The organism is Enteroscipio rubneri, assembly GCF_963929405.1.
Classification (GTDB): Bacteria; Actinomycetota; Coriobacteriia; order Coriobacteriales; family Eggerthellaceae; genus Enteroscipio; species Enteroscipio rubneri.
This window is the reverse complement of sequence record NZ_CAWVIN010000002.1, coordinates 1-230,686: the sequence shown is the minus strand read 5'-3', so window position 1 is coordinate 230,686 and position 230,686 is coordinate 1. Positions and strand designations below refer to the sequence as shown.

At 62.3% G+C, this 230,686-nt stretch carries 201 protein-coding genes, 5 tRNA genes and 2 pseudogenes (1 of these 208 cut by a window edge); 46 read left to right on the top strand and 162 right to left on the bottom strand.

All coding sequences use genetic code 11. The features are described from left to right. On the bottom strand, positions 1-848 hold the 5' portion of the coding sequence (locus ABGT83_RS04375) for a LysR family transcriptional regulator (RefSeq protein ID WP_346686138.1). It extends 97 nt beyond the left edge of the window; 848 of the gene's 945 nt are visible here — the first part of the coding sequence; its start codon is at positions 846-848; its stop codon lies off the left edge, out of view. 265 nt (positions 849-1,113) lie between these two features. Here ABGT83_RS04375 and ABGT83_RS04370 point away from each other — a divergent pair, with 265 nt between their 5' ends. The 4 genes from ABGT83_RS04370 to ABGT83_RS04355 are packed head-to-tail and all read left to right on the top strand — an operon-like array spanning position 1,114 to position 5,815. Continuing rightward, positions 1,114-3,843: a molybdopterin-dependent oxidoreductase gene (locus tag ABGT83_RS04370; RefSeq protein ID WP_346686136.1), complete on the top strand. Its 2,730-nt coding sequence runs from the start codon at positions 1,114-1,116 to the stop codon at positions 3,841-3,843. A gap of 12 nt (positions 3,844-3,855) precedes the next feature. Continuing rightward, on the top strand, positions 3,856-4,431 hold the full coding sequence (locus tag ABGT83_RS04365) for a 4Fe-4S dicluster domain-containing protein (RefSeq protein ID WP_103265389.1): 576 nt from the start codon (positions 3,856-3,858) through the stop codon (positions 4,429-4,431). A gap of 14 nt (positions 4,432-4,445) precedes the next feature. After that, positions 4,446-5,270, top strand: a complete 825-nt coding sequence (locus ABGT83_RS04360; RefSeq protein ID WP_103265390.1) for a TorD/DmsD family molecular chaperone — start codon at positions 4,446-4,448, stop codon at positions 5,268-5,270. Continuing rightward, entirely contained in the window at positions 5,267-5,815 is a 549-nt protein-coding gene (locus tag ABGT83_RS04355; protein WP_346686134.1) for a hypothetical protein, read from the top strand. Before ABGT83_RS04360 ends, ABGT83_RS04355 begins: the two co-directional genes overlap by 4 nt. A 560-nt stretch (positions 5,816-6,375) precedes the next feature. Here the strand turns inward: ABGT83_RS04355 and ABGT83_RS04350 are convergent. The 12 genes and pseudogenes from ABGT83_RS04350 to ABGT83_RS04300 all read right to left on the bottom strand — a co-directional run bounded on the left by ABGT83_RS04350 (position 6,376) and on the right by ABGT83_RS04300 (position 18,179). Continuing rightward, on the bottom strand, positions 6,376-7,347 hold the full coding sequence (locus ABGT83_RS04350; protein WP_103265392.1) for a DUF3737 family protein: 972 nt from the start codon (positions 7,345-7,347) through the stop codon (positions 6,376-6,378). Positions 7,348-7,444: 97 nt separating this feature from the next. Beyond that, a complete protein-coding gene (locus tag ABGT83_RS04345; protein WP_346686132.1) occupies positions 7,445-8,170 on the bottom strand; it encodes a pentapeptide repeat-containing protein in 726 nt (241 codons plus the stop codon). A 107-nt stretch (positions 8,171-8,277) separates the two neighbouring features. After that, positions 8,278-8,415, bottom strand: a pseudogene (locus ABGT83_RS13440) (DapH/DapD/GlmU-related protein); the annotation flags it as partial. Positions 8,416-8,673: 258 nt separating this feature from the next. Continuing rightward, positions 8,674-9,279 (bottom strand): annotated as a pseudogene (locus ABGT83_RS13435) (GNAT family N-acetyltransferase); the annotation flags it as partial. A 52-nt stretch (positions 9,280-9,331) separates the two neighbouring features. Then, the gene (locus ABGT83_RS04335) at positions 9,332-9,619 is read right to left on the bottom strand and encodes an outer dense fiber protein 1 (protein WP_103265394.1); all 288 of its coding nucleotides are present in this window, start codon (positions 9,617-9,619) and stop codon (positions 9,332-9,334) included. 551 nt (positions 9,620-10,170) lie between these two features. Next, entirely contained in the window at positions 10,171-11,463 is a 1,293-nt protein-coding gene (locus ABGT83_RS04330) for a DNA polymerase Y family protein (protein ID WP_346686130.1), read from the bottom strand. Between the two features lie 295 nt (positions 11,464-11,758). Continuing rightward, the gene (locus ABGT83_RS04325; RefSeq protein WP_103265415.1) at positions 11,759-12,982 is read right to left on the bottom strand and encodes a CaiB/BaiF CoA transferase family protein; all 1,224 of its coding nucleotides are present in this window, start codon (positions 12,980-12,982) and stop codon (positions 11,759-11,761) included. 12 nt (positions 12,983-12,994) lie between these two features. Then, entirely contained in the window at positions 12,995-14,311 is a 1,317-nt protein-coding gene (locus tag ABGT83_RS04320) for a CaiB/BaiF CoA transferase family protein (protein ID WP_103265396.1), read from the bottom strand. A 126-nt stretch (positions 14,312-14,437) separates the two neighbouring features. Further along, positions 14,438-15,493: a zinc-dependent alcohol dehydrogenase gene (locus ABGT83_RS04315; RefSeq protein ID WP_103265397.1), complete on the bottom strand. Its 1,056-nt coding sequence runs from the start codon at positions 15,491-15,493 to the stop codon at positions 14,438-14,440. Between the two features lie 85 nt (positions 15,494-15,578). Then, positions 15,579-16,373: an SDR family NAD(P)-dependent oxidoreductase gene (locus ABGT83_RS04310; protein ID WP_103265398.1), complete on the bottom strand. Its 795-nt coding sequence runs from the start codon at positions 16,371-16,373 to the stop codon at positions 15,579-15,581. 438 nt (positions 16,374-16,811) lie between these two features. Further along, a complete protein-coding gene (locus ABGT83_RS04305) occupies positions 16,812-17,744 on the bottom strand; it encodes a LysR family transcriptional regulator (protein WP_346686128.1) in 933 nt (310 codons plus the stop codon). A 360-nt stretch (positions 17,745-18,104) separates the two neighbouring features. Beyond that, a tRNA-Thr gene (locus ABGT83_RS04300) sits at positions 18,105-18,179 on the bottom strand. A 275-nt stretch (positions 18,180-18,454) separates the two neighbouring features. Here ABGT83_RS04300 and ABGT83_RS04295 point away from each other — a divergent pair. Further along, a complete protein-coding gene (locus ABGT83_RS04295; RefSeq protein ID WP_103265400.1) occupies positions 18,455-18,715 on the top strand; it encodes a hypothetical protein in 261 nt (86 codons plus the stop codon). 363 nt (positions 18,716-19,078) lie between these two features. After that, positions 19,079-20,311: a putative ABC transporter permease gene (locus tag ABGT83_RS04290; RefSeq protein WP_346686125.1), complete on the top strand. Its 1,233-nt coding sequence runs from the start codon at positions 19,079-19,081 to the stop codon at positions 20,309-20,311. 62 nt (positions 20,312-20,373) lie between these two features. Here the strand turns inward: ABGT83_RS04290 and crcB are convergent, their stop codons facing one another. Beyond that, positions 20,374-20,769 carry a fluoride efflux transporter CrcB gene (crcB, locus tag ABGT83_RS04285; RefSeq protein ID WP_103265401.1) on the bottom strand — a complete coding sequence of 132 codons (396 nt, stop codon included), beginning with the start codon at positions 20,767-20,769 and terminating at the stop codon, positions 20,374-20,376. Positions 20,770-21,259: 490 nt separating this feature from the next. Then, entirely contained in the window at positions 21,260-21,673 is a 414-nt protein-coding gene (locus ABGT83_RS04280; RefSeq protein ID WP_346686123.1) for a hypothetical protein, read from the bottom strand. A 547-nt stretch (positions 21,674-22,220) separates the two neighbouring features. Between ABGT83_RS04280 and ABGT83_RS04275 the strand changes: the two genes are divergently transcribed. Next, entirely contained in the window at positions 22,221-22,439 is a 219-nt protein-coding gene (locus ABGT83_RS04275) for a helix-turn-helix domain-containing protein (RefSeq protein WP_346686122.1), read from the top strand. On the opposite strand, the gene ABGT83_RS04270 is transcribed toward ABGT83_RS04275, so the two are convergent. Further along, positions 22,436-22,720, bottom strand: coding sequence for a MarR family winged helix-turn-helix transcriptional regulator (locus ABGT83_RS04270; protein WP_103265404.1), 285 nt, complete (start codon positions 22,718-22,720; stop codon positions 22,436-22,438). The genes ABGT83_RS04275 and ABGT83_RS04270 overlap by 4 nt on opposite strands. A 208-nt stretch (positions 22,721-22,928) precedes the next feature. On the opposite strand from ABGT83_RS04270, the gene ABGT83_RS04265 reads away from it, so the two are divergent. Continuing rightward, entirely contained in the window at positions 22,929-23,159 is a 231-nt protein-coding gene (locus ABGT83_RS04265; protein WP_346686120.1) for a hypothetical protein, read from the top strand. 284 nt (positions 23,160-23,443) lie between these two features. Here the strand turns inward: ABGT83_RS04265 and ABGT83_RS04260 are convergent, their stop codons facing one another. The 8 genes from ABGT83_RS04260 to ABGT83_RS04225 all read right to left on the bottom strand — a co-directional run bounded on the left by ABGT83_RS04260 (position 23,444) and on the right by ABGT83_RS04225 (position 40,684). After that, the gene (locus ABGT83_RS04260; protein ID WP_346686118.1) at positions 23,444-25,213 is read right to left on the bottom strand and encodes a hypothetical protein; all 1,770 of its coding nucleotides are present in this window, start codon (positions 25,211-25,213) and stop codon (positions 23,444-23,446) included. 29 nt (positions 25,214-25,242) lie between these two features. Then, positions 25,243-25,869: a hypothetical protein gene (locus tag ABGT83_RS04255; protein ID WP_346686117.1), complete on the bottom strand. Its 627-nt coding sequence runs from the start codon at positions 25,867-25,869 to the stop codon at positions 25,243-25,245. Continuing rightward, complete coding sequence (locus ABGT83_RS04250) at positions 25,866-31,904, bottom strand: InlB B-repeat-containing protein (RefSeq protein ID WP_346686115.1); 6,039 nt, start codon at positions 31,902-31,904, stop codon at positions 25,866-25,868. Before ABGT83_RS04250 ends, ABGT83_RS04255 begins: the two co-directional genes overlap by 4 nt. Positions 31,905-31,920: 16 nt before the next feature. Continuing rightward, positions 31,921-32,577 (bottom strand): flagellar protein FliS, encoded by a 657-nt coding sequence (locus tag ABGT83_RS04245; protein ID WP_346686114.1) that lies wholly within the window; start codon positions 32,575-32,577, stop codon positions 31,921-31,923. 127 nt (positions 32,578-32,704) lie between these two features. Then, entirely contained in the window at positions 32,705-33,322 is a 618-nt protein-coding gene (locus ABGT83_RS04240; RefSeq protein ID WP_346686113.1) for a hypothetical protein, read from the bottom strand. 106 nt (positions 33,323-33,428) lie between these two features. Next, positions 33,429-34,028: a hypothetical protein gene (locus tag ABGT83_RS04235; RefSeq protein ID WP_346686111.1), complete on the bottom strand. Its 600-nt coding sequence runs from the start codon at positions 34,026-34,028 to the stop codon at positions 33,429-33,431. 107 nt (positions 34,029-34,135) lie between these two features. Further along, entirely contained in the window at positions 34,136-39,862 is a 5,727-nt protein-coding gene (locus ABGT83_RS04230) for a leucine-rich repeat protein (protein ID WP_346686110.1), read from the bottom strand. 345 nt (positions 39,863-40,207) lie between these two features. Beyond that, the gene (locus tag ABGT83_RS04225) at positions 40,208-40,684 is read right to left on the bottom strand and encodes a hypothetical protein (RefSeq protein ID WP_346686108.1); all 477 of its coding nucleotides are present in this window, start codon (positions 40,682-40,684) and stop codon (positions 40,208-40,210) included. A 156-nt stretch (positions 40,685-40,840) separates the two neighbouring features. Here ABGT83_RS04225 and ABGT83_RS04220 point away from each other — a divergent pair, with 156 nt between their 5' ends. Beyond that, on the top strand, positions 40,841-41,281 hold the full coding sequence (locus ABGT83_RS04220) for a helix-turn-helix domain-containing protein (RefSeq protein WP_346686106.1): 441 nt from the start codon (positions 40,841-40,843) through the stop codon (positions 41,279-41,281). On the opposite strand, the gene ABGT83_RS04215 is transcribed toward ABGT83_RS04220, so the two are convergent. Next, positions 41,268-43,403, bottom strand: a complete 2,136-nt coding sequence (locus ABGT83_RS04215) for a hypothetical protein (RefSeq protein ID WP_346686105.1) — start codon at positions 43,401-43,403, stop codon at positions 41,268-41,270. The genes ABGT83_RS04220 and ABGT83_RS04215 overlap by 14 nt on opposite strands. A gap of 409 nt (positions 43,404-43,812) precedes the next feature. Here ABGT83_RS04215 and ABGT83_RS04210 point away from each other — a divergent pair, with 409 nt between their 5' ends. Together ABGT83_RS04210 and ABGT83_RS04205 are read left to right on the top strand one after the other, a co-directional pair. Beyond that, the gene (locus tag ABGT83_RS04210) at positions 43,813-45,369 is read left to right on the top strand and encodes a putative DNA modification/repair radical SAM protein (RefSeq protein ID WP_346686104.1); all 1,557 of its coding nucleotides are present in this window, start codon (positions 43,813-43,815) and stop codon (positions 45,367-45,369) included. After that, positions 45,366-46,340: a TIGR03915 family putative DNA repair protein gene (locus ABGT83_RS04205; RefSeq protein WP_346686102.1), complete on the top strand. Its 975-nt coding sequence runs from the start codon at positions 45,366-45,368 to the stop codon at positions 46,338-46,340. Before ABGT83_RS04210 ends, ABGT83_RS04205 begins: the two co-directional genes overlap by 4 nt. 624 nt (positions 46,341-46,964) lie before the next feature. On the opposite strand, the gene ABGT83_RS04200 is transcribed toward ABGT83_RS04205, so the two are convergent. The 12 genes from ABGT83_RS04200 to ABGT83_RS04145 all read right to left on the bottom strand — a co-directional run bounded on the left by ABGT83_RS04200 (position 46,965) and on the right by ABGT83_RS04145 (position 60,515). Then, positions 46,965-48,107, bottom strand: coding sequence for a radical SAM protein (locus ABGT83_RS04200; protein WP_418762820.1), 1,143 nt, complete (start codon positions 48,105-48,107; stop codon positions 46,965-46,967). 44 nt (positions 48,108-48,151) lie between these two features. After that, positions 48,152-49,153: an NAD(P)-binding domain-containing protein gene (locus tag ABGT83_RS04195; RefSeq protein ID WP_103265624.1), complete on the bottom strand. Its 1,002-nt coding sequence runs from the start codon at positions 49,151-49,153 to the stop codon at positions 48,152-48,154. A 164-nt stretch (positions 49,154-49,317) separates the two neighbouring features. Further along, on the bottom strand, positions 49,318-50,247 hold the full coding sequence (locus tag ABGT83_RS04190; protein ID WP_103265625.1) for a DegV family protein: 930 nt from the start codon (positions 50,245-50,247) through the stop codon (positions 49,318-49,320). Between the two features lie 136 nt (positions 50,248-50,383). Further along, the gene (locus ABGT83_RS04185) at positions 50,384-51,286 is read right to left on the bottom strand and encodes a DegV family protein (RefSeq protein WP_103265626.1); all 903 of its coding nucleotides are present in this window, start codon (positions 51,284-51,286) and stop codon (positions 50,384-50,386) included. A gap of 99 nt (positions 51,287-51,385) precedes the next feature. Continuing rightward, entirely contained in the window at positions 51,386-52,840 is a 1,455-nt protein-coding gene (locus ABGT83_RS04180) for a nicotinate phosphoribosyltransferase (protein WP_346686099.1), read from the bottom strand. A 68-nt stretch (positions 52,841-52,908) separates the two neighbouring features. Beyond that, the gene (gene ricT, locus ABGT83_RS04175; RefSeq protein ID WP_346686097.1) at positions 52,909-54,450 is read right to left on the bottom strand and encodes a regulatory iron-sulfur-containing complex subunit RicT; all 1,542 of its coding nucleotides are present in this window, start codon (positions 54,448-54,450) and stop codon (positions 52,909-52,911) included. 13 nt (positions 54,451-54,463) lie between these two features. Next, a complete protein-coding gene (locus tag ABGT83_RS04170; protein WP_103265629.1) occupies positions 54,464-55,636 on the bottom strand; it encodes an ATP-binding protein in 1,173 nt (390 codons plus the stop codon). Between the two features lie 2 nt (positions 55,637-55,638). Then, positions 55,639-56,499 carry a dTMP kinase gene (tmk, locus tag ABGT83_RS04165; RefSeq protein ID WP_346686095.1) on the bottom strand — a complete coding sequence of 287 codons (861 nt, stop codon included), beginning with the start codon at positions 56,497-56,499 and terminating at the stop codon, positions 55,639-55,641. A 33-nt stretch (positions 56,500-56,532) separates the two neighbouring features. Continuing rightward, positions 56,533-57,084, bottom strand: coding sequence for a fumarate hydratase C-terminal domain-containing protein (locus ABGT83_RS04160; protein WP_103265631.1), 552 nt, complete (start codon positions 57,082-57,084; stop codon positions 56,533-56,535). Continuing rightward, a complete protein-coding gene (locus ABGT83_RS04155; protein ID WP_346686094.1) occupies positions 57,081-57,974 on the bottom strand; it encodes a fumarate hydratase in 894 nt (297 codons plus the stop codon). Before ABGT83_RS04155 ends, ABGT83_RS04160 begins: the two co-directional genes overlap by 4 nt. Before the next feature lie 91 nt (positions 57,975-58,065). Continuing rightward, a complete protein-coding gene (locus ABGT83_RS04150) occupies positions 58,066-59,721 on the bottom strand; it encodes a hypothetical protein (protein ID WP_346686092.1) in 1,656 nt (551 codons plus the stop codon). Beyond that, positions 59,718-60,515 (bottom strand): ABC transporter ATP-binding protein, encoded by a 798-nt coding sequence (locus ABGT83_RS04145; RefSeq protein WP_346686090.1) that lies wholly within the window; start codon positions 60,513-60,515, stop codon positions 59,718-59,720. Before ABGT83_RS04145 ends, ABGT83_RS04150 begins: the two co-directional genes overlap by 4 nt. Positions 60,516-61,382: 867 nt before the next feature. Between ABGT83_RS04145 and ABGT83_RS04140 the strand changes: the two genes are divergently transcribed. Next, entirely contained in the window at positions 61,383-62,393 is a 1,011-nt protein-coding gene (locus ABGT83_RS04140; protein ID WP_346686088.1) for an NADP-dependent oxidoreductase, read from the top strand. A 262-nt stretch (positions 62,394-62,655) separates the two neighbouring features. Here the strand turns inward: ABGT83_RS04140 and mdh are convergent, their stop codons facing one another. Both mdh and ABGT83_RS04130 read right to left on the bottom strand, forming a co-directional pair. Continuing rightward, positions 62,656-63,579: a malate dehydrogenase gene (gene mdh / locus ABGT83_RS04135; protein ID WP_346686086.1), complete on the bottom strand. Its 924-nt coding sequence runs from the start codon at positions 63,577-63,579 to the stop codon at positions 62,656-62,658. Between the two features lie 178 nt (positions 63,580-63,757). After that, positions 63,758-66,316: a DNA topoisomerase I gene (locus ABGT83_RS04130; protein ID WP_346686084.1), complete on the bottom strand. Its 2,559-nt coding sequence runs from the start codon at positions 66,314-66,316 to the stop codon at positions 63,758-63,760. Between the two features lie 580 nt (positions 66,317-66,896). Between ABGT83_RS04130 and ABGT83_RS04125 the strand changes: the two genes are divergently transcribed. Beyond that, entirely contained in the window at positions 66,897-67,361 is a 465-nt protein-coding gene (locus ABGT83_RS04125) for a hypothetical protein (RefSeq protein WP_346686083.1), read from the top strand. Between the two features lie 50 nt (positions 67,362-67,411). Here ABGT83_RS04125 and ABGT83_RS04120 read toward each other — a convergent pair whose 3' ends face one another. From ABGT83_RS04120 to thyX, 8 genes are all read right to left on the bottom strand, one after another. Then, positions 67,412-68,074 (bottom strand): amino acid ABC transporter permease, encoded by a 663-nt coding sequence (locus ABGT83_RS04120; RefSeq protein ID WP_103265638.1) that lies wholly within the window; start codon positions 68,072-68,074, stop codon positions 67,412-67,414. Continuing rightward, positions 68,071-69,744 carry an amino acid ABC transporter permease gene (locus ABGT83_RS04115; RefSeq protein ID WP_103265639.1) on the bottom strand — a complete coding sequence of 558 codons (1,674 nt, stop codon included), beginning with the start codon at positions 69,742-69,744 and terminating at the stop codon, positions 68,071-68,073. The genes ABGT83_RS04120 and ABGT83_RS04115 overlap by 4 nt, the downstream gene beginning before the upstream one ends. Further along, positions 69,737-70,603, bottom strand: coding sequence for a transporter substrate-binding domain-containing protein (locus ABGT83_RS04110; protein WP_346686081.1), 867 nt, complete (start codon positions 70,601-70,603; stop codon positions 69,737-69,739). The genes ABGT83_RS04115 and ABGT83_RS04110 overlap by 8 nt, the downstream gene beginning before the upstream one ends. Before the next feature lie 8 nt (positions 70,604-70,611). Next, positions 70,612-71,343: an amino acid ABC transporter ATP-binding protein gene (locus ABGT83_RS04105; RefSeq protein ID WP_346686079.1), complete on the bottom strand. Its 732-nt coding sequence runs from the start codon at positions 71,341-71,343 to the stop codon at positions 70,612-70,614. A 141-nt stretch (positions 71,344-71,484) separates the two neighbouring features. After that, a complete protein-coding gene (locus tag ABGT83_RS04100) occupies positions 71,485-72,657 on the bottom strand; it encodes an ABC transporter permease (RefSeq protein WP_346686078.1) in 1,173 nt (390 codons plus the stop codon). Continuing rightward, positions 72,654-73,430, bottom strand: a complete 777-nt coding sequence (locus ABGT83_RS04095) for an ABC transporter ATP-binding protein (protein WP_346686077.1) — start codon at positions 73,428-73,430, stop codon at positions 72,654-72,656. Before ABGT83_RS04095 ends, ABGT83_RS04100 begins: the two co-directional genes overlap by 4 nt. A gap of 74 nt (positions 73,431-73,504) precedes the next feature. Next, a complete protein-coding gene (locus tag ABGT83_RS04090) occupies positions 73,505-74,941 on the bottom strand; it encodes a DUF1385 domain-containing protein (protein WP_103265642.1) in 1,437 nt (478 codons plus the stop codon). Beyond that, positions 74,938-75,624: an FAD-dependent thymidylate synthase gene (gene thyX, locus ABGT83_RS04085; protein WP_346686075.1), complete on the bottom strand. Its 687-nt coding sequence runs from the start codon at positions 75,622-75,624 to the stop codon at positions 74,938-74,940. Before thyX ends, ABGT83_RS04090 begins: the two co-directional genes overlap by 4 nt. A 150-nt stretch (positions 75,625-75,774) precedes the next feature. Here thyX and ABGT83_RS04080 point away from each other — a divergent pair, with 150 nt between their 5' ends. Beyond that, positions 75,775-76,662: a class I SAM-dependent methyltransferase gene (locus ABGT83_RS04080; protein ID WP_103265644.1), complete on the top strand. Its 888-nt coding sequence runs from the start codon at positions 75,775-75,777 to the stop codon at positions 76,660-76,662. A 131-nt stretch (positions 76,663-76,793) separates the two neighbouring features. On the opposite strand, the gene ABGT83_RS04075 is transcribed toward ABGT83_RS04080, so the two are convergent. The 12 genes from ABGT83_RS04075 to rpsB form a co-directional block, all read right to left on the bottom strand. Beyond that, the gene (locus ABGT83_RS04075; protein ID WP_346686073.1) at positions 76,794-77,474 is read right to left on the bottom strand and encodes a flavin reductase; all 681 of its coding nucleotides are present in this window, start codon (positions 77,472-77,474) and stop codon (positions 76,794-76,796) included. A 332-nt stretch (positions 77,475-77,806) separates the two neighbouring features. Continuing rightward, on the bottom strand, positions 77,807-78,298 hold the full coding sequence (gene rpmE / locus ABGT83_RS04070) for a 50S ribosomal protein L31 (RefSeq protein WP_103265646.1): 492 nt from the start codon (positions 78,296-78,298) through the stop codon (positions 77,807-77,809). A gap of 185 nt (positions 78,299-78,483) precedes the next feature. Next, positions 78,484-79,389 (bottom strand): rhamnulose-1-phosphate aldolase, encoded by a 906-nt coding sequence (gene rhaD / locus ABGT83_RS04065; RefSeq protein ID WP_103265647.1) that lies wholly within the window; start codon positions 79,387-79,389, stop codon positions 78,484-78,486. An 82-nt stretch (positions 79,390-79,471) separates the two neighbouring features. Continuing rightward, a complete protein-coding gene (locus ABGT83_RS04060; protein ID WP_103265648.1) occupies positions 79,472-79,852 on the bottom strand; it encodes a desulfoferrodoxin family protein in 381 nt (126 codons plus the stop codon). Between the two features lie 42 nt (positions 79,853-79,894). Then, positions 79,895-80,728 (bottom strand): prolipoprotein diacylglyceryl transferase, encoded by an 834-nt coding sequence (gene lgt, locus ABGT83_RS04055; protein ID WP_346686071.1) that lies wholly within the window; start codon positions 80,726-80,728, stop codon positions 79,895-79,897. 56 nt (positions 80,729-80,784) lie between these two features. Further along, complete coding sequence (locus ABGT83_RS04050; protein ID WP_103265650.1) at positions 80,785-81,003, bottom strand: UDP-N-acetylmuramoylalanyl-D-glutamate--2,6-diaminopimelate ligase; 219 nt, start codon at positions 81,001-81,003, stop codon at positions 80,785-80,787. A 103-nt stretch (positions 81,004-81,106) separates the two neighbouring features. Next, positions 81,107-81,397 carry a hypothetical protein gene (locus ABGT83_RS04045; RefSeq protein ID WP_103265651.1) on the bottom strand — a complete coding sequence of 97 codons (291 nt, stop codon included), beginning with the start codon at positions 81,395-81,397 and terminating at the stop codon, positions 81,107-81,109. A 32-nt stretch (positions 81,398-81,429) separates the two neighbouring features. After that, complete coding sequence (locus tag ABGT83_RS04040) at positions 81,430-81,666, bottom strand: NifU family protein (protein ID WP_103265652.1); 237 nt, start codon at positions 81,664-81,666, stop codon at positions 81,430-81,432. 104 nt (positions 81,667-81,770) lie between these two features. Then, positions 81,771-83,084: an LCP family protein gene (locus ABGT83_RS04035; protein ID WP_239926618.1), complete on the bottom strand. Its 1,314-nt coding sequence runs from the start codon at positions 83,082-83,084 to the stop codon at positions 81,771-81,773. A gap of 188 nt (positions 83,085-83,272) precedes the next feature. After that, complete coding sequence (murA, locus tag ABGT83_RS04030) at positions 83,273-84,562, bottom strand: UDP-N-acetylglucosamine 1-carboxyvinyltransferase (RefSeq protein WP_103265654.1); 1,290 nt, start codon at positions 84,560-84,562, stop codon at positions 83,273-83,275. Between the two features lie 163 nt (positions 84,563-84,725). Beyond that, a complete protein-coding gene (gene tsf, locus ABGT83_RS04025) occupies positions 84,726-85,592 on the bottom strand; it encodes a translation elongation factor Ts (protein ID WP_346686067.1) in 867 nt (288 codons plus the stop codon). A gap of 113 nt (positions 85,593-85,705) precedes the next feature. Continuing rightward, entirely contained in the window at positions 85,706-86,551 is an 846-nt protein-coding gene (rpsB, locus tag ABGT83_RS04020) for a 30S ribosomal protein S2 (RefSeq protein WP_346686066.1), read from the bottom strand. Positions 86,552-86,945: 394 nt separating this feature from the next. Here rpsB and yihA point away from each other — a divergent pair, with 394 nt between their 5' ends. Continuing rightward, positions 86,946-87,539: a ribosome biogenesis GTP-binding protein YihA/YsxC gene (yihA, locus tag ABGT83_RS04015; protein WP_346686065.1), complete on the top strand. Its 594-nt coding sequence runs from the start codon at positions 86,946-86,948 to the stop codon at positions 87,537-87,539. Positions 87,540-87,675: 136 nt separating this feature from the next. Here the strand turns inward: yihA and ABGT83_RS04010 are convergent, their stop codons facing one another. Beyond that, positions 87,676-88,581 (bottom strand): NAD(+)/NADH kinase, encoded by a 906-nt coding sequence (locus tag ABGT83_RS04010; RefSeq protein WP_103265658.1) that lies wholly within the window; start codon positions 88,579-88,581, stop codon positions 87,676-87,678. 210 nt (positions 88,582-88,791) lie between these two features. Between ABGT83_RS04010 and murJ the strand changes: the two genes are divergently transcribed. Continuing rightward, positions 88,792-90,810, top strand: coding sequence for a murein biosynthesis integral membrane protein MurJ (murJ, locus tag ABGT83_RS04005; protein ID WP_346686064.1), 2,019 nt, complete (start codon positions 88,792-88,794; stop codon positions 90,808-90,810). 151 nt (positions 90,811-90,961) lie between these two features. Here murJ and map read toward each other — a convergent pair whose 3' ends face one another. Beyond that, positions 90,962-91,732 carry a type I methionyl aminopeptidase gene (gene map, locus ABGT83_RS04000; protein ID WP_103265660.1) on the bottom strand — a complete coding sequence of 257 codons (771 nt, stop codon included), beginning with the start codon at positions 91,730-91,732 and terminating at the stop codon, positions 90,962-90,964. Between the two features lie 258 nt (positions 91,733-91,990). Here map and ABGT83_RS03995 point away from each other — a divergent pair, with 258 nt between their 5' ends. Continuing rightward, positions 91,991-93,301: a hypothetical protein gene (locus tag ABGT83_RS03995; protein WP_346686062.1), complete on the top strand. Its 1,311-nt coding sequence runs from the start codon at positions 91,991-91,993 to the stop codon at positions 93,299-93,301. Positions 93,302-93,745: 444 nt separating this feature from the next. Here the strand turns inward: ABGT83_RS03995 and rplA are convergent, their stop codons facing one another. From rplA to ABGT83_RS03940, 11 genes are all read right to left on the bottom strand, one after another. Beyond that, positions 93,746-94,459, bottom strand: a complete 714-nt coding sequence (rplA, locus tag ABGT83_RS03990; protein ID WP_103265662.1) for a 50S ribosomal protein L1 — start codon at positions 94,457-94,459, stop codon at positions 93,746-93,748. An 87-nt stretch (positions 94,460-94,546) separates the two neighbouring features. Next, on the bottom strand, positions 94,547-95,050 hold the full coding sequence (gene rplK, locus ABGT83_RS03985) for a 50S ribosomal protein L11 (protein WP_346686060.1): 504 nt from the start codon (positions 95,048-95,050) through the stop codon (positions 94,547-94,549). A 110-nt stretch (positions 95,051-95,160) separates the two neighbouring features. Then, complete coding sequence (nusG, locus tag ABGT83_RS03980) at positions 95,161-95,691, bottom strand: transcription termination/antitermination protein NusG (RefSeq protein ID WP_103265664.1); 531 nt, start codon at positions 95,689-95,691, stop codon at positions 95,161-95,163. A 14-nt stretch (positions 95,692-95,705) separates the two neighbouring features. After that, positions 95,706-96,161, bottom strand: coding sequence for a preprotein translocase subunit SecE (gene secE / locus ABGT83_RS03975; protein ID WP_157938966.1), 456 nt, complete (start codon positions 96,159-96,161; stop codon positions 95,706-95,708). A 110-nt stretch (positions 96,162-96,271) separates the two neighbouring features. Beyond that, positions 96,272-96,348: transfer RNA gene (locus tag ABGT83_RS03970), tRNA-Trp, on the bottom strand. A 25-nt stretch (positions 96,349-96,373) separates the two neighbouring features. Then, a complete protein-coding gene (rpmG, locus tag ABGT83_RS03965; protein ID WP_103265666.1) occupies positions 96,374-96,523 on the bottom strand; it encodes a 50S ribosomal protein L33 in 150 nt (49 codons plus the stop codon). 102 nt (positions 96,524-96,625) lie between these two features. Further along, the gene (gene tuf / locus ABGT83_RS03960) at positions 96,626-97,828 is read right to left on the bottom strand and encodes an elongation factor Tu (RefSeq protein WP_103265667.1); all 1,203 of its coding nucleotides are present in this window, start codon (positions 97,826-97,828) and stop codon (positions 96,626-96,628) included. Positions 97,829-97,915: 87 nt separating this feature from the next. Beyond that, positions 97,916-97,992: transfer RNA gene (locus ABGT83_RS03955), tRNA-Met, on the bottom strand. A 9-nt stretch (positions 97,993-98,001) separates the two neighbouring features. Further along, positions 98,002-98,077: transfer RNA gene (locus tag ABGT83_RS03950), tRNA-Thr, on the bottom strand. Between the two features lie 5 nt (positions 98,078-98,082). Then, positions 98,083-98,167: transfer RNA gene (locus ABGT83_RS03945), tRNA-Tyr, on the bottom strand. A gap of 190 nt (positions 98,168-98,357) precedes the next feature. Beyond that, positions 98,358-98,870 carry a YbhB/YbcL family Raf kinase inhibitor-like protein gene (locus ABGT83_RS03940; protein WP_346686057.1) on the bottom strand — a complete coding sequence of 171 codons (513 nt, stop codon included), beginning with the start codon at positions 98,868-98,870 and terminating at the stop codon, positions 98,358-98,360. A gap of 248 nt (positions 98,871-99,118) precedes the next feature. Here ABGT83_RS03940 and ABGT83_RS03935 point away from each other — a divergent pair, with 248 nt between their 5' ends. Next, a complete protein-coding gene (locus ABGT83_RS03935; protein ID WP_346686055.1) occupies positions 99,119-99,625 on the top strand; it encodes a DNA-deoxyinosine glycosylase in 507 nt (168 codons plus the stop codon). A gap of 59 nt (positions 99,626-99,684) precedes the next feature. On the opposite strand, the gene putP is transcribed toward ABGT83_RS03935, so the two are convergent. The 3 genes from putP to ABGT83_RS03920 all read right to left on the bottom strand — a co-directional run bounded on the left by putP (position 99,685) and on the right by ABGT83_RS03920 (position 102,949). Continuing rightward, the gene (gene putP / locus ABGT83_RS03930; protein ID WP_346686054.1) at positions 99,685-101,247 is read right to left on the bottom strand and encodes a sodium/proline symporter PutP; all 1,563 of its coding nucleotides are present in this window, start codon (positions 101,245-101,247) and stop codon (positions 99,685-99,687) included. 183 nt (positions 101,248-101,430) lie between these two features. Continuing rightward, a complete protein-coding gene (locus tag ABGT83_RS03925; protein WP_103265671.1) occupies positions 101,431-101,613 on the bottom strand; it encodes a hypothetical protein in 183 nt (60 codons plus the stop codon). Between the two features lie 439 nt (positions 101,614-102,052). Continuing rightward, entirely contained in the window at positions 102,053-102,949 is an 897-nt protein-coding gene (locus ABGT83_RS03920) for a LysR family transcriptional regulator (RefSeq protein WP_346686053.1), read from the bottom strand. Positions 102,950-103,025: 76 nt separating this feature from the next. Here ABGT83_RS03920 and ABGT83_RS03915 point away from each other — a divergent pair, with 76 nt between their 5' ends. From ABGT83_RS03915 to ABGT83_RS03900, 4 genes are all read left to right on the top strand, one after another. After that, on the top strand, positions 103,026-103,829 hold the full coding sequence (locus ABGT83_RS03915) for an enoyl-CoA hydratase/isomerase family protein (protein WP_346686051.1): 804 nt from the start codon (positions 103,026-103,028) through the stop codon (positions 103,827-103,829). A gap of 65 nt (positions 103,830-103,894) precedes the next feature. Then, positions 103,895-105,169, top strand: a complete 1,275-nt coding sequence (locus tag ABGT83_RS03910; protein ID WP_103265674.1) for a CaiB/BaiF CoA transferase family protein — start codon at positions 103,895-103,897, stop codon at positions 105,167-105,169. Between the two features lie 100 nt (positions 105,170-105,269). Continuing rightward, positions 105,270-106,667, top strand: a complete 1,398-nt coding sequence (locus tag ABGT83_RS03905) for an MFS transporter (protein WP_103265675.1) — start codon at positions 105,270-105,272, stop codon at positions 106,665-106,667. A gap of 201 nt (positions 106,668-106,868) precedes the next feature. Then, positions 106,869-108,167, top strand: a complete 1,299-nt coding sequence (locus ABGT83_RS03900; RefSeq protein WP_346686049.1) for an aminotransferase class I/II-fold pyridoxal phosphate-dependent enzyme — start codon at positions 106,869-106,871, stop codon at positions 108,165-108,167. A 65-nt stretch (positions 108,168-108,232) separates the two neighbouring features. On the opposite strand, the gene ABGT83_RS03895 is transcribed toward ABGT83_RS03900, so the two are convergent. The 4 genes from ABGT83_RS03895 to ABGT83_RS03880 all read right to left on the bottom strand — a co-directional run bounded on the left by ABGT83_RS03895 (position 108,233) and on the right by ABGT83_RS03880 (position 114,048). After that, a complete protein-coding gene (locus tag ABGT83_RS03895; protein WP_103265554.1) occupies positions 108,233-108,964 on the bottom strand; it encodes a response regulator transcription factor in 732 nt (243 codons plus the stop codon). Next, positions 108,942-110,690: an ATP-binding protein gene (locus ABGT83_RS03890; RefSeq protein WP_170042489.1), complete on the bottom strand. Its 1,749-nt coding sequence runs from the start codon at positions 110,688-110,690 to the stop codon at positions 108,942-108,944. Before ABGT83_RS03890 ends, ABGT83_RS03895 begins: the two co-directional genes overlap by 23 nt. A gap of 151 nt (positions 110,691-110,841) precedes the next feature. Beyond that, a complete protein-coding gene (locus ABGT83_RS03885; protein ID WP_103265556.1) occupies positions 110,842-111,420 on the bottom strand; it encodes a 4Fe-4S dicluster domain-containing protein in 579 nt (192 codons plus the stop codon). A gap of 12 nt (positions 111,421-111,432) precedes the next feature. Further along, positions 111,433-114,048 (bottom strand): molybdopterin-dependent oxidoreductase, encoded by a 2,616-nt coding sequence (locus ABGT83_RS03880; protein WP_346686048.1) that lies wholly within the window; start codon positions 114,046-114,048, stop codon positions 111,433-111,435. A 289-nt stretch (positions 114,049-114,337) separates the two neighbouring features. On the opposite strand from ABGT83_RS03880, the gene ABGT83_RS03875 reads away from it, so the two are divergent. Continuing rightward, positions 114,338-115,021, top strand: coding sequence for a TorD/DmsD family molecular chaperone (locus tag ABGT83_RS03875; RefSeq protein WP_346686046.1), 684 nt, complete (start codon positions 114,338-114,340; stop codon positions 115,019-115,021). 658 nt (positions 115,022-115,679) lie between these two features. Here the strand turns inward: ABGT83_RS03875 and nifJ are convergent. Beyond that, positions 115,680-119,222, bottom strand: a complete 3,543-nt coding sequence (nifJ, locus tag ABGT83_RS03870) for a pyruvate:ferredoxin (flavodoxin) oxidoreductase (RefSeq protein ID WP_346686044.1) — start codon at positions 119,220-119,222, stop codon at positions 115,680-115,682. Between the two features lie 734 nt (positions 119,223-119,956). Between nifJ and ABGT83_RS03865 the strand changes: the two genes are divergently transcribed. The 8 genes from ABGT83_RS03865 to ABGT83_RS03830 all read left to right on the top strand — a co-directional run bounded on the left by ABGT83_RS03865 (position 119,957) and on the right by ABGT83_RS03830 (position 131,007). Continuing rightward, positions 119,957-121,549: an ABC transporter substrate-binding protein gene (locus ABGT83_RS03865; RefSeq protein WP_239926604.1), complete on the top strand. Its 1,593-nt coding sequence runs from the start codon at positions 119,957-119,959 to the stop codon at positions 121,547-121,549. A gap of 342 nt (positions 121,550-121,891) precedes the next feature. Beyond that, positions 121,892-122,848 carry an ABC transporter permease gene (locus tag ABGT83_RS03860; RefSeq protein WP_103265561.1) on the top strand — a complete coding sequence of 319 codons (957 nt, stop codon included), beginning with the start codon at positions 121,892-121,894 and terminating at the stop codon, positions 122,846-122,848. 1 nt (position 122,849) lies between these two features. After that, entirely contained in the window at positions 122,850-124,877 is a 2,028-nt protein-coding gene (locus ABGT83_RS03855; protein WP_346686042.1) for a dipeptide/oligopeptide/nickel ABC transporter permease/ATP-binding protein, read from the top strand. Beyond that, positions 124,874-125,749 carry an ABC transporter ATP-binding protein gene (locus ABGT83_RS03850; protein ID WP_103265563.1) on the top strand — a complete coding sequence of 292 codons (876 nt, stop codon included), beginning with the start codon at positions 124,874-124,876 and terminating at the stop codon, positions 125,747-125,749. Before ABGT83_RS03855 ends, ABGT83_RS03850 begins: the two co-directional genes overlap by 4 nt. A gap of 187 nt (positions 125,750-125,936) precedes the next feature. Continuing rightward, on the top strand, positions 125,937-126,908 hold the full coding sequence (locus tag ABGT83_RS03845) for a dihydrodipicolinate synthase family protein (RefSeq protein ID WP_103265564.1): 972 nt from the start codon (positions 125,937-125,939) through the stop codon (positions 126,906-126,908). 18 nt (positions 126,909-126,926) lie between these two features. Then, a complete protein-coding gene (locus tag ABGT83_RS03840; RefSeq protein WP_346686039.1) occupies positions 126,927-128,141 on the top strand; it encodes an AGE family epimerase/isomerase in 1,215 nt (404 codons plus the stop codon). Between the two features lie 168 nt (positions 128,142-128,309). After that, positions 128,310-129,686 (top strand): ROK family protein, encoded by a 1,377-nt coding sequence (locus ABGT83_RS03835; protein ID WP_103265566.1) that lies wholly within the window; start codon positions 128,310-128,312, stop codon positions 129,684-129,686. A 175-nt stretch (positions 129,687-129,861) separates the two neighbouring features. Beyond that, on the top strand, positions 129,862-131,007 hold the full coding sequence (locus ABGT83_RS03830) for a GGDEF domain-containing protein (RefSeq protein WP_346686037.1): 1,146 nt from the start codon (positions 129,862-129,864) through the stop codon (positions 131,005-131,007). A gap of 99 nt (positions 131,008-131,106) precedes the next feature. On the opposite strand, the gene nagA is transcribed toward ABGT83_RS03830, so the two are convergent. From nagA to ABGT83_RS03650, 36 genes are all read right to left on the bottom strand, one after another. Further along, the gene (nagA, locus tag ABGT83_RS03825; protein WP_346686035.1) at positions 131,107-132,231 is read right to left on the bottom strand and encodes an N-acetylglucosamine-6-phosphate deacetylase; all 1,125 of its coding nucleotides are present in this window, start codon (positions 132,229-132,231) and stop codon (positions 131,107-131,109) included. 13 nt (positions 132,232-132,244) lie between these two features. Beyond that, positions 132,245-132,973, bottom strand: a complete 729-nt coding sequence (gene nagB / locus ABGT83_RS03820) for a glucosamine-6-phosphate deaminase (RefSeq protein ID WP_346686034.1) — start codon at positions 132,971-132,973, stop codon at positions 132,245-132,247. 167 nt (positions 132,974-133,140) lie between these two features. Next, the gene (locus ABGT83_RS03815; RefSeq protein ID WP_103265570.1) at positions 133,141-135,318 is read right to left on the bottom strand and encodes a cytochrome C oxidase Cbb3; all 2,178 of its coding nucleotides are present in this window, start codon (positions 135,316-135,318) and stop codon (positions 133,141-133,143) included. Between the two features lie 183 nt (positions 135,319-135,501). Beyond that, entirely contained in the window at positions 135,502-136,128 is a 627-nt protein-coding gene (locus tag ABGT83_RS03810) for an adenylate kinase (RefSeq protein WP_103265571.1), read from the bottom strand. A gap of 518 nt (positions 136,129-136,646) precedes the next feature. After that, positions 136,647-137,933, bottom strand: coding sequence for a preprotein translocase subunit SecY (gene secY, locus ABGT83_RS03805; protein ID WP_103265572.1), 1,287 nt, complete (start codon positions 137,931-137,933; stop codon positions 136,647-136,649). Then, a complete protein-coding gene (gene rplO / locus ABGT83_RS03800) occupies positions 137,927-138,376 on the bottom strand; it encodes a 50S ribosomal protein L15 (RefSeq protein WP_103265573.1) in 450 nt (149 codons plus the stop codon). Before rplO ends, secY begins: the two co-directional genes overlap by 7 nt. 264 nt (positions 138,377-138,640) lie before the next feature. After that, positions 138,641-138,832 carry a 50S ribosomal protein L30 gene (gene rpmD / locus ABGT83_RS03795; RefSeq protein ID WP_103265574.1) on the bottom strand — a complete coding sequence of 64 codons (192 nt, stop codon included), beginning with the start codon at positions 138,830-138,832 and terminating at the stop codon, positions 138,641-138,643. Continuing rightward, positions 138,832-139,362 carry a 30S ribosomal protein S5 gene (gene rpsE, locus ABGT83_RS03790; protein WP_103265575.1) on the bottom strand — a complete coding sequence of 177 codons (531 nt, stop codon included), beginning with the start codon at positions 139,360-139,362 and terminating at the stop codon, positions 138,832-138,834. Before rpsE ends, rpmD begins: the two co-directional genes overlap by 1 nt. 15 nt (positions 139,363-139,377) lie before the next feature. Beyond that, positions 139,378-139,746, bottom strand: coding sequence for a 50S ribosomal protein L18 (rplR, locus tag ABGT83_RS03785; protein WP_103265576.1), 369 nt, complete (start codon positions 139,744-139,746; stop codon positions 139,378-139,380). Between the two features lie 44 nt (positions 139,747-139,790). Further along, positions 139,791-140,333 (bottom strand): 50S ribosomal protein L6, encoded by a 543-nt coding sequence (gene rplF, locus ABGT83_RS03780; protein ID WP_103265577.1) that lies wholly within the window; start codon positions 140,331-140,333, stop codon positions 139,791-139,793. A 16-nt stretch (positions 140,334-140,349) separates the two neighbouring features. Next, positions 140,350-140,748 (bottom strand): 30S ribosomal protein S8, encoded by a 399-nt coding sequence (gene rpsH / locus ABGT83_RS03775; RefSeq protein WP_346686030.1) that lies wholly within the window; start codon positions 140,746-140,748, stop codon positions 140,350-140,352. Between the two features lie 105 nt (positions 140,749-140,853). Next, the gene (locus ABGT83_RS03770; protein ID WP_103265579.1) at positions 140,854-141,039 is read right to left on the bottom strand and encodes a type Z 30S ribosomal protein S14; all 186 of its coding nucleotides are present in this window, start codon (positions 141,037-141,039) and stop codon (positions 140,854-140,856) included. A 109-nt stretch (positions 141,040-141,148) separates the two neighbouring features. Continuing rightward, positions 141,149-141,700 carry a 50S ribosomal protein L5 gene (gene rplE / locus ABGT83_RS03765; RefSeq protein ID WP_103265580.1) on the bottom strand — a complete coding sequence of 184 codons (552 nt, stop codon included), beginning with the start codon at positions 141,698-141,700 and terminating at the stop codon, positions 141,149-141,151. A 312-nt stretch (positions 141,701-142,012) separates the two neighbouring features. Further along, positions 142,013-142,333: a 50S ribosomal protein L24 gene (gene rplX / locus ABGT83_RS03760; protein WP_103265581.1), complete on the bottom strand. Its 321-nt coding sequence runs from the start codon at positions 142,331-142,333 to the stop codon at positions 142,013-142,015. A 14-nt stretch (positions 142,334-142,347) separates the two neighbouring features. After that, positions 142,348-142,716 carry a 50S ribosomal protein L14 gene (gene rplN / locus ABGT83_RS03755; protein WP_103265582.1) on the bottom strand — a complete coding sequence of 123 codons (369 nt, stop codon included), beginning with the start codon at positions 142,714-142,716 and terminating at the stop codon, positions 142,348-142,350. Positions 142,717-142,765: 49 nt separating this feature from the next. Continuing rightward, positions 142,766-143,026 carry a 30S ribosomal protein S17 gene (rpsQ, locus tag ABGT83_RS03750; RefSeq protein WP_103265583.1) on the bottom strand — a complete coding sequence of 87 codons (261 nt, stop codon included), beginning with the start codon at positions 143,024-143,026 and terminating at the stop codon, positions 142,766-142,768. Positions 143,027-143,053: 27 nt separating this feature from the next. Next, a complete protein-coding gene (gene rpmC / locus ABGT83_RS03745; RefSeq protein WP_009306348.1) occupies positions 143,054-143,248 on the bottom strand; it encodes a 50S ribosomal protein L29 in 195 nt (64 codons plus the stop codon). Next, positions 143,249-143,671, bottom strand: a complete 423-nt coding sequence (rplP, locus tag ABGT83_RS03740) for a 50S ribosomal protein L16 (RefSeq protein ID WP_103265584.1) — start codon at positions 143,669-143,671, stop codon at positions 143,249-143,251. Beyond that, the gene (rpsC, locus tag ABGT83_RS03735; protein ID WP_103265585.1) at positions 143,672-144,385 is read right to left on the bottom strand and encodes a 30S ribosomal protein S3; all 714 of its coding nucleotides are present in this window, start codon (positions 144,383-144,385) and stop codon (positions 143,672-143,674) included. Between the two features lie 4 nt (positions 144,386-144,389). Then, a complete protein-coding gene (gene rplV / locus ABGT83_RS03730) occupies positions 144,390-144,731 on the bottom strand; it encodes a 50S ribosomal protein L22 (protein ID WP_103265586.1) in 342 nt (113 codons plus the stop codon). Between the two features lie 13 nt (positions 144,732-144,744). Continuing rightward, on the bottom strand, positions 144,745-145,017 hold the full coding sequence (gene rpsS, locus ABGT83_RS03725) for a 30S ribosomal protein S19 (protein ID WP_103265587.1): 273 nt from the start codon (positions 145,015-145,017) through the stop codon (positions 144,745-144,747). 22 nt (positions 145,018-145,039) lie between these two features. Then, positions 145,040-145,870: a 50S ribosomal protein L2 gene (gene rplB, locus ABGT83_RS03720; protein ID WP_103265588.1), complete on the bottom strand. Its 831-nt coding sequence runs from the start codon at positions 145,868-145,870 to the stop codon at positions 145,040-145,042. A 343-nt stretch (positions 145,871-146,213) separates the two neighbouring features. Beyond that, a complete protein-coding gene (locus ABGT83_RS03715; protein WP_103265589.1) occupies positions 146,214-146,606 on the bottom strand; it encodes a hypothetical protein in 393 nt (130 codons plus the stop codon). Positions 146,607-146,936: 330 nt separating this feature from the next. After that, positions 146,937-148,346, bottom strand: coding sequence for a trigger factor (locus tag ABGT83_RS03710; protein ID WP_346686027.1), 1,410 nt, complete (start codon positions 148,344-148,346; stop codon positions 146,937-146,939). A gap of 264 nt (positions 148,347-148,610) precedes the next feature. Further along, positions 148,611-152,228 (bottom strand): ABC transporter permease, encoded by a 3,618-nt coding sequence (locus ABGT83_RS03705; RefSeq protein ID WP_346686025.1) that lies wholly within the window; start codon positions 152,226-152,228, stop codon positions 148,611-148,613. A gap of 10 nt (positions 152,229-152,238) precedes the next feature. After that, a complete protein-coding gene (locus ABGT83_RS03700) occupies positions 152,239-152,940 on the bottom strand; it encodes an ABC transporter ATP-binding protein (protein WP_103265592.1) in 702 nt (233 codons plus the stop codon). Between the two features lie 111 nt (positions 152,941-153,051). Then, positions 153,052-154,560 (bottom strand): helix-turn-helix transcriptional regulator, encoded by a 1,509-nt coding sequence (locus ABGT83_RS03695; RefSeq protein ID WP_103265593.1) that lies wholly within the window; start codon positions 154,558-154,560, stop codon positions 153,052-153,054. Between the two features lie 95 nt (positions 154,561-154,655). Next, a complete protein-coding gene (locus ABGT83_RS03690) occupies positions 154,656-156,359 on the bottom strand; it encodes an FAD-binding protein (RefSeq protein ID WP_346686023.1) in 1,704 nt (567 codons plus the stop codon). 265 nt (positions 156,360-156,624) lie between these two features. Further along, a complete protein-coding gene (rplW, locus tag ABGT83_RS03685) occupies positions 156,625-156,909 on the bottom strand; it encodes a 50S ribosomal protein L23 (RefSeq protein WP_103265595.1) in 285 nt (94 codons plus the stop codon). Continuing rightward, a complete protein-coding gene (gene rplD, locus ABGT83_RS03680) occupies positions 156,909-157,532 on the bottom strand; it encodes a 50S ribosomal protein L4 (protein ID WP_103265596.1) in 624 nt (207 codons plus the stop codon). The genes rplW and rplD overlap by 1 nt, the downstream gene beginning before the upstream one ends. A gap of 30 nt (positions 157,533-157,562) precedes the next feature. Continuing rightward, a complete protein-coding gene (rplC, locus tag ABGT83_RS03675) occupies positions 157,563-158,183 on the bottom strand; it encodes a 50S ribosomal protein L3 (RefSeq protein WP_103265597.1) in 621 nt (206 codons plus the stop codon). Between the two features lie 15 nt (positions 158,184-158,198). After that, positions 158,199-158,507 (bottom strand): 30S ribosomal protein S10, encoded by a 309-nt coding sequence (rpsJ, locus tag ABGT83_RS03670; RefSeq protein WP_009304899.1) that lies wholly within the window; start codon positions 158,505-158,507, stop codon positions 158,199-158,201. A 32-nt stretch (positions 158,508-158,539) separates the two neighbouring features. Then, entirely contained in the window at positions 158,540-160,657 is a 2,118-nt protein-coding gene (gene fusA, locus ABGT83_RS03665; RefSeq protein ID WP_103265598.1) for an elongation factor G, read from the bottom strand. A 14-nt stretch (positions 160,658-160,671) separates the two neighbouring features. Further along, positions 160,672-161,142 (bottom strand): 30S ribosomal protein S7, encoded by a 471-nt coding sequence (gene rpsG, locus ABGT83_RS03660; RefSeq protein ID WP_103265599.1) that lies wholly within the window; start codon positions 161,140-161,142, stop codon positions 160,672-160,674. A gap of 116 nt (positions 161,143-161,258) precedes the next feature. After that, positions 161,259-161,630, bottom strand: coding sequence for a 30S ribosomal protein S12 (rpsL, locus tag ABGT83_RS03655; RefSeq protein WP_346686016.1), 372 nt, complete (start codon positions 161,628-161,630; stop codon positions 161,259-161,261). Positions 161,631-162,036: 406 nt separating this feature from the next. Continuing rightward, entirely contained in the window at positions 162,037-163,152 is a 1,116-nt protein-coding gene (locus tag ABGT83_RS03650; RefSeq protein WP_346686014.1) for a M20/M25/M40 family metallo-hydrolase, read from the bottom strand. A 291-nt stretch (positions 163,153-163,443) separates the two neighbouring features. On the opposite strand from ABGT83_RS03650, the gene ABGT83_RS03645 reads away from it, so the two are divergent. Further along, a complete protein-coding gene (locus ABGT83_RS03645; RefSeq protein WP_346686012.1) occupies positions 163,444-164,022 on the top strand; it encodes a nitroreductase family protein in 579 nt (192 codons plus the stop codon). Positions 164,023-164,066: 44 nt separating this feature from the next. Here the strand turns inward: ABGT83_RS03645 and ABGT83_RS03640 are convergent, their stop codons facing one another. Together ABGT83_RS03640 and ABGT83_RS03635 are read right to left on the bottom strand one after the other, a co-directional pair. Then, positions 164,067-164,357: a hypothetical protein gene (locus tag ABGT83_RS03640; protein WP_103265617.1), complete on the bottom strand. Its 291-nt coding sequence runs from the start codon at positions 164,355-164,357 to the stop codon at positions 164,067-164,069. 64 nt (positions 164,358-164,421) lie between these two features. Next, positions 164,422-165,789 carry a putative manganese-dependent inorganic diphosphatase gene (locus ABGT83_RS03635; RefSeq protein ID WP_346686011.1) on the bottom strand — a complete coding sequence of 456 codons (1,368 nt, stop codon included), beginning with the start codon at positions 165,787-165,789 and terminating at the stop codon, positions 164,422-164,424. Between the two features lie 263 nt (positions 165,790-166,052). Here ABGT83_RS03635 and sdaAA point away from each other — a divergent pair, with 263 nt between their 5' ends. Further along, entirely contained in the window at positions 166,053-167,654 is a 1,602-nt protein-coding gene (gene sdaAA / locus ABGT83_RS03630; RefSeq protein WP_346686009.1) for an L-serine ammonia-lyase, iron-sulfur-dependent, subunit alpha, read from the top strand. A 95-nt stretch (positions 167,655-167,749) separates the two neighbouring features. Here the strand turns inward: sdaAA and ABGT83_RS03625 are convergent, their stop codons facing one another. Then, positions 167,750-168,604, bottom strand: coding sequence for a DegV family protein (locus ABGT83_RS03625; protein WP_346686008.1), 855 nt, complete (start codon positions 168,602-168,604; stop codon positions 167,750-167,752). Positions 168,605-168,885: 281 nt separating this feature from the next. After that, positions 168,886-171,231 carry an ATP-dependent helicase gene (locus ABGT83_RS03620; RefSeq protein ID WP_346686006.1) on the bottom strand — a complete coding sequence of 782 codons (2,346 nt, stop codon included), beginning with the start codon at positions 171,229-171,231 and terminating at the stop codon, positions 168,886-168,888. A gap of 285 nt (positions 171,232-171,516) precedes the next feature. On the opposite strand from ABGT83_RS03620, the gene ABGT83_RS03615 reads away from it, so the two are divergent. Beyond that, entirely contained in the window at positions 171,517-172,668 is a 1,152-nt protein-coding gene (locus ABGT83_RS03615; RefSeq protein ID WP_170042491.1) for an aldo/keto reductase, read from the top strand. Between the two features lie 216 nt (positions 172,669-172,884). On the opposite strand, the gene aroF is transcribed toward ABGT83_RS03615, so the two are convergent. The 4 genes from aroF to ABGT83_RS03595 form a co-directional block, all read right to left on the bottom strand. After that, positions 172,885-173,685 carry a 3-deoxy-7-phosphoheptulonate synthase gene (aroF, locus tag ABGT83_RS03610; RefSeq protein ID WP_103265607.1) on the bottom strand — a complete coding sequence of 267 codons (801 nt, stop codon included), beginning with the start codon at positions 173,683-173,685 and terminating at the stop codon, positions 172,885-172,887. After that, on the bottom strand, positions 173,682-173,963 hold the full coding sequence (locus tag ABGT83_RS03605; RefSeq protein ID WP_103265608.1) for a chorismate mutase: 282 nt from the start codon (positions 173,961-173,963) through the stop codon (positions 173,682-173,684). Before ABGT83_RS03605 ends, aroF begins: the two co-directional genes overlap by 4 nt. A gap of 162 nt (positions 173,964-174,125) precedes the next feature. Further along, complete coding sequence (locus ABGT83_RS03600; protein WP_103265609.1) at positions 174,126-175,061, bottom strand: undecaprenyl-diphosphate phosphatase; 936 nt, start codon at positions 175,059-175,061, stop codon at positions 174,126-174,128. 54 nt (positions 175,062-175,115) lie between these two features. Continuing rightward, the gene (locus ABGT83_RS03595) at positions 175,116-175,520 is read right to left on the bottom strand and encodes a hypothetical protein (protein WP_346686003.1); all 405 of its coding nucleotides are present in this window, start codon (positions 175,518-175,520) and stop codon (positions 175,116-175,118) included. A 325-nt stretch (positions 175,521-175,845) separates the two neighbouring features. Here ABGT83_RS03595 and ABGT83_RS03590 point away from each other — a divergent pair, with 325 nt between their 5' ends. Continuing rightward, a complete protein-coding gene (locus tag ABGT83_RS03590; RefSeq protein ID WP_346686001.1) occupies positions 175,846-177,396 on the top strand; it encodes an FAD-dependent oxidoreductase in 1,551 nt (516 codons plus the stop codon). 106 nt (positions 177,397-177,502) lie between these two features. Here the strand turns inward: ABGT83_RS03590 and ABGT83_RS03585 are convergent, their stop codons facing one another. After that, complete coding sequence (locus ABGT83_RS03585; RefSeq protein ID WP_346685999.1) at positions 177,503-179,050, bottom strand: helix-turn-helix transcriptional regulator; 1,548 nt, start codon at positions 179,048-179,050, stop codon at positions 177,503-177,505. 379 nt (positions 179,051-179,429) lie between these two features. Here ABGT83_RS03585 and guaA point away from each other — a divergent pair, with 379 nt between their 5' ends. Beyond that, the gene (gene guaA / locus ABGT83_RS03580; RefSeq protein WP_346685997.1) at positions 179,430-181,037 is read left to right on the top strand and encodes a glutamine-hydrolyzing GMP synthase; all 1,608 of its coding nucleotides are present in this window, start codon (positions 179,430-179,432) and stop codon (positions 181,035-181,037) included. Between the two features lie 666 nt (positions 181,038-181,703). Here guaA and ABGT83_RS03575 read toward each other — a convergent pair. Beyond that, positions 181,704-182,129 carry a helix-turn-helix domain-containing protein gene (locus ABGT83_RS03575; RefSeq protein ID WP_346685995.1) on the bottom strand — a complete coding sequence of 142 codons (426 nt, stop codon included), beginning with the start codon at positions 182,127-182,129 and terminating at the stop codon, positions 181,704-181,706. A 139-nt stretch (positions 182,130-182,268) separates the two neighbouring features. Here ABGT83_RS03575 and ABGT83_RS03570 point away from each other — a divergent pair, with 139 nt between their 5' ends. Genes ABGT83_RS03570 through ABGT83_RS03560 form a run of 3 tightly spaced genes read left to right on the top strand, consistent with a single transcriptional unit; the run spans position 182,269 to position 183,912 of the window. Beyond that, on the top strand, positions 182,269-182,478 hold the full coding sequence (locus ABGT83_RS03570; RefSeq protein ID WP_346685993.1) for an HTH domain-containing protein: 210 nt from the start codon (positions 182,269-182,271) through the stop codon (positions 182,476-182,478). Next, positions 182,468-183,544 carry a site-specific integrase gene (locus ABGT83_RS03565; protein ID WP_346685991.1) on the top strand — a complete coding sequence of 359 codons (1,077 nt, stop codon included), beginning with the start codon at positions 182,468-182,470 and terminating at the stop codon, positions 183,542-183,544. Before ABGT83_RS03570 ends, ABGT83_RS03565 begins: the two co-directional genes overlap by 11 nt. Positions 183,545-183,576: 32 nt before the next feature. Further along, positions 183,577-183,912 (top strand): plasmid mobilization protein, encoded by a 336-nt coding sequence (locus tag ABGT83_RS03560; RefSeq protein ID WP_346685989.1) that lies wholly within the window; start codon positions 183,577-183,579, stop codon positions 183,910-183,912. A 35-nt stretch (positions 183,913-183,947) separates the two neighbouring features. On the opposite strand, the gene ABGT83_RS03555 is transcribed toward ABGT83_RS03560, so the two are convergent. From ABGT83_RS03555 to ABGT83_RS03525, 7 genes are all read right to left on the bottom strand, one after another. Then, complete coding sequence (locus ABGT83_RS03555) at positions 183,948-184,505, bottom strand: hypothetical protein (protein WP_346685987.1); 558 nt, start codon at positions 184,503-184,505, stop codon at positions 183,948-183,950. Further along, positions 184,484-185,410 (bottom strand): hypothetical protein, encoded by a 927-nt coding sequence (locus ABGT83_RS03550; RefSeq protein WP_346685986.1) that lies wholly within the window; start codon positions 185,408-185,410, stop codon positions 184,484-184,486. The genes ABGT83_RS03555 and ABGT83_RS03550 overlap by 22 nt, the downstream gene beginning before the upstream one ends. Before the next feature lie 2 nt (positions 185,411-185,412). Continuing rightward, positions 185,413-188,742 (bottom strand): DEAD/DEAH box helicase, encoded by a 3,330-nt coding sequence (locus ABGT83_RS03545; protein WP_346685985.1) that lies wholly within the window; start codon positions 188,740-188,742, stop codon positions 185,413-185,415. Positions 188,743-188,744: 2 nt separating this feature from the next. Next, positions 188,745-189,584, bottom strand: a complete 840-nt coding sequence (locus tag ABGT83_RS03540) for an Eco57I restriction-modification methylase domain-containing protein (protein WP_428994601.1) — start codon at positions 189,582-189,584, stop codon at positions 188,745-188,747. A gap of 26 nt (positions 189,585-189,610) precedes the next feature. After that, entirely contained in the window at positions 189,611-190,606 is a 996-nt protein-coding gene (locus ABGT83_RS03535) for an IS1595 family transposase (protein ID WP_346685558.1), read from the bottom strand. Positions 190,607-190,726: 120 nt separating this feature from the next. Then, entirely contained in the window at positions 190,727-191,935 is a 1,209-nt protein-coding gene (locus ABGT83_RS03530; protein ID WP_346685982.1) for an Eco57I restriction-modification methylase domain-containing protein, read from the bottom strand. A 3-nt stretch (positions 191,936-191,938) separates the two neighbouring features. After that, positions 191,939-192,145: a YlcI/YnfO family protein gene (locus ABGT83_RS03525; protein WP_346685980.1), complete on the bottom strand. Its 207-nt coding sequence runs from the start codon at positions 192,143-192,145 to the stop codon at positions 191,939-191,941. 488 nt (positions 192,146-192,633) lie between these two features. On the opposite strand from ABGT83_RS03525, the gene ABGT83_RS03520 reads away from it, so the two are divergent. The 7 genes from ABGT83_RS03520 (at position 192,634) to ABGT83_RS03490 (ending at position 198,031) form a co-directional block, all read left to right on the top strand. Then, a complete protein-coding gene (locus ABGT83_RS03520; protein WP_346685978.1) occupies positions 192,634-193,017 on the top strand; it encodes a YraN family protein in 384 nt (127 codons plus the stop codon). Positions 193,018-193,111: 94 nt separating this feature from the next. Then, positions 193,112-193,714, top strand: coding sequence for a hypothetical protein (locus tag ABGT83_RS03515; protein ID WP_346685977.1), 603 nt, complete (start codon positions 193,112-193,114; stop codon positions 193,712-193,714). Between the two features lie 127 nt (positions 193,715-193,841). Then, complete coding sequence (locus ABGT83_RS03510) at positions 193,842-194,603, top strand: ParA family protein (protein WP_346685975.1); 762 nt, start codon at positions 193,842-193,844, stop codon at positions 194,601-194,603. After that, entirely contained in the window at positions 194,596-195,525 is a 930-nt protein-coding gene (locus ABGT83_RS03505) for a ParB/RepB/Spo0J family partition protein (RefSeq protein WP_346685974.1), read from the top strand. The genes ABGT83_RS03510 and ABGT83_RS03505 overlap by 8 nt, the downstream gene beginning before the upstream one ends. 271 nt (positions 195,526-195,796) lie before the next feature. After that, the gene (locus ABGT83_RS03500; RefSeq protein WP_346685973.1) at positions 195,797-196,216 is read left to right on the top strand and encodes a DNA-binding protein; all 420 of its coding nucleotides are present in this window, start codon (positions 195,797-195,799) and stop codon (positions 196,214-196,216) included. Between the two features lies 1 nt (position 196,217). Further along, positions 196,218-197,462 carry a relaxase/mobilization nuclease domain-containing protein gene (locus ABGT83_RS03495; RefSeq protein WP_346685972.1) on the top strand — a complete coding sequence of 415 codons (1,245 nt, stop codon included), beginning with the start codon at positions 196,218-196,220 and terminating at the stop codon, positions 197,460-197,462. Continuing rightward, complete coding sequence (locus ABGT83_RS03490; protein WP_346685970.1) at positions 197,459-198,031, top strand: hypothetical protein; 573 nt, start codon at positions 197,459-197,461, stop codon at positions 198,029-198,031. Before ABGT83_RS03495 ends, ABGT83_RS03490 begins: the two co-directional genes overlap by 4 nt. 423 nt (positions 198,032-198,454) lie before the next feature. Here the strand turns inward: ABGT83_RS03490 and ABGT83_RS03485 are convergent, their stop codons facing one another. From ABGT83_RS03485 to ABGT83_RS03345, 29 genes are all read right to left on the bottom strand, one after another. Beyond that, a complete protein-coding gene (locus ABGT83_RS03485; protein WP_346685968.1) occupies positions 198,455-199,705 on the bottom strand; it encodes a radical SAM/SPASM domain-containing protein in 1,251 nt (416 codons plus the stop codon). 153 nt (positions 199,706-199,858) lie between these two features. Continuing rightward, a complete protein-coding gene (locus ABGT83_RS03480; protein ID WP_346685966.1) occupies positions 199,859-200,338 on the bottom strand; it encodes a hypothetical protein in 480 nt (159 codons plus the stop codon). Between the two features lie 55 nt (positions 200,339-200,393). Continuing rightward, on the bottom strand, positions 200,394-201,242 hold the full coding sequence (locus tag ABGT83_RS03475; protein WP_346685964.1) for a tetratricopeptide repeat protein: 849 nt from the start codon (positions 201,240-201,242) through the stop codon (positions 200,394-200,396). 18 nt (positions 201,243-201,260) lie between these two features. Then, positions 201,261-202,688 (bottom strand): tetratricopeptide repeat protein, encoded by a 1,428-nt coding sequence (locus ABGT83_RS03470; protein ID WP_346685962.1) that lies wholly within the window; start codon positions 202,686-202,688, stop codon positions 201,261-201,263. Continuing rightward, positions 202,685-203,206: a hypothetical protein gene (locus ABGT83_RS03465; RefSeq protein ID WP_346685960.1), complete on the bottom strand. Its 522-nt coding sequence runs from the start codon at positions 203,204-203,206 to the stop codon at positions 202,685-202,687. Before ABGT83_RS03465 ends, ABGT83_RS03470 begins: the two co-directional genes overlap by 4 nt. A gap of 75 nt (positions 203,207-203,281) precedes the next feature. Continuing rightward, positions 203,282-203,680 carry a hypothetical protein gene (locus ABGT83_RS03460; RefSeq protein ID WP_346685958.1) on the bottom strand — a complete coding sequence of 133 codons (399 nt, stop codon included), beginning with the start codon at positions 203,678-203,680 and terminating at the stop codon, positions 203,282-203,284. Positions 203,681-203,689: 9 nt separating this feature from the next. Then, entirely contained in the window at positions 203,690-203,962 is a 273-nt protein-coding gene (locus tag ABGT83_RS03455) for a hypothetical protein (RefSeq protein WP_346685957.1), read from the bottom strand. Positions 203,963-203,983: 21 nt separating this feature from the next. Further along, positions 203,984-207,412 (bottom strand): FtsK/SpoIIIE domain-containing protein, encoded by a 3,429-nt coding sequence (locus tag ABGT83_RS03450; RefSeq protein WP_346685955.1) that lies wholly within the window; start codon positions 207,410-207,412, stop codon positions 203,984-203,986. Between the two features lies 1 nt (position 207,413). Continuing rightward, entirely contained in the window at positions 207,414-207,656 is a 243-nt protein-coding gene (locus tag ABGT83_RS03445) for a hypothetical protein (protein ID WP_346685954.1), read from the bottom strand. Beyond that, positions 207,649-208,806: a ThiF family adenylyltransferase gene (locus ABGT83_RS03440; protein WP_346685952.1), complete on the bottom strand. Its 1,158-nt coding sequence runs from the start codon at positions 208,804-208,806 to the stop codon at positions 207,649-207,651. Before ABGT83_RS03440 ends, ABGT83_RS03445 begins: the two co-directional genes overlap by 8 nt. Beyond that, complete coding sequence (locus tag ABGT83_RS03435; protein ID WP_346685950.1) at positions 208,803-209,786, bottom strand: Mov34/MPN/PAD-1 family protein; 984 nt, start codon at positions 209,784-209,786, stop codon at positions 208,803-208,805. Before ABGT83_RS03435 ends, ABGT83_RS03440 begins: the two co-directional genes overlap by 4 nt. Beyond that, complete coding sequence (locus tag ABGT83_RS03430) at positions 209,761-210,225, bottom strand: hypothetical protein (protein WP_346685948.1); 465 nt, start codon at positions 210,223-210,225, stop codon at positions 209,761-209,763. The genes ABGT83_RS03435 and ABGT83_RS03430 overlap by 26 nt, the downstream gene beginning before the upstream one ends. Before the next feature lie 9 nt (positions 210,226-210,234). Next, positions 210,235-210,426 carry a hypothetical protein gene (locus tag ABGT83_RS03425; RefSeq protein ID WP_346685946.1) on the bottom strand — a complete coding sequence of 64 codons (192 nt, stop codon included), beginning with the start codon at positions 210,424-210,426 and terminating at the stop codon, positions 210,235-210,237. Between the two features lie 884 nt (positions 210,427-211,310). Beyond that, positions 211,311-211,928: a recombinase family protein gene (locus ABGT83_RS03420; RefSeq protein ID WP_346685945.1), complete on the bottom strand. Its 618-nt coding sequence runs from the start codon at positions 211,926-211,928 to the stop codon at positions 211,311-211,313. 110 nt (positions 211,929-212,038) lie between these two features. After that, the gene (locus tag ABGT83_RS03415) at positions 212,039-212,788 is read right to left on the bottom strand and encodes a class B sortase (RefSeq protein ID WP_346685944.1); all 750 of its coding nucleotides are present in this window, start codon (positions 212,786-212,788) and stop codon (positions 212,039-212,041) included. 73 nt (positions 212,789-212,861) lie between these two features. Further along, entirely contained in the window at positions 212,862-216,437 is a 3,576-nt protein-coding gene (locus ABGT83_RS03410; protein WP_346685943.1) for a VaFE repeat-containing surface-anchored protein, read from the bottom strand. Between the two features lie 16 nt (positions 216,438-216,453). Next, the gene (locus ABGT83_RS03405; protein WP_346685941.1) at positions 216,454-216,930 is read right to left on the bottom strand and encodes a DNA gyrase; all 477 of its coding nucleotides are present in this window, start codon (positions 216,928-216,930) and stop codon (positions 216,454-216,456) included. Positions 216,931-217,052: 122 nt separating this feature from the next. Further along, positions 217,053-218,057 (bottom strand): conjugal transfer protein TrbL, encoded by a 1,005-nt coding sequence (locus tag ABGT83_RS03400; protein WP_346685939.1) that lies wholly within the window; start codon positions 218,055-218,057, stop codon positions 217,053-217,055. Beyond that, the gene (locus ABGT83_RS03395; protein WP_346685938.1) at positions 218,054-218,758 is read right to left on the bottom strand and encodes a hypothetical protein; all 705 of its coding nucleotides are present in this window, start codon (positions 218,756-218,758) and stop codon (positions 218,054-218,056) included. The genes ABGT83_RS03400 and ABGT83_RS03395 overlap by 4 nt, the downstream gene beginning before the upstream one ends. Before the next feature lie 14 nt (positions 218,759-218,772). Beyond that, entirely contained in the window at positions 218,773-220,368 is a 1,596-nt protein-coding gene (locus ABGT83_RS03390; RefSeq protein ID WP_346685936.1) for an NlpC/P60 family protein, read from the bottom strand. Beyond that, positions 220,361-222,865 (bottom strand): VirB4-like conjugal transfer ATPase, CD1110 family, encoded by a 2,505-nt coding sequence (locus ABGT83_RS03385; protein WP_419060881.1) that lies wholly within the window; start codon positions 222,863-222,865, stop codon positions 220,361-220,363. Before ABGT83_RS03385 ends, ABGT83_RS03390 begins: the two co-directional genes overlap by 8 nt. Further along, entirely contained in the window at positions 222,849-223,256 is a 408-nt protein-coding gene (locus tag ABGT83_RS03380; RefSeq protein WP_346685935.1) for a PrgI family protein, read from the bottom strand. Before ABGT83_RS03380 ends, ABGT83_RS03385 begins: the two co-directional genes overlap by 17 nt. A 22-nt stretch (positions 223,257-223,278) precedes the next feature. Further along, positions 223,279-223,494, bottom strand: a complete 216-nt coding sequence (locus ABGT83_RS03375) for a hypothetical protein (protein WP_013978966.1) — start codon at positions 223,492-223,494, stop codon at positions 223,279-223,281. Between the two features lie 198 nt (positions 223,495-223,692). Continuing rightward, positions 223,693-225,216, bottom strand: coding sequence for a VirD4-like conjugal transfer protein, CD1115 family (locus ABGT83_RS03370; RefSeq protein ID WP_346685932.1), 1,524 nt, complete (start codon positions 225,214-225,216; stop codon positions 223,693-223,695). Between the two features lie 125 nt (positions 225,217-225,341). After that, the gene (locus ABGT83_RS03365; RefSeq protein WP_035393622.1) at positions 225,342-227,243 is read right to left on the bottom strand and encodes an AAA family ATPase; all 1,902 of its coding nucleotides are present in this window, start codon (positions 227,241-227,243) and stop codon (positions 225,342-225,344) included. A gap of 15 nt (positions 227,244-227,258) precedes the next feature. Next, positions 227,259-228,767 carry a MobQ family relaxase gene (mobQ, locus tag ABGT83_RS03360; protein ID WP_005930696.1) on the bottom strand — a complete coding sequence of 503 codons (1,509 nt, stop codon included), beginning with the start codon at positions 228,765-228,767 and terminating at the stop codon, positions 227,259-227,261. Between the two features lie 241 nt (positions 228,768-229,008). After that, the gene (locus ABGT83_RS03355) at positions 229,009-229,305 is read right to left on the bottom strand and encodes a DUF3847 domain-containing protein (protein WP_016147288.1); all 297 of its coding nucleotides are present in this window, start codon (positions 229,303-229,305) and stop codon (positions 229,009-229,011) included. Positions 229,306-229,436: 131 nt separating this feature from the next. After that, positions 229,437-230,270 (bottom strand): methyltransferase domain-containing protein, encoded by an 834-nt coding sequence (locus tag ABGT83_RS03350; RefSeq protein ID WP_002584969.1) that lies wholly within the window; start codon positions 230,268-230,270, stop codon positions 229,437-229,439. A 185-nt stretch (positions 230,271-230,455) separates the two neighbouring features. Next, positions 230,456-230,686 (bottom strand): hypothetical protein (locus ABGT83_RS03345; RefSeq protein WP_346685930.1); only part of this gene is annotated, 231 nt, incomplete at its 5' end.

The following is a 230,686-nucleotide window of genomic DNA, read 5'->3' as shown; positions in this document are numbered from 1 at the left end:
TTCTTCCAGATCAGGCCGCATTCCGATTCGGTCGCCGGCTCTAGGCGGCGAAAGCACAGATCGCGCGAGCCGTTCACCTCGAACACGTTCTCGTAGGTGAACGCATAGGCCATGCCGTACAGGGGCATCATGCTGATCATGAACGATCCCGCGTTGAATGTCGCTGCCTGGCGCATCTTGTCGAACGAGTCGCCCGCCCAATCGCGCAGCACGCCCGCCTTCAGTACCTGCCGGGAGCAGAGGATGTCTTTGCACTCCAGATCCGCCGGGCGGATGGAGGCGCGCTCGGCAAGCGGGTCGTCCTTGCGCATGACCACGCCCCATCTGTCGGCCAAGGATATCATGAGCTGGCGGTAGCCCGGGCGTCCCACCACCTCGCTTTCCACGATGAAATCGAGAAACCCCGTATCGAGCTTGTCAAACAAGTCGCCCGTCGATCCGGTGAACAGGTGGAATTGGATGAAGGGGAAGAGCTCTCGCGTGCGCTTCATCGCCATGGTCACCAGCCGCATGGCCAACGGCTCGCCATGGCCCAGAAACACATTTCCCGCCACCTGCCGGTCTTCCGACGCCAGCTCGCGCTCAGCCTTCTCGACGAGGTCAACCACCGATTCGGCGTACTGGTAGAGCACCCGCCCCTTCTCCGTCAGCTTCACGTGGCGGCCCTCCCGCACGTACAGGGGACAACCCATCTGCTTCTCCAGATTGATGAGCTGTCGCGAAAGCGTAGGCTGCGTGATGTGCAGCGCCTTGGCCGCGCCGAGCACGGTGCCCTCCTGCACGAACGCGCGGAAGTAGCGCAGGGCGTGTATCTCGAGATGCGGTCGCATGGCTTCGGGCGATTGCATGAGCCTTCCTCCTGTCGCAGGCCTTTCCTCGTCAAACCTATAGTATGCCTTTCCTCTATATAATACAAATCAATATAGGTATTTGCTTTCCTACCCCGTACGCGCGAATAATCGAATCGGAGCCGAAAGGCTTCATGAAGGGGCCGGTCTCCGCACGAAAGAAGAACCGGCCCGGCAAGGACGAGAAGGGCCGGCACCTGCTGCAAGGTGCCGGGCTCGACCGCACAGGGGCCGAACGCCCGGCCCGAAGACAAGGAGGGGACGCATGGACCGCATTCCTATCTCAAGGCGAAGCTTCATCGGAGCAGCGGCGGCGGCAACCGCCGCATTGGCCGCGACCGGGTGCAGCCCGGACAACACGCTGCGCGAGGCGGATGCCGCCGAAGCCACCCAAGCCACAACCCCGGACGGACACCGCCTAGACGCGGAGTTCGATCCGAACCTGCACGGCGAGTGGGTAACCGTGCCCTGCTGGCACAACTGCGGCGGCAGCCGCTGCATGTTGCGCGCCTACACGGTGGATGGCGTGGTGATGCGCGTGAAAACCGACGATACCCACGACGACACCTTCGAGCTGCCGCAGCAGCGCGCCTGTCCGCGCGGCCGCTCTCAGCGCCAGCACCTGTTCGGCGCCGACCGCATCAAGTACCCCCTGAAGCGCGTGCACTGGCAGCCCGGCGGCGGCGATAACATCCACGGCGAACTGCGCGGCAAGGACGAATGGGAGCGCATCACCTGGGACGAGGCCTGCGAGATGATCGCGCAGGAGATCGACCGCATCTACGCCGAGTACGGCAACCGCTCCATCATGATCGGCGGCTACGCCGGCGCGCAGCTGGAGAATGTGCTCGACCAGCTGGGCGGCCACATTCCGTTCCTCAACTCCAACTCCTACGGCTCCTACTTCGTAGGCACGCCGAACCTGGGGATCACCTACGCCATCAACCCCGACATCAACGGCTCGAACGACCGGCTGGACCTGCTGAACGCCGACACCATTGTGTTGTATTCGGCGAATCCCGCCTGGTGCTCGGCGGGCAACCCCATGTACCACTTCATGCGCGCGAAGGAGAACGGCACCGCGTTTGTCTACGTGGGACCCGACTATAACTTCTCCGCCTCCACACTCGATGCGCGCTGGATACGCGTGCTGCCCGGCAGCGACACGGCATTCTTGTTGGCCGTGGCCTACGTCATGATCATCGAGGACGAGAACGGATCCATCCTGGACTGGGACTTTTTGCATCGCTGCTGCGTGGGCTTCGACGCCGAGACCATGCCCGATGATGCCACGGTGGACGAGAACCTCCACGACTACGTGCTGGGCGCCTACGACGGCATCCCCAAGACCCCCGAGTGGGCGACCGAATACTGCGGCACGCCGGTGGAGGACATCCGCTGGTACGCACATCTGCAGGCGCGGGGCAACAACGTCATGAACCTGCACAGCTACGCGGCCGCCCGCTACAACGGCTCCGAGTACTTCCCGCAGCTGTTTTTGACCATCGGCTGCATGGGCGGGCACCTGGGCAGGCCGGGCAACGCCACCGGCGGCATCTTCAGCTTTTCGGCAGGCAATTCCGGCGAGCCCATCGTGCAGTGCGGCGCGCCCTTGCCCGACCTGGATGCCATGACCACCGGCAACAGCGCCATCGGCACGCTGACCATCGCCAACCCCAACGACGACGCCATCACCGGCCCCGAGATGTGGTCGGCCGTGCTCAAGGGCAGCTACCACTACATGGGCACCATCAGCTACGCCGACGGATCGTCGTCCATCGTGGAGCCCGAAGAGCGCGACATCAACATCCGCGCCTACTTCGCCCAGAACAACGAGGGCTTCTCCACCAACATGGACATCAACAAGGCCATCGAGGTGTTCCGCGGGCTCGACCTCGTGGTCTGCCACACCTGGCAGTTCCGCCCCACCGCCCAGTACTCCGATATCGTGCTGCCCTGCACGACGCGCTGGGAGAACGCCGAATACGAAACCGGCATGATCAACACGCAGATCAACCGCGACTTCATGCTCATCCCCGGAACTGTATGCGAGCCTCTGTACGAGGCGAAGAGCGACCGGCAGTTCGTGGAGCTTCTGGCCGAGAAGTGCGGCCTGGACCCGCGCGAGTTCTACACGCGCTCCGACACGCAGCGCCGCTTCGACGCCGTGCTCACCTCCACCATCCGCACCGAGGACGGCACCGGCGTGATGCCGCTCGTCACCGTGACGCAGGAGAAGATCGACGAGCTGGGCTTGGAAGGCAAGCCGCAGCAGGGCGTCATCGACTACGATGAGTTCGTGAAAACCGGCAGCTACCAGGCGCCGCGGCGCGAGAACGACAACTGGACGTGGATCGCCTACCAGGACTTCGTCGCCGACCCCGAGGCGCACCCTCTGCCTTCCAAGAGCGGTAAGTTCGAGATCTACTGCCAGTCGCGCGCCGACATCCTCAACCTCATGGGCGTGTCCGAGCACGAGTTCAAGCCCTATCCCGTGTTCTTCCAGTCCAAGGACAACTACGAGGCGACGTTCGCCGATTGGGAGAGCAAGACGAAGGGCGACTACCCGCTGCAGTGCTTCCAGCCGCACTACCTGCGCCGCGCGCACACCATCCTGGAGAACACGCCGTGGCTGCGCGAGGCGTACGTGAACCCGTTCTTCATGAACAGTAAGGACGCCGCCGAACGCGGGCTGACGGACGGCGATGCCGTGCTGGTGTCGAGCCCCTACGGCAAGGTGGTGCGCCACCTGGCCATCGACGACTGCTTCATGGAGGGCGTGTGTGCCATCCCCCATGGCGGCTGGGTGGAGATAGACGAGGAAACCGGCATCGATTTCGGCTCGTCTGACAGCACGCTCAACGGCTCGTACTTCGCCGAGTCGCTGGTTATGGGATTTAACTCGGTGGTCGTGCAGGTGGAGAAGTTCGAGGGACGCGCCGTGCCGCTCGACTTGGACAAGCCGCTTCCGCAACCGATCGTCGTCAACGAATAGAAGGGGTACGTCATGTCTTTGGGATTCTACTTCGACCTGTCCCGCTGCACGGGATGTCGCGCGTGCCAGGTGGCCTGCAAGGACCGCAACGAGCTACCCGACCACGTGATCTTCCGGGAAGTCCAGACCTACCAGGTGGGCGTCTACCCAACCGCCAGCCGCTTCAACCTTGCAGCCACCTGCAACCACTGCGAGCGACCCGCCTGCGTGGAGAACTGCCCAACCGGCGCCTGCCAAAAAGCCGAGGACGGCACGGTGTTCATCGACCAAGACGTCTGCATCGGCTGCCGCACCTGCACAGCCGTGTGCCCTTACAGCCATCCTTCCTACGACGAGGATCGGCGTGTGTCGGGCAAATGCGACGGGTGCAAGACCTTCCGCGACAACGGGAAGAACCCTGTGTGCGTCGACGCCTGCCCGATGCGCGCCATCGAGTTCGGCGACGTGGACGAGCTGCGCGCGGCCCATGGAGAGGGCCTGGTGAGCGAGCTGCCCGTGCTGCCCTCGGCCGACGAGACGTCTCCCAACCTGCTCATCCGCGCGAAGGAGCAAGCCTACGTGCAACCTTGTCGCCGCGCGATCGTGTAGGGAGGGGGCGAGTCATGGAAGAGAGGACTTTGGAGCGGACGCCGGCCGCCGGCCGGCGCGGGTTGGCGGAGTGGCCGGCGGCGGGTGTGGGCGTGGTGGAGCGGTTGGCAACCGGCAAGGGCGTGCGGGAGCAGGCGGCAGACGACGCGGGCGTGCCGGAGCGACTAGCGGCGCGAGCGTATCTGTACGCCCTGTTCCAGCATCTGTTCGCCGAAGAGCCCAATGAAAGCTTTGTGCAGGCCGTGGATGCCGAACTCGCCCGGGAGGCGTTCGTGCTCATGGGCGGCACGGCCTGCGATGCCGAGGCGTTCGGCAAAGCGCTCGCCGGCCTTGAGGACGTGCCAGCCCGCCGCATCGACTACGCCCGCCTGTTCGTAGGACCGGGCGCGCTTCCCGCGCCACCCTGGGAGTCGGTCTGGAAGTTCAAGGACGGCTCGCTGTTCACCCGCATCACGCTGGAGGTGCGCGCCGCCTATCGCGCGCAGGGCTTCATACCCGAGCGCTACCCCCAGGTATCCGACGACCACCTGGCGCTTGAGCTGGACTTTCTCGCCCGGCTGGCCCAGGGCATGCAGAAGGCATGGGAAGAAGGTGATAGTGATGCGCTCGAACGGGCGCGGCAGACCAGCGCTTCGTTTCTCGAAGAGCACCTGGGAGCATGGATCGGGCCTTTTTCTGCGGATCTCGCCAACGCGAGCTCGGATTCGCATGCCGCGGATCTCGCGAACGCCTGCCAAGGCCCGTACGCCACAGCCGCACGGTTGCTGGAAAGGCTCGTGCGGCTGGACGCGGCCTTCTTGGACGCGCTGCCGTCCACATTGAAAGGGGAACGAGCATGAACGAATGGGATAACGGCCTCACCTCGGCCGAAACCCGAAACAGAGGTCGGCGGCGAGCAAAGCGCAGCACGCCCGCCGAATCTCCGAAGCGACCGCGGCGGCTTTCCCGCAAAGCGGGTGTCGCCATCGGTGTCGTCGCCGTCGTGGTCGTGGCGGCGGGCGCCGGTCTGTGGGTATGGCACGAACAGCCGAGCTTCTGCAGCGCCGTCTGCCACAGCCCTATGGACTCCTATGTGGAGGGCTATTACGAGGCGGACACACTCATGTCAGACAGGCACCTCGAAGCCGGCGTTGGATGCCTGTCGTGCCACGAACCGCGCATCGACCAGCAAATCAGCGAAGGGCTGAAGTGGGTCGCAGGTGATTTCGAAGATTCTCTGGGCCCGAGCAACTTAGCCAATACCGAGGGCTTCTGCTTACGCAGCGGCTGCCACACGCAAGGCGCATGGCACGATCGTCATGATTCGATGCCTTTGGAAAACGTCGAAGGATGCGCCAGTTGCCACGTGATGCACCTGAACCACGCCGCCTGGCCCGAGGCCTAGCGCGGCAGCAGTTGCGACCTCTTCGATGGAGGCGGCGACACCATACGCGCCGTCGCCTCCGCCCTTGCTTTCACGCCTTCGCACAGCATCGCGCCCAGAACGAGGACGTGCAATACCGGCGCTTGAGTACTTCCGGGCACTTCGGCGCTTGAGCGATTCCAACACTTCGATATTCGAGCGATTGTCGGACACTTCGGCGCAACCATTGTCCGAGATCGTATCTGGACGCTATCGCACGGATACCACCCACCACACCATCGCCCTTCGCCTTCAGCTTTGCACGGCGATTCCGCATTTCTGGACAAAAATTTCGATAGTTTTACTGATCAGTGCCAAGGTAAGCGAAGATTGCCTGCATAGCCCCAGGTCGACTTTTCTTGTGAAGCGGACATTCCTTCGCGCGCGGCACCTATGTCCCACTTAGGCTGCGAAAACCGAAAATTTTGTCCAAAAATGCGGAATCGCCGTGCAAGAAGCCGCATTGCATCGCCAGTCGCCGTGGCGGCCGAAGTAGCGCCGAAGAAGGAGTCTGCGGCGCCCCGTTCACGGGTCGGAACCTGCTAGAACGCACCCACGCGGAGGTCGCAGAGTCCTTCTGCCCGCGGATCATCCAGGACGACCTCGGCCGACGGCGCTTCAATGAAGCCCCGATACGGGTTCTTCACGCTGTCGATGGGCGTCAGGATGCGCGCTTCGACGTCCGATTTCTCGAACGCCAAGTCGCAATCGATCATTTCGCAGTCCACGAGCTTCAAATTGGTGCAGTAGCACAGCGGCTGCGTGCCGACGATGCGACAGTTCTCGAACGTCAGATGATCGGAATACCATCCCAGGTACTCGCCGCGCACCACGCTGTTGCGCACGGTCACGTTGCGGGCGTGCCAGAACGCGTCCTTCGTGTCGAACGAGCAGTCGTCGAATTCCGCGTTGCGGATGTACTGAAACGAGTACTTCCCCTTCAGCGAGACATCGCGAAACCGCAGATTCTCGGCGCGCATGAAAGGGTACTCTCCCTCGACCGAACAGTCCGCCACCTCAAGCTGATCGACCGACCACCCGAATTCCGCCGAACGCACGTTGCAGCCGGACAGGCGCACGTCGCGGCATTCGCGCAGCGCCTTGATGCCGTGCAGGCTGCAATCCTCGATGACCGCATGGTCGCAGTACCACAGCGCCGCGCGCGCCAGATCGGTCATCCGGCAGCGCCTCAAACGCACGCGGCTCGCGTGCCAAAGCGGATAGCGCAGGTTGAAGAACGTGTCTTCAACCTCCACGTCGGACACCTCCTTGAGCGCGCTCTCGCCGTCGGCTGGGCCGTCGAAACGGCAGTTCTCGACGCGCAGGCGGCGCGCGCCGTACAGGGCCCGTTCGCCGTCAAAGGCCTGGTTCTCCACGACCGCCGGGCCGCCTGAGGCCACGAAAGGCCGCGCCGTCGGATCCGTGATCTCACATGCCGCAGCGGCGTTGCCGCTTTTCGATATCGTCAATGCTTCCACTTCCCTCTTCTGGGCGATCGCAGCGTTTTCCCGCATGCGCGCCCCTCGGCTCCATCTCGAATCGATACGATCATAGAACCTGGAGCCCGCTCCAAGTCAAATGGAGCTTGCGTGGAGAGTGGTCGAGCGTTGTTCAATCTTTGACGATCACGCCCAACCTGCGCGCGATGCCGGCGGCCTGGAACAGGTCCATCGAGCATCCGCGCAGTTCACTCATGGTGTCGGAGAGCACGATGTCGGACATCTGGCAGGTGGAAAGGTCGACGCCGGCCAGGCTTGTGCGGAAGAAGCTCGTACCGGCGAAGCGCACATCGTCGAACGCGGCGCGGCGCAGGCGCGCCTCCGAGATGTCGGCATGGACGAAATCGGTCGCGCGGAAGGCGGCATCTTCCAGCTTCGCCTTCGTGAAGAACGCGTACGCGCACGTCGAATCACACATCTCGACAAGCCGCAGCATAGATTCGGTGAGGTTCGCACCGGTGAACTTGCACGACGAGAACGTGCAGCGCGTAAAGCCCGCCTCGGAGAAGTCGCAGTTGGAGAAGTCGCAGTTGGAGAACGCCACGTCGGCGAACGTCGCCCGCGAGAAATCGCACGCGGAGAACGCGCAACCCTCGACACACGATTCGGCCAGCTCAAGCAGCGCAAAGTCGGCATCGGCTTCCACGCAGCCCGTTAGGCGCAGATGGGCGGCCACCAGATCGCCGTCGTTCTCGTCGACGATCCACCGCGAGAGTGACGAGACGTCCACGAGTAAGCCGGGAATGTTCGATCGCGCGGGCGCAGGTGCAGATGCCGATACGGATGCCGATGCCGCAGATGCAGGGCCGTCGTTTGCGCCGCGCATTGCCGCCGTCATAGAGCCGCACCCGCTTCGGCCTCCGCGTGGGCAGCATCGGCCGCAGCCTCGACGACACCAGCATTCCCGATAGCATCCTCGGCCGTTATCTCGCGCACCGGACGGCAGGGGTTGCCGAAGGCGAGCGTGCGCGGCGGCACATCCTTCGTCACCACGCTGCCCGACCCAATGACCGCCCCGTCACCGATGGTCACGCCCGGGTTCACCGTCACGCCCGCGGCTATCCACACGTCGTTTCCCACGACGATGGGCAGGTTGCGCTCCCGCAGATGGGGCGCGTCCTGGGCATCGAACCAAACGGCGCGCTCGCGCCCGACCATCGGATGCAGCGCCGTAGCGAACGTGCAGTTCGGCCCCACCCACACGTCGTCGCCGAACACGATGGGCGCACCGTCGAGAAACGTGCAATTGAAGTTGAAGAAGCAGTTGCAGCCGACGTACACGTGGTATCCGTAGTCCACCTGCGCGCCCGCCGACATTGACGAGCCCGCTCCCAAGGCGCCGAGCAGCCCGCCCAGCAGCGCGGCGCGCCCCTCGTCGTCAAGCGTCGCATCCGCGTTGAAACGCTGCATGATGCGCCGCGCGCGAATACGATCCTGTTCAAGCAGCAGGTCGGCCGCCTCGAACCACTCTCCGGACGCCATTTGCGCGCGGATGCCCGTTGCGAGCGCAAGGTGCAGCGTCGGGAAGGGCCTGCCCGCCCCGTCGGCCGACGATCGCGCCGCCACGAAGAATCCCTCGTGCTCGTAGAATCCGAGCGCGGCCGGGTTCTGCTCGTTCACATCGAGCCGGTGCACACCCCAATCTTCGACAGCATGCGCGAGCAGCGCCTTCCCCACGCCGCATCCGCGCGCGGCCGGCGCTGCGAACAGCATCTCCAGCACGCCACCCTCCGCACCGGCAAACGCGACGGGTGCGCCGCCTTCGCGCACCACGGCCAGTTGCGCGACGCTCTCGAGCACCTCGTAGACCTCGGGCCGTAACGCAACGACGTCCGCCTCGGTCAAAAAGTGATGCGTCGCCCGCACCGACGCCTCCCAGACGCCCGCGAGCTTCTCCACCAATTCCGCTGAACGCTCGCGCACGTCCTCGACAACGATCCGGTCCATTCGTTCCTCCTCGCCAGGCCGCCGTGCGGCCCTTCGTCTCGTTCCGACCATTCTAGCCGATGGGCGCGTCCGAAGGCGCTTCGGGCACGATCTCCTCCACGAACCAACGCGGGTCCTCGTGGAAGAGGAACGTATGTGCATGTCCGACCACCACGTCGTAGCGCACACCCTCGCCGCCCACCTTGAGGGAGGCGCAACGCCTCGTGCCCAGCACGGCGCGCACGGGAAACCGACGCCCGTCGTCCCACACCACGGCGCGCGGTACGATGCAGCCGTCAGCCAGAAACATCGCCTCCACCTCCACGTATCGCTTGCGCCTGCTGGCGATGCCCTGCACCATCGTTCGACCCTCCCTTCTTCGCTTCCTGCACGCACCGCGAGCACCGCACACAACGCGAGCCTGGACCACTCCTCCGCGCCCCGCGCGCAAAATGAGCCGGACCTTTTTTCGCTTCCCGCGTACAACGCGAGCACGGACTCCCCCTTCCGCTCCGTGCGCAAGGCGAGCGAGCCTGCGACCCGCTAATCTTGGTTCGGCAGCAAAATTCGCGAATTCTGCGAGAAAAATGAGGTAGGGGAAGGCTGGCGAGCCATCGGATCCTAGCCGCCGTCGCGCAACCTGGGCGAACACAGCCGAGGCCTCCCGCACGTCCCTCGCACGAAGCCCGAAAACCGGCTTCGGGCTTCCCATACCTCGTTTTTTTGACAGAATTCGGCTTTTTAGCTGCATGTCAGGATGAACGGGCCGCGGCCGAACGCTTCACCATCCCGACGCTGCGGAGAACCCTTCGCTCTGATGGCGCCAAAACCGCACAACTCCGACAGCACCAGTGCCGTGTGGCGTCCTTCGGCTTCGGCGGCCTGCGTCGCCTCCGTCCAACCCGCCTCGCGCTAGAAGTACCCGACCGGATGGATCACGTTATCGCGCTTGATGTCGAGGTCGAGCAAGCTCTCGTCGAGCAGCTCGGCTCCGCGCTGGACGCACGTGTTTCCGAACCGGCGGCGCAGATCGTCGATCGTCTCGTCGAGGTCCTCCAGCATGTGAAGACGCGGATCGAGAGCAAGTTCTAGCTGCTGGGGCGCGTCCATGGGCTCCAGGCCCGAGGCGCGCACGTGCAGACCGCGCAGCGGACGCGTCTCGTCGAGCGGCTCGTTCGCCTCGAGCAGCTCCCAGGCCGTGCGCGCGATGCGGCCCGTCACGTTCGTCGCGCGGGCGAGCGTCGTCTGCCGCGAGTAGCTGACCAGGTCGTCCGCGCTGCGCACGCCGATAGCGATGGTAGAGGCACGGACGCGCCCCTCGCGCAGGCGCTGCGCCACCGATTCCGACAGAAGGTAGATGAGCGCCTTCGCATCCTCGGGAGTCGCGATGTCGTGAGGCGCTGTCAAACCATTGCCGTAGCTCTTGATCGTGTGGTCCACCTCGTTGCGAGCCGCGTCGTAGGGCTTCACCGGCGTCTCGTCCTCGCCGCGGGCGAACGCGCGCAGCACGCCACCCATCTTTCCCAGCCTGCGCTGCAGCAGCTCCGGGGACGCACGGGCTATGTCGCCGATCGTGTCGATGCCCGACGAATGCAGCTTCTTCCGAGTGGCGCGCCCCACATACAATAGCTCGCCGGCTGGAGCGCTCCACACGAGATCGCGATAGTTCTCTGGCGTGATGGCCGTGATGGCGTCGGGCTTGCGATAGTCGCTGCCGAACTTCGCGAAAATCTTGTTCCATGAGATGCCGATGGACACTGTACAGCCCAGTTCGGCCTTCATGCGCTCGCTGATCTCGGCGGCTGTCTCGAGTGCGCCGGCGCCGGCCAGGCGCAGCGAGCCGGTGAGATCGAGCCAGGCTTCGTCGAGCCCGAACGGCTCCACGAGGTCGGTATACTGGTAGTAAATGCGCCGTGCGAGCAGCGAATACTTCTGGTACAGCCCGTAGCGCGGCGTTACCACCACGAGCCCGGGGCACTTTGCGCGCGCCTCCCACAGCGCCTCGCCGGTCTTCACGCCAGCCGCCTTCGCCTCGGCGCTCTTCGCCAGCACGATGCCGTGCCGAAGCTCCTCGTGCCCGCCGACGACCAGGGGGCGTCCGCGCAGCTCCGGCCGATCGGCCTGCTCGACGCTCGCGTAGAACGCGTTCATGTCCGAATGGAAGACCACGCGATGCGCGCCTGCTGGCCGCCGCCTCTCCGTCATAGGTTTCGCCCCTCCGCTCATCCGCGCAAGCACCGCCGGCTCACGCTTCACATCACTGCAAGAACGTATGTTCGCACAATGCCATCGCATGCGCAAGCGAACAGACCATGGAGTTTCGGCAACGAGAAAAGGGTGTTGGCCAGGTTATATATGATTGCAGAACCCGGCGGTTCGGCCAGGAAATGGGCGATGGCGACCTTGCGGTCGCCATCAAGTGCCCCTCCCCCAGTTGCAAGGCCCGGCCCGCGCCGCGACTCCCTTCGCGCCGATCGGACCGAACGCCTTACGGCATGTTTTAGCGAGGCGCGATGGGTGCGCGATCCTCTTCGGGTTCGATGTCGTCGCCCAGACGGATGGAACCGCTCTCCTTCAGGCGCGCGATCGTGGCATCGTCGGCTCCAACCTTCTTGAGATACTCGGCCGTGTCAGCGCCGAGCGGCGACACTTCCTCGAACTCGGAAATCTCAACCGGAATGGTGGAGATGTGATGCGGCAGACCCGTCTGAAGCACGCGGCCCACACGCGGGAACTCAACCCAGGCCAACGCCTCGGGGTTCTCGCGCGTAATCTGCTCGACAGCCTCGGTCTTGGAATTCACCTTGGCGATGCAGAAGTCCTTGTCCTCGAGCCATTCCATCCACTCGGCGGTCGTCTTGGACTTGATGGCCTCGCGCACGACCTCGAACGCCTCGGGCGCCTCCCACTCGCGCATGAGACCCGTCGGCTTGATCTCGGGATGCCCGATGGCGTCGCAGAACGGCTCCCAGAACTTGGCCTCGACCATGCCGAGGGCCAGCTTGCCGCCGTCGGCGGTCTCGTAGACGTTGTAGGCCGTCGAGGGGTACTCCAGGTCCTCGCGCTTGCACTCGCCGCCGTTGAAGCACCAGCGGGAATCGAGCAGCGAGTTCCACCACACGAAGCAGTCGAACATCGACGTGTCGATGTAGGAGCCCTCGCCCGTCACCTCGCGGGCGTACAGCGCCGCGAGCATCGCCTGGCCGGCCACCATGCCCGACGACAGGTCGCACAGGTGCAGCGGTGACATGGAGCCGTGGTTGACCGACAGGTAGCCGCTCGTCGCCTGCATGTTCAAGTCGTGCTGCGCCTTCTTCGAGCGCGGGTCCTCGGCGCCGTAGCCCGAGATGGAGCAGTAGATGATGCCCGGGTTGATGGCCTTGACCGACTCGTAGTCGATGCCCAGCTTCTTCGTGACGCCGGGGCGGAAGCTCTCGACGATCACGTCGGCTTCAGCGGCCATCTTCAGGAACCAGTCGACGACCTCGGAGTCTTTCAGGTTCAGCGACACGGACTTCTTGTTGCGGCCGAGCGCGGTCACGTAGTAGGAAATGCCGCCGCCCATCGTGGGATAGTCGTGGCGCATGAAGTCGCCCAGACCGGTGTCCTCGACCTTGATCACCGTCGCGCCGAGATCCGCCAGCACCTGCGTCGCGTAGCCGCCGGGCAGGTAGCGGGAGAAATCGAGGACGGTCAGCTTGGAAAACGGGGTGTTCTTCGCCATTGTGCACCTCACCTAGTTCTTCTTGGAGTTCGGGCCGTAGCTCGGCTCGAGGACGGACTCGGGCAGCGGATCGCCCGTGTACTCGAGCACGGCGCCGTCGGCTGCCAGCTTGTCGACGTCGGCGTCGCTGTAGCCGCCGATCTCCTTCAGGATCTTACGGGTGTCGTAGCCCACCGGGCGGGAGCGATGCAGCACCGGGTCGCCGATGGAGGCCAGGCGGAACGGCGGCGTGGTGACGATGTACTCGTCGTTCTCGGTGAACTCGCTCGTGGGGCCCTGCTTCTCGTACTTCACGCGGCGCAGCTGGTCGTTCGCGAACGCCTCTTCGTCGGCCAGCACGTCGGCGACGGTCTGGATCTTCTCGAAGGGGATATCGTTGGCGCGGAAGCGCTTCTCGAGCTCCTCGAACGGGAACTGCTTGCACGCCTGATGGATGGCGGCGTCGACCTCGGTGTACTTGCCGTTCTCGGCCAGCGCCTCGAGCGTGTTGTACTCGGGATCGGTGTAGTACTTCGGGTCCATCTCGATGGTGTCGAACACGAGCTGGCAGTACTTGTTGTAGTTGCCGAAGCACATGAGGAACCACACGCCGTCGGCGGACACGTAGGAGTTGTTCGTGGGGCACTTGGCCTCCATGCGGTCCTTGGGGTGCTTGCAGCCCTGCTGCTCGGCGATGAGCGCGCAGGTCATGCCCCAGGTGCCCACATGGTAGAGGCTCGTGGTCACCTTGTCGCCCACGCCGGTGCGCAGAGCGCCCGCATACGCGCCAAGGATGCCGGCGGTCAGCGCGCAGCCAGTGTTCCAGTCGCCGAAGGCGATGGGCGAGTTGCCCGGCTCGTAGTGCTCGTTGGCCTGCGGGATGGCGCTCACGAAGCCGGAACGCGCGGCGAACGACGTGGCGTCGAAGCCCTTCGCGTCCTTCATCGGGCCGTGCTCGCCGTAGCCGCGGTTCTGGGCCCATACGAGCTTCGGAAACTTCTCATGCAGCGTCTCGTAGTCCAGGCCCAGGCGCTTCAGCGCGCCGTCGCGCAGAGACGTGACGAAGATATCAGCCTTGGACAGGAGGTTCATCATAACCTCGTTGCCCTCGGGGTTCTTGCAGTCAATAGCGGTCCATTCCTTGTTGAACGAGCCGCAGTCGTAGGCCACGTCGTCGAACTCGCTCTTATAGTTCATGCCCCAGGCCATGCCCTGGGTGCGCTGCTCGTCGCCTGAGAACGGCTCGACTTTGATAACGGTCGCACCCAGCTCACCCAGAAGGCGGCTCGCGGCGGGGCCTGCAGCGTACTGCGTGAGGTCGACTACGATAGTCCCTTCCAAACCACTCATGTAGCAAATCCTTTCCCGATTGCCCTCCGGGGCTTCCCCGGAGGCGCGGCTTTAGAAAGAAGGCCCCGGTTTTCACGAACCGGGGCCTTGCTTATCCCCAATGGGACTCCTCTGAGAAACGTCGCCTTACGGCTCGAGGATGACGCGCAGGCCTTCGCCGGCGTCGATGAGCTCCATGCCCTTCTTCCAGTCGCTCAGCGGAAGGACGAAGTTGGAGACCAGGCTGATGTCCAGGCCGTTGGCCATGAGGTTGAGCGCCTGGCGCCAGTGCTTGCGCTCGTAGGCGCGCGAGCCGATAATGCTGATCTGACGCATCGCGATGGGGGTCATCGGGATGGTCGAGGGCTTCGCCGGCAGACCGGTGATGCCGATGCGGCCGCCCTTGGCAACCATCTCGACGGCCTGCTGCACCACGGTGAAGTGGCCGGCCGCGTCGAGGATCATCTCGGGGCCCTTGCCGCCCGTGAGCTCCTTGACCTTCTCGACGACGTCGCACTCGGAGCCGTTGATGGTGATGGCGCCCAGCTTCTCGGCAACCTCAAGACGCTTGACGTCGTTGGCCAGACCGGAGCAGAGGACCTTCTTGATGCCGTAGGCCTGACGCAGCACGGCCACCATAAGCAGGCCGATGGGGCCAGGGCCCATGACCAGCGCGGTCTCGCCGGCCTCGGGATGGATGCGCTCGACGGCGTTGAGGGCCACGCACAGCGGCTCGAGCAGAGCGCCCTGCACGAAGGACACCTCGTCCGGCATCGGGATGACGTTGCTGCCACGGATGGCCATGTACTTGGCGAACGCGCCGGGCAGGTCGGTGCCGTAGAAGGGACGGTTGTCGCAGATGTTGACCTGGCCCTTATCGCAGTAGGCGCAGGTATTGTCGAACAGCACGGGGTTGGCCGTCACGCGCATGCCCACCTTGAGGTCGGCGGGGGCATTGGGGCCCACCTCGGCGATGACGCCGGAGAACTCATGGCCGAAGATGGCCGGGAACTGGATGTTGTACGAGTTGGCGATAGCCTCGTTCCAGCCGTGCAGGGAGTGGTCGGTGCCGCAGATGCCGCACGCCTTGATCTCCATCAGGACTTCGTCGTCCTTGATCTGGGGGATCGGCGCATCTTCGACGTACTCCCACGCGCCGGCCTCGGGCTTGGTCATGTAAACCGCGTTCATCTTGCCTTCCATTGGTGCCCCTTTCGAAAAGAGTCTGCTGAAATGAAAGCCGGAGCGCGTCCCGCGGCCGTCGGACCCGGGACGCGCCGTTGGATCGCTACTGGATGGACCAGCCGCCGTCGAGGATGAGGGTCTGGCCGGTGGTGTAGTTGGTCACAGGCGAGCAGAGGAAGTAGATGGCCTCGGCCATTTCCTGCAGCGAGCCCATCTTCACCTTGGAGGGCGTACGGCTGTACACGTACTCCTGCTGCGCCGGATTGTCGGCGAAGACCTTCTCGACCATCGGGGTCATGACGTAGCCGGGAGCGATGCCGTTGACCTGGATGCCGAACTTCGCGAAGTCGACAGCCAGCGAGCGAACCATGCCCATGACCGCAGCCTTCGTGATGCTGTACGGAGCGATGTTCTCCATGGCGGAGATGCCGCGCTGCGAGGAGATGATGACCATCTTGCCGCCGTCGGGGTTGTCCTTCATAACGCGAGCAACAGCCGTAGCCAGGAAGAAGTTGGCCTTCAGGTTGACAGCGAAGATCTTGTCCCAATCAGCCTCGGTGACGTCGATGGAGTTCATGCGCGGCAGAGAAATACCGGCAGTGGAAACGAGAATGTCGATGCTGCCGAACTCCTCGAGGGTCTTGTCGATCATGGCCTGAACCATGTCGGCCTTGGTGCCGTCGCACAGCATGCCGATGGCGTTCGCACCCTCGGCGCGCAGCTCTTCGGCGGTGTCAAGGCAGATCTGCTCAGGCACGCCACAGATCATGAGGTTCGCGCCTGCAGCTGCGAACTGCTCGGCCGTGGCCTTGCCGATGCCGGAGCCGCCGCCCATGATGATTGCGGTCTTGCCGGCGAGCTGTTCCTTGGGGTCCTTAGAAAACCAATTCTTTCCCATAATGCGACCTTCCTTCGACTACTCCCGTTGATTGCATCCAACCCGTAGACCCCCGAAGGAATCCGCAGGTCAAATCTCAAAACTCTCACAAGTTTCTGGCCTTTATTATGGAACGCCGGAGTCGCTCCGTCTAATTGACGTTCGATAAACGAATCATAGACATAAGAAATAATGCACGTTCACCAGCATGAATAATTGATGGAGACATTCGTTATGCAAATAAATTTCCGCATTCGGTCGATTCGGGAAATAAATGACGTTGACTCGGCCGATTACGATGGAGCTGCGAGGCGGTGGAGGGTCTTCGCCGTCGTTCTCGGAAGTTCCGCACCGCACCTGCCCCGTTCGATCTCGGAGGGTTTCGACGCGGTTTTCAACCGGCCCGACCGTCCGCTCGGCCGCTCTGTCGGACGGAGTGCCGATGCAACGGTCGAACCGTCAGTGCTCGGAGTCCTCCATGGTGTCTTCAAGCCCGACGATGCCGTCAGGATACTCGGTGAACCGCGCCGCAAAATCGATGAGCTGGTCGGCTGCGGAGCTACTGGATACGCTGTCCTTGTGCGCCAGATAGATGATGTGGAAAGGCTCGAGCACCTCTTCGATGGGAATGCTCACGAAACCCTCGCTGAAGCCGTCGTCCAGCGTATTGAGCATGATGGCCACAACCGATTTCTCTGCAACAACCAGCGATGCAGCGCTGATTTCATCATTGAAGCCCTGCTTTACCGTCAGCCCAACGCGGTGGAACAAGCCGTCAAGTATGGCCCGCACGTAGGACTCGTTGCGATACGAGACGAGCGAGTAGCCGCGCAGATCTTCCAAAGACACCACATCGCGCTTGGCGAGTTCGTGGGAGGCGTCGACTCCAATTACCAGGTTCTGAGAGACCATCGGCGTATAGGTTATGCCCTGCTCGTCGCGCAGTTTGCCGCAAAACGCGACATCGAACTTGCCATCGCGCAGGCCCTTGATACACCCGTAGGTAGTATCCTGATGGATATCGAACACTATGCCGTCGCCGAACTCTTCGCGAAACGCATTCAAAAGACGCGGCAGAAAATTGCGCTGGATGGAAATGACGGTCCCGATGCGAATCTGGCCGCTCAATCCGCTGCTATAGAGTTTCATGAGGTTGACCGCCTTGTCGACCTCATTCAAAGCGAGGCAGATGTGCTCGTTAAACTCGGCACCGTAGGACGTGAGCCGCACGTTGCGACCGACGCGTTCGAACAGGCGCACGCCCAGTTCCTTTTCCAGGTTGCCGATCGAGTTAGACAGCGACGGCTGCGTGATGAACAGTTCTTCTGACGCCTTACCGTAGTGCTCCACCTCTGCAAGCTTGCGGAAATAATACAGTTGAGAAAGATTCATGCACCCGACCCCCAACTATTCCAGAAGACACTTCGACCCTCGCAACTCAATCTTATCACACGGCCCCGACGATACGCATGAAAACCGCAACGAGAAGCGTCCGGATCGATGCATGCCAGTGATCGCGACGTCCATGTTCGACAGGGCGGCTTTCGAAACGCGTGCGACCGGGTTGTCGTCCCGGACGAAAGCGCCCTCGAGCACGGCGTCGGCCGGAACGAAGCTATCGTGATCGGCAAGCCCAAGGCCGGCGGCATGCGGGACTCGGGACCCGAACCGCACCCGATCTCCCGCCCGAGGGCAACCTTTACGCACTACGAAAAAGGCCGGGCGCTCACTCGCGTCCGGCCTCGTCTTTCGTGGAGCCAGCGACAGGATTCGAACCTGCAACCCGCAGTTTACAAAACTGCTGCGCTACCGTTGCGCCACGCTGGCAAACGCGCCATGCGCCTCTCGACCATCTACCCGACGTCCGAGGCGAAGTCGAATCGTTATCGAAAGCGAGAAGCGCGCGAGCGTATTGTACGACATCCCCGGCGATTCGTGAAGCGAGGGACGCGCTATGCGGATGGAATTCGAGACCGGCGCCCGCTCTGGCCGCAGACAGCGGTCCAGACCGTGGCGCGCGCATTTGGCGGTCCGGCATCCGCGCACCTACCGCTTGGTACAGAGCTTGAACGATCCACCAGCCCCGTGGTTTTCTGCTCAGTATGGCATACCGGAAGACATATGTAGACGTAACCGCACGCATCGACGCCGATGGAAGCATCACCCCGCTCGAAGTTTTCTGGCGCGACGGCCGTCGGTTCGAGATCGACCGCGTCCATGAGGCTATCCGGAGAACGTCCACGCGCGTTGGCGGAACGGGCATTCGCTACCTTGTCTCAATGAACGGTCGCGAGAAGTACTTGTTCTTCGAAAACCCCCGTTGGTTCGTCGAGGAGATCGTGTCTGACAATCGGAATCGATAGCGGCCTGTTCGAACCTTGAAGAGCCGCCCCGCTGCCACATTCGCTCAGTGGTGCGAAGACTTCGCACCACTTCCCTTCCCCCCCTCTGGCAGAGCCCGAGTCGCGCGGCACCGACTTGAGCCGTATGCGAGCATCGGGGGGCAGAGGGCTTGGGCGGATGTTTCTGGCTTTTGGCGGAGCTTTCGAACCGGCACGCGGCCGAGTCCCATGGCAAGCGCTATACTGGATGGCGTTTTGCCAGCGAAGCCGCAAAGCCGAAAAAGGTGCGCGCGATAGCCAGCCGCTAAGCCGCAAGGCAATGCGATCAGTGCGCATACGTGGGGAAAGGCGCTTACGAGCGAAGGCGATCAGGAGAATTCCAGCATGTCCATGCACAACAGCACCGCGCACGATGAAGATGCCGTTGAGGAAGTCGTCCCTGGCTCCATCGAAACGGATCCCATCAAGAAAAAGCTGCCACTTCCGTTGAAACTGTTCGGCGTGATCTGCATCGTCAGCAGCGCCGCCTTCGTGCCGCTTCTGGTCCTCGTGCTCGTGGGGACCGCGCTCCTCGTCCAGCAGGGCCAGCTGACGGAGGGGCTTTCAACGACCGCTCTCGTGTTCTTCGTCATAGAAGCAACGCTCACGGCAGTACTGGCAGGCATGTTCGCAGTGCTTGGCGTGCGTCTTTTGCGCGACAAGCGTCGCCACGCGGCCCATCTAGCCGAGGTCATGATCGTCCTGGTCATCCTCATTGCACTCTGCGACATGATGCTGAACGGCCTGTCGCCTGATCTCGTCCAGCTGGGCATCACGCTCGTATTGCTCATCGCCCTGGCCTCCTACGTGGATCCGACCCTCGCCGAAGAGCGCGAGCTGCAGCGCAAGCTGCGCGACATGGAGCTGCGCGAAGACGCCGAGGACGGCACGCTCGGTCGTGACGAGACGGGCAAGGGTTTCATCGCGCTCAACTTCTTCAACCTCTTTTGGATCTTCGTCGTCTGTTGCGTGCTGGGCCTCGTCATCGAGACCGTCTACCACTTCGCTGTCGTGGTCCCGGGCCACTACGAGAATCGAGCCGGGCTCCTCTTCGGGCCATTCTCGCCAATTTACGGATTCGGCGCGGTGCTCATGACCGTGGCGCTCAACCGCTTCCACGATAAGAACGTCGTCCTCATTTTCCTGGTCAGCGCCGTCATCGGAGGCGCGTTCGAGTACCTTACAAGCTGGTTCATGCAGTTCGCCTTTGGCATTGTCGCCTGGGATTACACGGGCACATTCCTGTCCATCGACGGGCGCACGAACGGCATGTTCATGGCTATGTGGGGCGTACTCGGCGTGGTATGGATCAAGCTTCTCCTACCTTGGATGCTCAAGCTGGTAAACATCATCCCTTGGAACTGGCGCTACACGGTCACGTCGGTATGCGCAGCGCTCATGATCGCCGATGGCGGCCTGACGCTCGTCTCGCTCGACTGCTGGTACCAGCGCATGGCAGGCAACGCGCCCGAATCGGCCATCGAGGAGTTCTGCGCAGACCACTTCGACAACCAGTTCATGGAGGACCGCTTCCAGAGCATGTCTATCGACCCCTCGAACGCGACTCGCACGCGTTAGGAGCGATCGCAGCCTTGGGCCGCCTATCGGCCCGCCCAAGGCATGGCATCTACCTGCGGCGATCAGGCTTCAACGCCCCGCACCGCTGACAGCGCCGCACGCATGAGCATCTGGCCCAATACGACGCCGATCAAGCACGCGATCACGCTGCCGCCCGCATAAGCGCCCGCCATGGCGTAGCGTCCGCGGTCGATCAGATTCACCGTCTCGAGAGAGAACGACGAGAACGTGGTGAAGCCGCCGCACACGCCCGTTTTCAGGAACAGCACTGCGTTGGCCGGGAATCCCGGCCATGCGGCAACGGCTTCCATGACCGCGCCGATGGCGACGGCCCCGAGGAAGTTCACGAGCAGCGTCATGAGCGGGAAATCCCCTCCATAAGGGATGAACTCGACCATCAGATAGCGCGCAACGGCCCCGACGAACCCACCTGCGCCCACGCACAGCAACGAAAACACAACGTCCTCCCTCGCATCAGAATCAGGAAGACATCAGTATACCCCTGCCGAAGCCGCACGCCTCTCGACACGCAGCGCCGCACAACGAGACCCAATCAGCTTGGGGGGGGGAGCTGCGCAACGAGGCCTGGCGTTGGGAAGCAAGGTGCGTTTGCCCCCCTTGATCACGCGATCCGGATGCCGCGCTGCGCTGAACAGAACAAGTGCGGGAAAAATCCCGTTTTCCGTAAGAAAAACGAGGTATGGGAGGGATCGGCAAACCTCGAGCCCGCGCTACCTTTTCGCGGCCTGCGCAAACGCGATCGCGAAAACGCGCTTCCCCTCCGAAAGGCCCCGAAACCGACATCGAGGCCTCCCATACCTCGTTTTTCAAGCAGAATTCGAACTTGGAGCCGCTGGGCTGACGTCGGATTCAGAGACGCCCTGCTGCGCATGGAGGGCGTCCTCGCGCAGAGGGTGCGCGCGCCGCTTCCCTCGAGACATCTCGCAGCTACGCCTGCTTCTTGATGCTGCTGGCCAGCACCGTGCACACGATGACGAGCGCAAGGCTCACAATCGAAGACCACTGGAACGAGCCCTGCGCAATGCTCATGCCCAGACTGATCAGCCCCAACACAACGCCGATGATGCATAGCACGAAGAACGCGCCGATTTTGTGCGGGTTCTTCGCACCGCGCAGGCCGAGCAGCGCGATGATGAGGTTTACAACCCCGCCCACGACGGTCCCTATGCCCAGCGCGATGCTCATGGCGGCAGCATCCACCGTCGCGCCCTGGGAATCTACAATATTACCCGTGGCGAATCCCGAACCGAACGTGAGGAACGCGCCGAAGGCGATCAGGATGACCGCCCATGCGATCAGCAGGATACAGATAATCTTCAACGCTCTTTGGGAACCGGACATCGGCCTTCCCCTTCCGTTGTAGACGGCGCGAAGCCCGACGCGTCCCCGCAGCAGTAACGATGCGGCGACGCGACGCGATTCCGCCTCCCCAGGCACACGCTTATCGCGCGCCACGCGAACCCTCGTCGCGCGTGAGAGAGTATAGCCTGCACCTGCGGTCAATGACCCGACCCATCGTCGATTCAACCATGCGTTCAATCAAAGATTTTCAGATGTTTCCGGTTTTCAGCGAGTCTCGATGGCTCCAATGAGCTCAGGCTATTCCGGCGGTTCCCAATGGTTTCGGCGGTTTCGAATGATTCCCGGCTGCGTTCCGCGAGTACTTCGGTGCGACTCGAAAAAGTGCGTTGAACGTTGCCGCATCCTCGCTTCAGCCGCCGAACGAGGCCCACGGTGCGCCGATGCGACCCCCCCCCGAGCAACATACTCTATACGCGTCTTGAACGTATTATTAATAGATGAGGAATATATTCAGCTCGTCTCGAAACGACTCCCATATGATGCTCCCATGGATACGACAACGAAAAGGAAGCGTCTAGGAAGCCGCGTGAGGCGGCTTCGCTACGAGCATCAGATCAACCGCAAGCAGTTCGCACTCATGATCGGCATGGATCGCGGCTATCTTGCGGGAATCGAATCGGGCAAGTACAACGCGACCTTCGACAAGCTCTGCGCCATAGCCGACGGATTCGACATAACTTTAGCCGAGCTGCTGGCCGAAGTCGACGACGAGCAGGTCGACGAAGACGTCACCGAGCCTCGCTAGACCGCTCCGGCTGTCTGAACAGACGCCCTCTCGCCCTCTCGGATCAGCTTCGTCCCTTTTCGGGTGACCATGTACACGTTCGCCCGCTGGCCGCCGTCCTCGTCGAAGCACGGGACGCGCTGCACGCATCCCTCCTGCTCCAGCACGCGGCATGCCCTGCGCACGCGCGAAGGCGAGTACCCCAGCGCCCGCTCCATCTCGCGGTATGACACCCGAGCGCCATGAGGCTTACCCTTCACGCGCTGCACAATGTACCCGAGCACGTTGCATCGGACGTTCATGGCGACTTCTCTGCTCGTTCTCGGCATTTCGCCCATCCCCCAAAATCTCGTTCAACGTGATTATTCTCTCCTTTTTGACACGTATACTAGCAGATTACTTGTGATATGTGGAATATATTCATCATTTCTTGAGACCCCCGTGCCCTTACCGGTCGGTCGCATATAATCCCAACAATGTTACCGATTCTGCACGAGAGAAGGAGCTTTTATGGCAACCGACAACCTGCCAAGCCTAGACAACCTTACTAACCTGCTGATCACCTCCGCCGACCTGGGAAGCGTGAAGGAGGCAGAATTCGTCCGCAGCATCAGGAGCGACAAGGTGAAAATGCTCGTATCCGACAACCAGATCTCCTGCGTGATGCTCGCGCCAGAAGTGTACAACGCACTGCGCGAAGCCGCCGAACGCGTGGTGAAGGCGAGCACCGCCGCACAGTAGCACTTCCCGGAGTCTACGCAACGTTGCGCACAACCCATGCGAAACCTGCGCGCGACCTTTCGCGCGGCACGGGCGAAGCCCGCTGCAACCATCTGGAACGGAAACGACCGTCACGGCTGAAGCGCCGGGGCGGTCGTTTGTTCTGCATGCGGAAGGCAAGAGGGATGCTGTGAGCTGAGAAAACAAGCGAGCCTCGCGGACAGACGGCTGCGAACGCAAGGCGACAGACAACAGGCGCACGGAAGGCTGCACACGACAGGAGCCGCGTACGGGCGAGAGCGTCGTCACCCCTCTGAAACCACCTCGCAGTCGATGGTGCCCGCCAGTAAAAGCTCCGTGTAGGCCGCTCGATCGACCGGCTCCCCTTCGGCGTCCACGGTGATGAGGGCCAAAGACCCGTCGACACGGCCGTCTAGCAACGATGCGCCGAACCCGCCGCGCGCCTCTTCGAAGAAGGCGTTCGCCTGTTCCTCAGTGTCGAACCGAACCGACAGCTCGCTTTTCATGAGAAAGCCGTCTTCGCCAAACACGGCTTTCTCGGCAACCTGGCCGACACTGCCATCCGCAGCGCGCACCTTGTAGGCGTATTCGGCCTCGGCCGCGCAGTGTTGGTCGTAGCCCGCTACAAGGGCAGCCAGCGGAGACGGCTCGCCCTGGGCAATGGACTTCCCCCCGTCGAGCGCGACGGCGAGCGCCGCCGCCCCCAACAAGGCAGCCGCCGCCACGAACGCCATGCCGACGAAAACGAGTTTACGGCCCGAAGCGGCACCGCCGGCATCGACAGCCTCGGATGCGAGAGGAGGATGCGCTATTGTCGGCTCGACGACCGGACCGTCCGATGCGATGGGCGCAGGCTGCTTCGCAGGAATAAGGGGAGCATAGGACTCCTCGGTGGCGTTGGAGCTTGGAATTTCCGGCTTTCCCGCAGGCTGATTCGAGGCGTATGCAGCATTTGAATCGTCGCGCGCTGCGGACTCGCGTGCGGAGATCGCAACGACCGAGGCTGTCGCGATCGAATCCGACGAGTTCGCGGGAGCGGTCGTTGGATTGGATGGGCTCGAAGGAGAAGCGATCGAACCGGCCGAATTGGTGACGACTGCGAGCGCTGTCTGCGGTTTGATACCTGCCGAAGAGGACGCCGCAAGATTCTTAACAGGCGCGACGGGCTTCCCAGTCAATGCTGCGGGCTTCTCAGATAGCGAAGCAGGCTTTTCGGTCGGCGACCCGGACTTCACGGCAGGCTTCTCATCAGGTGCAGGCTTCCCGACAGATGCCGCAGACTTCCCGGCAGACTCCTCCGGCTTTCCGCTCATTGCCGCGACTTGACCGGCAGATGCCGCGGGCTTTCCTGCAGCGCGCTTGGCCGACACAGCAGACGATGTAGCTGCAGCAACCTGGGCGGCAACGACTGCCGTCGCTATCGGATGCGATGCGAATTTACCTGGCTTCGGCACAACATTGCGCGCGACGGGTTTTACCAGCTTCGCAGCGCCGGAGGAGGACTTGCTCTCCACCGACCCGGCCGCGCGCGGCCGGGTCGGTGGCCTCGCAGACGCTGTGCCGATAGCAGCAGCCACAGCGACGCCAGCGGCATCGGCGTCGTGCGCATCGTCCGCTTCCACGGAACCATCGACACCGAAGGCGGCGAACAGGTCGAAGAATGCGGCCTCCTCATCTTTCGGCGCGGAGCCTCCCGGCGCCGGGGCCGGCTCCTCCTGGATGCCAAGCAGGGACGCGAGCGACACCGTGGCGCGTTCGCCGGCCGCATCATACGAAGGACCCGGCGGTAGCCTATCGCTTACATCGCCTGCGACCCGCAACGCGAACGCGGCATACTCACCGTGTGCCGACCGCGACGCGGATACGCCGCCCGCGTCGCGTACAACCTGCGGTTCATCCGAACCCAAGAGCAGCCGCAGCAGGTCGTCGTCCGCGCGGGACGCCGGGCCGTACTCGTTGGTGCCGTCGTCGCGGGCGTCTGCGCCCGGATCCTCCACGAGCGAGAGCAGCTCGTCCAAGGACAGGGCATCGGAAGTTGGTTGGGGTTCTGCCATCAAGTTTCCTTACGTCTCGTCTCGACCTGTTATCTAACGCGGCTTCGCGGGACCGCCCGCACGCGTCCGGCGCTTCCCGCAATGCGCGGCCTGCGGACGTTCGCCACGGCGAAGCAAGCGGCCCCCGCAGCCGCAAGCGCGACTGCGAGAGCGGCCAACGTGCCCGCCGTCAGGCTCGCCGCCATCTGCGCGCGGGCGGCCAGCGTGGCGTCGGCCGCCTGGCGCGCCCGGTCGAGCGCCGCATCCCCGAACGCGGCGAGCCACGGACCCGCGGCCAGATTGGATGCGGCCCCATCGACGTGCGCGGAAGACACGCCCGCGCCGTCGCCGGCGGATTGCGCGTCCACGGCGTCGCCTCCCCCGCCGCCGTTTCCAGCAACCGGATCGGAACCCGCCGCAGCATCGTCGGCGGCCCCAGAAGCGCCATCGCCAGAAGCCGCAGCGTCACCAGCGGCCCCGCTGCCAACCACGCCGGCCGCCGCATCGTCCGCCGCCGCAGGCGGATCGCCGCCCGCCTCCGCGCCCGCATCGAACGCCGAGGCCTGGGCCGCCCCCGCGCCCCAGCACGCGAGCCACACCGCGCCCGCCAGCAGCATGCCGGCCGCCGCGGCCGGCACGTCCCATGCCCGCGAGCGGGCGGAGCGGACCCTCGTCATGGGCGGCCGGCCTTCGCAGCCCGCCTCCGCGACGCCGCGGCGACGCCCGCGGCCGCCAGCGCCAGCACCGCAGCCGCGCAGGCGATGGACCCGGTTGCATCGCCTGTCTTCACGTACCCGAGAGCGGTCTGCGCCCCGCGCCCCGCCGCATCGATCGGCCCGCTGGGCGCCACCGGCGCGGCAAGCCCGAACTCCACCAGGATGGAGTGGTCGGCCCGCACGTCCACGAACGGATAGCTCGTTCCGTCGAAGCTGCTCCGCACCCCGTCGATGATGAGCGCACGCACCCGGTAGCCCGGATCGGCCTCGAACTGGAACGTCCGCGTTCCGCCCGCGCTCACCTTCACCTCGCCCGAAGGGCGGATGCTCCCGTGGCCCCCCGCGACACCCGCCGTTAGCATGAACTCCGTCGGCGCGATAGGCTCGTCCCCGCCTTCGGCGCGGAACATGGCGACGATCGAGCGGTCGGCCGTCACGTTCTTCATTAGGTAGTACGGCAGCGCGCCCTCCGGCCGCACGGGCTCGACCCGCTCGCCGTCCACCAGCACTGCGTCCAGCTCGTAGCCTTCGGCGGGCTTGAACGTGAACAGCTGCGCGCCGTCGTGCGGCACCTCGACGGGGCCCTGGGGCACGATCTCGCCGCCCACGTCGCCAGCCACCGACACCGTCACCACGTGCGTCTCCACGGGAGGCGCAGAAGACGCCTTGAACGTGGCGCTCACCACGGTATCAACGCTCACGCCCATGAGCTCGTACTGGTTGCCCGCCACCGGCACGACCACTCCGTTCACCTTCGCGGTGTCCAGCTCAAAGCCCTCTTCGGGAATGAAGCCGAAGATCAGGTTGGTGCCCTTGTCCACGTCGAGAGGACCTGCGGGATCGATCCGCCCGCCTTCGCCCGCCTCGGTGGTCACGCGCACTTGTCCGGGCGCCGGCGGCACCGTCTTTCGGAACTCGGCCCGCACCGCATGGTCAACCTGCACGTCATCCAGGCGCAGCACGCCGTCGCGCCACCGGTAGGCGGGCAGGTCCGCGCCATCCAACGTGACGTTCGCCAGCTCGTAGCCCTCGTCGGGCAGGAGGCTGAACGACGCCGAGCCCCCGTGCGCCACCTTCACCGGATCTGCGGGATGCACCGCCCCGCCGGTCGTTGCCGAAGGCGTGACCGTGTGGAACGCGGGCTTCGGGGGATCGGTCGGGGCGGCCTCGCGGAACGTCACGACCACCTCGGCGTCGACCTGCACGTTCGGGACGGCGAAAGAGAACCCGTCGACCGCCACCGGGACGCCGCCCACCGTGACCTGATCAACCGCGTAGCCGTCGTCGGGAACGACGGCGAACAGCTGGTCGGCGCCGCGCAGCACGCGCACGTCCCCGTCCGGCGAGACGGAGCCGTGATCGCCCGCCGCCACATGCAGGGTGGCGTAGCGCGGCGGCTCCACGTCGGGCGCGAAGGCGGCGGTCACCTTCGCATCGGCGGACACCGCGGAAAGCACGAGCATGCCGTCCGCCACCTCGCCCAGCGCATCGCGCGTCGCGCCGTTCTCCTCCACGGTGAGCGAAGCCAGCTTGAAGTCCGCATCGGGCACCACGGCCAGCTGCGCGTCACGGCCCTCGGGCACCGTCATCGAGGGCGTGATGGTTCCGCCGGCCGAGGCCTCCGTCTCAACCCGGTACGTCGTCACGGGCGCGGGCTCGGGGTCGTCGGCGGTGCGCTCGCGGAACACGACGTCCACCACGGCGTCCTCCTGCGCCTCGGCGATGGTGAACCAGTAGGCCCCCGCCTGCCCGCCGGCGGCCGAGAACACGGCCGCGCGGAAGCCGAATACCGAAGCGGGTGCCGCAGCCTCGACCGGATGAAACTCCGTGGACTCGCCGTTCACGGCCACGCTCTCAGGCACGTAGCCCTCTTCGGGATAGATGTAGAACGCGATGTCGCGCGCGCCCCGCGGCACGGTGAGCGACTCGGGCTGCACCGTGCCCCCTTCGGAGCCGCGCACGGACGTCACGTTCACCTTCACTTCCACGTCCACGTTCACCGTGGGTGGTTCCTCGGGCGCCGGCCCGTCGGGGATGCGCTCGAACACCGCGCGCACGCTGTGATCGCCCTCCATCGCGGCAAGCGCCAGCACGCTGGTGCGCGCCGCTTCCTCGACCTGGGCCGCTCCCAGCTCGACACCGTCCACCACTACTGACGCCAGGCGGTAGCCCTCGTCGGCCGCCACGGCGAACGTCGCGTCGTCGCCGTGCGCCACGAGCGTCCGGCCGCGCGGCGATATCGTTCCGCCGCTCGTGGAAGAGGCGGTCACCTCGTGCACCTCGGGCACGTCGGGCTGCGGCTCGCCCTGGCCGAGCGCGCGGAACGTCGCCTCCACCCACGTCTCGCCCGTAACCACAGGCAGCACGAGGCGGTCGTTCTCCACCTGGCCGGTCGCATCCCGGCCGTTCACCTGCACCGCGGCAAGCGCATAGCCCTCGGCGGGCAGCAGCAGGACGGAGCACGAGCCACCCCGCACGACGCGCACGTCGCCCGTGGGCGAGGCCGATCCGCCCGCGCCCGCCGACACGTGCACCACCGCATAGGCCGGCTCCGGCGCGTCCTCGGGCACGAACTCGCCGCGCACGGCGTGGTCGGCCCGCACGTCGCTCACCGTATAGCTGCAGTCCGTAATCTCGGTCGCGTCCACCGCCCATCCATCCAGAAGCACGCGCACCAGCTTGTAGCCCGCGTCGGGACGGAACTCGAACGTGACGCTCTCGCCTTCCTTCACGTCCGTCCGACCGCTGGGCGCGACCGAGCCGCCCGACGAGGCCGAAGCCGTGACGGCGTGGAACCGGGCCGGCGGCTCGGCGCTCTTCTTGAAGGTGGCATGGATGGTCGCGCCCGAGCGCACGTTCTCGAACGTGTAGGAGCCGTCGGCCACCTTCGCAGGATCCACCGCCGCGCCGTCCACGAGCACCTGATCCAGCTCGTACCCATCGTTCGGCTGGAACGTGAAGCGCTTGCTGGCGCCCAGGCCCACCTCCACGTTGCCCGACGGCTCGATGGAGCCGCCGTCGCTGGCACTGGCCTGGATAACCGCGTGGCCCGTCGGCTTGTCGGGGTCGTCGGGATCCACCGGATCCGCTCCCGCCAGCTTGAAGAAGGCGCGCACGCTCACCTCGGAGGTCACGCTATCGATGCGGTAGAAGCCCGCGGCCACGGCCTCGGGAACGTCCTCATCATTCACGGTCACACGGTACAGCTCGTAGCCTGCAAGCGCGCCGAAGCGCAGCGTGAGGCTCTGGCCCTCGACCACTGGCACATCGCCCGCAGGCGAGACGAAGCCGCCCGCCGTGGCCGAAGCATGCACGGTGTGCACAGTGGGCGGCACCGCGCCCGCATCCGCAGCGAACTCCACGTGCACGGCCGCATCCTGCCGCACGTTGAACAGCGTGTACGCGCCGGCCGTCAGCTCGTCCTCCGGCACCGGCTGATCGTTCACCGTCACCGAGGCCACCTTGTAGCCCGCCTCGGGAACGAACGAGAACGTCTGCGAGCCGTCGTAGGCCACGGAGACCGCGCCCGCGGGCGATATGGAGCCGTGCTCCCCCGCCGTGGCGGTGATCACCGGGTCGATCCGGGGCGCGTCGCCCGAGGCCGGCTCGAACTCCGCGCGCAGGCTGTGGGGCTCCCGCACGTCGTCGAACCGGTACGCGCCGGCGGCGACCTCCGCCGCGTCCACGGGCTGCCCGTCCACCAGCACCCGGTCGAGCGCGTACCCGGCAAGCGGGACGAACGAGAACGGCATCGAGCCGCCCTCCGGCACCTGCACCGCGCCCGCCGGCGACACCACGCCGCCCGGCCCCGCCTCGGCCCGGATCTCATGCAGAACAGGCTGCTCGGGCTTCGGCTCGCCGCTGCCGAGAGCGCGGAACGTCGCGTGCACGGAGGCGTTCGCCGCCACGCCCGAAAGCGTGAGCGAGGACCCCCGCACCTCCACCGGCTCGCCGTTCACCGTGACCGTCTCGAGCGCATGGCCCTCGTCGGGCACGAAGACGAACGTGGCCGATCCGCCCGCTTTCACGCGCACATCGCCCGCCGGCGACACGATGCCGCCCTCGCCGGCCGTGGCCGTCACCGTGTAGTACGTATCGTCCGGCACCACCACGCCCGACGGCTCGAACGAGGCCGCAAGCGCACAGTCCTCGCGCACGTCGGCCAGCACGAACACGCCGCCTGCGACATCGCCGGTCACGTCCGCCGTCCGGCCCGCGCGCTCGAGCACGACCGAGGCCAGGCGGAAGCCCTCGTCGGGGTACAGGTAGAACGTGCGCGCGCCGCCGTCGGGAACCTCCACGGCCCCGGACGGCGAGATGGAGCCGCCCTCGCCCGCCGCTGCGGTGACGGTATGCGTCTCCTCGACGGCCTCGCGCTCGAACACGGCCTCGACGGCGCGGTCAGACACCACGTTCTGCACTGAGAGCACCGTGCCGGACAGCCGGCCCATCGCGTCCGCGCCGTCCACGGTGAGCGATTTCAGGACGCAGCCCTCGTCGGCCTCCACCTTGAACTCGGCCGAGCCGCCCAGGGGCACCCGAGCCTCCGCAGGAGTGATGCTGCCGCCGCCCGTGGCCGTGGCCGTCACCGTGAACACGGGGACGGGCGGGGCCACGCCGCGCGCGAACGTCACCCGCACGCTCACGTCGGACTCCACCGCGGCTATCGTGCACGTGCCGTTGAGCGCCGGCACCGCCACCGCGCCCGAGCCGTCGTCGGCCGTGACCGCGTCCACCGTCCAGCACTCATCCGGGAACAGCGCCACCACCGCGCGCTCCCCGTGCGCCACCTGCGCCTGGGCGCTCGCGCCGGCCGCGCCGTTGTTCACGGACACCGCTCCGTTGCCGCCCGCCACCTCGGCGGAAACCGCATGCTGCCGGGCGGGATCGGGCTCGACGGCGCGGAAGAGCGCCTTCACCGTGCGGTCGCCCCGCACGTCCGCGATGGTGCACACGCCGCCCGGCGCCTCCACGGGCGCGCCGTCCACCAGCATCGCATCGAGAGCGAAGCCGGCATCGGGCAGCGCCGTGAACGTGACGGAGGCGCCTTCGGCCACCTTCACCGTGCCGGCAGGCAGTATCTGGCCGCCCTCGCCGGCCGAGGCCTCCACCGCATGCACGGCGGCCTCCGCTTCGTCCGCAACCACCGCGAACGCGCCCAGCACCTCGGTGGAGAAGCGCGCGATGCCGCCCTCGACCTGCGCCGAAAGCGTCATCGAGCTGCCGTCTGCGCCGATGCCCACCACCGCGGCGTCGCCGTCGGGCACGCCGGGCGCCGGCAGGGCCACCTGCACCTCACCCACGTAGGCCGTCTCGCCCTCGGCCGCGAGGTCGATGTGGTACGCCGAGGCCAGCGGCGCGCCGGCGGCAGCCTGCAGCATGCCGAACGTCGGCTGCGCGGAATCGACGGCCGCGGCGTACAGCAGCGCGCCCACGTGCATCCACGCGCTCGCGGACACGCCCTCCACCTCGGTCGAATCGATGGTGCGGTACTCGTAGCCCGCCTTCACCACCACCTGGATGGACGCGGTGGCCGTGGAGCCCGTCTCGTCGCGCACGACTACGGTGTACACGTACACCGTGCCGTCCTGCAGCGTGTCGGCGTGCTCCGAAAGCTTGTAGACGGGGCCTTCGTCGAATGCGAACGAATCGTCCGGCTGCCCGTCGGTCGTGCGCGTCCAGGAGTACGCGAGCTCGCCCTTGCCCGTGGCAACCACCTTGAGGTCGAACGAGTCGTTCCCGCGGATCTGCGCGACGGACGCCGCGAAGCTCTCCGTGTGCTCCACGATGGCGGGGCTGGCCACGGCCAGCACGTTCACCGTCGTGCCCAGCTGCGCCTGTTCGCAGCCGGTCGGGCGCGCCTGGCCCACCTCGTCGGACACCGAGGGCCGGGAGGCCTCCGCGGCTGAAGCGGAAAGCGGCATGTACGATACGAGCAGGCACATGCACAGCAGCGCCGCCAATATCGTGTGGACGTACCTTCTCGTAGCCTGCATAGCTGCTTCCCTCTTCCTAGCCGAGCACCGAAACGGTCATCTTCGCGGCGGCCTGCCCCACCAGCTGCTCATCGTCTTTGCCGTAGGCGTAGAACACGGCCGTACACGGGTAGTCCCCCGCATCCAGATCCACGTCGAGCCGCGCCTTCTGGATATGGTGGTTCGGCTCGATCATGCCGGACGTGTACACCGCCTCGCCCGTGTCGTCGCGGGTGATCTCCACCTTCATGAGGTAGGGATTGTTCGGGACGTTCTCGATGCGCAGCTCGCCCTCCGACGTTCCGTCGGCGAACTCCACGCTCGAGGCGATGGAGATGTTGAACATGCCCTCTTCGACGATGCGGTCGAGCTCCTTTTGGATCTCCTCGGGCGTCTTGCCCTCCAGCTGGCCGAGCGCGGCGTTCGGGTCGCGTCCCTGGCCGACGTTGGAAAAGGCCATGAAGCCCAACACGCAGGCTACCACTATGGCCACAACGGCGACGCCCACCGCCACGTAGAACGCGGGCGGCTTCGCAGCGCGCGAAGCGGTGGAAGCGGAGCCCCTGGCTGCAGAGGCGGCGCCGGCGCGGTCATTGGTCGCGGGGCGACGGGCGGCGCTCCTTTTGGAGGCCTCGTTCGCGGCATCGTCGATGTGCGCGGAGCGCTTTTTAGGTTGGCGGTCGGGTGCGTGCATGGTCTTCTTTCCTCGGATCGTTCCTTCAGGGCGGCCTCCCGCCGAGGGGGAGGCCGCCTTCGTTTCATAAGATGCGCGCGCTTTGGATGCGCGCGCTGCGCACGTCCCACAAGCGCATGAAAGCCGGTTAAGCAGCCGGCGTGTCCACGGCCACCGTGTAAGTGATCTTCACGGCAGGATAGGTGGTGTTTGCGGTGAGGTTGCTCTTCACCGCGGTGGTGCCGGCCAGCGTCAGGCCGAGCTCGCCGTTCGAAGGAGCGGTGAAGTACGACTGGGCCTCGGCCGGGATGCTCGTGGCCGCATCGGAAGCGATGGACATAGCGGCAGACGAGCCCGCCTTCACCGTCAGCTGCATCTCGCCCGTCGTGGCGGCCATGTTGCTCTTCGGGTTCGTCAGTTCGGTCACAGCCTTCCAGCCCGCATTGTCGACGCCCTGAACTTTCGTCACCTTCAGACCCTTCGTGGCGTTGTTGTTCACGATCTTATAGGCATCGGCGGAAGGCGCCGTAATGGTGCCGCCCTCGATGGGCGTGACGATGGTGATGTCCACCGGGATGGTGGCCTGGATCTGCGAAGCGGTGGCGTACACGTTCAGCGCCGTGGAAGCGGAGCCGGTATTGTCGTTGCCATCGGTGAACGAGCCCGTCTTGCCCACGCTTGCGTCCGCGGCGAATGCCGGGACCGCGCCCATCGCGAGAGCGGCCGAAAGGGCCAAAACGGCGGCCATCTTCTTCGTTTTCTTCATGGTAGTTCCTCCTTTTTCCGTTACTGTGCCTTGCGTTCGTTCATTCAGGATCGTCGTCTTGTCATCAACCACCTCGATCCCTTCCTCTAGATATCAACACGGCCTATCACCCCAGTACTTCGAGGTTGATATTTGCTCCAGCCTGGCCCACTTCTTCGAGCGTATCCATGTTGTACGCCGCGAACGTAGCGGTGGCGGGATAGGAGCCGAGCTCCAAATCCTGAGAGAGCGTGATGGTTTCGATGTAGGTGCCGGGCTTGAGGCCGCCCGACTCGTACACGACGTCGCCCGTGTCGTCGAGGACGATCCGCACCTTCATGGCGTAGTGGTTGCCGGGGACGTTCTCGATGTAGGCGGTGCCGGGGGCGGTGCCGTCGTCGAACTCGATGACGCTGGCGATGGAGATGTTGAGCATCCCCTCCTCCACGATGCGGTCAAGCTCGGCCTGCACCTCCTCGGGCGTCTTGTAGGGCGCTTGCCCCAGAATGGAGTTGCCGTCGTAGAAATCGTCCTGCGACGAGGTAAACCACCAAACGCCGACGCCTACGAGGACGAGCACCGCCAGAACGGCCGCGCCCGCAAGAACGCGGTTGCGCCTTGTTTGCAGGAAGCCGACCGTCCCGCCGCCTCTACCCACGGGCGCACCGGCCCTGGGTGCAGTACGGGGAGCTCCGTCATCGTTGAAAGAGTGCTTGTCGTTGTGCATGGTTTGATCCCTATCCTTGTATCGCTCGTAGAATGGTGCAGCCCGTCCTGCGGCCACCTCCATCGGCGACCGCGGGAACGATATGCCCGGTCTTACACGCGCGAGAGTTACGATGTTTGCGGAACGCGTCCTACGACGTATTTCAGCTTCGCTAGGCCTTTGTCCGCGGCCTGTTCGTTGGCCGTGATGGTCGCTCCTTTGGGTATGCTCAGGCCGTAGGTGACCCGCAAAGAGCTCTTGGCCGGAATGACGAAGCCTTCCAGCTGACCGGTAACGAGCTCGCCGCCAAGCGGCATCGAGAACACCGACTTCGTGGCCGCACCCGTGAGAGTAAGCATCACTGCCACCTGCTTGCGTTCCTCATCTTTCGGGAACACGGCAACCGCGCCCGCTTCCTCCTCCGTCGAGAGCGACGTCATGGCCAAATCCTCGACCGTGCGTGACTCAATGGAAGCGGCCACCTCTTCCAACGCGCCGGTGGTTTTGAGGTCGAAACCCACCTCCACCGGCACCGAAGCATCGATGACGAGCGCCCACTTGGCATACAGCGTCGTATCGGCCGCAGGCATGGTAGATGAGGTGAAATCCCACTTCGTACCAGCGCCATCCTTCTCGGTATACCAACCATGGAACGTGTAGCCTTCATACTTGGGGTTTTCCACGGCGGTTGCCAACGCGCCGAAGTCCACCTGTTGAGGCGCCACCTGGGAGCCTCCCTGCGAATCGAAGGAGAGCGTGTAGGCGATGGGATCCCACACCGCATACAGCTTTACCTGCCCCGCCGTGTCGCGCAGGTTCCGAACCTCCGCTTGGTCCTTATAGACAACCGTCGCGCCTGCAGGATCGGTGTCCCAACCGGCGAAGGCGTAGCCAGTCTTGGAGAACTCGTTGGGCGAAAGCGGGGTAAGCTGGTGGTCGAAGGTGAGGTTCTGCGCCTGCATGGTTCCGGCGTCGGCGTCTTTGCCGTCGAAGACAACGGAATAGGAGATCGCTTCCCATTGCGCGTAGAGCATGACGGGGGTACCCGTCGACAACCCTGTTGCCACGTCGGCCTTATCGGCGTACACCGTGCCCGACCCGTTCTGATTCTGCGTCCAGCCCTTGAATACATATCCGGTCTTCGAGAACTGGAGCGTATCGAACGCAGGCAGGTTCTGATTTCGGCCTGCGTAGGTGAAGGGGTAGTCCTTCTGGACGCCTGCGCCCGTGCCCGGATGGAGCGTTACCGTAAACGTGTTGGCCGTCCACTTGGCATAGAGCGTCAGGCCGCCTTCGGGCATGATGCCGGTCGTGAAGTTCCACGGGCTTCCGCCGAACGCAGCATCGGCGTACCAGCCGTCGAACGTGTAGCCTTCGAGCTTGGGCGCCTGGGGCTCGGGGATGGGATTGCCGTAACCGACCGATTGGCTGTCGACGTACGAACCTCCGTTCGAGTTGAAGGTGACGTCATAGTTGTTGCGCGTCCACTGAGCATAGAGGTGGTACGAGCCCTGCGTGGCGAGTGGCGTGGTGACGGCTGCCTGATTCGCGTAGCTCGTGCCGGAGCCGTCCTCGTTCGTCGTCCACTTCTCGAACGTCCAGCCCGTGCGCGTGAACGGGTTCATGTTCAGCTTCCTGTTTGTCTCGTTGTATTTGAAGTCCTGGGTCGTCGTGTTGGCGTTGCCGGGATAGTTGGCGTGGAACACCACCTGGTAGGAATTCGGCTCCCATACGGCATAGAGGGCCACCGTGGCACCTTGCGTATCCCGCAGGTTGAGGACGGACTGCTGGTCTGTGTACTGGGCCTTCGTCGCCGTTGCCGACTCGGCCCAGCCGGCGAACGTGTAGCCCAGCCGCGTAAACGTGAAGTGCGAAAGTGGCGTGGACGTGCCGTAGGTTATGGTCTGCGCCTGCATGGTGCCATCGCCGTTGTTTGCATTGAACGTGACCTGATAAGTTATGGGGGTCCACTTGGCGTAGAGGGTGACCGTGCCGTTCGGCGTCGACGTGAGGTCCTTCGCGGAGGCGCCGTTGGCGTACTTGACGGCGCCCGTGGCGGATTCGGCCCAGCCGGCGAACGTGTGGCCGGTCTTGGTGAAGCCGTTCGAGGTGAGGTTCTTGGCCGTCCCGTAGGTCATGGACTGGTTCGACATGGAGCCGCCCGTGCTCCCGTTGCCGTTGAAGATGATGGAGTAGGGGTTGGGGGTCCACTTGGCGTAGAGGGTGACCGTGCCGTTCGGCGTCGACGTGAGGTCCTTCGCGGAGGCGCCGTTGGCGTACTTGACGGCGCCCGTGGCGGATTCGGCCCAGCCGGCGAACGTGTGGCCGGTCTTGGTGAAGCCGTTCGAGGTGAGGTTCTTGGCCGTCCCGTAGGTCATGGACTGGTTCGACATGGAGCCGCCCGTGTTCCCGTTGCCGTTGAAGATGATGGAGTAGTTCGCATTCCATCGGGCATAGAGCGTCATGCTGGCCGAGGGAGCGGTAGAGAAATTCCAGGCCGATCCTCCAGAAGCTGAAGTGTACCACCCCCCAAACGAATATCCTGACTTCGTCGGCGCAGAGGGTTCGGAGATTTTTGCAGTAGGCTCTACCTTTTGCTGGGGAGGCGCCGTGCTACCTCCTTGAGAATCGAACGTTATAGTTCGATAATCGGGATCAAAATGTCTGAACCCATAATTATACCATACGTTATATCTGTCAGTGAAGCTACTCCCTCCAATAGTACCTGTTGACAAATGAATCGTCCCGTTGGTGGCACCAAGAAAGTTATACGTGTCCAATAATTGCACCTTGCCATGAGCATAAATGTCAGTCATCTGACCTGAAGATACATAAAAAGCTTCGCCGCCAATAGTAAGCAAGTTGGTGTTTGAAAAGCGAACGCTCGTTAAGCCGGATTGATAGAAAGCGCTTTTTCCAATTTCTGAAACAGTGGAAGGGATTTCGATACTTTTAAGAGCTGCATTGGAACCGAATGCATACTTACCAATGTATTCGAGTCCGGACGGGAGGCTGACTTTCGAAAGCTTCGTACAGGAATTAAAAGTGCCATCCTCGATCCTCTTCACCGTAGAAGGAATTGAAACTGCTTCGATACCAGTACATTTTTCAAACGCATAAGAAGCGATGGACGTAACGCCAGACGGAATTGTCAACGTCCCACTTAGTCCCGCACACCCCTCAAAAGCAAATTGGCCTATGCTTTTGACTGAAGATGGGATCGACAACGTTCCTCGAAGCCCAGTGCAACCATCGAATGTTGCATCAGGTATAGTCGTTGCTCCATCGGGAATGGTGACGCTTGTGAAACCGGCACACATGTAAAACGCCCGAGAACCTTCCGTTAGACTTTTTGGCATTGTGATGTTGCCAGTGAATTTGCATTGTTGAAAAGCGAACGATCCAATATGGGAAAGATTCGAGGGGAGCGTAAGGGTTCCCGTCATACCCTTCAAACCCTTAAACGCATAATTGCCAATTTTAGTAACGTATTGAGGGATTACCAGATTTCCCGTGTAATTCTTATTGGCCGTTTCATCGCTAAAAGCGTAGTCTCTTACTTCAGTTATTCGGTAGGTTTTACCGCCATACGTTACCGTCGAAGGAATAATAAGACTGCCAGTCCCCCCTGATGATTGCGGACCGTAAAGTTGAACGCGACGCGTTGTGTCAGAAGCGCCATCTTCAATAATTTGATACTTCAACCCGTTGACAGAAAATTGAGTTCCCGTTGCGTCGGCTGCAGCAGTTACAACTCCGGATTCAAGGGAAAGAGTTTGATTGATAGTGGCGACAGTCTTTTTTGATCCCATCTGCGATTCACTAGCAATCCTTGGTTGCGACACCTCCAGCAAACGCGATGCGCGGGTCAGCACGATATCGCCCATCATGAGCGACACCGTCACCTCGGACGCACCCGCCATCTTGCCCGTAACGATCCCTGCTTGATCTACTGACAACGGTTTGGCGGCATACGAGTACGTCAGCTCGCAGCCGTCGGGCACATCGCGCACACCTCCCTCGAACAGGTCGGCTGTTTCGTCCACTTCGATGACGAGGGGATCGCTCGAAAAGGAGACGCCGTACGGCTGGATGCTGTTTCCGCTGGCAACGATGCCGACGTACCAGGGGTATTCGCCAGTTTCGTTGTAGGGGGCGTAGACGGAGACGCCCGCGCATCCGCTCATCGCGTCGCCGGCCACGGACAGGGCATTCGAGAACGTGATGATCTGGGAGAGGTTGGGGCAATCGGCGAAAGCGCGCGAGCCCACGGAGCTGACGCTGGCCGGGATCACGACGCTCTGCACGGCCGTGCCCGAGAACGCGCCGGCGCCAATGGCCGACACGCCTTCCGCAAGCTCGACGGACGCCAGGCCGGTGCAGCCTGCGAAGGCGTCGTCGCCGATCACCGTGATCGGCGCGCGGATCTGCACCGACGACAGCGACTGGCGGCCCTGGAAGCCGCCCGCCGCGATGGCCGACACGCGGTACTCCACGTCGTTCAGCTTCGCGGCGACGGGTATGACCAGATCCGCCTCGGGATCGGCCTCTCCCGCCCACCCGACGGAGAGCGTGTAGTCGTCCAGCAGCGTGAAGACGAAGCCCGAGGCGGGCTGGCCTTCGGGATCGGTCGGCCCCACCGCATCGCCCGGCGCCGCCGGTTCGACGAAGCTCTGGAAGCCCGTGGCCTCCCACACGACCTTGCGTGCGTCGTAGTCCTCGCCGGCGGGAAGCGCCACCTGCGCGTCCCGCTTCGCCGCCTCCGCGAAGGCGGTCTCGTGGATGTCGCGCACATACCCCAGTGCCACGATGGATGCGAGGCCCTCCGCTTGCGCGAAGGCTCCTTCGCCGATAGACTCCGTCTCGGCGGGCAGCACGACCGCATTGCCCGCGGCGGCCGGGAAGTACAGAAGGCTCGCGCCATCCTTGCTGTAAAGCACGCCCTCGCGCGCGGAGAAGGCGGCGCTGCCCTCTCCCGCGTGCACGGCCGACAGGCCCGAAACGCTCGAAAACGCCGAGGCCGGCGCCGAGGACGTTTCGTCGGGGATGCGCGCCGTGCCGCGCTTGCCTTCGGGCACGAACAGAAGCGCGCTCAGATCCTTCGAGAACAGCATGCCGTCGGACGAAGCGTACTTCTGGTTCTGCGGGCTCGCGAACACGCTTTCGAGCGACGAGCAGCCCGAGAGCGCCCCGTCGGCCACCGTTTCCACGGAGGCCGGAAGCGAGAGGGAGGTCGCCCCGCTTCCGGCCAGCACGCCGGACGCGGACCCGTCGGCGACGGTGTAGTCGATGTCGGGATCGCCGATGACGGTGACGGCGTAGGCGTCCTCGCCGCTCATCACCAGGTAGGGCACGGCCACGTCGCCCGCAAGAGACGCGCCGCGCCATCCCACGAGCGCGACGGATTCGCCATCGTCCAGGATGCGGTACACAAGGCCGTCCTGCACGACCTCGCCGACGACGGCCTTGGGCGCTTCGGGCACCAGCGGTACGGCCGCGGTGGCCTGGCCGGACGCGGGGCTTCGGTCGATCGGGGCCGAAGGGGCGGCATCGGCGCCGGCGGGCGCCTGGGAGCCGTCCTGCGGCGCGCCGGCGGGCGCATCCAGCGGCACGTCCTCGCTCAGCTGGCCCGAGGAGGAACCCCCGTCGCCCGCCGGGTCCTTCGCGGACTCGCCGGCGCCGTTCGCATTCGTGTCGGGCTGCGACGCCCCCTCGGATTCGGCCGTCGCTGCGGGCAACGGTTCGGCCGCATACGCGCGCGCGGCATCCAGAGGAGTGCCGGCGACGAGGGCGAGCGACAAGACGAGGGCGAGCGCGGCTGCGCCCGTCCGCGAGCGAACGTTTCTCTGTCCCATTTCTCTGTCCCTTTTCGATCCGTTCGCGTTGACGTCGAGCTAATGTCGGCGTCGGCATCCAGAAGCCCCTCTGGATGTATGCGAATACGCCTGTTCACACTCATAAAGAGTAATATATTCGACATATTAGACATAGGAGAGGAGTTTGTAAACCGCTGGGGACAGGTTTTGTTGAATATATTCACCTTTCGGGATATATTCACCAGTATAGTGGCTTCGGCGTTTTTTGGAAGAGGGGCGCGTGGATGCCGGCGAAACCTGCTGGCGAAACCGCGTCTCCATGTTAAAACCCATTGATATTGCGCAAGGGCAGCGACACGCCGTACTGCCCTCTCCCCATCCTCGCTAGAGGCCGAAGCGAACGCGCCACGCGCCGTCCGATCCTCGCCCGGCGCGGTATCCCAGGTTGCGGCACGTCTCCACCGTGGCGTCGATGCGCGCGCGGCAGCTGTCCAGCATGAGCCAGTCTTCTTCGGATAGCGCTTCCTCGACGCGCCTGCGAAAGCGCCGGTTCGGGTCTTCGGCGCACTTGGAAGAGCTCCGAACTGGGTTCTCGGCGCGTTCGAGATCGCTCGCACCCGCCGAAGGGCCGGCGCGTTCGAGATCGCGCGGGCCCGCCGAAGGATCGGCAGGCCCAATGCCGGCCGAATCCGTCGAAGGCTCGATGCGAGCCAGGACTTCGTCCAGCGCCTGCTGGTACTCGTCAAGCGCCTGCTCCACGCACGCGACCCCCTCGCGCAGGCCCCGCAATGCCAGCAGCACGCGGCCGGCCGTCAGCAGCACGTTCGCGCGGACCAGCCTGCGCGCGCAACGCTTCTCCATAGCTCAGCCCCCTAAACCGAACTCTTGTGTATTATCTACATTAATCATGTAGTTTCTTATATGATAGCACAGCTATATTGTAGGTCAACTATCCTTTACATATTTGCGGTCTCCTCATAATTTATGTACCATGGCTTCGAAAGGAGGAGGCCCCCTATGCAGCATAATCTGCAGCTGAAATCGCTCCGCAAGCGGGCGGGATTCAATACGCAGGCTGATTTGGCCCAGACGCTCGGAGTGAATCCCCGCACGTATGCGTCGTGGGAACGCGGGGAGGTGAAGCTGACGCTCGGCGATGCCCAGCGCATAGCCGACGTGCTCGGCTGCTCGCTCGACGAGCTGGCCGGGCGCGCGGAACCTGCCGACCGGTGCCCCTCCGCAGCAGCCCAGGATTCGAGGCGCAACGCGTCCCCCGCCGCGCCGCCGAAGAGCGAGCGCGCTCGCCCGGGTTCGGCCGATGCCGACAGGGATCAGATGGAAATCGTCAGGCTGTTCAACCAGCTCGACGAGCCGAGGAAGGGTTTTCTGCTGGAGGCCGCGCAAGGGCTGGCCGCGGCGTCCAAACCGGAAGCCGCGGTCGCGGTCACGTCTTTCTGACGATGGCGAGGTCTTCCACGCTTACGCGCAGCTCGTCTTCGTACTGCTCGCGGTCGAGCCTGTTCGCCGAGACGTCCACGACGGCGAAGGCGCTCGCGCCCGACGCCTCACCTTCTTTGAGGCTGGACCCGTAGTCCTGCTTCAGATCCGCCAGAAACGCCTGCGCGGCCTGCGCGTCGGCGAATTGCATCTCGAGGCTGGACGTTTCGCACAGTCCGTCGCGTCCGAAAGCCACCGTCTCGGTGACCGAGCGCTCGTCGCCCTCGCCGCCCATCGTGTAGCGATAGACGACGGTGCCCGACCGGTCACGGTCCTCCTCGGCCGGCACATCCGCAGGATCGTCACCGAAGCGCTGCTGCTGCCGTTGGCCCGAGTCGACCTGCGTCGCCTGGTCGGAGGGCCCTTCGCTCGACCCTTCGTCGAGGTGCGAGAGCTGAAACGCCCCGAAGCCCAGCAGGGTCGCGAGCAGCGCGCAGCCCACCGCGGTAGCGCCCGCCTTGAGGGCGAAGCTGCGACGGTGCAGCTCGTCCGCCTCGCGCATGCCCTCCGCGATACTGGACGGCAGCTCGTCGAACATGATGCTGGAGAGCTCGGCCGGGCCGCCATCTGCGGAGGGCGACGGGCGGTCAGGGGCCAAGGCGCTGGTCGATGCTGTCGGGCGATGGATACTCGCGTCGCCGGCTGAAGCCGATGGGCGGTCGGGGATCTCGCTGCACGCTTCGCACGCGGTCGCGCCAGGGGTCGGCGCGGCGGTATGCGCGGCAGGCGGACAGCCCGCATCCGACTCGTGCCGATCCGGCGGACGCTCTTCGAGGGCGCGCCGCGGGGAGGCGTCCGCGATAACGCCGGCGTCCCTCAGCTCTCGCAGGCGCTTCTGCACGAGCATCTCGAGCTGCCGGTCTATGGTCGAGTGCTTGTCGGGCTGCTTCGCCGCGGCGTCCTCGTCGCGCGGGACCACGCGCGCGACGAGAGCCTCCGGCTTACGCTCTCCTGCCGAGGCCGCGGGCACGACGCGACCCGCGGCAGTGGACGCGGGTGAGGGCGCGGGCGGGCGCCGGTTTGCAGCGGGGAACGCGGCTGCAGACGCCTGACGACTGGCGGCGGCGCGACGCGGGCGGGCGCTTTGGCCCTCCATCGCGTGCTTGCCCCGAAGCCCGATTATTTGCGAGGACGCATCGGCCTGCTCCGCGAGGGGCCTATCGGGCAACGCAGGCTCTGTAGCGGGTGCTTCGGCAGCACGGCCATGAGCCGATCCGAACGCGCGCGCCACCGGAGGGGCAACCGCAGGCGGTGCCGAGGCCTCAGGCGGGCGCTGCGCCTCCGGTGCGCGCGGCTGGACGGGCACCGACGGCTCGGAGGCGTTCGCAGGCGGCGACGAGCACGGCCGATCAGCCGCAGGCGCGTGATCCAGGACGGGCGACATGGGAGTCGCGCCCTTGTCCGCCCCGGCAGCAAGGTGCGCGGCCGGTTCCGCCCCGGCTTCCGATGCGGCAGCGAGGGATGCGGCCGGTTCCGATGCGGGTTCCTCCGACGCTTCGAACGACGGCGCGATCGGCTCAGGCGGCGCGGATGCGACCGTTTGGATCGAGCGGGACGCAGGCTCCGGCCCAGAACGGGCCGAAGGTTCGAGGGTGTACGGGAAGAAAGATCCCGTAGCGGCATCGGAGAGCGCTGCGGCTGCGCCTTCCGGTGCGGGCCCCGACGCCGCCCCGGATGCGGGAGCAGGCGCGGCTTCGGGCTCGTACGCCTGCGGAACGGACGGCATCGAGAAGCCGAGCGGGGTCCGGGCGATCATTTCCAGAAGCCGCAGGTTCGCCTCACCCGCATCCAAAGGCGAGCCGGCCACCGCTTCGGCATCGGCTATCGCCTGCGCCGCAGGCGCTGCTGCCGCGTCTGCGGCGCAGGACTGCGCTTCAGAGGCGGCAGGTCGCCCCTCCATAGCAGCCGGCGGCGAGTCGGCGGTTTCCGCCTTCGCATCGACGGCCTTCGACGCAGGAGCAGAACGATCCCCCGCGCTTTCCGATGCTTCGCCAGCAGCCGCCTCATGCGGATGCTCGGCAAGCCCGTCCACGAACGCGAACAGGCCCTCCAAAGACAACGAATCGTCGTCGTGCTGCAACATCCTCTAGCTTTCTCACGACCGCGCCGTTCGGCGCGTTGCTGTGCTGCCGACCGTTCCGAGGCCCGCTTATCCAACCGCGCCATCGGGCGCCACCAACCGCCTACTATAGCAAACAAACCCTAGCCACACGCCCAAATGTCGAATATATACATCTTTTCACCTTGAAGTCGCTTCGTCTGCATTTCATTCAAGAAGCGGCTCATGTTCGCTTAGCAACGCAGCACACCGCTACAACTGCTTTCCGTTTCGGTTTGTCTCAGTCCCACGCTGCAATCAACCTACATGCGCCTCGACAATGCTCTCTTCTTCCTCCTATGGCTTGCTACCCGATTGACAGCGCACACGCGTTCGCGTATTATAAGCGAACGGATATTCTCACGAACGTTTGATCGCGCGAACGGATGACCGCATGAAATTGATCGAAAAGCTCGAAATCCTCGCCGACGCTGCGAAGTACGACGTCGCCTGCACCTCGTCGGGCATCGACCGCGGCGCGCAAAAGGGCAAGCTCGGCAACACCCTGGCGGCCGGATGCTGCCACAGCTTCGCGGCCGACGGGCGCTGCATCACCCTGCTCAAGGTGCTCATGACCAACGTCTGCGTCTACGACTGCGCCTACTGCGCGAACCGCGCGTCCAATGAAGTTCCGCGCGCGGCGTTCAAGCCGCGCGAGCTGGCCGACCTCACTATCGCGTTCTATCGGCGCAACTACATCGAGGGCCTGTTCCTCAGCTCCGGCGTCATCCGTTCCCCCGACTGCACCACCGAGCTCATGATCCAGACGCTCTCCCTCCTGCGTGAAGAGCACGGCTTCCGCGGCTACATCCACGCGAAGGCCGTGCCCGGCACCTCGCCCGAGCTCGTGCAGCAGCTGGGGCACCTCGCCGACCGCATGAGCGTGAACATGGAGCTGCCCTCGCAGAGGAGCCTCGCACTGCTCGCCCCCGAGAAGGACAAGCAGCAGATCATCGCCCCCATGCAGCAGATCCGCGACAACATAGCCGTGGACAAGGACACGCGTGCGCTCGTGCGGCGCGGCACCACGTACATGAAACAGGTCGTGCCGAAGAAGAAGGAGCGCGCATTCGTGCCGGCCGGACAGTCCACGCAGATGATCGTAGGCGCCACTCCCGAAAGCGACTTCCAGATCCTCAACCTCTCCGCGGCCCTCTACCGCACGCTCTCGCTCAAGCGCGTGTTCTTCAGCGCCTACACGCCCGTGAACGACGACGCGCGGCTGCCCGGCACCGACGCCCTCCAGCTCAACCGCGAGCACCGCCTGTACCAGGCCGATTGGCTACTGCGCTTCTATCGTTTCGATGTCACCGAGATCATCGACGAGAAGCACCCCTTTCTCGACCCCGAGGTGGATCCGAAAGCGAACTGGGCGCTCAACCACTTGGACTTCTTTCCGGTGGAAGTGAACAAGGCCCCGCTCGATGCGCTGTTGCGCGTGCCCGGCATCGGCGTGAAGGGAGCGCGATCCATCGTGCGCGCCCGCCGCACCACATGCCTGCGCGAGCAGGAGTTGCGCAAGCTCGGCATCGCGTACAAGCGCGCGCGGTTCTTCATCACTTGCAACGGCAGCTACGCTGGCCAAGGCGCCGACTTCTCCCGCGAAGGATTGCGGGCGCAGCTGGTCGCGCCCATCGAAGGCGGCAAGCACGGACGGCGCGCAGACAAGACCATACCAGGGCAGATGAGCCTATTCGATAGCATCGAAACCCCTGAGAAGAAGCGCATCGCCGACGGCGCCGCCCGAGCGCGGGCGCTTGACAGCGGCCCGGCAGCCGGCGGGGCTGGCGCAGCCGACGCCGCCGACGGCGAGCGCTCCTCCGCAGCCGGTGAGACTGTCGACAAGCGCCCTTCCGCAGCTGACGTTGCTAACAGCAAGCGTTCCTCCGCAGCCGACGGCGTCTACGGCTGGCAGCGCGCCCTCGAGCATCCCGAGGCCGTGTGCGCATGAGCCGCAATCCCGATCCTTCCCCCGCGCCCAAGCCCATGCCCGCGCCCTCCCCCGTCCCTACGCCCGAGCAGCCGCTCGAAGACGTGGCCTACGTCTACGACGGCACGCCCGAAGGGCTGTTCACCGCCGTGTTCATGGCCTACGCCCACCGCGAGGACCCTCAGGACGTAGCCGTGCATGACACGTTCCAGCCGCGCCTCGGGCAGGCCGTGCGCTCCATCGAGACGGACGAGGAGCTTGCTCTGCGCGTGCGGCGCGGCATCAGGCGCGCGTGCGGGCATGCCTGCTACGACGCCGCGCTGCGCGCATCGCTCTCCGACGACCCGAGCTCCGGCATCGTCGTCTACCGCTTCGTCCGCTATGCGATGGCGGCGAACCGCCCGCACGACTGCACGGGCTGCCGCAAGCGCGGATCGTGCGGCGGCCCCCTAGGCTCCGGGGGCCCCACCGGCGCGGCCGGCTGCTCGGGCAAGGCGCGCGGCAGCGTCCTCAACGACCTCGCCCATCCCGCGGTGGAGCCGCTCATGCGCCTCGTGCGCGCCGTCGGCAACGAACGCCACCGCATGCTGCAGTTCCTGCGCTTCGAGCATCTGGAGAACGGCGTGTGGTTCGCGCGCTGCAACCCGAGCGCAGCGGTGGTGCCCCTGCTCATGGACTGGTTCAGCGGCCGCTTCAACACCCAGCCGTTCATCATTTTCGACGAGAACCACGGCATGGCCGGCGTCTACGAGGGCCGCGATTGGTACCTCGTGCGCACCGACGAAGTGAACCTGCCCGACAAGGCCTCCGACGAGAAGCTCATGCAGGCCGCATGGAAACGCTTCTACGACACCGTGGCCATCGAGGCGCGCTACAACCCCGAGCTGCGCCGCCAGTTCATGCCCAAGCGCCTCTGGAAGAACATCATCGAGATGCACGAGCACATCCCCGGCAAAGACCTCTCGCACCCGAGGCGCCATCCCGAAGGCTAACGGCGCCGCTCGTTCGCCCCGGCCCCAGTATGCCCGGCGGCGACGCTCCGGCACCAGCATGCTAGGCGGCGATGCTCCGGCACCAGCAGGCGGCGTCATTCCAGCGTCGGCATTCCCGGCGGCGACGCTCCCGACGTCAGCATTCCGACAGCATGCTCAATGCACCAGCAGGTGGACGACAGGCGAGGGATACGGGAGCACGTCAATGGCGGTTTGACGGCGCAAGACGGCTTTCTGGCAGAGATTTCGAGGTATGTGATTTAGAAACGTGCAGAAACGATTGCACGCAAGAATGCGACGTCGTTTTGCCTGTTCGGAAAATCTCTACGCACCCCGGAGCGGGCTCCCGCTCTATAAAAAATCACATACCTCGGAATCTCTGCCATTTTGAGCCATGCCGACGTTTCGTTCCGAGCGGCAATGCAGCAGGTCGACGTTTCGTTCCGGGCGGCAAGTCGTCGTTTCATCCTGGATGCCGATACGGCAGGTCGCTTCCTCGTTCATGCCACGGCGCGCTTGCCCGCGCTGACGCGGGCAGCACGGTCGGCCGTCCCCTTACACGCCGGCGAACTCGAAGGCAGGACAAAAACCTCGGCCATGCGCCCGAGCGTGCTCGTCTCGAACCTACACGCCGGTGAGATCAAAGGGCGGGATGAAGCTCTCCTCGGCGGCGCCGCCCTCCTGCCAGAAGTAGTCCTCCACGCCCAGCTCGTCGGCGAAGTCGAGCAGGCGCTCGTACTCCTCGTCCGGCACGCGCCGCGCCAACTCGGAACAGCGCCGCAGCGCCTCGGCCGCCCGCGCGTCCCCCGCAGCGGCGGCATCGGCCAGCACGGGCGTGTACTGGTTCATGAGCGACAGCAGAACGTCCGAGCCGAACCGCTCGTGCACGAGCCGCACGACGCGCTTCGAATCCTCCAACGCGCCCGGCAGCATGAGGTGGCGCACCACCGTGCCGCGCACGAGTCGAGGCCGACCGTCCACGTCGTCGAACGAAGGCGGACCCGTCTGCGCTACCATGGCCTCGAGCGCCGCCAGCGCGACATCCGGATAGTCGGACGCATGCGAATAGCGCGCCGCCAACGCCGCATCGGCGTACTTGAAATCGGTCAGGTAGGCGTCCACCGTGCCCGCATTCGCCCGCACGGCCGCAGCCGTCTCGTAGCCCGACGTGTTCCACAGCACCGGCAGCGCCAGCCCCCGACCACGCGCGATCGCGACGGCCGCGCGCGCCTGCGGCGCGTAGTGGGTAGGCGTCACAAAGTTCACGTTGAGCGCGCCCTGCGCCTCAAGCTCCAGGCACATCTCGGCCAGCCGCTCCACGCTCACAGGCGCGCCGGCCTCGCCGGCGGCGATGACCGCGTTCTGGCAGTAGACGCACCTGAGCGGGCAGTACGCGAAGAACACCGTGCCGCTTCCCGCGTCTCCGCTGATGGGGGGCTCCTCCCAGAAATGCAGCGCCGCGCGCGCCACCACGAGCGCGTCGCTCGCGCCGCACGTGCCGCGCGCGCCCGAAGCCCGATCGGCTCCGCAGGCCCGCGGGCACAGGTCGCACGACGCCGGCGCAAGCGGCTCAGGCATGCGGTCGCACGTCGCTTTCGCCGCGCGCCTGTCGCCCGCAATCGTCGCGAATCCATAGCGTGCATCCACCGAACGCTCGCGAGCGAGCCTTGCCGCCGCACCCTTCCCGCTCGCGTCCTCTGCATCCGCCATGGCGTCGCCCGCAGGCGCGCTCATCGCCGAAGCGCCGCCGGCAAACGCGCTCATCATCGTGACACCGCCCGCAGGCGCGCTCACCGCCGAAGCGTCCCGGATCAATTCGCCGAGAACGAGCCGAACGGTCCGGGATATCCTTGGTACGGATCACGGCCATGATCGTGATCGTGGTCGCAGTCGTCGCCGCACCCGTCAAGGCCATCGAGGTCCTCGTCATCGTAGTCTTCGACCCCCTCGCCATACGCCTGCTCGGCGCGCGTCCAATCGAGCCCCTGCTCTGCACAGGCGGCTTCCTCGCCATACACGAGAGCGAGCGCCGCGGGCGATTTGTCGGCCCCGCCGATGACCGCCAGCAGCTCCAGCAGATGCAGGCTCGCCTCGGCATGGGGCAGAATAAGATCCATATCGTCGGCTGCCATGAGCGCGGCCGAAAGCTCGCCCATGAGCATTTCCACCGTATAATCGCCGTCGAAGCGCATCGCCGACACCGCGTCCAGCACGTGCTCGGCAAGCGGAGTAGTCGCACCTGCTTGCCCTGTTTCGGCCGCAGCAGGCCCAGCCGAACGGCGATGCGCACGGTAGAGCGCATCCGCCTCCACGGCCGACACGATCTGGGACACGGTCTGCAGCGTGTACGCAGCGCGCCCGAGCTGGGCTGTTCCCGCTCCGCCTGTGTCTTGGACCGATCCGACAAGCATCTCCAGCAGCGGGCGCGCGGCCTCCACGCCGTCCTCGTCTCCGGCAACGAAGCAGGCGAGGTTGTCGCGGTCGGCGAACGCTTCCGGACGCGCAACGTCCAGTACCACAAGCGGAGCCTCAACGAGCACAAGGCTGCTCACCACGGCTACCGCGTTCAACTCGCGAGCGAAATCGGGCGTCGTCGGCGAAAGGTCGAGCAAGAGGGCGCCCGGGGCAGCCGTTTGCATGTAGCCCTCTTCGTCAAAGTAGGCATCCTCGAGCGCGGTCTGGGATGTGCAGTAGGTGATGATGACGCCCGCTTCGACAGGGTCGTCGGTCCGCACGTAGCCTGCGGCTTCAAGCCGCTGCGCCATCGCAGCGCCCACCGTCTCGTTGCCGGTGTATGCAAAAGCCTTCTTCATTGAAGCACCTTTCCCGAATTCGTCCGCTCGTGTTCTGCCCGTATCCGCCCGCTTGCGCGATCGATTCCAGCCCGCTCGCTCGCGCTTCGTCCGTCAGGCGCTCGAATCGCCCGTCGCTCGAACGTAGGACGGCGGGCGACATTCTCAGCCGAAGGCGCCTCCCGCTAGTCCTCTCCTTTGACCCGCTTTGCAATGCGGTCTGCCACGGACAGCTCCTCGCGCTTGTCCCCGCCCCAGAACACCACAGCTATCATGCCGGGGCCCACGTGACTGCCGATGACGGGCCCGATGCTGCTCTCCAAAAACAGTATGCTGCCGTCGTCCTTCTCAAGCTCGTCTTTAAGACGCTGGGCATCCTTCGGACAATCGGCGTTGCCTATCACCACGCACCGCCCAGGACGCGAATCGGCTTTGCGCTTGCGATAGTATTCGGCCAGCTGCTTGATGCCCTTCTTCCGTCCACGCGCCACGCCCGCTAGGGCCAGTTTGCCCTCGACCGTAATGGTGAGCAGCGGCTTCACATCCAACTTCGACCCCGCGTAGGCAACTGAGCCGGGAATGCGACCGCCGCGCCGCAGCGCCTCCAAGTCCTCCACCATAAACTCGGCATCGACAAAAAAACGCGCTTCTTCGGCCCATCGGGCCAGCTCGCACGCCGTCATGCCGTTGTCGCGCTGGCCGAGCGCCTCGTAAACCAAAAGCGCCTCTGCCACCGAGGCCAGACGGGTGTCCACCAGGTAGAGCTCGGCTTCGGGATGCTCGGCCTTCACCTGCTCGAGCACCATCGTGGCGGCGTCGAAGCTGCCCGTCAGCCCGCTCGAGAAGCTCAGGCACACCGTGGGCACGCCGCTAGCGACGGCGCGCTCGAAGGCCTCGCGGTACACCGGCATGGGCACCTGGGAGGTGGTGGGCTCCTCGCCGCTGCGCATGGCCTGGTAGAAATCGTGCGCCGACGAGGTCCGGTACAGATCGTCGGCGTGCTCGCCGTCGCTCATGATGTAGGGGTAGCGGATGAGCTCCACCCCGTCCCTGTCGATCACCTCGTAAGGCAGATCGCAGCAGGAATCGATGATCAGGTTGCACACTGGCTGCATGTCCGAGCCTTCCTTCGCTTTGTTTTCGTCCGGAACGCCCCCGGCACCCCGGCGCACCCGCCGGCGTTACCTCGCGCCCCTGCGCCCCGGCTCCGCCGACGTCTCCGGCCCGCCGACGCCCCCGGCACCGCGTCGCCTACGACGCGCTGACGCGCGCATGGACGGGACCGTTCAGCTTGCCCGCAAGCGCGCTTGCGCACTCGTAAGCAATCCCCACAGCCGGCCCTACGTGAAGACCGATGACCGGGCTGACGGGCAACACGCCTACCGAACGCCCGATGAGCGGTTCGACAACCTCGTGCGCCCATGCAACCGCCGGGGTGCGGTCGCCGATATAGTGCACGACAACGTGCTTGAGGCCGTGCTCCTCGACATCCTTCTTGAACGTCGCGACAATCTTATCGAGCGCCTTCTTGCGTGTGCGAACCTTCGCGAACGTCGTCGCCTTTCCATCGCTCACCGTGAGCACAGGGGCAAGTTGGATCAGATTGCCCAAAAGGGCGGCTGCGTTGCCGATACGCCCGCCTTTCTGCAAAAACGTGAGTGTCTCGGGCGTGAACAAAAAGCGGGTGGCCTGCATGCCCTCAAGCGCAGCGGCAGTGCAACCCGCCAGATCAGCCCCTTCACCACGCGCACGAACAGCATCGAATACCGGCCATGCCTCGTCATAGCCGCACGAGGAGGAATCGATGATGGCGTAGGAGAAGTCCAGGTTGCGCGCCTTCACGGCGCGCGCTGCGCGCACCGCACCTTCGTAGGCGCCCGACAACCCCGAGGAGATGAAGATGCCCAGCACCTCGTCGCCCGCCTCGGCTGCATCCTCGAACAGTTCTTCGAGCACGAGCTGAGAGGGTTGGCTTGACGTGGGGATATCGTCAACCATGTCATAGATGTCCGCATAAAACGCGTCCAGATCCATAGCCGCATCGGCATATTCCACGCCATCGCGGTTCACGTACAACGTGACTATCTCGATGCCGGCGTCGCGTGCCTCGTCGGCGGGTATGGAGGCAACCGAGTCGGTGATTATCTTGATCATGGCGTCCTTCCTTAACCGGAGCCCGCACTTGGGCGGCAAGTTCGCATGAATACGGCAGCGGCACCGATATGCGGCCCCACTGCCGTATCCGCTATTAAACTACGCGATGCCGCGCAACCGCGCCACCAAATCGCGACGGCGCTCAAAAAGACCATATTCGAGCCCCACCGGGTACGTATGCGGGTTGAGCATGCGCTTCTGGCTCTCGTCGAGGGTGGCAAGACCCGCCCGAGCACGGTCGCGGGCCGCCAATGCGTCGCGCAAATCGACATCGAGCACGGTAGCGCCGGCACGCGCAAGAGGTTTGAGCAACGTCTCGAAGCGCTTGCCCGCAAGCCGCTTCTGGCGCAGGTCGTCCAGCGGATCGACAATAATTTCGCGCTCGTCCGCACCCGCATGTATGTCGAACACCATATCGCCCGCCAAGCGGCCATCGTCGTGGAAGTAGCGTCGGACGTCCAGCACGCCCGGAGTGGTAAGCTTCGCCACCGATTCCGATATCTTCAAGCGATCGCACCAGGCATCCTCGCCCGGTGCGCGCGTGGCGGAAAGCTTGTACACACCGCCCAGCGTGGGCTGGTCGTAGGCGCAAGCCAGCTTCGTGCCCACGCCCCATGAGGTAACCTGGGCTCCTTCGTCGCGAATGGACTGGATGGCATATTCGTCCAGATCGTTGGACAGCACGATGCCGCAGTCATCAAGACCCGCTTCATCGAGCATGCTGCGAGCCATCTTCGCAAGCCAGGACAGATCGCCCGAATCGATGCGGACGCCGGACAGGCGATCCCCGCGCTCGCGCATCTCCAGCCCCACCGTGATGGCATTTCTCAATCCCTGCTCCACATCATAGGTGTCCACGAGCAGCACGCAGTTGTTCGGGAACGCCGCCGCGTAGGCGCGGAACGCCGTCAGCTCGTCAGAGAACGACATCACCCACGAATGCGCGTGCGTTCCCGAAACCGGCACGCCGAACATTTGACCGGCCAGCACATTGGAGGTGGAGGCGCAGCCACCCACCACCGCCGCGCGGCTGGCCCACACCCCGCCGGCCGGTCCCTGGGCGCGCCTCAGACCGAACTCGGCGACGGGCGCCTCGGCCGCCAAACACACCCGCGCCGCCTTCGTTGCCACAAGCGTCTCGAAGTTCACGCAGTTGAGAAGGGCCGTCTCGATAAGCTGGCAGTCCATAATGGGGCCCGTCACGCGCACAAGCGGTTCATGCGGGAACACGACGGTGCCCTCGGCAACGGCATCGATGTCCACGTCCAGCTTGAACGTACGGAGCCTCTCGAGAAACTCCGGCTTGAACAGCTTCCCGCCGCCCGGCGCATCGAGCGATGCCAAGTAGCTCGCATCGTCATCTGTGAAGGAGAACGAGTCCACGAGATCGGCCAGCTGCGCCATGCCGCTCGCCACAGCGAAGCCCCCTTTGAACGGATAGTCCCGAAAGTACATATGGAAGCAGGCCTGCATCTCGCCCTGCCCGCTCTCCCAGTACCCCTGCGCCATCGTGAGCTGGTACAGATCCGTGAGCATCTCGTAATCAATCTTCATGGTTCGCAAGCCTCCCCTTAAGCTAGCTCTCGTAGTCGCCTTGGCGCTCCTCTTTGCACGAAGCCGCCTTATTCCTTCGCGCCGCCCTTGCCGGCGCCGCCGTTTTCGCCCGCGCCTCCCGCTTTGTGACTGCGCCGCCGAGCCCGACGATGGCCGCCACCCTCCGCACGGGCTCCCTCGGTCTGGGCCGCGTCTGCCCCGCCGACACTACGAGGCTGCGCGCCCTGTCCGGCAGGAGCCGCCTTCTGAACCTGTCTGAGCCCCGAAGACCGCTGGCCCGGGCGAGGACCTTGCTTCGAGGAGCCTGAGGGCTTCTGACCTTGGCGTTTCTTCTGCTGCTCGCCAGTTGGAGCCGCGCTCTGCTTTTTTGCCGACTGGCCCGGACGCTTCTTCTGACCGCCCTGACCGCCCTTCTGCCCGGCGGCACCCTGGGCGCGCGCCGTGCTCTTCTGCTTTTGACTGGGCTTTTGCCCCTCGACGCCCTGCGCCGCCTCGCCACCCACCTTCGTGGAGCGCCGGCGCCGCGGCTTGCGACCGCTTGCCGCCTGTGCATCAGCCGCCTTGTCGGACGCAGCCCCGCCGCGCCCGCCGCGGCCGGAACCGCCGCCGTTGCCGGTACCGCCGCGCGCCTGCTTCTGACCGCTCTTGCCCGTCCTGCGCACGGCCTTCGGATCGGCCAACTTGTCCTGACCGGTCAGCTGCGAGGTAAGCAGCGTGCCGCCCTCTCCCACGATAGCAAGCGCGTTCGCGGCATTCGCCTCCTCCCACGCCTCTGCTCCCACGCGTTTCGGCCGGCTGCCCTCCTCGGGCGGATCGAAGTGTGCAAGCGGCACCTTCACCGGCTTCTCGCCCTCGATCTTGAGCGATACGATCTCGCGCGGCACATCCAGATCGACCACTTTCGCCGTGCCGGCGGGCGTTTCCACCTGAGTGTTCTGTTTCGGAGCGCGGCTTTTGAAGTCCTTGTACGCATCGAACTCGTAGCGCAAACAGCACATGAGTCGTCCGCACACGCCCGATATCTTCTGCGGGTTGAGCGAGAGATCCTGCTCTTTGGCCATGCGGATAGACACCGGGCAGAACTCGCCGCCCAAGCGCTTGCAGCACAGCTCCTGGCCGCAATGTCCCAAACCGCCCACCATGCGCGCCTCGTCGCGCACGCCGATCTGGCGCATATCCACACGCACGCGGAACTTCGACGCCAGCTTGCGCACAAGATCGCGGAAGTCGACGCGCTCCTCGGCCTCGAAGTAAAAGACAGCCTTGTCACCGTCGAACAGGTACTCGACGGACACCGGGTGCATGTCCGCATCGGCTTCTGCAGCCATCTGCTTGAATAACGGCAGCGCCTCAGCGGACAGACGCTCCATTTCGGCGGCCTGAGCCTCGTCTTCCTCCGTGGCAATGCGCATCACGGGCTTGAGCGGAGTCTTGAGCTTCTTGACCTGCGAGGCTTCGGCTTCGAATGCGTCATCCGCGGCGCGGCCGAACTCAACGCCCCGCGCGGTCGATACAATCACACCATCGCCGGCACGCACCTCAAACTCGCCGGCGTCGAACCAGAGCGTCTTCGGGTTGAAATACAGATTGACTGGTGCAATCCGGACCATAGGGCACCTCTCTTTATCGTCTCGCGGTTCGCTCGATGCGCGCGGAGCGCTCGCCGAACAGCGCGTACTTCACTTCGAACAACAACGCGTCGATGCATGTCTCAGGGGATACATTATACGAGATTGCCTCGTCACAGCGCAGCACGGCCTCAAGCGCAACAGCTACGCGGGCTTCGTCGGTGCGCTCGGCGGCTTCGGAGAGCGAGCCGCGCACGTCCACGTTGATCACCAGTTCGGACGCTCCGGAGCAGACCATCAGCACGTCGCGCAGCCATGAGCGCACGATGGAGGTGAGCTGACGCAGCGACTCGAAGCTCTTCGCGGTGAGTGCGCGCTTGTTGCGCGCCTCGATTTGGCGGATAGCCGACTTCGCCAGAAAGTCGGCGTTTTGGGCAAGATCCTGCTCCAGTTCGGCACGCACGACGTCGAGCGGCGCCTTCGCCTGCACAACCAGATCGGCGGCATAGCCAAGAAGATCCCAATCATCCGCCTCGCGCATGCGCCCCAGCACCTCGAGCACGCGCGTGCGGAACGCCAGGCGCTCGTTTGACTTTAAAAAATCAACGGCACGAGTGATGGAGCCCCCGCATGCCTCGAGCGCCATACGCGCCTGGTCATGGGCCGCCCCCGTGTTCTGCACGATGATGCCCGCGGCCTCGCTCGCCGGGATGGAGCGAAACGGCACTACCTGGCACCTCGAGACGATGGTGGGCAGAACGCTCTCGCGCGTGCGCCCCAAAAGGACGAGCACGACATCGGCCGGCGGCTCCTCGAGCGTTTTGAGAAAAGCATTGGCCGCTTGCACCCCGAGCAAGTCCACGCGATCGAGGATGTAGACCTTGCGAGCGCCCTGAATGGGGGCGAGCGCCGTGTCGGCCACGATATCGCGAATCTGATCGACCAGGTAGCCGCCTGCGCCCTCAGGCGCAAAATAGCGCACGTCGGGGTGTTTTCTGCGCATGATGCGCCGGCAGCAGTCGCAGGCACCGCAATTCCCTCCCCGCGGGCCGTTGGCGCCTTTCGGACACATGATCGCCTGCGCAAGCGCATAGGCCGCGAGCGTCTTGTTCGAACCGGCAGGGCCTGTGAACAGATACGCGTGGCTCACCCGGTCTTGGGCCACCGTGGCGCGCAGGAACTCGCGCACCTGGGGTTGGCCGAGTATGTTCTCGAACGCGTCGGCCACGTTTATCCCGCCTGCGAGCCGCCGCGTTGTGCGCGCGCATCCGACCGCCCCACACGAGAGCGATGGACGTCGAGCCGTTCGAAAAACGAGGGATCGCGCGCTTCGCTCTCGGCCATCCACGGGAACAGATCGGCGAGTTCGGCGAATACGGCCGCAGCCGTAGACGACTTCTTTCCGCTCGACTCCACTACGCGCACGCGCGCGGGTTCATCGTGGGCGATCTCCAGGAACGCCTTGTTAACACGGGCGTGAAAATCCTCGCCGGCGCGCTCGAGCCTATCCGCGCCCGTGCGCCGCGTGGCGCGCGCGAGCCCCGTGCCGGCCGAACCGCCCGTTACAAGCAGGATGGTACGGTCGGGACGCACGCCCTGGCAGGCAAAGCTGTTCGCACGATCCACGAACTCGCGTGATAACCCGCGGCCAGCAGCCTGATACGCCACCGTGGAATCCGTGAAGCGGTCGCACAGCACCACCGCCCCGCGCTCGAGCGCAGGCTTGATGACCTGTGCTACGATTTGGGCACGAGCGGCTTCGTAGACGAGCAGCTCCGTCTCATCGGACATGTCGTCGTTGGCCGGATCGAGCACTATGGCGCGCAATTGCTCGCCGATGCCCGTGCCGCCCGGTTCGCGCAGACACAGCACCTCGCGATCTCGGTCGCGCAAGGACTCGGCCAAAAAGCGGATATGGGTTGATTTGCCGGCACCCTCGCCGCCCTCGAACGTGATGAAGGCACCGCGTCGGGCTTCTCCGCCGGGTTCCGATGCGCGCCGGGCTTCGCCGTTCTCGCGAGCTTCAGTCGTCTTGCGACGGACGTCCGCTCCACGTCTCGCGCGTTGTGTTGCAGATGTGTTCTCGGCCATGGTTCCTATTCAATCCCGAACGCTCGCTCGCGCTCAGATAAGATCGTACACGTCGTTGCCGCGGACATCGATGCCCACGAACACGGGGAAGTCGACGACCTCGATGCGGCGCAGCGCCTCGGTCCCCAAATCCCCGTACGCCACCGTCTCCGATGATGCCACGCATTTCGCCAGATAGGCCGCAGCGCCGCCGCACGCCACGAAATAAACGGAACCGGTTTCGATGCAGGCGGCGCGCACCTCTGGGTTGCGGCGGCCTTTGCCGACGGTGGCGACCACCCCTGCACGATGCAGCGTGGGCGCAGCAAAGTCCATGCGGCTGGCCGTGGTGGGCCCTACCGCACCGAACGGACGGCCAGCCGCCGAGGGGGTGGGGCCCGCGTAGAAGATGGCCTGGCCGTCTAGGCCGTAGGGCAGCGTGCCGTCCGCGGCCTCGAGCTCGGTCATAAGACGCACGTGTCCCGCATCGCGCAGCGTGTAGAGCGGCCCGGTGAGCAGGCACGTATCGCCAGCGTGCAGACCGGCGAGCGCCGCGCGCTCAAGCGGGAGCGCAAGACGAATCGCACCGCTGTCGATCGCATTCATCGAGCGTCCCCCTCTATCGCACGATGCCCCTCCGCATACCCGGCCAGCGGGATCGTCATGCGACGCATTGCAGAGCACCCCATATTGATGGCGAGCGGCAGCGCGGCGATATGACATGGCGCCGTGGCCACGCGCACGGCGAGCGCCGTCGTGCGGCCGCCGAGCCCACCCGGTCCCACGCCCGTTGCGTTCACGGCTTCGAGCAACTCCTCCTCCACCGCACGCACGCGCGGATCGGCCGCAGGTTCATCCACAGGGCGCATGAGCGCCCGCTTCGCGAGGCCGGCCACCTTGTCAAACGTGCTCCCAATGCCGACACCCACCACGAGCGGCGGACAGGCGTTCGCGCCCTTCTCGCACACGCAGCGAACAAGCTCGTCGACAATACCCTGCATGCCCGCGCCCGGCACGAGCATGGCCACGCGACTCGCGTTGTCCGAGCCGCCGCCTTTAAGCATGACGTGCAGGCGCGCAACGCCCAATTCGTCAACGGGGTGGATGTCGCAGAACGCAGGTGTGTTGTCACCGGAGTTCACGCGGTCGAGGATGGCGTCGTGCACGACCGACTTGCGCAGCCGTGCTTCATTGTAGGCGCGCGCAACCGCATCGTCCACATCAGCGAACACGTCTGCCGGCACGAGCACGCCAGGACCCACCTCGAGGCTCACCCATACGATGCCGGTGTCCTGGCAGATGGGCACGTGATCCTCGTGCGCGATGCGCGCGTTCTCCACCAGTTGCTCCAACACGGCGCGTCCACGCGGATTGTCCTCGCGCTCGAGCGCCGCGATCAGACCCGCCTTGATATCTGCCGGGAGATCGCATGCGAGCTTCGGAATAGCCGTGTAGACGGCCCGCGCGACCTGTGATTTCGAAATGATGGTTTCCATAGGAAACGATTATAGCGCAAGCGGCGCAGGGCTGATGGCGAATGCGGCAAGCGCCGCAAGCGGAGCGGCCCGAGCTTCGGCGTAAGGGCTCCTAACGCGCACGTTCCGCTCCGCGCAGTACGATGAGCGCGACCCCGACGCAGACGGCGACGGCCGCAGCAACCGTGAGCCACGGCAATTCAAAAGTCGATGCGATGGCCGTCGCCGCCACAAGCATTGCAAGACCGCCCTCGCTCCAAGGGCGCAACCCCTTTGAGGACATGCGCACGGCGTCCAAGCCAGCGCAGAGCAGCGTGGCCGCATTCGTCACCACGCCGAGGGCGAGCGCCGCCGCAAGCGGGACGCCCGGGGGCACCGCGAACGGAACGACCGCACAGGTGAGCACGGCGACCAGCGCGAATGCGGGCAACGAATCCAACACGAGCAGTTCGAACACGCTGAAAGGAAGCTGGTCACGCACAAGCCTCACGCGCATGTCGTCGCGAAAGGCGCGCGAAGCCTCGCGAGGGCCCGACGGCCGCACGAGCACGAGCAGCATGAGCCAGAACAGAAACGTCACAGGAGCACCTGCCCCGAACAGCGCCGCCACGCCAAGCGGCGTCGTTGCCGCCCCCAGCACGACAAGTCCTGCGAGTCCTTCGAACTGGCGGACGAGCGAGAGAGCAGAACGAGCGATGAAGACGAATCGGCCTTGCGCTGCGGGCAATCGGAATACCGGACCGCGGCGCGCCACCTTGATGCGACGACGATAATCGCTCTGCACGTCGGGATCGAGCGCAGAGAAGACACCGAAGGGATCGAGCTCGACAGCCAGCGCACTTTCCTGTACGACGGCTACCATATCAACCCGAGGCGAGAGCACGGCAAGGACCGCCGCCTCAACAACCAGGCACGCGAGTGCCGCCGCACCGAGAATCGCAAAGCCTGCCGAGCCGGCGGCGGCAAGAATGGGCCCGCATACGAACGCGCCCGCCGTTCCGGCTAGGCCGAGCGCGCATGCCACGACGATCCCGACTATCTTCTCCGCGCGCTGCGGGCGACGCCGCGAGGCGAGTCGCACGACGCCGATCGCCCACGATCCGCCCGCCACGGCCGCGAACAGCGCGGAACAGGCTAACGCCGCCATCGCAGGCGATACCTCGCCGAGCTCGAACGCGAAGCTCGCAAGAGGCGACGAGCCCGGCGGACCAGCTGCAGCAGCAGCCGGATCCGGCACGGCGGCTCCAAAGCCCGCTGCTGCAGTCCCCGATGCAGCGAACCAATCCCACCCCGCGCCGCCGAGCGCAGCCTCAAGGCCGAAGCCCAGCAGATAGCCGGCCAGGGCCCCAATGACGGCGGCGGCAAGCAGCGACGCGCCCGCGGCTTCCATCACGAGAGAGCGCGCCGAAATCGGGCTCGAAGCCACATAGGCGATGTCGGGATGCGAAAGACGCAAAGGCGCGCTGCGCAGGGCGCGCACCGACCAGTGCACGAACACCGCAACCGCCATAGCAAGGAGCGCCGAAACCGCCACGATACCCAGCAGCGAACCTACGGCGACAAACGTTTTCTCCACGACATCCAGAAGCGCGAACCATAACAGCGCCGCGCATATGAGCAGCGCCCCCGCGACGTAGAGTTGGTATACCCGGTCGCTCGCGTCGCGATCCACCGACGGATCGGTTCCTGCAAGATACGCCAGGCGCAGCAAGAACGTGCGCGCGTGACGCACTCGCAAGCGCACCAGCAACTGGAAATCGCGCATCATGCGATCAGCGCTCCCGGCTGCGCAAGCGCGCCGCCAGGTGTCGCGCCATCGGGTGTCGAGCGTCCAGGCACCAGGCGGCCTCCGTCCAGACGCAGCTGCACATCGGGCTCCAAATCGGGCACATCGTGGTGGCAGCTCATGAGTACGGCAGCACCGTCGTCGCGCGCGTCGGCCAGCAGCGAGCTCAACGCAGCCGCCGCCTCCCGATCAAGCGGGCCATATGGCTCGTCGAGCAGCAGCAGGCGGGGCTTCGCCATGAGCGCCAGCACGAGAGCCAGCTTCAGACGCATACCGCGCGAATACGACGAAGGATACTGGTCACCATGCGCCGCCAAGCCAAGCCTGTCGAACAGGCGCAGCGCCTCGTCTTCGCCGGCGGGCACGCGGTTGGCCGCCAATACGAATCGGATGTGCTCGACGGCGGTCAGATCGTCATAGAAGGAGGGCACATCGGGCACGAAGGCCATCTGCCGACGCACCATGCGATCCGAACCATCGAAGGGCTTGCCGAACAGTTCGACCGTTCCTTGGCTCGGCGCGGCCCATCCGGCCAGGCAGCGGAACAGCGTCGACTTCCCCGAGCCGTTCGGTCCCGTAAGAAACGCAACTTTCCCAGAATCGATCGAGAACGAAACGTCGCTCCACACATCAGCGCGCGCATAGCAAAACGAGAGCTTCTCCACGCGCAGCACTGGAGGTTCCAGGAACGCTTGGGTCGGCGCCCCACCTGGGCCGGCCGCTGCGTCGACCGTCGCACCGTTGCGCTCAAGTCCGCCTGTCGTCCGGCAGTCCATAGAGCCCCCTTCGATCTCGCGCACCCTTCTCGTCGCCCGCTATTCGCTCCAATACATGCAGGCGTGTAGGCGCAGTTTTGCCCTTAACTATAGACGTTCTTTCGTCGCCACCGCCCCACGCGAAAACACACGGGCGCTTATTTCATCTCAAAGGAGAATGTAATGGTTGTTGACGCCTTCGAAGCGGGATAGCAGGATGCATGGCTTGACGAGAGGCGCATTGCCGAGCCGCGCGACACACATTGCAGCCGTCTATGGAGAATGGATCGGAATCAACAAATATATAGGCACCGAGAAGATAAGCGAACTCACCATACCCAAAGCGAGCATGGCTTATCCGAGATGCTTGAGGATGGATACTATCATAAGACGATGACTAAAAGCTTCATGCTTATTTCGGCAGGCATGGGTGTCGGCCGTGCCTACCTGAGTGGCCGCGTAGCCGCCAAACACGTCTGCGGCGTGACCAACTAGCGCACCCCGTTACCCTCCCTCCCTGGAAAGCGCGCGGATTTCTCGGGGTTCGCGCGCTTTTTTACTGCCTGGGGATCGACCGCAGTCCCCAGCAAAATGTGTTTCCTGTAATGGGGCAACAAGGATTTGCTCCAACCGCACCAGCAGGGTCAAGCTGAAAAGCAACCGCGCCGAGCCCGCCGAAACCCAAAACTCACAACACTTCCGCCACGCTTTTCCGCGACGTCGCAAAACCCGCCTGTCCGAGCGCAAGGGCTGCATAAGAACGCGTCGTTGCCGCACCCATACGAACACCTGACTCTCTCAAAACAGAGTAAACTCACCGCACACGACCCGTCCTCTTGCTCCCTACCATGATCCTCGCAAGCATCTGAATCGAGCGAGGAGGACCCCATGACCACCATGATGAAGGCAATGGGCATATCCCGTTACCACCAGAAGCAGCTGGAGGAGTTCATGCTGCCCATCCCCGCCATCGCGCCCGACGAGGTGCTGGTGAAGGTGCATGCCGCCAGCGTGAACCCCGTGGACTTCAAAATCCGCGACGGCGTGCTCAAGCTGCTTATTAACTACCGCATGCCGCTCGTACTGGGCTTCGACTTCGCAGGGACGGTTGCGAAGGCAGGCTCGCAGGTGACGCAGTTCAAGGTGGGCGATGAGGTATACGGCCTGCCGCGCCGCACCATGGTGGGCACGTTCGCCCAGTTCTTCGCCGTGAAGGCCGCCGACATCGCGCTCAAGCCGAAGAACCTCGATTTCGAGCAGGCGGCCTCCGTCCCGCTCGTGGGCCTGACCACCTACCAGGCGTTCAACGAGCTCATGGGCCTGCGATCCGGCGAGAGCATCCTCATCCAGGCAGGCGCGGGCGGCATCGGCACCTTCGCCATCCAGCTGGCCAAGATCATGGGCGCCTACGTGGCAACCACGGCGAGCGAGAAGGGCCGGGCGCTGGTGGAGCGGCTAGGTGCAGACGAGGTCATCGACTACCGGACCACCGACTTCTGGAAGGTGCTCCACGGTTACGACTGCCTTTACGACGTGTTCGGCGGCAAGAGCCTGGACGAGGGGTTCAAAATCCTGCGGCGCGGCGGGCGCGTCGTGTCGCTGAACGGCACGCCCAACGCACGCTTCGGCAAGACGCAGCGCCTGGGCTTCTGGAAGACCGAGGCCCTGCGCGTGGCGTCGCTTCCCCTCACCCTGCGCGAGAAACGCTACGACGTGACGTACAACATGATCTTCGTGCGGCCTGACGCCCGCCAGCTCGCCATCCTGGCGGGACTCTACGAGGAGGGGCGCCTCGTGCCCGTCGTGGACAAGGTGTTCCCCCTGGCCGAGGCGCAAGCAGCGCTCGACTACTCGCAGTCCGGCCGCGCCAAGGGCAAGATCGTGCTGAAGGTGGAATAGCGACAAGGGCTGGCACGATTGCCATGCAAGGCATCGTCTTGAGCAAGCAAAGCAGGCCGAAGAATTCTCCCAACTTCGGCAACCATACCATCTCCGCCCGAAACGATCATGAGTAGGGAAGCGTTCCTTGCTTCACCGCACAATCGCCGGGGAGGCGCAGAGCCGTTCGGGAGTACATCACGGCGGGACGGCCCAGTAGGAAGCATATCTGCAGTGGGTAATCCGAAGATCGCCCACTGCATTTCCATCTGAAGAAAAGCGTTTACTCCGGCAGGTTCGCGAGCCCCGCGCGGACGCTGTCGGCGCTGGCGCGCAGCGCCGCGAGCTCCTCGTCGTCGAGGTCGAACTCCACGACCTCCTCGACGCCGCCGCGGCCCAAGCGCACGGGCACGTTCATGTAAAGGTCGTCGATGCCGTACTGGCCGTCGATGTGCGCGCATACGCTCATGACCTCGTGCGAGTCGGTGAGGATGGCTTCCACCATCTTCGCGATGGACGCGCCGGGAGCGTAGTAGGCGCTGCCGGTCTTGAGGAAGGCCACCACTTCGGCGCCGCCCTTCACGCAGCGCTGCACCACGCTGGCCACCGCCGCCTCGTCCATGAGCTCGGTGATGGGCGTGCCGTCCACCGTGGTGAAGCGCGGCCAGCACACCATGCCCTCGCCGTGCGCGCCCACGGCCCAGGCCGTCACGGACGCCGGCGCGCAGCCCAGCTCTTCGCACACCGCGAACGCGAGGCGCGAGGAATCGAGCACGCCGCCCATGCCCATGAGGCGCTCCGCCGGCAGGCCCGACTGCCGGTACGCCAGCGTGGTCATGACGTCGAGCGGGTTCGTCACGCAGATGAACACGGCGTTCGGGGACGCCTCCATGGCGGCTCCGATCACCGACTTCATGATGCCGGCATTCACGCCGAGCAGGTCCTCGCGGGTCATGCCGGGCTTACGGGCGATGCCGGCGGTGATAACCACCACGTCGGAGTCGCGCGTGTCGGCGTAGTCGTTGGTGCCGGTCACGTGCACCGTGAACTGCTCGACGCTGCGCATGTGCATCATGTCGAGCGCCTTACCCTGGGGCAGGCCCTCGGCCACGTCGATGAGCACGACGTCAGCCAGGTTCTTGGACGCGATGATGTGGGCGGCGGTGGCACCGACGTTGCCGGCGCCGACGATGGTTACCTTGGGCATGTGATAGTTCTCCTTCGAAGTCAGGTTCTGCGACCCGCATTGTAGCGCCCCGCGTTTCCATCGGCAGCCGGAAGCCGCGCATCTCCAGCGAAACGGCACGTCATGGCAGGCTGCGCACATGAAGAAACGGCGCAGCCGCAGGGCTGCGCCGTCGAAAGCGAAACGCATGAGCGCGACGCTAGACTTTCTTCGCCGCGGGCTTCTTTACGGGGGCCTTCTTGGAGGCCGGCTTCTTCGCGGGGACCTTTTTCGCCGCGGGCTTCTTGGCGGCCGGTTTCCGCGCGGCAGCCTTCCCGCCCTTGGCGTCCTTGTCCTCGTCCTGTTCCTTGCCGGGGCAGTCGAAGTTGGGGCAGAGCTTCCACGGACCGCGCGCGGTGGTCACGACCACCAGGGGCGCGCCGCAGTGCTCACACACCTCGCCTGTGGCCGCCAGCGCACCGTACTGGGGCAGCGGGTAGCCCGTGCCGCATTCGTCGTAGTTCTCGCAGCGGATGAAGCGCTTCAGGGTACGCGGGTTCTTCTGCGCGATGAGCTTGGCCGTCTTGCCGTTGGCCTTGCAGGCGGCGCACTCGCCCACCTCCACGTCGGGCTCCTGGTTGGTGGCGCAGTTCGGGTCGATGCAGATGGTGCGCGGCTTGCTCCTGAACGCCGTCACCTTCACCTGCGGCATGCCGCAGGTGGGGCACGGCTCGGGCACGGCCTCCACCTTGCCCTTGGGCAGCGGGTAGGTGACGTCGCAGTCAGGCCAGCCGGCGCAGCCGATGAACATGCCGCGCGTCTTCTGGCTCGCGCGTAGCTGCAGGTCCTTCCCGCACTTGGGACACGGGCCCACGTAGGCGTCGGCGGCCACGGCGTCGGCGAGCGCGTCCTTCACCTCCTCGGAGTGCGGCAGGAGGCTGGCCAGCTGGTCGGCCAGAAGGTCGCGGCTCGTGTCCACCACCTTCACGCGCGTGGTGCGGCCCTCGGCGATGTTGTCCATCTCCTCTTCCAGCTCGGCCGTCATCTCGGGATGCGTGATGTGCGGCGCGAACTTGTCGAGCGCGTCGCACACGGCCATGCCCAGCTGCGAGGGCTCGATGGGGTCGTTCACGATGTACTTCACCGCGTAGAGGCGCTCGATGATGGAGTGGCGCGTGGACTTCGTGCCCAGGCCCAGCTTCTCCATCTCCTGGATGAGCTTGCCCTGGCTGTAGCGCGCGGGCGGCTCGGTCTGCTTCTTCGTGCAGGTGGCGCCGTTGAACGCGATCGTCTCGCCCTCCGCGAGCGCGGGCAGCTGCTCGTCTTTCTTCAGGCCGTAGGGGTAGATGGCGCGGAAGCCCGGACGCACCAGCACGTCGCCCTTGGCCACGAACGGCTCGCCGTTCACGTCGAGCGACACCTTCGTGCCCTCGACGACGGCCGCCTCGGAGAGCGTGGCCAGGAAGCGCCGCGCGATGAGGTTGTACAGCTTGTAGTCGGCCGGCGCGAGGTCGTCGGGCGTGGCCTTGGCCGTGGGGTAGATGGGCGGGTGGTCCGTCGTCTCCTTCTTGCCGCGCGTGGCCTTGAGCTCGCCCTTCGCCAGCAGCTCCTTGCAGTACGGCGCGTAGGCGGGGTTGCCGGAGATGGCCTTCACCGTGTCGGCGAGGTCGAGCGAGCTCGGGTACACGGTGTTGTCCACGCGGGGGTAGGAGATGTAGCCGTCCATGTAGAGGCTCTCGGCGATGCGCATGGTGCGCGCGGGCGAGAGGCCTTCGGCGGACGCGGCGGCCATGAGCGAGGTCGTGTTGAACGGCGCAGGCGGCTGCACCGTGCGCTTCTTCTTCTCGACGCCCGACACGCGGGCGGTGGTGGCGCCCTCCACGTGCGCCATGACGGCGCGCGCCTCGGCCTCCACCTTGAAGCGAGCCGTGGCGTGCGGGGCCTCGAACGCGTCCGGATCGGCGCCGAACGCGCCGCGGATCACCCAGTAGTCCTCGGGCACGAACGCCAGGCGCTCGCGCTCCTTCGCCACGATGAGGGCGAGCGTGGGCGTCTGCACGCGGCCCGACGAGCGCACGTTGCCGTAGCCGGCGAACTTCACTAGCGTCAGGTAGCGCGTGAGCACCGCACCCCAGATGAGGTCGATGTCCTGGCGCGACGCGCCGGCGGACGCCAGGTTCACGTCCAGCTCCACCAGGTTGTCGAACGCGTGCGTGATCTCCTCTTTCGTGAACGCCGAGTACCGCGCGCGCTGCACGGGCGCGTCGGGGTTCACTTCCTGGATGCAGGAGAGCGCGTCGCTTCCGATGAGCTCGCCCTCGCGGTCGAAGTCGGTGGCGATGATGATGGAGTCCGCCTTCTTCGCCAGGTTCTTCAGCGAGCGGATGATCTCCTTCTCCTTGGGGAGCTTCTTGATGGGCGCATACACCAGGTACGGCAGCGCGTCCATCTTCCAGGTCTTGAGCTCCACGCCGTCCTCGGTGAAGGGCTTCTTCTTTTTAAAGGGGGGCTTGGGCAGCGTCGCGGGCAGCTGCGCCGGGAAGGTCTCGCCTTCCTCCGTGACGCCCTGCCAGCCGCCGCGCTTCTTGTACACCATGGTCGGGGTGAAGTCGGGCTCCAGGATGTGGCCGCGCAGGCCGATGGTCACCCACTCCTCGCCATCCACGTCGAAGCGGTACACCGGCGTGGAATACACCTTGTCCGCCTTGGGTTTCTTGACGCCGAGCAAGTCGGCGATCTTCTGAGCCGCGTCGTTCTTCTCGGTTACCACCAGCTTCACGCGGTTCCTCCTCTTCTTCCGGCCGCCTCCCGCGGCCTGATCGCGTTCACACGATGCCCCATTCGTTTATTAACGTGTGCGGGGATTATCGCCTTTCGCGAATGCGGACCGCGAACGGCCGCGCACCCGCCTACGGGCACAGCAGACGCTAGCATACACGATTTTGCATGGAAGCGGCAAAGTTTATGGCTGTTGGTACATGTTGATGCGAATAGGGCCGCATCGCCGAACCCGAGAGGCACGCAACCGCTAGCGGCGGTGATACGCATCGAGCAAGCGCCGCGGCAAGCTGCTAATCGCACGAGAAAGGCCCACGTCGCATGCGGAATGCCACGCCAAGGCGGCGGCGAGCGCCCAGCGGCGGCACAAAGCGGAGGGCGCAGGAGTTCAGAAGATCGGATGGGGATTTCGTCCTCGCTCTTTGAAGATGGCGCGGGCGTTTCGTGAATCGCAGGATTCTCGGGTAGGCTGTTTTGCACGGGCCGGCCGCCGAACCGTCGAACAGTCGTCTTCAAACCGTTTCATCAACGCACCACCGGCGGCGCCCTGCGAAGGAATTGATTCAAAAGGATAGACGCCTATGAAGAAGGTCCTTTTCACACTTGTCGGACTTGTAGCCGTTGCAGCGATCGGCGCCATCATCGTGTTCGCGACGGCAAGCGACGAGTCGAGCCCCTTGAACGGCGCGGCATCCGAAGCGAAAGCCGCTGCCGCAAACGCAGCAATCGATGCGGCCGGACTGAAAGGCAAGGTGAAAGACGCGCTTTCCTCGCGTGTCGACGACATCGCAGCCGCCACCGGGCTCTCCTCGTCTCAGGTAGAGTCGGCGATCGACAACCTCGCCATCGACGACTGGACGGCTATCGCACTGCCCGCCGGTGCCATTGCGACCGGAACCTTCGATGGCTCCGCCGCCGGCGTCGATGGAGCCATCACGACCTACGAAGACCCTGGTTACGTGACCGTCGAAGCCTACGGGCAGAACGTCACGCTCGAAGTGCCGGCAAGCGCCCAGGAGTATCTTTCGCTTCTCGCCTCGCAGTAAACCCCGTTCGCCGCTCGCGTCCCCGTGGTTTTAAAACCGTTCGAACACGCCTACGCGCCGTGAGCCTCCTTGAGCCGACGCTGGTAGGCACGCACAACCTGCGAGAGAGCGAAGCACACGACGAAATAGATCAGCGCCATGATTCCGAAGATGGCGAAGATCTGCGCAGTCGAGTTGTAGCTGTTCATGAGTATCATGCCGCGTCCCATGAGCTCCTGCAGCGCCATGGCGCCCCAGAGATAGCTCGTGTCCTTGATGGTGGTGACGAACTGGGAAAGCAGCGCGGGTACCATGTTGCGCAGCGCCTGGGGCAAGATGATCAGCAGGTACGTCTGCACGGTGGAGAATCCCTGCGACTTCGCAGCCTCGTACTGGCCGAACGGCACGCTCGCCAGACCGCCGCGCACGATCTCGGCCACGCTCGCGCTGGTGAACAGCGTGAACGCCAACACGGCCGCACCGATCGGCGGCAGCTGCGCCACGAAGAACGTGAACATGATCCACAGGAGCAGCGGGGTGTTCTTGAATATCTCGATGTAGACCGTGGCCACACCACGCAGCACGCGGCTGTTCGACGTGCGCATGATGGAGATGACGGTACCCAATACGATCGAGCACACGATGGCAAGGGCAGAAATGAACAGGGTCATTCCTAGGCCCTGCAGAAGAAAGCGGATGTTCACCCAGGTGAAAAGCTCGAGTATCCCGTTCATCGGCCCTCCTCCTTTCCATCGAGATGCCCATGCGCGGTTTCATCGGCAATTCGCTTCGCCGTATCGGCCTCGTCTTCCAGAACCTCTTCCTCGCTCGGCTCAGGTCGAGGTCCACCGACATCCTCAAGGCGGTCGGCCTGCAGCTTCTCGCGGAGATCGGCGCGGCGTACCTCGCTCTCGGACTCGGCGTCGAAATCGCCCTCGTCATGCGCGGCGCGCTCATGCGCGATACGCTCGGCCGGCGCGTCCAATTCTCCGGGAACGTAGTCGTTATCAAGGAACGCTTCTTCGTCCAACAACGCCTCCGCCCGGGCCTCGGTTCGGCGATCATCCGCTTCCGGCGAGCGCCCATGGTTGCGACCGGCATCCACGGCCTTCCGGGCCGCATCATCTCGGGCCGCCTCGTCGGCGCGACGGCGCGTCTTCGCGGTAATACGATCGCTCGTCGCGGTCTCAGCGCGCGAAGCCAGGGCCTCGTCCGCTTCCGGCGTGCGCTTCGCGTCCAAATCGCGCACGCCTTCAGCTGCGGCATGGCGCGTCGCCGGTTGCGCAGCGCCGTCTTCTGCCGCATCCCGCGCGTCGCCTTCCAATCCTCGCCGTGCCGCAGCGCGGCGCTCAAGCCGGCGATGTGCCTTCACGCGTCCCGACTTCGTGTGCATAATCCGCGTAGCGCACGCAGGATCATCGCCGCAATCATCGGCGATCTCCTGGGCTATCTCGCGGCCTATCTCGTCAGCTATCTCAGCCGCCTGACGACCGGTGAACGCCTGTTCCATCGGCCCGCGCCCGCCTGCGGCTTCGGCGTCCTCGCCCAGTACGTGCAGCGGATGTCGTGGCGAAGGCGCCACGCGAGCCGGGGCTATATCCACCGTCTCCAGCATGGTGTTCACACCGCCTGCCAGGGTATCGGCCGCGGCTCGTCCGGTGATATCATGCGTGCCCGGCGTCACTTCCAGAGCATCCTCGCCCAGCTCTTCGGTGGCATCGCCCGTGGCTAGATGGCGATGCGAGCGCGTGCGCTGCTCCAGGTAGAGCGCAAGGCGCGACAGTGGAAAGCACATGATGAAGTACAGCAGCGCAGCCACCACGTACACCGGTCCGTAATAGCTGGTCGATCCTGCGAAGGAGTTCGAGAAGTACATAAGCTCGCCGCCCGCGATGAGCGCGAGCACCGAGGTGTTCTTCACCAGGTTCGCGGCCTGCACGGCCAGAGGGGGCATGATAATGCGAACAGCCTGAGGCAGAATGATCAGGAACATCGACTGCCAGTAGCTGAAGCCCTGGCTCTTGGCAGCCTCGAACTGCCCCCGATGGATGGAGCCTATGCCACTTCGCACGACCTCGGAGATATAGCCGCCGTGATAGATCCCGATGGCGAACACGCCGATCCAAAACGCCGCGATGGACAAGCCGAGCAGCGGGAAGATGGCGTAGAACACGAACACCTGCAGAAGCAACGGCACATTCTGCACCACTTCCACATACACCCGGGTGATGCCGCGCAACACGGGGATTCGCGACACGCTCAGCACGCCGAACACGACGCCGAGCGCAAGGGCAATGACCAGCGCGAGCACCGAGATACCTACCGTCGTGCCGAACGCCGCCAAGATGTCGGGCCAACGCTGAAAGAGCGCCTCCCACTTGTAGGGAGCGAAGATGTCAAGCATGCTGCGACCCGCCTTCCTGCGATGCCGCGCCACCTGAAACCGCATGCTCGGTCGAGGCGGAATCGCCTGCGGGAGCGTCGTCCACAAGGCCCCAGCGCTCCTCGAATCCGCGCAGCGTGCCATCGTCCTGCATGGCAGCGATGGCGGCGTCTATCCGATCGGCCAACGCGGTGTTCGACTTTTTCGTGGCCACGCCGTATTCCTGCGGTGCGAACTGCGTGTCCAACAGCATGGTCGAGCCGTCCACGTACCCGTTCAGGATCGAGCGATCCACCGAGAATGCATTTACACGACCGGTGACGAGCGCGATCTTGATCTCGGGATACGTTGAGTATTCGGCGAAATTCATATGGATGCCGAGCTCATCGCCTGCAGCGGCCAGCTTCTCGCGCGTTGTTGCCGAGAGCGCCACGCCCACCGTCTTGCCGTCGAGGTCGCGCAAATCGGTGATACCGGAGGACTTCTTCACGAGCACGCCGATGTGGTCGGTATAGTACGGGCGCGAGAAGTTGTAGCTCTTCTTGCGCGCCTCGGTGATGGTGAACGTGGCCAGCGTCGCATCGAGCGTGCCGTTGTCGAGCATCGCGCCGCGCGTGGTGACGTTCACGCCGGTCACCTGCAGCGCGTCGGGGCTGCCCTTGATGCGCTTCGCCAGCTCGCGCGCAATGTCGACTTCCATGCCCTCGATGTTGCCCGTTTCGGGATTCTGGAAGCCGAAACCGGGCACGTCGATCTTCGTCCCGACGCGCAGCACGTCTGTGTCGGCGGCGCAACCGGCGAGGGCGCCCGTCGCCCCGCCGATCGCAAGCGTCACCGCGGCCAGCGCCGACGTGCGGATAAACGTCCTTCTCGTGATCATGCGTCGCCTCACAGTATCTTCGACAGGAAGCTCTTGACGCGAGCGTTGTCGGTTTCGTCGAACAGGTAGTGCGGAGTGCCCTGATCGACCACCAAGCCGTTCTCCATGAATACGACCTTGTCTGCCGCCTCGCGAGCCAGGCCCATCTCATGGGTGACCATGACGATGGTCATGTTCGTTTCGGCCAGCGACTTGATGACATCGAGCACTTCCTGCACCATTTCGGGATCGAGCGCGCTCGTCGGCTCGTCGAGCAGCATGATCTTGGGATGCATGTTGAGGGCGCGGGCGATGGCCACGCGCTGCTGCTGGCCGCCGGAGAGCTGATCGGGGTACTTGTCCACCTTGTCGGAAAGCCCCACGCGCTCGAGATAGGCGCGTCCATCGCGCTCTGCCTGTTCATGAGGTACCTTGAGCACTTTTATGGGCGCAAGCGTCACGTTCTCCAGCACGGTCTTGTGCGGGTAGAGGTTGTAGCTTTGGAATACCATAGCCACGTCGCGCGCGAGTGCGCGGGCGTTCACCTTGCGATCGGACAAGTCCATGCCGTCAACCACGACGGTTCCCCGATCCGGCGTCTCGAGTCCGTTAACGCAGCGGATGAGCACGCTTTTGCCCGAGCCCGAAGGGCCGATGACGACCACCTTCTCGCCCTCTTCCACCTTGAGCGACACGCCCTTGAGCGCCTCAACGGCGCCGAAGTTCTTGTAGATGTCAGTAACCGTGATCGCGTCTGTCACGCCGCAACCCTCCCGTTCTTCGATGACGAAGTGCATCGGCCAGTCTAGCACGCGCCTCGTAGAACCAGATGGCAGGGGGGTTACGGAAGCTTGACGATAGCGAAAGCGGCCATGTAGGAAGCGAAAGCGGCCGAGGAGATCCTACCGCGAGAACATCAGACGCTCGCTATCGAACATGCGCTGCAACAAGGCAACGCCCACGGCAGTGTATGCGATGTTGCTCGCCACGCAGACAGCCACGTTAGCCGGCTGGAAATCGAATGAGAAGATGCCGATCATGCTCTGCACCGAGTTGTACAAAGGTATGGCGTAGAAGGCGATCCCTTCTTGCGCTTCGCCGAACATGCCCAGAATGCCCACGATCATGACCACAATCATGAGCGGCGTCAAGAACATGGTGGCTTCTTTCACCGATTTCGCCAGCGTGGACACGACCGTAATCAACATGACCATGAGCAGCGTCGTCGAAAAAATGACGAGCGCGATCAGCAGATAATCGGTCGGGCCGTACACGTTCATATCGACCGCGCCCTGCATGATGCTCGGCAGTCCCGCGAAGATGCCAAGCATGCTCGAGAGCGCGATCAGCAAGCCGATAACGGTGATGGCCAGCACTTTGCCCAATGCGATATCTCGGCGCTTGATAGGGGTGGCCAGAAGCGTCGCCATGGTTCCGCGCTCCTTCTCGCCCGCGACCGATTCAGCCGCGATGGACATAACGCTTGTGAACACGAGAATAAGCAGCAGAAGAGGCACGATGGAGACGACGAACGTGCCGGCGATATCGCGTTCCTCAGCAATATCGTATTCGCCTGCGCCTGCGTTCACGTCGAAGCGATTCGACAGCGACGACTCGTATGAGTCCAGCAACGAGGAGAGCATCGCGAACGCTTGGCTCGAATCGGGATTGGCGGAGTTGAAGTAAATCTCCACCTGAGGAGCCGCCGCGCCCGAGGCCGGATCGTAGGCCGCCACCGCCTCGTCGAAGTCCTGAGGGAACACGGCGTACGCCTGCACGTCCCCCCGATCAATACGCTCGCGCATCTCGCCTTCGCTCGGCAGCGACGCCTCATCTTCCACCTTGACGACCGAATCCGATGCAATCGCTTTCACGCTCTCGGGCGCGTTCACTGTAGCCACCACGGGCGTCTTGCCCATATCGGGTGCGAACATACTGCCCATCGCGTCGCCCATGAACGTCCACATGAAGAAGATCAGCAGGCCCGGCAGCGCGATGGACACAAACGCCGACGTCTTGTTGCTGAAGAATCGCGCAAGCTCCTTGCGCGTAATCGTTATAACATTGCCCTTCATGAGGCCTCACCCACCGTCTGCGCATACAAGTCGAAGAATGCATCCTCGAGCGAACACTCCCCTGCCACTTCGGAAAGCGTGCCGCAAGCAACCATACGTCCGTCAATGACAACGCCCACTCGATCGCACACTTTCTCAACCAGGCTGAAGATATGGGTGGACAGCAGCACCGTTCTGCCCTCCGCCGCAAGCTCGAGCAGAAAATCGGTCACGGTCCTCGCCGTGAGCACGTCGAGGCCATTCGTAGGCTCATCGAATATGATGACGCGCGGATCATGCGCCACCGACACGGCCAACGACGTTTTCTGCTTCATGCCGGTGGACAGATCGGCCACCTTCGTCTGGGCGAAGCGGTCGATGCCGAAACGCTCGAACAGCACACGCTTGCGCTCGTCGCGAACAGTGGGCTCGATATGATGCAGCTCGGAGAAGAAATCGAAGAGATAGTCGGGTGAGAACACATCCTCCAGCTTGAGCTCGCTTGTCAGAAAGCCAATGCGTGCGCGCACGGACGCAGGATCGGACACGATGGACGCACCCCCCACGAACGCGTCGCCTTCATCGGGCTTAATGAGGGCTGCCAGCATGCGCAAGGTCGTCGTTTTCCCGGCGCCATTCGGTCCAAGCAAGCCGAATATCTCTCCGGGCGCCACGTCGAACGAAAGCCCGTCGACTGCGGTCTTCACCCGTACATTAGCTCGCTCAATCTTTCGCTGTTTCGCCGAGAGCTTGAACGTCTTGCGCAGCTCTCTCACGGAAATAGCTGGCTCCATATGCCCGCCTCTCTCGATTGACCCCATGGGCCGTAAGCACGAATACCGCCGAGGAGCGCGCGCTCCTCGCCCGGTTAGGCCGTCGCCGGCGCAGCCTCTTCGGATTCGTCGGATGCGCCGGAGGATACCGTCGCCTCGGCCTCCTCACGGGCGAGCACGCGCTGCATAGCCGCGATGGCGCATTCGATCATGCCGTCGTCGGGTTCGTTGGTGGTCAGGTACTGCATCTGCATGCCCGGCCATAGCACCACCTTCACAAGCGGATTGTCCGGATGGCTGCCAGCCCACTTCACGGTTATCTCGTAGGAGACGCCTGCGATAACCGGCATGAGCAGAATGCGCACGACGATAACGAGCGCGAGCTTCGGTGCGCCGTCCGGCACGCCCCACGCTTCGATAAGGGCGTTCAACGGCGTCACCGTGTATACGAAGATCGCGATGATCATGACCATGATGAGAAACGCCGTTCCACAGCGCACGTGCAGCCGCGGGAAGCTGCGCGCGTTCTCGGGCGTAAGCGGGAGACCGTGCTCGTAGCAATGGATGGCCTTATGCTCCGCTCCGTGGTAGCCGAACATTCGCTTGATATCCGCCATGCGCCCGATGAGCCAAAGATAGAGCACGAACACGGCTACGCGCAACAAACCGTCGACGATATTCCAGAGCACCGTATTCGAATCGTATTCGCCCACGACGAGGTTCGTGAGGAACGCCGGCGCCACGATGAACAACACGACGCCCAGCACAAGCCCCATCACCATGGACGCCACCATGGCGCCTCTCCCGAATTCGACCTCTTCGTCGAGGAACGACTTCTTAGCGGGCTCGGGATCCTCCACCACCTCAAGCGTCCGCTGTGCCCCGAGTGCATCGATCATGGTATCCGGTCGCCCGAAGTCATCCTTCCACGAAAAGCCCTTCCCCTCTTCGGCAAGAGAGCCGCTCACACGCCCCTCGGCGCGAACCTCTTCGTGCGAGCGAGGCTGTTCGAATGGCTGGTCGATACCTGCCCCCTCAGCGGACTCGCCGATCGCAGACGCGTCGGCGTCGTCCGACTCTTCCGCAAACGCATGCTCGGCCGCAATCTCCAGCGCTTTGAAGCCCAGCACGAGCGACTCTACGAGAGCCCGGCAGCCTCGCACTCCCGGCCAGTACATCCACGTATTCTTCTTACGTCCCGAAGCCAGATCATGCTCTTCCACATACACAGATCCTGACGGTTCGCGCACCGCCACCGACCAATTGTAGGTGCCGCGCATCATGATGCCCTCGATGAGCGCTTGACCGCCTACGTGGGTCTTGAGCGCGCCGTCTTCGGAAAACGCGCGGGCGAGATCGCTTTTCTGCTGCTCGCCCGATGAAGACGCCGCGTCAACCTGAGAGCAACCGGAGGCTTGGGCCGTCGCAGCTGCGACAGACGGCGTTCCCTTGTCGCAGGACACCTCCGCTTGTACCGCCTCCGTCGTCTCGCGAGTTGCAGCAGCGGTAGAAGCCGATCCCCAGCCGCTCATGCCTGCTCCCTTATCACGCGCGGATACGGGTTTCCGCATGTCATCGAGCCCTCGGGGCACGTGCTGCCGACACATGGCGCGCCCGCATCCATGAAGATGTACGGCGCCGTAGGCTTCGCCAATTCAAGCATGCGATGAGCCATATCGCGAATCTCCCATTGCGCGCGGTTGCAGCAGCGCAGGGAGAAGAAGTGCAGAAGCTCGCGTACGTTCATCGTGATGACGATCTTCGTCTCTGCCGCGTTCGGCAACAGATAACGCGCATCCTCGGCGGGAACCCCGGCGGCCAGCAGCTTCTCATACGCCTCGATAGCGACTGCGATAGCCTCATCGAACACCGCGCCGGCATCCTCGTTTGCTGCAATGCTTGCAGGCTTTACCGTAGCCAGGCCATCCGCGAATTTCACGTAGCGCTGGCTTTGCTGGTTGAAGCTGGCGATGCGATGGCGCACGAGCTGGTGCGTCAGCGCACGCGACACCCCGTCGACCGCGAAGGTGTAGCTAGCATGCTCGAGCGTCGAGAAATGCCCGCTGCCCATGATGGTCGAGAGCACGCTTCTCACCCGTTGCTCGGACATGGTCTCCATCAGCTCGGAGGCTCCCACGGGCGCATAGCACAAACGCGCCGCCGTAGCGATGGCGCGCTCAGGATCAGGTGTGTGGTACAGCAGTTCGACTTGCATGGAATCCGATGCTCCTCTATCGATACTATCGCGCGGAGTCCTCTCTCGGTGCACGCCGCGCCGTCGTCGGTTACTATGGTACCCGAAACCGAGGGTTGGAAAGCACGCGAGCGGCCGACCCTCAACGACCCTTCACGCGAAAGGCATGCCATGCCCGAGAACGCTGCGCCGCAATCGGCCGAACGCGACTGGAACGAGGAATGGAAGCGGCTCCAACAGCATCGTCGGCGCCCCGACGATGCCGCGTATTGGGACAAGCGAGCACGTACATTCTCCACGAAGGACGCGCCGAACACCTATGTCAAGCGGTTCCTGGAGCTGGCAGCCATCCGCCCCGGCGAGACGGTGCTCGACATGGGCTGCGGCACCGGAGCGCTCGCCGTCCCGCTCGGCGAGGCCGGCTGCCGAGTGATGGCGGCGGACTTCTCGCAGGGAATGCTCGACGTCATGACCGGCGAACTTGCCGCGCGCGGCATAGACTCCGTCGAGCCCAAGCTTCTCAGCTGGGGCGACGATTGGGCGGCGGCCGGCATCCCTGAAGATTCCGTCGATGTCGCTATCGCTTCGCGCTCCCTTGCCGTCGATGATCTGCGCGAGGCACTCCTGCGGCTTACCAAAATAGCCCGCAGACGCGTATGCATCACGCTGTCCACTGGCTCCTCGCCACGTACCGATGAGCGCATCCTGCACGCCATCGGGCTTCGTCCTTTTCTTGGCAACGATCACGTCTTCGCGTTCAATATCCTGTCTGGCGAAGGGTTCCGCCCCGAGGTGGCCTACATCGACAGCGAGAAAAAAGACACCTTCGATAATTTCGATGAGGCGTTCGAAGCCCTCGCGCGCATGGCCAACGACGCCACGAATGCAACGGCCGAGGAGCGCCGTACGGCGCTCGCACGCTTGCGCGCATGGCTGGACGCAAACCTCGTCGAAAACGAGCGCGCCGGCGAGCCCGATAAGAAGGGCGTGCCCGAGAAACGCTTGCGTCTGCGCGAAACGCGCACTTTCACCTGGGCATTTCTCGCCTGGAACGCATAGCAGAAAAGAATCGGGTCAGCAAGAAGCGCCCTGTGTCGACATTCCACCCACCATGCAGCCGCGCTCGGCTTACACCAAGGAGATCATGCATCGACACGCGGCGCTTCAAGTGACCGGCGTATTTCGACGTGTCAGGAGAGTTCGATCTTCTCGAACATGTCCTTGCCCACGCCGCACACCGGACAGACGAAGTCGTCGGGCAGCTCGTCGACGTACTCGATATGACCGCATACCGTGCAACGCCACGCGAACTTCGGAGTTGCGGCCTCCGGCCCGCCCTTCGATGCGGACGCCGTCTGTAAGTCGTCGGGCAAAAAGCTCGAAGCCTTCGGCGGGGTCTTGCCGCCTTTAACCTGATGGTAGTAGGCGTAGGTCATGGGATCGCCCGAACATGTCCGCTCGGCTTCCTCCACTTCGCCGACGAACATGATGTGCGTCCCCACATCGAGCGTCTGCACCACGCGCGCCGAGAATCGGGCGACGCACTGTTCGGCGACATAGGGCACACCCGCTGCGTCCTCAGCAGCCTCCCACTCGGCGAACTTGTCACGATCATCGCTACAATGGAATCCGAACGTTCCGATGAGCTCCATTGCGGCGTCCTGCGAAAGGCATGAAGCCGTGAAACGACCGGCTTCCTGCACGACACGAGTCGTGGCGTTCTCCTTGTTCAACGTCACGCTCACCTGCAACGGCGACGATGTCACCTGCTGAAATGTGTTCGCCACGCATGCCGCTCGCGTCTCGCCCGCCCTCGAGGCGATAATATAGAGTCCGTAGCTCAAACTGTGGAACGCGGTCTGATCGATCATGGCGGCGCCTTTCCTCGTCTCGTCTTCTCCAAAATAATGATAATCATTATCAATAAGGAAAGCAAGCATCTGCACAAATCACCTGGTAGAGCGGAACCGCCCACAAACCTGCGAATCGCCGGCCGAATGGAAGCAACCGCTCGCGCATGATCGGGCGTCACGGCAATTCGGACATCACCGGTCGAACGGCACCAGCTTGCGCGCAACTCGCCAAAACGACGCACCGGGGCAAGAATCGCCCTCCGGGTGATGCAAAGCGTGCGCCGCATTTGCGCACAAAAAAACGCCCGGCGCGACAGCCGGGCGTTTTTTGCAGCGAAGTATCGTGTGGACTACTCGGCAGCCTGCTCCTCAGCAGGAGCTTCGGCAGACGGAGTCTCCTCGACGAGAGCGTCGACGGCAGCCACATCCTCGGCAGACGCCTCGGTGCCAGCCTCTTCGGCAGCAGCCTTGCGCTCGGCCGCCTTCTTGGCCTCGGCTTCAGCCTTCTTGGCAAACTCCTCGGCGCGCTTGGCCTTCTCAGCGGCCTTCGCCTCGCGCTCGGCCTTGCGCTTCGCCTCGGCCTCGGCGACCGCGGCGGCCTTCGCAGCCTTCTTCGCCGCCTCGCGCTCGGCCACCGTCTCCTTCGCGCTGCCGAACTTGTCAGCGAAGCGCTGGACGCGTCCACCGGTGTCGACGAAGCGCTGCTGGCCCGTGTAGAACGGATGGCACACGTTGCAGATGTCGATCTTCAGCTCGGGCTTCGTCGACTTGGTGGTGAAGGTGTTGCCGCAGCTGCACTTCACCGTGCATTCCATGTACTCCGGATGAATTCCCTGTTTCATGATGTAGTTCTCCTTTTCGAGCCTTGGTTTCCGACCAAGGCGAAGACAAGCTTTCACATGATAGCATACGCACAAAGTAGTTGATCGGGAATTTTGAAAAACGCACGCGAAGCGCTCGGGCGGCGCCAACGCCCCCCCCCGGCAGGCTCCGTGGGCTCGGCGTCTCCGGACTCCGACAGTGGGCCCTAATCCAGAAACGCCTCGTTCACCGGCAGTCCATAGGCCTCAGCGATGGCACGCAGCCCGCCATCGGGTATGGCGTTCGGAAATGCGCCGTTACCGCCATTCATGGCACGGGCGCCCGCGTATATGCCCGCCGCTTTCTCGATGGCATGCATGAGACCGAACGCGGCATCAAAGCTCGCCCCCGACGCGAAGACACCGTGATGAGCCCACACGCATGCCTCGTACCGGCTCATCCGGTCGGCAGCGGCGCGAGCAACGTCGGCCCCTCCCGGTACCGTCCACGGCACCACGCCGATACCCTGTGGAAACGCAACCATGCTTTCGGAGAACGACGTCCACAGCGCCCGCGTGAACGTGCGGTCATCGAGAGGCAGCACCTGCGTGAGCGCAACAATGTTCGTAGGATGGGCATGGTAGAGCGCCCTACTCGCACCGTTCGTGGCCGACATGCGGACGGACTGGATGGAAAAGTGGCTTGGAAACTCGCTCGTGGGCACAGCCCCGTCCTTGAAGCCCCATACGATGCGCCAAGCGTCGCCTACGGCGTTGATCTCCACAATACCCGTCGTCGCGTCCGGATCGAGCGGCACGTTGCGCACATGCGCACCAGCCGCCGTCACCATGAAAAACTCGCCGCCCAGATTCTCGCATCGAATGCCGATGGGAACCCACGAGCTGGGATTGTCGTAGAAAAACGATCGGCACGATGCCAGATCCTCGGGGGCCAGACGATACGATAGATTCCCGCCGTTGCGCTCATGCCACCCCTGAAGCCAGCCATCGCTGCAAAGGCGGACGAACGCCTTTGCGAACGCCTGCTGCTCCACAGCCACGCCCGACACAGCACCTTTCGCCACCGAGACGCCCTTATCCAGCACTTCCTGAGCGTTGTCGAAAAATCCCATTCAAGCTCCTGACCTCGTAAAAAACGATGTCCGTCCGAAGCGCTTCGGACGGACATCCATCATACCACGGGAGTGCGGTTTCCTAGAGCCGTACTGACCACAGTCCATGCAGGTTGCAGTACTCGTACACCTTGACCGGCGCATCGCCCTCGGCCACGCGGAAATCCGCGACGGGAGCTCCATCGACAGCCAGCTGGGCCGTCTGGTATCCCTTCTCCGTGACCAGGCACACGAAAGCGATGTGATGCTCCGGCAGCATCGGGTGCTCAACCTCGCCCACTTGCACATGCACATCCGCACCGTTCACGGTAACGGCGGGCACATGCTTCTCGGTTGCGGCATCGACGGTATTCGCTTGAAGCTCCGCCATCGTTTCGCCACAGCACACGAGCGGCACGCCGGCATCGTAGGGCTTGACAGCAACGTTGCCGCAATGGCTGCAGCGGTAGAATCGGACGTCCATGGGAGATCCCCCTTCATCGTTCGTGATCGTATACCTTATATGTTACTCTGTATGTACCATATCGGATAGACCCTGCTGCGGCTTCTTCATTACAAGCGCATAAACAAGTACGCCTATGCCCACGAGTATAAGCGGAACCGATAGCAGCTGCCCCATGGTGAGCCAGCCCCCCCACAAGTAGCCCAGCTGGACGTCGGGTTCGCGCACGAACTCCATGATAAAGCGGAAGCATCCGTACATGATGAGGAACAAACCGAGGAACGTACCGCGCGACCGTGGCGGTCGGGCGCGGGAGAGCAGGTAGAGCACCGCGAACAAGACGATGCCCTCGAGGAACGCCTCGTAGAGCTGCGAAGGATGGCGTGGCATCATGCCGGCCGCACCGCCGAACACCACTCCCCAAGGTGCGTCGGTAGGCGCGCCCCACAGCTCTCCATTGATGAAGTTCGCGCAGCGTCCGAACAACAAGCCGAGCGGCGCACCGATACAGCCTAGATCCGCCAGCGTCAGATACGGGATGCCTGTCAATTTCGCCGCCACGATGCCGGCCAGAAGCGCGCCGACGAGCCCGCCGTGAAAGCTCATGCCCCCGTGGTTGAACGCGAGAATCTCAAGCGGGTTTTGAAGGTACATGCCGTTGCCGTAGAACAGCACGTATCCCAACCGCCCGCCCACGATCACGCCGATAATGACGCAGAACATGATGGTGAGCAGCGAATCTACATCTACGCGCACACGCCAGCGACGCGCTACGCGCCAGATGACGAGCGCTGCGCAGACGAATCCCAGCACGTAGGCCAATCCGTACCAGCGCACGGTAAACGGACCCGCCGAAAACAGAACGGGGTCGATGTTCTGATAGATGTCATTGAGCATGAGAATCCTTCATCTTGCCGCTCGTCGGCTCCATTACGGTCGACGGTACGACGTGGTCAGTCCCTGCCCATTCCGGCGCCCACCTCGATGGCGGCAAAACGCACCTCGTCGCACAACTGCTGCGGTATGGGCCGAATATCCGATACCGCAGCTCCGCAGTGGGGGCAGCGCAGGGTGAACAGGGCGAGGTCTTCACGAACGACCATCATGGCCTCGTAGCAGCACAGATCCAAGTCGGCCGCTTTGCAGGCAGGGCAGATCATGTTCCGACTCATCTCTCCACGCTCCTCTCCCACCGTCGATCTTTCTTCGTCCTTCATTGTAGCAGAACGAAACGGGCGGCTCCCCTCGGGGAAGCCGCCCGTCCAGCATTATAGGCTACAGCAAGAACCTGTTCGGATTGCCCGGCCTTGAACCGTCATCATCACGCTCCCCCACACGGGGGCCTTCCTTCAAGAAGTGCTCGCAGAACCGGCATACGTCTTTCACGGCGGCGCCGTAGTCCCGATCAGGGTTCAGCAGCAGATCGAAATCGCCGGTCACGACATGCGTCGAGCGCATGCATGCAGCAAAATGGCAATCGGCGGGACAGGGCTCGCCGGGCGTGTTGTGCGGACAGCGCGACATCATCTCATCGTCGCAGCCGCGCCGCTCCCAGCAGTGCGCCATATCCGCCTCCTTTCTGTTACGTCAGACGCGATTTAGACGCCTTGCGCAGGGATGACCTTGGTCACGCCTGGCACGCGCTCCTTGAGGATGCGCTCAACACCGTTGGCCAGCGTCATCTGCGACATCGGGCAGCCCTTGCAGGCGCCTTGCAGCTCCACCGACACCACGCCGTCCGCATCGACATCGACGAGCTTCACGTCGCCGCCGTCGGCCTGCAGGCTCGGGCGGATCAGCTCGAGGACGGCCGCAACATCGTTCTTGTCAACCATGGGAAAGCTCCTTCGTCTCACGCTTACGGTAGGTGCCGATTCTACCACAGCGCGCCAAGGACGGAGGGTGCGCGCAGCGAGCGGCGCGCGGCAGACACCGACCGCTACGCGGCAGGCCTCCAGTCTTCACCGAGCACCACGAGCACATCGGTATCGAACGTGTAGAAGTCGCCTCCGTTCACAGCTCGCCCTGCGGAGAGCGCCGTGATGATCGTCTGCGCTGCCGGAAGAAACGTCTCGTCCTTGTACACGATGAGCGTCTCATGGTAGGCGAACGAATCAGTATTGCCCGTTTCGACCACGTTGAACCCCTTCTCGGCCAGCACGTTCGCAATCTGCGAGGCACCTCCGGTGACGCCCGAGCCGTTGCGCACGGTGATCGTGAAACTAGCAGGATCAACCTGGGCGACAGCCTCATGCGCAGCAGGGTCTTCCCCCGCCGAAACGATCTCCATCATGGCATCGCGGTCTTCCGATCCGACTGCATAATAGGTTGCTTCGTCGCGCTCCAGCTCGTAGCCCGGCAGAAGCGCTCCAAACACCGCCTCCTTCTGCATACCGCGCAGCGTATCCGCTAGGGAGAGCGCATCGGCGGCGCTCATATCCGTCTGGAACGTCTCGTCTGCCGCGTCGAGCAGCTCAAGGAACCCGAACGTCCCTTCGTCGAGAAGCCGCAACGAGAGCGCTGCCAAGAACATGCGCTGGTTCGCCGTCTGAGCCTTGAGGCCGTCGGTAAAGTTGTTGGCGCGCAAGAACGTCAGCGCTGCCTGACCGTCGAGCGTCTGGGTCCCCGGCCGCAAATACACGTCTCCGGCCGTCGGATCATCCACTTCTTCGCCCACGTTTACTTCGATGCCGCCAAGCGCGTCGACCAACCCGACGATGCCCGCCGCATCGATCTTGACATAGTGAGACACCCGCACGCCTGTCAGTTTCGCGACTGCGTCCACCAGCGCGCCGTCGCCGACTGATGCCGCATCGCGAAGTTGATGGGTCTTGCCATCTTTGAGCGTGATCTGCGTGTTCGCAGGCACCGACACAAGAGTCGCCGACTTCGTACTCGCATCGATGCGTACAAGCGCAACCGCATCGGGTCCTTCTAGGGCTCCCGGCGAACCAGCAGCATCCAGATCGGCGGCGACAACGGCATAGAACGCTCCCGATTCATCCGGAGCTGCCAACGCCGAGGTGACATCGGAGCCCTTCAAAGCCAGCTTCGCGTCTATCGAACCGAAGAACGTCGCAACGCCTACGCCAGCCGCCACACCAACCACCACGAAGCAGCAGACAAGCGCGATGGCGATGCGACGAATGCGCGCGCGGCGTTGGATCTCTTGAGCGAACTCGCGTCGGCTCACCCGCTTTGCGTACTGCGAGCCGCTTTCGCGCGACGCGGTCTCCGGGATGATGGTTTCCACATAGCCCCTCGTCGCGCGGCGCTGCTTTCGTGCGCTCGAAAAGCTTACGGAGTCGCCGTTCATGCGACGCGAGGGACGCCCGCCCGCTGCGTGCGTGCCGATAGTCGCCGTGCGCAGACGACGCGACGTCGATTTTGAGCGGGATGCCGTGATCCCCTTTTTGCGCTTGTTGACCATGCAACCGTCCGTTAGCGAAGCTCGGACGAGCCATCGACCGCCATGCGCACGATGTCGGCGCCCAGCGAGGCGAGCTTGCCGACATAGTCCTCGTAGCCGCGATCGATATGGCGAATATCGTGAACGCGCGTCTCGCCTTCCGCAGCGATGCCCGCAAGGACAAGGGCGGCGCCCGCGCGCAGATCAGTGGCCGACACATCAGCACCCTGCAGTACCTCGACCCCCTTGATAAGCGCATGATGATCTTCGATGGCGATATCGGCGCCCATGCGCATGAGTTCGGCAGCGAACATGAAGCGGTTCTCGAACACATTCTCAGTCACGACCGACATGCCTTCGGCGCGCGCTGCGAGCAGCATGAACTGCGCTTGCAGATCGGTTGGGAAGCCAGGATGAGGTAACGTTTGGATGTCGATGGGCTCAAGCGGCTGCGTGCGACGCACGGTGATCCAGTCGGCGCCCGTCTCAACATCGCAGCCCATCGCGCTGAGCTTCATGAGCGCCACCCGCAAATAGGACGGGTCAACCCCATGCACCGTCAACGGTCCTCCCGTGAGCGCCCCGCCGGCCAGGAAGGTGCCGGCCTCGATACGGTCGCCCACCGTCGTATGCTCGCAGGGGTGTAGGTCGTCCAGCGAGACGCCCTCGACCTCGATGATAGCCGAACCTGCGCCGCTCACCCGCGCTCCCATGGCAACCAGCATGCTCACCAGATCGACGATCTCCGGCTCGCAAGCCGCGTTCTCGATCACGGTCGTGCCCTCGGCCACGATGGAAGCCATGAGCAGGTTCTCCGTCGCGCCCACGCTCGGAAAATCGAGCACGACGTGCGTGCCGACCAGCCCGTTGGGCGTCGAAGCTTCCAGAAAGCCATGGTCGATGCCCAACTTCACTCCGAGAGCCTCAAGCCCCACCAGGTGAATATCAATCTTGCGCGCCCCGATCTGGCACCCGCCTGGCATGGCCACGCGAGCGCGTCCGAAACGCGCGATGAGCGGCCCGAGCACCGAGATGCTCGCGCGCATCTTTGACACCAGCTCGTAGGGCGTTTCACACTCGTCAACCGAGGTCGTGTCCACCACGAGGGTGTGCCCCCTGCGCTCCACCGTCGCTCCAAGACGACGCATGACCTCGGACATGATGTCGATGTCTGAAATGAGCGGAACGTTGCGGATAACCGAGGCGCCTTTACCAAGTAGCGACGCAGCCATGAGCTTGAGCGCCGAGTTCTTGGCCCCCGACACCGAGACGTCGCCGCTCAGCGTGTTGTTTCCTTGCACGATGATGATTTCTTCAGCCATGAAAGCAAGCCCTTCATGCCCGGGCCGGTCCGGGCTGTCGCTCGTCTATCGTTCGCGCGCCGATTCAGACGCGCTGCTTCGCACCTTGCCATTATAGAAAGTGGAGGCCCGCACGAAGCGGGCCTCCACAGCGAAAGCAGAAGAGCAGGCGGGGGTTTGATCCTTACGCTTCTTCCCCGAGCACGAAGCGCTTGAAGTCGACGATCGCAATCTCGCCACCCAGATTCTTCGCGACCTCAGCCGTGTACTCGCTCACGGACTGGTCGGGATTCTTGACGAAGGCCTGCTCGGTCAGCGTGCTCTCCTTGAAGAACTTCTCCAGGCGGCCGGTTGCCATCTTCTCCTGGATGGCCTCGGGCTTGCCCGACTCGGCAGCCTGCGCCATGTAGATGGCCTTCTCATGCTCGACGATGGCCGGGTCGACGGCCTCACGCGTCGCGGCGACCGGAGCCGCAGCGGCAACCTGCATGGCCACGTCGCGGCCGAACTGCTTGAAGCCGTCGGAGGAGGGATCGATGCCATCGACGTCGAACTGCACGAGCACGCCGATCTTGCCGCCGCCGTGGATGTAGGACGATACGGCGCCGCCCTCCACCACTGCGAAGCGGGCGAGCTGAATGTTCTCGCCAAGCGTGTGGATGGCGTCGGTCACGACGGCCTCGACCGTCTCGCCGTCGGCGTCGGCAGCCTTGAGCGCGTCAAGGTCGGCCGGCTTGGCGGCAAGCGCGGCGCGAGCGATCTTGTCGGCGTAGGCTTTGAACTTGTCGTTCATGCCCACAAAGTCGGTCTCGCAGTTGAGCTCGACGACGGCACCGGATCGAGCGTCGTCGGAAACGATGGCCATGACGGTGCCCTCGTTGGTGGCGCGGCCGGCCTTCTTGGCGACGGCGGCGAGACCACGCGTACGCAGCACGTCGACGGCGGCATCCACGTTGCCCTCGGCCTCGACGAGGGCCTTCTTGCACTCCATCATACCAGCGCCGGTCATCTCGCGGAGCTCTTTGACCATGGAAGCGGTGATGTCTGCCACGTTGTTCCTTTCTCTCTCAAAGCCACAGCCTTTCGGCGTGGCGCAGGGGGGGTTCGAGCGCCGTCTCGCGCATCGGCAAGACGGCGCATTCAATGCATCGGTGCGGACTGCTGCTATTCGGCGGCCGGAGCAGCGGCCTCTTCGGCAGGAGCAGCAGCGGCCTCGGCGGCAGGAGTCTCAGCAACAACAGGCGACGCGGGCGCGGCCTCGGGGGCAGCGGAGCCTTCCGGCGCGGCCTCGGCGGCACCGGCACCGGCCATCTCAGCCACCGTCACGGGCGCACCCACCCCGGCGATCACCGCATCGGCGATGAAGTCGGCCAGCAGGCGCACCGAACGGATGGCATCGTCGTTGGCGGGAATGCCGTAATCCACATCGTCCGGATCGCAGTTCGTATCAAGCGTGCCCACCACGGGGATGTCGAGGCGGCGCGCCTCGTGGATGGCGATAGCCTCACGGTTCGTGTCAATGACGAACACGGCCTCAGGGGCTCGCTTCATGTTGCGGATACCGTTGAGGTTGGTCTGCAGCTTGGACAGCTCCTTGCGCAGCAGGATCTGCTCCTTCTTGGGCAGCACGGCCATGCGGCCGTCGGCCTCCATGGCCTCCAGCTCCTCCATGCGGGTCACGCGCGAACGGATGGTGACAAAGTTCGTCAGCATACCGCCGAGCCAGCGAGCGTTCACGTAGGGCATGCCGCAGCGGTTCGCAGCGTCGGCGACGGCCTCCTGAGCCTGCTTCTTCGTGCCGACGAACAGTACGGTGCCGCCCTTCTTGGCAAGCTCGGACACAAAGGTGTACGCCTGATCCAGGCCCACGAGCGTCTGCTTGAGATCGATGATGTAGATATCCCCGCGACTACCGAAGATGTACGGCTTCATCTTGGGATTCCAGCGGCGCGTCTGATGGCCGAAGTGGCTGCCCGCATCGAGCAGCGTCTTAATGCCGACTTTCGTCATGACTCTCTCCATTCGTTAGTCCTCTGCTCGCGGTCATCCCCAGCATCCGCAGCCTTTTTCGGTTGGCCACTGGCGGAGCGGGTCGCACGAGCATGTGTAATAAGAAACTGCAAAATCTTACCACAGCGCTGGAGAATTACAAGAGGTTCGTGAATATCCCACAGAGGAGCAAGGCGGGATCCTGGAGCTCCCGGCAACGCAAAACTCGGCGACACTGCAAATTCACCGCCGTTTCGCAGCGCAGAGATGCAGAACTCGCGGACTATGCGATGCGACGGTCCTTGCCGAATGCGCGAGAAAGCGACCGAATGCGCTGGAAGGTTCTCCTCCGTGATGCAGGGCTTTTCAGGTACCATGGGTTTTGCATAGACCCGCCCCGCTAAGGAGCTTTGCCATGAACATCAACAACGTCGCCTTCGAGCGGTCGTTCGGTATCTCGTCGCAGCTGCCGCCTTCCTCTTTGCCTGAAATCGCGTTCGCGGGGCGCTCGAACGTGGGCAAGTCATCGCTGCTGAACAAGCTGTTCAACCGCAAGAGCCTGGCGAAGGTGTCCCAGACCCCAGGCAAGACCGCCACCATCAACTTCTTCTCCTGCGACGGCGTGCGCTTCGTCGACCTGCCCGGATACGGCTACGCCAAGGTATCGAAGGCGGAAAAGGGCCGTTGGGCAGAACTCATCGAGGGGTACTTCAACCAGGAGCGCAACCTGGCCCTAGTCGTATCGCTCGTGGATATTCGTCACGCCGCATCGGACCTTGACGAGAACATGATCGCCTTCCTTCAGGACGCGCAGCTGCCTTACGCCGTAGCGCTCACGAAAGCCGACAAGCTGAGCCGCCAGCAGCAGAAAAAGCAGAAGGCCGCGCTCAAGCGGCAGCTCGCGCTCGACGAAGACGTGCCGCTTGTCGTGTGCTCGTCGGAAAAGGGCGACGGCATCGACGAGCTTCGCGCGCTCATCGGCGCCGCCGCGCGCGGCGGCGCGGTCTAGCGCTCATCGGCCCATACGGACGGGCCGATGAGCGCGTCTCTGCCCTCGATCGGAACCGCCGGCGTCTTTCGCACCTGCGGACTTCCCGCACGGGCGCGGGAGAGCGAGTACCGGTCGCCACCGAGCGCGGTCTTTCCTAGAAGAACACCCGCGATGCCTGGGCGTAGAAACTTTCCTGTTGATAGCGTAGAAGCGTAGTGGGTCGATCGCCCTTGCGCACAATCACGCGTGCAACAGGCCGGTCGAATGCGAGCGCTTCGCCGTCTGCGAACAGCGCAGCCTCGCACCGACTCGCCTCGCCTGCCAGCACGATCTCGACGACGTCGTGCTGTTCGGTTACGATCGCGCGAGAACGCAATGTGTGAGGTGCGAGCGGAACCACCACGAGACCGCGATATCCCGGAGCCACCAAAGGCCCCCCTGCCGAGAGCGCATAGGCCGTCGATCCCGTAGCCGTCGACACCACCACGCCATCGCCGCGCATGGACGCCACATGATCGCCCGACAGCTCGACTGAGAAGTCGACGATGCGTCCGGACGCCCCCCGAGCGACAGCGAGCTCGTTGAGTGCGAAGTAGGATCGAAACTCGCCGTCCACGGGTTGCGCCAGCCTATCCCCGTCGAGCAAGTTTTCCTCCTCGTCCCCTTCGCACACCACATCGATACGCAGATTCGCACGACGCTCGGCAACCACGTCGCCGGAAAGCGCCGCCGCAACCACCGCAATCACACCCGGCTCGCTCGAGTTGGCAAGAAAACCCAGATGTCCGAAGTTGATGCCCATGATCGGCACGTCGATGCCCGACACGAAACGAGCCGTCCTGAGAATGGTGCCGTCGCCGCCCAGCACGATAGCCAGATCGATCGGGTTCGCCAGACGCTCGTCGAGCGGCGCGCCGCCATCGAGACTGGCGTAGGCAGGCAGCTCCATGGAATCCAGCATCAAACAATCGATGCCTTGCGATGACAGGTAGGTCGACAACAGCAGCGACGCATCGAGCGTGTTCGCGTTCGCCTTGTTCACTACCACGAGCACCCTCATGCCTGCCTCCTCGTCGCGACGCGCACGAATCGCCCGTCGGCGCTTCGCGCGGATTCGTTTTCGTTCTTTACATGAATTTCGATCATCGGAAAGTCCGATTCTCTCATTATAGGCACGTTGGCCTAACCGGCTTAGGGCGCTCCTCTCATGTTCGCCAAAGCTTCACGGGTCGTCACGCTCGGGTTGAGCACAAGCACAGGAAGGGGTTCGATGAGCGCACGGAACGGCCACATGCGCATGGACGGCATGCGGAGCCCAACCGGCTCGTCTGCCGAGTCCACGTCGGCATCTTCCGAAGCAGAGGCTCCGCACGCCTCCGTGGCGCGCTCCACCGCGCTCATGTCCATAGCGACGCTCGGATCGCGCGTCACCGGGCTCGTGCGTACGTGGGCGATGGCCTTTGCCCTCGGCAACACGTTCGTAACCTCGGCCTATCAGATAGCAAATACGCTGCCCAACGCCATCTATGACCTTGTCGCCGGCGGCCTGCTGGGCGCCGCGTTCATCCCGGTGTTCCTTTTGCAGAAGGAGAAGTTTGGCCAGGAAGGCGGCAACCGCTTCGCCGGCAATATCCTCAACCTGACCATTGTCGTGATGGGACTCCTCTCTATCCTCGCCACCGTCTTCGCGCCCCAGGTGGTCGCAACGCAGACGTTTACCGTGGGCAGCGAGGCGGAAGTCACCGAGTACGCTGTGCTGTTCTTCCAAATCTTCGCCGCGCAGATCGTGTTCTACGGCATCGGCGGCGTGGTGAGCGGCGTGCTCAACGCTAATCGCATCTACTTTTTGCCTGCGCTTGCGCCGGCGCTCAACAACATTGCGGTCATCGTGTCGCTGTTCGCCTACGTGCCCCTGTCCTCCTTCGATCCCATGCTCGCCATCATCGTGCTCGCCGTCGGAACGACGCTTGGCGTTGTGGTCCAGTTCGTCATACAGATACCGGCGCTTCTGAAGACCGGATTCAGGTTTTCGCTCCGCATCGATTTGCGGGATCCGGCGCTCGTCGACGCCCTCAAGATTGCGGGCCCCACGTTCATCTACGTCGTAGGCACCCTCGTGTCGTTCTCATTTCGCAACGCCTTCTCGCTTCAGGCGGGCGCGGATGGCCCGGCCACCCTCGCCTACGCATGGATCTGGTACCAGCTTCCCTATGGAGTGCTGGCTGTATCGCTATCGCGCACCATGTTCACCGAGATGAGCGAGGCTGTGGCGCGCGAGGACTGGAAGGGCCTGCGCCGGCACGTAGGAACGGGGATTTCCGGCACCCTCTTGCTCATTATCCCGCTCGCAGGACTCATGGCCGCGTTGGCCACCCCGCTCATGCAGCTGTTCCAAGCGGGCGCCTTCGGAGCCGAGGATGCGGCCCACGTTGCCTCCATTCTCGCGCTCTGGGTGCTTTCCCTGCCCTTCTATTCAGTGCTCAAGTACCTCTATAACGTGTTCGCGAGCATGCGCAAATTCGTGGCATACACCGTGGTGAACCTGCTCATGATCGTCGTACAATGCGCCTTGTACGCGCTGCTCTGCTCGCCTGAAATCCTCGGCCTGGCAGGCGTCCCCATCGCAGATCTCGCGTACTACGCAGGATGCTGCATCATCATGCTCGCAATCCTGTACCGCCGCATTGGGTCATTTGGAATGAGATCGATCCTCTGGTCAAGTGCCCGAGTGCTCGTCGCTGCCGGTATCGGCGTCGTCGTAACGCTCGGCATTTCGATGCTCCTTCCCGCCGGCTCCGGCATGGCCTTGGGCCTTCTGCACCTTGTCGTCTGCGGCAGCATCGGCCTCGTAACCGTGTTCGGGCTGTGCGCGCTCCTCCGCGTTCCTGAAATGAGCGTCGTCACCGACCTGCTGCACAAAGTCGGCAGCCGCTTGCGCAAACAGCGCAGAACTGCTCCCGCGGGCGGCAAGCCCGCAGAAGCGCAGGCCCGCGAGGCCGCCCAGACTCGGGAGCATCGGCGCGGGCGCGCAGGAGCGGCCGATTACCGACACGAGCACCCGGCGCTGCCGCGCGGCAAGCACGCGCGCCCTGATCACGCGCTCGGAGCCGGGGACGACGCCGATGATGGGACGCTCGAAAGCATCGGATTAGCCGAGACGGCCGAGGTACGGCTCTCGCCTGCGGAAAAACACGCTCAACATGCGGCTGCCCCAGCCTCTGGCCCCGAACCGCTTCCACCTGATGCGACCGGCGCCATCATGAAGCGTGCACGGCACGCCAAGAAGTAATCTCCCTGCACTCGATTGGCTGCGCGCGGCGGATGCAAAGCCGCGAAACCGGTAGGAACGCGGCTGGATTCGAACCCCCTCGAACCGGCTCATCGCCGCGCTGTATACCGAAAGGCCAGCCTACAGCGCGGCGACTCAGGGCAACGAGCGCCTAGAGCGGACGACGATACCCCTCCTCGGTTGTCAGTATCATCGGGCCATGCTCAGTGACAGCCACCGTCTTCTCGAAGTGGGCCGAAGGAAGCCCGTCGCGCGTGCACACAAGCCAGCCGTCAGGCATCGAACGCGTCTTGTGCGTGCCCAGATTGATCATGGGCTCGATCGCCAGCACCATGCCCGGCTCAAGCTTTATCCCGGTATGCTTATGACCGTAATTGGGAACGTTGGGGTCTTCGTGCATATCGCGGCCGATACCATGACCCACGTACTCGCGCACGACGCCGAAGCCTTCCGCTTCAGCGATAGATTGCACGGCATGTCCGATGTCGCCCAACCGATTGCCGGGCCTCGCGGCGTCGAGACCCGCCCACATGCACTGCTCGGTCACCTCCAAAAGGCGCTTTTTCTCCGGCGAAACCTTCCCCACCGCATACGTCCAGGCGTTGTCACCCACCCATCCGTCCACGATGGCGCCCGTGTCGATAGAGATGATATCGCCCTCCTTGAGCACGACGTTTGCCGATGGGATACCGTGCACAATTTGCTCATTCACCGAGGCGCAAATGGAGCCGGGAAAGCCACCGTAGCCCTTGAACGCAGGGATGCCGCCCTCCGCTCGAATGAGAGTCTCGGCCAGCTCATCCAGCTCGAGCGTCGACACGCCCGGCCGCACATGCGCGCCTACTTCGCGAAGAACCCGAGCCGACACGCGTCCCGCTTCCTTCATGGCCTCGATCTCGGCCGGTGTCTTCCTGATGATCATGCCTGCCAACACCTTCCCACATGCTCTGTTCGTTTGCCGCCGCCCAGTATAGCGCCCCGTCGCGCCGAATGCCATGCCGAGACATGGCACCACGCCGAGCCCGAAGGGGCCGAATCCATACCGTAACGTCCCGCGAACGCTCCGGAAACGCCCGTTCGCACGCCCCCTGCATTCCACGTGTGCGTCTCTAGGATGAAGCAGAATCCGCGTCCGCGCCAAAGAGCCGGAGCACATGCACTGAGCAAAGAAGGAGGCTCTATGAACCCGTTTGAGCAGAAGCCCAAGAAGTCGTTGATGGAGATGATTCCCACCTGGAAGCAACTCGCCGTCAAACCATACAACAAGCTCGAAGCCGACCCTTATACGAAGGCCCGTATCATCCTCATGAACGGCATCGAGGTCGAGGCCGCGCTGTTCGGGCATAACTTCCAGCGCCACTGCGAAAACAATGACCTACGCCGCGATCTTGCCTTGTGCCGCCGCATGGAGCAGGAGCAGCAGAAGCGCATCAACTGGATGAGCCCCTCGGACGAGTCTACGCTCGAGCTCACCATCGGCTACGAGCACCTCGCCGTCGACCTCACGGCGTGGCTTGCCATGCACGAACCCGACGAGTACGCCAAGGCCTGCATGGACTTCGCGCTACTCGAGGACTTCGACCACCTGTACCGCTATGCTGATCAGCTCAAGTTCGACGAGGATATCCCAGCGCACAAGCTTGTGCGCGACTACGTGGAGATCACGCCGGGCCGCCCAACCATTGCGCATCACCGCCATCCGGCAGACTCCGTCCGCATGCCCCGCAACTCCAAGACAGGCGACATGCGCACGACGCTTGGAGCGCTCATCTTGACCGCCGGCGAACAGCAGACGATGAACTTCTATATGAATCTGGGCAACACCGTGCCAGAAGGCCCCGGCCGCGACCTGTACCAGGAGATCGGCATGGTCGAAGAACAGCACGTGACACACTACGGCTCGCTCATCGATCCGTCCATGACGTGGCTCGAGATGATGCTGTGGCATGAGTATCAGGAATGCTACCTGTACTACTCGTTCTACGAGACCGAAGTGGACAACTACGTCAAGAAGATGTGGGAGATGCACTTCGAGCAGGAATGCATGCATCTTGCCATGGTAAGCGACCTTCTGCAGAAGTACGACGGCACCGAGTATCAGCAGATCATCCCCGACGGCGAGTTCCCCGAACTTCTGGACTTCCATCCCACGAAGGACTACGTGCGTCAAGTGCTGGCCGAACAGGTCACGCTCACGGCTCAGGACGAAGAGTTCGCGGACATTGACGACGTCCCGAGCGACTTCCGCTACTTCGAATGGAACGACGCGGTGAACGGCCGTACCCAGGACGTCCCGAGCCACAAAGCTATCCGCCAGCTCATCGAGAAGGATGGCGAGGACTATCGTTCCGAGGACGCCAAGAGCCCCATCCCCGAGCTGCGCAACCGAAAGCAGGACGATACAAAGCTCGCTCGCGTGCAGGGCTACGGGAAAAAGGCCCACGAGGTCGAACAGCAGGCTAAAGAAGAGCGCGAAGCTGTGCTCGCTTAATACGCACTCGGCATGCATGCGCTGCCGGCTCATTCGGCCCGAACGCCCAAGCGCCCGCGGGATCCGCGGGCGCTTTTATTGTTCTTCTTCGAGCCCAAGCAAACGCGCGGAGCGTCCGCCCTTCCCTCCTGGCACGGCGTGCCCATGTTCAGCACGGACCGAGCATCGGATTCGTCGCACAGCACTCTTGAGATTCGGCACCATGGCGGCCTTGTGGTCGTTGTCCAGTCCACCATGTTCTTCACAGACGGCTCGACCAGCCCCTCCTTCAGCGCGGCCGACGCTTCCTTGCAGTGCGCGCGTCAACGGTGGTGCCCAACGCTCACCTGCGCAGAGCGCCTCGTGTCCATCACAAATGTTTCACGTGAAACATTTGTTCTACTGCTCGCACAAAAAGAGAGGAGCCCGGAGGCTCCTCTCTTTTTGTGCGTATCAGCCAAAACGCTATTCAGCGGCCGCTTCCGTGTAGCCGCGGGTCACGCCGGAGTCCACCTTCACGCCGGGGCTCATCGTGGAGGAAACCGTGACGGATTTCACGTACTTACCCTTGGCAGCGGCCGGCTTCATGCGCAGAATCTCATCGTACACGGCGCCGTAGTTCTCTGCCAGCTGCTCGGCAGTGAAGCTCGCCTTGCCGAGAATCACATGCGCGATGCCGTAGCGGTCGGCGCGATATTCCACGCGGCCGCCCTTAAGCTCGTTGATAGCCTTCGCCACGTCGTTCGTAACGGTGCCGAGCTTGGGGTTCGGCATAAGGCCGCGGGGGCCGAGAATCTTGCCAAGACGGCCGACCTTGCCCATCTGATCGGGCGTGGCAACGGCGGCGTCGAAGTTGAATTCGCCGGCCTGAATCTGCTGCACAAGCTCGTCGGTACCCACGATGTCGGCACCGGCTTCCTCGGCGGCACGGGCAGCCTCGCCCTCGGCGAACACGGCCACGCGCACGGTCTTGCCCGAGCCGTTCGGCAGACTCACCGTACCACGGAGCTGCTGGTCAGCCTGACGCGTGTCAATACCCAGGCGGAAGTCGGCGGAAACGGTCTCGTCGAATTTCGCCGTAGCGATCTCCTTCACGAGCTTCATGGCCTCAAGAGGCGCATACGGGGTGTCCGCAACCTTCTCGACGGCGGCGCGATAGTTCTTGGACAACTTGGTCATGGTGCTTCCTTTCGTGGTTCGTAGCGGACGCGCAAGCGCCCTTCCACTTGTACGTTCAGGGTCGAAACCCTTTTACAACCTGCGTAACTAGTCTTCGTCGAGCGTCTTGCCCTGGAGCATTGCCGCCACCTTTTTGGACGGCACGTACTTCTTCTTCATCTCACGGCCTTCGATGCGCACTCCCATGCTGCGCGCAGTGCCGGCGATGATCTCCATGGCGGCTTCAACGGTGTTGGCGTTGAGATCGGGAAGCTTGAGCTCGGCAATCTCGCGAAGCTGGTCCTCGGTGAGGATTCCCACGGGCTGCAGCTGCGGAAGGCCCGATCCGCTCTGGATGCCAAGCTTTTCCTTGATAAGCACGGCCGCCGGAGGGGTCTTGCAAATGAAGGTGAACGACTTATCCTCATACACCGTGATCTCGACCGGGATGATAGTGCCGGACTGATCTTGCGTCTGGGCGTTGAACGCCTGGCAGAACTGCATAATGTTGACGCCCTGGGCGCCAAGCGCAGGGCCGACCGGAGGAGCCGGGTTTGCGGCACCGGCCGGAATCTGCAGCTTGATAAAGCCGGTTGCTTTCTTTTCAGCCATTGAACTATCCTTTCAGCTGAGCACAATTCTCAAACCTATATCAACAAAGCGGATGCTGTCGAATGAGAAGCCCCGGTCCACGCGGGCACGCGACACCGCTTGTGTTCGCGCTAGATCTTGGCCACCTGATCGAACGAAAGTTCGACGGGCGTTTCGCGTCCGAAGATGGAAACCATGACGCGCACTTTGCCGGCGTCGGGAGACACCTCGGACACCACCCCGTCGAACTCGGCAAGCGGCCCGGAAACCACCTTCACGGACTGGCCCACTTCGAGGCTCGAAGACACAGCCGGCTTCTTCTTGACATCCGTGCGCTTCATGATCTTGTTGTACTCGTCGCGCGTGAGCGGCGCGGGATTGCCGTCGGCCCCCACGAACCCGGTCACGCCGGGAGTGTTGCGAACCGCAGCCCAGCTGCGGTCGTCCAGCTCCATGCGGACGAGCACGTAGCCCGGAAACACCTTCTTCTCGCTCTCGACGCGACGGCCACCCTCTTTGATCTCGGTGACCATCTCCGTCGGGATCTCGATGCCGAAGACGTTGTTCTCGAGGCCCATCGTTTCGATACGCGTCTCAAGGTTTTTCTTGACCTTGTTCTCGTATCCTGAGTACGTATGCAGAACGTACCATTTTTTAGACACTGCGCGTCACATCCTTAGAACGGCGACGGTATGGCGGAAATGCCCATGAGGATGAGCGTGGAGATGTTGTCGAACGCGTACGTGAACACTCCGAAGAACACGAGGGCGACGGTCACGACGATGCTCCAGCGCAAAACATCCTGTTTTGTCGGCCACGTCACGCGCTTCAGTTCAGCACGCACATCTTTAAGGAACCCGAAACGCCGCTTTTTCGGAGCCGGCTTCTTTTCGCTCTTTTTTTCGACGCTCTTGCTCGGGGCCTTCTCCTGCTTGTTGCCGTCTGCTGCGGATTCCGCGCTCTTTTCCGACTTCTTAAAAAGCCGCTTCTTGGGCGCCTCGGTTGCGGCGGCACGGGCCTCGGCGTCCTTCTTCGCCTCGGCAGCGGCGACTTCTGCGGCGCGCGCTTGCTCCTTGCGGGCAGCACGGGCAGCGGATGCCTTCGCTCGCTGTGTCTTTGATTTCTTCGCCATCTGCTTCCTTAACCGGGGGATTGTGTATCCGTCTAAACGCCAAACAAGCAGCCTGTTTTCAAGCTGCTCATCGAAGCAACCTGAACGCAAGCTGCTCATAGCAATCGAGCTGGCAGGCCAGGAGGGACTCGAACCCCCAACATGCGGTTTTGGAGACCGCCGCTCTACCAATTGGAGCTACTGGCCTATTGCTCGTGCAAACCTCTGATGCGCTATCGAGTCTCTTTGTGCACGGTATGGCACCGGCACCACTTGCAGTATTTCTTCAACTCGAGGCGATCAGGATTGTTCTGCTTGTTCTTCTTGGTCGTGTAATTACGGCGCTTGCACTCCGTACACGCCAAGGTGACCAACGTACGCATGAATTCTCCTTCTGCCTTGTCTCGAAAACGAGCTCGATCGCATACACATGAATCTCATGAGCGGGGCCCGCGCAAGCGGGCCCCGCAGAATGCCGAACCGTGTTACTTGATGATCTTCGTCACGCGACCGGAGCCGACCGTACGGCCGCCCTCACGGATAGCGAAGCGCAGGCCCTCTTCCATGGCGATCGGGTGAATGAGCTCGCCCTTGATCTCCACGTTGTCGCCCGGCATGACCATCTCGGTGCCCTCGGGAAGGTGGGCAACGCCCGTCACGTCCGTCGTGCGGAAGTAGAACTGCGGACGGTAGCCGTCGAAGAACGGCGTGTGGCGGCCGCCCTCTTCCTTCGTCAGGATGTAGACCTGGCCCTCGAACTCGGTGTGTGGGGTCACGCTACCGGGCTTGCAGAGCACCTGGCCGCGCACAATCTCTTCGCGCTTGATGCCGCGGAGCAGGCAGCCGATGTTGTCGCCGGCCTGGGCTTCGTCGAGCAACTTGCGGAACATCTCGATGCCGGTGCAGACCGTGTTCTGGGTCTCCTTGATGCCGATGATCTCCAGCGGGTCGTTCACGTGCAGCGTGCCGCGCTCCACACGGCCGGTGGCAACGGTGCCGCGGCCGGTGATGGTCATGGTGTCCTCGACGGCCATCAGGAACGGCTTGTCGATCATGCGCTCCGGCGTCGGGATGTAGGAGTCGACAGCCGCCATGAGCTCCCAAACCTTCTCCTGCCACGCTTTGTCGCCCTCGAGGGCCTTCAGAGCGGAGCCGCGGATGATCGGGGTGTCGTCGCCCGGGAACTCGTAGCTGTCGAGCAGCTCGCGAACTTCCATCTCGACGAGCTCGAGGAGCTCTTCGTCGTCGACCATGTCGCACTTGTTGAGGAAGACCACGATGTAGGGGACGCCGACCTGACGGGCGAGCAGGATGTGCTCGCGGGTCTGAGCCATCGGGCCGTCGGTGGCGGCGATAACGAGGATGGCGCCGTCCATCTGAGCCGCGCCCGTGATCATGTTCTTCACGTAGTCGGCGTGGCCGGGGCAGTCGACGTGCGCGTAGTGGCGCGTGTCCGTCTCGTACTCGATGTGGGCGATGGAGATCGTGATGCCGCGCTCACGCTCTTCGGGAGCCTTGTCGATGTTCTCGAAGGCCGTGAAGTCGGCATGCGCGGAGCCGTGGCTGCCGTCGTTCTCGGACAGCGTCTTGGAAATGGCGGCCGTCAGGGTCGTCTTGCCATGGTCGACGTGGCCGATGGTGCCGATGTTAACATGCGGCTTGGAACGCTCGAACTTCTCCTTAGCCATGTGTCATCCTCCTTATAGGGATTTGCTCTCGTGAAAGAAAAACAAAAAATAGCGACGCGCCCGCACAAGCGGACGCGATGAATACAATGGTAGCGGTGACTGGATTTGAACCAGTGACGCCACGGGTATGAACCGTGTGCTCTGACCAACTGAGCTACACCGCCAGGTAAACGTGGAGCCTGCGATCGGACTTGAACCGACGACCTCTTCCTTACCAAGGAAGTGCTCTACCGACTGAGCTACACAGGCGAAAATGGTGGGCGCGCTAGGATTCGAACCTAGGTAGGCATAGCCAACGGGTTTACAGCCCGTCCCCTTTAGCCACTCGGGCACACGCCCCTGTTTCGCTGCTTCAATTCATGTGTATTTTCAAGCTGCCTGCCGCGCTTCGAAATGCTTTCCGAACACGCGAGCAGGAGAATGATACGCTACGATCTTCGGCGTGTCAACCGCTTACACGCCCCCGGGCGTCTCTCCACTATTCCTCCTTTTCTCGACCTCGCAGCCCAGAGAACCGAGCGTCTTCCGCTCACGCGCGGCTCGGCAGATCGAGAGATGCTTCAGCCAGCACGTGACCGCGAATCGCCCGGCGAAACTCGTTCAGGTAATACCCGTCCGCAAGGTCGAGCTTGCAGTCGAGCGCATACAGGGTGAGCGTGTAATCATGCGTCTTGTCGGGCGGCTGCGGGCCCACGTAGCGATGGATAAGGGCAGGATTGGTGTGGCCTCCTGCGAACGGCGAGAAATCGCTGTTCGAGCCCTGCACGCACGGAATGGCACCCGCAGCGCTCGCGTTCTCAGGAATGAGCCTCGTCTCGGGCGGGAAATTGCAGGCAATCCAGTGTATCCAGCAGAAGCCGCCGACCGGGATAGCGTCCCAATCCAAGAACGTGAGCGCGAGAGACCGTGCGCCGGCAGGCACGCCCTCGATACCAATGGGAAACGAGCGGATGGGATGGCCTTCCAGTTGGTATTCAATCGGCGCGTACTTGCCGTAACGGTCGGGCAGGAGCCCGTTCTCCAGATCAACCGATATGCGCATTGCGATCCCCTTTCCGAAAAGCCCATATGCAAAGCCGCAGAGGGCGGCGCGCACGTTCGCCAGGCTCGACCGCCGGCGGCCAGGCTCGACCGCCGACACCGCATCTCTGCGAGCGCCTTCAAGACGCGTATATATAGTATAGGCGAACCGTGGGCGCGAAACATGCCGGCATGCATCTGTTACGATCGTGCTTCGCTTATCGCCATCGCCCTTTGGGCACACGGCTCACCGACCGAAAGGAAGCCTCCATGGGCGGACCGAATCGCATCACGCACCCGCTCAAACCTATCTTCGACGAGCGTTCGCGAGCGCTCGTCTTGGGGACCATACCCTCCCCCGCCTCGCGAACGGCCGGCTTCTACTACGGGCATCCGCAGAATCGCTTTTGGAAGGTGCTCGCAGCCCTGTTCGCCGAGCCGGAGCCTCGCACGATCGAGGAGCGCACGGCGTTTCTTGTGACGCACGGCATTGCGCTCTGGGATGTTCTTGCCTCGTGCACCATCGAAGGCGCCTCAGACGCGAGCATCGCCAACCCGGTGCCCAATGATCTGTCCGTCATCATCAACGCTGCTCCCGTAAGGACCGTATTCACCACCGGCGCAAAGGCGTCGGCGCTCTACCGCAGGTTCAACGCCCCGCTGCTCGAACAGCTACCGCATATCGCTCTGCCGTCGACAAGTCCCGCGAACGCCCGCATGCGCCTGGCCGACCTTGTCGAGGCGTACCGTCCTCTACAGAACGCGCTCCGCCCGTAGGGGACGGAGCGCGTCGTGCGCAGGTCGCCCAACGCACGCAACGTCGGAAACCGAGAATGTTACACGTCGAGTTCCATATACGTGTCGAACTCCTCTTGGACCTCCTTGGAGGGCTCCTTTGTGAGCAGAGACACCACGACGATGACGACAAGCGCCACCAAAAAGCCCGGGAGCAGCTCGTACACGCCAAACCAACCGCCGAGCGGGCTCACGAAGTTGTTCCAGACGATGACCGTAGCAGCACCGGACACCATGCCGGCAATCGCACCGGGAAGCGTCGTGCGCCGCCAATAGAGCGACAGCAGCATGAGCGGTCCGAACGAAGCACCGAAGCCGGCCCAGGCATAGGACACGATGGTGAAGATGGACGAATTCTGATCGAGCGAGATGAAGATGCCGAAAAGGAGCACAGCCACCAACGTCAAGCGCGCCACGATCATGACCTGGCGATCGGTTGCGTCGCGTTTGATGAGCCCCTTGAAGATATTCGTCGCCACGGCCGAGCCGGAGATGAGAAGGTACGACGAGGACGAACTCATAGCGGCCGCGAAGATGCCCGACACGACCAATCCGCAGAAGAACGAGGGCAGCAGCATGTGGGAGAGCACGATGAACACGCTTTCGGCAGCCGACTGAGTAAGGAACTCCGTCGGGATGACCGCGCGGCCGATGAGGCCGATACACACGGCCGACGCGAGCGAAACCACGAGCCAGATCATGGCGATCATACGAGACTTCTTGATCTCATTCGAATGGCGCACGCTCATGAAGCGCACGAGCACCTGCGGCATGCCGAAGTAACCAAGGCCCCAGGCCAATCCCGACACGATGGTGATAACGCCATAGGTGCCGGCGTCGGCGAACAACGGAGCTCCGTTCTCCACGATCTGATTGCCGGCCTCGTCCAAAACGGGCGTGGCTATTTCGGTGCCCGACAGGAAGCCGGGGATGGCCTGCAAAAACGCCACGGTGTTGTCGACGCCGCCCGCCGCGGCCACCGAGCCGATGAACACGGTCGCCAGCGCGAAGAACATGAGCGTTCCCTGAATGAGGTCGGTCGTGCATACCGAAAGGTACCCGCCCATGAACGTGTACAAAAATACGATGAGCGCGCCGATAACCATCATGGTCGCGTAATCCCAGCCGAAGAGCGTGGAGAACAGTTTTCCGCAGGTGACAAAGCACGAACCGGTATAAATACTGAAGAACAAGAGGATGATGATGGCGGCAATGGTCATGAGGATATGCTTGTCATCGTGAAAGCGATTTGAGAAGAAGTCCGGCACCGTGATGGAGTTGTTCGCCTTCTCGGAGTACTTGCGCAGGCGCTTGGCCACGAATTTCCAGTTCAGGTACGTACCGATGGCCAAACCGATAGCCGTCCACATGGCATCCGATGCGCCGGTGAAGTACGCGACGCCCGGCAAGCCCATGAGCAGCCATCCCGACATGTCAGACGCTTCCGCCGAGAGCGCGGTAAGCCACGGTCCCAAGCCGCGTCCGCCGAGAAAGTACTCCTCGCTCGACGAGTTCGATCGCTTCGCGTAGATGAAGCCGATGACCACCACCACGATAAAATAGATGAGCATCGCGAAAACGACCCAGAAATCATTGGAAACCATGGGCGGTTCCTTCCCCTCTCCTCGGACATGTCGACCGCAACGGGCAGATTATACGGCAAGGCGCGCCCGAGGATCGCGACGTTTCGACAGCGTGCAGGCAAAACGGCCGATACAGGCAATTCGCTGTCGGGAAAAGGAGGTGACGCGGCGGACGGATCAGGCCACCGCGTCGTCAACACCTGTCTAGTGTTCCGCCTTCTCGGGATGGCCGTGCTCGTTCTGCCAGCGATCCCAGGTGGAGTAGCAGATGGCAGCCCGTTGCTTCTGGTCGGGATACTCATCCTTCTCGTAACGGGTAATGTGCTCCATGCATCTCGAAATGTACGTCTCTTTCTTCTCGTTCGCACGCGGGTCAGGAATGGGCATGGTAGCCTCCTTTCATCGGGTGGCCTCCATCCTACGCACACCGGTCGGAGACGGAACAGCCGAGCGTCGGTTGGTTGCAGCGGTTAGCAGAGCTGTCACGAAGCCGTGGCGCGCCCATGCGTCGCGGTCATCCGAGCGAACGCCGACCGAGTCCGCGCATAATCAGAAGCCGCTTTGGCCAAAGGCGCCGAAGGATGCGCTTCCGATGTTCCCTATCGCGGTTACGGACGACCGTTAAAACCCAAAATTTGAGTAGTTTTCATCAAGGTGAAAACGCTAAATTTTACGTTTTCAAATAATGCATCCCATTGTTAAAAAGAATCGATGTTCTTCCGCTTTGAATGGGTTTACCTTGTCTGGAAGCGGGTATCCCAAAGCCCGATCAGCCGCGAACCCGCAGTCGCTCTTTGACAAAGCGAAAGAGACAGAACATGCAGGTTCACAGTTCGCCTGCACAGTATGCAACCGCGAGATCGATGAACGTATCGACGACGAGAGGCCGCACGATGTTCGTTTTGGAGCAGATATAGAGCTGTCTGAACGCTTTGGGCGCCTCGGCTATCTGCACGAGGTTGACTTCGTTGCAGTACGAATCGAGCAGCCACGATCGGCACGCGATCGCCATGATGTCGGGGTTTCCCGCCACGATGGACGCGAGCGTTATCTCGTCGGCGTACAGATAGTCGATCGAAAGGTCGTGCCCTTCGACGAGCTTGACGAGCTCGGGGCCGATAGGTCCTTTGAGGTTATACGATATTAGATAGTGATCGCGCAGCTCTTCAAGGGAAACCTTCGAACGCGAGCTGAAGGGATGAAGGCGGTTGACCACCAGCGCAGCCTCCTGAGTCCAGCACGGATCGAACCTGATCTCGGGATCGGGTCCCATCGTTCCGGCGAAAGCGACATCCACCACACCGTTTTTGAGGTTTTTAAGCAGAGCAGGCGTAGTTGACTGCTTTACGTTGATACGGATAGCGCCATGCGTCCGCTGGCGAAATTCGTAGATGATCCGCGACCAGTCCTCATCCTGCACGGAGTAAATGGCACCGATGTTGATTTCGGTTCGATTGAATTTGCCCTGCTTCTCGCGCAGAAGGGCCACGCCGTTGTCGAGGAAGTGCAGCGACGTGGCGACGTACTCGTAGAATGCGCGCCCGTCCTTGGTCAGCTCGACCGCGCCTTTCTTTTTCTCAAATAGCGACACGCCGAGCTCTTTCTCAAGCTTACTGATGGCAAGAGAGAGTGTCGGCTGGGTGATTGACATGATGCGGGCCGTGTCGTTTCGGCTCCCCGTTTCGACGAGCGACTTGAAGTAGTAAAGATGATCGAGGTTCATAACACCCCCTTATCGTTAGGGGCATGATACCACCCCCCGTCAAGAAAACGGGGGCACGGCGGAAGAAGGAGGAAGCATGGCAGGACCCGAATTCGACTTCGACAACATCAAGACAACCGAGGACGATGGAGTGTACGTCATCACCCTGGATCGCCCGGAAGCGCGCAACGCCATCAACTCCGCGATGTGGGCGGAACTCTGCGATGCGTTCGCCTACTTCGACCGCTCCGCCGATTTGGCGGTGGCCGTGCTGACGAACACGGGAAAGGTGTTTTGCGCCGGCGCGGACCTCAAGGAATACAATGCCAAAACGCTCGCTCCGCCCGCAGGGCGCGAAACCTGGGGAACAGGAGGCATGACGCGGCGCTACTGGAGCAAGCCCATCATCATCGCTGCAAACGGCAAAGTGGTCGGAGGCGGCGCCGAGATGCTGCTTGCAAGCGACCTCGCCGTCATCAGCGATGACGCGACGATATCGTTTCCAGAGGTCAAAAATGCACTTTTTCCCGGAGGAGGAGGCGCGCCGCTCAGGATCGGCCGCTCAATCCACCTTAAGCACGCCGTAGAGCTGCTGTTGACTGGACGTCCCATCGACGCGCAAACGGCGGTGCAGTGGGGTCTTGCAAACCGCGCCGTACCGGAAGACAAGCTCATGGATACAGCCCTCGACCTGGCTCAGGCCATCATGGCGAACGGACCTTTGGCGGTGCGCATGACCAAGCGCGCCGTCTACGACTGCATGGACAAGAGCTTCATCTCTGAATCGGACGGATGGCGCATGATGGAGGAGCTGAACGAGCAGGCGAAAAACTCCGAAGATGCGCATGAGGGCACCTCGGCGTTCATGGAAAAGCGCCCACCCGCTTGGAAAGGGCGCTGACAAGTCTATGGCGCGCAGTTTTCTCGACATGAAAGACGAGCTTCAGAAAAGAGAGGGATGAGCTTATGCGAGGGCTGGAAGGAATCAAAGTGGTCGAACTCACCGGATACGTCGCCGCGCCGGCGTGCCCGCGAATACTCGGCGAGATGGGGGCGACCGTCTACAAGATCGAGCCGGCCTCGGGCGACGAGTACCGGACGAACGGCCCTGCCTTCGGAATGCAAAAAACCGACATCGACGATCCGGCGTTCGACTTTGCCTCGCTGAACAAGAACTTCCTGAGCGTCAACCTGAAAACCGAGGAGGGCATGGCGTTTCTGCACACCCTTTTGGCCGACGCCGACATCATGCTCACGAGCTTCCGCGACAAGGCGCTCAAGAAGCTCCACCTCGACTGGGAGAGCGTTCATGCACGCCACCCCCATCTCGTATGGGGGCAGGTACGCGGCTACGGCGAATACGGACCCGAAAAGGATACGAAGGGATTCGACGCGACCGCCTACGGCGCGCGCGGCGGCTACCTGGCCAGCTTGTCGCAAGCCGGCGATCAGCCTATCAATTGGCCCGCGGCGATGGGCGACTGGAACACGTCGTTGGCTATCACCGCTGGTCTTCTGGGCGCGCTCGTGCGCAAAGACCGGACGGGCGTCGGCGACAAAGTGACGGTCAACCTGTACCATTGCGCGCTCTGGTCGCTGCAGATGATGCTTGGCGGCACACAGTTCGGCGATACATGGCCCAAGTCCCGTTACGACGCCACGTGCCCGACGAACAACACCTACTGCTCCAAGGATGGGATCTGGTTTCTCATCTGCTTCGGCAGCTACGACCTGTTCTACGAGCACACGATGCGAGCCATCGGGCTCGATCGTATGGTGGGCGATAAACGCTACGATACCGCAGAGGCCATCAACGATGGGAGCGGTCGCAACGCCGAGGTGGTCAGGATCATGGAGGAGCAGTTTCTCACCCGGGACTGGGAGTATTGGGAGCCGGTGTTCAAGGAGAAGGAAATCCCTTATCAACGTCTGTTCCGGCCCGAGGACGTGCTCAAAGACGAGGAGGCCTACGCCAATGACATCCTCCGTCCTTTGGAATACGATGCATTCGGCACAAAGGTGCTGCCCACCTCCCCCATCCGCTTCGACAGCCTGGGAGACCCCGTTCTGCGCAAGAGCCGACCGATCGGCTACGATACGGCCCGCATCATGCGAGCGTACGGCTATACCGACGAGGATATCGAGCGCCTCGACGGAAGCGCCGTGATCTGCTACGACGGCCCCGAGCTACCCGCGTCGGCACTCGAGCCAAGCTTTGGTCCCCGCTCCAAAGATCGGTAGCGAGAGATGCTACGCCGATCGCGCGCATCGCCGAGAAATGGGGCTGTTAAGCAGAGGGGATGCGGCGATCTTCGCAACCGCAACACGATAAGGAGGAGTCATGTCAGCTGAGAAAATAGCCAGGCAGGGCCTCACCGCCCGCCACATCGGCGTCGTGGTCACCATGGCGCTCACGCTCCTGACCGCCGTGGGCATCATCTTCACGGCGGCGGGCCTGTGCTACCGGCCGGTCTCCGAGCACTTCGGCGTACCGGTCTCGCAGGTCTCGCTCTACATCACGTTCGTCTACCTCGGCCAGATGGCGGGCGCGGCGCCCATGGGCTACCTGTTCGACAGGTTCAGCGCCAAGTCGGTGTGCGTCGCGGCGGCCCTCATGGTCGTCGTGCCCTACATGGGCTTCGCATTCTACCCGGCCATCTGGTGCTACTGGGTGGCGGGTTTCGTCATCGGGCTGGGACTGGTGTGCATCGAGTTCACGATGACCGCCGGCATCCTCTCCCGGTGGTTCCACACCAACTACGGCACCGTCACCGGCATCGTGTTCGCGATGACGGGCGTGGGCGGGGTCGTCTGGAACATCGTCGGGCAGTTCGTGCTCGGCCCGGAGCTTGCGGGCTGGCACACGCTCTACCTCATCTTCGGCGTGGCGATGGCGATCGGCACTGTGCCGTTCATCGCGATCTTCGTCAAGCGCACCCCGCAGGAGTGCGGAACGCTGCCCTATGGCATGCCGCTTGACGCCGCGGCGCAGGCCGCCGAGCTCGAGGCGGCGGGCGAGCAGGCCGCCGAGGAGCCGGGGTTCCGCGCCAAGGAGGTCCTCAAGATGCCCTTCTTCTGGACGCTGCTTCTGGGCGCGGGCCTTCTGAACACCATCACCACCATGTCGCAGCTCTTTGCCACCTACGTGCAGTTCCTTGGCCACGACGGCTGGGGCGGACAGGCGCTCGTGGCACTGCTTTTGCTCTCGGGCACCCTTGAGGCCTTCGCGAGCGCCGGGCAGGGTGGCGGCAAGGTGCTCATCGGGTTTGTCGAGTCGCGCTCCATCGTGGCCGCCCAGGCTATCGGCTACATCGGCGGCGTGATCGGGCTTGTGCTCATGTGGTGGCTGCCCCAACTCATGGGCGAGGCGGGCATCTGGCCCATGTTCTGCAGCGGACTGTTCTACGGCCTGGCCTACGCCTGCTCGACTGCGATGCTGCCCTTCCTCGTGCGCGAGGTGTTCGGCGGGCGGGACTTCGACAAGATCTACTCGTGGATGATCACCGTCTTCAACGGCATCGGGGCGCTCGGGGCCACCGGCTGGGCGCTCGTGGCCGAGGGCTTTGGCTGGCACGGCTTCTTCATCGGAGGGCTGATCGTGCTCACGGTGACCTTCGGGCTTTTGCTCTACACCTGGAAGGCGGGGGACAAGGCGCGCCGAAGGGCCTGGTACAAAGACGACGCCCAGCTCGCCGCGGAGGCGGCGGCCGAGGCCGAGGCTGCGGCCGAGGGCGCCTAGGGCCTGCAGGGCTTGCCGGGCGCGGGGAGGGTCGCCCCTTCCCGCCCCGCGCCCGGAGCCCCGTCTCGCCCCCTGCCGCCCCGCGCGCCGGCGGAAACGGTATCGACGCCCGCCGGGCGAATCCCTATACTGGAACGGTATGTTCGACAGCGGGCCGCATGAGGCCGGCCTGCAGCGGAGGCGACGAGGGAAGGAAGCACGATGCCCACCTATGTGGAATTGGGAAACGACGAGCTTGCAGCTCTGAAAGATCGACTGGAGCGCGAGCATGCGGAGATCAAGGCGCGGGGCCTGTCCCTCAACATGGCGCGCGGCAAGCCGGCCAAGGCGCAGCTCGACCTCAGCATGCCGCTGCTCGAAACGATAACCACGCTCGAAGATTGCGTGTCGACCGACGGCACCGACTGCCGCAACTACGGTGTGGTAGACGGTCTTCCCGAAGCGAAGGCGCTCATGGCCTCCATGCTCGACGATGATCCGGAAAACGTCATCGTGTGCGGCAATGCCAGCCTCAACATCATGTACGACGCCCTGGCTCGCTGCTGGTCGTTCGGAACGCTCGGCAGCACCCCGTGGAGCAAGCTCGAAACCGTGCGCTGGATCTGCCCCGTCCCCGGCTACGACCGCCACTTCGGGGTGACCGAGGCCTTCGGCATTGAGATGATCCCGGTTCCCATGACCGACGAAGGTCCCGACATGGGCGAGGTCGAGAGTATCGCAGCGTTCGACGAGAACGTCAAGGGCATCTGGTGCGTGCCCAAGTACTCGAACCCCGGCGGCATCACCTATTCCGACGAGGTGGTGCGCCGTCTGGCTTCCATGGTCTGCGCCGCCGACGACTTCCGCATCTTCTGGGACAACGCCTATTGCGTACACCACCTCTTCGACGATGCGGCCGAACAGGACCAGCTGCTCGACATCGGCCACGCCTGCGTCGAAGCCGGCAACCCCGATCGCTATTTCAAGTTCGCCTCCACGTCGAAGGTGACCTTCCCGGGCGCCGGCATCTCCGCGCTCGCGGCCAGCCCCGCCAACGTCGTTGAGATCAAAAAGCGCATGGGAGTGCAGACCATCGGCCACGACAAGCTCAACCAGCTGCGCCACGTGAGGTTCCTGAAGGATGCAGAGGGTCTGGCGGCGCACATGGCAAAGCACGCAGCCATCCTGCGCCCGAAATTCGAACTAGTGAACCGTAAACTGGAGGAGAGCCTGGCTGACGTGGGCGGTTGCTCGTGGAGCAAGCCGCGCGGCGGCTACTTCGTGTCGTTCGACGCTCCAGAGGGTACCGCGAAGCGCATCGTCGCGCTCGCCAAGGAGGCAGGCGTCACGATGACCGGCGCGGGTGCCACGTTTCCACTCAAGCAGGATCCGCGCGACTCGAACATCCGCATCGCCCCCACCCTGCCCCCACTCGAGGAACTCGACGAGGCGATGGACGTATTTGCCTGCTGTGTGAAGCTGGCCTACGCCGAGCATCTGCTGGCGCGTCGCCAGGCCTAACTGCGCGCAGATGCGCATCGCAGCGGCAAGAAAGCCGCCCCGTGCGGCTTTCTTGCCGGTTTAGCTCAGACATCCTCGTCGTCGTAGCGCTCGATCATGCTGTCTTCGCCCAGCCGGTACCCCTCCCTCCATACCGTCTGCAAGTAGCGGGGCTTGGACGGATCATCTTCGATCTTGCTGCGAATCTTGCGCACGAATACGGCGATGCTGGCCGATTCGGGCATATAAGCCTGCCCCCAGACGTTCTCGATGATGCTCTGCGCCGTGAACACCTCCCCCAGATGATTTGCAAGAAATGCGATAATCTGGAACTCCTTGGGAGTAAGGTTCGCGTACTCGCCGTGTACGAGCACCTCGTTTTTCTTGAGACGTATCTCCATGTCGCCCACGCGCACCACCGAGCGACTGCCGCGTCTTGGGATGCCGTCCTCGTTGAGCCTCGCGCGCCGCAGCCCCGCCTCGATACGCATGAGCAGCTCCTGGCCGTTGAAGGGCTTCGCAACGTAATCGTCGCAACCAGCGGCGAACCCGATGCTTTTGTCCACGATATCGCTCTTCGCCGAAAGCATGATGATGGGCACCTTCGGATCGAGTCCGCGAATATCTCGACACAAGTCGAACCCGTTCACCTCCGGCATCATCACATCGAGGATCACAAGATCGGGCCGTTCTCGTTCGAACATCCCCACAGCCCGAGCGCCGTCGAGCACCGAGATGCACGTATGCCCGCGCCGCTCGACGATCTTGCAGACGGCGTCACACAGATCGCGTTCGTCATCGACGATCAGTATCTTCATCCAGTTCGTCCTCCTCCACCGTTTCGACGGGAAGCGTCACGGTGAACGTGCTTCCCACCCCCAGCTCGCTTTCGACGCTCACCGTCCCGCCCAGCACCTCGACCGTCTTCTTCACAAGCGAAAGCCCCAGGCCGCTGCCGCGGTATTTACGCGATATCGATGCATCCGCCTGCACGAACCGATCGAAAATCCCCTCCAGGCTATCATGCTCGATGCCGATGCCGTCGTCCTCGACGGCGAACGACACGGTTGCGCTGCGCGCGTCGAACGTCGTAAGCAACCGTACGTGACCGCCCTCCCCGGTGAACTTCACGGCATTGCTCATGAGGTTGCCCAGGATCTTCTCGATCTGCACCCAATCCCCCTTGATGAGCGGAACATCGCCGGGCACCTCGGATGTCACGGTTATGCCTTTGCCACGTGCGATAGGATCGGCAAGCGCGGTCACAGCGCACACCAGATCCACGAGATCGATGGTTTCGCGCGCAATCTCAAGCGCGCCGGACTCCACGCGCACCATGTCGAGCGCGTTATTGACCATCTCCAGAAGCGTCAAACTGTGCGCCTTCACCTTCTCGATACAATCGCGGCTTTCCTCGCTATGCTTTTCGCCCGAAATCTCCCATAAATCAACGAAGGCCAGGATAGCTGTGAGCGGTGTGCGCAACTCGTGGCTCAGGATGGCGACGATGTTTGTCCGGTACTCGTTCTCCTCCTTGAGCTTCTCGTTCGTCTCCGCCAGCATCTGGTTCGCCCGAGCGATACGCTCCCGTTGCTCCTCCAGCAGTGCGTTCGCTTCACGGTAGAGCTTCGTCCTGCTGTCGACCTTCTCCTCGAGCGTGGTGTAGAGCACATCGAGCTCCCGCGCCATGGCCTCCACGCCCGTGGCAAGGTCGTTCAGCTCGCGAGAATGACCCATACCCTTGAGATCCACTTCTAGGTTTCCACGTCCCACCTCCACCGTCGCGTCCTCGATGCGCGCGATGGGCGCCGTCACGTTGCGCCGGAAGAAGAGCACGCTCGCGCCGAACGCCACCGAGAGGAACAGCACGAAAAACACGGCCGTACGGCCCGTATTGAGATCGATGCCGGCCTGATACAGTTCGGCCGGCGCCGTGATACTCACCGCTCCGCCGATATCTCCGATCCGAAGGCCTTCCTTCTCGAAGCCGGTCACATCGAGTTCGCCCTTCGGACCTCCGTGGCAGTCCATGCAGCTCTGGGTCAAATAGATCGCGCCCACGTAGCGGAAGTTTCTACCGCCCTGCTCGTCGTCGACAAAATCGTAGTATTCGTCGGAACCTTCGTTGTAGAAGCTTTCGAAAGCCGCCTGCTCGAACATGTCCGGCTCGTCGAGAGCGTTGCGCGGATCGATGCGCGTGTAGCGCAGCGTGTACTGGTAATCGGTGCTCATGGAGAACAACTTGCCTACGCTTTTGCCCACAAGCGAGCAGTACAATCCTTTGAAGTCATACGTGCCGTCGCTGTCGTAGTTGATGTTCGGCTGCTCATAATCAATGAAATCCCACGTGGCTCTCACAGACTTCTCCAACACGCGAGCTTCCGAGAGCATCTGCTGCTCCATCTGACGCGCTTGCTCGCTATACGACCACGCGGTGTACGTCGCCACCAGAACCGTCGCGATGCATGTCATCAGTACGACGTACTGCACAATCAGCGGCCGCCTTCCACGCGACGCCGCCCGCTCGTCCCGCTTCATCCCCATCCACCCCCTACCTTTGCAGACCGCCGCGCAAACGGACTGCATGTGCCATGCGAAAACCGCGCGGCACATGGTGCACCATACCCAAAACGCAATTACGCCGCAAGCCGTTCCTCGCGGCTTGCGGCGCTAATCGTCGTGTCGAAACGGCGGTTTAGATCATGATGGGCTCGCCCAGACTCTCAGCCGCCACCGAGCGGGGCTTGATCAGCGTGTTCGGACCGGTCTTGCCCTCACCCATAGCCGGAAGCTCACTAACCAGGCCTTCGCCGTGCTTCTCTTTCAACTCCTCAACATCGCCGAAATCGAGGGCGCGGTATGGACACGCCTCGACGCATGCCGGCTGATATCCTTGGGCGCGCAGCTCGATGCACCCGTCGCACTTGTACGCGAGACCGGATGTCTTGTCGATGCGAGGCACGCCGAACGGGCACGCATTCTCGCACGACGAGCATCCGATGCATTTCTCGTGATCGATGGTCACTGTTCCGTCGTTCTCGTCTTTGACGATGGCGCCAACGGGGCACACATCCTTGCAGGCCGGCACTTGGCAGTGGTTGCAGGTCGCTGCAAAATGGTACATTTTTACGCTCGGGAATGCTCCGACCTGGTAGGTGCGCACCTCGCGCAGCACCGTGCCTACTTCGAGGCGGTTCTTGTCCTTGCACGCCACCTGACAGGTCTTGCATCCGGCGCATCTCGTCTGATCGTAGAAGAAGCCGACTTGGTTCATAGCCATCCCCCTTTAGTCCAGCGAGACGATGCGCTGCGGCAGCGTGCAGTCGGCGGGCAGCGCCTCGCCCTCGTAGCGCTCGAAATCGCAGTTGTAGTTGTTGTATCCCGACGTTCCCATGCCGCTTGTCACCGATCCGCACAGAACGTTGTCTGTACCCGCGCGATCGACCCCGGCCTCTTCGTCGTAGTCGAGCCAGGCGCCATGCGGCAGACCAACGCAACCAGGCATAATGATCTCGGTCACCGAGGCTGTGCGCAACGTCGCACCGTGCGCATTGAACACCCGCACGGTATCGCCGTCGGCAACGCCCTTGGCCGCCGCATCCGACGCGTTAACGAACACCGGATTCGGCCACGCCTCGCGCAGCCACGGGGCGTTGTCGAGCACCGGATGCGCTCGCCTCAGGTAGTGCGGGTTGTACACCACGAAGGGATACGCGCTCGGCTCGCCGCCGACCACTCCGTCCGCAAAGGTGCCCTCGCGGCCTTCGGGAGCGGGCACGTAGTTCGGATACGGCTTGAAGGTGCCATCGGGGCTGTATCCCATGCTGTTGAGCATATCGGACTTGTACTGGCAATAGATCTCAAACTTGCCGGAATCGCTCGGGCGAGGATTCGCCTGGGGATCCTCGATAAAGTCCTGGTACCCAATGCGCACGTACGAGTCGCCTTCGGCGCGTTTAATGGTGTAGCACCCGTTCTTCAGGAACTCGGCAAGACCTACGACGCCTTCCTGCGGCTCGCCGTCGCAGCCCCATGCATCAATGTCTTCTTGCGTCACCGTCACAAGCGTTTTATTCTCGCCCGCCTCGTCGACGAACGTGCAGCCGAGAATCTGATTGAAAAACTGCTGCTTCTCATTGATGGGCCAGATGTCTGTCGGATCCATGCCCAGCCTCTCGGCCAGCATCGTCCCGATCTCCTGGTCGGTCTTCGCCTCGAACAACGGCTCCGTGACCTGCGTGTACACTATCACGGTCTCGCGACTGCGCTGGTGTCCGGGGAAGCCGCCCACGCGCTCCCATTCGGTGGTGATGGGCAGCACGATATCGGCGTACTTCGCCTGCGCGTTGAAGAAGTGCGACGAGCACGTGACGAATTCAAGCGAGCGGATCGCCTCGACGGCCTTCACAGCGGACGGCGTGTTCTGTATGCGCGCTGCGCCCTCAAGCGACAGATACCTGATATCTGCCTGCTTGATGTCCTGCGCGTTGAACTCATCCGAATAAGCCATACCGGTGCTATTGAACGAGCCATCGAGCATGCTCTGCCAGAGAAGTGGCGCCGAGATGCATTCCGTAATGGGGTTCTCGACAACGGGAAGTCCCGTTTCGCCGAACGCGGCCAACGTCGGGCCATGCGTACCGGCGAACGTCTTGTAGGCGCCGCCGCATGCATGTCCCGATTTGCCCATATGACCGCCCATGGCGCCCACTGTCATGAACAGCTGGGGCACGTTGTCTGCGCTCGCACAGCGTGCAAGAGCGTAGTTGTGCAGCAGCATGACTTTGCGATCCTTGCCGATGGTGCCCGCAAACCACGCGATATCCTCTTCGGTCGCTCCGCAGATGGCGCTCGCCCATGCCGCGGTCTTGGGGACGCCGTCGTAGTCGCCCATGAGATAGCCTTGGAAGTTCTCGTCAAGCTTCGCATCGGACGGCATGTGGTCCCCGTCGAAGCCCACACAGTAGGTGTTCAGGAAGTCGCGATCCACCACGTCCTGCTGGATCATCTCATAGGCTACGCCCAGCAGAAACGCCGTGTCGGTGCCTGGATAGATGGGAATCCAACGCGCATCAAAGTACGCGGCCGTAGCATTGTACGACGGGCCCACGTACACGAATTGGACGCCGGCCGCGATGGCCTGGTCGAAGTTGTTCATCGTGGTGCCGCCCGATGACCACACCGGGTTGCCGCCCATGAGCGCGATGGTCTCGGCGTTCTTCAAATCGAATCGGTCGTTCGTCTCCCCAAGGTCGGCGCCCGGCAGCCCGAGCTTCGACACGTTGAACGAATACGTGCCGCACGAGCTGGTGTCCGTGACCTGAATATAGCCGCCCAACTTCGCGAGCACCTGCTCGATACCCGGACCGCCGTTGCCCACCACCGAACGCGGACCGTAGGCATCGTAGATGCGCTTGACCTCGTCGGCGATATAGCCGATAGCCTCATCCCAGGTGATGCGCTCCCACTCGTCTTTGCCGCGCAGTTCGCCATGGGCGTTTTCGCCGCCGCCCGGCTGCCAGCTCGCCCGCTTCATGGGGTACTTCAGACGATCGGCACCAAAGCACTGCTGTTGTTGCGAGCGGCCGCGGGGACATCCGCGCTGCTGCAGCCATTCGAAGCTGTCCTCGTGGGACGTGTCGCTGCCCTGCCGGACGACGACGCCATCCTTCATGAGCACGCGATTGACGCAGCGCCCGCCGCAGTTGTGCCAGCACGCCGCCGATATCCACTCGCCCTCGTCAGCGGCTGGCGTAGACGCCCCCTGCTGCCCCTGCCCGTCAGCCTGGCAGGCGACGAGCGACGAAGATGCCGCGAGCGATGCCGCGAGCACTGCGCTGCCCGCTACGAAGCGGCGACGGCTCAGCGCACGCTCAGAGATCTCCGCAATGAGATTCCCCATGGGTTCCCCCCTACTCCTCGATCCTTGCTTTCCGATGATCGCGCCTGCGGTACGAGTGTGGGGGGCATGAAGAAGTTCGAAGCTCTGCAGCACATATCGCCGCTCAGCCGTTCGGCCCGGCCCCGAGCGCCCCTTTCGACATCGATGATCCCAGGTCTTGAACATCGGTTCCGACACGCTATAATATAGCCGCTCAATCGGGAGGTAACAAGCATTTCACCTGGTAAGAGCGATAGTTTTTGAGTAATGAAGCTTAACGCCCGGTAAGGAACACGGAGAGGAATCAGCCATGGAAAACTCTCGGGATGCAACCGAAGCGATCCTCCGCCAACGTCACCTCGCGCTTCTGCTCTTTCGTCGAGCATTCGCCGAAGAGCCGGATGCCGCATTCATGGAGTCGATGGCAAGCGCAACCGCCATCGAGGCTATCGAGGTGTTCGCTGCGGCTGATCCCCGGTTAGCGGCCATGGCAAGCACCATGCGCGAACTTCCGCAGGCAAGCGAAGCTGCCCGCTTCCTCGATGAAGCCCGGGCGGAATACACGGCGCTGTTCATAGGGCCGGCGAAGGCTATCGCGCCGTTCTGGGAGTCCGTGTATCTTGATCCTCGCGAGCTACTGTTCCTCGAAAGCACTGCCGATGTGCGCAATCGATACGAAGCCGAAGGCTATCGTGTCGGCACGACAACGCGCGAAGCGGAAGACAGCATCGCGTTCGAGCTCGATTTCATGGCCTGTCTCGCTGAGCGTACGATTGCGGCGTTTCGTGACGGAGATGGCCAGGAGTTCGCGCGCCTCGTACGCGTGCAGCAGGCGTTCGAGCAAGACCATATGCTCGACTGGCTTCCCCAGTTCGCAGAGCGCGCGAAGGGCGTTCCCTCCGCTTGCCTGTATCCGATGCTATGCGCCGCCGTCGCCGCATTCGTAGCCGTCGATACCCACATCCTCGAAGAGTTCGCCGAAGAAGCAGCCTGACAACCTGCGGCATGTCTACCTCGCTTCGGCAGCTGGATTAGCGAATTCTGCGAGAAAAACGAGGTATGGGAAGGCTAGCAAGACTTCGGATCCAAACCGTCATCGCGTGACCTGCGCAAACGCGGCTAAGGACTCGCACGCCCCCTTCGCAAGGGGCCCGAAAACCGGCTCCGGGGTTCCCATACCTCGTTTTCTTGACGGAATTTGGCTTTTCAGCTGCCGAACCAAAATCGACATGCCGTCGGATGTCGATTTTGGTTCGGCAGCTGAAGCCTCGTTTTTTTGGCAATAAAACACCGAATAGGGAAACCTCAACCGCCTGGAGGCAGGACCGATCGGCTTCTTGCAGTAAAAGGCCAGTTCGCGAAAAAGGTCTCTTTCTTTTCGGGGTGCGATACTTCCGAATTGGTTTTTTGCCATCGGAGGCCCATCGCGCGCATGGCGGCCGCACGATGGGAACGCACGCGCGACCTTTCGTTCCAAGCGCGCTTGTCCATGAGCAAACGCTCCCTAAGCACACCATGACCAGCACACTAAAGCCTCGACTCTTGCGGGGGCTCCAACCGCGTCCTGTACAGCACTGAAAAGCCCCCGGCGAATTGCCAGGGGCTCTGATGTGCAGCAGGCCTATGAAAGCCAAAACCGATGAAGGCTGCTTCTACGCTTCCGCGTAGACGTCCTTGAGCTTGAGCAGGTGCTCGTAGCGCTCCATAGCCGCTTTCTCATTGCGCAGGAACAGTTCGGTAGCACGCTCGGGGAACTCGCGGGTCAGGCGGCTGTAGCGCGCTTCGTTCATGAGGAACTCCTGATAGCCGCCCGCAGGCTCCTTGGAATCGAGTACGAACTTCTTGCCGGCCGGAGCAGCGGGGTTGAAGCGGAACAGGTTCCAGTAGCCGCAGTCGACGGCCTTCTTCATCTCGTCCTGGCAGTTCGCCATGCCGCCCTTGATGGAGTGCATCTCGCACGGCGAGTAGCCGATGATGAGCGACGGTCCGTGATACGCCTCGGCCTCGGCGATGGCCTTGATGGTCTGGGCCGGCTTGGCGCCCATGGCGACCTGCGCCACGTACACGTAGCCATAGGCCATGGCAATCTCGGTGAGACTCTTCTTTTTGACCTCTTTGCCCGCAGCGGCGAACTCGGCCACCTGACCAATGTTGGTCGCCTTCGAAGCCTGGCCACCGGTGTTCGAGTACACCTCGGTGTCGAATACGAACACGTTCACGTCCTCGCCTGAAGCCAATACGTGGTCAAGACCGCCGTACCCGATATCGTAGGCCCAGCCGTCGCCGCCGAAGATCCAGACAGACTTCTTGGACAGATACTCCTTGTTCTCGAGTATGTCGATAGCGTAGGGGCACCCCTTGGTCGCCGACTCCTCGGCCACGGCGATAAGCTTCTCGGCCGCCACGGTGTTGGCTGCGCCGTCATCCTTGGTCTCTAGGTACGCAGCGATAGCTTCTTTTACCTGATCCGGAGCCTTTTCATTCGCAGCCCACTCCTCGAGGATGCCCTCGAGGCGGCCGCGCACGGCCTCATGACCAAGCAGCATACCCAAACCGTGCTCGGCGTTATCCTCGAACAACGAGTTCGACCACGCCGGGCCGCGCCCATGTTCGTTCACCGTATAGGGCGAGGTAGCCGCCGGACCGCCCCAGATAGAGGAGCAGCCGGTTGCGTTCGTGATAAACATGCGGTCGCCGAACATCTGCGTAACGAGCTTGGCATATGCCGTCTCGGCGCAGCCCGCGCAGGCGCCCGAGAACTCGAGCAACGGCTGCTTGAACTGGCTGCCTTTTACCGTCGCGTCGGCCAGTTCGGGCTTTTCGGCCACGTTGTCCACGCACCAGTCGAAGACTTCTTGCTGTGCGAGCTGCGTATCGGTGTCCACCATGGCAAGGGAATCGGACGGGCACACGTTTACGCACACGCCGCAGCCCATGCAGTCGAGCGGCGAGATGGCCAGCGTGTACTGCATGCCAGCAGCAGCCTTGCCCTTCGCCGGCACCATGACCGTAGCAGCGGGCGCATCGGCAGCTTCGGCCTCAGTGAGCGCGAACGGGCGGATGGTGGCGTGCGGACACGCAAACGCACACTGATTGCACTGAATGCAGCTCGCGGCATCCCACACCGGCACGCTTACGGCCACACCGCGCTTCTCGTAGGCGGCCGCGCCCTGCTCGAATTGGCCATCCACGTGGTCGATAAACGCGGACACCGGCAAGCGGTCGCCGTCCATGCGGCCAACCGGCTCCATGATGCTCGTGACCTGCTTCACCAGCTCCGCGCGACCCTCGAGCTCAAGAGTTTCACTCTCGTCAACCGCGTCGGCCCAGCTGGCCGGAACATCCACCTGAACGAAAGCGGTTGCGCCCGCATCGATGGCCCGGTGATTCATGTCGACGACATCCTGGCCTTTTTTCAGATAGGACTTCGTAGCCGCGTCCTTCATGTACTGGATGGCCTCTTCCTGCGGCATGACGTTCGCCAAGGTGAAGAACGCCGACTGCAGGATGGTGTTCGTGCGCTTGCCCATACCGATTTCACGTGCGAGATCGATGGCGTTAATAGTGTAAAGCTTAATGCCGTTCTGCGCGATGTAGCGCTTCGCCTCCGCGCTCAGGTGATGCTCAAGCTCCTCAGGTGTCCACTGGCAGTTGATCAGGTACGATCCGCCCGGCTTCACGTCGTTTACCATACGGAAGCCCTTGGTGACGTAGGAGGGATTGTGGCAGGCGACGAAGTCGGCCTTGTTCACATAGTAGGGGCTCTTGATGGGCGAATCGCCGAAGCGCAGATGGCTGATGGTCACGCCGCCGGTCTTCTTGGAGTCGTACTGGAAGTAGGCCTGCACATACTTGTCGGTGTTGTCGCCGATGATCTTGATGGAGTTCTTGTTCGCACCCACGGTGCCGTCGCCGCCCAGGCCCCAGAACTTGCATTCGATTGTGCCTGCAGCCGCGGTGTTCGGGCTTGTCGGATCTTCGGGCAGCGACAGGTTCGTCACGTCGTCGACGATGCCCACGGTGAACTCGCGCGCCGGCGCGTCCTTCTCGAGCTCCTTGTAGACGGCAAACACCGACGAGGGCGGCGTGTCCTTCGAAGCTAGGCCGTAGCGTCCGCCCACGACAACAAGGTCGGAGCGTCCTTCGTGCGACAGCGCGTTGATGACATCCATATACAAAGGCTCGCCGAGCGCACCCGGCTCCTTCGTGCGGTCCATGACGGCGATCTTCTTGACCGTGGTCGGCAACGCCGCCACGAACTTCTCGGATACGAACGGACGGTACAGGCGCACTTTCACGAGGCCCACCTTCTCGCCCTGTGCGTTGAGGTAGTCGATAACCTCCTCTACCACGTCACAGAACGAGCCCATGGCCACGATCACACGGTCGGCATCGGGCGCGCCGTAGTAGTTGAACAGCTCGTAGTTCGTGCCGAGCTTTGCGTTCACCTGATGCATGTAGCTCTCAACGATGGCCGGCAGCGCATCGTAGGCGCCGTTGCAGGCCTCGCGGTGCTGGAAGAAGATATCGCCGTTTTCGTGGCTGCCGCGCATGGCCGGGCGCTCCGGGTTGAGCGCATGGTCGCGGAATTCGCGCACGGCGTCCATGTCGCAGAGCTCGGCGAGATCGTCGTAATCCCAGACGGCGATCTTCTGAACCTCGTGCGATGTGCGGAAGCCGTCGAAAAAGTTGATGAAGGGGATGCGGCCCTTGATGGCAGCCAAGTGCGCCACGGCGGAGAGGTCCATAACTTCTTGCACGTTGCCTTCTGCAAGCATCGCGAAGCCCGTCTGACGACACGCCATAACGTCGGAATGGTCGCCGAAAATGGAAAGTGCTTGCGTGGCCACCGTGCGGGCGCTCACGTGGAACACGCTTGGCAGTTGCTCGGCGGCGATCTTGTACATGTTGGGGATCATGAGGAGCAGGCCCTGTGACGCGGTATAGGTAGTGGTCAGCGCGCCGGCAGCCAGCGAACCGTGCACGGCTCCCGCAGCACCGCCTTCGGACTGCATCTCACACACCTTTACCTCGGTACCGAAGATGTTCTTCTTGCCCGCGGCGGACCACTGGTCCACCAGATCGGCCATAGGGCTCGACGGGGTGATGGGGTAGATGCCCGCCACCTCGGTGAACGCATAGGAGACGTACGCCGCGGCGTTATTGCCGTCCATCGATTTGAATTCTCTCGTCATATTCCTCTCCTTTGAAGGGGGTTCCGCGTTTACCGGTCGACCACCTTCGAGCGCATGGCGCCCGAACGAAGCGCATCGGCGGACCGCAGCCGCTCCTCCTGCTCAGAACTCTTCGTCTGCTTGGACATACCGCCCATCATACCAGCACGCACTCGTATGGCGCAGGGGCAAGCGGCGGGCGGAGCAAACGGGGGCGTGTCGAATCGGCAAGCGGCTGCAAATGTGATGAGGGCGTGAAGGCGTTGCCTTCTTGCCCGACTCAACGATGCAAGGCTGCCGGACGCGAGCAGGTCGAGGGCACGTTTGCCATCCACCCGGCGCAACGCACTCGCGTTCGACCCTTCCGGCGCGTACGTTCGCAGCCTTGAACTCGTCAGCCTCAACAGCACCTCACGCTATCCACCCCATCGCGTTCATGTCCCCGATGATACCACGCACCTGCGGGAAATCGACATGCTGGGAGGCTCCGCGAGCCGACGATAACGCCGCAGCTCGGAAGCCCATCGACCCTGTTCGGAGAGGCGCAAGAGGTCCTAACCGCATCGAAACGCCGCCGAGAGCCGGTTCGAGGACACCGCCCTTCGCCGCAATCGCGATGAAGATACTTTCTTTTCCTACCGATTTCGCCGATAATAGGGCCCGCTGTTGTGCACGTGCTCAAACGCATGCGCACATGTACGATCCGGGACCGCAGGTCCCGGCACCGAAACGGAGGGAAACCTATGGAACAGCATATGAAAGCATCGTTGACTCGCCGCACGTTCCTGGCGGGAAGCGCAGTGGCTGCGGCGACGGCCGGCCTCGCGCTCAGCGGCTGCGGCAGCAACGACACGAGCTCCAGCTCCGGCTCCACCGACTCGGGCACGGCGGCTTCGGGCGGCGCCTTGACGGTCGCCAGCATGAACACGACCGACACGTACATGCCGTTCAACTGCTCGAAGGCATTGGCGCTCGGCGCGAACTGGCATGTCATGGAGGGCCTATACGAGCTCGACATGGCCACCTACAAGCCCTACGCCGCCCTGGCCGCAGGCGACCCGGTGGAGGTGTCCGAGACCGAGTACGAGGTGGCGCTGCGCGACGGCGCCGCATTCTCCGACGGCACGCCCGTCACCGCCGAGGATGTGGTGAAGTCTTATGAGCGCACCATTGGCGAAAAGGGCGCGCTGTACCTGTCCATGCTGAACTTCATCGACAGCATTTCCGCAAAGGATGACTCCACTGTCACCATCAAGCTGGCCTACCCGTTCAGCCTGCTCAAGGAGCGTCTGCCGCTCATTAAGGTGGCTCCAGCTTCGGCCTCCGACGACGTGCTGACCTCCCAGCCGGTTGGCACCGGCCCCTGGATGTACGCCTCTGCCCCGACGGAGCAGGCAATCGAGTTCGCGCCGAACCCGAACTACAACGGTTCGCACCCGGCTAAGGCCGACACCATGCACTGGGATATCATCGCCGACGACACGGCGCGCACCACGGCTTTGCAGGAGGGCACCGTGCAGGTCATGGAGAGCGTGCCGGCCGATGTCGCCGACCAGCTCAACGCCGCCGGCGCCACGGTCGACGACGTGCAGTCCTTCGGCTTGGCCTTCATAATGTTCAACACGAAGAAAAAGCCCTTCGACGACTACCGCGTACGCCAGGCGTTCCTGTACGCCATCGACATGGAGAAGCTCATCAACAACGCGCTGTCCGGCAAGGCCACACCGCTCAAAAGCTTCTTGCCCGAGAACCACGCGAACTTCCACGAGGCATCCACGGTGTACGCTTACGACCCCGAGAAGGCCAAGAGCCTGCTCGCCGAGGCCGGTGTGAGCGATCTGTCCATCGTACTCAATACTACCGACACCGGCTTTATCGTGGCACTCGCACCGCAGATCCAGAACGACCTCAAGGAGATCGGCGTGACGGTGACCGAGATCAAGTCCGAGCCGTCCAAGACGATGTATCCGAACTACACCGACACCGACGACCCGCAATTCGACGTGGTGTTGGCCCCGGGCGATCCGAGCTGCTTCGGCCTCGATCCCGACCTGCTCATGAACTGGTGGTATGGCGACAACACTTGGACGCAGAAGCGCACCCAGTGGAAGGGATCGGACGAGTTCGCACAGCTGCAGGATCTGCTTTCCCAGGCTGCTCAGGCCGCAGATGGTTCCGCGCAGCAGGAGCTGTGGAACCAGTGCTTCGACCTCATCGCCGAGCAGGTTCCGCTGTATCCGCTGTTCCACCGCACGGTTTCCACTGGCTACTGGGCCGATCAGCTCGACGGCTTCAAGGCCATCGGCACGACGTCGGTCAGCATGATCGACGTGGCTCCCAAGGCGTAAGTTGCCACATACGGTGAATTCGCGAACTTGAGAACCGGCCCTTCGCGGGCCGGTTCTTTTTTCGCCTGGAAACCGAATGCCCGCTGCTGCCGCTGCATCCAGGCAAACTCGGATCGATCGCCGCCTCAACGTTGCCGAAGCGATCGCCTTCGTGCTGCGCAGAGGCGCGGACCTTCGCCCGCCCGCACCCGAAGCGACCATGCGTTTCCAAGGTCTAACCTGCGCGCATTCGATCTTCGAAACCCTGCCAACTTGTATATAATGGAAGCGTCTGCGCACGGTCTATGCAGATGCCCACCCGACATGCGGGCACAGCCCGCCGACACGCGAAAGGAGGATGCGGTGAACAATCTTCTGCGGCTGATCGGCAACCGACTGATCGCCCTGCCGATCATGATATTCGGCGTCACAATCCTCACCTTCTTCCTCATGTCGTTTTCCCCCGTGGATCCAGCCTACTCGGCCCTGGGAGAAAGCGCATCCCCGGAGGCCATCAGCGCCTACCGTGAAGATCATGGCTTGAACGATCCGTGGATCGTCCAATACGGGAACTTCATGGCGGGGCTCGTGCAGGGCGACATGGGCACCTACGGCGCTAGCCAAGCCTCCGTGGGAGACCGCATCGCCGCCGCTCTCCCCATCACGCTGCAACTCACTTTCATCGGCCTCATCATCGCTGTCGCGCTGGCCGTGCTGCTGGGGGTGATCTCGGCCGTGTTCCGCGACAAATGGCCCGATCAGATCATCCGCGTGTTTTCCATCGCCTGCATCGCCACGCCGTCGTTCTGGCTCGCCGTGCTCATGATTCTACTGTTCTCGTCGATGCTGCACATCCTGCCGGCCGCAGGCGCCCTTCCCAGCTTCTCCAGCGATCCGGGCGGATACCTGGCGCGCATGGCCATGCCTGCCATAGCCTTGGCCGTGCCCGTCGCAGGCCAACTCACGCGCGTGATCCGCACATCCATGGTCGAGGAGCTCGACAAGGACTACGTGCGCACCGCCATCGGCGCAGGCATTCCCCGGCGAACGGTCATCGCGCGCAACGTGCTGCGCAACGCGCTTATCACGCCCGTCACCGTCATCGGTCTCAAGATCGGCTATCTGATCGGCGGTGCAGTGGTGATCGAAGTCATCTTCAACCTTCCTGGCATGGGCATGGCCATCATCGAAGGCGTGCAGGGCAACTATCCGGCGCTCGTACAAGGCGTTACCTTGACCGTAGCCATCACCTTCATCGTCATCAACATCATCGTCGACATGCTGTACATCCTTATCAACCCCCGAATCAGGACGGTGTAGCATGGTGAAGCTCAGAGGAAATCTCACTGCAACCATGGAAGCTAACGCGGGCACCGTTCGCTTCCGTCACTGGCGCGCGATGACGCTGGGAGCGCGCATCTCGCTCATCGTGCTCGTGCTCATCGCGCTCACGGCTATCTTCGCCCAATGGATCGCGCCCCACGACCCGCTCGAAATCTTCGTCGCTCGCCAAGCACCCGATGCACAGTTTCTGTTCGGCACCGATGACAAGGGCCGCGACGTGCTCTCCCGCATGATGTACGGCGCGCGCTATTCGCTTGTCATCGGTCTGGGCGCAACGGCCTTCGCGCTCGTGTGCGGATCCATCATCGGCTCCATCGCCGCCGTCGCGCGCAAGTGGGTGTCCGAAGTCATCATGCGCTGCCTCGACGTCATCATGTCGTTCCCGGGCATCGCGCTGGCCGCCACGTTTGTCATCGTGTTCGGCAACTCGGTTCCTTCGCTCATCTTCGCCATCGGCTTTCTCTACATCCCGCAAATCGCCCGCATTGTACGCGCGAACGTGGTAAGCGAGTACAACCAGGACTACGTGCGCGCTGTGGTCGTAGCGGGCGCACGCGCTCCGTGGATCCTCGTCAAGCACGTGATCCGCAACTGCCTCGCGCCGGTCATGGTGTTCACCATCGTGCTCGTAGCCGACGCCATCGTGTTCGAAGCGTCGCTCGCCTTCATTTCCGCCGGCATCCCCGAACCTACACCCACCTGGGGCAACATCTTGGCCGACGCGCGCAACGGCGTGCTGGCCGGTCGGTGGTGGCAGGCGCTGTTCCCCGGTCTGGCCATCATGATCACCGTGTTGTGCCTGAACATCCTGTCCGAGGGCATTACCGACGCCATGGCCGCAGCGCCGAAGGCTCCCGTCAAAGCCGCCGACGATGCGCTCGCCGCCAACCGCGAAGCCGACAAGCTCGTCGCCGACCCGACGCTCGCCTACGCAGCGCAGTCCGAAATGCTCGAACAGCGCCTCGCCGAGCTGCAAGCCGTCGAGAAAACGCGCGGCGACCGCTTCCCTGCGCGCACAGACGTGCCGCCGATCCTAGAAGTCAAAGACCTCTGCATCAAGTTCCCCCGCCATGGCGATGTGAATGTGGTCGACCATGTGAGCTTCGTCGTGCGTCCACGCCAGACCATGGGTCTTGTAGGCGAATCCGGCTGCGGCAAGTCCATCACGTCACTGGCCATTATGGGGCTGCTCGATCCGAAAGCCCACATAACCGGCGAAGTGCTCTACGATGGGCAGAACCTACTCGCCATGGACGCGAAGCAGATGAACGCCCTCCGCGGCCGCGAGATCGCCATGATCTACCAGGACGCCCTTTCTTCGCTGAACCCCTCCATGCTCATCAAGTCGCAGATGAAGCAGCTCACCTCACGCGGCGGTACACGCTCTGCCGAGGAACTCTTGGAGTTGGTGGGCCTCGATCCGAAGCGCACGCTGGATTCCTATCCCCACGAGCTTTCCGGCGGCCAGCGCCAGCGCGTGCTCATCGCCATGGCGCTCACGCGCGATCCGAAGGTCATCATCGCCGACGAGCCCACCACGGCCCTTGACGTGACCGTCCAGAAGCAGGTCATCGAGCTCCTCAACAAGCTGCAGAAGGAACTGGGCTTCGCGATGGTGTTCGTGAGCCACGATCTGGCGCTTGTGGCCGAGGTGGCCAACTCCATCACGGTCATGTACGCCGGCCAGGTGGTGGAGCAAGGTCCGGTCACGGATATCCTGTGCCACCCGGTACACGAGTACACGCGCGGGCTTTTGGGCTCGGTGCTGTCCATCGAAGCCGGCGGCGACCGCCTGCACCAGGTGCCGGGCAGCGTGCCCAGCCCTCGCGACTTCCCAACAGGAGACCGCTTCACTCCTCGTTCGAGCCACCCCGACAAGGTCTCGCAGCTGCGTCCTGTGCTCAAGCGTGTGCCCGATACCGACCACTACTTCGCCGAGCTGCCCGACAGCGAGCTCAAGCGACTGGGCATCAAGCCCTACGTTCCAGGAGGTGCGATCATATGAGCGATCAGCAACGCGTGATCGACGGCACTGCCGCTCCTGCAGCCGCCGATGCGGGCGGAACGAGCGAGCCTGCCCCCATCATCTTTCTCGACGACATCAGCGTGACGTTCAAGACGCGCACCGGATCGATACTGCACCCGAACAAAGTGCAGGCCGTGCGCGGACTCACGCTCAAGCTCATGCCGGGCGAGACGCTCGGCATCGTGGGCGAGTCGGGCTGCGGCAAGTCGACGACGGCGAACGTCATGTGTGGTTTACAGGCTCCCACGACGGGTAAGGTGTTTTTCAAGGGCCAGGACGTGACGAAGCGCACGGCCGAGATGCGACGCGTCATCGGGCGCGTGATCTCGGTGGTGTTCCAAGACCCGGCGACAGCCCTCAACGCGCGTATGAGCGTGCACGACCAGCTGCTTGACCCGCTCAAGGTACACAGGATCGGCGACAAGGACTCGCGCGAGGCGCGCGTGCAGGAGCTCATCGAGATGGTCGGTTTGCCGGGGTCGGTGCTCGACGCGCTGCCAGGGCAGCTCTCGGGCGGTCAGCGCCAGCGCGTTGCCATCGCCCGTGCGCTCTCGCTCAAACCCGACGCCATCATCGCCGACGAGCCCACGAGCGCCCTCGATGTGTCGGTACGCGCGCAGATCCTCAACCTGCTCATGGACCTGAAGCGCGATTTAGGCCTGTCGATGGTATTCATCAGCCACGATATACAGACGGTGCGCTACATTTCCGATCGCATCATCGTCATGAACGCCGGTCGAGCCGTTGAGCGCGGTACGTCCGAAGAGGTGTTCGCGCGTCCGAAGGACGACTACACGAAGCTGCTTCTGGGCGCCGCGCCTTCGCTTCTGCATCCCGAACTGGGCAAGTAATACAGGAAGGACGGTTTGGCGCGCTCTTCTTGCCATGCTGGGCGAGACGCGTTCGTCGGATCCCGAGCGCCCCGGTTCGCCGGGGCGCTTTTTATGTGATGGACAACCGAATACGTTGACGCTCTCCCTTGGTGGCCTTTACCCTTTTACCGTTTGCAACGAGACCTGGAAAAGAGGATTATCCCCTATGACCGATTCACCGTTTCGCGGCGTCATCCCCCCGGTCGTCATCCCGCTGACCGAGAAGCGCCAGCTCGACCTCGAGGCGCTCGAACGCTCCATCAACCGCATGATCGAGGCCGGCGTCGATGGCCTGTTCTTCTTGGGCTCTTCGGGCGAGGTGGCCTTCCTCACCGATGCGCAGCGCTATCACGTGCTGCAAGAGGCCATCGCCATGGTGCACGGCCGCGTGCCGGTGCTCACGGGCATCATCGACATGGAGACCATGCGCGTGGTCGACCAGGCCAAGCGCGCTACGGGATACGGCGTCGACGCCCTCGTGGCCACCGCTCCCTTCTACGCGCTCGGCGGCCCCAAAGAGGTGGAGCGCCACTTCCGCGCTATCCGCGAGTACACCGACCTGCCGTTGTTCGCCTACGACCTGCCCGCCTGCGTGCACACGAAGCTCGATCCCACGATGCTCGTGCGCCTCGGCGAGGACGGCGTGCTACAGGGCGTGAAGGACTCCTCGGGCGATGACGTGTCGTTCCGCTGGCTGTGCCTGCAGAACGAGGACGCCGGCCACCCGCTGCAGCTGCTGACCGGCCACGAGGTGGTCGTCGACGGCGCGTACCTGGGCGGCGCCGACGGTTCGGTGCCAGGCCTCGCGAACATCGATCCGGCCAGCTACGTGGAGCAGTGGCGCGCTGCACAAGCCGGCGACTGGGAGCGCGTGCGCGAGATCCAGAACCACCTCGCCCGCCTCATGTTCGTCACGCGCGAAGTGAAGGCCACCGTGGGCTTCGGCGCCGGCGTGGGCGCGTTCAAGACGGCGCTGTGGCAGATGGGCGTGTTCAACACGAACCAGATGCGCGAGCCCGTGTGCGCGCTGGAGGGCGAGGACGTGGAGCATATCGTGAGCGTGCTGAAGAAGGCCGGCCTCATGGACGCCGACGCGCCGACGCGCGTCGCGCATTGGAACGCCTGCCCTACCGAATGACGAGACAAGGAGAGCCCCATGACCGCCCAACACAACCAGAAGCTTTTGGATGCGCGCGACTGGTGCCGCCAGGAACTGGACAAGAGCATCGCATTTTGGCTCGAGCACGGCCTGGATCGAGAGCACGGCGGAGTGTACACCTGCCTCGACCGGATTGGCGAAGTCTACTCCACCGATAAAAGCGTGTGGATGCAAGGGCGCTGCGCCTGGATGTTCTCGTACCTGTGCCACCTCTATGGCAAACGGCCGGAGTGGATGGAAGCCGCGAAGAGCTGCCTCGACTTTTTAGAGAACTACTGCATCAATCAGGAAGCGGGCGGTCGCCTGTACTTCACGGTGACGGCCGAAGGCAAGCCGCTGCGCCAGCGGCGCTACTGCTTCTCCGAGGGCTTCTACGCCATCGCGAACGCCGAGTACTACGGACTCACTGGCGAAGCAAAGCACCTCGAGCGTGCGCGGTGGGCCTACCATATGATCTACGACCTGAACAACAGCCTGATAGACGATCCCACCGGACTCGGCCCCAAGACACTGCCCGAAACGCGCTCCGGACATACGCTGGGCGATCCGATGATCTTTCTCAATATCATCAGCATCATGCGACGCGTCGATCCCGCGAGCATCGAGGAATACGATCGCCACGCACGCGAGTGCACCGATCGCATCGTAAACGATCACTATCGGCCGGAACTCGGTTGCACGCTGGAGAATGTCAGCCTCGCCGGCGAGCCGGAGCTGTGGTACACGGCCGGGCGCGTGGTGAACCCGGGCCACGACATCGAGTGCAGTTGGTTCATGATGGACGAGGCCAACTACCGCGGCGACGAGGAGCTGCATCGCACGGCCGAGCAGATTTTCCGCCTGGCCATCGAGGCAGGATGGGACGAGGAATTCGGCGGCCTGCTCTACTTCATCGACTGCAAGGGCCTGCCCACCGAAGCCTACGAACACGATATGAAGCTGTGGTGGCCCCACAACGAGATCATGATCGCCGCCTCGAAGGCGTACCGCGACACCGGCGACGAGTACTACCTGGACTGGCTTTTGAAGACGATGGACTACTGCAAGCAGCATTTCGCCGATCCCGAGTACGGCGAATGGTACGGCTACCTGCGCCGCGACGGCCTGCCCACCATGCCCCCCACCAAGGGATCCACGTTCAAGGGCCCCTTCCATGTGCCCCGCGCGCTGTCCATGACCGAGCGCGTGCTGACCGAACTGATAGGAGACTAGACGTTCCGTCGGCCTGCCGGCCGACGGAACCGCCCGACGCTGCGGCGCTCCGCAGCACCCTGCGCTTTCCCTCGCGTGCAGAAGCACGCTCGGCCGCGCAACACGGCAATTCGAGGCACCGCGGAGCGCCTCGCCAACTTGTTTACCAACTTGCGAGAAAGGTTATGCATGAACTACCTGGGTATCGATTACGACGTCAAGAACATGCCCGTGCTGGACGAGGGCTTCGTGCCGTTCGGCGTGTGGATGAAGGCGTACCTCGAGGGCGCCACCCAGCCCATCGCCGTGGCCGTGGAGCGCGAGGACGGGCTCATCTCGGTTCGCGAGAGCGCGATCCGCGGCGGCGAGTTCGCCGAGGCCGACTTCCGCTACGTGGAGCGCCTGGTGAAGTTCGAGCTGTGGAGCATCGGCGGCTTCCGGGTGTACCTGCGCGGCTGCGACGACATCGCGGCGAAGCTGGCCGAGGCGTACTCGCCGGAAGGCGCGCGCGCGTTCGACTACGGGTTCGTGGGCGACGTGTACGAGAAGCCGCTCGAGGTTGTGGCGTGCACGGAGGCCGACTTCCCCGCCGCCAACGAGGCCGCGAAGAAGATCGGCGGCCACATGGAGGGCTGCCGCATCGGCTTCGACGCCGGCGGGTCGGACCGCAAGGTGTCGGCCGTCATCGACGGCGAGTCGGTGTACTCCGAGGAGGTCGTGTGGTTCCCGAAGGTCACGGAAGACCCGGAGTACCACTTCAACGAGATCGTGACCGCGTTCAAGACCGCCGCCTCCAAGATGCCGCGCGTCGACGCCATCGGTGTGTCGTCGGCCGGCACGTTCGTGGGCAACAGCCCCATGGTGGCCTCCCTGTTCATCAAGGTGCCGCGCGATCGCCGCGACGAAGTCAAGAGCATCTACGACCGGGCCGGCAAGGAGATCGGCGACGTGCCGCTCGTGGTGGCCAACGACGGCGACGTGACCGCACTCGCCGGCTTCATGAGCACGGGTTCGGGCGACATCTTAGGGATAGCCATGGGCACGTCCGAGGCCGTGGGCTACGTGAACGACGAGGGCAACGTGCTGGGCTGGATTAACGAGCTGGCGTTCGCGCCGGTGGACCTGTCACCTGAGGCCATGCAGGACGAGTGGTCCGGCGACTTCGGCGTAGGCTGCAAGTACTTCAGCCAGGACGCCGTCATCAAGCTGGCGCCGGTCGCCGGCATCGAGCTGGACCCCGCGCTCTCCCCCGCCGAGAAGCTCAAGGTGGTGCAGGGCCTAGCCAACGAGGGCCACGAGGGCGCGCTCGACATCTTCCGCTCCATAGGCGTGTACCTGGCGCACACGCTGGTGCTGTACAGCTCGTTCTACGAGATCAAGACGCTCCTGGTGCTGGGCCGCGTGGCCTCCGGCGTGGGCGGCGACCTCGTGATCAGCGAGTGCAACCGCGTGCTGGCCGAGGAGCACCCCGAGCTGGACGCGCAGATCAACGTGACGCTACCCGACGAGATGATGCGCCGCGTGGGCCAGTCCGTGGCCGCCGCCTCGCTGCCGGCAACGAAGTAGGGCTCATCATCGCACAACCTGAAGGCCGCTGCTATGCTAAGCGGCCTTTTTTCGAGCCGGACAACAAGAAAAGCCGTACGTCCGACGCGCAGACGCAGCCCCCTTCCAAAACCGAACGAAAGCGCTATACTTTATCTTTACGCTTACGGAATACCGTGCGGGATGGCGGCAAGAGGTGATCGTGCAATCACTGCTCTACATTGAAGTGAACCTGCTGTGCCTGCTCATCTTGGCGCTCGTCCTGATGAAGGTGCTTCGTGGCAACGACGTGCGCAGCCGGCAGTTCTGGTTCTCAGGCGTGCTGCTGGCAAGCATCCTCGCGTCGGCGCTCGACATGCTGTGGATTCTCGTGAGTACAGGCTCTATGAGCGTCTCCCCCGTCGGAAGCTTCGGTATAAACGCGACGTACTATCTCATGGCCTCGCTCGGCAGCTTCTGCTGGTTCGTCTACTCCGAGCGCGTGCAAACGTCGCGCCTCGTGGCCTCCCCCGCGCGGATCGTCGTATGCTCTGCACCGCTCATGGTTTCATTCGTGCTCGTGCTGTCTTCCTACTGGACGGGATGGGCGCTTTCCATTGACGCAGAGGGCGGCTACCACCGCGGCAGCCTGTATGCCGTACAGTTCTTCATAGTGTACAGTTATGGACTGGTCACAGCCGCACATGCGCTTGTGGGCGCGTTCAAGAAGGAGAACTTCGCCGTCAGGTCGCAGTACCTGTCGCTCACGTACTTCGCCGTGCTGCCGCTCGCGTTCATCACGTTGCAGGCCTTCGCCCCTAATGTGCCGCTTACCTGTGTGGGCGTGACCGTGGCGCTTCTCTGGGTGTATTTGGACATGCAGGAGCAGAAGATTTCGCTCGACCCGCTCACGCAACTGAATAATCGCACCCAACTGGCGAAGCACGTAGCGCAGCGCATGAGGCATCGCGATGCAGGGCAGACGCTGTGCCTGTTCATCGTGGATGTCGATCGTTTCAAGGGCATCAACGACATCTACGGCCACGTGGAGGGAGACCGTGCGCTCGTGCGCGTCGCCGACGCTCTGCGTCGCTGTTGCGCAGGCGGCTCCGCCTTCATCGCGCGCTATGGCGGCGACGAGTTCATCGTGGTGCGCGATTCCGCACGGACCTGCGACGCGACGGAGATGGGCGCGCGCCTAAACGCCGAGCTCGCACGGCTCGACGAGGCGGCCGGGGCGCCCTACGCCCTGCACGTCAGCGTGGGCGCCGCGGCCTACCGGGAGGGCATCGAGACGCTGCAGGACTTCATCCGCGAGGCCGACCGGGAGCTGTACGAGGCGAAGGCCGCCCGCGCCGCGTAGGGAATAGCCCCGTTCATGTCGCTTGGCGAGCATGGACTGTCTCCCCACCTGGCAGCAAGGGCACGTACGTAACGTTCTTCGTCCCGTTTGCGGCCCGTTCTACGCCAGCAGTCGCCCCCTCAACACCACGTGCCTCACGTCCAACGTTTCAGCGTCCAGCAGCACGGCGTCGGCCACCTTGCCGGGCTCGATGGCGCCGCGCTCGGCGTCCACGCCGATGGCGCGAGCCGGATTCGCGGTAGCGGCCTTCACGGCGCTTTCCAGCGGGATGTCAGCCTCGCGCACAGCCCAGCGCAGGCAGGCGGCCAAGTCGGTGGCCGATCCGGCAATGGTGCCGTCAGCCAGCGTGGCCAGGTTGCCGCGCACGGTGACGTCCTGCCCGCCCAGGTCGTACACGCCGTCCTCCAGGCCGGTAGCCCGCATGGAATCGCTGATGAGGACCATGCGATCGTCGCCGAACAGCCTGAACGCCATCCGCACCATGGCGGGATGGATATGCACGCCGTCGGCGATGAGCTCGGCTGTCACGTCGTCGCGCTCGAACGCCGCGGGAATAGGGCCCGGTTTGCGGTGGTGCAGCGGCGGCATGGCGTTGTACAGGTGCGTGAGCTGGCGCGCGCCGTGCTCGAACGCGGCGCGGGTGCAATCGTAGTCGGCTGTGGTGTGCGCGAGCGAGATGCGCACCTCGTCCGCCATCTCGTCGATGAAGGCGAGCGCGCCCTCTTCCTCCGGCGCGATGTCCACCAGCTTCACTAGGCCGCCCGCCGCCTCCTGCAAGCGGCGCAGCATGGCCGCGTCGGGCACCTGCACGTAGGCCGGGTTCTGCGCGCCTATCTTGTCGGGCGAAATGAACGGCCCCTCCATGTTCACGCCCACAAGCGCCGCTTCGTTGTCGGTCGGGGCGAACGCGGCCGCAGCCCGCATGATGCCGGCCAGCTTCTCCTCGGGATACGTCATGGTTGCCGGGCAGATGGCCGTCACGCCGCGGCTCGCCTCGTGACGCGCAATGGTGGACAGCGCCTCGCCCGTGCCGTCGCACAGGTCGGCCCCCAAACAACCGTGGAAGTGCACATCCACCAGCCCGGGGATCACGTAGCAGCCCGCGGCGTCCAGCACGTCACCGTCGCCCACATCGGCCGCCTCGACGAACCGGCCGTCGGCCACCGCCACGTCGCGCGTAGCGAAGCCCCGGCCGTCGAACACGTTTCCATTCGTTATGAGCATGGACGCTCCCCTCCTATCGGCAGAGCGCGCCCGCCGCCGGGTCGACGATGACGGTGGCGTTGGGGTGGAACTGTAGGATGGAGGCCGGCACCTGGGGCGTCACGGGGCCGAAGAACGCCTGCTTCACGATCTCGGCCTTGTGGGCGCCCTCCACCACCACGAGCACGCTGCGCGCGGCCATGATGGTGCCGATGCCCATGGTGTAGGCCTGGCGCGGCACGTCGTCGATGCTGTCGAACAGGCGGCTGTTGGCCTGGATGGTGCTCTCCGTGAGGTCGACGCAGTGGGTGGCCTTGGGGAACGTGTCCTCCGGCTCGTTGAAGCCGATGTGGCCGTTCGGGCCGAGGCCGAGCAGCTGCAAGTCGATGCCGCCCGCGGCCTCGATGGCCTCCTCATAGGCTGCGCATACGGCGTCAGCGTCCGGGTTGAATCCTTCCGGCACGTGCGTGCGCACCTGATCGATGTCCACGTGGTCGAACAGGTGCTGCTTCATGAAGTAGCGGTAGCTTTGGTCGTGCTCGGGGGCTAGTCCACGGTACTCGTCCAGGTTGAACGTGGTCACGTCGGCGAAGCTGATCTTGCCGGACGCGCAGTCCTCCACGAGGCAGGCGTACAGACCGATGGGCGTCGTGCCCGTGGCCAAACCCAGCACGCAGGCGGGATCGGCCTCGATGTACGAGGCGATGCGATCGGCAGCTTGACGGCTCATATCCTCCGCGCTGTCAGCAATGATGAATTCCATGCTCGGCTCCTCTCTGTTCGTTGTCGTTTGCCGGTGAAAGCGACGGCACCGCCTTCACCTCGCTCCCTTCCACCTGCACACTCCGCCTTCGGCATCCTTTGTCCGCAGACGCCGCGGCACGGCGTGCCACCGTCTGTCGTTAGAGCGTGCATCTTGTTAACCTGGTACTATGTCCAGAATTGCACGGTCTCGATGATATTCTGGTACGCCCAGGGGTACACATCGGAGTACCACCCGGTCTCCGGGACAAAGCACAAAAGCGCGCTGTACAGAACCGATAACGTCACGAGAACGAGCAGCACCTTCATGAGCAGGTTCTGTGTCGTCGTTCGCGGTGCAAGGTTCTCGTTCACCACGAACGCCAACAGCACGACGGCGGCCAGGAACATGAAACTGAAGTCTGCAAAGTACCGCTGCAGTATTCCGGCCATCTGCGCATCTAGCAGGGCTACGAGCACACCGCCTATCAACAGCACGATGATGACCCCGGCGATGGTGCGCGTGGCACGCTGCCGGAAGCGCAATTGCAGAATACGCTTGGCAAACGGAAGGATCCACAGTACGGGCAGGCACGCGAGGATGCCGCCGAACGTGGCCTCTTTGATGGTCTGTCCCATATAGGTCGTATCGAACGGTGCTGCTTGAAGGAAGGGGAATACCCCTGTTGCCGTCGGGGGCTGCACGAAGTACGCGAAAAATGCAGGTGCCAGCCGGCCGACGTTCCAGCCACGTTTCGTCATATCATTGACCGTGAGGTTGTAGTTCGCTCCAAAATCCGTAAACGACCCGAAGCGCGCGTAATTGTACCCCATGAGCCCGGCGGCCACCACGAGATACGGCAGGACAAGGCAGGCAAACTCGCGCGCACCGCGCGGCGTAAACAGGCGACGCTTCGTGATATAGACGCGCCAAAACAGCGGAAACGCCAAAAGCGACAGAACGAGTAGCTGCGGGCGGCAGCCGGCGACGAGAGCCATGCAGAGCGATCCGACCAGATACCAACCTTCAGGTCGCCCGGCAGCGCGCCCGCGCATCCAGAAGTAGAGACCCCATACCGAAAACGCCAAGCCGAGCGCAATGGGAAGCGAGTAGAACGTCGGGAACTTCAGCAGATATAGAATGCCGCAACACATGACAAGGGGTATCTGCAGCAACAGGTAAAGCCCGAGGCTCACCCGTTTGAAGTGGTAGCGCGCAAAGCGGTCGAGCAGGGCAGAACACCCCAGCACGAAGGCGATCACCGCAACAAGGACGCCGATAGCTGTGGGGAAATTCGCTCCCGTCAGCACATAGAACGGCAGATAGAACAGGAGTACCGGCACCACGCCGAAGTACACGTAGTAATGCCCGTCATGGAAGGCCACATCGAAGAGATAGGGCTCCCCCGTCGCTTTCTGCGCCTCGTCGCGCGCACCCTTATCATAGGGATCGCTCATGTCTTGCAACCAGTCCGGAGGTTCCTCTTCAAGGTAGAGCTGGCCCTTCGTCATAGCCTTTGCAAGCTCGGCATACTGCTGGGCGTTGTCGCCCCCTACCTCGAAGGCGTTCACCATGCTCGAACCATCCCAGGACCCGTTGTTGTAGTCCTTCGTTGCCACGCCCACAAGATTCGACCCCAGGAACAGATACGAACTCAGCAGGCAAACCTCGATGGCGACGGTCGCGATGATGATCGCCTTTGACTTTCGAGGCTGATCTACGATGCCGATACGATAGATGACTGAGCGCGGTCGAAACGCAAACACGAGACCCAGAAGCCCCGCCGTCGCCAGAAAGCGGGTCGTATTGAAATCGAACGGATGATGGGCGTTCAGGGTGATGCTCTTGAGCTTGATCGGATAGTTCGTATCGTCGCCGACAATTTCGATTCGCAGATTATCGACAATGCCGGTAGTATTCAGATTGATGTACTCGCTCTGATCAACGAACGTGGACACGTCCACATCAGGGACGCCCACCGTATACTCGGTGGAGTCGAAATACGTGAGATGCGCCTCATCGGTAAAGTGTATGCGCACCGTCAGCTCTTGGGCTGGTTGGTCGAAATCGAAATCGAGGCGCACATTGTGCACCTCGGTGTTCAGATCGGAGAACTCAAGCGTATGGTTCACCGTGGTGAGTTTATACGAGCCGTCGGTCGTCTCCTGCAGGTTCAGTCGATCGTCCAGATTGATGGTGTTGTAACCTGCCGAGAGAAAATAGTTCACGTTGAACACGAATGTCTCGAGCAAAAGCGCACAGGCCAATATGACGACGACGCTCTTCGCGATATGGAGCACCGACGCCCGATGGGAACGCATGAAGCCTTCGTAGGCGTAGGCTATGTTTTGACGAACAGTAGGCATCAGGAATTCCACCGTTCTGCCGCCGGCAGAACGGCCCAGTACAGCGAACAAGCCCCGCAGCACCCATTCCTGTTTCCGGTACGCTTGCTCGCGTGTACCGAACGGTTCGCTCGGCCGCGCGACAGAGCAATCTGGGATACCTCGAGGCTTCTCGCTGACATTATTGGTTCTACCAGAGAGGCGCTACAGGCTCAAGGCCTGCTTCACGTCCTCGTACACGACGTTCGGATCGCGGTCGCCATCGATGGAGACAAGCAGATCGCAGCCGCGATAGTAATCAATGAGCGGCGCCGTGGACTTTTCGTACACGTCGAGACGGTTGCGCACCGTGGCTTCGTTGTCGTCGTCGCGCTGGTACATCTCGCCGCCGCACTTCGGACACGTTTTATCGGCAGCCGTTCCAATGTAGCCACAATCCTTGCACATACGCCGCGACGTAAGGCGCTTGACTATAACCTCGGGATCGACGTCGATAAGAAGCGCTGCATCAAGCGGGCGCTCCAGCTTCGAGAGTTCTGCATCAAGCGCGACGGCCTGAGCGGATGTGCGCGGGAATCCGTCGAGGATGAAGCCTTTCTCCGTATCGGGATCCTGAAGGCGCTCCTCCACCAGACCGATGATCACATCGTCGGGCACCAGATCGCCCGCATCCATATACGACTTAGCCTTCTTGCCGAGCGGCGTGCCCTCTTTGACGGCTGCGCGCAGCATGTCGCCCGTGGAGATGTGCGGCGTTCCGAACTCGTCGACCAGCTTGGCCGCCTGCGTTCCTTTACCGGCGCCTGGTGCCCCCAACAACACGATGTTCATGATGAGATTTCCTTTCAACATACCGATCGGTTCCCGTATTGTACCAAAGCCCTCAGCTCGCCGCGCATATTTCACAGAAAGACAGGCCGGAGGATGCCGAGCAGGATGCAGAGGCTGAAAGGGCGAAGAGGCTGATGAAGTGGATTGTCATCTTGCGCCGCTCAGAAAGAGGTTTCTGCAAGAAATTCGAGGTATGGGAGTCCTCGAGGATTCGCTTTAAGCTCTTTTCGCGATGCAGGCACCTCCCTATATCCAAAAGCGCAGATCGGTGAATATGCAATGACTGTCCATTCTGCGACAGCCTGCTTTAGGGTTCCCATACCTCGTTTTTTCGACAGAATTCTAGAAATCAGCCGCGCTCGCTCTCCGGTGGCGCAGAAAGATTCGACAACTCGCATGGTTCATCAAAATGGTGCCACGAACCGGCGCGGTTTTCTCCACGGTATGACGAAAGGGCGGCCATAGCATGCGAAAAGGGGCCCACAGGCCCCTCTTCGTCGCATACGCGTCAGGCTTCCCTACTTGAAGAAGCCGTCGTAGTTGTGCATCTTCAGCTGGCTCTCCACTTTGTTCATGGTGTCGAGAGCAACGCCGATCATGATGAGGATCGACGTGCCGCCGAATGCCTGGACAAGCTGGTTGCCCGTAAAGAAGAAGATGATTGTCGGCACCACGGCAATAACAGCAATGAAGATGCCGCCGGGCAACGTGACGCGGTGCAGAACGTTCTTGATATAGTGAACCGTCGCCGAACCGGGGCGCACACCCGGGATGAAACCACCCTGTTTGCGCAGATTGTCCGCCGTCTCATCGGGATTGAACACCATGGAGGTGTAGAAGTACGCGAAGAACACGATGAGCACCGCGGTGAGGATCCAGTTTACCCAGCCGGTTGATATCGCATCGGCGGCAAACGTCAGCCACTCCACGTTGAACAAGGCCGCCAGCTGCGCCGGGAAGTAGATCAGGCAGCTCGCGAAGATGATGGGGATGACACCCGCCGCATTCACCTTGAGGGGAATGTAGGTGGACTGGCCGCCCATCATCTTGCGTCCCTGAACGCGTTTGGCGTAGTTCACGGGAATACGACGCTGGGCCCGCTCGACAAAGATGATCGCAGGAATGCACGCGAGCACAACGAGCACGATGAGCAGCGTGATGGCGATGCTCATGCCCATGTCGGCAGAGCTCTCAGTGATCGACGAATAGATGGCGCTCGGTACGCGTGACACGATGCTCACGAAAATGATAAGCGACATGCCGTTGCCCACGCCGCGCTGCGTGATGAGCTCGCCCATCCACATGATGAACGCCGTGCCCGCCACAAGCGTGAACACCACCATGATATCGGTCAGGATCGGAGGCACGTCCGTGCTGAACTGGACACCGTAGGCCGGCGACTTGAACAGCAGCAGGTAGCCGATGGCGTTGATAAGACCCAGGCCCAACGTCAGGTAGCGGGTGACCTGCGTGATCCGACGACGCCCGGTCTCGCCTTCCTTCGCCCAGCGGCCGACCGCCGGGATGACGCCCTGCATGAGCTGCATGATAATAGACGCCGTGATGTAGGGCATGATTCCGAGCGAGAACACGGAGAAGTTCGACAGCGCACCGCCTGTGAACAAGTCGAGCATCGTCATGGAGACGCCGCCGCTTTCCGTGAACTGGTTCGCGAACTCGTTGAACGGAATGCCAGGCACCGGAACGTACGCGCCGAAGCGGTACAGCGCCAAAATCGCCAGCGTAAACAGAATCTTATTACGCAGCTCCGGAACCTTGAACGCATCGATGATGGAGCTTAGCAAGGCTCTTCGACCTTTCCTCCGGCTGCCTCGATCTTCGCCTTCGCAGAGGCAGAAACCTTATCGACCTTGATGGTAAGAGCCTTCGTCAGCTCGCCGTCGCCCAGCACCTTCACGAGGGCATCCTCATGCTTGATGATGCCCTTAGCCTTCAAGCTTGCACCGTCGACAACGTCGCCAGCTTCAAAATGCTCCTCGAGCCGCTTGACGTTGACGGGAAGATACTCGACTCTGTTGATGCTCGTGAAGCCAGGGAGCTTCGGCAGACGACGCGCGAGCGGAGTCTGCCCGCCCTCGAAGCCGGGCCCCTTGCCGCCGCCGGCACGGGACTTCTGTCCATTCATGCCACGGCCGGAGGTCTTGCCAGTGCCCGAAGCCGGACCGCGGCCGACGCGCTTGCGGTTCTTGCGCGATCCTTCGGCCGGCTTGAGATCTTTGAGTTCCATATGATTCTCCTTGTCGCTTGACTGAGCTTTCCGCCCAGCGCTGGCAGCTCGCCGCCAGCAAACTTCCTTGAATCGACCATCGGCGCGCCGCAAGGCACGCCGATGGTCGATTATACCGTACTGGTCTGCCGACGTGAGCGTGAAGTACGGATACACCCGAGACCGCCTGATTCGCAGCCGCACAGGCTTTGCGCGCACGGCCGAGCGATAAGAGTCGGAGCCGGGTACCGTCGTCCTTCAGACGGTGCGGCAGAACGATGGATCCTACAGCTCCTCGACCTCGACGAGATGTTTGACCTTGAAGATCATGCCGCGGACGGACTCGTTGTCCACCTGATCGACCGTACGGCCGATCTTGCCGAGGCCGAGCGCGCGCAGCGTCTTGCCTTGATCACCCTTACGGCCGATGGAGCTCTTCACCTGGGTGATGCGCAGCGTATTCTTCGCGTCTGCCATTACTTCTTCTCCTTCCGGCCGTAGATCTGATCGACCGTCATCCCGCGACGCTCGGCAACGTCCTGGGGGCTCTGCATGTTTTTGAGACCCTCGGCGGTCGCCTTGACCACGTTCATCACATTGTCGGTGCCAAGCGACTTGGTGAGCACGTCGCTCACGCCCGCCAGCTCCATGACTGCACGAGCCGCACCGCCGGCGATAACGCCGGTACCGGGACGAGCCGGCTTGATAAGCACGCGACCGGCGCCGAATTCGCCGATGATCTCATGCGGGAGCGTCTTTTCTTCTGTCAGGGGCACGGCGAACATGTTCTTCTTCGCGTCCTCGACGCCCTTTTTGATGGCGATGGGCACTTCCTGGGACTTGCCCATGCCGACACCAACACGGCCGTTGCCGTCGCCGACCACCACAAGCGCGGTGAGCGCAAAGCGGCGGCCGCCCTTGACAACCTTCGAAACGCGGTTGATGTAGACGACGCGCTCCTGAAGCTCGGGGACCGCGGCGTTGTCTTGTCTGTTGTTACGAGCCATAGACCTTTACCCCTTCTAGAATTTCAAGCCTGCTTCACGGGCGGCGTCGGCGAGAGCCTTCACGCGTCCGTGGTACAGGTTGCCGCCACGGTCGAACACGACTTCCGTGACTCCGGACTCCTGCGCCTTCTTGCCGGCGATCTCGCCGAGCGCGGCAGCACCCTCGACAGTCGCACCGCTCTTGCCCGTCGCTTTGAACTCGGGGCCAAGCGTCGACACGCCACAAATGGTCTTGCCAGCGACGTCGTCGACGAACTGAACGTACACGTTATTGTTGCTGCGCGTCACGCAGAGGCGGGGACGCGTCGGCGTACCGGATACCTTGCCGCGCACGCGGCGGTGGCGACGAGCCAGCCCGGCTTGCTTTTTCTGAAGCTTGTTCATGCTAATCCCTTCGATCTCGATCCGTTACAGGCTGGTCGTCAAGCCTAATCGGACTTGGCAGCCTTGCCGAGCTTACGGCGGACGTACTCGCCCTCATAGCGGATGCCCTTGCCCTTGTACGGCTCGGGCTTGCGCCATGCGCGGATGTTGGCGGCCACCTGGCCGACCTGCTCCTTGCTCGGGCCGGATACGATGATCTCGGTCTGGCTGGGAACCTCAAACGTGATGTTCTCGGGCGCCTCGACGAGAACCGGGTGCGAGAAGCCGAGCTGCATCTCCAGGTCCTTGCCCTTGAGTGCGGCGCGATAGCCAACGCCGACGAGCTGCAGCTTCTTGGAGAAACCGCTGGAGACGCCCTCGACCATGTTGGAGACGAGCGTGCGCACGAGACCGTGGTAGGCCTTCGCTTCACGGGAATCATTCGGGCGCTCGACAATGATGTCGTCGCCATCGCGCTTGATGATCATGATGGAGGGGAAGCTGCGCGAAAGCTCTCCCTTCGGGCCCTTCACCGTTACGGTGGTGCCGTCGATAGTCACATCGACGCCGGCAGGAACGGTGACGGGCTGCTTGCCGATACGAGACATGTCAAACCTCCCTTTCCTACCAGATGTAGGCGACGACTTCGCCGCCGACGCCCATTTTGCGGGCATCGCGGTCGGTCATGACGCCTTTGCTCGTCGAAATGATGGCGGTACCGAGGCCGCCCAGGACACGAGGAAGCTCGTCCTTGCCCGCGTAGATGCGCAGGCCGGGCTTCGAGATGCGCCTGATGCCGCGGATGGTTTTAGCCTTCTTGTCACCGTATTTAAGGGCGAGCTCGAGCGTCGCGCGCGGCTCGCCGTCGATGACGTCGTATCCCTGGATATAGCCCTCTTCTTGCATGATGCGGGCCAGCTCGACAAGCTTCTTGCTCGACGGCATCGCAACCGTCGGCTTGCCGGCAGAGTTAGCGTTACGCACGCGCGTAAGCATGTCTGCAATGGGGTCGGTCATGGTCATAGTTCTTTTCTCCTTTGGTCCATGATGAGCCTGCAGATCCGGTTCGTCGGCGCCCATAACGCCTCCGCCTGGATCGTGGCACGCCCTGGCGTACCTAGTTCGTTCTTACCACGAAGACTTGGTCACGCCGGGCAGTTCGCCTTTGTTGGCCAGCTCGCGCAAGCAGATGCGGCACAGGCCGAACTTGCGGTAGTAGGCGCGAGGACGTCCGCAGCGCGTGCAGCGGTTGTGCTGACGCGTCGAGAACTTCGGCTCGCGCTTCGCCTTGGCGATCATCGATTTCTTAGCCATGCAAATCCTTCTTTCTCATATCCAACCCGTCCGTTTCGTTTGCACGGGCTCGAGTGCACACAGCGCGGGTCGTCGACCGATGACCCGCAGGCCGCGCCGAAGGCGGCGCTTACTTCTTGTCCTTGAAGGGGAAGCCCAGCGCATCCAGCAGCGCAAAGGCATCATCGTTGTTTTCCGCCGTCGTCACGAACGTGATGTCCATGCCGCGCGTACGATCGATCTTATCATAGTCGATCTCGGGGAAGATCAGCTGCTCGGTCACGCCCATCGTGTAGTTACCGCGGCCGTCGAAGCTCTTCGGCGAGATACCGCGGAAGTCACGGACGCGCGGGAGGGCGGTCGCCAGCAAGCGGTCGAGGAACTCCCACATACGGTCGCCGCGCAGCGTGACCTTGCAGCCGATGGGCTGCCCTTCGCGCACGTGGAAACCAGCGATCGACTTGCGAGCGCGCGTGATGCAAGGCTGCTGGCCGGTGATAACGCGCATATCCGCCATCGCAGCGTCAAGCAGCTTGTGATCGGCTGCGGCGGCGCCAACGCCCATGTTCACAACAATCTTCTCAAGGCGCGGGACCTGGTTGACGTTGCCGAGACCCAGCTCCTTCTCGAGCTTCGGCACGATCTCGGTGTTGTACATTTCCTTCAAACGAGGAATAGCCATGGTTCTTCCAATCCTTTCGATGAATTAAACGCAGGATTTCCGACCCTGCGTCCCTCGCCGCCGAAGCAGCAGGGGTCATTGTACTGCATTGGCCGTCGCTGGTCGCCGAAAAGTCAGCGAGGGCGGCTGCGGTGCCCCGAATTCGCGGGATCGCGAAGACGAAGCGTACTTCGGTACGCGAGCCTTCGTGATCGTGCGAAGGCGGGGTGCCACAGCCGGCCGCAGCGTCGACCCGTTCCGTCGGCCGTCAGGCCGGCGGATCAAACGCCGCAGCGTCGATCCGTTCCGCCGATCGAAGATCGGCGGAACGGACTAATCGATGTCTTTTCCGCACTTCTTGCAGACGCGAACTTTCTTGCCTTCGTCGTTGACGCGCTTGCTCACACGCGTGGCCTGCTTGCACGCGGGGCACACGAGCATGACGTTGGACACGTGGATCGGAGCTTCCATGGTGGAGATGCCGCCCTGAGGGTTCTGCTGCGTCGGACGCAGAGCCTTCTTAATCATGTTGACCTTCTCGACCGCAACGCGCTGCTTCTGCGGGAACGAGCGCAGAACCGTGCCTTCCTTGCCCTTGTCCTTGCCGGAGAGGACCTTCACCTTGTCGCCCTTCTTGATGTTCATGCTATTCATGTATGCACACCCCCTTAGAGCGTTTCCGGTGCCAGAGACACGATCTTCATGTACTTCTTGTCGCGCAGCTCGCGAGCCACCGGCCCGAAGATACGCGTACCGCGGGGTGCGCCTGAGTTGTCGATAAGCACGCAGGCGTTCTGATCGAACTTGATATAGCTGCCGTCGGGTCGACGAACTTCCTTCTTCACGCGCACGATCACGCAACGGACGACATCGCCCTTTTTCACGTTGGTGTTCGGCGCGGCTTCTTTCACGCTGCAGATGATAACATCGCCCAGTCCCGCGTAGCGGCGCTTGGAGCCGCCCAGGACCTTGATGCACTGCACCTTGCGAGCGCCGGAGTTATCGGCCACTGCGAGCATGGTTTGCATCTGAATCATTGCTTCAACCTAACTTTCATCTCGGTAATCCGAAGGGGTTGCCGTTGGACTACTTGGCCTTCTCGACGATCTTCACCAGACGCCAGCGCTTCAGCTTCGACAGCGGGCGGGTTTCCATGATCTGCACGGTGTCGCCGATGCCGGCCTCGTTGTTCTCGTCATGGGCGTGGAACTTCTTGGACGTTGTCATCATCTTGCCGTACACCGGATGCGGCTTGCGCTCCTTGACGAGCACGACGCAGGTCTTATCGTTGACAGCGCTCACGACGATGCCCTGACGGACCTTGCGGGAGTTGCGATCTTCACTCATGTAAATTCAACCTTCCTAACCGTCAAGCTAAGCGCTCAGCTCGCGGGCACGCATCTCAGTCTGGATGCGTGCGATGTCCTTCTTGACCTGCTTCACACGAGCGGTATTGTCGAGCTGGCTCGTGGCCATCTGGAAGCGCAGGTTGAAAAGCTCCGCGCGCGCTTCCTTGAGTTTCGCCTGCAAATCGTCGGCAGACAGCTCACGGATCTCTGCTGCTTTCATTTATTCCTGCCCTTCCGTTTCCTTGGAAACAATCTTGCACTTGATGGGCAACTTGTTGATGGCGAGACGCAGGGCCTCCTTGGCGGTCTCCTCGTCGACGCCGTCGATCTCGAACATGATGCGGCCGGGCTTGACGACCGCGACCCATGCCTCAGGATTGCCCTTGCCGGAACCCATGCGGGTTTCGGCCGGCTTCTGCGTGATCGGCTTATCCGGGAAGATTGTGATCCACACCTTGCCGCCGCGCTTCATGTGACGGGTCATGGCGATACGGGCCGCCTCGATCTGGCGGTTGGTGATCCAATGTGCCTCAAGGGCCTGGATGCCGTACGTGCCGTGGTTCAGCCGGGTTCCGCCTTTGGCCTTGCCCTTCATGGAACCACGTTGCACCTTGCGGTGCTTGACGCGCTTAGGTACGAGCATTTACTTGCGCCCCCTCTCGTTGCGGTCGTTACGACGGGAACGGCTCGGACGGGAGCTGCCCTCGAGCGCCGGCTGCGGCGCTTTCTGGCCAGGAAGCATCTCGCCGTGGTACACCCACACCTGCACGCCGATGGAACCCATCGTGGTGGCGGCGGTGGCGAAGCCGTAATCAATCTTCGCGCGCAGCGTGTGCAGCGGCACGCGGCCCTCGCGGTACCACTCGCGACGGCTCATCTCCGCGCCGCCCAAGCGGCCGGAGCACTGAATGCGGATACCCTTGGCACCGCTCTTGCGGGCGGACTGAACCGCCTTGCGCATGGCGCGGCGGAAGGCCACGCGGCCCTCGAGCTGTTCCGCAACGGACTGAGCGATGAGCGCAGCGTCAAGTTCGGGGCGCTTGACCTCGATGACTTCGATGGACACGGGGCCGTTGGCCACCTTGTCGAGCTTCTTGCGCAGGGCGTCGATCTCAGCGCCCTTCTTGCCGATCACAACGCCCGGGCGGGCCGTGGTGATGACGATCTTGATCTTGTCGCCGGCGCGCTCGATCTCGACCTTTGAGACGGCGGCACGGGCGAGCTGCTTGTCCAAAAACTTCCTGATGGCCAAGTCGTTTTCCAGGTTCTTGGCGTAATCCTTATCGGCGTACCAGCGGCTGCGCCATTCCTCGGTGATACCGAGGCGGAACCCGGTAGGGCTAACCTTCTGACCCATGCGCTTATGCCTCCTCTCGCGGTGCTACGATGATCGTGATGTGGCTCGTGCGCTTGCGAATGCGCGACGCGGAACCCTTGGCGCGCGGACGGATACGCTTCAGTGTGGGGCCTTCATCAGCGAAGGCCGTCTTCACGACGAGCGTCTCCGGGCGCACGTGATGCAGGTGCTCAGCGTTGGCCACGGCGGAGTTCAGCGTCTTCTCCACGATCTCCGCAGCGCCGCGGTTCGTGAACTGCAAGATCTCGCGAGCCTGAGGCACGGACTTGCCGCGGATCAGATCGACCACGATGCGCGCCTTGCGGGGCGAAACGCGGACGTAGCGTGCTATTGCTTTAGCTTCCATTGTTCACCCCTTCTTATCGCTTGCCCTTGTCGGCGGAGTGACCCTTGAACGTGCGGGTCGGGGCGAATTCGCCCAGCTTGTGGCCGACCATGGATTCTGTAATGTATACCGGCACGTGCTTGCGGCCATCATGGACGGCGATGGTGTGGCCCACCATCTCCGGGAAGATGGTGCTTGCGCGCGACCAGGTCTTGACGACGTTCTTCTCGCCCGCCGCATTCATCTTCTCGATGCGATCAAGAAGGCGCGGTTCGACGAAAGGACCTTTTTTCAAACTTCTGCTCACTATTACTCCTTAACGCTTAGCGCTACTTCTTGCGGCGGCGGATGATCAGGCGGCTCGAAGCCTTCTTCGGATTGCGGGTACGATGGCCCTTCGTCGGAACGCCCCACGGAGTGACCGGATGGCGACCGGCGGACTTGTTCTTGCCCTCGCCGCCGCCATGCGGGTGATCGACCGGGTTCATGACCGTACCGCGAACGGTGGGACGGATGCCCTTCCAGCGATTACGGCCGGCTTTTCCGACGCGAATGTTGGCATGCTCGGCGTTGCCAACCTCGCCGATGGTGGCACGGCAGGTGACGAGCACGCGGCGCATCTCGGAGGACGGCATGCGGAGGATGGCGTACTTGCCTTCCTTGCCCATGAGCTGAATGCTCGTACCGGCAGAGCGGGCGATAGCGGCGCCCTTGCCAGGCTGGAGCTCGACGGCGTGAATGAGCGTGCCGACGGGGATGTTCGTCAACTGCATGGCGTTGCCCGGCTTGATATCGGCCTCGGGACCGCTCATGACAACGTCGCCCACGCGGAGGCCCTTCGGGTGAAGGATGTAGCGCTTCTCGCCGTCGGCGTAGTTCAGAAGCGCGATGCGCGCCGAGCGGTTCGGGTCGTACTCGATGGTTGCGACCTTCGCGGGGACACCGTCCTTGTTACGCTTGAAGTCAATGATGCGATAGCGACGCTTGTTGCCGCCGCCCTGGTGGCGCGTCGTGATGCGGCCGTAGTTGTTGCGGCCGGCCTTGTTCGACAGCGGCGCAAGCAGAGACTTCTCCGGCTTGTCCGTCGTGATCTCGGCGAAGTCCGAGACCGTCTGGAAGCGTCGGCCGGGGCTTGTCGGCTTGTACTGTTTAACTCCCATGTCTTTCCTTTCTTCGGTTTTCTGCTCGCACGCACACTCCCTGCGCACCCCAGAAAACCCTGCTGACCTGTGTGGCCTCGCTCGCCGCGCCCCGTCTTGAATGGAGTGAGACGTCACGACTCCGAGTATCCACGCCTCCGGGTGTGTCCATACACAACCAGACGCAAACGAGAATTATACGCAGAAAGCGCCTGGTAATCAAGGACTATTTTCATAGACACAACCTGAGCACAACGGTCACGGTCGGTTCCCGATCACGGAGGGCGCAGACGCAGTCAAGGTTATCGACGCGCAGTCGACATGGACGCGGACAACAGGCCCGCCCTTGGCACGAGCATGAGCGTCAGGCGAAATGTTTTAGAAGGCTGACGGCGGCGGGCTGCAATCCGGGAGCAGCGCCGGAAAGCGTTCCTGCGGCGATGGATCCCAGGATATCGCGCGCGGCAGCGGCCTGCTCGGGCGGAACCTCCTGGTTCGGATCAAGCAGTGCCGCAAGGCCCCTCATGGCATCTGCGCCTAAAGCCTCGTTCAAACCCGGACCGCGGTAATCCCGCAAGAAGCGAGCTATGTTCACAATGTCAGACGCATCGTTGAGCGAGACGAGAACTCGGCCATCGTCCGTGCGCATGCTCTTGGCCGTAGCCGGCAGCCGTGCAAAACCGCCCGACGCGAGACCACCCGCGATCATTCTGACCTCGTCGGTTCCCTCAGCGCCTTCCCTATCGCTTCCGTCCATACGATATCCTCTCTTCGACAACGCAAGGCTCGCCTGACCTTCGCGTCGCGCGAGCGAAACCACGATCGAACGTGCCGATCAGGCTCGGTCGTTCAACCAGCCGACGGTCTGCGACACGCGGCTTTGTCGGCGATCTTCCCTGCATCTTATTATCACGAATCAAACTCGAATCCGCGCACGAGATTCGTCCGGTTGTCAACAATTAGCCCGTTACCGGCTCCGAGAAGAGCGCCGTTCCTCAAAAAACGACGCTCTCCGCCCCGAGAAACAGCGAGCACGAGAAGAGAACGCCCCGTTCGCGCCCTCCTCTTCGACGCAACCGTACCCGGCCTACTCGGCGTTCTCCTTCTTTGCCTTCTCGTCGGCTTCCGGATCGACCTTCTTCGCATGCTCTTCGGTCTTCGGATCATCCTTCCCGGCCTGCGCCTTCTCCCCCTTCGCGCTCGCGTTCACGGCGGAGTCCTCCGAATCCTTGATGACCACCTCAGCATGCGAGAGCAGCCAAGCGTTGGCTTTCATGCGCTGCGCGAGCTCCCGCAGCGCGAAGCTGCGCCCGCTCTCCTCCATCTCGCGACGCGCGGCGGCAGGATTCTGGGGATTCATGGCACGAGCCGCTTCGTCGAGATCCGCATCGTCGAGCGTCATGCCCTCGTGACGGAACAGCGCATCAAGGGCGTACCCCTGCGCGAGCGTTGCACGCGTCTGCAGCATCATGAGCATGCCGAACTGTTGCTCGCCTCCTTGGCTTTGTATGAACTGCTCGAATGGAATGCCCTGTTGGGCGAGCTGCGCGCGCATGTTTGCCACAAGGTTTTGCTGCGTCGACTCGTACACCGCGTCGTCAATGCGCCCCTTGAACCGCTTTGCCAGTTCAGCGGCGGCAGCCTGCAGCTTGTAGTTCTCATATTGGGCGCGACGCTCGGTGCCGAGACGCTCCTCTACGCTGCTGCGCAGCGCCTCGGCACCGCGATACATGGGCATGTTCTGCGAAACCCATTCGTCGTCAATGACGGGCACGACCTTTTTCTGCATCTCCCTGATCGTGACCGTACAATCGATGACGGGCGCTTTCTCGCCGCCGGGCATCTCGAAGGAAAACGATTTCGACTCTCCCACGTTCATTCCGATCAGCTGCGACTCGAAGCTCGGAGGCATGAAGCTCATGCCCGTGATGTAGGTGCGTCCTTCGGTGGACAGGTTGTCCATCTTCTCGCCATCCTGGAAGGCCTCCAGCGCCAACAGGAAGCTGTCGCCTTCTTCGACAGGGCGCGGCTCATCGGCTTCGAACTTCGCAAAGCTGTCCGCCAACTGCTCGAGCTGCGCGTCCACCTCGCCTTCGTCCAACGTGAAGGGCGGCACGGTGACGGTCACAGGCTCGTACGACGTGAGCTCGTAATCAGGCTTCGGAGCCACGCGAAGCTCGAATGAGAATGTCTGACCGCGCTTGAGCGGAGTCTGCGCCTGCAGCTTGGGGGGATAGGCCGGGATGATGTTGCGCTTGTCGATAGCGAAAGGCACGAGATATTCGGCAGCCTGCTGCTGCACGAGCGCATCAAGATCCTTGATGCCCAGCTGCTCTTCAGCAAGCTGCGCGACCGTCTTGCCAGCAGCAGGCTGCAGCCCCATCTGCTGGGCGAAACCATACTGCGCCATCGTGAGCGCATGGGCGACCTCTGCAGTCGATGCGATCGCCTCCAGCAGAATGAACCCGCCGTCGACCTTCTTCTCGGTCACTTTCATGAAAGATCCCCTATCTCGTCTCCAATCGTCGATGAGCTATTGTAGCGCACCGAAGCCACGCCGCACTCCGCGTCGTTCCGCACCATCGAATAACCCGCCAGGACCCGAATCCTCTCCCATGCCGCCAAGCGTGCTCAATCTTGAGCGTGGAAACGGCGGAAGGTCCGTCGCAGGGCCTACACGAGCCGAACAGCCCAGCGGACCGGTCGTGCGAACATGGTTGCATGCATCACGCCCTCCGCTGCCAGAACCCTTCGCCAAAAGCTATTCGTTCGACTTGAGGCTCTCCACCATGTCGATACGGCGCAGCTTGCCCCGCATAGCCAGCATGACGAGCACGGTGAACAGCATGGTGAGCGCAAACGCGATCACGAAGCTTGCAACATGAATCTCGCGGCCGAACATCACCTGGTTGACCTCGGCGGTGACCACGACGAAGCTCTCCATCCACACGCCCAGCACAAGTCCGACCGCGCAGCCGATGGCCGCCAGCAGGAACGTCTCGCGGTAGATATAGGCGTTTACTTCGCGAGGCGTGAAGCCGAGCACCTTGAGCGTGGCGATTTCGCGCACCCGTTCGGTGATATTGATGTTCGTGAGGTTGTACAGCACGATGAACGCGAGCGAGGCGGCGGCCACCACAAGCACCACCACGATCATGTTCACGCTCGAGAGCATGTCGCGGTAGGCTTCGATTGTTTCATCGTTGTAGGCGACCGTCTTCACTCCCTCGATGGCGCCGAGCTTCTCGGTGAGCTCGGCGCGTGCATCGGAATCGGTGGTGGTGACGGCCAAGATCGTCGTGAACGAGGGCCGTTCGCCCATGAGTTCGTCGTAGCGGTCGGGTCCGACGAACACGTAGTTGTAGATGTAGTTCTCCATGACGCCGGTCGCCTCGACGGCGTGTGGCGACCCCGTGGCGTTGCCGATGGCGTCCTGCTCGGTGAGCTGCACGTCTTCGCCCGCCGCGACGCCCAGCTGATCGGCCAGCTTCTCACTCAAAACGACACCGGCATTTCCCAGCTCAAGGGGCTGATGGCCCACGCGCGTGCGCATGAGGACGAACTCGTCCAAGCGCGAAGGCTCCTCCGGCACGACCACCTGGACGGGCACGTCGGCATCGTCAGGGCCGCTCGCCAGCATGTTCGAACGCTCAGCCCGCATGTGCGAGCTCACATAGCGCGAATCGTCCAGCAGGTCGTCGAGCTGGTCCCGGGAGGCACGTGGAATATCCTCCTCCACCGAGATCATGGCGTTGTACTTCGTGATGGTGCCAAACTGGTTGTCGATAATGTCATTGATAGCGTCGGAAAGCCCGAGCCCTGTGAGCAGGAGCGCCGTGCAACCCGCAATGCCGATGACGGTCATGACGAAGCGCTTCTTGTAGCGGAACAGATTGCGGAACGTCACCTTCCATGAAAACGAAAGGCGCCGCCACACCGGCCCCACACGCTCGAGCAGGATGCGTTTGCCTGCCTTCGGCGCACGCGGCAGCATGAGTGTAGCAGGACGCTCGCGCAGCGTCGCGGCTGCGGCTGCGGCCGTGGCGATGAGCGTCACGCCCACGCCGAGGCCGCCGGCGAGCGCGGCAAGGGGCCAGTCGATGGACAGCGGCAGCGGCTGGGCGGGCACGAAGTAGATAATGCCGTAAGCCTTCATGATGACGGCGGGCAGCACCTGCGAGAGAACGCCGATGCCGACGATGCTGCCTGCGACGCTGGCGGCGGCCGCATAGGCGAGATACTTCGAAGCGATGCGCCAGCGGCTGTAGCCGAGCGCTTTGAACGTGCCGATGAGCTGGCGCTCCTCCTCAACCATGCGAGTCATAGTGGTGAGTGCTACGAGCGCCGCCACAAGGAAGAAGATGAACGGGAACACCTGCGCGATGCTGTCCACGCGGTCGGCATCGGCATCGAAGCTGGCCACGCCGTAGTTGGCGGTGCGGTCCATGACGTACCAGACGGCATCGTCGATGTCGTCGATTTGGCGTTGCGCGTCGTCAAGCTGGCGCTTCGCATCAGAGAGCCGCTCTTCGGCATCCTTCTTCTGCGCCTCGTATTCGGCAAGGCCGCTCTCGTAGTCATTCAAGCCGCGCTCGTAGTCGGCCTTGCCCTGCGCTAGCCGCTCGCGCCCGCTCGCCAGCTGCGCAGCCGCATCGTCGAGCTGTCGCTGAGCGGCTGTCAGCTGCGCGTCGGCCTCCTGCTTGCTGGCCTCGTATTGGGCCTGCCCTTCGGCCGCCTGATCCTCCCCGGCCCTGAAGCGAGCAACAGCATCCTGCGCTTGCTCTATCTGAGCTTGGGCGTCTGCAAGCTGCTGCCCGGCCGGGACGATCTGCTCCCGGTACGTCCGATCGAGCTGCTCGCGCTGGGCGTTCAAATCCTTGAGCGTCGCCTGGGCCTCGGAGCGCTGCTGCTCGAGGTCGGCGATGGTCGCAGGCAACTGCCCTTGAGCGGTTTGAAGCGCAGCGAGCTGTTGGCGGAGCTTCGCGAGAGCATCCGGATCCTGCTGATCGGGCGGCAGCGCCTCCATGGTCGCAATCTGCTCTTGCACGGCATCTATCTGCGCTGGCAGCGCATCGAGATTGGCCTGCGCTTCGGCGATGCCCGCGTCGATCTGCTCAATTCCCTGACGCGCCTGCGCGATGCCCGCATCTACCGCATCCGAGCCCTGCTGCCATGCGGCTGTTTTTCGAGCCAGATCATCGCTTCCCTGCTGCCATTGGGACTGCATGCCGGGAAGCGCCTGCTCGAGCGCCTCGATGGTGGCACGGTTCGCGTCGAGTTCGGCACGGCTGGCCGCCAGCCGTGCTGCCGCGTCTGCAAGCTGCTCGTCGGCACTCGCGCGCTGGCGCTCAAGCTCGGCTTTTCCGTCGTCATAGCGCGCCTGCGCTTCGGCGAACGTTTGTTCGTTCTCGGCTATGACGCCTGCCGCACCGTCGAGCCGAGCCTTTGCGTCGTCAAGCTGCCGTTTCGCCTCGGCCAACTGCGTTTCGGCGTCGGCCCTCTGCCGCTCGTAGTCGGCGTGCGCATCATCCAGTTCGGTTTGGGCGTCGGCCCGCAGACCTTCTGCGCGGTCCTTTTCGCGCTCGGGCGCAATGGCCTCGATGCGATCGGTCACCTGCGTCACCCGCTCGTCGTAAGCTGCGCTGCCGGAACTTTCGTCCGCGGCGCCCACTACGGTGAGAAACGCCTCGGTGAACGGCAGATCCGACGAGAAGTCGCTTTCAGGCACATACATGTATTGCGTGATTGATCCGCTGCCGAGCGAGGTTGATCCCAGGCTCGAGGACGTGGCGTAGTACGGCGCGCTCACGAAACCTACGACTGTGTACTCGTCCACCACCAGGGCGTTCTCCATGCCCTCGGCTTCCTGCGAGATACGCACGACGTCGCCTACGCGTGCATTCTGCGCCGCCACAAGGTCGGCCGAGAGCACGCACTCCCCCGTTCGTCGGGGCCATGACCCCTCCATGAGAATGGGGCGGTTCAGGTACTCGGGATCATCCGAGCGCGCATGGACGCCGTCGGAAGCGTCAGACGAGCGCGCTGCGTCGGGCAACGAGTGCACGCGCGTTGCGTACTGCTCGCCCCCAATGGTGGCCATGACATCGGTCTCGTAGGCGGGCATGACGGCCTGAACGCCCTCGACGTCGCGCAGCGCCGCGATGTCGTCCTCGGTGAGACCGAGCGTCGAGAGCACCCGTACGTCCATGAGCGCGGTGCCGTCGTAGAATTCGTCGGCCGCGGTTTTCATGTCGGGAGCGGTCATGCGCAGACCGGCGTAGAACCCGGTGCCGAGCGCGACGATGGCCGCGATAGCTAAAAAGCGCCCGAGCGAATGGGTGATCGAACGGAGAAGCTCTTTGTTGAACGCGCCGCTCACAGACCCTCTGTCACCACTCGAGCGTTTCGGCGGAAGCAGGCGCGTCGTTCACGTCGACGCTCGCCACGCGCCCTTCACGGATGTGGATGACGCGGTCGGCAATGGCCGTGAATGCGGCATTGTGCGTGATGAGCACCACCGTCTTGCCGGTGTCGTAGCACGTGTCCTGTAAAAGCTTGAGTATGGCCTTGCCCGTCTGGTAGTCGAGCGCGCCGGTGGGCTCGTCACACAAAAGGAGCTTCGGGTTCTTCGCCAGCGCTCGCGCGATGGCCACCCGCTGCTGCTCGCCGCCGGAGAGCTGCGCCGGGAAGTTGCCGAGGCGATGCCCCAGGCCCACCTGCCGCAGCACGGATGCCGCATCGAGCGGGTCCTTGCAGATCTGGCTGGCAAGCTCCACGTTCTCGAGCGCCGTGAGGTTCTGCACGAGGTTGTAGAATTGGAAGACAAAACCGATGTCGTAGCGGCGATAGAAGGTGAGTTCTTTGCTGCCGAACGCGCTGACGTTGCGGCCGTCGAGCACGATGGAACCCGACGAGCAGGAGTCCATGCCGCCGAGCATGTTCAAGAGTGTCGTCTTGCCAGCGCCCGACGGTCCGACGACCACGACGAGCTCGCCGCGCTCGATGTCAAACGTCATGCCGTCGACGGCGGCCACCTCGACCTCGCCCATGCGGTACACCTTGCGCACGTCGCGAAACTCCACGAACGCCACGAGCCGCCTCCTTCCTTTCAGACGACAATCCCGATGACCTTACGATACACGAACAATCCCGCAAGCACCAGTAACGGAATCATACCTGTTCGCGGTCTGCAAAAGCGGCGGCTATTCCTCAAGACAGCGTGCAACGGTGTTGAACAGCTCCAAGCGGGTATGCGCGTCCAGCTTTTCATAGATGTGGCGTGTGTGGGACTTTACCGTTTCGGTGGATACCGAAAGGCTCTGGGCAATGAAGCCGCGATCGTATCCTTTGACGAGGTAGACGAGGATCTCGGACTCGCGCGGCGTGAGGGCAAAGCGTGCCGAAGCCAGCGTGCAGGCTCTCGCCATGGAGCCGTCGTTCGTCATGGTTTGACGGGGCCTCGATTCCGTGCTCAAGCGCGCCATGAGCACGATACTGGCGAACAGCAGCAGGTAGATCATCGCGTTCGACGCCGATGCCACAATAGACTGCGGATCAAGAGCCGCATGGAACCAGTTGCCCGCTGCAGCTCCGAAGATCTGGCCTGCCTGGCTGGCCAGAAAACCGCCGATGAACACGCGGGCAACGTCGTTGCAGCGTCGCGTGTAGATGACGCAGAACACCCACAGCAGACCGAAGAAGTACATGAACCCCATAGTATGGATGGCGAGCGCGAACGTCGCTCGCCACGGTGTCTGCTGGACGGCGAGCGCCATCACGACAAAAGCCGCAGCGATGAACCCAATCGCACGATAGAACAGCGCGAACGACTCTCCGTCGCCCGGCACTTTGGATAGAAGCAGCATGGCCGCGGCGCAGGCGGTGGCGATGCCGAACACCCCCGCGCTCTGCGCCGCCAACGCATCTGCGCCCATGAGGCTGCGGAGCAACCCCGCCGAGGCTCCGAGCACCACGACGAGTCCCATGAATACGGCGAGCGGCGAGACGCGCCGCTCGCGCTCACTGCTGGACGCGCCCACCGAAGCCGGATCGTCCGACGGCGCGTAAGGCGTCTCTTCGGAAGCGCCCTGCAACCCTTCGCCATCCTGGTACAGCGCCCGATAAAACGAGAACGCCGCCGCGAACGGAATGGCCATCATGCACGCAAGCGCCGCAGGCGGCGGTGCGAGTGCTATGAGCGCAGTCGTCAGAGCGCTCGCGAGCAGCGAGAACGCAACAAAGTGCAGAACGACGCCGGAATCGTAGCGAGTGATGAGCGACCCCCAGAACGCGGTCATCATCCCTGTGCCGACCCCCGAGGAAATCGCGCCGACAAGCGGCAAGACCGGCGCAGCCTCCGGGGAGAGCCCTGCGACGCCGATGAGCACGACGCTCGCTGTCATGCAGCAAGCACTTGCAATCAGCCCACCGCGGCCCGGCCCGCGTCGAAGGCGCGAAACGAGGAAGAACGCTGCGAGCACAAGCGTGCATACGATAAGCGATATAAGCCAAAAGCCGTTCACCGCCAGGCCGTTCGCAAGGGGGCCAAAAGGCGCGTCAAGTACCCCGCTCCAGCTCATCGCGAAAATCCATGCGTTGAACAAAGAGAGCGAGGCGGCAAGGCTGCGATGGCTTGACAGCATCGCGCGAAATTGTTCGAACGAGCTCAGTTTAAACGGAGCCGCGAGCGGCCCTTCGCTGTTCTGCATCATCCCTCCTCCGTACCGCCCAGTATACCCGATCGGACATTTGCCGCCGCGGGTGCGGTCGCCGGAGGGAGGAGCGACTGCACCCGGGCGAGTACAGGCTATTCGTTCTCCACGATGAACTTGCCTGCCAGATAGCTTAACGTAAGGTTGCTGCCGTAGGTGAAACCGGGGATCATGTAGGTGTACTGCGCATAGAACATGTCGCCCGCCATGCTGCCCACGTTGTAGAGGCCTTCGATCGGGTTGTCGTCCTCGTCGCACACGCGCATCTCATCGTCGGTGCGCAGACCGCCGAGCACCGTGAGGAAGAAGCTTGTGTCGCTGACCGAGCCGTAAAACGGACCCTTCTCGACGGGAATCATGAGCGAAGGATCCTTATGGAATGCGAGATCTGTACCTGCTTTGCAGTCGGCGTTGTACGCCTTGACGGTGTCGAGCGTCGAGGCGGGCAATTCCATGAGCTCGATCAGTTCCTCGAGCGTATCGGCCTTCACAAAGGCCTTGCTCTCGACCATCGCCTCCCACGAGGCGACCGTCTCCTCGATGCTCAGTTCGTTCGGCGTCCCATAGGGAAGACTTCCGTTGATCCAAGGCAGCGGATACTGTTCAGCGTAATTCATGTCCCAAATGGCGTAGGATACACCACCCGGACATCCCATTTCGGTGGTGAAGGGGAGCGTGCCGAGCATGCCGTACTCGTTGCAGTAGCGTTTACCGTCGCGGTTGACGGTAAGTCCGGTGAAGGGCAGAACGCCATCCATCGGCCCAGCCTTCACGCCGCCGCCATTCGGGCAGCACGGCCACGCCTTCTGCCACGCCGCGCCTACCCACAACCCCATTTTCTGGCCGTCGCCGGGATACAGCCCACCATAGAATAGCTCCTTATCGTAATCGACGCTCTCGAACTCCTCGGGCGTGATATACCGCAAAGCCTGCGGTGCGTACTTGGCCATCATATCGCGGTTGGTGGAGAAGTCGCCCGTTGCCAGAACCACTGCCTTGCTTGCTGTAAACCGAGCGAAGGTGCCGTCTTCACGCTCGGCGATGACGGCATTTACACGGCCTTCGGCACCATTGGGCTCTCCGCCGCGCACAAGCTGGCGCGCGATGTTTTTGTAGTAGATGGAGGAGCCGGACAGCTCTTCGAAGCGACGGGCAAGTTCGTTCACAACGAGCGTTTGGTTCATGCCCATGCCGGGGTGCTCATCGTCGTACCAACCGTGCGCGCCGGGCAGATAGAATATCGAGCCGCTCTCGTTATCGAGTGTTGGGATGGAGCTTTCGATGCCCGTGGTGTAGCCGCGCCCCTCCATGATATCGATGAGCCAGTTCATCACCTCTTCGGAATGATTGAAGAACTTGTACCACTTGCGGGCATCGACACGCGCACCGTTGGCCTGAAGCTCTTTTTCATAAAACGCAGGGTCATTGCGCGGAATGCCCGCAGCCTCCATCGCCTTCGAGTATGCGGCATGGTTTGAGCCGCCACGGCTGATAGGCTTGCTGCTGGCGCTGAGAAGCACGACGTTCGCACCCTCCTCGACGGCGGCGTTGGCCGCAGCAAGTCCGCCGGTGCCTGCGCCCACCACGACGATCTCCGCCTCGATGGTCTCGGCGATGTCCGCCTCGGCAATGGGCTCGTCAGGAATTTCAAAGCCCCATTTTCCGAAGTACGCATCGGCGTTCATCGCGTCGGTCGATGCACCCGCATCTGTTCCGTCTGCACCGGTCGCAGATTGCGCCGGTGCGCATCCGGTCAAACCGGCTGCCAGCCCTGCACCCGCCAGCGCCGCCCCTGTCAAGAAGCTCCGCCGCGTCACTCCGCCGACTGATGCGGATCGAATTCCTTTACTTGGATCAACGTACATGGTTTCCGCTCCCCTCTTCTTCGTTCGTTCCAGCCTCTTCCGGCCTTTGCTCACGATATATGCGAAGCGCAAGCGAACACCATTCCCCAAACGGGTCAAATCGAATATCACCCCTTTGGGTGGTATGAAAAAGGAGCATACGAAAAAGGCCCTCGCGCATGGCGAGGGCCTTGAAGCACTTTCGTTGATGTAGCCTGCTCTACGAAGCGAAGAGCTCGATCGTATCGCCTTCTTTCAGCGTGACCATGGCCTTCTTCCAAGTGCGGGTCTTACCCAGATTGTAGCGAACGCGCTTGGGCTTCGGCTTCACGTTGAGCGTGTTCACCTTCACCACGGTTACATCGAAGATGGCTTCGACGGCCTGGCGAATCTCAACCTTGTTGGAGTCCTTGGCAACCTCGAAGGTGTAGGTGTTGTCCTCCATCATGTCGTAGCTATGCTCCGTGATGATGGGACGGATGATGACCTCGCGGGGATCCTTCATTATGCGAGCACCTCCTCGATGCGCTTGAGGGCGTCGGCGGTGAAGACGAGCGCCTTGTTATCGATGAATTCGTAGGTGTTCGACTCCGACACGGGAATGACATTCACCTTCGGGATGTTGCGGAACGACAGGTAAGCGTTCACATCGTCGTCAGGTATGACGATGGTCGTGCGGCCCTCCAGCTCGAGCGCCTTCAGCACGGCGACGGCATCTTTCGTGCGCGGCTTCTCGAAGCTGAAGTTCTCCACTACGTAGAGTTCGCCGTCGGCCAGCTTGGCGGACAGCGCGGAGCGCATGGCCAGCTTGACCTCTTTCTTGTTCACATGGAACGCGTAGGAACGCGGATGCGGGCCGAACACGGTGCCGCCGCCGGCCCACTGGGGCGCGCGAATAGTGCCCTGACGGGCGCGACCGGTGCCCTTCTGGCGCCACGGCTTCTTGCCGCCGCCCCTCACCTGGCCGCGCGTGAGCGTGTTGCTCGTGCCCTGCCGCCACGCGGCGCGCTGCGAGCGCACCACCTGGTGCATGACGTGCATGTTCGGTTCGATGCCGAACACGGAGGGGGCAAGCTCGGCCGTGCCGGCCTTCTTCCCGCTCGCGTTTTTGATATCGATAGTCGTCATGATGAAAAAGCTCCTTTTACGGTTCAGGTGTTACGCCATGCGGACGCGGACGACGCCGTTCTTAGCACCAGGGACGGCGCCCTTGACGAGAATGAGGTTCTGATCCTCGTCGATGCGCACGACCTCGAGGTTCTTCACGGTCACGGTGTCGCATCCCATATGACCCGGGAGCTTGAGCCCCTTGAACACGCGGGAAGGCGTGGCGCACTGGCCGACCGAACCCGGCGCGCGATGGAAATGAGAGCCATGGCCGCCCGGGCCGCCGCGGAAGCCGTAGCGCTTCATGACGCCGGCAAAACCCTTGCCCTTCGACGTACCCGTGACATCGACTTTCTTCGTCTCGGCGAAGGCGGCCACCGTCTGCTCATCGCCCACGTGGTACTCGCCGGCGTTCTCGACGCGCACCTCGCGCAGATAGCGCGTGGGAGACGTGCCCTGCTTCTCGAAGTGGCCCTTCATGGGCTTATTGACCTTCTTCTCTTTGATAGTGCCGAAGCCCAGCTGCACAGCCTCGTAACCGTCGCTATCCTTCGTCTTGACCTGGCAGACCTTGTTCGGCTCGGCCTGGATCACCGTCACGGGAATGGCGCGATCGTCCTCGCTGAAGATCTGGGTCATACCGATTTTTTTACCATAGATGGCGTTGATCATGTCGCACATCCCCCTTTACAGCTTGATCTCGATGTCGACGCCGGCAGGGAGATCGAGGCGCATCAGAGAGTCCACCGTGTTCGGGGTGGGCTCGAGAATGTCGATGAGGCGCTTGTGTGTGCGCATCTCGAACTGCTCGCGCGAATCCTTGTCGACGTGCGGCCCCTTGACGACGCAGTACAGGTTGCGCTCCGTCGGCAGCGGAATGGGACCGGACACTTTGGCACCCGTCTTCTGCGCGGTATCGACGATGAGTTTCGTGGACTGGTCCACGATCTCATGATCGTACCCCTTCAAGCGGATGCGAATCTTTTGATTAGCCACTTTCGTTTCCTCCGAATATCTCGCGCGCACGCCTAGGCGTTGCCGCCGGCCTTGCTGATAATTTCCTCTGCCACGTTCTTCGGCACAGCCTCGTACGAGTCGAACTGCATCGTGTACGAAGCGCGGCCCTGCGTTGTCGAACGCAGGTCGGTGGCGTAGCCGAACATCTCGGACAGCGGAACCTTCGCCTTGATGGTCTTGGCGTTGCCGCGATCGCCCATGCCCTGGATCTGGCCGCGACGGCTTGAGAGGTTGCCCATGACGTCGCCCATGTATTCCTCGGGCGTCTCAACCTCAACGGCCATCATCGGCTCGAGAATGACCGGCGTCGCCTTCTTGAGCGCGTTCTTGACAGCCATAGAACCGGCCACCTTGAACGCAGCCTCTGACGAGTCGACCTCATGATAGGAGCCATCGACGAGCTCGACCTTGATGTCGACGACCGGATAGCCGGCGAGCACACCGGAGTTCAACGCCTCCTGGATGCCCTTGTCGATGGGTGTGATGTACTCCTTGGGCACAACGCCGCCGACGATCTTGTTCTCGAACTCGTAGCCCTTGCCCGGCTCCTGCGGAACGAGGTTGATGACCGCATGGCCGTACTGACCACGACCGCCAGACTGGCGCACGAACTTACCTTCGACGTTGTCAACTTCCTTCGTCGCCGTCTCACGGTAGGCAACCTGCGGCTTGCCGACGTTCGCCTCGACTTTGAACTCGCGCAGCAGACGGTCGACGATGATCTCGAGGTGCAGCTCGCCCATGCCGGCGATGATGGTCTGGCCGGTCTCCTGGTTGGTGGACACGCGGAACGTCGGATCCTCCTCGGCCAGCTTCTGCAGCGCTACGCCCATCTTGTCCTGCTCGGCCTTCGTCTTGGGCTCGACGGCGATGTCGATGACCGGCTCGGCGAATTCCATGGACTCGAGGATGATCGGCTTGTCGGCGTCGCACAGCGTGTCGCCCGTGGACGTATCCTTCAAGCCCACGACGGCAACGATATCGCCGGCCGCGCAGCCGTCGATGTCGACGCGCTGGTTCGAGTGCATCTGCAACAGGCGGCCGATGCGCTCCTTCTTGTCCTTTGACGCGTTCATGACGTACGAGCCGGAGTCGAGCTGGCCCGAGTACACGCGCAGATAGGTGAGCTTGCCCACGAACGGGTCGGTCATGATCTTGAAGGCCAGCGCACTGAACGGCTCCTTGAAGTCGGCGCGGCGCTCGTCGTCCTCTCCCGTGTCGGGATTCGAGCCCTTGATGGCGGGGATGTCGATCGGCGACGGCATGTAGTCGACCACGGCGTCGAGCAGTTCCTGCACGCCCTTATTCTTGTAGGACGAGCCCACGAATACGGGATGGATCTGGCAGGCGATGGTGCCTTTGCGGATGGCAGCCTTCAGCTCGTCGACCGTCACCTCTTCCTCCATGAGCACTTTCTCCATGAGGGCGTCGTCGCAGTCGGCGGCAGCCTCGAGCAGCTCCTGATGGCGCAGCTCGGCCTCCTCGGCGAACTCGGCGGGGATGGCGTCCATGGGCTCGGGGTAGGTCATGCCCTTGTCGTCGGCCTTGAAGTCCCACGCGGTCATGGTGACGAGATCGATGACGCCCCAGAAGTTGTCCTCGGCCCCCATGGGCATCTGCGCGGCGACAGCCGGCGCGCCCAGGCGCTCCTTCATGGTATCGATGGCGTGGAAGAAGTCAGCGCCCACGCGGTCGTACTTGTTGATATAGGCGATGCGGGGGACACCGTACTTGCTCGCCTGGCGCCACACGGTCTCGGACTGCGGCTGCACGCCGGCCACGGCGTCGAATACGGCGACAGCACCGTCGAGCACGCGCAGAGAGCGCTCCACCTCGGCCGTGAAGTCCACGTGGCCCGGGGTGTCGATGATCTGAAAACGGTACTCCTTGCCGTCCTCGGCTCCGCCGGGGTACTTCCAGAAGCATGTGGTGGCGGCAGCGGTGATGGTCACGCCGCGCTCCTGCTCCTGCACCATCCAGTCCATCGTCGCGGCACCGTCGTGCACCTCGCCAATCTTGTGCGTCTTGCCGGTGTAATACAGGATGCGCTCGGTCGTCGTCGTCTTGCCCGCGTCGATGTGGGCCATGATGCCGATGTTGCGCGTATCCTTCAGTTCCAGTTTTGCCATGAGTCGAATCCTCCTTAGAAGCGGTAGTGCGAGAACGCACGGTTCGACTCGGCCATCTTGTACAGATCCTCGCGCTTCTTCACCGATGCGCCCGTGTTCTCGGCGGCATCCATGATCTCGGCGGCGAGGCGCTCCTTCATCGTGTGCTCCTTGCGCTTGCGCGAGAAGTCGACGATCCAGCGGATGGCGAGCGTGGTGGCGCGGCGGGAGTTGACCTCCATCGGCACCTGGTAGGTGGCGCCACCGACGCGCTTGGGCTTGACCTCGAGCGTGGGGCGAACGTTGTCCATGGCCTTCTTGAAGACGGACAGGGGATCCTGAGTCGTCTTCGCCTCGATGATGTCGAATGCACCGTAGACGATGCCCTCGGCAAGGGACTTCTTGCCGTCAAGCAGGATCTTGTTGATCAGCTGCGTGACAAGACGGTTGTTGTACTTTGCATCCGGCTGCACTTCGCGGCGGATGGCTGCTGCACGACGCGGCATGTGTTCTCCTTCTTATTCCTGCGCGCTTCGAGACGGCTTTCGTTCCGTCCATTAGGCCCCGCACGCGCCCCTCTTGGGCGAAAGCGGTTTCGCGGCCCGCGCGTCTTATCGGTTGCTTACTTGGGGCGCTTGGCGCCGTAACGGCTGCGGGCCTGCTTGCGGTTGTCGACGGCGGCGCAGTCGAGCGCGGCGCGGATAACCTTGTAGCGCACACCCGGGAGGTCCTTCACGCGGCCGCCGCGCAAGAGCACCATGGAGTGCTCCTGGAGGTTGTGGCCGATACCCGGGATGTAGGCCGTAACCTCCATGCCATTGACGAGGCGCACGCGGCACACCTTGCGCAGAGCCGAGTTCGGCTTCTTGGGCGTAGTCGTGAACACGCGTGTGCACACGCCGCGCTTCTGCGGGTTGCCTTTGAGGGCCGGCGTCTTCTTCTTCTCGACCGACTTCTTGCGGCCCTTGCGGACCAACTGATTGATAGTAGGCAAGTCTCTTACTCCTTTTTCTTCCTGACGGCTTTCCCCGGCAGCCAACGTGGCGTTCAAAGACGAGCCTTTCCGCGCTTGCGGCACAGGCCGCCCGCTCGAAAGAACCGTCCTTTCACGCCGACCCGGCTCGCCGGAGAAACCCTGTTGCTACCATCGTCGACTCAATCCTACGAGCGACGCCGCTTCCTTGTGCGTTCAGCTGGTACGCACAGGAAAACATACGCCCCATACGGGACGCGACCGAGAACTTTATCATCGCCTCCGCAGCTTGTCAAACGCCACGCATCCGGGAGTATCTATACTTGTGCATCCACATATCCGCAGATGAGGAGCCGGAAACGAGTCGCACGAAGACTGACGAGGGTGTAACCGCTATTTTTTCGGCGCGCTCTGCCGTCGATCGAGCTTATCTGCCAGTCGCCTGCCGGACAAGCTCCTCGGCCAGACGCGCCGTGCCCTCGAGATCGGCAATGGCAATATGCTCGTCGATCGAATGGAAGCTTGCCATGCCGATCCCCAGCGTGACCGCGCGCACTCCGCGCGAGGCGAGCGCATTCGCATCGGCGCCGCCTCCCGAGTACCCGACGCGCGGCTCCAAACCGGCCGCGTGCGCAGCTCGCACGACATCTTGCACGAGCGGATCGTCCTCGTCGTAGAGCACGGCGCCGTAATCGACGCGCCATTCGACATGAACGGCTCCGCCGAAGCGCTCCGCCGCCTGTTCGAGAGCAGCCGTCATCGCATCGCGCACCTCGTCGGCGCGCTCTGCGCGCAACGAGCGACACTCCCCCGCCAAAACACAGCGGTCGGCAACGACGTTGACCTCGCGACCGCCTTCGATGAGTCCGATGTTCGCCGTGGTGGCCTCGTCGAGCCGCCCGATCTCCATGCGATCAATAGCCGCGGCAGCCATACGAATGGCGGACACACCCGCTTCGGGCTCGACGCCGGCATGCGCGGCACGGCCTATATATTCGGCCCGCAGCGTATAGTGACAGGGTGCCCCGAGGATAATGGTACCGGGCGCACCGTCAGCATCGAACACGTAGCATGGCGCACCCGCGGGCAATTCGCCGACGTCGAACGCGCTCGCGCCGAGCAAGCTCAGTTCCTCGCAGGTGGTGAGCAGTACAACGATGTCGGGACGGGGCGAACCGTCCTCGACGATCGAACGCACCGCTTCGAAGATGGCTGCGACGCCCGCCTTGTCGTCGGCAGACAGGACGGTGGCGCCGGCGGAGCGGACAACGTCGCCCTTTACAACGGGGACGATGCCCTCGCACGGCTCGACCGTATCCATATGCGCCGAAAGCACGATGCTCCCCGCAACGGTTCCCGGCAGGCGCGCGATCAGGTTGCCCGAATCCGAACCCGTTCGCGTGCCCGAATCGTCGAAGCGCACCTCGAATCCGAGATCGGCGAGTTCACGCTTGCAGCGTGCAGCCATCGCCGCTTCGCGGCGCGAAGGACTTTCGATACGCACGAGTTCAAGGAACAGACCGAGCAGCCGGTTCGGGTTCATACGGCTTTCCTTCCGATCGACGCGGAACGGCGCTCTCCTGCACGAAACCGAGCCGATGCGGAGCCGCCGCCTTAGCTCATACAGTATAATCCGATTGCCCGGCCGCGCCACCCTGTACGCACGACCGAGCGAACATGCGGGAGCACGAACCGATGCGGGATCCCAGCTTGCGCACGAACAGGATCGCGAACGGCAGTCTCGGCTCACACGCCGCGCGCGATGGAGAGCGGCGGCGCAATCGATCCGACGGACAAGACGAGCCGCCGAGTTCGAACGATCAAAGGAGGATCTATGCTGCACGACATCGTTAAGGCCTGCCGGAGCTATCGTCGGTTCGACGAACGCGAGCGCATAGACCACGCGTTGCTCGTCTCATGGGTAGACGCCGCGCGCCTCGTGGCATCGAGCGGCAACGCACAGCCTCTGCGCTATGCCATCATCGACGACGAGGCAGGCTGCGAGCGCGTATTCGCCTGCTGTACCTGGGCGAAGGCCCTCGCCGACTGGGACGGGCCCGAACCGGGCGAGCATCCGAGCGCTTACATCGTGGTATGCCGCGATTTGGATCGCGCGCTCACGGACACGTTCACCACATGGGACGAGGGCATCGCCGCGCAGACGATCATGCTGCAAGCCGCGGAAGCGGGTTTCGGCGGCTGCATCGTCGGCTCGTTCAAGCGTCGCAGCCTCTGCGAAGCCGTCGAAATCGACACGGACACCTTCCAGCCCGATCTCGTGCTCGCACTCGGCAAGCCCGTCGAGGTCGTGCGCATCGTCGACGTGCCGAAAGGCGGATCGACCGAGTATTGGCGCGATGAGGCCGGAGTCCATCACGTGCCGAAGCGGACACTTGCCGACGTGCTGCTGTAAAAAGCGCCGTCCTGCGCCGTTGCGGCTCGGTCGACGCCGGCCGCTCAAGCCGCAACGGCGCGGTCTTCACGTGCGGCATCGAGCCGGCGATTGCGCGCGTACACGCCCCAGTTCACGCCCAAGCACGCAAGATTGATCACGTAGACCGCGAGCACCCAGTTCACCGATCCCGCCACGAATTTCGCGGCAATGCCGGCCAGGTATCCCGCCGTGATAAGCGCGATGAACTGCCAGCTGGATCCTGCGGCCGTACCCGCCCTATAATTCTTGTACGCGTTGATGGGCCACGAGAGCCCGAAGCAGACGAGCATCGTCGCCTCCAGCACTTCCGCCATATACAGCGTCATCTCCTCAGATCATGCAGCGCCCTGCGACTCTTCGTAGCGAGCCGGCGCCCGGCTACGCCCCCAGAATGCGCGCAGCCACCTGCTTTTTGCGGCTGAGCACGCCGGGCATCCACGTGCCGCCCTCCCCGGTGCACTTGATGCCGAACACACGGTTCACGATGCGACGATTGCCCTCGCAGAGGAACTGGCTGCCCTCGGCCATGATATCCGTGACCATGAACAGCACGAACTCGTAGCCGCGATCGTCCTTCAGACGGCGCATATGCTCGCGGATCTCCTTTTCGCGCTCCATGACGGACGGCAGGTCCACCGTCTCGTGCTGCGCGATGAGCACGGTGGCGTCGCCGATCTGAAACTCCTTGGAGTCCGCGCCCACGAGCTTCTCCACGGAGAGATCGGCATCGCCTCCTCGGCACTTGAAAATAGACAGTCCGAACTCTACCGGGTCAACCCCCGCAAGGGAGGCGAGGTCGGCAGCTATATCCCGGTCCGCCTGGGTGGTCGTAGGCGATTTGAGGATGACGGTGTCGGTCATGACGGCTGAAAGGAGCACGCGCGCGATGGCAACCGGCACTTCGATGCCGTGCCTTCGGAACTCCATGGCGACGATAGTAGCCGTCGAGCCCACGGGCAGGTTCAGGAACATGATGGGATCGGCCGTCATGACATCGGCGATGCGATGGTGGTCAACAATCTCGACGACATCAGCCTCCTCGATGCCGTTGACCGCCTGACGCTTCTCGTTGTGGTCGACAAGCACCACCTTGCGGCGCGGTCGCACGGCAACGTCGGAACGCGTGACGATGCCGATGGCCATCCCGTCGTCGTCGAGTACGACCGCTTCGCGCAGGGCGCTTGCCATTAGGTCATCGACCGCGTCCTTGAGCAGGCCGTCCTTGTCGAGCACAAGCACATCGGTTTCGGTGATATCCTGGACTTTCTGCCCGAGCGAAGCGATGAGGTCGCTCGCCACGGCCATTTCGTTGGCAGCACCCTGCGTGAGCGCGTCGGTGGCCGCCACGTAGCGCTCGGCGATCATGCGCGTAGTGATGAGACCGTGATAGGTGCCGTCATCGTTGACGACAACGAGCGCGCGCACGTTGTGCTGGCGCAAGAGCTGTCCCGCCTCGAGCAGCGTGGCCTCGCGTCCAATCGAGATGGGATCGGGCGTCATGACGTCGGCAACGCGCGCGTGCACATGCCCGATAGCATCGGGTGCCGGCAGGCCGTTCGCCTCGAGCACCCAGGCGCTCTCGGGAGGGAGCGGGCCCAAGCGCGCCGGCTTATACACCTGATCGGGATCGCGTCCGCCCGCTGCCCGGCGGACGAGCTCGTTTTTAAGATAGGCGTACCCGACCGCCGAGCAGATGGCATCGTTATCAGGATTCTTATGGCCCACGACGATGATCGGTGCCGGCATTACTCGCTCCTTTGCTTCGACGGAAAACCCAGTGCGATGCGAGTCTTCCAACTATTCCCTAGCGGCTTGATGGGCCGGGCGCGCAGCCCTGCACCCGATCCGTCCGGGCGCGCGACCTGGCTTCGGCAGCCCAGTATAGCGGCATACGCACGCCGAAGCCCGTCGCACACGCCCTTGCAGGGGGAACGTCATGAAAAGATCAGGCGAACGAGCGCAGGTTGCGCTACGATGGCCTCGCATACGATCATGGGAAAGGATGGCGCATGGCGACCCTCGGATTGACCGATATCATTGGCCCCATCATGGTGGGGCCCTCCAGTTCTCATACCGCAGGGGCGCTGCGCATCGCCTCCATGGCGCGCAGCTTATGCTTAGCAGAACCGGTATCGGCTTCGTTTGCGCTCCTCGGATCGTTCGCCCATACCCTCTCGGGGCACGGCACGGACAAAGCCCTCGTTGCGGGCATGCTGGGGCTCACCGCGGACGACGCCCGCGTTCGCGATTCGTTTCGACTGGCTGAAGAGAGGGGGCTCTCCTTTTCGTTCGAGCCGCAACCGGAAGCCGACGACTACGATCATCCCAACACCATCGATATCCTCGTCGTCGATGCCGATGGCGTCGAGATGTGCGTCCGCGGCGAGAGCATCGGCGGCGGAGCGGCGGTGATTCGTCGCATCGACGGTATCGACGTGCGCGTCACCGGGGAGAGCACGAGCGTCGTCGTGAGGCAGCACGACGAGCGCGGGGCACTCGCGCACATCGCGCAGAGCCTCAGCGCGCACGGCGCGAACATCGCAACGGCACGCCTCTACCGCGAGGGCAAGGGCAAAGTTGCCTATACGGTGCTCGAGACGGACCAGGAGGTAGGAGCTCGGGCGAAGGCGGCCATCGAGGCGCATCCCGCCATCCTCGACGTGCGCATCGTGCCCGGCGCCGCGCGGATGCGGACGCGCGGAGACGTCGACCATGCTGCAACCGAGCGGTTCCGAAAGCTCGATTTCCCGAGCGGAGCGGCGCTGCTCGAACTTTGCGACGAACACGGCTGGCCGATTTCCATGGCGTTTCTCGAACGCGAGCGCGCCCTTGCCGCGAGTGTCGGCCGCGCAGACGACGCTCGCGCCTACCTTGAACAGGTGCTCGACACGATGAGGGACGCCGCTAACGGCCCCCTCGAGAAGCCGATCGCGTCGATGGGCGGGCTCATCGGGGGCGAGGCGGCGAAGCTCGCGCAACTGGGAGCGGGCGGCGCTGCGGACGGGGTGCTTGCGCAGGCCTGCGTCTTCGCGATGGGCGTGCTGGAAACGAATGCTTCGATGGGCCGCATCGTGGCTGCGCCCACGGCCGGATCGGCCGGTGTTGTGCCCGGCGTGCTGCTGGCGCTGCAGGAAGCACGGGGGCTGTCGGATGCGGATTTGATGCGCGGTCTGGAGACGGCGGCGGCTGTGGGCTACCTCGTCACGCGCAACGCCACGGTATCGGGCGCGGAAGGCGGCTGCCAGGCAGAAGTCGGATCCGCCGCCGCTATGGCAGCGGCCGCAGCAACCGAGCTCATGGGAGGCTCGCCGCAGCAATGCCTCGACGCGGCCGGCAACGCGATCGCGAACCTCATGGGGCTCATCTGCGACCCTGTGGGCGGCCTCGTGGAAATACCTTGCCAAAAGCGCAACGCCGCCGGCGCAGCCGTCGCACTCGCCAGTGCGCAGATCGCGCTTGCAGGCGTGAGCAACCTTGTCGGATTCGATGAGACCGTCGAGGCCATGTACAAGGTGGGTCGTTCGCTCCCCTTCGAATTGCGCGAGAGCGCCCTCGGAGGCATCGCCGCCGCGCCAAGCGCGTGCTCCTGGTGCGTCGGATGCGCCGGCTGATGGGCTGAAACCGGCAACCGAACGGCCGCGCGGCGAGAGCAAGCCCGCTCGAAGCGCTGCAGGCAGCCGCTTCCCCGGTGCGCTCCCAACCTGCGCTACGCAAGCTCGAGGTCGGAGAACTCTCCCAAGTCAACGGACTGCACGGCGATGCAGCCGGGGCCGCCCTGAGTGATGAACGCAGGACCCAGCTCGAACACACCGTGCCGGCATGCGGGGAAGCGGGATGCGAGCAGCCGGGAGGCCTCCTGCGCCTGGATGAGGTTATCCGCATGGCTCACGCCGATGAAACGGCCCTCCCCTGCGCCGCGATCCTCCAGATCGTCGCCGATGGTCGCAATCGCTTTGGCAAACGAGCGCGCCACTTTCAACTTCTCGAGGCGCATGCCGTCGTCGGTCTGCCGCATCACCGGAAACGCTTTGACCAGATGCGCAAACGTGGCTGCAAGCGGCGTGAGACGTCCGCCGCGGCGCAGATAGTCGAAATCCTCGGGAACGAGGTAGGACTGCGCGGAGGCTATCATCGGGCCGAGCGCATCGACGACGGCAGCCGCATCGAGGCCCTGACCGGCCATGCGAACGGCAGCACACGCCAGTGCCCGATGCGGGACGCACAGCGTTTCCGAATTCACAACGTGCACGCGCTCGGGATGCCGCGCCTGCGCGCGCAAGCCGCAAGCGAGTTCGTACGCGCCCGAGAGCCCGTCGGCCATCGCCAGATGGACAACCTCCTCGTCGGTGTCGTACACCGCGAGCGTGAGCGCGGGAGGCGGCGAAGCGCTCTGCGGCAGCGAACCCGTGCGCACCAGCGCGAGGAACTCTTCGGCGGATATATCCTCGTACTCGAGCCACGTCTCGCCGTCCACGCTTACGACGAGCGGCAGAACGATCATCCCGCGCCGAACGCCCTCCTCGACGGAGAACATGAGGGAAGAATCGGCGACGATCTTCATAGGAGCCTCTTTCTCTCGCCTCCGGAAAACGAAGAGCCTGGGCTGCAGGTCGAACTCGACTTGCATCATCGGCTTGCGCCCTGGGCTGACCCGACAGCATTGCCACCCTCTTATCATGCGGCATGAGCCCGCAACATGCAAGGAAGCAGTCGAAAAACCAGAGTCAAGCCGCAGCGGCGGCGCCATGCGCCTGCAGCCCCGAAGAAAGGGGGGCTGCAGGCAGGCGCCGACCGACACCGCTCCGCCGCACGAACAGAGGCTGCATTCCGAAAGGGACAGCGCTACCCGTTTATCTTCACGATAGGCGCGTAATCTTTCAGCAGCTTCTTCGTCTGACCGTTTTTCGCGAACTTCACGTAGAGCGTATCTCCGTCCACCTTCGTCACCTTGCCGCGGCCGAACGTCTTGTGGTCCACGGCGTCTCCGGCAGCAAACGTCATCTTGGCGGCGGCCTTCTTGCCCGCCTCCGGGCGCGCGAAGCTGGAGCTGCGACGCTCGGAATGCCCGCTTGGCCCCGACGCGCTTGAGCGTCCGAACACGCGGCCCTCCCCCGCCTCTGCACCCGAGCCCGCGATGCCGCGGCGGCTGCCCCGCTTCTCCCATCCGGTTCCGCTGAACCCGGCCGAACCCACACCGGAAGTCTGCCGCAGCTCGCTGGGGATCTCCTGGATGAAGCGCGAAACCGGATTGGCCGACGTCTGGCCGAATATCTGGCGCTGCGATGCGCAGGTGAGGTAGAGGCGTTTGCGCGCTCGCGTGATAGCCACGTAAGCGAGCCGCCGCTCCTCCTCGATACCGGTCGCATCGGCCACGCTGTTCATATGGGGGAACAACGTCTCCTCCATGCCGGCAACAAACACGCAGTCGAATTCGAGGCCCTTGGACGAGTGTACCGTCATGAGCGTGACAGCGCGCCCGTCTTCGGACACCGTATCGAGATCGGTGCGCAAGCGCACCCATTCGATGAAGTCCGCGAGCGAATCGCCGCGCAGCACGCGCACGGGGGCGGCATCGGAAGTCGCGTCGCCGTCGACCGTCGGAGCAGCGTAGTCAGCCCCGTCCTCGTCGTGGGTCTCCGCGAATTCGTCGACGACGCCCAGGAACTCCTGGATGTTCTCGATGCGCCCGCGCGCTTCGTCGGTGTTTTCGTTCTGCAACGCATCGATGAGGCCGCTTTTGTCGATGATAGCCTCGATGACCTTGCGCAGATCACCGCCGTACGCGCGCGCCTCGTTGACCAGGCCCACGAATTCGGCAACAGACTGACGTACGGATGCGCGCAGCTCGGGATCGACGATGGCCAGCTCGGCGCCCTCCATGAACGTCATGTCCATCTCGCGGGCGAACTGCTCGATGCGCTCGACGGTAGTCTTGCCGATGCCGCGACGCGGCACGTTGATCACGCGCTTGGCGGCGATGTCATCGGCCGGGTTCACCACGAGCGTGAGGTAGGCCATGACGTCGCGAATCTCGGCGCGGTCGAAGAAGCGCGTACCGCCCACGATACGGTAGGGCACGCCGGCGCGCAGCAGCATATCTTCAAGCATGCGGCTTTGCGCGTTCGTGCGGTAGAACACGGCCGTTTGGTTGTACGACAGCCCCGCTGCGCGCTGCTTCTCGATCTCGCCGGCAATCCAGCGGCCCTCGTCGCGTTCATCGGCGGCCATGAACACGTTGATCTTGTCGCCGTCCTCGGCGGCGGTGAACAGCTTCTTGGCCTTGCGGTGCTGGTTGTTCGAGATGACGGCGTTCGCTGCGGCCAGCACGTTGCCCACGCTCCGGTAGTTTTGCTCGAGTTTCACCGTGTGCGCGCGAGGATAGTCCTGCTCGAACTCGAGGATGTTTCGGATGTCTGCGCCGCGCCACGAGTAGATGGACTGGTCGTCGTCGCCCACCACCATGATGTTCTCGTGCGCCTCGGCAAGGAGCTTGGTGATGGCGTACTGGGCGTGGTTCGTGTCCTGGTACTCGTCCACCATGAGGTAGCGGAAGCGCTGCTGGTAGGCCGTGCGCACGTCCTCGTGGTTCTTGAGCAGCAGGTAGGCGTACAGCAAGAGGTCGTCGAAGTCGAAGGCGTTCGCGGCCTTCAGACGTTCCTGCAGGCGGATGTAGACACGCGCAGCAACCTTCCCCACCGGATCGGACGCCTCCTTTTCGAAGTCGCCGGGCACCACCAGCTCGTTTTTCGCTGCGGAAATGCGGTTCATGAGAGCGTTCACAGGAAAGCGCTTCGGGTCGATATCGAGCTCGGCCATGATCTCCTTGTACAGGCGCTTCTGATCGTCGGTGTCGTAGATGGTGAAGTTGCGCGTGAAGCCCAGGCGCTCGGCGTCGGCACGCAGCATGCGCACGCACATGCTGTGGAACGTGGACACCCACATACCGCGGCTGGACGGCCCGACGAGCGCGCCAAGACGCTCGCGCATCTCGCTCGCCGCCTTGTTCGTGAAGGTGATGGCGAGTATCTCCCACGGCGCCACGCCGAGGTCCTCGACGAGGTGGGCGATGCGGTACGTGAGCACGCGCGTCTTGCCCGAGCCGGCGCCCGCGAGCACAAGCAGCGGGCCGTCCGTAGTCATGACCGCCTCGCGTTGCGGCCCGTTCAGGGTATCGATGTCGATTGGCATGTGTCGGTTCCTTCGATGCGCGCGCGACGCGGTGGCCGCGCGAAAGACGATCCTCGTCGATTCTTCGTGAGGCAGCATTGTAGCGCTTCCCGCCGCAGCGCGACAAAGCGATGCAAGAAATGCAGAGTCGAATCCGTTGCGGCGCTTCGCCATATTCGAGATATTGGCCGCTCGCCCGCGCATTGGCGATGCGGTATTCTGGGCGGAGGGCAGCGCCCTGCGAGACGGGCCTGCAACGACGCGCGCGCCGTCAACCACGCGGAGCGCGAGCTGAAAGGGGGCTGCATGCAGTACCGTGCAATGGGTTCGACCGGTATGGAGGTTTCAGCACTGGGGATGGGGACGATGCGCCTGCCTCTTCGGGAGGGCGGCCAGGGCTACACGAGCAGTCGAGGAGCTGATGTGGAGCGCTCCGTCGAGCTCATTCGCCATGCCATCGATTCGGGGATCACCTACTTCGACACCGCTTTCAACTACCTTCACGGCGAAAGCGAGAAGATCATCGGGAAGGCCCTCCAAGACGGATACCGCGAGCGAGCCCTTATCGCCACGAAGTCGCCCATCTGGATGATCGAGGGCGAAGACGACTTCGACCGCCTGCTGCGCAAGCAGCTCGATCGGCTCCAGACCGACTACATCGACGTCTACCTGCTGCACAGCGTCATGGAGAAGGACTGGCGCAACCGCGTCCTCCCCCACCGCGTGGTCGAGAGCCTGCTCGCCGCGAAAGAGGCCGGCCTGGTCAAGCACATCGGCTTCTCGTTCCACGACCGCATGGACCTGTTCCGGGAAGTGATCGACTACGCCGACTGGGACGTGTGCCAGCTGCAGCTGAACTACCTCGACCGCGGCTTCCAGGGCGGACTCGAGGCCGCGCGGCTCGCAGCGGATAAGGGCATCGGCGTCATGGTGATGGAACCGCTACGCGGCGGGCATCTGGTGAACGTTCCCGCCGACGTGCGGGAGACCTTCCGCACCGCCGACCCCGACCGGTCCCCCGTCGAGTGGGCGTTCGACTTCCTCTGGGATCTTCCCGAGGTGTCGCTCGTGCTCTCGGGCATGGGCTCGCCGGAGGAGGTCGACATCGATTGCGCGTACGCCGACCGTGCGCGGGCGGGCATGCTCTCGCCCGAGGAGCATGCGGTGTTTGATGCGGTCGAGCGCCAGTTCGCCGCCTACCCCACCATCCCCTGCACCGGCTGCAACTACTGTGCCGGCTGCCCCCAGGGCGTCACCATCCCCTACAACCTCCAGACGTACAACCAGTACGTCCTGAGCGGCGATATCGAGCGCGCGAAGTGGGAGTATGCCACCACCATCCCCCTGAACGGCGCGACGGCGGGCGCGTGCATCGGCTGCGGGGAATGCGAGGAGCGCTGCCCGCAGAAGATCCCCGTCGGCGAATGGATGCCGAAGATCGACGAGCTGTTCGCGTAGGGGCAGGGCGGAGCAGCAGGTCGAACGCTCGCAGGTTGGATGTCCGCCGCCCAGGTCGGCGCAGTCAGTCAGCGAGGGGGCCTTCGGTGCTTCGATTCGGCGTGAAAGCCCGAGGAAGCGTACTTTGTACGCGACGAGGGCTTGGAGCGCCGAAGCGGAGTGCCGAAGGCCCCCGCAGCGTCGAGTAGTTTCGGCGGCCGCCAGGCCACCGAAACATCACACGATCTTCTTACCGAAAACAGCGGCGATCTCGCGCAGCTCGGCCACGAGGTCCTCGAACTGGGCAGGCGTCAGTTGCTGCGGGCCGTCGGACAGGGCGGCCGGCGGGTTGGGATGCACCTCGATCATGAGAGAGTCGGCGCCGACGGCCACTGCAGCCCGCGCAAGCGCGGGGACGAGGTCGCGCACGCCCGCCGGATGCGACACGTCCACGCAGACGGGGTACAGGCTCTGTTTATGGACGACGGGAACAGCAGAGATGTCCAGCGTGAAGCGCGTGGCCGTCTCGAACGTGCGCAGGCCTCGCTCGCACAGCACGACGTTGTCGTTTCCCTCCATGGTGATGTAGTCGGTGGCCGAGAGCCACTCGGAGATGGTGCCGGCGAACCCGCGCTTGAACAGCACCATCTTGTGTGAGTCCTTCGTCACCTGACCGATGTTCTTCAATAGGCTGAAGTTCTGGAAGTTGCGCGCGCCCACCTGCAGGCCGTCCACATAGGAGTGGACCATTGCGCAGTGCGCCGAGTCCATGACCTCGGTAAGCGTCATGAGACCGTACTTGTCACCAGCGCCCTTCATGATCTTGAGGGCATCCTCGCCCAATCCCTGGAACGAGTGCGGATTCGTGCGCGGCTTGAACGCTCCACCGCGAATCCAGCGCAGGCCGAGACCCGCGATACACGCTGCCACCTCGTCGAACTGCTCTTCGCTTTCGACAGAGCAGGGTCCGGCGAAGATAGTGATCTCGTCGGTGATGGTGCCGTAATCGGGAAGTTTGGATGCTATCTGCTCGCTCATACCGACGGAGTCTCCTTCATGACTTTCAGAATGCTGGCATAAATCTCACGGAGGTTCTCATTGTACAGAGGGCCTTCGTTATAGCTGTTCACCTTGGCGAAGATCTCCTCTTCGCGCTTCGGGTCGTACAGGCCCATGTGAGCGTCGGGCTTCAGACCGCGGATGACCAGCGAATGCCCCGCGCGTTTGTTGAGCAGCGCAACCAGCTGACGATCGATCTCGTCGATCTTGGCACGATGTTCCTGGATCTCCGCAAAGGAGCTGTTCTCTTCAGACATCGTTTTTCCTCTCTTGATTCGCACGTTAACGAGCCTGGCCTGCACGTCCGATGGACGCCTCCGGCCCTCGTGTGCACATCATGATAGCAAAAGCGACGCGCTGGGAATGCGCGCCGCTCAGATTCGGCAGGAAGTTCACGACGGCGAACAACGCCGACTCGCCTACGGCAACATGCCCATCGATTCGAAGGCGAAGTAGCCGAGCACCAGCACGCCCACGACGATGCGGTACCAGCCGAACGCCGTGAAGTCGTTCTTCTTGATGTAGCCCATGAGGAACTTGATGGCCACCACCGACATAACGAACGCCGTGACGATGCCCACTGCGAGCACGACGATCTCGGTGGAGGTCATCGCAATGCCGGCCGCGAAGAACTTGATGCACTTCACGAGGCCCCAGCCGAACATGATGGGGATGGCCAGGAAGAACGTGAACTCGGCCGCCGCGGTGCGCGAGCAGCCCGCCAGCATGCCGCCGATGATGGTGGCGCCGGAGCGGCTCGTGCCCGGGATGATGGCGAGCACCTGGAAGCAGCCGATCTTGAGGGAGGTCTTCCAGTCGATCTCGTCCACGTCGGTGATCTTGAACAGCTGCGCCTCGGCCTCGTCGGCGGCGTCGCCGTACGACTGGCGCGCGTGCCGCCCGCGCGGCGCTTCGAGCGCGGCCTCGGCCTCGCGCAGACGGCGGCGGTTGCGGCGTTCGAGCACGATGAACACCACGCCGTAGAGGATGAGCATGGCCGCGACGGTCACCTTGTTGTAGAAGTGCTCGTTCACCCAGTCGTCGAACAAGAGCCCGATGATGGCCGCGGGGATGCAGCCGATGGCCACCATGCCCCAGAGGCGCCACGTGCTCCGCTTCTCGACGCTCGTCTTCTTCGGTGAGAAGGGATTGAGCTTGTGGAAGTACAGGATGAGCACCGCCATGATGGCGCCCAGCTGGATGACCACGAGGAACAGCGCGAGGAACTGGTCGGACACCTGCAGCTTCACGAATTCGTCCACGAGGATCATGTGGCCGGTGGACGAGATGGGCAGCCATTCGGTGATGCCCTCGACGATGCCGATGAGAAACGCTTTCAAAGCTTCGAAGATCATAAACGTAGTACCTCGGTTGGTCGGATCGGACAGTGAGGCAGGCGGAGCCGGCGGCTAGCGCCTGCGCTGATGATGGTCTTGCAGCATGGCAAGGGCGAGCAGCGCCACCGACAGGCACAGCCCCATGAGCACGAACCGGGGCAGCTCCTGGCCGAGCGCGATCGTGGCGAACGCGACGACGGCGATGACGAGGGCCACGAGCTTGCACAGGTAGGAGATGCGGTTGTTGAAGGAGGCATGCATCTCGCGTCGACGTTCGTCAGAGAGAAGCTCGCGATACTCAGGCTGAGCTTCGGGCGCGTCCAGTTTCGCACCGTCGGAACGGACGCTATCCGCAACCGTCGCTCCATCCTCGCGCGCTTCGCCTCCGCCGGCAGGCTTCCAAGCAATCTCGCACGCCTTGGCCACGCCAGGCATCGGCTGCTCGGCGGGCGCTATGTTGTCTCGTGCGTTCTCCATGCCGGGAATTGTACACGAGCACACCTCATGCAGTCGGCGCAAACCTCCTCGACGAGCCCGTGTTCGAGAAATGAACATGTTTGCATCGATCATCGCTGCGCGCCCTGCTTTGGAAACAAGGCCATTTCCGTGCGGTAGCAAAGTGCTGACGTGGAGGTTTCCACGCGTTCATCCCTTTCGGGCTACAGGGATTGGCCCTTTCGTGCGATACGGGAGGGCCGTCGGGGCATATCGTGCACATCGCCGGCACGGGCCGGCACGACGATATACGGGTTATGGCGGGGCTCACGCCCGCATGACGGTTCGTTCGAAGGAGTGAGGAGCAATGGTCGGACAGCACAACGGAAAGGGAATGTCGCGCAGGTCGTTCATCACAGCGGCAGGCCTCGGCACGGCCGGGATCTTGGGAGCGGGCGCGCTGAGCGCATGCGCGCCGTCGTCGGGAGGCTCGGCAGGGAGCGATTCGTGGGACCAGGAGACCGATGTGGTCGTCGTGGGCTCGGGCGCCGCGGGCGTCGCTGCAGCCGTCACCGCCCTCGAATCGGGCGCCGAGGTGATCATGCTAGAGAAGGAGGAGATGATCGGCGGCGCGACGAGCGCGACCGTCCAGTACTGCGCCCCCGGCTCATCGCTCGGCATCGCTCAGAACTTCCCCGACGTGGAGGACAGCGCCGATCTCATGTTCGAGCACGCGATGAACGTTTCGGGTAACACCGCAGATCCGGCACTCGTCCGCATCTGGTGCGACAATGCCTCTGACGCCATCGACTGGATGGTGGAGCACGGCTGCGAGTTCAAGGAGAAGCTCAAGCTCTCCGAAGGTCGGCAGGGCCAGGGCAAGTACATCGCAAAAACCGCAGGCGAGCTCACAACGAAGCTCGTCCCCATCGTGCAGGAGCAGGGGAAGCTGCTCAGCAAGTGCGCGTTCGAGGAGCTCGTCGTCGACGATAGCGGACGCGTTGTCGGCTTGGTCTACCGCGACGGGGACGATGCGAAGCGCATCAAGGCGCGCAAGGCTGTTATCCTGTGCACGGGTCCGTGGTCCAATGACGAGACGATGGTTCCACGCCATATGAATCCGCTGCCAGAAACACCGAAGGCCGCGGGCGAGACATTTGCGAGCATGGGGATGCCCTACGGCCCCTTCACCGGCGAGGCCGTTCGTGCGGCGCAGAGGATCGGAGCGAACGTGCGTCATATGGAGTACCTCATGTCCGAACCGTGCTACTCCACCGCCGAGCTCATGGAACAAGGCGTGGCCGTGGCGGGCATCACGCGCACCGTCAACCAGGTGCTCGTAAGCTCCGAAGGCGCGCGCTTCACCGACGAGGGTGCTGCGCGCGGCGCAGTCGCCAACGATGTGCTAGCACTGCCGGACAACGTGTTCTACCCGATCCTCGACGGGCACATCGTTCCCGATCAGGTGAATCCTGCTCCTGAAGTGCTCGACAAGTGGATCGAAGGCGGCTTCGTCGTGAAGGGGGACACCGTCGAGGAGATGGCTGCGAACGCCGAGCAGACGTTCGGCATCCCGCAGGCGACGCTGGTCGAGACCATCAAGCGCTACAACGCAGGATGCGCTGCCGGCGCAGACGAATTCGGCAAAGACCCTCACTTCCTTTCGCCCATCGATACGCCGCCGTTCTACGCAGGCCCCGTCGAAACGTGCATCATGCTTTACACTCATGGCGGCCTCGATGCCGACGAGAATGCGCGCGTCAAGGACGTCGACGGCAACGTCATTCCCGGCCTGTATGCGGCCGGCATGTGCACCGGCGGTCAATTCGGTGCAGACACCGTCTCAGGCGACTGGCAGATAAGCTCCGTTGTGTTCGGCCGGATTGCGGGCCGGAATGCAGTTGCCGAGACGGCCTAAGGTTGCCGGCTCAGACCTTTCCCCCGCCTATCCTCCCCCTCCCCTTGCGAGCCGCCCGCGTCCATGCTGGCGGCTCGCTGCATGCACGACAAGACGACCGCGACGATCAGCCGCGCGCGTGGATGCGGGCCTCCATCTGATCGACGAGGCTCAGAAGCTCCTGGCGCGAGTGGACGTCCATCTTCGCGTACGCGCGTCGCAGATGCGACTTGATGGTATGTTCCGACAACATGAGCGCATCGGCGATGTAGCGCGCGCTGCGACCCGTGGAGAATTCCGCGACCACCTCAAATTCGCGCCTTGAAAGGCCGTACGTCTCCTTCAGCAGGTCGAGCGCGGCAATGCTGACGACCGTCGGCAGAGCGCCGCTCGCGCCGAGCGTATCCGCCAGCTGCTCCGCTTCGGACCGTCCGACCTGCTCGACGCCGCCATCGGCACGGATGCTCTCCCGAGCAACGGGGTACTCCCCCGCGGCAGGCACTCCGCCTTCAAGGCGCTCGGTTGGCACAAGGACAACCCGCTCCAAACGATGCACGCCCCATGTCACCGCCGCGCAAATCCCGATAGCCAAGAAGGCGAGCGCGCATATCGCAACGGCTTGCTCGCTTTGCACCGCTGCAAGGTTGTGCAAAGCGAGAGCGGTTATGCGCCCTGCAGCCAGCGAGAGCTGGGCCGTGCCCACAGCTAGGCCAAGAAGGAAGAATGCCGGCAACCGACGCTCATGGGCCTCGCGCACGAAAGTGATCCAGAATACGCCGAAAAAGGTCATGAGGAAAGCGGCCATCATCGACCCCGATACGTAGCCGTCGCCCGCAGCAAACACGCGATAGAGCAGGACGAAAATCAGGCAGATGATGGAGATGGGATACGCCAGGTCGATAGTGCGCTTCTGCGGTCTGAACACGACCAAAAGCACAAGCAAGACGAACGAGACGGCAATCCCCATGAAAGCCGTGAGATCAGCCTGGACATATTGCAGCCCCCCGAGTATGTCCGACTGGATGATGAAACCGCACGGTGCCACAACGATGAAAATCGCATACAAGATGAGCCCCGCGCGAACCGCAAGTTCCCGCATGGATGCGTGGGGCGGCGCGTCGTCAAGCATGTCGTCGGCGATCGAACGGTTGCATGCCAGGCAGACGCCGAGCGCAACCACGGAGATACCGAGCGCAATTAGAAACGCAGCGTGACGGCCTTCTGGGAAGAAGGCGTTCACCAGCGGCACGATGGCAAGATCGAGGATGTAACCGACCGCGATCATGGGAACGGCGTAGACAGGGCGGTAGCTCACGAACACCTGCATCCAGCACAGCAGGATGAGCATCCATCCGATTCCCGCCGAGACCTGGGACACCAGTGTGAGGGCAAGCGAAGCGTCGGAGAGAAAGGAAACCGCGACGCGCACAGCCATGAGCACGAGGCTTGCGGCAAACACGGGCCGCACGTCGTTGAGGTTCGCAAAATATGAAAGCAACGCAACGAGAATGCAGCACGCTCCGCCCGCAACAATGCCCGCGATCACAAAGGGCTGCGAGGAGTACGGCCCCGACCCCTGGTCAAGCAAGCGTGAGCCTTGGAGTAAGCCGAAACCCGCCACCGCGAGAAACATCAACGCCGTGGTCTTACTGGTGAAAACGACCTGCTTTCCCATGTTCGCTCCTCGCTCGGATTCGAGTATGGTCATCATGACGGTGGGGATCAATCGAACCTAGACCACCGGGCGCCGGGCTCAGCTGCGACTACCGATGACCATCGTCGTTGCACGGAATCGCTCGTGCCATAGGGTACTATAGCATCGCCCACTTGCAGAGGCAGGCCTTTGGAGACGGGCTGGCATCCATCGCGGTGGCAAGCGCACTGCCATGCGCGAAAGGGTTGGCGTTTCTTGCAAAAGGCGTGCGCATCCGGTTCGAATCAACCGAGGTAGGCGCACGTTCGTGTACTATTCGGTTAGAATTCGTTTTCTCGTCCAGGATCACCGGGCCTGTGCCGTATAACGCGAGGCTCCGGCTTTTATCAAAGGAGCAGCCATGACCGTCACCCCAACCGATCAGCTGGTCATCGTCGTCGATTTCGGAGCGCAGTACGGTCAGCTGATCGCCCGCCGCGTGCGCGATGTGCATGTGTACTCGGAGATCGTCCCGTGCGACGTGAGCGCCGAGGAAGTGCGCGCGATGGCGCCGGCGGCCATCATCCTGTCGGGCGGGCCCGCGAGCGTGTACGCCGAGGATGCGCCGTCCATCGACCCGGGCATCTTCGAGCTGGGCATCCCAGTGCTCGGCTTCTGCTACGGGCAGCAGATCATGGCCGTGACGCTGGGCGGCACGGTCGGCCATACCGACGCCGGCGAGTACGGGGCCGCTGCTTTGAGGCGTTGCGACGAGGGCGCGTCCCTGCTGTACGGCGAGACGCCCGTCGAGCAGACGGTGTGGATGAGCCACCGCGACGCCGTAGCCGAGGTGCCCGAGGGCTTCGCGGTGACGGCGTCGACCACCACGTGCCCCGTGGCGTCGATGGAGTGCGCGGAGCGGCGTTTGTACGCAACGCAGTTCCACCCCGAAGTGCGTCACACGCCGCACGGCGACGAGCTGCTGAAGAACTTCCTGTTCGGCATCTGCGGCCTCGAGCCCTCCTGGACGATGGACTCCATCATCGACGATGCCGTGGCGGCCATCCGCGAGCAGGTGGGCGATAACCGTGTGATCCTGGGCCTGTCGGGCGGCGTGGACTCCTCCGTGGTGGCCGCGCTGTGTGCGAAGGCTATCGGCAAGCAGCTGACCTGCGTGTTCATCAATCACGGACTGCTGCGCAAGAACGAGCCCGAGGAAGTGGAAGAGGTGTTCACGAAGCAGTTCGATGTGGACTTCGTGCACGTGCACGCCGAGGACCGCTACGCCGCGCTGCTGGCCGACGTTGTCGAGCCCGAGCAGAAGCGCCGCATCATCGGCTCACAGTTCTGGAAGGAGTTCTTCGCCGTGGCGGAGGACCTCGCCGAGGGCGGGCGCCCAGTGAAGTACCTGGCCCAGGGCACCATCTATCCCGACATCATCGAAAGCGGCGCCCGCAAGACCGGCGGCAAGGCGTCCACCATCAAGAGCCACCACAACCTCATTCCCTTCCCCGACGGCGTGCACTTCGACCTCATCGAGCCGTTGGATCACTTCTTCAAGGACGAGGTGCGTGCGCTGGGCACCGCGCTCGGACTGCCCGACCACATCGTGCATCGCCAGCCCTTCCCCGGGCCGGGCCTGGCCATCCGCATCATCGGCACGGTGACGCGCGAGAAGCTGGAGATTCTGAAGAACGCCGACGCCATCGTCCGCGAGGAGCTGGACACCTACAACGCCCGCGTTTTCGAGGAGACCGGCGAGCGAAACAGCGAGCGCAGCGTATGGCAGTACTTCGCCGTGCTGCCCGACGTGAAGAGCGTCGGCGTCATGGGCGACGAGCGGACCTACGCCTACCCCATCATCCTGCGCGCCGTGGAGAGTTCCGACGCGATGACTGCCGACTGGGCGAAGTTGCCGTACGAGGTGCTGGCCCGCGTGTCAGGTCGTATCGTTGCCGAGATCTCGGGGGTCAACCGGGTGGCGTACGACATCACGAGTAAGCCGCCGGCGACCATTGAGTGGGAATAAAATTTAGCCTAAAAAACGGCATTCCACCTGCGACTACTCCAGTACGCAACCGTGAGCAACGATTCCCGACGGTGAACACAGCCACCTGAAACTTTCGGGAATAATGAAATCTCCGAACCCCTGGGAAAACACCTTCCCAGGGGTTCTCTTTTCGCCTCATCACCTGCGAAAATGATTCAGTTTATTCCAAAATAGTGGCAGCCGTTTCTAAGCGTTGCCGACCAGTGTTAAACCACGCTCATCCAGATGCGCAAATGCAAGCCACCTGAAATTATTCTTTTCCGCGTTTCGGGAGTAGTAGGGAGCATTTGTAATCACTTTGTAATCACCCCCCTTTTCCGAGGGGGAGTAGTAGCGAAACCCCAGGTCAGAAATGGGGAGTAGAAAACCGCCCCGAAGACCCGGAAATGAGGCCTCCGAAGCGCCCGGAGGCAGCCCCAACGCCCCGAAAGAACGTCGAAATTACTCCTGAAGTGGCTTGCAAATCGCCTCGCCGAGGGGGTGATTACAAGCCCTCTCCCGATGAGTCGAAAAAACGCCCGGGTGATTCCAAATCGGGGGCTTCCCTTGTCCGGCCCGAGGACGCGAACAATACGAAGAGAAGCCGCTGGCGAACCGGCGGCTTCTCATACGGGATCGCTATTTCCCGCACTGGCAGGGGCAACGCTAGACGGCGCCAGCCCTCCACTCGTCGTACTCCTCCCGACCGATCTCCCCGGCCTCAAGCTTGTCGAGCTGTGCCGCCCACGACTTGAGCGCCGCGGAGAGCTTGGGCGCCTTCGGGGCGCTGCCGTCGACGGCAAGGAGGATCTCACCGCCCTCGCCCCTGAGGGGCCTCAATCCGAGCTCCTCGTCGATTCTGAAGAGGTATTCGAGCGCTTCGCGCGCAGAGTCCAGGCGAACCTCCATGAGCGCTTCTCTCGCGATCCCGAGAGCCTTCGCAATCGCCCCCAGGTGAGCCTCGCTGGGCGTCCTGTTCCCCAGCTCGTAGTTCCTCACGGCGGAGTCGGACAATCCGCACGCGGCGGCGAGCCCCGCCTGGGTCATTCCCCGCATCTTGCGGTATTTGCGTATAAGCTCGCCCGTCGTCATGGAGCCCCCTGGAGCATCGTCTTCGATTCATACCAGGCGAAAGAATAGCACAGTTTTGAACGGTTTGTATTGACCGTTCGCTTTTGAACGTATAGTATTCCGCTATACCGTTCGATATTGAACTGTTTAGGAGGATGCCATGGACAGCGAGAAAAGGATGCTCACCGCCAAGGAGGTCGCCGAGCGCCTCGGCGTGTCGAGGACGACCGCGTACTGCGTCATTCGGGACCTCAACGCCGACATGCAGCGCAAGGGGTGCAAGACCCTAGCAGGGCGCGTGAGCAACGTTTACTTCGAGGAGGCCTTCTTCGGGGGCGTCGACAGATCGGAGGAGAAGGATGTCCGTTAAGGAAATGCCGAACGGGACGTTCACCGTCCAGTTCCGCTGCAAGGACGCCGAGGGAAACGACGTCCACAAGTTCAGGAGGGGCTTCGCAAGCAGGAAGGAAGCCGAGGAGTGGGAGCGCGACTACAAGGCCACGCGCGGTCAGACCATGGCCATGCACTTCTCGGACTTCATGAAGATCTACGAGGAGGACATGCGCCCGCGCCTGCGCGAGACCACGTGGGAGACCAAGAGCCACATGATCAAGACCAAGATACTCCCGTTCTTCGGGCGGATGAGGATGGAGGACGTGAGGAGCATCGACATCGTCCGCTGGCAGAACAAGCTCATGGACATGAAACGCCCCAACGGCGAGCCCTACTCCCCCACCTACCTGAGGACCATCAACAACCAGGTGACCGCCATCTTCAACCATGCGGCGCGCTACTACGGGCTGCACCCCAACCCAGCGGTCAAGACGATGAAGATCGGCGCGAAGGAAGCGGGCGAGATGAGCTTCTGGACCAAGGACGAGTACCTCAGGTTCTCCGAGGCGATGATGGACAAGCCCCGATCGTTCCTCGCCTTCGAGATCCTCTACTGGACGGGGGTACGCGTAGGGGAGCTGCTCGCACTCACGCCGGGCTCCTTCAACCTGGAACGCCTCGAGATGCGCATTTCCTCGTCGTATCAGCGGCTTAACGGGCAAGACCTCATCACCGACCCCAAGACGCCCAAGTCCGTGCGCACCATCAAGATCCCCGGCTTCCTGAAAGACGAGGTCGAAGAGTACCTCGCCTGCCGCCCCGACCTGGAGGGCGACGACCGCATATTCTCGATGACCAAGCACTACCTGGCGCACGAGATGAAGCGCGGATGCGCAGAGACCGGCGTCAAGCGCATCCGCATCCACGACCTGCGCCATTCGCACGTGAGCCTGCTCATCGACATGGGCTTCTCGGCGCTCGCCATCGCAGAGCGCATGGGACACGAAGCGACCGACATCACCTTCCGGTACGCGCACCTGTTCCCCAACGTCCAGGAGAACATGGCGGCAGCACTCGACGAATCCAAAGGGGGCGCATTCTGATGCCCGGCCTAAACAAGAACAGAAAAAGGAACATGACCATCGCGTTCCGCGTGTCGCCCGAGGAGAACGAGATCGTCACCCTGCTGGCGAAGACGGCGAACATGACCAAGCAGGACTACATCATGTCCAAGCTCACCGACACCACCATCGTCGTCCAGCCGAGCAGCCGCACGTTCAAAGCGCTCAGAGACGCGATGTCAAAAATCTACGTAGAGCTATCGCGAATCAGGCGCGCAGGAGACATGGACGAGGAGCTCGTCCAACGTGTTGGGCTGCTTGCCGACATCTTCCACGATTTGGGCGACGAGGCCCCCGGATCCCCGCTTGACGAAGAAGCGGAAGCAATCGAGGGATTGAGCCGAAGCTAGAGAAGCGGAAACGACACGCCTTGCTCGTAGAGCCCCTAACGGTTATGCATCGCCACTAGTTCGTAGACGCGATTAAGGCGCTTAAGAATAACCCCTATAACGAACACGAAGTGCCCGATAAGCGCAATCTGCAGCGCGGACGAGAGCCTGCCGAAGCCGTCGCCGAAACGACAGGCTCCCATCCATTCCAATGCCACCATGAGGAGAACGGTCACCAGTCCAAACAATATCGCCCACAGAACCGCGGAAAAGAGCTCGTCTATCAGCTTTAAGTCCTTTTCGGTGACAAAACGGTCCTCACCAGCCTCCTTGCTATTCCTCAACGACACCCTGGTTTGGAACAGCATCGTTGCCATCGCGCATAGCAGAGCGGAAACGATGGAGATGCCCACGATGGCATTACTTGGGCTGAAAACCAGCGGATCAATGAAAAGACATGCAGCTCCGATCGCGAAAGGCACTCCAAGCTGCACCACCAAAGCGCCTGCATGCACCTTGCCAGTTCTCTGGTTAACCAGAGTCGAGAAATAGGATTTCGCTATGCCTGCAACCGAAGACATCCCCATTTTGATCACTCCGACGGTACAGACCACTCAGGTTCCCAGCACAAACCCGACCTCTCAAAATAAGAGACCGCTTCCTTGCTGCAATGCTCAACCAACTCGGCGTCAGTCAGTGGAGCCTGGCCTGGTCCGTTGAGCTCTTCGCGGTAATACACCCCATCCTCGGGATCCATCACGCTAATCTTGCGTTTATGCCCGTCGACATCAATTGAGACGAACACTTCGTGATCTTCGTGATCAGATTCGGAAAGCTCGACATAGTCGAAGGCTTTCGAAGGATTCTTTCGGAATACGTCTAGCAGACGAGCTGAAAGGGGGTTTTTCCTAGTAGGCCGGAAAACATGAGAAAAAACGCCCTCCCTACTCTCGACGCCATCCGCAAGGTCAGCAGCACGGCGAGTCAGGCGGACTTCGACTTCCGTAATCTTTCCGTTGTCGAGAAGCATTTCAGTTGCAATAACGCGACTTTCCTTAAGCGTGGCACCCGTATTCAGCTGCGGCCACTTCTTCTTAAGCAACGTGAGCAAGTTGCGCGCACCGCTGCTTCTCGCGCTGTATTCGGAAAACCACATCGCCATGTGACCGTTGCTTGGGCTGAAAAGAAGCGCGCGGCAGCTAGACATTGGAGCCTGCTTTTCCCCGATTGGGATATCATCCGAAACACCTTCGATGTCGTGGATGATGCCAGACTCTCCCGTTTTGCCTGACATTACGTCTGCGACAAGAATATTGTCATTAAAGCGATAGCAGTTTTTCACGGAAACGTACGTATCGGCACCGACTTCTATGGCGCCATCGCCTTTGATTGACTCGATCCATTGCTCCACGATATCGACAAGGGTTTTGCCACTGACATCGGCCGGAGAAACAAGGTTGTCTGGCTCCATCCGCTTATTCAGCTGCAGCTTATGGGCATTGAGAGTCCGCCTTCCCATCGCTATTCCCCCAGCTTCGCGCCAAACACAGTTTCCACGAACTCCGCAAGCTTACCCTCCCTGGCCAAAGCAGCAGAGTCAGCCTTGATGAAGTTCGTTTTGCATCCCGCGCCAACCTCGTTGTCGTACCCGAGGATGTAGTGGGTCGCTATCTGGTAGATGATCTCGGTCGGGGCGATGCCGAACACCTGGTTCTCCAAAATGTGATCCAGGCGCGCCCGCTCATCTGGGAAGAGCTCCCGCATCCGCTCGCTTCTGTACAGCCGCTTGATGATCTCGGTGATGTACATGCCGGATTTCATGTACAGGTCGGCGAAGGTGTGCCCCGGGTCGTCGAAGCACCCCGGGTTCTCCTTCTCGAACAGGTCCACCATCTCCACCACCACGTTGCGCGGCGTGAATATCTGGTTGGTCCTCTGCGGCGGCACGTAGTCGAAGATGTCCTCTTCGAGCGACTCGTCGAAGTAGTTAGCGAGCCTGCCGCGCAGGTCGATGAACTCGCGCACCGAGTCGTCGAAGACCACCGGGTCGAAGAGCTGCCCCGGGAAGCGCACCGCCTCGCCGGTATCGGGGTCGACGACGTCTCCCCCGTCACGCAGCAGCCGGAACTGCTCGACGGTCACGCTCGTAACCTCATGGAAGACGTCGGCGGGGATGATCTGGTCGAAGGTGGCCAGCGTCGTGCTCTCGTCGCCGTAAGCCATGAGGAACGACGGGATGGTGCGGGAGAACCCGCGCAGGTGGTCGCGGATGCTACCCTCGATGGTCTGCTTCTTGGCCTCCTTCTTGGCGGTCTCCACCTCGCGCACTACCGTCTCGCCTGCGCTCTTCACCAGCTCGTCGCGCGAGTCCTTCAGGTTCTCCACCAGCTCCTTGCGCGCCTCCTCGAGCAGCTCGTCGTGCTTGCGGTTGACCTCATCCGCCTGCTCCTGGGTCTCGGCTTCCTCGAGCTCGTCGGCTCGGTCCTTCTCGATGCGGTTCCTGGTGATGTTGAAGCTGCCCACCTCGCGGTTGAGCCTGATGTCCACGTCCGCCTTGATGCGCCGCTCCACCTTCTTCTGCTGGGCGGGCTTCAGCTCGCTTCCGTAGTTTTCCTTAGCAGCGTCGACGAGCGGCCCGGCTATGCTCGCACCGAAAGTTTCCGCGAGCCTGGAGATGAAGGCGTCATCGGGATCTTCGGATTTCTCGAGCACGATGGAGTCGATGACCTCGTCAAGGTCGTCGGCGATGTCGCCGTACACCTTGTCGCCGAACATTCCGTCGGCAAGCCCCACCACCTGTTCAGAGGGAATCTCAACGTCTCCGTCCTCGTTGAGGCTCAGCTCGTCGGCGGTATCGCGCCTGACGCCAAGATCGTCGTTGGGCGCCTTGTAGGGCTCGAAGCTCTGGAGGATCTCGATCACCTCGACGGGCGCGCGGAACACGTTGCTGATGTTCTGGAACAGGAAGTCGCTCATGAACCCGCGGCGCACCACCTCGCGCGAGCGGATCTTGCGCGGGATGGACAGCACGCGCTCGGCGTCCAGCTCCACCATCTCGCCGTTCTCGTCCTCGCCTATCACGGGGAAGAAGTTCAGCAGCGTGCGGATGCGGCGCTTGCGGTCGTCGAGCGTGCCGCCGCCGGACGCCGTGTCGGTGTAGAGGTCGTTGGCGAACTCCTCGAAGATGGTGAGCGTGCGAGCCGGATCGAAGTCGAACACGTAGGCGTTCTCCTTGCGCAAGAACCTTCCGTCAGTGCGGAACAGGCACGGGTTCTGGGCGCGGAAGGCGGCCTGCATGTAGAGCGAGGGGCTTTTCATGTTCGAGAGCATGAGCACGGCGGTCCACTCGGGCACGGTGACGCCGGTGGTCAGCTGCCCCACGGAGAGCGTGATGGTCCTGTCGTGCGTCGCGATGGCCTCGCGTACCTTGTCGAACGCCTTCACGGACTCGTCCTCGTCGTCGAGCTTGCCGTCGCCCGCCGCCAGCACAACCTCGTAGTCCCTGAACACGGAATGCTTGCGCAGTTTCCTCGCGAGCGCTTTGGCGGAGTCCACGCGGTTGAGCATCCAGAACGTGTGGCGGAGCTCGTCGCGCAGCTCGGGCGTGGAGAACGGGAACTTCTTCTGCGTGGTGAGCGCGTCGAGGAAGCGGTCCACATCGTCGTTGTGGAGGAAGTAGCCGTTCGCGTTGGTGGCGAAGAACTCGTTCAGGTCGAATGCGTACTCCACAGTCTCGCCGTCGATGTCGCAGCCGCGGCGCACCTCCGCCGCCACGATGTCGCTCATCTGGTACGTGAACATGTTCAGGCGCGGCAGATCGGCGTAGGGGTTGGGCTGCTCGGAGTCGGCCCAGTCGCTCTTCGCCTGCTGCTCGTCGGCGTACGTCCAGTTGTAGATGGCGTCGGCGTGGAACTTCTCGTTGGCGATGGCCTTGAACGGGGTGCCGGAGAGGTGGAGGGTGAACTTGCGCTTGATGTGGTCGAAGGCGACGTCGGTCTTGAACGTGTCGACACCCTCGTGCGCCTCGTCGATGACAAGGACGTCCCATTCGAGCTCAGCCACGTGTCTGAGCTTGTCGTACTTGCCGCCGAACTCGATGGAGCCCTTGAGGTCCTGCAGGCTCACGAACTCGATGAAGCCCTTCGGGCCGCCGCTGCGCAGGTTCCTTAGGTACTCCTCGCGCGACAGGCAGAAAGGTCTTCCCTGCAGCGCGCTCACGTTGCTGATGAAGCAGAGGCCCGACTCCCCGCCCACGAACTTCACGTAGTCGTCGTACCAGGAGTTGGCGATGGCGGGACGGTTGGTCACGATGAGGACCTTCATTGCTCCAAGCTCGCGGCACAGGTCGTAGCACGTGAGCGTCTTGCCGAAGCGGGGCTTCGCGTTCCACAGGAACTCGCCGCGGTCATGGGAGCGCGCGTAGTCGGCGGTCTGCCGGACGGCATCTCTCTGCTCGTCCCGCAGCTGGTAACCGATTGCCGACGGCGCATCCAGCACGCCGTGGTTCTCCCGGAACTCGTAGAAGCGCATCTTCGCGGGGTTCGGCTCGATATGGAACCATTCGGTTCTCGGCTCGTTGGCCACATCGAGCTTTCTCAGGTAACCGTGGAAGTCGGTATCGCGGAACATCTCCCCCGTGTCCTCGTAGACGGCGTTGCCGTGCCAGTGGACGACGGCGTAGACGTTGGCGGTGTGCGTCTGCTGTCTGACGCGCTCCTCAACGTCCTGCTCGGTGTAGCCGATCTTCGTCCAGCCGTCATGGCGGCTGATCTCGGGCGTGGTGTAGGCGTAGATCTGCGGAAGCGCGGGACGGGAGGTCTTAACCTTTCCGGTGATGTCGGTGAAGGCCATGGTTACTCCATCTCCTTCACAATTGATTCAATGTAATGTACTTCCTCGGAGGTTATGTTGTAACGTGCATATAGTTCGGGGTCCGTCCAGCAATGGTTGTAGTCCAAATCGGGTACAAATGAGTACACACCTCTAGTAGAATCTTGAGATACTTTACGAAGAGAAATCAGGAATCGAACGAATCGCGTTTTGAGATACGAGACATAGAACTCTGCCTCCTCCTTAGTCGCAAATCGTCCGGCAACTAGATAAGTTTCAGTACACGCGCTTCCTGGAGCAGCAATGATTGGATTTGACAGAAACTTAGTTTCTATAGCAGCACTTGTTCCCTGAACACGATTGAGCAGAACTTTCCACTCATCTATCCATTCAACATGAACGCTGATATCGCCTCGAGCAATCCAGCCTTCTCTCTGGGACTCGTATAGCTTTATCGGATTCTTCAAACCTTCAGGAGTGGAAAGTCCATGATAATTGGTCGGAAGCCCGAAAGGCTTTCGCGCTGATATTCGATCAACAAGTGTGGGCTCATTTTTGCTGGCCACCTTATCAAGTATGGGAACGGCTTCGTTACGTCTAATTAAAACGTCGTAGCTATCAAGAAATCGTTCTATAGCTGGGGATGCCTCTCTTCCATCTTCGATGGTCTGAACTCTACACGGACCGTTATATTCTCTACTCCACACAAAATAAGAGACTCCACCCCTGATTTTGACATTGGGAAATGGTTCGTAGAGTTTAGGAAAGTCAACCAAGTCTCTCAAATGGTGATCGGAAATCATTTCCTGCCTATAAGCATCTAGTCCCTTACCGCCGCTAAACCACCTCGAAGGGGTCACCATTACTACATTTTCTGCTATTTTGACAGTCAACCAGTATAGGGATTATCTCGCTTCCTCGAGCTGCGGAAACTCGCGTCGGCCATGAACAAATGGCGGAGCACCCTTTCCACTTTGGGCCACTTCTCGTCGTCGCGCTTGACCCTGAAGAGGTAGGCGTACCAGTTGAGGTACGACTGGAGGTACTTGAGGTCCATGCCCACGTAGCCGCGCAGGTAGCGCCTCACCCACGAGCAGAGGTTGTTGACCATGGCCATGTGCTCAAGGTACTCCGGGTCCCTGGTGTCGGCCTTGCAGGGCCGGTCGATGCCCCGCACCGCCTCGACCAGCGACCTGTGGGACTTCTCCATGTCGTGGAAGATCTCCGAGCCCTCGGCGATGTGCGGGAGCAGGGCCTCCTTTATGCGCTTCGCGGACGGCTTGCCGTGCCCGCACCTGACGGCGACAACGTTCTTGCGCGCGTCGATCGCCACGGCGATGCAGATCTTGTTCTTGCTGAGGCCCTTCTTCGGCCTCCACCCGGGGTCACCCTTGAGGTCGGAGTCAGTGACGTACATCTCGTCGATCCACACCTTGCCCCCCAGCACGATCCGGTCCTGGTAGCCGTCCACGGTGGCCATGACCCGGTGGCGCCACTCCCAGGCCGTCTGGTGGGAGATGCCGCAGAGCTCGGCGCAGGCGTCGAGCTGCACGTTGAAGCACATGAGGCGTATGAAGACCACCCACCTCCAGAGCGCCCTCTTCGCGTTCTCGAAGACGGTCCCAGTGAGCGAGTTGAACTTCCGGCCGCACCGGCCGCACGACCAGGCGCGGTGGCCCGCGGGCGTGGAGCCGTCGGAGGCGCAGCCCTCGTACGAGCACGACGGGCACCTCGGCCTCGGCCTCCACTTCCGCGCCGCCTCGTCGTAGGTCCCGGCGCCGACGAGCTCGCGGCACCTCCTGGTCTCGACGGCATCCACCAGAAGGGCGAAGTCCGCGTCGGAAAGCGCGTCGACCCCGCCCGAGAAGGGGTTCGGGCTCTTCATTTGGCGTTGTCCCATCCGCGCAGGCGCCCATCCGGCCGGGACGTCGCCAAACATAGGGCCAGATGGGCACCCGCGCAAATCTACGTTTGGCAGCGTGATTGTACCACCCTGCCGCGGCGGCTAGATGAGCACGCCCTCATCCCTACACTGGTTGACTGTCGGATCTGCTATTTTTTTCGACTCTTGAACAAACCTGTGATAAATAGGTGCTGCGGAGGCTTCGTGACCGCCATCACTTATTTGATAGGGTGGATTTCCAACCACTGCGTAGAATTTCTTTCCCATCGGACATCCTTCCCCTTTTAGCAATGCATACTCAAAAGGCTCGTCATTTTCCCAATCGTATATCGCGCAAAGCGGAACCGATTCGTTTTGCTCGCCTGTCTCTTCGTCGGCAGTATCGTCTTCCCAGAATGTGCTTTCGAGCGAATCGAAAAGTGATAGCTGCACGGGTTCCGGTCCGGGCGGGTCGAACAATCTCGGCGTGGATTGCACCACGGTATTCGTTCTGTTTGTCGGAACGGCGTCAGTGAGACCGTTCATCTGCCAGAAGTTCCAGGAAACGATCCAGGCTGCCCGATCGACTTCCTCGTCAGTCGGATGGCGGTTCCATCTATCAAGATGATGCTCGCTGAATGTCTCGAGTATGTTGATGCGCGCGATGAGGAGGTTGTCGCCTTGATACTCGTACCCGTATGACGCGCCCAATGCCCTGAGCGCGTGCTTCACCCACTCGCCACGCGTTTTCGTCTTCTCGCTGACGACGCGAAGCTTCCGGTCGAGGATGCCAATCCGGTCCTTCACGGGGAGCGCTCGTCCCGTAACGGTGTCGTAGCGGGAGCAGACGAACGGCGCCTCGCCGCAGGTTATCTCGAGCCTGGGGCTGCCCACGTATGCCTGCCAACCCCTGCCCTTTTTCTTCGGAAATGCAACCGATTCGAGATTGGGAATCCAGCTCCGCCCCTCTTCGGAGTTAAACACGTCGCGACTGCCGAACCACTCGGCGTCGATGTCGTTGTTCATCTGGTTGCACAGCCACGAGGGAGTGAAAACCTCCGCACGGCTCTTGGTGCGCTGCGACTGTCGCTCCCGCTCCTTGGCGACGCGCGGCTTGATGACTCCCGAGTTCAGTCCCGTGATCTTGGCTACCGTGACCTCGTCGTCGCCCAGGTAGCCGTCGCCCAGAGCCTCGTATTCGTTGTCGGCCCAGATGATGTTGCGGCCGGTGGTGCGGTCGCAGAGAAGCGTCTCCAGGATGCGCGTGGGATACCGGCGCTCGAACCGCTCGATGAAGCCTTCGCTGAGTATGTCCTTGTCGGCGAGTTCCACCGGCTACTGCCTTTCCCTTATCAGCTCGTCGATCATGCACTCCCGGATGAAGGCCGAGAAGTTCGTGCCTCGGAGAGCGGCCGCTTTCTTCGCGGAGTCGCGCAGGTTCCGCGGTATGCGGATCGTCACGGCCACCGTGTCCCCGTCAACGAGATACTCCCTCATCTCAGTCTGGGAGGCCCCGTCTCTCAGCATCTCGGCGTAGTCCATCTGGCGCTCCTCGATTCTCGCTTGCTAAATGCAATACAACGTATTCTACCACTGCATGCCCGGTTTCCTCCTTAGCTGCCGGCTAAGAGACGAACCCCCTCCTGTTCGCGCCAACGGGTACGTCGCAGCGGATCGCAGACTTCTTGAGATCCCCCACGCCGCGCGAGCTTCCATGCAGCCACGACTGCCTCCTTCGATTCGGGGACGACCCCTCCCCTGCAGGCAATGCCCCTTCTGCCTGCGCCTTTACCGCGTATTGCCGCACGGAACCCGCCGACGTCGCAAGGGCCCGCGATGTTTTCCGAAAACTTTCCCCGGCGAGGCATCCCGGCACGGCGGGAAAACTTTTCGGAAAACACCGGGAGGAGACCCCTCTTCCAAGACCCCCTTCGCTTTCCTCCCCTGCGCCGCCGGCGGAACCCGTGCGACATGCGCGCCACAAGGCGGAAGGCCAAAGGGGCGAACCGCCGCGGAAAAGGAGGTCAACCATGTCCGAATTCAAGAAGAAGACCATCGAGGCGGCAGCGAAGTTCCTCACCTGCCGAGGCTACGACATCCTCGACAAGAGCTGGGAATCCGAAGGCAGCCGCATCGACCTGGTGGCGCAAGACGGGGAGACCATCGTCTTCTGCGACGTCGACGCCCGCAAGGGCACCGACAAGGGCATGCCCGTCACGAGCATCGAAGGCTCGCGCGAGCGCCGGGAGATCGCAGCCGCGAGATGGCTCGAGGCGCAGGAGGGCGACGAGGCGTCCGACATGCAGGTCCGCTTCGACCACATCGCGATGCTGACGGTATCCGACGACCGCGCGCTCCTGAGGCACCACAAGGACTGCCTCGGGTACGACGCACTCGCCAGCTCGACCGACTAAGGCCTCCCGGCCGAGCCGGAAACGACATAGCCGCCCCGGGCGCCAGCTCGGGGCGGCGTACTTCGGAACAACCCCGACCGAAAGGACGACGAACATGGGAAACCGAGCCGTCATCACCACCCCGAAGCGAGAGATCGGCCTCTACCTGCACTGGAACGGCGGGCGCGACACGATCGAGCCGCTCCTCAAGTACTGCGAGCTCAAGGGGTACCGCCCTCCGAGCTCCGACTGCTACGGATGGGCGCGCATCTGCCAGGTGATGGGAAACTTCCTCGGAGGCGCCCTCTCCCTGGGCATCGGCGCGTACTCGACCGACGAGAACATGAACCCCGGCGACAACGGCATCTACGTCATCGAGGGCTGGCGCATCGTGGAGCGGGTCTACCCCTACGAGAGCTTCTCGGAGCAGGCTGCGTACGACTTCGACGAGATGCTGCGCTCCCTCGACGCCTCCATGCCCGAAGGCGAGCGCCTGGGCGACTTCCTCGACGCGAGGGAGGTGCCCGCCTCTGAGCTGAAGATCGGCGACGCGGTTTGGATGCCCTCGTACGAGTCGGGCTACGAGCTCTTCCCGGTAGCGGGCTTCGCAGACGACGGAACCCCGCTCGTGGCGCGGTTCGACCACGACGGAGACTGGTCGTGGAACCCCAACAACCGCGTGAGGGAGGAGACCGTGCGCGTCGCAGCTCCCGCATAGCCTCAATCGATCCCCAAACAGTTCATTTTTGAACGGTTTGGGGTATACTGTGTATACAAGAGCAGGGAAGCCGCCGCATCTTCCACATCCCGCGGCGGCCTCCCCCGATGCAGAGGAGGCACACGGCATGCGCACCATCGCGATATCGAACTACAAGGGAGGTGTCGGCAAGACCACCACTGCGGTGAACCTCGCCGCCATCTTCGCCAGGCGGGGCCTGAGGGTCCTCCTGATCGACCTCGACCCGCAGGCGTCCGCGACCGACTACTTCGGGCTCTACGACCGCGCGAGCGGCGAGCACCGCAGCGTAGTCGAGCTGCTCTACGGAAACGCGCCCGTCGGCGACGTCGCGTTCGAGACCGAGGTCGACGGGCTCTCCGTCGTGCCGTCGACCATCGAGCTCGTCGACCAGAACGAGCTGCTGCTGCGCGAGCAGCGCCTGCGCTTCGCGCTCGACGACTGCTCGGGCGACTACGACGTCTGCGTCGTGGACTGCAGCCCCACCATGAAGCGCCTCGCGTTCAACGCGTACCTGGCGGCGGCGGGCGACGGCATGGTCATCGTCCCCGTGAAGCTCGACTCGACCGTCATGCGCGGCACGGCGCTCACCGTCGCCGCGATCAACTCGATCTCGGACGCGCTGCGCGTGCCCACGCCCGAGTGGCGCATCCTGCGCACGTGCGTGCCCGGCCTTATGACCAACGCCGAGGCGACGGGCGCGAGCGTTCTCGACTCGTACTTCCCCGACAACCAGTTCGAAACCGTCGTCCACGCGAGCTCGAAGGTGTGCGAGGGGAGCTGGCAGTGGCAGCCCGTGGCGACGTTCAAGCCCGACAGCCGCCCCGCCAAAGACTACGAGAGCCTCGCGGAGGAGGTGCTCCATGGCTAAGCCCACCGCATCGGGGTTCACCATCTCCGGCCTGCTCGACAGGAGCGCGGCGACCAGAAGCGACTACCCCGTCGAGAAGATCCCCGTCGGCGCGATAGCCGACCATCCCGGGAACACCGCCTACTCGATGGACGAGGCCGGGATCGCCCAGCTCGCGAAGAGCATCAGGGACGAGGGGCTCACCGACCTGCCGCTCGTGCGCAAGCTCGACGACGGGAGCTGGCAGATGGTGAGCGGGCACCGCCGTAAGGCGGCGTACGCCCTGCTCGCCGAAGAGGACGAGCGCTACGCGCAGATCCCCTGCCGCATCATCCGCGGGATCACCGACGAGCAGTCGGTCATGCTGCTCCATGCCGCGAACTACTTCGTGCGGAACCTCACCGTCGCGGAGCGCGCCGCCGCGAGCCGCGCGCTGGGCGTCGAGGTCGAGCGGCTCCGCGCCGAGAACCCCGAGCTCTCGGGCGTGCGCACCGAGGACATCAAGGCGGCGATCATATCCGAGCAGACGGGGCGCAAGGTGTCCGGCAAGACTATCCAGCGCCAGGAGTCGCTCGCGCGCAAGATCGAGAAGAAGCTCGCGCCGGGATGGCGCGACGCCGCGCTCGCAGACGCCCTCTCGGCGGACGCCGTGGGCATCCTCGCCTCCCTGGAGCCCGCCGAGCAGGAGAGGCTCCACGCAGCCTGGGAGGCGCAGGCGCTGGGCAAGAAGGAGACGACCGAGTTCCTCAGGAAGGCGACCGCCGAGCCCGAGGCCGACGGCGCCCCGAAGGACGCCTCCCCGAAGCCCGCAGCCGCTCTCTCAAGCGCCCTGCGCGCGCTCGGGCGCTACGAGTCGAAGGCGAAGAACCCGCCGAGCGAGCTCGACAGGCAGGCGCTCCATGAGATCGCGGAGACAGCCTCGAGGCTCATCCGAAGCAGATAGACGTCGGACAGGCGCCCGGCAGGGGCGCCTGAGCCGTTTTCAGCAAGTAACCCATCTCGTATACACGAGATGGAATGGCGGCATCGGGGCGCTTCGGCAGCGCCTCCAGTGCCCCGCCCCACCGCCAGAGGAGCAAGGGGAGGGGCACAACCGCCAGACAGCGCGCGGCCATACGCCGCACGCCATGCGGGGGATACCCCGCGCCCCTGGGAGAAGAACGCCGCCGAAAGCTTCCACTTGAACCGGCGACAAGGATGCGAAGGATTCGAAGATGGCAAGGACGCACAAATACGGCAACGTGCTCACCGCCCGCGTGAGCGATGCCGACTTCCGCGCGGTGTGCGAGCGGTGCGACGAGGAGGAGATCTCGCGCTCGGAGTACCTGCGCTACATCGTGCGCATGATAGCCGACGACGCGCGCAACTCCGAGCGCGGCGGCGTGCTCCTGGACGGCCGCTCCATGCGCAAGATCTCGCGCGAGCTCGTCAAGTGGGGCCACCACTACAACCAGGGCATGCACGCCCTCAACTCCATCAAGTTCGCGCTCGACCACGGGCGGATGGACGCGGACTGGATATCCGCGAGGCTCGACGAATGCGAGCTGCTGCTCGCCCAAGTGAACGAAGGACGCTCGGAGATAGCGAGCGGAATCGCGTCACTCGAAGAGCGCGCCATAGTGGGCGGCGATTAGAATGCCGCTGCTGAAACCCATACCCGGTCACACTGGCTGCGCCGGGATAAAAAGGTACCTGGAGAAAGGCGGCCGGGCGCTGGGCATCCATTTCATGAACTTCGCCTGGCAACAGGAACGCGTCTTCGAAGACAGAGACCAAGCGCCTGAGGGTTTCGACTGGGCGGCAGCCATGGACGAGACGAGACACGCCTATGGAAACGACACGCCCTATCGAGGGCTTCGTGCCCGCACTTTCATGCACTTCGTCATCTCGCCCGACCCGGAAGACCATCTAAACTCCGACGAGGTCTCCGAGCTTGCCCGCGCCTGGTCGCTCAAGCACTTTCCCGACTTCGAAATCGCGATCGTCTTGCACGACGACAACGAAGGCCGAATCCCCCACGCGCACGTCGTCGTCAACAACACCAACCTCGTCACGGAACGAAGGCTCCACACGGACGACCCGCTCTACCTGAACCGCAGCCTGCAGGACCTTGCGGAAGAGCGGGGTCTGCGCTTCATGCGCGACGAGATTGTGAAGGAGTCCGACGAGGGGCCGGCGCGCAAAGCAACTCCGACGACCATGCAGCGCGTCTACGTCCGCCGCTCGGAAAGGGAGATCGAGCAGGAAGGCGGCTACTCGTGGGTCGCCGACATCCGCAACCGCGTGAGCGTGGCAAAGGCCCTCGCCCGAAACGAGGACGAGTTCCTCGCCATCCTCGATGCGCTTGAAGTCGATGTCGCCCAGAACTCGGAGAGGTCCTGGCGGCGCGACTGGATCTACTCGCTTTCAGACCATCCGACCTGGCGGATCGGCGGCGAGAAGCTCGGACTCTCCTTCGGCCAGGAAGCGCTGCGCAACCGCTTCGGCAGGATCGCAGCGTGGCACCCCACCCCGTCGGCATCGCGCGAGATCCTGGCGCATGCCAAAGACGCCATCAGGCTGAACGACCTGGAGGCGCTCGAGCGGCTTTCCGACGTCATGGAGACGTGCATGTCCGAGAACGCCCGCAGCATAGCCGACCTCGACAGGAGGATCGAGCGGCTCCAAGGGCACGGCAGCGACGACGCACGCATCGAGGCACTGCGCGAGGCGCGCACGTACATGGCGAAGAACAACCTCCTGCCAGAGAACGTCCAGACAAGGCGACCAAGGCGGGAACGCGCCGACGAGCCGCCCGCCAAGCAAGGCGAAGAGAAACGGCGAAACCAGGAAGCGCCGCCTCAGAGGATCCGTCAGCGTGATAGGAGGGATGACCGATGAAGGTCGAGATCGCCTACGAGAGCCGCGTCGAGGTGTTCGACACCGACCGCTTCACCGAATCGCAGCCCTTCTCCGGCAAGAGCATGCTCGCGGACTTCGAGCTCCGCTACGGAAACGCCGAGACGGACGGCATCTGGCTTTCCGCCCACTGCTACGCCGCAAACGAGGCGTACAGGACAGATGGAAACGAGGTGCCCGAGGCAAGGCGCGAAAAGGGCTGGAGGTTCCAGCTCGCAAGCCCCAAGGAAGCCTCGTGCATCGAAAGCGTGTCGATGGACGGAAGCGCCGTGCTCGCAAGGCTTTACGGCGAACTCGTGGACATCGCCAAGGTGGACCGCGTCGCCGCCCTCTTCGTCGGGGGCGGGGGCTCCGTTTCGTGGAGGATAAGGCGCGCCAACGATTATCTGGCCAATTCCGACGAGGCGCTTTCTGCGAGCACGGCTCTCATGGCCCGCGCGATAGGCATCGCGCCCTCGACCCTCGAAGAGGTGCTGTCGGCAGAAGCCGCGCAAGAAGAGCCCTTAGGTAGCGAGGAAGACAACTGGATGGAAGGATTCGACGATGATTAGAGCACTGTTCAGGGGAATCGGAGCGTTCGTCCGCTGGCTCATCAAAGCCGTGTTTCGGTTCATGTAATAGAGATACCCAGCCCTCAGTCTCAAGCAAGGAATTCGAGTTCGAGATATATGGCCACCGCACTAATCTATTCTTCCGCAAGGTCTTTTAGACGCACGGCAACGGCGCAGGGCAACCAAAAAAGAGCTGCCCTTCAAAAGGATTTCACTCTCGAAGGGCAGCTTCCATCACCGTTAATTATTTGCCGGCGCAATACATCATGCACTTGCATCCACAGGGCGTACCAGGCTGAGCGCTGTAAGGCTGGCAGATGGTACCGCATGGTCCCATGCTGGCAGAATGAGCCATCTGCCTAGCTGCAACACGCGTGAAATTAGAAGCTCTTGTTGCCTTTGCGTCGGTTCCGCGAAGAATAGTCATCGTTCAATCCTTTCTCCATGATTGGCCAATAGGTATCCAGCAGCGTCGATAATCGCATCGGTGATGTATGCAATGTGGGGGCACCGCTTCAATCCAAATTGAAGCGCCTCGGCGGCAAAGCATCCCGCTTGGCAGCTTGGAAGAAATCCGCATTCGCGGCACTTTTCAGGAATGTCGGGCGAAGCCCATTGAGTCATTGCCTTGTTGAAGAGAATCCCATCGAATACCGTTCCGACCTTCTGACTTTCATCTGCCAGAAGATGCTCGCATTTGAATACATCTCCTGTGGGGGTGATTACAAAGTTGTTGATCATCTGGGCCGAGCAGGTGGCGTTATTGAAGTTGAGAGGAAGTCCATCGAGCGTTTGGATGAATCCTGCATCTATCATGGCACGAAACACCTCCCGATAGGCGTCGTTTAACTCCTCTTCCGCAAAGAAGCTTGAGCGATCGGACGTTCCATACAGAGGTGCCGCGTATAGCATGACGGAATCCAGATTGCTGTACCTTTCCCCCAAGAAGGGGATCAGCCGCAGGCAATCTTCAAAATTATCTTTGTCAATGTTGAGCCTAATCAAAAGCTGCGCGCCATACTCCACGAAAGAGTCCATAGTTTCAATGATCGTATCGAAGGTCACGTCTTCTGACAGATAGGCTTTGCGACGAAGGTACTCGTCTCCATGACCGTCCAAGGTGATCTGAACCTGTGTTATCCCGCACTGCTCGACCAGCTTGCGGACGATAGCACGGTCAGCGAGCGATCCGTTGGTTATCATGTCGGAGGTGTAACCGATACCATGCTTTTCAGCGAGGCGCATCAGCTCACCGGAAAGGCTGGCTATCCGGTCGAGCTCAAGCAGGGGTTCGCCTCCGAACCAGGTGATATGGATGTCATCGACCATATCCATGTAACCCTCGATGAACGCAGGGATGCTATCCGCAGTAACCTGATTCATATGCTCAGGTTTGTATGAGTGCTCATAGCAATAGAAGCACCTTGCGTTGCAGGCCGTGGTCGGCAAGATCTGGAAGCCCGCAAATCTCGTCGAAAAGTTGTTCATGCGCTGAATGGCTAGAACCTTTTCAAGCTCATCCTCGCCATATGGCACAACGAAGCCATTTTCTACCGCCATCTCCATAACCTCTGGGGAGCTGAACTCTCCCTTCGAGATTTGCTCGTACTCCTCGGTGCCGAGCAGGGCGACGGAGGACGTCACCAGGTTGTAGAGAAACACCTTGTCATCCAACGCCCCTCGATGGTTGTATCGAGATTCTTTGTACCTCATTTGCCACACCCCACCACAAGTCCCCGACAACAGAGAAAGCTCTTTCCGCCCGTTCGAATATGCCGCTTCTTGTCTCAGACAATCAATCTTCAGCCGTTACCAGCAAGCCGCCACTTACTCGTTGAGGGCAGCGCCGATGATGTTCAGGATGATCTCGTAATACGTCTGCTCTTCCTGAAGCTTCTGCTTGCTCTTTCCCATGTTCATGATGCCGCTGGAGATCATATTGCCTACCTTGAAAGACATGGACTGGCCTCGGCGCATTTCCTTCGCAGCCTCGGATCGTGCGAACTTGTTCATCTGCTTCGACTTACCAGCTGCGTACACGGAAACGGTTCCGAAGTTTCCTTGCTTGGTGAGGATCATTGCCATGTTGAAATAGTCGTTGCGATGCTCCGGATGATATGCAACCAATGCTGTGTAGGTGTCGCCGAAAAGCCCACCTTCTTTCGCATCGTCGGTATAGAAAGCCACTGGTATACCGTTTTGCTGAGCAAGGTCGGTTACGGCACCCTTAATGGTCTCGAGGGTGACTTCGCCCGCGTCTCCGAAAGTGACACTGCCCATCTCTTCCACGTCTTTGAGCTTAATCATCTGTCCATTTCCTTTCTCGAATGTTTTTTCTCCGCCTCATGCGGAAATAACCAATTTAGACCGTCCACTTGCCTCTCATATTTCGCCTGAAGTGAGATAGCATTTCCTGGGCCGGCTCGTATCCATTGTTTGCGGCGAGCTCGATGTAGTGGTGAGCAAGGTCATAATCCCGATCAACCCCGACGCCATCCGCGTACATGATTCCGAGAAGACTATGAGCTCTTACATCACCTGCTTCCACCGCCCTGCTTAGCAGGTCAAAAGCTTCTTGGTAGTCGCTCTGTGAAGGGAAAGTCCCATATTCGTTGGATATGTCCGAGAGGCATATTGCGAGATCGCACATTACGTCCGTGTTCTCAGGATCGCTCTTCAGCGTTTCCCGGTAGTGCTGGATTGCCAAAGGAATGTTTCTTGCTGTGCCAACACCGGTTTGGTAAGCGTCGCCGCAAAGAGCGTTCGAGGTGGCGTCACCAAGCTTGGCCCCGCGCAATGCCCACTCGAAACCTGTCTCATGGCTTAACGCAACGCCTCTCCCGTAGAAGTAGTCACAGGCACAAATGCCCATAGCTCCCGGAAGACCCTCGTTCGCAGCTTTCTCGATATACTCGTGACCCTGTGAGGCATTTTCCGCTACGCCAAAATGTCCGTACAGGTAGAGCCTTCCAAGTGTCTCGCATGCATTGGGGTTTCCCTCGCTCGCAGCTTCTTGCAAAAGAGCAATCCCCATTTCGGCATCGGCTATAACGCCGGCTCCTTCAAGATACAGTTCGCCAAGACAGGTTGTTGCGTTGGAATTACCTTCCGCCCTCAACGTTTCGAGCCTTTCAACCCCCGCATAAGGCCCTTTCGCTTGCATTGTCGCTATGATTTCGTCGACCAGCATTTCATAAGAGCTCATCCCCATGCCGACTCCTTTCTCTGACTAGATCTTTTTCCACCCAAAGAAGCTCTTCTTAAAGCCCTTGAGGGCTTCCTTCGCCTCTTCGCATCCTTTGTCTGAAGCCTTGATATAAAACTCGACGGCCTGATTCGCCGAAGCTGGCAGGCCCAATCCTCGTTCGAACATAAGACCGGTCAGGTAGTCCACTTCCCCGGTCTTGTATTCGACGATTTCCTCAGCGCGCGCCTTTTCCAAGGCCTGTTTTGCAAGTTCTGGGCAATACGACGGAGCTCCCTCTTTAATCGATAGCTTCGCCAGCGGGACATACGCCCAGTAAATGTCATCCTCCATGGCGGCCTTGAGACATACGGCGGCACGCTCGTCCAGAGAGGGGTCACCGACTTCAAGAGCTGCTTGGCCGGCATGCAGGGCGTCCCACGTGCCACCACCAGTTTTGTACGCTTTCTCGTACCATTCGAAGGAAAGCCTCATCTTCTCGGGATCTCGGGGCCACACGCCTTCAGCCCTTTTTTTGTATAGATCGCCAAGGGAAGACATTGCCTGCTCGGAACCGAGATTCGCTCCCCTTAGCAGCATCTCCTCCGCCTTGTCAGCATCAGGTTGATATCCGCTCCATCCGTATGAGTAGTTGTTTCCAAGAAGATAGCCAGCAAAGCCATCACCCGCATCAAGCGCCTTCATGAAGTACTCTTCGGACTTCTCAGGGTCGGCAGGCAGACGGGTTTCCCCTTCGTAGGCGCGACCAAGGTTTCTGAACAGCACGCCGTCACGAGTGGATTCCGCCAGAGCGGAAGCGCGATTGATCAGCTCGGAGTACTGGTCATTGCTGCAAATGTTCAAGCCGTTGTTGGCTACGAGGTAACCGAGCGCTCGAGGGTAATCGGATACTTTCATGAGAAGGTCGTATGCCCTCTTCTTGTCTTCGAGCATTCCATAATCACCGATTGCGAACACGAGCGCCATTCGATAGGTGCTGTACGAATCGCCTCGGCTCGAACCCCTCTGGAACCACTTCAGCCCCTCCTCGACATCTTTTCCGTCGTGCGTAGACTTCGCGCGATCCAGGCAGATATCGCCGAGGACTCCAGCTGCAGCTGCATGACCATCGGCCCAAGACTTCTCTAAAAAGCCTCTTGCCTTGTCGGAGTTGGACTCAACGCCCCATCCGAACCCATACATGCGCCCGAGCTGGTATGCGCTGTAGCTGCTGCCAGTAGCCTCAAATGCTTTCGCATAAGCCTCGAGAGCGGTTTTGTCGTCCTCGTCTCTTCCCCTGCCGTAGAAATAGCAGTCGCCAAGCTTCTCTAGTGAGGTCATGCTGCCGAGGCCAGCAGCCCTCTCAAACAAGTCGGCGGCTTTGACCGGGTTGTAGGCGTCAGAGTTCTCCTCTAAACACTCTTCTGCAGCGTCCATGAGTTGTTTGATGGACATAGCGTCGAACTCGCTCATTGCGCACCTCCGCTCCGAGCTCTTCCCAGCTCGCTTTCAAGTTGCTGCACCTCGTCGGCAACCTGGCTCCTTCTTACGAAATCCATGACGATGAATACCGCCGCGCATGCTGAGACGATTGCCGGCACGAAGGAAGACATCAGTATTGACAGCAGGATGAAGATCACGCAAACAACAATAGGAACGGGGCGAATACATCTTCTCAATTCGGCCTGCTTAACTTGAAGCTCATATTCGATCGTACTCACCGGCCGGGAACTTCCACGCGACGCGGCATGGTCCGACAACGGGGCATTTTCGCTCGCCTCCGAAGATGCGCCCGCCCGTTGGCCATTGGTGGAATTCGTCAACGGCGAGGATGGGGGCGTACGTGCCCCGCCGTAAGATGAGCGCCCGCCAGAAGCAGACTGTTCGTTGAGCCTGATGCTCCCGTCTTCGCCAATTAGTGGGTTCTGCCCCTGTCGTATTTCCCCCTCCGAGGAAATGATGCTTCCGTCTTCGCCGATCCTGATTGACATCTTTTCTGAATCTTTCTATACAATCGTCTTCTCGTCTCAACCGTTTAAGAGGATGCCTCCTCCGTAGCGGCGTCTTCAGTCTTCAAGGAGTTGCACTCCGTAATACGCCTCCAACGCTCCAGCCAGCCTCTCAAGCGATGCACGCGCAGCGAAACAGTCTTCCGAACCGGCATCGTTTGACGTAACCGACAGAAGGTTGTCTCTCGCCTCCCGATACCTTCCCGCCGCCGCTTCTAACTGCCTCAACAACTCCGCCATAGCTCTTCGTTTTGCCTGGTAGTCCTCGGATTCCCGATCGAGACCCCAGCCTCCTGCGCCATCTGCGGCATCTTGCATAGCCCTCGCGACGCTCGCATCGACTTCTTCGATTATTCGATGTGCGCTGGAGACGGTCTGATCCAGGATCTGCCCGTAGTCAGACATGGCTTTGCCCAGTTCGAGCAGCTCTGCCGCTCTGTTTTCTGATTCCACCATGGCCGCTTATCACAGCGTCGTGCTCAGGTACTCTTCAAGCTTCGTCCTGAGAAGCTGCAGCCTGGTTATGCATTCGCTGAGTTTTGCCTGGTTCCCGCTCAGCTCCCTCACGGCATCGTCAATCACCGGGCCCAGCTTCTCGTATTGGGGGTCGTTCCATTCCTGCCCGACTGCCTGGTAGTCTTTTCTGAGCGATTCGACTACTGCCTGTTCAGCCTGGATGGTTTTGGTGATGCTCGTAATCATCCTCGTCATCGCTTCGACTGATGCGTAATTTGCCATCTTGCACCCTCTCCTTCTTTCCTAGATTGTCGAGATCCGATAAGGCTTGAATATCTCGGGTTCGCTGCGCCCGTCGGTGATGATTGCCATGTTCGACCTGAGCGTTTCCATCTGGCCCAGCGCGCCGCGCACTATCCGCTCGGCGTCATCCTCGCTCAGAGAGAAAACGATTCGGCACTGCATGCTCGGCACGAGGTCGTACAGCCTCTCTCGCAGGGATGCGAAATCCGTCGTTCCCACAACGACGTTGATCCCATACGCGTAGCCGCGTTGGATGAGGCGCTCGAGCTTTTCGATTCTTCTTACGTCCCCTCCGGAAGCCGGACGTGATAGGCTGCTCAATAGTTCATCGAGCATTGCATCGGGATCATCTTCGACCCGCTTCCCGCCAAGCTCCTCGTCATATTGGCTGTCGCGCCTCTCATAGATCGCGAGGAATGCGTCCATCCATTGGTACTCGCTTATTACGAAATGAATCGTTTGATACGAGCCATCCTCGCCGCTTTGCCTCTCGATCATTATTCTGTACAGCTCATCGAGGAAACGAAGGACGTCCATGTTGCTCTTCGCAACTCTGACATCCTCGTGCCGGCCGGCGCAGACCCTGGACAGAAGCTCGCTGCCCGAATCCCCTGAAATGGCACGACCTTCGCATAGGTACACGGTCGGATGCGCGCGATACAAGACTTCACCCTCGAAGCCTTGACGGTCCTTCGCGAAAAAGGCGGAGAACATGTAATTGGCTACAAGCGAGTCAAGCATTCCCGCGTCTCCGCCTGCAATAAGCAGAGTCGAACGCATACGCCTGTTGACGTCGAGGACAACCGGGGAGCCGATCCTTATCGGCTCCCCCAGAAAGATTGGGATGCCCTTTGCCGCATCCGCGGACGAACCAGCACGACGACCCATCCCGTCCCTGATGTCGGGGACGGTGTCGCTCCTGAAGACCCGCGTGCCCTCGATTGGATTGATTGCCGAATAGCGGTCCTCGATCATTTGCAGGAGCTCGGCTCGCTTCTCCTTGTCGCAAAAGACCGCTCGGAATGCGCATGGCGGCAGCTTGAGGTCGTTTTCGGTCAGTACGCCGCTGCCCTTCTGGGAGCCCATTAGGTCGTATGCCTGCTTGCCGAAGATGCCTCCGAACAGCTTCTCCGTTTCGTCCGCCGAGCACTGCAGGCCTATCCTTACATGCATTTCGTCCAGCGTTGATTGGTTTACGCTGAAATTGCCCGTGCGGATTCTGCCGAGGGTCTGCGTCGACAGGAGAAAGTGTATTCCGCAGTTCCTCGCTAGGGATATGAAGTCCGCCAGGAGAACCGATGACTCCCTTGCGGCACGCCTGTCGTGATCCTCGTTGAAGAGGGTCTGAAACTCATCCATCAGCACGAGTATCCGAGGCATGGCATAACCCGTGGTCGTGCGGTATTCCTCGATGTTGCCGACCCCAGCGCCCTTGAACAGTCGGTTCCTCTCGTCCATTTGCTGCATGAGTTCCCTCAGCACGCTTAGGCCGAATGCCTGCATGGCGTCGAGGGCCAGGAGCTTTAGCTGGGGGATTTTGTATTTCGAGTAAAGCTCGAACTCGACTCCGCTTTTGAAGTCGAGCAGGTAGAGCTGGAGCTCGTCAGGGCCGTACTTCAGCAAGGAGGAGATGATGAGGGAATGCAGGAGGGATGATTTGCCCGAGCCCGTGGCACCTATCATCAGGCCGAAATGGGATATACCATTGCTCACTTCTGGTCCGAACTCCAGCGAAACGAGGCTTCCATCGGGAGATTTGCCCATCGGTATGGCCAACCCCCGCAACGTGCTTCCCTCATGCCAGGAGGTTGCAGGGAAGACCGATTCGATATCCACACTTTGCGAGAGCCTGTTCTTCACCTGCTCCTTCACACGGGAGAGATCAGATGCCAGCCTCGTGTAGTCGACAAACTCGTATCTGATTTCGACGCCTTTGCCGATGTCGATTGCATGCTCGCTCTTGCTCGGCCAACCGATTACGGCATCGCTACAGTCCGCCAGAAACTCAGTGGCCTCGTCTATGCTTGAAGCTTCTACGTCAAGCGCTAGCAGGATGTTGACACCGCAGAACGACCCGTTTCGAACTATGCTCTTTATCGCTTCCGCGTCACGCCTGTCGACATCCTTGAGATTGGCGGACATGCATATGGTTATGAGGGGCAGTTCCGCCGTATTGTTGTCTTCGTTGAACTCAAAGACATCCCTGTATCCGATAAGCAGCCTTTGGTTCCTGTCATCGATAACGTTGACCACTCTCGCAAGAGCATCGGATGCGGAATCCCTGTCTGTTATCACCCTCTCCCCGAACACCTCATGGCATTCCTTTACTCCCGCGAGGAACGGTTCGAAGACCCTCCTGTCGCCGCTAGGATTGATGAAGACGAAGGTCTGGCCGGGAGCCTGATTGGCCTCGAGTTCGGAGGCGACCAACCAGTTGAGAGCCGGGCTGGTTGCCTCGGTGTCTCCGCACAGAATGACGCTGGACGCTTCCGCTCTATCCAGCAATGCAGGAACGTGGATGCACCCCGACCCGTACCAAGCGCCAAACTGGTTTTCGATGACTTGCTCTATACCAGATAACGCCGCTGAGAAAGGCCAGCCCTGGATCGCGTAAGAGTAGCTGCCCAGATACAGTTGCTGGCAAAGACCGAGGGGGATGTTTCCCTCTGCGGGCGCTGCAAGCTCCGAAAGCTCGGCCAAAGCAGCGATCGTGGCAGAGGGAATGAGCTCGTTGAGCTGCCTGCGTAGAAGAGCCTGGCTGGACTCTATGTCAGCCCCCTCTTTCCGCTCGATTTGGATCAGCAGCTCGACACCCTCCGCTACCGCGTCCTCGATTTGCCTGTCCGCAGAAACCTTGTCTGATTCGGCCTCTGCCCTCTTGATGCCGGCAACGAGGGTTTCCGCACGTCGAAGAACGTCTTTGCTGCTTTTGTAGGCGTCGATCAGAGTAGTGTGATTTCTTTTCGACTCGCCGCTGACAGCGCCGATCAGGCTGCTGATCCCTCCGGCGTTCGCGATCTGGCCATACGATCGTTTTGCTTGCTCGGACAGCTCGTGGAGCTTCTCTTGACAGCGGTCGAGCGTTTCTATCGAATACTGCGGCTGTTGTATGTCCAAGCATTCGGCTTCGGCGCACGCCTTCTGATACGCCTTCGAGCTGCTGCGGGCGCTGTCGTTGAGATCCTTGATATACCGCGCGTATTCCCTGCATTTGGCAAGCATCTGCTCCAGTCCGGCATCCCGCTTGTGCTGGCGTTCAGCCAGATTGGCTGCGATGCTCCGCCGGCTTTCTTCCACGGATTGCTCCACCTCGGCACGCATGCCGCCGTAGTAGGCAAGCGCTTCGCCGCACTGCACCTCGCATCGCGCGACAAGCGTATTGATCGAGCTGATCAGCTCTGGAGTATTCTTGAAACTGAACCCCGCCATGCTATAAAACCACCTTGCGCATACAGGAATCGTTCAGTGCTTCCTCGAGTTCTACCAAGGATTTGAGCAGCTTGAGGCCGTCGAGCTTCAACGGTCTCATATACCTTTCATCAAATTCTTTTATTTTCGAATCACTGGGAGCGTCTGCCAGTATGGGCTCCCACTTGGCCCTCAGGTTGGCAAGCGCGCAGCCTGCATCGACGCAGAGGATATGCAGTTCCTGGCCTACACGCGAGTCACTCATGTTCGCCACCTTCCCCGCAGCAATCGCAGCCAGGCAGGGGGCTGACCTTCAAGGACGTGGTCACTTGCAATGGATAGCTGAATATCTCTGCCATCTCCCCGCCTATGGCAGGGTTGTTCGAGTTGCAGACGAGCGTATACTGCTGGAGCTCGGGCAGCAGCCTCTGCGTGAAGCCGTCATTGCCGATGTTGAGAATGTCTATGGCGACCTTTATCCCTATATTCGTGACGAAGTCGATATCGGCGGCAATTCCCGGCTCGAAATGGACGTCTTCGAGGTTCTCTTGGGTCGTGTAGAGTCTTCGGCTGGCAGAGTTCCTGCTGCCGAACGACCCGTCGCCTAGAGCGCACTTGTAGCATGCCATTTTGGAATCGGGGAGCCAGTAGAAAATCTCCCCGGCGAACGCCCTCTCCCAGAAGCCGATGCTGAGGAACGGCGCTGAATAGTACAGGCACAGGTCGCTTACGTACACGTCGGCCTCACGATTGTCGGCACATCCGACGCACAGGGCTCGCTTTTCGCCAACCCATCGATCCCAGGATTCTTTTGGGACGTATTCTGCTAACGTCGCGTAGACTTCCACTTGAGCCGTAGGGTTGATGTCCAGGATGCGAGCTCTTAGAGCGTCGACCTTGAATTCCCCAACTTCATGGATGCCGCACTGGTGCCTGCAGATGTTGTGATACTCGAGAACGTCGTTGTCGACAAGCAGGAAGTGTCCTACTCCGACACGTGCGAGCGTCAGGGCAACCAGGCTGCCTACCGATCCACAGCCGAAGATGGCGACGGCTTTGCTCGCCATCATATCTGACTCTATCAAGCCGCTGTTTCTCGAGAACACGCTCTGAACTAAATCGTACGCATGCGCCTCAAACCTCGTGCCCCGGAATAGGACGCACCTTTCGTCGCTCTCGTCTACGACGATGCGAAAGTCGTAGGCCTCATCGTTGCCTTGTCTGCATTCCGGATAGTCGCAGCACCCCTTGAGAAAAGCCTCCCCGACAAGGGGAATGTCACAAGGGAATATATTGAGGATGCCCGACGAAGAGTGAAAGACCGCACGCAGCTCTCCTGCGCAGCCCTTCTCGAGTATCTCGCTGGGTACTAGAGCCTTGTTAATTTGTCGCCTGGCATCTTGGGAGAGAATCATAGCGAAGCCTCCTTGCATGCCAGAGAAAGCAAACCAGGGTTGTAGACATAGGTTTGTCCTTCGACCGCGAAGAGTATTCGTCCGTCGTCCAGGGGACGGAAGCCCTCTATGAGTTTCAGCGAATCCCCGTATCCGTCTTCCGCCACCAAAGAAAGCTGTCCGCTACCGTTCGGCTGGAGCGTTGTTCCAATGCCCCTGTTCTCGAGTTCTCTCACGTCGTCATCCAAAGCAGAAAGGACCAAGACGAAATCCTCGTCCATCCATGTTTCGACCGTCCCGACTTCAACATTGGCCATATCCGCCATAGAGCGCCTCGCCAAGAAGGCACCTAGGGCATCGCGAACGGAACTCGCATGAATCTGGTCGATCTGGCCGTCGGTTTCACATGAAGCTGAAGAGCTGCTGAGAGCCTTTTCGATTTGGAGCGCCCTGTTGGCGGTGTTTGCATACGGTGCTTGAATTTGGTCGGAGTCGCGATCGAGCACCTCATAGGAAATCTTTTCGTATCGCAGAGGCTGCGCCGTAACTTGATAGACCGTCAGCCTGAAATGGGGGTCTATGTTCACCAATGCAGAAACGGCACCATACTTGCTCAAAGATGCGTACTTCAAGTTCGTCTCATCATCCGTTGCCGAAAACCTGTCGAACGAGCCGGGATGACGATGCCACAGCCCTATGAGGTCAAGTTGCTTTTCGTATATTCTCGACACCTTGTTTATGAGGTGGTTGACGTAGTCCTGGTCGTATTCGAAATACGCGACCTCGAAACGAGAGGACGGACCAGGATCGACGCTTTCGACCACCTGCCAAACGCCATCGTCCCAATAGCCGAGCAGCACGCCGCCCGTTTCGGTCTGAACCTCATCCAGAACCTCCGAAAGCAGCGCCGCATAGGCACGAGCGGAAAAGATGACTTTTGTTTTGCGCTTGTTAGATGCCAAACGGCCGCCGAAGCTAGTAAGTATGCTCGAAGACTTCATCTCCAAGATCTCCTTCGAGCCACTCTTCGACAATGAAAATCCACTTGGCAGCCCATCCGAGCGCTTTCGCAGCGGAGGTTGCGACGTTTCCCGAGTCGACATCTTCGGGCCTAGCGGTGCACATGTACAAATCACCGTTCGCATCGCGCAGCACGTGAGGCAGTGATCCCGCAGCCTTGTAAAGATCGTTCAAATCCGGCTTGACCGAGTAGACCCTGAGGGAGCCTCCGTAAGTGTTGTTGTGAGGGTGGTTATGGTCGTACACGACCATAAGAGTCCAAACCCCGCCAGAATTCCCGCGGGGGTTCAGATCGCCTACCCAGCAAATCCTTCCGTCATCAAGCTTCTCTAACGTGAAGTTGGGAAAATTCTCACGCATAGCAAGCTTCTCTGCCTCGAAGAGCTGCGGGTTCCTTTGATACCAGTAGAATCCACTCATTTGTCGCCCCTAAGCTAGCTTGCCTTCGGGGGCTTTGAGGGTCTTGCCCTCGACAGCTTCGGGATCCGTCGGTTCAACAACCTGACCCGAGTTCGTGACACGGACCTCTTCTCCCCTGCGCAGGCGTTCCGCGATCTCTTTTCTTTTTGCCGCTGCGGCATCGACGTCCGATGCGAAGCGGATATAAGGGGCATGCATCATCATTTCTCCTTAGGGATATGCTCGATATCGTTTCGGAGCGGATACGGCCCCGATAGCGTTAAATGTATAAAGCGAGGGAAAGCGGAGGGGCACATGCGCGCCCTTCCTGCAGTCTGGTCAGAAATCCGCTCTGCCTTTTCTCTGCTTCCTCGCATATCAGTTACCTTAGAGACAACTGTCGGACATACAGAACATCCAGTCGTTATCTCACCATTCGTTTGACTTTTTGCCCGATAGAGGCAGGGCTATCGTTTTCGTCGTAGCCATACGCTTTGAGCAGCTGAAGAAGCTCGTCGTACATTCCATGCTCTGCGCATTTTTTGAGTCTATCGAGCTCACTGCGCGAAAGTCGATTAATCACTTGGTCTAAAGTCATTGCCATCACTTCCTAACACTCGCCTCAACCAAGACTACGACCTGCCGCCGCCTTTGAAACGAATGGATACGCAGGGGCCAGGAGACCGTCTTGTGAGGCCATTTCTAGTCAACAGACCGACGCATCATGCACTTGCGGCTGCCCCCCTTCCGTAAAAGTAGACGTTTGCGAAAGGGAGTAGTATGATTGAGTCCTATAGTCTTTAGCTGGGGTTTCTATCTCGGGTGATGACTATTTCCGATTTATTTCGGGTAGACGGAAACGTCTACTTTTACGTTCGCCGAAAACCTCCCGGAAGCGAATCTCACCTGCAGTTATTCCCGAATCGCCCATTCGGAAGCAGGACGATAAAGCTCCAGGAACCACTATGCCTGTACTCCAACTAGTGCTGCTTGACCTGGGGTTATAATTCTAAAGAGAGAATAATATAGCTTGCCCAAGCGAGCTTGGCTTATTGAAAAAAGTCGGATGCCCTGTCAGGGGGGCAACCGAAAAGCGGTGAGTTGATCTATCGGCAAGCGTGTTGATTTTCGTCCTCTTTGATCCATTTCGAAAGCGTCGTCGTCCCGACTCGCAACCTTGCTGCCGCCTCTTTTCGCGTCAAAATCCCCGAAAGGAAGGCCTTCTTGACTTCCATGTAGTTCTTCGGTCGCCTCTTAGGAGGCCTACCAAAGCGAACCCCCCGAGCTTTTGCCGCCGCTATGCCCTCGGCTTGCCGCTGCTTGGTGTTATCGCGCTCAACCTGTGCAACGTAGCTGAGTATCTGCAGAACGAGGTCGGCTAGAAAAACCCCGGTCAACCCACCTGATCTCTCCCGCGTGTCAAGAAGAGGCATATCGATTACCACAATCGCGCACCGCTTCTCCTTGGTGATGAATCGCCATTCCTCGAGAATCTCGTTGTAGTTCCGCCCGAGCCTGTCGATGCTCTTCACGACAATCACGTCCCCAGGATTAATCTTCGATACGAGCCGTTTGTATGCCGGGCGGTCAAAATCCTTGCCGCTAGCCTTGTCGGCGTATATCTTATCCTTCCTGACCGGGAAATCCCCAAGGGCGATGATCTGCCTGTCGAGGTTCTGGTCTTTTGCCGAAACGCGAGCGTAACCATATGTTGTGCTGTCCATTGACGGCCTCCTTCTAGATTTTGTTGCTTCTCATTCAAGGTATTAGCTCAGGCAAAACCTCTCCTAGAGGAGCGATCCTGGAGCAAAGCAGCGTGACTCGACTTTCGAGGTCACGATGCCTCGCCCGTAAAGATCTCTGTCGCATAGACGATTGTTCGCTCGTGGCCGTTCCATTGGCCGTAGCTGCAGGTGCAGAAGGCCTTGACGCTATCTGTCTCTGCATCGGCCTCGAGCACGACGTCCGCATTTACAAGCAGCTCCTCGAGCCATGAGTCGAACTCATCGTCGTCTGCGAACTCCAGCCGCTTGCCCTCTCGGTTCGAGTCGACCACGTCCGCCGCTATGACGCTCAGGCGCATCTTCTCCTCCGGCGTCTGCAGAAGGATCTCGCTGTGGGCTTGCGCGAATGAGATATCGGAGTAGCTCGCGAACGCCGAGAACATGCTGCCGTCGTTCATGTGGTGCGCGAACATGAGCGCCACCGGGCTGACCACCCCGAGATCCGCGCAGCCGGCGTCGAGGTAGGGGCATCCGTAGGGGTTCCAGCCGCGGTAGACGTCGTGGGTCAAGTAGAAGGTCGGGTCGTCTGGGCTCGCCTGGACGACCGGGTAGTCGACGCCCGTGCCCGGAACCGTCACCCAGGCGACGATGTCCGGGTTGACGGAGAGCCAGTATTCCCAATCGACCGCAGGAAAGCCGTCGTCGGCCTCGCCTGCCTCGATGGCTCCCGAGATAGGAGAGGGGTTCACATCCGCCGCCCTGTCGTGGATGCCGTAGAGCCACGCGAACAGCACCCCAGCCGCCATGAACGCCGTAATCGCCGCCATGGCCGCGATACGGCCCTTGATCTTCGTCTTCATTCTTTCCTCCTGAAAAACAGGCGGGGCAGCACTGCGCTACCCCGCCCTTCCTAAGCCCGCCTGTCAGCGCTCGCTATTCCTCTTCGGTCTGGCTCATCTCGGCTTGTTCGTCTTCCGCTGCGCAACGGATACGGTTTCGAATCGCATATGCTCCAGTGGCGGTGCCGGACACAACTAGTGCGCAAACGAGAACCCAGACGGGAAGCAGGTCGGCACCCGTCTTGTCGTAGGGAGCAGTTGGCACATCAGGGGTCTCGGGGTTGTCCACGACCACCGTCTGGCCCTCATCCTCGAGGTCCTGGTGGACCGCCACGACGTTGCCGTCCACGTCGAGTACCTCTTCGAAGGCAACGAGCGCCGCGCCTTCCTCGAGCGCCGACGCGTCGAACTCGAACGTTACCTCGACGGTTCCCTCGGAACCTTCGGCAACGAACTCGGCAGTCGCGGTCACGGGATTGCCGTCGGCGTCCTCGAGCGGCATGCCGGTCGCCTTGTCCATGATGGTGCCGTGGGCGGTGTAGGTCTCGCCTGCGGTGAGACCCTTATAGGCAACGGTGTCGACGACCTTTACGGTTCCGTTCTCGACCACATGGTCGCCGTCAGCCGCGTCGACGAGCGTGGTGCCGATCTCTATAACCGTGACCGACTGACCTTCATCATTGATGTCTTCATGCGTGGCGACCACTTCGCCATTGGCGTCTAAGAGCTTCTCGAACACAACAAGGCGTTTGCCAGCAAGCTCGCTCGTATCAAGCGAGAGCTCTACCACCTGGGAGCCGGTCTCCCTCTCCGCCGTGAAGGTAACGGTGCCCGTGACGTCCTCGGCGAGCGGGCCTGTGCCCTTCTTGACGGCCTCCCCGGTCTCGGCGTCCATCAACGTTGCCTCGAGCGTATAGGTCTCGCCAGGGGTTAATCCGTCGTAGAAGACCTCGTCTGCGATGACGACCTCGGGCCCCCAGACGAACTTGTCGCCGTCGGACTTGTCGGTCGCCATGGTGCCGATGTCGGCTCCGGGCTGATCGTCCAGGCTCATCCAGACAGCCCTGGCCACGGACGAGTCGCGCTCCACCCAGAAGGTGCGCTCGATGAGCTGGTAGCCCTCGTTGGCGTCGCTTCGCAGCTCCTCCAAGGTGTACTCGCCGTACGGGAAAGCGGCCAGATCGTCGTCGACTTCGGCCTGGGTGCCGTCCTCGCCCAGGGAGAACCAGACGCCGGCCTTGGGATCCATCATGTCAGCGGTGATGTAGCCGGCCTCCAGCAGATGGTCGTTGCCATTGGTGTTGCTGGAGTGCCTGTTCCAGCCGCTCGCGCTGGAGAAGTCCCCGTTGCGGTCGGTGACGACGACGTGCGCCTCGCCGGTAGAGACATTGGTCACCTTGAAGGCCACCTGCTGGGCTGCGTTGGTATCGTCAGCCATCTTGGCAAGCTCGATGTCGTTGCGCACCACCTGGTTGAAGAACTCGAGCGCATTGCCGTCCTTGGAGACGCTCACGATCTCACCGTCAGCGCGAACCTCGAAGGTCCGGGGCTCGCCGTCGGTCAAAAGATAGGAGTCGTTGGTCGCCGTCTCCTGGATGGTGTAGGTGCCGTACGGCAGGGCGTCGAAAGAGGTTTCTGCGGTGTATGCCTGCTTATCCGCGTTCCAGTGGGTAGTGATAGTCATGATGGCATCGCCTACATGAAACCACTGGCCGCCCACCATGACACCGTGCTCGCTGGCGTTCGTGATGGTGAACTCGATGCCAGAGAGCGTAGATCCAGTATCAAGCTCGTCATGGGAGTTGCCGCCCAATGCCTCAGATACCCCAAGCTCAAGGTCAGACTTCACGACCTGCACGCCGCCCGCGGCGACCTCGTTGAGCTCGCCATCAGCAAGCAGGAACTCGTAGACCTTGCCGTCCTCGCGTACCTGGAACTCTTTTTGAGTAGCTCCGTCTTCGGTGTAGCCCTCGGGCGCCTTGGTCTCGCGCACCAGGTAGGTGCCGTACGGGAGCAGGTCGTCGGACGTCTTGGCCACGAAGGCGTCGAGGTCGGCGTCGTACTCGGTTGAGATGGTGACGATGGCGTCTCCCGATGCGAAGACCTCGCCCTCGTCGATGACGCCGTTATCATTCAGGTCGACGTCCACGCGCTCGGCGCTCGCGTTGTAGATGGTGAACTCCGCGCCTGCAAGCGTGGCGTCGCCCTGCGCATAGTTGTAGTAGGTGCCGTCGCCTTCGGTGTCTTCTTCATCGAAGAGCAGCGCATCACCCTTGGCTACCATGACAGAACCCAAAGCAGGGGTCTGCACATAACCCAAGGTTCCTTCGAAAGCGTTGGAGAAGGTTGCCTTTGTGCTCGTAGTGGCGAGCTGGCTTGTGGCGGTAACCTCAATGGTCTGGGTAGCGTCGTCGGGGATCACACAGCCCTCAGGTGCCTCGACCTCGGTCACCGAGTAGGTGCCGAGCTGCATCACGTACATGCCATCTATGACATCCATGGGCTCGCCTTCGACGAAAGCGCCGTCGTCGACCTTCATGGAAATCTTGCCATCAGCGTTAGTCTGGTAGACGCCGGACTTGCCGTTGGGGTAGTCGATGCGGAACTTAGCGCCCGCAAACGATGCATCGCCTTCAGGTATCGGCTTGCCGTCGCGGGCAAGCTTCGTAATGGAGATGTCGATCGGGAAATACTGCTTTTCCTCGACGGAGCCGATCGACGCGTCGTCCTCGAGCACGACCTTCTTGACCTCGGGGTCCAAGGCGTAGCCGTCGGGTGCCTTGGTCTCCTTCACCCAGTAGGTGCCGGCATCGAGCCCCTCGGCGGTGCCGGAATAGCCCGAGCCGCTCTCGGAGACCGTGATGCTCGCGACCTTGTCGGTGCACGCCTCGTCCGCGTAGACGCCGTACTGAGCGCCCTCCAGGGTTGCGGCGTATTCGCCGTTACCCTCGGTGTCGAGCACGATCGTGTCGCCTGCGCTCTTGTCTACCGTCAGATCGAAGCCGTGGGACACGGTCACCTTGGCGTAGTAGAGGTCGCCCACGACCTTGCCCTCGATGGGGCCGATCTTGCACACCGGCGGGATGGCGTGGAACATCAGGTCCTCGCCGTTGCCCTCGCCCCAGTAGATGCCCACGTGGCTCTCTCCGCCGCCCACGGGGGTGTCGCCTGCGGACTTGGCCCAGACGAACAGGATGTCGCCCTTGGCGGGCTTGCTGGCGAGCAGGTCGGCCTTGCTGTTGAAGACCTGCACGTCGCAGTTGGCGAACGCCCAGTTGAAGAGCGTCTCGGTGTTGGGCAGGCAGCTGTCGTCCCAGTGGCGCGGCTGCATGTCGTAGCGCAGGAACGAATCGGATACGCCCGCCTCGTTGATGAGCGCGTAGCTCACGAACGTCGAGCAGTCCATGCCAGCGCCCGGGCCCGCCTCGCGGTCGTCCATGGTGTAGGGCGTGCCCAGATATTTATTCTGATGCGCCTCCAGGTTGGCGACGAAGGCCTCGGGGTCGAAGCCCAGCTTCTCGGCGAACGTGACGCCGCGCCCGGACTCGTAGGCGGGGCCTGCCGCCTGCGCGGTCGAGGGTACGATCGCGACCGAGAGCACGAGCGCCATCGCCATGACGACGCGCACGATCTTCGAGGAGGTTATCCTCTCCACGGTCTTATCTTTCATCTTTCCTCGCACCTCCCTACATCGCGATGCTCTCGCGGCTCTGCGCGCCGCGGTCAGCGACGTTTCCCAGGCGCTCGGACCCCTCGCGAGCGCCGCGCGCCTTCTCGGCGAGGCTCTGCAGGTACTCGCTGCGGCTGCGGTCGAGCGCCTCTTTGATCTGCGTCGGCATGACGCGCACGACGTCCTTCTCCGGCTTGCCGCGCTCGTCGAGCACCGGCTGGCCGTTCTCGTCCAGCACGCTCTTCTTGAGCCAGACCTCGCGGTCGGTCAGAAGCGGGATGTCGCGGTAGTCCTCGCCGCGGTAGCGCGACTCGTTGACGAACATCGGGCTGAACTGGTAGTAGCTCACGTCCACCCCGTCGATGACCGTGCCCTTGGGCAGCGTCACCGAGTTGAAGGTGCGGGCCTCGCCGGTCACACGGTCCGTGTACTCGATGTCGGTGCGCACGAAGTTCTTGTGGAGCGTGAGATAGGTGTTCTTCTTCTCTGGCATTTCATGCCCCTTTCTTGCATCCGTTCAGGCGGGAATGGATGTGGAAGACCCGCCTGATCACCTGTCCTCGATTTCCTTCAGCCATCCAAGGCGACCACCCCCTTTCAGGTGCCCTTTCACTTTTAGAACCCCGACACGATGTCGCGTGCCCACGCCCCGCTCTTCACGAGCGAGAGGATGAGCAGCACGCACATCGCCAGGTACTGCAGCGCGTAGGTGAGCCCCGTGGCGATGCCGTCGATGGGCGTCCCCGTCGCCGTGCTCGCCCCGGTAAGCCCGCCCAGGATGAGCGGGAAGGCGATGAGCAGGATCAGGATGATGAGCCCCGCCAGGCACACCGCCGTGAAGTTCTTCAGGTACCCGATTCCGATCTGCCGCGTGTCGTCGAGGGCCATGAGCGAGAGCGGTATCGGGCTGAACGCCGCCATGATGTAGAGCTGGATGGCGCGCGCCCAGCACACCACGAGCGCGACGACGTAAGCGCCGAGCACGATGACCCAGCTCAGGACCGACACCAGCAGGAGCGCGATGAGGGACGGCACGTCGTCGTCGGTCGTCACCACGTTCACCGCCGCGAGGTCCATCGAGCCTCCGGTGCCGAACAGCGCCATCGTACGGTCGATGGCGAGGCCGACCACAGCGTAGATCGCCTCCATGAGCTCGAAGCTGTTCTGTATGAGGAACAGGAACACAGCGAAGAACACGAGCAGGAAGACGACCTCCTTCACGCCGGGGAGCGACGCGCTGCCGTCCATGCGCTGGCTGATCTGGATGAGCTTCACCGTGAAGACGAGCCCGAGCACGCCGCAGCCTATGGGGAGGATGGCCGTGTTCCAGACGCCGCGCGCGATGTCGTACATCGAAACGTCGCCTGTCGTCGTGAGCATGCCCGCGAAGTCCGCACCGATGATGCCCTCGTAGCCGATGCTCGAGAGCACCGCCACCTGGTTGGTGAACATCCAGTTGCACGCGTCGCGCAGAAGGCCCGAGAGCCACGCGTTCACGTCGTCCGCGATGTCGGCGTAGGCGGGCTGGGCCGGGACCAGCATCAGGACGAGGATCGCGACCGTCGCCGCGAAGGCGATGCGGAAGCGCCCATCGCCCAATATCTCTGATGCCCGCCTCATAGCGCGCTCAGCTCCCCGGTGGCTTGATCGAGGGAGAGCTGGACAATGGTCGATGCGGCGTCGTCGAGGTGGAACGACGTCGTCAGGACGTCCGCGTTGCAGTCCATGTAGACCTCGCCGTCCCATGTGGCGAGCGTGACGCTCGGAGATGCGGTCGCCGCCTTCCGGGCGATCGCGGAGGCTATCTCTGCATCGTCGGCGTCGAGCAGCTCGTTGAGCTCTGGGCTGTGCGCGGACAGCGCGAGTTCGGGCGCGCCATCGGCTTCGAGCAGGTAGCGTTTCGAGAGGGCGAAGCCGTCGCAGCTCGCCGCTACTGCCCCGTCGTCCTTCGCTATCACGAGCAGCGTCTGCGTGCTCGCGTCCTGTGCCGAGCGCGCATAGCTCAAGACCGCCGAGACGCCCGATTCGCCTGCCTCCTCCGAGACGACCTCGTAGTACATCACCTGGGCTCCGGAGCCGTCCTGTTCGACCATGGCCGAATCCGAGATGGTGAGCGTGGCGGTGCCGTCTTCGCTTTCCCAGATGGTCCCCGCATAACCGGAAAGCCCGGCATGCTCTTCTAGGGTTTGCTGCTGCTCCGCCACGGGGACATCCGCCTCCGTCTGCCCGGGCGCGATCGCGCAGCGCGCGAGCCCTGCGCCCACCAGGATCGCCACCGCCCCGGCTGCGCATGCGGCCATCAGTTTCGTCTTCTTGTCCATAACCTAACCTCTCTTCATCGGTACCTCAGCGCGCATGTGAAGCTGGAGATCCCGCTCGCCACCTTCACCACGTCGCCGCTCTGGGGTGCGTGGATGTACCTGTCGCCCCCTATGTAGATGCCCACATGCCCAGTCCGGTAGAGGATGTCCCCAGACTGCGCCTCTGAAAGCGGGATCTTGGTTCCCTGCGCGAACTGGCTCTCCGTGTTTCGCGGGATGGAGATCCCGGCCTGCCGGTAGCAGTACTGCGCGAGGCCGCTGCAATCCAGGCCAACGTTCGCCGTGGTGCCGCCCCATACGTAGGGCACACCCAGCTGGCTGTAGGCAGCCGAGACGATCGCGTCGCCGGAGAGCGCCCCTTCCTGGAAGTCTTCCAGGCTCATGCTGTCGAAGCGGTAGAGGTTGTAGGTCCCCATCACCGACTTGAGGCTCTCCACGTAGCTCGAGCTCGTGGCCCATCCCGCGTCCTTGAGGCCCTCGGCCATCTTGTCCGAGTCGCATCCTGCGATCGCCTCGCGTATGAGGGGGTTGCCCGCGTAGCGCTCGCCCTGCAGGAACACCCTGCTGCGGAACCGTATGCACTCGGCGTCGCCCTTGAAGGAGATGAAGTTCGCCGTGATAGTGACGGTCTCGCCGCCGTATTCCTCGTTGGTCCTCCACGAGCTCTTTCCCTCCACTTCTTCGCACAGCGCGTACGCGCTAGACCATTTCATGCCGAACAGGTTGTGGTCCTGCGTGGCGAGCCCCGAGAGGTGGTCGCCCTGCCCCGACTCGACGATGATCTGGGCGATCGTGCAGCCCGCCGGATGTCCGTACTCTTCCTGGCAGGCGATGGCCTCCTCCACCATCTCGTAGGTGATGTAGGGGGGAAGCCCCTCCAGCGTGCGGGCGGACGCCTCGTTTTGCCAGAAGCCGAACAGGGCGCTTACGATCTGGGAGGCCGCGAGCACCGCCAAGAGGAACGCCATGATCCCGGCGAGGACGCCGGCGACGGGAACCGCGATAGACGAGATCGCCCCCGCCACCGCGCCCTTGCTGCCGGCGGACGCCGCAGCCTTGGCGGCTCCCGCAGCGGCGTGCTTGCCCGCTGCGGCGCCGTTCGCCTGCATGGCCGCCCGGCTTGCGAGAAGGCTCCGCCTGCCCTGGGCGGCGGCTTTGCCCGTCCCGGGCCCCGGGCCCGCCTTGCGCTTCGGATTGGGCGCACCGACGGCGCTCTTCGAAGCCCGGCGGCGCGCTATCACGGAACGGGCGGTTCGCACGGAGGAGTGGGCCTGCCCCATGCCGGAGAACTCGTCGGTGTCGTCGAGCTCGGCGACCGCGGCGTCCTCGATTGACCGCCTGAGGTTCGCCTTCGCCTGCGCTGCGCGTCCTGGGTCGTGCGCGGGCTTGCCCCCTGCGGCGGGGGAGGGTTTCGAGGCGCTCTCCCTGCCCCGCCCCGGCGCTGCCTCCTTGTCCGCAAGAGCGTCGGTCGCGCGCTCGAGGGCACCCCTCACGATGCCCGTCGAGATGGCGTCGGGGCGATCTGCCTGGCCGAGCGCGCGCGGAGCCTCGCTTCCGGATGCCTGCGGACGGGATGGGCCCTGCGTGTATGTCGCCACGCTCTCAGGCATCCGCCTTCCCCTTCGCGCGGGCGAACGCCTGGGCGCGCTTTATCTGGGCGATCTCCTCCGGCTTTGTGTTGAACAGGTCGTAGAGCGCGCCTTTGGGGAAATCGTCCTTGAGGGGCACGCGCACGCCGCCCGCCACCAGCAGCCCCTCGCCGGCCTTGATCGAGTCGTCGATGTAGCCCTCCTCCTGGGCCGACAGCGCCAGCAGGTCAACCCAGCTGCGCCTGTCTAGGTGGCTCTGCTTGTGCAGCAGCACGAAATCGGAGTTGAGCACCATGTTGCGCGCGTCCTCGTGCTCGAGCATGTAGGTGGAGTTCTGCGTGATGCCCGTGCAGATGAGGTTGAACTTGCGGCCCTCCGCCCAGAACTTCGAGAAGTAGCTGATGATCGCCGGGTGCCCGAAGAGGCTCTGCACCTCGTCGATGTAGAGCCAGGTGGTGACCCCGCGCTCGAAGTTCGCGTACATGCGGTTGCGCACCGCCTCGAGCGCGGTGAGCATGCCGAACACCCTCATGTTCTGCGAGAGGTCCTTGAAGTCCACGTTGGTGATGCGGTTCTCGAACCCGACGTTGCTCTGGTGGTTGAAGAACGACAGCGCGCCCTTCACGTAGCGCTCGTAGCGCAGCGCGATGTCGCGCGCCTCCGGCTCGTCCTGCTCGAGGAGGAGGCCGTAGAAGTCCTCCAGGATCGGGAGGCGGCCTTCCTTCTCGCAGCGCATGTAGGAAAGCTCCACGCAGCGGCTGATGATGGACTTGTCGGCTTCGGGAAGGCCTTCGCGGCCTTCGGCCATGGTCGCACTCGAGAGCGCCAGTATCGCGTCGATCTTGAACGCGAGCTGCGCCTGGTTCGCCTTGCCGGCAACGTCGGCGAGGTCGAAGGGGTTCATGAACGTGTCGGTGTCGGGCGAGAACCTGATGCAGGTCCCGCCTGCAGGCTCCACCACCGGCGCGTACTCGCCCGCCGGGTCGAAGACGATCACCTCGTCTTCGGGATACGCGAGTATCGTGTTCATGATCTCGCGCTTCACCGAGAAGGACTTGCCCGATCCGGGCTTGCCGCAGACGAACCCCATGGGGCTCGCGAGCTTCTTGCGGTTGCATATGACGAGGTTGCCCGACTGCTTCGACTGCCCGTAGTAGCCGCCGCCCTCCTGGTTGAGCTCCTGGGAGGCGAACGGCATCTGTATGGCGATCTGCGCGGTGGTCATGTAGCGCGACACCTCGACGTGGTTGAGCCCCAGCGGCAGGATGGAGTTCATGCCCTGGCGCTGGCGGTACGAGAGAGGCTCCACCTCGATCGATCGCTGGCGTGCCGCCGCCATGATCTGGCCCGTCTGGCGATCGAGCTCGTCCGCCGTCGCCGCGTAGGTGAACACGAGGCCCGTGTAGGTGAACAGGCGCTGGCTCTTGTTCTGCAGCTGGTCGAGCAGCTCTTCCGCCTCCTCCTTGGAGTGCGTGAGCTCCGGTGGCAGGATCGAGAAGTCGTAGCCCTTCTTCACCGCGCTCATCTGCTCGTCTATGACCTCCTTGTCCATCCAGGCGATGCGCTTCTTCACGTAGGCGACCGCCTCGGCCTTGCCCATAGGGTGGACGTGCACGGTGACGTTGAGCGGCATGGGGAGGTCTACGATGTTGGCGATGCAGTCGTCCTCCAGGTCGCTGCCGAAGGCGCGGAACACGAGCACGCTGCACCAGGTGCCGTCTGCACGGTAGCAGTCCACGCGCCCTTCCGGCTTGAAGTCGAGCACGGACGGCGCAATGAGGTCCTTGGTGCGAAGGCCGCTTTTATGGGACAGTTTGTCCCATGAGAACGCGAACCCCGCATCCGGGCTAAGCTGGGACTGCACGAGCGCGAGGCGCTCCTTGCCGTCGAGCATGCGCGCGTCGCAGCGGATGCGCGCGAGCGTCTGCTGCACGTCGCCGCGTGCGCGGGCGAGCCTGGGGGCAGCCGCGTCGATGTCGTCGGCCCCTACGAGGAACGTCAGATAGCGGTGGCGCACGAGGTTGGATACCCCTTCTCGCATCTTGTCGTTCAGGATCCTGTTGTATTCGTCGACGTAAGCGCCCACGCGTGGGTCGCTCTTCTCGAAGAAGCGCTTTCGCCCGATCTCGCGTGCCGGGATGGGCGTGTTCGTGATGGTGAGCTGGACGGACGTCTCCGGGCCGAAGTAGTCGTAGAGCTCGCTCATCGCCGCGAACACGGACTGCTGGTTCTCTTCCCGGGCGGACTGGTAGCTGATGTCGCCGAACTCGATCGTCTGGCTGAACAGGCCCTCCTCGACCTGCGCGGTGCCGTCGGCGTACATGGCGTCGTAGCCGATCGCCCCGAGCACGTCCTTGGCCTCGGCACGTGCGCGCCTCTTGCGACGTGCGGTTTCCCGGAGCGCCTTCTCCTCTTCGTCGAGACGGCCCTTTGCCGCATGCGCGCCGCGAAAGGGGCTCGTCTTCGTGCCCTTCGCGGCATCGCTCGATTGCTTTCCATGCTTAGCACGCAGGAACATACGTCTCAGCTCCCTTCCTTTTCGCTTTGCGCCTCGCCTTGCGGGAGGGACGTCCGGGGGCGGGCGACGTCGTCGCCCCTTCGAGCACGGGGGTGGCGCGGTAGTAGATCCTCTGGTCCTCGAGGTGGCAGTCGAGCCACAGGGGGGCGAACTTCTCGAACGTCATGCGGCAGGGCCGCCAGAAGCCGGCGAGCCAGAACGGCATGGATGCGCACATGACGGGCAGCGCGGCGTCCCGCACCTCGATGCCGAGCGCGAACTGGCATATCGCCGCCATGCCGACGGCTGAGCCGAGCCCTCCTGCCAGGCAAACGAGCGTGCGCGCCGAGAGCTTGCCCACGATTTTTTCGGTGTACTCGCCGATGTCCTTCTGGACCCTCACTGAAAGCATTGTCCGGTTCCCTTCCTGCTCATCAGGCGGGGAGCCATGACGTGTCGAGCTGCCCGAAGTAGATGGCCGCTGCGATGATGATCGCGCCGCCCGCGATCGTGGAGATCGCCGAGGCGATCTGAGCGCCACCCTGCTGCTCGCGGATGGCGAGGCCCAGGCTCACGGCACCCCACACGACCAGGAAGCCGCCGAGGAACGTGACGCAGCCGGACACGAGTCCGATGATGTTTGAGAGCATCTCGCATCTCCTTTGCATGTCTCGTCTGGGGCAGCTGCACGCGGAAGTTGGGCGCGGCTGCCCCTTGCTGGTACAATTCGTCGCGGAGCGCATCTCGCGCCCCTTTGCATCCGGGACGGCGCGCGGCGGGTGTGTGTGGAAGCTCGTCCGCCGCGCTCATTGAAGGGAGTGCTTTCTCCCGCCGTCCCCTTACTCATCTCATTGCGCACCACCGCCTTTCCTCTTCCGGTACTCGTTGAAATCGAAGCGCTCCCCATGCGCAGCGCCCGCGTGCCCGGGGTCTATCTCGGGGTAGGAGGGATGCTCCTCGATGCGGTACTTGCGCCCCTTGAGCGGGTAGGTGCCGCTGATGAGGACGATCGCCTCGTCGCGCGGGAGCCTTCCCACCTCGTCGGGCGTCATGAGGTCGCGCTCGATGACGTTGTAGTTCTGGGTGGTGGAGCGGTTCGCACCGCGAGAGTCGCTCATCGTCGCCACCTTCAGGGTTTGCTTGCCGATCATCTTCGAGATCGTCTCGTTGGTCTCGGTGGACTTGCCGCCGAGAAACACCACGGTGTCGCAGCAGTCGACGATGGTCTTCGCGCCCTCCTTCTCGTAGGCGCGCTCCAGCTGGCTTTGCGACTGCAGGATGATGCTGAAGCTCACGTTGCGCGAGCGTGCAGTTGCGATGACGCGCTCGAAGTCCGGGACCGTGCCGATGTTGCCGAACTCGTCCAGCAGGAAGTGCACCGGTCGCGGCAGCGCCCCCGCGTGGCGCTCGAGCGCCGTGCGGTAGAGCACGCTCGTCGCCTGCCACATCAGCAGCGCGAAGAGGAAGTCGAAGGTCGAGTCCGAATCTGACATGCTCGCGAAGATGGCGTGCTTGCCCTCGCCGGAGCCCAGCTTGTCGAGCGCCATCTCGTCGCATGAGACGAGCCGAGAGACCGCATCGACAGATAGCGGCTTCAGGCGCACATTGCAGCTGATGATGATCGACTTGAGGGTCTTTCCCGCCGCCACCTTGAAAGCGCGGTAGTTCGACAGCGCGAAGTCCTCAGCCGCGTCGTGCGGCTCGGACACGCGCACCCAGCCCCAGTCCCCGCCGTCGTCGAAAGGGCGTTCCCCTTCGCTTTTGCGTGAGCGTCCTCGCTCCATGTAACGCATCCCCGTCTCGAGCTCCTCGAACACGAGGTCGAGCGGGCTCATGTACGACTCGTCCTCCTCGCGCGCCTCGGCCAGGCTCAACAGCAGCATGAGCGAGTTGAGGTTCCGCTCCTCGGGGCGCGCATGGTGGACGAGGTAGGCGGTCAGCGCCGTGTAGAGCAGGCGCTCCGCGTTCTCCCAGAACGGGTCGCCGCCCTTGCGCTCGTCTCCCGTCGTGTTCTTTATGAGGCACTCGACGAACACGAGGATGTCGGCCTCATCCCGCACGTAGGCGAGCGGGTTGTAGCGCATCGAGCGCGAGAAGTCGGTGGTGTCGAAGGTGCGGATGTCGTATCCGGCATCTTCGAGCATCCAGCCCACGTCGCCGATGAGCGTGCCCTTCGGGTCCGTGATGAAGAAGTCGGCGTTCTTCTGCATGAGGTTGGGCTTGACGTAGTAGCGGGTCTTGCCCGACCCCGGGCCGCCGAGCACGCAGACGTTGCGGTTGCGGTCGCGCTTCAGGTCGAAGCGCTTCGGCTTGAGCGCGAGCCCGAAGTCCTTCGAGAACAGGATGTTGTTTGAAGGGTCCTTGGCGTCCATGAACGAGCGGCCTTCCTTGAGCGTCCCCCATGAAGCGTTTTGTCAAGTGCTATTTTGAGTTATTGACGCACAATCAAAGTGAAAGCGCGAAAGTGCAAAGCGCAAAGGGTCTGCACTTTGCGTTTTCAGCTTGCGGGTTCGGGCGGCTGCTTCTTCTTGATGAAGTTGTACCATTGACCGCCGACGCGCCTTGCATCCAAAACACCGCCCATGTTGCGCTTGGCGTTCTGCACCGTCCTTTCAGATATTCCGGCTTCGGCTGCGGCCTTTACAATTTCCTCGCTGGCAAGCTCTTTCCCGTCTGCAAGCAGGTCAAGTATCAGCCGTTCCGCCTGTTCGGTCTTGGTGGCCGTGTTGCCGCCCGCGCCGGATAGCAGCTCGTCGGCGGTAATGTCATACTCGCCTATCCACGAAAAGCCCGTTTCCGGGTCAAGGCAAAAGGCAACGGGCTTGCCCTCCGGCGCAAGGGAAGATTTGTCATGGACGATAACGCGCACATTTGGCTCCCGCTTCACGCGCCCAATCAGCAGGACGCTCCTTGCTGCGGCGCGGAAGTCAATAGAACCTAAGCCCCGGTATGCGCTCTGTCCTCCGGCGGCTTTATTCAAGTGTCCGATAAGGATAACGGCGCACCCGGTACGCTCGGCAACATCGGCAAGGCGGCGGAACATGGGGCGCACCTCGTTTGCCCTGTTCATGTCGGTCTTTTCGCCCATGTACGCCTGTATGGGGTCAAGGATAATCAGCCGCGCCCCGGTCTGCCGGATAGCTCTCTCTATGCGCTCGTCGGAAAGGGAAAGCCCCTGCTTGCTCTCATCAATGACAAGAACACGGTCAAGGTCTGCTTCGGCTTCCATAAGGCGGGGCTTGATGGTGTCGCCCAAACCGTCCTCGGCGGTCTGGTAAATCACATTGAATGGCTCATGCGCTGCCATGTGGGGGAACGGCTTGCGGTTGGTACAAGCGGCGGCAAGGCGTAGGGCAAAGGTGGTCTTGCCCTCGCCGGGGTTGCCTTGCACAATGGTTACTTTCCCAAACGGGATATACGGCTCCCATAGCCATTCAACGGTCTGCGTGTCAACCTCGCTCATGCGGATAATCTCGACGGTTTCTTCCTGCGGCGGCTCTTTCAAGCCGTAAACAGCTTCCCGGATATACTTCCCGTCTGTGATTTCTGCCCGGTGCTGCAATACCTCGTTCCAATCCTTGAAAAGAGGGATAAGCCGGTGGACGGTATAGCCCTCCGGCATGAGCTTTACAAGGCGGCTGCAAGCGTCGTTCCCGGCTTCATCGCTGTCAAGGCAGAGGTAAACGGTCTTGATGTTCGGACGGTCAGAGAGAAAGCGGAGCAGGGCTTTTTCTCCCACGCCGCCCAATGACAGGTAGCTTTGCTTCTGCCATTCCTTTTTGAACAGGCAGAGGAAAGAGATCAGGTCAATGGGTGCTTCAAAGACAAACAATCTTTCGCCCTCGCCCCGGTAACAGAAGTTAAAGGCTTTGTCGCTGCCTTTCACATCAAGCCGGAAGTTTCCCGCCGTTCCTTTGCTGTGGGCGTAGCGCGGTATTCCGTCCTCGTCCCGCCCCACAAATACGGCGTTGTGGTGGGCTGCGTCCTCGTAAATATCGCCGCGGGCAAAGAAAAAGCCCGTCACATCTTCATCAATGCGGCGGGCTGTTGTGAGGTAGTTCCTCGCTGTTCGGTTGTCGCTGTTTGGGGGTGGTAGCCGGAAGTCGGATAGGGACGCGGGGCAAGGTCTGTCCGGCGGCGGTGCGGCTCCCTTTTCTCCTGTGAGAAGTTCTACGGCTTCGGTGAAGCTCTTGCCGAAAAACTCCATAACAAAATCAACGGGGCCGCCGCCCTTGCTCTGGCTGTGCCTGTACCACTTGTTTCCCCGGACGGTCAAGCTGTCGTGCCGTTTCCAGCGGTATTCATTCCCGGCGCGGGTAAGCTGCTCGCCCTGTGATTGCAGGAAAGAAACAAGGTCGGCTTGGTTCGCCCGGTCTATCTGTTCTTGGGTGTAATACAAAAAGCTCAACTCCTTTCATCGTTCTAAGTCGTGCCGCTTGGCGCGGGTCTGCTCCGGCTGGTCGGCTTTCAGCGCAATGTCAACACACTTGCGGATATTGTGCAGCTCGGCAACCTCGGCGCGGGTTTCTTTCAGCTTGGTATATTCCGCTGTTCTCTGCCCGCTGAGAGTGGCGTACTCTTTTTCCCATTCAGAGATAGGCAAGGTCTTTGTCCCTTTCGGCAGATTTGCATGGAGATAGCGGCTCGCTGCGTTCCATAGCGTAAGCTCGGCGCGGTGGGCTTCCTCGTACTTGTCGCGCTTGCTCGTCCAGCCATTTTTCAGCTTTTTCAGCTCGTCGTGAATGGGCTTGTACTCGGTGTAGTTCTTCCCGTATTCAATCAGCTTTTGCAATTCTTTCATGCGCTTCTCGGCGGTTTTCATGCCCTCCCGGATAGCGTCGGCTTGGTCGCTGACAGAGGAAAGGGCAGCGTCCAGCTCGTCAAGGGTGGAAATGCCATGCTCGGAAAGATAGTTGACCGCCTTTGCAACGGTTTTCAGTTCGTCGGCGGTGTGCTGCCTTTGCCAACTCTGCGAATACTTCCGGCTCTTTTCTCTCTGAACGCTTAAATACTTCATCAGCAGATTTGCAAGGCCGGGGGATTGCGGGGGCTGCTCCGGGGCGGTTTCCCGCGCCTTGAACAGTTCGCCAATCCATTCTTTGAGCTTTCCAATCTGCGCCCGGATTTCCCGGATAAGGCGGTTTGCTTTTTGGATATTCCGGTTCAGCTCGCCTTTCTCGGTGGCTATGCCTTTCTTCTCCATTTGACAGGCCGCCACGCCCATGTGGACGGTGGGCAGCTCGTCAATGCCGCGCTCGGCGTTGCTGCGGTGGTCGATGCGCTCCGGGCTTCCGGCGCGTTCAAGGTAGGCGTTTGAAATATCCGCCCATGCCTTGCGCCATAAAAGCGCGTTGCCCTTGTCGTTCCAGCCGGTCAGGTCAACTTTGCGGGCCTTGTATTTGCCGCTTGGCAAGCGAATACGCTCGCCGTTTTCATCAAGGTCATATTCCTTTTTGGACTTCGCCGCCCATGCGCCGCGCTCGTCAAGGGGGCGCATGGTAAGCATGATGTGACAATGGGGATTGCCCTTGCCGGTGTCGTGAATGGCGTAATCAACGCACATTCCTCTGGAAACAAATTGAGAGGAACAGTATTCCCGGACAAGCCGGATCTGTTCCTCTCTGGATAACTCTATGGGAAGCGCCGCGTCAATCTCTCTGGCAAGCTGGGCGTTCCCGGCTTTCTCGTAAAGCTCCACGCTGTTCCACAAGGTTGAACGGTCAGAGAAAGAGGGCGGGGCATTGGGCGGCAGTAGGATTTCCGTATGGACAACACCGCCTTTGCGGGTGTAGTCGTGGGTCATTCCGTCCCACTCATTTGTCAACTTTTCGCCGCTTCGGTAGGCGGCTGCGGCAACGGCTGATTTGCCCTTGCCCCGGCTGACAATGCTGATATTACAATGGTAGATGGCTATGGGTATCACCTCCCGGATAGGATAATAAAACCCGCAAAAATGGTACAGACGCCAACGGCGGGTGTACTGTTTTTGTGGGTGTGCAGGGATAGCCGCGTAAGCGGCGCAAGGGGTGCAGCCCCTTGTTGCGGCAAAGCCGCCAATGTCGGTCAGAGAGGGAAGCAAGCGGCTTTCTCTCTGTGCCGACAAGCCCTCGGCAGAGCGCACGCACCCGTAAGGGTGTATAAGTGCGCCCTTTGTGCCAAAGGGATTATTCGCTTTTCCCGCCCTTGGTGCGTTTTTTCAGATAAGCCCGCGCTTCCTCGCTCGTCAAGGCAAGCCGGAGAAAGGCGGCGGCTTCCTCGTCGGTCATGGTCTTGGCTTCCGGCACAATGCTCTCAAAGACCGCACCCCGGACGATCAGCCGATGGCTGCGCGTCCTGCGTTCCTCTTGGGATAACTTTTGCCGCAACACCTTTTCCCGGTTTTCAAGCTGCCGGATTTTCTTCTTCCCGTCCTCAATCTCGGCTTGCAATTCCTCGCGGTTTTTTTCTCTCGGTTTCGTCATGGGTGGTCACTCCTTTCTACCTGTCGGCATAGAAAAAGGACAGTCGATTTCCTCGGCTGTCCTTTTGATTAGGGTGTTTGGTTTACTCCGTTCTGCTCAATAAATGGGAATATTAAATATCAATACGCCCTTTAATACATTCCTATTAAAACATCAGCTTCGATTGTCAAATGTGTGAGAGTACGCCAATCAACGCAATCTTTTTCAACGCAAAAGAGAAGCGGCGTCATTTCAATAAACGACATTCTTTGTTCTGATGACAACTGTACGGTGGCTGAAACCGTTTCTCTTGAAATGGTTTTAAGATATTTCTCAAAATATTCAACGACAGACTCATTTGAATAATCTGGATTTTTCAAGTGTGCTTGCACTTTAGTCCTGATTTCCCTCAAATGATTTTTCGTAGGAATTACTTTCACAACATATCCGTTAGGAGATAGCAATCGCTGAAATTCTTTGTAGTGTGCAGGCGAAAATATGTCTAAAATACAATCCATACTTCCGTCTTTCAAAGGGATTTTTGATAAGTCAGTAACAAACCACTTCACTGCTTTGCGCTTGTCTTTTTTTGATGCAATCTGTATTGCCTCCCTTGACAAGTCAAAGGCAAAGATGTTTCGTTCTGTTCTTTGCTGTATCTGCCTTGCATAGAAACCCTCGCCGCAACCAACATCTAAAATGTTTCTTATAGATGGCGTATCAGAAATAAACTGTATGATTTTCTCCAACACAACATCATACATGCCATACTCCAAAATTTGGTGCCGGTTGTCAAAAGACCGCTTGCTGTAGTTGGTTTTGGGCGATGATTTTAACAACAAATTTACATACCCATATCTTGAAATATCAAAGCAATGTCCATGTCTACAAATTAGGCTATTGCCTTGTATATCCATTGATTTTGTGCAAATTGGGCATTGAAAATAAACCTTGCTGTCTGCAAAGCGTGATAAATTATTATTCATTTGTTTTTCCTCCGTAATTACATCTCTGCTTCAATAAGCGAGTTATGCAATACGGATAACCGCAACATAACTCGCGGTTTTATCTTAATCTCATAAATGTAACCATTGTGTTGTCCTCCAATCAATTCCGCAGTATTACTCTGCTTTTAGAAAAAGTATAGCACAAAACTATGAACATTTCCACTCTATTTCAGCCTGTCGGCGGCGTTGCTCTCTCTGGCGTACCGCCGCGCCGCTTCCCGCCGTTCCTCGCTGTATGGGGCGGTCAGACGGAAAGAGAAGCGGCCTTTCTCAATGTCAAACTCCATGCAGCCCGTTTCCGGGTCTGCGTCGGTCTGGCGGCACACATCGGGGTGCTGCTCGGCATAGGCGGCAAGCCGCTTCTTCAAGTCGGTATTGTGGGTACGGATATGGAT

Bases quoted from the DNA above. Each gene is read 5' to 3' on its own strand.
- ABGT83_RS03560 (WP_346685989.1), top strand. From the start codon at position 183,577: ATGACCATCGCGTTCCGCGTGTCGCCCGAGGAGAACGAGATCGTCACC.
- rpsH (WP_346686030.1), bottom strand. From the start codon at position 140,748: ATGACCATGACCGACCCCATTGCAGACATGCTTACGCGCGTGCGTAAC.
- ABGT83_RS03850 (WP_103265563.1), top strand. From the start codon at position 124,874: ATGAGCGATCAGCAACGCGTGATCGACGGCACTGCCGCTCCTGCAGCC.
- rpsQ (WP_103265583.1), bottom strand. From the start codon at position 143,026: ATGAGTGAAGATCGCAACTCCCGCAAGGTCCGTCAGGGCATCGTCGTG.
- rplO (WP_103265573.1), bottom strand. From the start codon at position 138,376: ATGGAACTCAAAGATCTCAAGCCGGCCGAAGGATCGCGCAAGAACCGC.
- ABGT83_RS04365 (WP_103265389.1), top strand. From the start codon at position 3,856: ATGTCTTTGGGATTCTACTTCGACCTGTCCCGCTGCACGGGATGTCGC.
- ABGT83_RS04180 (WP_346686099.1), bottom strand. From the start codon at position 52,840: ATGAAGATTGATTACGAGATGCTCACGGATCTGTACCAGCTCACGATG.
- ABGT83_RS03575 (WP_346685995.1), bottom strand. From the start codon at position 182,129: ATGACGACGGGCGAGCTTATACGCAAATACCGCAAGATGCGGGGAATG.
- ABGT83_RS04195 (WP_103265624.1), bottom strand. From the start codon at position 49,153: ATGAAGAAGGCTTTTGCATACACCGGCAACGAGACGGTGGGCGCTGCG.
- ABGT83_RS04260 (WP_346686118.1), bottom strand. From the start codon at position 25,213: ATGGCAGAACCCCAACCAACTTCCGATGCCCTGTCCTTGGACGAGCTG.
- ABGT83_RS03390 (WP_346685936.1), bottom strand. From the start codon at position 220,368: ATGCCTGAGAGCGTGGCGACATACACGCAGGGCCCATCCCGTCCGCAG.
- ABGT83_RS03615 (WP_170042491.1), top strand. From the start codon at position 171,517: ATGCAGTACCGTGCAATGGGTTCGACCGGTATGGAGGTTTCAGCACTG.
- rpsG (WP_103265599.1), bottom strand. From the start codon at position 161,142: ATGCCGCGTCGTGCAGCAGCCATCCGCCGCGAAGTGCAGCCGGATGCA.
- ABGT83_RS04210 (WP_346686104.1), top strand. From the start codon at position 43,813: ATGAAATTGATCGAAAAGCTCGAAATCCTCGCCGACGCTGCGAAGTAC.
- ABGT83_RS04230 (WP_346686110.1), bottom strand. From the start codon at position 39,862: ATGGGACAGAGAAACGTTCGCTCGCGGACGGGCGCAGCCGCGCTCGCC.
- nagA (WP_346686035.1), bottom strand. From the start codon at position 132,231: ATGCTCATAACGAATGGAAACGTGTTCGACGGCCGGGGCTTCGCTACG.
- ABGT83_RS03920 (WP_346686053.1), bottom strand. From the start codon at position 102,949: ATGAACCTCGATCATCTTTACTACTTCAAGTCGCTCGTCGAAACGGGG.
- rplP (WP_103265584.1), bottom strand. From the start codon at position 143,671: ATGCTCGTACCTAAGCGCGTCAAGCACCGCAAGGTGCAACGTGGTTCC.
- ABGT83_RS04045 (WP_103265651.1), bottom strand. From the start codon at position 81,397: ATGGCGCACTGCTGGGAGCGGCGCGGCTGCGACGATGAGATGATGTCG.
- rplN (WP_103265582.1), bottom strand. From the start codon at position 142,716: ATGATTCAGATGCAAACCATGCTCGCAGTGGCCGATAACTCCGGCGCT.
- ABGT83_RS04240 (WP_346686113.1), bottom strand. From the start codon at position 33,322: ATGAAGAAAACGAAGAAGATGGCCGCCGTTTTGGCCCTTTCGGCCGCT.
- ABGT83_RS03505 (WP_346685974.1), top strand. From the start codon at position 194,596: ATGGCTAAGCCCACCGCATCGGGGTTCACCATCTCCGGCCTGCTCGAC.
- ABGT83_RS04350 (WP_103265392.1), bottom strand. From the start codon at position 7,347: ATGCGGGAAAACGCTGCGATCGCCCAGAAGAGGGAAGTGGAAGCATTG.
- rplB (WP_103265588.1), bottom strand. From the start codon at position 145,870: ATGGGAGTTAAACAGTACAAGCCGACAAGCCCCGGCCGACGCTTCCAG.
- lgt (WP_346686071.1), bottom strand. From the start codon at position 80,728: ATGCTCAATGACATCTATCAGAACATCGACCCCGTTCTGTTTTCGGCG.
- map (WP_103265660.1), bottom strand. From the start codon at position 91,732: ATGATCATCAGGAAGACACCGGCCGAGATCGAGGCCATGAAGGAAGCG.
- ABGT83_RS03565 (WP_346685991.1), top strand. From the start codon at position 182,468: ATGTCCGTTAAGGAAATGCCGAACGGGACGTTCACCGTCCAGTTCCGC.
- ABGT83_RS04040 (WP_103265652.1), bottom strand. From the start codon at position 81,666: ATGGTTGACAAGAACGATGTTGCGGCCGTCCTCGAGCTGATCCGCCCG.
- ABGT83_RS04140 (WP_346686088.1), top strand. From the start codon at position 61,383: ATGACCACCATGATGAAGGCAATGGGCATATCCCGTTACCACCAGAAG.
- rplV (WP_103265586.1), bottom strand. From the start codon at position 144,731: ATGGAAGCTAAAGCAATAGCACGCTACGTCCGCGTTTCGCCCCGCAAG.
- ABGT83_RS04120 (WP_103265638.1), bottom strand. From the start codon at position 68,074: ATGAACGGGATACTCGAGCTTTTCACCTGGGTGAACATCCGCTTTCTT.
- ABGT83_RS04345 (WP_346686132.1), bottom strand. From the start codon at position 8,170: ATGACGGCGGCAATGCGCGGCGCAAACGACGGCCCTGCATCTGCGGCA.
- ABGT83_RS03480 (WP_346685966.1), bottom strand. From the start codon at position 200,338: ATGATTAAGCTCAAAGACGTGGAAGAGATGGGCAGTGTCACTTTCGGA.
- ABGT83_RS04245 (WP_346686114.1), bottom strand. From the start codon at position 32,577: ATGCACGCACCCGACCGCCAACCTAAAAAGCGCTCCGCGCACATCGAC.
- ABGT83_RS03890 (WP_170042489.1), bottom strand. From the start codon at position 110,690: ATGGGGATGAAGCGGGACGAGCGGGCGGCGTCGCGTGGAAGGCGGCCG.
- aroF (WP_103265607.1), bottom strand. From the start codon at position 173,685: ATGAGCGAGCAGATAGCATCCAAACTTCCCGATTACGGCACCATCACC.
- ABGT83_RS04335 (WP_103265394.1), bottom strand. From the start codon at position 9,619: ATGGTGCAGGGCATCGCCAGCAGGCGCAAGCGATACGTGGAGGTGGAG.
- rplF (WP_103265577.1), bottom strand. From the start codon at position 140,333: ATGTCTCGTATCGGCAAGCAGCCCGTCACCGTTCCTGCCGGCGTCGAT.
- ABGT83_RS04320 (WP_103265396.1), bottom strand. From the start codon at position 14,311: ATGAGTGGTTTGGAAGGGACTATCGTAGTCGACCTCACGCAGTACGCT.
- ABGT83_RS03475 (WP_346685964.1), bottom strand. From the start codon at position 201,242: ATGGGGATGAGCTCTTATGAAATGCTGGTCGACGAAATCATAGCGACA.
- ABGT83_RS03470 (WP_346685962.1), bottom strand. From the start codon at position 202,688: ATGAGCGAGTTCGACGCTATGTCCATCAAACAACTCATGGACGCTGCA.
- ABGT83_RS03490 (WP_346685970.1), top strand. From the start codon at position 197,459: ATGAAGGTCGAGATCGCCTACGAGAGCCGCGTCGAGGTGTTCGACACC.
- rplD (WP_103265596.1), bottom strand. From the start codon at position 157,532: ATGACGACTATCGATATCAAAAACGCGAGCGGGAAGAAGGCCGGCACG.
- murA (WP_103265654.1), bottom strand. From the start codon at position 84,562: ATGGCTGAAGAAATCATCATCGTGCAAGGAAACAACACGCTGAGCGGC.
- ABGT83_RS04295 (WP_103265400.1), top strand. From the start codon at position 18,455: ATGGCATACCGGAAGACATATGTAGACGTAACCGCACGCATCGACGCC.
- ABGT83_RS03440 (WP_346685952.1), bottom strand. From the start codon at position 208,806: ATGATTCTCTCCCAAGATGCCAGGCGACAAATTAACAAGGCTCTAGTA.
- rplK (WP_346686060.1), bottom strand. From the start codon at position 95,050: ATGGCTGAAAAGAAAGCAACCGGCTTTATCAAGCTGCAGATTCCGGCC.
- ABGT83_RS04185 (WP_103265626.1), bottom strand. From the start codon at position 51,286: ATGATCAAGATAATCACCGACTCGGTTGCCTCCATACCCGCCGACGAG.
- ABGT83_RS03540 (WP_428994601.1), bottom strand. From the start codon at position 189,584: ATGGTGACCCCTTCGAGGTGGTTTAGCGGCGGTAAGGGACTAGATGCT.
- ABGT83_RS04355 (WP_346686134.1), top strand. From the start codon at position 5,267: ATGAACGAATGGGATAACGGCCTCACCTCGGCCGAAACCCGAAACAGA.
- ABGT83_RS04110 (WP_346686081.1), bottom strand. From the start codon at position 70,603: ATGATCACGAGAAGGACGTTTATCCGCACGTCGGCGCTGGCCGCGGTG.
- ABGT83_RS04090 (WP_103265642.1), bottom strand. From the start codon at position 74,941: ATGAGCGGCTGGGGATCGGCTTCTACCGCTGCTGCAACTCGCGAGACG.
- ABGT83_RS03400 (WP_346685939.1), bottom strand. From the start codon at position 218,057: ATGAGGCGGGCATCAGAGATATTGGGCGATGGGCGCTTCCGCATCGCC.
- rpmG (WP_103265666.1), bottom strand. From the start codon at position 96,523: ATGCGTACGTTGGTCACCTTGGCGTGTACGGAGTGCAAGCGCCGTAAT.
- ABGT83_RS03840 (WP_346686039.1), top strand. From the start codon at position 126,927: ATGACCGCCCAACACAACCAGAAGCTTTTGGATGCGCGCGACTGGTGC.
- ABGT83_RS04010 (WP_103265658.1), bottom strand. From the start codon at position 88,581: ATGAGGGTGCTCGTGGTAGTGAACAAGGCGAACGCGAACACGCTCGAT.
- ABGT83_RS04270 (WP_103265404.1), bottom strand. From the start codon at position 22,720: ATGAACGTCCGATGCAACGTGCTCGGGTACATTGTGCAGCGCGTGAAG.
- putP (WP_346686054.1), bottom strand. From the start codon at position 101,247: ATGGTTTCCAATGATTTCTGGGTCGTTTTCGCGATGCTCATCTATTTT.
- ABGT83_RS03910 (WP_103265674.1), top strand. From the start codon at position 103,895: ATGCGAGGGCTGGAAGGAATCAAAGTGGTCGAACTCACCGGATACGTC.
- ABGT83_RS03905 (WP_103265675.1), top strand. From the start codon at position 105,270: ATGTCAGCTGAGAAAATAGCCAGGCAGGGCCTCACCGCCCGCCACATC.
- ABGT83_RS04100 (WP_346686078.1), bottom strand. From the start codon at position 72,657: ATGAAGGGCAATGTTATAACGATTACGCGCAAGGAGCTTGCGCGATTC.
- ABGT83_RS04050 (WP_103265650.1), bottom strand. From the start codon at position 81,003: ATGAGTCGGAACATGATCTGCCCTGCCTGCAAAGCGGCCGACTTGGAT.
- ABGT83_RS04265 (WP_346686120.1), top strand. From the start codon at position 22,929: ATGGCAACCGACAACCTGCCAAGCCTAGACAACCTTACTAACCTGCTG.
- ABGT83_RS03715 (WP_103265589.1), bottom strand. From the start codon at position 146,606: ATGGACGGAAGCGATAGGGAAGGCGCTGAGGGAACCGACGAGGTCAGA.
- ABGT83_RS03510 (WP_346685975.1), top strand. From the start codon at position 193,842: ATGCGCACCATCGCGATATCGAACTACAAGGGAGGTGTCGGCAAGACC.
- ABGT83_RS03935 (WP_346686055.1), top strand. From the start codon at position 99,119: ATGGGCGGACCGAATCGCATCACGCACCCGCTCAAACCTATCTTCGAC.
- ABGT83_RS03525 (WP_346685980.1), bottom strand. From the start codon at position 192,145: ATGGACTACGCCGAGATGCTGAGAGACGGGGCCTCCCAGACTGAGATG.
- ABGT83_RS03640 (WP_103265617.1), bottom strand. From the start codon at position 164,357: ATGGCGGAAGTGCTGGAGGCGACGATGCTCGTCTGCTTCGGGCTCTCG.
- ABGT83_RS04215 (WP_346686105.1), bottom strand. From the start codon at position 43,403: ATGTTGCAGCACGACGACGATTCGTTGTCTTTGGAGGGCCTGTTCGCG.
- ABGT83_RS04125 (WP_346686083.1), top strand. From the start codon at position 66,897: ATGAAGAAGGTCCTTTTCACACTTGTCGGACTTGTAGCCGTTGCAGCG.
- ABGT83_RS04190 (WP_103265625.1), bottom strand. From the start codon at position 50,247: ATGCAGCCAGTGTGCAACCTGATCATCGATTCCTGCTGCGATCTGCCT.
- ABGT83_RS03710 (WP_346686027.1), bottom strand. From the start codon at position 148,346: ATGAAAGTGACCGAGAAGAAGGTCGACGGCGGGTTCATTCTGCTGGAG.
- ABGT83_RS04145 (WP_346686090.1), bottom strand. From the start codon at position 60,515: ATGGACTGCCGGACGACAGGCGGACTTGAGCGCAACGGTGCGACGGTC.
- ABGT83_RS03395 (WP_346685938.1), bottom strand. From the start codon at position 218,758: ATGGACAAGAAGACGAAACTGATGGCCGCATGCGCAGCCGGGGCGGTG.
- sdaAA (WP_346686009.1), top strand. From the start codon at position 166,053: ATGGCGACCCTCGGATTGACCGATATCATTGGCCCCATCATGGTGGGG.
- rpmC (WP_009306348.1), bottom strand. From the start codon at position 143,248: ATGAAAGCAGCAGAGATCCGTGAGCTGTCTGCCGACGATTTGCAGGCG.
- ABGT83_RS03445 (WP_346685954.1), bottom strand. From the start codon at position 207,656: ATGAGTGACTCGCGTGTAGGCCAGGAACTGCATATCCTCTGCGTCGAT.
- secE (WP_157938966.1), bottom strand. From the start codon at position 96,161: ATGGCGAAGAAATCAAAGACACAGCGAGCGAAGGCATCCGCTGCCCGT.
- ABGT83_RS04250 (WP_346686115.1), bottom strand. From the start codon at position 31,904: ATGCAGGCTACGAGAAGGTACGTCCACACGATATTGGCGGCGCTGCTG.
- ABGT83_RS03370 (WP_346685932.1), bottom strand. From the start codon at position 225,216: ATGGACGCCAAGGACCCTTCAAACAACATCCTGTTCTCGAAGGACTTC.
- ABGT83_RS03810 (WP_103265571.1), bottom strand. From the start codon at position 136,128: ATGAACATCGTGTTGTTGGGGGCACCAGGCGCCGGTAAAGGAACGCAG.
- ABGT83_RS03900 (WP_346686049.1), top strand. From the start codon at position 106,869: ATGCCCACCTATGTGGAATTGGGAAACGACGAGCTTGCAGCTCTGAAA.
- ABGT83_RS03515 (WP_346685977.1), top strand. From the start codon at position 193,112: ATGGGAAACCGAGCCGTCATCACCACCCCGAAGCGAGAGATCGGCCTC.
- ABGT83_RS03460 (WP_346685958.1), bottom strand. From the start codon at position 203,680: ATGGTGGAATCAGAAAACAGAGCGGCAGAGCTGCTCGAACTGGGCAAA.
- ABGT83_RS03595 (WP_346686003.1), bottom strand. From the start codon at position 175,520: ATGGAGAACGCACGAGACAACATAGCGCCCGCCGAGCAGCCGATGCCT.
- yihA (WP_346686065.1), top strand. From the start codon at position 86,946: ATGAACATCAACAACGTCGCCTTCGAGCGGTCGTTCGGTATCTCGTCG.
- nagB (WP_346686034.1), bottom strand. From the start codon at position 132,973: ATGGAATTCATCATTGCTGACAGCGCGGAGGATATGAGCCGTCAAGCT.
- rpmD (WP_103265574.1), bottom strand. From the start codon at position 138,832: ATGGCAGACGCGAAGAATACGCTGCGCATCACCCAGGTGAAGAGCTCC.
- rplR (WP_103265576.1), bottom strand. From the start codon at position 139,746: ATGAACAAGCTTCAGAAAAAGCAAGCCGGGCTGGCTCGTCGCCACCGC.
- ABGT83_RS03415 (WP_346685944.1), bottom strand. From the start codon at position 212,788: ATGAAGACGAAGATCAAGGGCCGTATCGCGGCCATGGCGGCGATTACG.
- ABGT83_RS04095 (WP_346686077.1), bottom strand. From the start codon at position 73,430: ATGGAGCCAGCTATTTCCGTGAGAGAGCTGCGCAAGACGTTCAAGCTC.
- ABGT83_RS03855 (WP_346686042.1), top strand. From the start codon at position 122,850: ATGGTGAAGCTCAGAGGAAATCTCACTGCAACCATGGAAGCTAACGCG.
- ABGT83_RS03350 (WP_002584969.1), bottom strand. From the start codon at position 230,270: ATGAATAATAATTTATCACGCTTTGCAGACAGCAAGGTTTATTTTCAA.
- ABGT83_RS04150 (WP_346686092.1), bottom strand. From the start codon at position 59,721: ATGATGCGCGATTTCCAGTTGCTGGTGCGCTTGCGAGTGCGTCACGCG.
- ABGT83_RS03500 (WP_346685973.1), top strand. From the start codon at position 195,797: ATGGCAAGGACGCACAAATACGGCAACGTGCTCACCGCCCGCGTGAGC.
- ABGT83_RS04200 (WP_418762820.1), bottom strand. From the start codon at position 48,107: ATGATGAGCGCGTTTGCCGGCGGCGCTTCGGCGATGAGCGCGCCTGCG.
- rpsE (WP_103265575.1), bottom strand. From the start codon at position 139,362: ATGGCTCGTAACAACAGACAAGACAACGCCGCGGTCCCCGAGCTTCAG.
- ABGT83_RS03865 (WP_239926604.1), top strand. From the start codon at position 119,957: ATGAAAGCATCGTTGACTCGCCGCACGTTCCTGGCGGGAAGCGCAGTG.
- ABGT83_RS04060 (WP_103265648.1), bottom strand. From the start codon at position 79,852: ATGGACGTCCGATTCTACCGCTGCAGCCATTGCGGCAACGTTGCTGTC.
- ABGT83_RS03770 (WP_103265579.1), bottom strand. From the start codon at position 141,039: ATGGCTAAGAAATCGATGATCGCCAAGGCGAAGCGCGAGCCGAAGTTC.
- ABGT83_RS03455 (WP_346685957.1), bottom strand. From the start codon at position 203,962: ATGGCAAATTACGCATCAGTCGAAGCGATGACGAGGATGATTACGAGC.
- ABGT83_RS04235 (WP_346686111.1), bottom strand. From the start codon at position 34,028: ATGCACAACGACAAGCACTCTTTCAACGATGACGGAGCTCCCCGTACT.
- rplX (WP_103265581.1), bottom strand. From the start codon at position 142,333: ATGAATAGCATGAACATCAAGAAGGGCGACAAGGTGAAGGTCCTCTCC.
- ABGT83_RS03885 (WP_103265556.1), bottom strand. From the start codon at position 111,420: ATGAACCAAGTCGGCTTCTTCTACGATCAGACGAGATGCGCCGGATGC.
- ABGT83_RS03895 (WP_103265554.1), bottom strand. From the start codon at position 108,964: ATGAAGATACTGATCGTCGATGACGAACGCGATCTGTGTGACGCCGTC.
- rplW (WP_103265595.1), bottom strand. From the start codon at position 156,909: ATGAAGGATCCCCGCGAGGTCATCATCCGTCCCATCATCACGGAGCAT.
- ABGT83_RS03465 (WP_346685960.1), bottom strand. From the start codon at position 203,206: ATGTCAATCAGGATCGGCGAAGACGGAAGCATCATTTCCTCGGAGGGG.
- rplC (WP_103265597.1), bottom strand. From the start codon at position 158,183: ATGATCAACGCCATCTATGGTAAAAAAATCGGTATGACCCAGATCTTC.
- rplE (WP_103265580.1), bottom strand. From the start codon at position 141,700: ATGGCTATTCCTCGTTTGAAGGAAATGTACAACACCGAGATCGTGCCG.
- ABGT83_RS03425 (WP_346685946.1), bottom strand. From the start codon at position 210,426: ATGATGCATGCCCCTTATATCCGCTTCGCATCGGACGTCGATGCCGCA.
- ABGT83_RS03815 (WP_103265570.1), bottom strand. From the start codon at position 135,318: ATGCCTACTGTTCGTCAAAACATAGCCTACGCCTACGAAGGCTTCATG.
- ABGT83_RS04305 (WP_346686128.1), bottom strand. From the start codon at position 17,744: ATGAATCTTTCTCAACTGTATTATTTCCGCAAGCTTGCAGAGGTGGAG.
- ABGT83_RS04220 (WP_346686106.1), top strand. From the start codon at position 40,841: ATGCAGCATAATCTGCAGCTGAAATCGCTCCGCAAGCGGGCGGGATTC.
- ABGT83_RS03625 (WP_346686008.1), bottom strand. From the start codon at position 168,604: ATGAAGATCGTCGCCGATTCTTCCCTCATGTTCTCCGTCGAGGAGGGC.
- ABGT83_RS03835 (WP_103265566.1), top strand. From the start codon at position 128,310: ATGAACTACCTGGGTATCGATTACGACGTCAAGAACATGCCCGTGCTG.
- ABGT83_RS03545 (WP_346685985.1), bottom strand. From the start codon at position 188,742: ATGGCCTTCACCGACATCACCGGAAAGGTTAAGACCTCCCGTCCCGCG.
- ABGT83_RS04360 (WP_103265390.1), top strand. From the start codon at position 4,446: ATGGAAGAGAGGACTTTGGAGCGGACGCCGGCCGCCGGCCGGCGCGGG.
- ABGT83_RS03375 (WP_013978966.1), bottom strand. From the start codon at position 223,494: ATGCTCTCAAACATCATCGGACTCGTGTCCGGCTGCGTCACGTTCCTC.
- ABGT83_RS03695 (WP_103265593.1), bottom strand. From the start codon at position 154,560: ATGATGCAGAACAGCGAAGGGCCGCTCGCGGCTCCGTTTAAACTGAGC.
- rpmE (WP_103265646.1), bottom strand. From the start codon at position 78,298: ATGAAACAGGGAATTCATCCGGAGTACATGGAATGCACGGTGAAGTGC.
- ABGT83_RS04205 (WP_346686102.1), top strand. From the start codon at position 45,366: ATGAGCCGCAATCCCGATCCTTCCCCCGCGCCCAAGCCCATGCCCGCG.
- ABGT83_RS04310 (WP_103265398.1), bottom strand. From the start codon at position 16,373: ATGGGAAAGAATTGGTTTTCTAAGGACCCCAAGGAACAGCTCGCCGGC.
- ABGT83_RS03385 (WP_419060881.1), bottom strand. From the start codon at position 222,865: ATGTTCCTGCGTGCTAAGCATGGAAAGCAATCGAGCGATGCCGCGAAG.
- ABGT83_RS03995 (WP_346686062.1), top strand. From the start codon at position 91,991: ATGAACCCGTTTGAGCAGAAGCCCAAGAAGTCGTTGATGGAGATGATT.
- ABGT83_RS04315 (WP_103265397.1), bottom strand. From the start codon at position 15,493: ATGGAAGGCAAGATGAACGCGGTTTACATGACCAAGCCCGAGGCCGGC.
- rpsB (WP_346686066.1), bottom strand. From the start codon at position 86,551: ATGACGAAAGTCGGCATTAAGACGCTGCTCGATGCGGGCAGCCACTTC.
- ABGT83_RS03495 (WP_346685972.1), top strand. From the start codon at position 196,218: ATGCCGCTGCTGAAACCCATACCCGGTCACACTGGCTGCGCCGGGATA.
- ABGT83_RS04155 (WP_346686094.1), bottom strand. From the start codon at position 57,974: ATGGAAACCATCATTTCGAAATCACAGGTCGCGCGGGCCGTCTACACG.
- ABGT83_RS04225 (WP_346686108.1), bottom strand. From the start codon at position 40,684: ATGGAGAAGCGTTGCGCGCGCAGGCTGGTCCGCGCGAACGTGCTGCTG.
- ABGT83_RS03550 (WP_346685986.1), bottom strand. From the start codon at position 185,410: ATGGGAAGGCGGACTCTCAATGCCCATAAGCTGCAGCTGAATAAGCGG.
- ABGT83_RS03405 (WP_346685941.1), bottom strand. From the start codon at position 216,930: ATGCCAGAGAAGAAGAACACCTATCTCACGCTCCACAAGAACTTCGTG.
- nifJ (WP_346686044.1), bottom strand. From the start codon at position 119,222: ATGACGAGAGAATTCAAATCGATGGACGGCAATAACGCCGCGGCGTAC.
- ABGT83_RS03650 (WP_346686014.1), bottom strand. From the start codon at position 163,152: ATGAACCCGAACCGGCTGCTCGGTCTGTTCCTTGAACTCGTGCGTATC.
- tuf (WP_103265667.1), bottom strand. From the start codon at position 97,828: ATGGCTAAGGAGAAGTTCGAGCGTTCCAAGCCGCATGTTAACATCGGC.
- ABGT83_RS03635 (WP_346686011.1), bottom strand. From the start codon at position 165,789: ATGCCGGCACCGATCATCGTCGTGGGCCATAAGAATCCTGATAACGAT.
- ABGT83_RS03925 (WP_103265671.1), bottom strand. From the start codon at position 101,613: ATGCCCATTCCTGACCCGCGTGCGAACGAGAAGAAAGAGACGTACATT.
- ABGT83_RS03600 (WP_103265609.1), bottom strand. From the start codon at position 175,061: ATGATCTTCGAAGCTTTGAAAGCGTTTCTCATCGGCATCGTCGAGGGC.
- ABGT83_RS03940 (WP_346686057.1), bottom strand. From the start codon at position 98,870: ATGCGCATATCGGTTGATCTGGAGAACGGGCTCCTGCCCGACCGTTAC.
- ABGT83_RS03355 (WP_016147288.1), bottom strand. From the start codon at position 229,305: ATGACGAAACCGAGAGAAAAAAACCGCGAGGAATTGCAAGCCGAGATT.
- ABGT83_RS04255 (WP_346686117.1), bottom strand. From the start codon at position 25,869: ATGACGAGGGTCCGCTCCGCCCGCTCGCGGGCATGGGACGTGCCGGCC.
- ABGT83_RS04160 (WP_103265631.1), bottom strand. From the start codon at position 57,084: ATGAATGCGATCGACAGCGGTGCGATTCGTCTTGCGCTCCCGCTTGAG.
- ABGT83_RS03535 (WP_346685558.1), bottom strand. From the start codon at position 190,606: ATGAAGAGCCCGAACCCCTTCTCGGGCGGGGTCGACGCGCTTTCCGAC.
- ABGT83_RS03430 (WP_346685948.1), bottom strand. From the start codon at position 210,225: ATGAGTGGATTCTACTGGTATCAAAGGAACCCGCAGCTCTTCGAGGCA.
- ABGT83_RS04330 (WP_346686130.1), bottom strand. From the start codon at position 11,463: ATGACGGAGAGGCGGCGGCCAGCAGGCGCGCATCGCGTGGTCTTCCAT.
- ABGT83_RS03845 (WP_103265564.1), top strand. From the start codon at position 125,937: ATGACCGATTCACCGTTTCGCGGCGTCATCCCCCCGGTCGTCATCCCG.
- rplA (WP_103265662.1), bottom strand. From the start codon at position 94,459: ATGACCAAGTTGTCCAAGAACTATCGCGCCGCCGTCGAGAAGGTTGCG.
- ricT (WP_346686097.1), bottom strand. From the start codon at position 54,450: ATGGTCCGGATTGCACCAGTCAATCTGTATTTCAACCCGAAGACGCTC.
- thyX (WP_346686075.1), bottom strand. From the start codon at position 75,624: ATGCAAGTCGAACTGCTGTACCACACACCTGATCCTGAGCGCGCCATC.
- ABGT83_RS03590 (WP_346686001.1), top strand. From the start codon at position 175,846: ATGGTCGGACAGCACAACGGAAAGGGAATGTCGCGCAGGTCGTTCATC.
- ABGT83_RS03570 (WP_346685993.1), top strand. From the start codon at position 182,269: ATGGACAGCGAGAAAAGGATGCTCACCGCCAAGGAGGTCGCCGAGCGC.
- ABGT83_RS04075 (WP_346686073.1), bottom strand. From the start codon at position 77,474: ATGATCGATCAGACCGCGTTCCACAGTTTGAGCTACGGACTCTATATT.
- ABGT83_RS03620 (WP_346686006.1), bottom strand. From the start codon at position 171,231: ATGCCAATCGACATCGATACCCTGAACGGGCCGCAACGCGAGGCGGTC.
- ABGT83_RS04370 (WP_346686136.1), top strand. From the start codon at position 1,114: ATGGACCGCATTCCTATCTCAAGGCGAAGCTTCATCGGAGCAGCGGCG.
- rhaD (WP_103265647.1), bottom strand. From the start codon at position 79,389: ATGGGATTTTTCGACAACGCTCAGGAAGTGCTGGATAAGGGCGTCTCG.
- ABGT83_RS04280 (WP_346686123.1), bottom strand. From the start codon at position 21,673: ATGTCCGGTTCCCAAAGAGCGTTGAAGATTATCTGTATCCTGCTGATC.
- ABGT83_RS03880 (WP_346686048.1), bottom strand. From the start codon at position 114,048: ATGGGGAATCTCATTGCGGAGATCTCTGAGCGTGCGCTGAGCCGTCGC.
- tmk (WP_346686095.1), bottom strand. From the start codon at position 56,499: ATGGCCGAGAACACATCTGCAACACAACGCGCGAGACGTGGAGCGGAC.
- ABGT83_RS04325 (WP_103265415.1), bottom strand. From the start codon at position 12,982: ATGGCGAAGAACACCCCGTTTTCCAAGCTGACCGTCCTCGATTTCTCC.
- murJ (WP_346686064.1), top strand. From the start codon at position 88,792: ATGAGCGCACGGAACGGCCACATGCGCATGGACGGCATGCGGAGCCCA.
- ABGT83_RS03410 (WP_346685943.1), bottom strand. From the start codon at position 216,437: ATGAAAGATAAGACCGTGGAGAGGATAACCTCCTCGAAGATCGTGCGC.
- ABGT83_RS03520 (WP_346685978.1), top strand. From the start codon at position 192,634: ATGTCCGAATTCAAGAAGAAGACCATCGAGGCGGCAGCGAAGTTCCTC.
- ABGT83_RS03605 (WP_103265608.1), bottom strand. From the start codon at position 173,963: ATGTCTGAAGAGAACAGCTCCTTTGCGGAGATCCAGGAACATCGTGCC.
- ABGT83_RS03875 (WP_346686046.1), top strand. From the start codon at position 114,338: ATGGAAAACTCTCGGGATGCAACCGAAGCGATCCTCCGCCAACGTCAC.
- ABGT83_RS03915 (WP_346686051.1), top strand. From the start codon at position 103,026: ATGGCAGGACCCGAATTCGACTTCGACAACATCAAGACAACCGAGGAC.
- fusA (WP_103265598.1), bottom strand. From the start codon at position 160,657: ATGGCAAAACTGGAACTGAAGGATACGCGCAACATCGGCATCATGGCC.
- ABGT83_RS04080 (WP_103265644.1), top strand. From the start codon at position 75,775: ATGCCCGAGAACGCTGCGCCGCAATCGGCCGAACGCGACTGGAACGAG.
- ABGT83_RS03450 (WP_346685955.1), bottom strand. From the start codon at position 207,412: ATGGCGGGGTTCAGTTTCAAGAATACTCCAGAGCTGATCAGCTCGATC.
- mdh (WP_346686086.1), bottom strand. From the start codon at position 63,579: ATGCCCAAGGTAACCATCGTCGGCGCCGGCAACGTCGGTGCCACCGCC.
- ABGT83_RS03420 (WP_346685945.1), bottom strand. From the start codon at position 211,928: ATGGACAGCACAACATATGGTTACGCTCGCGTTTCGGCAAAAGACCAG.
- guaA (WP_346685997.1), top strand. From the start codon at position 179,430: ATGACCGTCACCCCAACCGATCAGCTGGTCATCGTCGTCGATTTCGGA.
- ABGT83_RS03380 (WP_346685935.1), bottom strand. From the start codon at position 223,256: ATGCTTTCAGTGAGGGTCCAGAAGGACATCGGCGAGTACACCGAAAAA.
- ABGT83_RS03435 (WP_346685950.1), bottom strand. From the start codon at position 209,786: ATGAAGTCTTCGAGCATACTTACTAGCTTCGGCGGCCGTTTGGCATCT.
- rpsC (WP_103265585.1), bottom strand. From the start codon at position 144,385: ATGGGTCAGAAGGTTAGCCCTACCGGGTTCCGCCTCGGTATCACCGAG.
- ABGT83_RS03585 (WP_346685999.1), bottom strand. From the start codon at position 179,050: ATGGGAAAGCAGGTCGTTTTCACCAGTAAGACCACGGCGTTGATGTTT.
- ABGT83_RS03645 (WP_346686012.1), top strand. From the start codon at position 163,444: ATGCTGCACGACATCGTTAAGGCCTGCCGGAGCTATCGTCGGTTCGAC.
- ABGT83_RS04290 (WP_346686125.1), top strand. From the start codon at position 19,079: ATGTCCATGCACAACAGCACCGCGCACGATGAAGATGCCGTTGAGGAA.
- ABGT83_RS04115 (WP_103265639.1), bottom strand. From the start codon at position 69,744: ATGCTTGACATCTTCGCTCCCTACAAGTGGGAGGCGCTCTTTCAGCGT.